This is a genomic window from uncultured Microbacterium sp. (assembly GCF_963524805.1).
Classification (GTDB): domain Bacteria; phylum Actinomycetota; class Actinomycetes; order Actinomycetales; family Microbacteriaceae; genus Microbacterium.
In genome coordinates this window covers 449,744-659,568 of record NZ_CAURGG010000002.1, presented here as the reverse complement: position 1 = coordinate 659,568, position 209,825 = coordinate 449,744, and the positions used below count along the sequence as shown (strand labels likewise).

Genomic DNA, 209,825 nt, shown 5'->3' with positions numbered 1-209,825 from the left:
CGACCGTGATCGTGCGGATCGACCACCACGACCTCGTCGCCGGGACCGGGTTCGCGACGATCGATGGGATCACCGCCCCGGTCTCGGCCGGGACTGCCCGGCGGATGGCCGCCGGGGGCGGGATCATCTCCTGCGTCCTCGGCGGCGACTCCCAGATCCTCGACTGGGGACGCACGAAGCGACTGTTCACCCCCACCCAACGGCTCGCCCTGGTCGAACGCGACGGCGGTTGCGCGATGTGCGGGGCGCCACCCGGACACACCAAAGCCCACCACATCCGCTGGTGGGCGCGGGACGCCGGACCCACCGACCTGCACAACGGGGTCCTGCTCTGCGAGTCCTGCCACCACCGCATCCACGACAACAACTGGGACATCCGCATCGACGGCACCGGCACCACCGCGAAAGTGTGGTTCATTCCCCCACCCCACGTCGACCCCACCCGAACCCCACGCCTCGGCGGACGCGCACGCTACGACTACGCCGCCTGAAGACCTGCCTGCGATCAGCGCCCGCACCCGGCCGCGCCGCGCCGCGCCACGACCGGCACCGATCGTCGACCCTACAGACGCTCGATGATCGTCGCGTTCGCCATCCCGCCGCCCTCGCACATCGTCTGCAGTCCGTACCGTCCGCCGGTCGCCTCCAGCGTCGCCAGCAGGGTGCCGAGCAGCCGGGTGCCCGACGACCCCAGCGCGTGACCGAGCGCGATGGCACCGCCCCATGCGTTCAGACGAGCAAGGTCGGCCCGCAGGTCGTGCGCCCACGCGAGCGGCACCGAGGCGAACGCCTCGTTCACCTCGTAGGCATCGAGGTCCTCGATCGTCAGTGCGCTGCGCTCGAGGATGCGCCGGGTCGCCGGAATCGGCCCCGTGAGCATGAACAGCGGATCGTCCCCCACGACGGCGAAGGCGTGGAACCGCGCGCGCGGCGTGAGCCCGAGCGCCAGAGCCTTCTCCTCGCTCATGATGAGCACCGCCGACGCGCCGTCGGTCAGGGGCGACGAGTTGCCCGGAGTGATGCGCCAGTCGAGCTCCGGAAAACGCGCGGCGAGCTCGTCCGTGCGAAACGCCGGCTGCAGGCCGCCGAGGCCGGCGATCGTGGTCGAGGCGCGAACCGTCTCGTCGGTGGTCACCACTGCGTCACCGGTCGCGACGGCGAGCAGCTGGGAGTCGAAGAGACCTCGGGATGCCGCATCCGTCGCTCGCAGGTGCGACTCGGCGGAGTAGGCGTCGAGCATGTCGCGGGACAGGCCCCACTTCTGGGCGATGAGCTCGGCCGAGACTCCCTGGTTGACCAGACCCTCGGGATAGCGCTCCTCGAGCAGGGGCGACCTCGAGGCTCCGGCGCGCGAGGATCCCAGCGGAACCCGGCTCATCGACTCCACGCCACCCGCGATGACGATGTCGTACGCGCCGGCGATCACGCCCTGCGCGGCGAAGTGGGCAGCCTGCTGGCTGGATCCGCACTGCCGGTCGATCGTCGTCGCGGGCACGGACTCGTCGAAGCCCGCCGCGAGCACGGCCTGGCGGGCCACGTTCATCGCCTGATCGCCCACCTGACTCACGCACCCCAGGAGGACATCGTCGACCTGGGCCGAATCGAGGCCGTTGCGTTCGAGCACAGACCGCAGTACGCCCGCGGCCAGATCGACCGGGTGCACGCCCGACAGCGCTCCCCCGGGCTTTCCCCGGCCGGACGGTGTGCGGACGACGTCGACGATGACGGCGGTGCGGGTCATGACTCAGCCTTCCGTGGACTCCGCGGGACGATCGAGCGTGGTGGCAGCATCCACCGCGGCATCCGGAACGTAGCCCTCGATGTGACGCTCATCGGGGCCGTTGTAGGCCGAGAGCGGACGGATGAGGGCGTTGGATGCCGTCTGCTCCATGATGTGGGCGGTCCACCCGGTTACCCGGGCGGCCACGAACAGCGGCGTGAAGGTCAGCGTGTCGAAGCCCATCAGGTTGTACGCCGGCCCCGAGGGATAGTCGAGGTTGGGGTAGATGCCCTTGCGGGAGACGAACTCCGACTCGAGCGTGTCGTAGAGCGCCGCGAGGTCGCGCGCGCTCTCCCCCTCGGCGGAATAGTGCTCGACGAGCGTGTCGAGCGCGGCCTTCATGGTCGGCACCCGCGAATCGCCGTGCTTGTACACGCGGTGGCCGAACCCCATGATCTTGCGCTTCTGCGCGAGAGCATCATCCAGCCACGGCCCCACGTTCGACGCGGTGCCGATCTCGTCGAAGATGTGCATGACAGCCTCGTTCGCACCTCCGTGCAGCGCCCCCTTCAACGCCCCGATGGCGCCGACGACGGCCGAGTACAGGTCGGCCATCGTGCTGGTGATCACGCGCGCGGTGAAGGTCGAGGCGTTGAACGAGTGCTCGGCGTACAGGATCATCGAGACGTTGAACGCGCGGGCGACGACCTCGTCGGGCTCCTCGGCGAAGGTCATCCAGAGGAAGTTCTGCGCGTAGTCGAGGTCCGGACGCGGGTCGATGATGCCCAGGCCGTGGCGCCGGCGCTGATCGTAGGCGACCATGGCGGGCAGCTTCGCGAACAGGCGGCGGGCCTTCGCGAGATCCGACTCTCGCGAGTTGTCGAACGCCGCGGGGTCCGACGCGCCGACGAGGGAGACCGCGGTGCGCAGCACGTCCATCGGGTGCGCGTCCAGCGGGATCAGGTCGATCGCCTCGCGCACGTTCTCGTCGAGCGTGCGGTTCGCGCGCTCTTCGGCGACCAGCCCGGCCAGCTGGTCATCGGTCGGCAGCTCTCCGTACCAGAGGAGGTAGGCGACGGCCTCGAAGGGCTGGGTCGCCGCCAGCTCCTGCACCGGATAACCCCGGTACAGCAGGCTGTTGGTCTCGGGATTGACCTTGGAGACTGCGGTGTAGTCGACGGTGACCCCCGCGAGGCCCTTCTTGATCTCGATGTCTGTCATGTCTCTTCTTCCTCGAGAGGTTCAGCGGGCGATGTGGAAGTTGAACACCGAAGTGTCGAAGTGGTTGTAATCCTCGTAGTCGATCAGGTCGTAGAGGTCGGCGCGGTGCTGCATCTCGCCGAGCTTCGAGGTGAGATGACCCTCGTCGATCAGCGTATCCAGCCCACGGCCCGCCGCGCCCATCGCAAGCCGCAGCAGGGATACCGGCCAGATGACCATGTTGACCCCCGCGCCGCGCAGCTGACCGACCGAGAACAGGTCGCTCTTGCCGAATTCGGTCATGTTGGCCAGGATCGGCACGTCGATCGCCGCCCGCACGGCGGCGAACTCCTCCAGGGTTCGCATGGCCTCGGGGAAGATCGCGTCGGCCCCGGCATCCACGAGGGCCTTCGCCCGGTCGATCGCCGCCTCAAGACCCTCGACCGCGCGGATGTCGGTGCGGGCCATGATCAGGAAGTTCGGGTCACGGCGGGCATCGACGGCCGCGCGGATGCGCTTGATCGCCGTGTCCTGGTCGACAACCGCCTTGCCGTCGAGGTGGCCGCAGCGCTTCGGGTTGATCTGATCCTCGATGTGCGTGCCCGCCAGACCCGCGTCTTCCAGCGTCTGGATCGTTCGGGCGACGTTCATCGGCTCGCCGAACCCGGTGTCGGCGTCGATGATCGCCGGCAGCTCGGTCATCCGGGCGATCTGCTGCCCTCGACCGGAGACCTCCGTGAGCGTGGTGAGACCGATGTCGGGCAGCCCCAGATCCGCGGCGAGCACGGCCCCCGAGATGTAGACGCCGTCGAAGCCCTTGCGCTCGATCAGCTTCGCGCTCAGCGGGTTGAACGCCCCCGGCATCCGCAGCAGCTCCCCCGAGGCGAGGCGCTCTCGGAACAGCCGGCGCTTCTCTGCCGGTGGGGTCTGCGCGTAGAGCATCAGAACAGCCCCTTCGGGGCCGGGGCGCCGGCCAGCACGCCGTGCGACGCGACGATCGTGAGCTGACCCACCTCTTCGGCTGTGAGCTCGGGCAGGCGCTGGGCGAGATCGAGGAAGCGCTCGATCTCGTCGGGGCTGAGCACCGGCTGGGCGAGGACGCGGAACTTGCGGATGTAGTCCTCGCGGGCGAACGGTCGAGCTCCCAGCGGGTGCGCGTCGGCGACGGCGATCTCGTCGACGAGCTCGGTGCCGTCGGTGAAGCGGATGACCACCCGGCCGCCGAAGGCCTTCTCGTTCGGGTCCTCCGAGTGGTAGCGCCGCGTCCACTCCTCGTCCTCGGCCGTCGTGACCTTGCGCCAGAGCGCGACGGTGTCCTCGCGGCCGGCACGCTCGGCAGCGTACGAGTCGACGTGGTGCCAGGTGCCGTCCTGCAGCGCGACGGTGAAGATGAACGGGATGGAGTGATCCAGCGTCTCGCGCGACGCGGTCGGGTCGTATTTCTGCGGGTCGTTCGCACCCGAGCCGATCACGTAGTGCGTGTGATGGCTCGTGTGCAGCACGATCGACTCGATGTCCTCCGCACTCCTCGGGCCCTGAGCCTGTCCCAGGGCGGGATGCTCGTTGTGCAGCTTGCGTGCGAGGTCGATCCACGCCTGGGCCTGGTACTCCGCCGAATGCTCCTTCGTGTACGAGTCGAGGATGCCGCGCTTGGGCTCACCGTCGCCGGGGAGCGGCACCTCGTAGGCCGCGTCCGGGCCGTCCAGCATCCAGGCGATCACGCCGTCTTCGCCTTCGTAGATCGGACTCGGCGACGTCTCCCCGCGCATGGCGCGGTCGACGGCTTCGACCGCCATCTTGCCGGCGAAGGCGGGGGCGTGCGCCTTCCACGTGGAGATCTCGCCTTTGCGGGACTGCCGCGTCGCGGTTGTCGTGTGCAGGGCCTGACCGACCGCCTGGTAGATGGTCTCCACCGGCAGTCCGAGCAGGGTCCCGATGCCCGCGGCCGCCGACGGGCCGAGGTGCGCGACGTGGTCGATCTTGTGCTTGTGCAGCGAGATGGCCCGCACGAGGTCGATCTGGATCTCGTACCCGGTGGCGATGCCGCGCACGAGGGCACGACCGTCGGAGCCCACGTGCTGCGCCACCGCGACGATCGGCGGGATGTTGTCTCCCGGGTGCGAGTACTCGGCCGCCAGGAACGTGTCGTGGTAGTCGAGTTCGCGCACCGCCACGCCGTTGGCCCACGCCGCCCATTCGGGGCTGGTGCGGCGTTCGATCGCGCAGCCGAAGATCGTCGCTCCCTTTCCGCTGACCGAGACGGCGTGATCCAGCGCCTGCTGACGCGCGGCGCTGACCGGCGCGCGGGTGAGGGATGCCGCGGCCACGGCGGCGTTGTCGATCACGCGGTTGATGATCATCTCGACCACGTCCGGATCGACCTCGACCGGATCGGCGGCGACCTCGGCGATCCGCCAGGCGAGCTGGCCCTCGCGGGCGAGGTGCTCGTCGCTGCGGTGGACGCGGAGGTGGTGGGTGACGGTCATGTCGTGCCTTTCGTGGGGACGGACGCGCCGACGGACGCGAGGATGGTGGTGAGGGCATTGTGCAGGTGCACGTGCGTGGCATGGGCGGCGAGGTCGGCATCGCGCTGCGAGATCGCGGCGGCGATCAGCCGGTGCTCCGCGACCGACGCCGTGAGCCGCTCGGGGATGTCGCGGGCCAGTCGCCGCACGCGCACCAGGTGCGTTCGGACCGTGCGCAGGGCGGAACTGAGGTAGTCGTTGCCGATCGAGGCGTCCAGCTGGGCATCGAAGCGTGCGATGAGCGCGTAGTAGGCATCCCGGCCCTCGTCGCCGTCGAGGGCGCCGCGCAGACTGGACGCGGCGAACTCGTCGGCGAGAGCCGCGAACGCCCCGGCGTCGCCGCGCTCGGCGGCCAATCTCGCGGCGGTCTCTTCCAGCGCTCTGCGCAGCTCGAACAGCGCGCGGATGTCGTGGACGTCGACGTCGGTCACGACGGTGACGCGCGGAGACTGCTGCTCGACGAGCCCGTCTGCCGCGAGCCGCCCGAGTGCTTCCCGCAGGGGCGTTCGACTCACCCCCAGCCGCGCCGCCTGATCGACCTCGCCGAGCACGGTGCCGGGCGCCAATGCGCCGGACTGGATCTGCTCGAGGAGCGTCGCGTACGCACGGTCGCTCGCCCGCATCTTCGCCTCCTCGTGGTGGTGCCTGACGACCATTGTATACAGAGGGCGATGCGTGCGCTCTGGCCATGCCGATATGGCCGTTCTAGGTATACATAAGTTCGCGAACCGTGATCTTGCAACACACCATTCACAAACTTCTGAAACCGGCGTACCGTGTGAGCCATGAACGCAGTCATCCACACGAGGGGTCTGACCAAGCACTACGGGCATGTCCACGCCCTCGACGGGCTGGACCTCGCGGTCGAGTCCGGGCAGGTGCACGGCTTCCTCGGTCCCAACGGTGCCGGCAAGTCCACGACCATCCGCGTCCTCCTCGGGCTCGCGCGCGCCACGGCCGGAGAGGCGACCGTCTTCGGGCAGGACCCATGGCGCTCGGCGGTCCCCCTGCACCGGCGCATCGCGTACGTTCCGGGCGATGTGAGCATCTGGCCCAATCTCTCGGGCGGTGAGTCGATCGACGTGCTCGCGCGCCTCCGGGGTGCCTCGAGGCACGACGCCGCGTACCGCGACGCGAAGACGCGCCTCATGGAGGTCTTCCAGTTCGATCCGCGCACGAAGGGACGTGCGTATTCGAAGGGCAACCGGCAGAAGGTCGCGCTGATCGCAGCGCTCGCCGTGCCCGCCGATCTGTACATCTTCGACGAGCCGACCAGTGGCCTCGACCCGCTCATGGAGGTGGTCTTCCGCCACGAGATGGCACGCATGAAGGATGCGGGGGCCACGGTTCTGCTCTCCAGCCACATCCTCTCGGAGGTGGAGCTGCTGTGCGATCGGGTCAGCATCATCCGCGCCGGCAAGGTCGTCGAGTCCGGGACGCTCGCGGAGCTGCGCCACCTCACGCGCACCGAGGTCTCGTTCGAGGCGACGGATGTCGCCGCGGCCGCCGGCATCGCCGGCGCCCACGATCCGTCGCTCGCCGACGGTCGGGCCCGCTTCACGATCGACAGCGATCAGGTCGCCGCGGCGCTTCCCGAGCTGGCGCGCCGCAACGTCACAGGGCTCCGGATCGAGCCGCCCTCGCTCGAGGAGCTGTTCCTCCGTCACTACGGGGACGCTCAGTACGCAGACGAGCACGCGGCGGCGGGGCGATGAACGTCTTCTCGACCCTTCTGCGCCAGCGACTGCGCCGCGATCGCTGGCAGCTGCTGATGTGGATCCTGGGAACCGCGCTCCTGGCGTACGTCACTTACGTCGGCGTCAGCGAAAGCTACGGAACGCAGCAGGATCGTGAGGCGCTGCTGGCGACGGCGATCGCCAATCCCGTCATCATGCTCTTCCGCGGTCTGCCCTCCGGCGCCGACGAGGGCGCGTTCATGCTGTTCCTGATCTTCCCGTTCCTCGCGATGCTCGCCGCCTTCATGAGCTCGTTCCTCGCGGTGCGGCACACCCGCATGGACGAGGAGCAGGGCCGAGCCGAGCTGGTCACCGCCACGCCGGCCGGCCGGGTCCAGCCGCTGCTCGCGACTGTGGTGCACGGACTTCTGGCGAATCTCGCCCTCGCCGTCCTGACGGCGCTGGCGCTGATCAGCACGGGGCTGGGGGTCAGCGGCTCGCTCGTCGCCGGCTTCGGCGCCGCCGCCGTGGGACTGTCGTTCCTGGGCGTGGGTCTGCTGTCCGGCCAGCTCATGCGCACATCGCGCGGCGCGAACTCACTCGCGGTCTGGGTGCTGCTGCTGAGCTTCCTGATCGCCGGTCTCGGCAACGCCCTCGGGACGCCGAGCCCGGATCTGCAGCGCATCGAGAGCTCGTGGCTCACGTGGCTCTCACCGTTCGGCTGGGGTGAGAACTCGCGGCCGTTCGCCGACGACAACGTGTGGCCCCTCGTGCTGTGCGCGGCCTTCGGTCTCGCCCTGGCGGGCGTCTCGGTCGCCCTGCAGTCCTCGCGCGACCTCGGTGCAAGTCTCGTGCCGGAGCGGCGCGGGCGCGCCGACGCCCCGGCCGGCCTCACCGGACCGACCGCGCTCGTGTGGCGCATGACCCGGGGATCGATCCTGGGCTGGGCGGTCGGCGGCCTGCTCACGGGCCTGCTGGCCACGAGCCTGGCGGGTGTCCTGGCCGACGTGGCCACGAAGCTGCCCTCGGTCGAGGCGATCCTCGCCTCGATCAGCGCAGATGCCAGCATCGCGCAGGGCGCAGTGGTGATCTTCTTCGAGGTGCTCGGCATCCTCGCCGCCTGCGCGGCCGTGCAGACCGTGTGCCGCGCTCGTCAGGACGAGGTCCACGGCACCGCGGAGGCGGTGCTCGCCACGCCCACCGGACGCGTCAGCTGGCTGGCCGGGTACGTCCTCGTGGGCTTCGCCGCCATCGCCGTGGTGGCCGCCGCCGGCGTCACCGGTGCCGCCCTCGGAATCGCCGGCCGCGGCGGCGACTGGTCGCTGATGGGCGATGCCGCCGTGGTCGCCGCGGGGCAGGTGGTCGCCGCATCCGTCTTCCTCGTGGTGACCGCGCTCGTCTTCGTGCTCGCACCGCGCCTGACGATCCCGCTGGGGTGGACGCTGGTGTTCCTGGCCATGGTGCTCGGCCTGTTCGGGCCGCTGTTCGGCTTTCCGGACTGGCTGGTGCACATCGCCCCCATCGCGATCGCCCCGACCGTGACCGGCGACGGGGTGGCCCTGCAGGGCCTGTGGTGGCTTCTTTTCGCGATCGCGGCGATCGCAGGCGCCGCCGCCGCGCTCATGCGCCGCCGCGAGCTGGCTCCGGCAGGATGAGGGTGATGGATCACGCGGGGACGGAACCGGCCGAGCAGGCGGCGGCGATGATGACGGCCGCCGGGATGCCGCGCATGCCTGCCCGGGTCATGATGGCGCTCGTCGGCTCGCCCGACGCCGGATACACCGCGGCCGAGCTCGCCGAGAGGCTCGGGGTCTCCGCGGCGGCGGTGTCGGGTGCCGTGCGCTACCTGCAGGCGATCCACATCATCCACCGGCTCCCCCATCACGGAGATCGCCGCGACCGCTACGACATCCGCGACGGCGGCTGGGACGTCGTGATCACGGCCAACATGCCCCTGTACGAACGGCTCGCCGACGTCGTGGACCGCATCGCCGATGACAACACCGCTGCGCCCCAGTCGGTCACGCGTGCGCGCGACATGTCCGAGTTCTTCCGGTTCCTCGCCCGGCGGATGCCGCAGCTGCTCGACGAGTGGCACGCCGAGAGGTCAGCGGACGGCGCTCCCGGCACGGGCCCGTCCTCGCCGCCCGTGTTGTAGGCCGGGACACGAGCGCGGGCCCGGGCCGCGCGCCGACCGCTCCCCGAGAGAGCTCACCCCGCCCACCCCGCCCTGCGGGGCGCACACCGCCGTACCCTGGAACCGTGGCAGAGGAGCCGTCGGGCACCGCCGCCGACGAGCAACGGGAGCTCGCGGCGCTGCGACGCCGCGCCTACGGACCGGATGCCGACATCTTCGGCGATCCGGATGCGCTGGCACGGCTCACCCAGCTCGAGGACCGGCTGCGGCTCGATCGCACGCCGGCCACCGCGCCCGACCTGATCGACGCTGCACCGACCGCCAACCTGCCGGCGGAAACGCCCGTCGCGGCCGCCACCGTCGTCGTCGAGAGCGGCGGGTCCCCCGCCCGCGCCCCGCGATGGCACGCGCGGCTGGTGACCGCGACGGCTGTCGTCGCCGTCGTCCTGGGTGTCGCAGCATGGACCGGCGCGACGACACCGGACGCCGCCCTGCCCTCAGGCGACGCGAAGGCGGCCGCCACCGCCACCGAGCGACGCGCCGTCGGGTACGAGAAGAGCTACGGCCTCTACCTGGACGGACTGCGCGCCGACGTCCTCGCCCTGCCCGGCGGCGGCGATGTGGCCGAGCGCCTGATCCGAGACCAGTTGCGGCCGTACGGCATCCTCTACGGTCGAACGGTCGGAGCCGGCCCCACTCTCGACAACCGGTTCTGCATGATCATCGCCGACCTCCCCGCCGCCTCGGTGACCTGCATCCCGGTCGAGAACGCCTACGCGAACCCGGTCACCGTGGTGCTGCCCGCGTGGTACTCCGACGCCGAGAGCGATGCGTTCACGGGGCTCGGCGAGCCGATCAGCTACACGCTCATGCCCGGCGGCAGCGTCATCGCGATCCCCGCCGACTCCGCGGCTGCGGCGGCCTCCGCCCCGGCGGAGACACCGTCCGTTCCGGAGGCGTCCGCGCCCACGCCGACGGCCGTTCCGCCGCCGGGCTTTCAGTGAGCTACCCGCCCGCTGCGGAGAGATGACGCTCGAGCGCGTCCAGCGCGGGACGCTGCCCCTTCACCAGGCGCTCACGCGCGGCATCCATCGTCGTCCACTCGACCCTGTCCACTTCGGGGAAGGACGCCGTGCGACCCGACCGCGGGGGCCACTCGAGCTCGAACTCGCCGAAGACGAGCCCCTCGAGCGAGAAATCCGATCCGTCCGCGACGAACACTGTCACGCGTTTTCCCGACGAGTAGGCGAACGTCCCGAGCTCGGCGTAGGGGCCGTCCGGGGCCGGCACGCCCAGCTCTTCGGCGAACTCGCGCCGTGCGGCATCTATCGCGGTCTCGGCGTCGGGGTCGTACTCGCCCTTGGGGATGGACCAGGCGGCATCGTCCTTGCCCAGCCAGTACGGACCGCCCATGTGGGCGATGAGCACACCGGCATCCTGCTGCTGCGATCTCAGTCGGTACAGCAGGATGCCGGCGCTCATCACGGGCATGAGGTGTCCGCACGGCCCTCAGCTCACGGACGCGACGCGGGCGAGACCGAGTAGGTCTGCTGCGCGTCGGTCACCGCGACGCCGCCCACGGCGTCGGCGATCGCCGACATGGTGTCGGCATCCAGCGTCACGCCCGAGGCGGCGACGTTGGAGGCGATCTGCTCTGGACGCGACGCGCCGACCAGCGCCGCGGCGACGTTCGGGTTCTGCAGCACCCACGCGATGGCCAGCTGCGGCATGGTGAGCCCGACCTCGTCGGCGATGGGCTTGAGGCGCTGGACGGCGGTCAGCACGTCGTCGTCCATGAAGCGCTTGATGAAGCCCGCGCCGCTCTTCTCGTCGGTCGCCCGGGACCCCGCCGGCAGCGGCTCACCGGGGAGGTACTTGCCGCTCAGCACGCCCTGCGCCATGGGCGACCACACGATCTGCGAGATGCCGAGCTCCTCCGACGCGGGGATCACCTTGTCTTCGATGACCCGCCACAGCAGCGAGTACTGGGGCTGGTTCGAGATCAGCTGGAAGTTGAGCTGCTTCGCGAGCGCGTGTCCCTCGCGCAGCTGCTCGGCGGTCCACTCGGAGACGCCGATGTAGAGCGCCTTGCCCTGCCGCACGACGTCGGCGAAGGCCTGGAAGGTCTCCTCGATCGGGGTCTCGTAGTCGTAGCGGTGGGCCTGGTAGAGCTCGACGTAGTCGGTGTCGAGCCGCTTGAGCGATCCGTTGATCGACTCCATGATGTGCTTGCGGCTCAGGCCGCTGTCGTTGGGACCCTTCGGACCGGTCGGCCAGTACACCTTCGTGAAGATCTCCAGCGACTCGCGTCGCTGACCGGCCAGCGCCTTGCCGAGGACGGTCTCGGCTTCCGTGTTGGCGTAGGCGTCGGCGGTGTCGAACGTGGTGATGCCGGCATCCAGCGCGGCATGGACCGTCGCGATCGCGTCGTCGTCTCCGACCTGTGAGGCGTGCGTCACCCAGTTGCCGTAGGTGATCTCCGAGATCTTCAGTCCGCTGTTGCCGAGGTATCGATAATTGACCATCCGTCAACGCTACCCGCGCCGATCGACCGGCGGGCGGGGCTTGACTCGCCCGTGGGCGAGCCGCGCGATCAGCTCTCGGGCTCGCGCCGGCGGAAGGCGCCGCTCAGGCTGCGCAGGAGCAGCAGCATCCCGCCCAGTCCGAGCACGCTCCCCAGGAACGAGAATGCACGCACTCCGTCGGTGATCTGCGGGCCGACGTCCGAGACGGCGAGGAAGAAGCCGGTCGCCACGAGCGCCACACCGACCACCGTCGCGGTCACCTCGCCGAGGATGGAATCCAGCCACCGGCGATCGTCCGCACTCTCGAGCGCGCGCACCCGGACCTGGAAGGTGCCGTCCTGCAGTGCCTGCGTGATGCCCTCGATCCGGCGCGGCAGGCGCCGCAGCTGCTCGGAGACGATGGCGCTCTGCGCCTGCAGCCCCAGGGCGATCATCTTCGGAGACGCGAGCTGCAGCGCGATGAGGGGGGCACGCGAGAGCCCGCGGCCGACCATGTCGTAGCCGGGAACGAGCCGGCGCAGCGATCCCTCCAGCGAGATGAGGGTGCGGAAGACCAGCAGCAGCGACGGCGGCATCGCGAGGCGATGCCGGCGCAGCACGTCGATCAGCGCCGTGAAGACGTTCTCGCCCACCTGCGCGTTGGCCACGCGCGTGAGGATCGCCCCGATGTCCCGCTGCAGAACTGCCTGCTCGACGCTTCCACCGGACATCGGGGCGCAGAGCAGCAGGACGATGTCGGTCGCGGACACGTCGTCGTCGTTGGCGATCGCGACCAGAAGCGGGGCGAGGAGGCGGCGGACGCTCCGCTCGAGGATGCCGATCGCGCCGAAGTCGATCAGCGTCACCGTTCCGTCCTCGGCGAGGATCAGGTTTCCGGCGTGCAGATCGGCGTGGAAGACCCCGCGCACCGCGATCTGCTCGAACACGGCGTCCACGACGCCGTTCACCACCGCCTCCGCCTGGGCGGGCGGCAGCGCATCGGGCGTGAGGCGGCTGAACGGGATGCCGTCCGCACGCTCGATCACCAGCATCCGCGATGTGGTGACGTCGTGATGAACGGTGGGCACGTTCAGGGCGGGGGCGTGCGATCGCTCGATCGCTCCGCGGATCATCTCGGTGTTCGCGGCCTCGACGCGGTAGTCGAGCTCCTCGCGCAGGGTGCGCGCGAACTCGGCGGCGAGCGCGCGGGCGCCGTAGTCGCGCGCCCATTCCGTCCGCCGCTCGGCGTCGGCCGCGAGTCGCTCCAGGATGTCGAGGTCGGTCGTCACCTGCGCCCGCGCGCGCGGCCGCTGGATCTTGATCACCACGCGCTCACCGTCCTTGAGCACCGCGGCGTGCACCTGGGCGACGGATGCCGCGGCCAGCGGCGTCTGATCGACCGAGGCGAACACCTCATCCAGTGGTCGCTGCAGCTCGTGGCGGATCGCCGCTTCCGCCTCGGACCAGGGGATGGGGGTGGAATCCATCTGCAGCGTCGAGAGGGCCTTGACCAGCTGCGGCGGCAGGACGTCCTCGCGGGACGAGAGCACCTGGCCCAGCTTGACGAACGTGACGCCGGCCTCGTTGAGTGCGCCGACCAGCGCCTCGGGCAGCTCGTCGGTGTAGCCGTTCGCACGGTTCTGGTACAGCCCGATGCCGTGCCGCGAGGCGATTACGACGATCTGCGCGTACCGCCGGGCCCGGTCCCGCCGCCGGATGGCATTGCGGATCACCACGATGGGATTGCGCAGCGGCCGCGTCGGCACGAGGAACTCGCTGACGACGATGACGACCACTACGACGGCGAACACCCAGCCGAGGATGAGGGCGACGATCGTTCCGGCGATCGGCCATGCGACGAGGAACTGCCCGTCCTCGTACACGTTGGACTGCTCCAGCATCCACAGCACCAGCGGAATGCTCAGCGAGAACACGACGACCGAGAACACCAGCGAGCGCAGCCAGCCGACGGGCGTATCGAGCAGCCGGCGCGAGACCCAGGTCGCGATCGCGGCGAACGCGAGGGCGACCAGAGCGAAGAGGAGCCAATTCGGCATGTGCCGATTCTGTCAGGCGGACCGCTCGCGCGCGGGAATCAGCCGCGAGCTCGCGTCAGTCTTCGGTGGGGGTGGCCGCCGCGGCGGCCTCGTCCTCGGTCGTCGCGACGAGCTGTCCGCAGGCCCCGTCGATCTCCTTGCCGCGGGTGTCGCGGAGCGTCGTGGGGATGCCGGCATCGTTGAGCCGGCGAACGAACTCGTTCTGCACGCTGACCTCGGACGCAGTCCAGATCGAACCGGGCGTCGGGTTGAGCGGGATCGGGTTGACGTGCACCCACCCGCGTCCGCGCGCGTTGAGCTTGTCGGCCAGAAGGTCGGCGCGCCAGCCGTGGTCGTTCATGTCCTTGATGAGCGCGTACTCGATCGAGACGCGGCGACCGGTCTTGTCGAAATAGTTCCGCGCGGCATCCAGCGCCTCGTCGACCTTCCAGCGCGAGTTGACGGGAATGAGCTCGTCGCGCAGGAGGTCGTCGGGTGCGTGCAACGACAGCGCGAACGTCACCGGGATGTCCTCATTCGCGAGCTTGGTGATCGCCGGCACGAGCCCGACCGTCGAGACGGTGATGCCGCGCGCACTCATCCCCAGGCCGTGCTGCTTGTCGGTCATCACCCGCACCGCCTGCATCACGCGGGCGTAGTTGGCCAGCGGCTCGCCCATGCCCATGAAGACGATGTTGCTCACGCGCTCCGCGGAATGGTCGTCGCGCTTCTTCCCGCCGAGACCGCCGGCGGTGATCAGGGCATTGGCGCGCACGATCTGCTCGATGATCTCGGCGGCCGACATGTTGCGGGTGAGGCCGGCCTGACCGGTCGCGCAGAACGGGCAGTTCATGCCGCACCCCGCCTGCGATGACACGCACAGCGTGATCCGGCCGGGGTAGCGCATCAGGACGGACTCGACCAGCGCGCCGTCGTGCAGCTTCCAGAGGAACTTGATCGTGTCACCGCGATCGGTCTCGAGCCGGCGCACCTCGGTCAGCAGCGGCGGCAGCATCCCGTGGACGAACTCTTCGCGTCCTTCGGCGGGCAGGTCGGTCATCGCCGCAGGATCGTGCGTCCAGTGCGTGAAGTAGTGCTTCTCGAGCTGCGTGGCCCGGAAGCCCGGCAGGCCCAGCTCCTTCACCTTGGCCACGCGCTCATCGGGCGTGAGGTCGGCCAGGTGAACGGGCGGCTTGCCGCGCTTGGGGGAGGCGAACTGCAGCAGGGGGCGCCCCTCGGCGTCCTTCTTCTGCTGCCAGCCTTCGGTCTTGGGGCGCACCTGTCGCACGGGCGTTCCCTCGGGCCGAATCGTCATGCTCTCAGGGTAGGGGACGAACCTGCGTGGACCCCGGCCGGAACGTGTGCACACCCGCCCGCACCCGCGCCCGCCGGAGTAGCGTGGGGCGAGGGGACGGTGACGATGGATGCCGCGGCTCGCGCCGAACTGGACGCGCTGCGCCGGCGCGCGTACGGCCCCTCCCCCGACATCGCCGACGATCCCGCCGCGCTGGCGCGGCTGGCCGCGCTCGAGGATCTGGCGCTCCCGCCGATGCCCGTGGCGCCGCCGAGATCCGCTGATGCGGTGCCGCAGTCGCGGGGGGCGGCCGGGCAGGATTCTCCGGATGCGGGAGGGGATGCCGCGGGCACGGGCGCCCGGACTGCCGACCGTGCCGGGGACGCCCGCGTCGTGGACGTCGTTCCCGTCCGGCGCGGCCGCCGAGGCTGGCACACAGCGCTGGTCGCCGCGGTCGCCGTCGTCGGGCTCGTGCTCGGCGGCACAGCGGCGTCGCAGATGCGGGCGGTGCCGGCATCCGACACGGTCGCGACCGGCGCCGCCGGCGGCATCCCGCAGAGTGTCCGCGAGGCACTCGCCTTCATCGAGGATCCGCAGTCCGATGTGCTGATCCAGGTGCGCATCGACGGGTCGTTCGGCGACTACGTCGACATCACCGCGACCGAGATGCCGCTGTTCCCCGTCGAGGGGCCGATGACCTGGGTGGAGCCGCTCGGGGACTACTACGGCTGGAGACTGTGGATCGGCGGGGCGCAGGGTGCCGACGGCACGGAGAACTGCCTGCTGCTGGACGGCGACGGCACGATGCGCGCCGACTGCATGCCCACCGACCTCAAGGCGCAGGGGGCGATGCTGATCACCGTGCCCTACGCCGGGATCGCCGCAGACGAGCGCCCGCCGCAGATGAGCGCCGCCCAGAGCCTCGGGTTCTGGTGGGGGCCGGACGGCATCGTCACGATGCTGCTCGGGCCGACTGCGCCCGACCCCGCCTCCGCATCGTCGCGTGCCGACACCGCGCGCCCCAAGACCCAGGAGTCCGTCGACGCGACGGTCATCCCGGTGCTGATCGACGCGGACACCGGTCGGTTCGTCGACCTTTCGGCGATCGCCGACGCGCCGGACCTGCCGGCCAGCGCCGAGATGACCTGGGCGCAGCCGCTCGGCGAGCACTTCGGCTGGAACCTGTGGATCGGCAGCGCCCCGAGCAGGCGCGGCGACCAGTTCTGCATCCTGCTCACCGACGGCGCGCTCACCCGATCTCGATGCGCATCGGGCGAATGGGATGCCGAAGGCGACCTGACCGTGGTGCTGCCCTCCGCACTGATCCCCGCGCAGGATCGGCCGGCGGGGATGACGGGGAGCCAGAGCGTCGCCTTCGTGTGGGACCGGGGCGGCACCGTCACGGTGCGGGTGCAGCCGGGCTGATGGCGGCGCCGCAGCGCCGGGGGCTCGGGCCGCGCGGGCCCGTCCGACGCGGCATCCCACTATCGTTACCCTGTGGTTCCGACCGAGAGTCTGCTCGCCTTCGTGCTCGCCGCGGTCGTGCTCATCGTGATCCCCGGGCCGAGCGTGCTGTTCACGATCGGTCGCACGCTGGCCCTCGGCCGCGTCGGAGGACTCTTGAGCGTGCTCGGCAACGCGCTGGGCCTGCTGCCGGTGATCGGCCTGGTCGCGCTCGGGGTCGGCGGCATCGTCGCGCGCTCGGTCGTGCTGTTCACGATCGTGAAGGTCGCCGGAGCGCTGTATCTGATGTTCCTCGGCGTCCAGGCGATCCGGCACCGCAATCGCGCGGCCGAGGCGGCGATGTCGGGGGCGCTGCCGCGCTCGCACTGGCGGCAGCTGGGCGAGGGGTTCGTGGTCGGCATCACGAACCCGAAGACGATCGCCTTCTTCGTGGCGGTGCTCCCCCAGTTCGTCGACCTCGAGTCCGGGTCGGTGCCGCTGCAGATGATCGAGCTGGGCCTGGTCTTCTTCGTGATCGCCCTGATCTCCGACGCGGTCTGGGCCCTCGCCGCGGCAGGGGCGCGGACCTGGTTCGGCAAGTCGCCGAAGCGCATCGCCGCCCTCTCGGCCACGGGCGGCGGGCTCATGATCGGGCTCGGCGGCATCCTGCTGCTCACGGGCAACAAGCACTGACCCTGACCGCGGCGCTAGAGGAAGATGTCGGGGAAGAGCCGCTCGTCCGGCGTGCCCGCGACGGCGGCGTAGCGCGAGAAGTCGGTGATGCCGGCATCCGCCAGCACGTCCTCGACGATGAGGCTCTGACCCGTGTACTCCCGCGACGGGCGCGTCAGCACCTCGTACGCCGCGTCGGCGTAGATCTCGGGCGTGCGGCTGGCTGCCATCACCAGGTCTCCACCGAGGAGGTTCTGCACCGCCGCGGTGGCGATCGTCGTGCGCGGCCACAGGGTGTTGGCCGCGATGCCCTCCGTGGCGAACTCCGCCGCGAAGCCGAGGGTGACCATCGTCATCCCGTACTTGGCGAGCGTGTAGCCCGTGTGCGCGCCGAGCCACTTCGGGTCGAGGTTCAGCGGCGGCGAGAGCGAGAGGATGTGCGGGTTCTCCGCGTCCCTCAGGATCGGCACCGCGGCCTGCGACAGCATGAACGTGCCGCGGACATTGACGTCCTGCATGAGGTCGTACTTCTTCGCGGCGAGGGAGAGCGACGGCGAGAGGTCGATGACGCTCGCGTTGTTGACGATGATGTCGATGCCGCCGAACTCGCCCTGCGTCTTGAGCACGGCCTCGGTGATGTCGTCGTCGTTGCGGACGTCGCCGACGATGGGCAGCGCGTTGCCGCCCGCCGCGCGGATCTGGTCGGCAGCGGAATGCACCGTGCCTTCGAGGCGGGGGTGGGGCGAGTCCGTCTTGGCCAGCAGCGCGATGTTCGCGCCGTCGGCCGCGGCGCGCAGGGCGATCGCGAGCCCGATGCCGCGGCTGCCGCCGGACATGAGGATGGTCTTGCCGGCCAGGGTGGTCATGCGGTCTCCTTCGGGGCAGCGTGCTTGCGGGATGCCGCGGCGAAAGCGGCCACGCGCAGCTTCGACTCCTCGGTGTCGAAGCGGGCGCCGATCGTCCTGGCCTCGTCGGCCAGGTTCTCGGTGAAGGTGCGGTCCGCCCCCTGACGGACCAGACGCTTGGCCTGCCCGAAGGCGACCGTGGCGTTCTCGAGCCAGAACCGCGCGACCTCCTCGGCGCGACCGGCGACCTCCTCGGGCCCGACGACCTCGGCCACCAGCCCCCAGTCGAGTGCTTCGGCGGCGCTGAGGGTGCGGTCCTGCAGCAGCAGCTGCAGCGCGCGGCGCTGGCCGATCGCGGCGGGCAGCAGCGTCGAGACGCCGAGGTCGGGGGTCAGGCCGATGTTCGCGTACCTGCTCACGAACTTCGCGTGTTCGGACGCGACGATGTAGTCCGCGCTGAGCATGAGCCCGAGCCCGCCGCCCGCGACCGCGCCCTGCACCGCAGCGATGATCGGCTTGTCCGAGAGCGCCCAGGTGCGGATGCCGTCGTGGATCACATGGGCCGTCGCGGTCACCGCTTCACCGCCCGCTCCGGAGGTCGCCATGGCGACGACATCTCCTCCGGCGCAGAAGGCCGGGCCGGCGGCATCCAGGATCACGGCCCCGACCGACGTGTCGGAGGTGACCTCGTGCGCGATGTCGCGCCAGAGGGTCCCCATCTCGAAGTCCATCGCGTTGAGGGATGCCGGACGATTGAACGTCACGCGCGCGAGCGCGCCGTCGCGGGTGACGAGGATCGAATCGCTCATGGTTCTCCTTGCCTATCTCGGCGCCATGCGGATCGCGCCGTCGAGCCGGATCGTCTCGCCGTTGAGGTAGCCGTTGCGCACCACTTCGAGCACGAGCGAGGCGTACTCGTCGGGCCGGCCGAGGCGGGCGGGGTAGGGCACCTGCTCGCCGAGGGAGTCCTGCGCGGCCTGCGGCAGGCCCGCCAGCATGGGAGTCTCCATGATGCCCGGGGCGATCGTGACGACCCGGATGCCGTAGCGGGCGAGCTCGCGCGCGATCGGCAGGGTCATCGCGTGCACGCCGCCCTTGCTCGCCGAGTATGCGGGCTGGCCGATCTGCCCGTCGAAGGCGGCGACGCTCGCGGTGTTGACGATCACGCCGCGGTCGCCGCTCTCACCGTCGGGCTGCGTGCGCGCCATCACCGACGACGCCTGGGCGATGACGTTGTAGGTGCCGATCAGGTTGACCCGGATGATCCGCTCGAACGCGTCCAGCGGCGACGGCTCGCCCTCGCGGTCGAGCACCTTGGCCGGCGGAGCGATGCCGGCGCAGTTCACGACGACGCGCAGGGGGCCGGATGCCGCGGCGACGCACACCGCATCGGCCACCTGCTCGGGGCTGGTGACGTCGGCGGCGGCGAACGTGCCGCCGAGTTCGGCGGCGGCATCCGGTCCGGCCGAGGTCGGCAGGTCGATGATCGTGACAGCGGCGCCGGCGGCGGCCAAGCGGCGGGCGGTGGCCAGGCCGAGACCGCTCGCGCCGCCGGTCACGAGGGCGGAAGCGCCTGCGATGTCCATGTGCTCTCCTTCGAACGTGCGACTGCATCCCACTCTAGGCGGCACTGAGTTCCACCGTGAACCCGGGAGTCGGCGGGGTCCTCCTGTCGTCGCGGCCACCCGCCGGATGCCGTACTCAGGCTACCCACGTGGGCTGCGGCGGCGAAGGTGCGGAAAATCGCGGGCGGCCGCCGGCCCTCTGCGCAAACAGCCTGAATTCGGCATCGGTGTCAGAGAGGTCCTGAGGGCACCCGGCACGACAATGGACCCATGTGGATCCCCACCGAGCCGGTCGCGGTGCCCGACCCGGTGCGCGAGCTCGCCCGCGGGGCGGCGCTCGAGCCCGTCTGGGTCAACGAACTCGGAGGCGTCACCTTCGCCGCGGATGACGGCCGGTACATCAAGTTCGGGCCGCGCAACGCCGAGACCACGTTCGCCGGGGAGGCGGAACGTCTCGCATGGGCCCGCCCGTTCGCTGCCGTCCCTGTTGTGCTCGAGGTCGGTGGCGACCGGACGCACGAGTGGCTCGTGACCGCCGCCCTTCCCGGCGAGACCGCCGTCGCACCGCGGTGGGTCGCCGATCCGGCCACCGCCGTGCGCGCGATCGGCGAGGGCCTCCGCGCTCTGCACGACGCTCTGCCCGTGGCGCAGTGCCCGTTCGAGTGGAGCGTGTCCTCACGGTTCGCGAATGCGCATGGCCGCGGCATCCGCATTCCCGAGGAGCTTCGCGACCCTCCTGCGGTCGAGAGGCTCGTCGTCTGCCACGGCGACGCGTGCTGCCCGAACACCCTCATCGGCCCGGACGGCCGGTGGACCGCCCACGTCGACCTCGGCGCGCTGGGGGTGGCCGACCGATGGGCCGACATCGCGGTCGCGGCGATGAGCACAGGGTGGAATTACGGCCCGGGCTGGGAGGACCCGCTCATCCAGGCATACGGCGTGGACCCCGACCGCGAACGGCTCGCGTACTACCGGCGGCTGTGGGATGCGACCTGATCCTCAGGCCGGCCCGAGGATGAAGTTCCACGTACCGGCCGCCAGCGCGGCGGCCACCGCGATCGCGGCGATCGCAGCTCCGATCAGGATCAGCACCCATTCGGCGGCGCCGAACGTCGACGGGCGAGCCCACGTGCGCGGCAGCGACGAGCCGAAGCCCCGAGCCTCCATGGCGGTCGCGAGCTTCGCGCCGCGACGGATCGAGAGCACGAGCAGCGCGAACGCCATACCGAGGAATCGGCGCATGCGGCCGCGATCGGCCACACCTCGAGCGCGGCGCGCGAGCTCGAGGGCCCGCCAGTCCTCGAGGAAGAGCCCCACCATCCGCAGCCCCGCCAGTGCCCCGAGCACGAAGCGCGCCGGCAGCCGCAGGATCTGCCCGAGACCGTCGGCCAGATCCGTCGGGTCGACCGTCGCGAACAGCACGACCGAGGGCAGGGCGATCGCCAGCACCCGCAGCGTCGTCGCCAGCGCCAGCTCGAGCGACCCGTCGCTCACGCGCACGGCGAGCCACTCCACGTACACCTCGCCCGAGGTGCGTCCGTACAGTGCGATCGTGAGGCCGGTGAGCGGCGCCAGCACCCACACCAGCCACGTACGGGCCCAGAACTCCCGCCAGCCGAGCCCCGCGAACGGCATGAGCAGCAGCTCGAGCGCCAGTGCGACGGCGGCCGAGACCACGTCCAGCGTCAGGACGAGCGGAACGGTGATGAGGACCGCGGCGGCGAGCTTCGCGACCGGATTGATCCGGGCGACGACACCGGTGTGCGCCCGCGCGTCGACGAGCGTCATGCGAGCGCCATCTCGTACCGGTCTGCGTGCAGAGCCGTCACGACGTCCAGGTCGTGGGTGACCACGACGATCGCCGAGCCCTGGTCGCGCAGCGTCGCGAGCAGACCGACGAGCTCGGCCCACGTGCGGGCGTCCTGACCGAACGTCGGTTCGTCCAGCACCAGCATGCGCGGCCGCGTCGCCAGCGCCGCCGCCACGGTCAGGCGCCGCTTCTCACCCCCCGACAGCGTGAACGGATTGGCGCGGGCCAGCCGGTCCAGCCGCAGGCGCACGAGCAGGTCGTCCACCCGCTCGGCCATCTCCCCCGCCCCGAGCCCCAGGGCGGTCGGCCCCACCTCCAGCTCTTCGCGCACCGTGCGCGCCAGCAGCTGGTGCTCCGGGTCCTGGAACACCGTGCCGATGCGGGTGAGCAGCTCGCGGGAGCGCCACCGGATCGGCGACGGTCCGGCCCCGCCGGCGAGAGCGGGCTCAGCGACGAGTTCACCGGATGCCGCCGGCAGCAGTCCCGCGAGGGTCAGGCCGAGTGTCGATTTCCCTGCGCCGTTCGGTCCGGTGATGGCAAGCGCTGCGCCTTCGCGCACGTCCAGGTCGATGCCTGCCGCGACCGGCGTGCCGCGGACGCGCTCAACGGCCAGACCGCGGGCGCGCAGCAGCGCCGGGCCAGGAGCGTGCTGGGGCGCGGGGGGAAGCGCGGGCGGGATGCCGGGGACCCAGACTCCGCGGCGGGCAAGCTCCGGCCCCTCGGCGCCGAGCACCGCGTCGGGCGTGCCGTCGGCGATCACGCCTCCCTCGCCGAGCACGATCACGCGGGTCACGAGCGGAAGCCACACCTCGACGCGGTGCTCGACGACGACGAAGGTGGAGCCCTGTGCGTCGAGCAGGCTCGCGACGGCTTCACGCACTTCGCGCACGCCCGCGGGATCGAGGTTCGCGGTCGGTTCATCCAGCAGCACGAGGCCCGGTCGCATCGCGATCAGCCCGGCCAGCGCGAGCCGCTGCTTCTGCCCGCCCGAGAGGGCGCTCGTCGACCGATCGAGCGCGACGTCGAGGCCGACGCGGTCGAGCGCGTCGCGGACGCGGGACCAGATCTCCTCGCGCGGAACGCCGAGGTTCTCGCAGCCGAAAGCGACATCGTCACCGACGCGGGCGAGGATCACCTGCGCGTCGGGATCCTGCAGCACGAGCCCGGCGCGACCGCGGGCCGCCGCGGGCGGCATCCCGTCGATCGTCAGCTCACCGCCGGCGTCGCCCTCGTCCGCGCCGCCCAGCACGCCGGCCAGCGCGTGCAGCAGGGTCGACTTGCCCGAGCCGGAGGCACCCAGCAGCAGCACCCGTTCCCCCTGCTCGATGCGCAGCGAGACATCGCGCAGCGCCCAGTCGGTCCTGCTCGCGTGGCGCCAGCCCCACCCGCGCGCCTCGACGGTCGCCGGTCCCGGCGCGGTGCCGCTCACCGGCTACACGCGGGCGCGCATCTCGCGTCCCGACCCGAAGCGGTCGAGAGCGCCGGTGGCGGCGAGCCCGCGCGCGAGCAGCCACGACAGCGCGCCGGCGATGACCGCGCCCGACACCGAGGTGCTGATGAGGTACACCACCACGAAGGTGACATCGGCACCGGCGTACCAGAGGAGGAGGTTGTTGAGGCCGCCCGCCAGCGCCGCCCCGACACCCGCGAGCATCGCGACCGGCAGGTTCCACCGGCGGTAGAAGAACAGCAGGAAGACGAGCTCTGCGCCGAGTCCCTGCACGAGGCCCGCCTCCAGGGTCAGCACCGCGCCCCAGGTGTTGCCCACAAGGATCAGTGCGGAAACGGCCGCGGCGAGCAGTTCGGTGTAGACGGCCGCGCCGGGCTTGCGGATGATGAGCGCGCCCAGCACTCCCGCGAACAGCCAGGGTCCGTCGAGCAGCCCCTGCAGCCCGGGCAGCAACGGCTCGAGCAGCGCGCTCGGCCCGCGGTAGGCGACGTTCCAGGCCAGGAAGATCAGGCCCGACGCGACGCCGATCACGCTGGCGACGACGATGTCGACGACCCGCCACCGACGCGTCCCGGGGGACGACGGTGCGGGGGTGGACAGGGACGTGGAAACGCTCACGGCGGATCTCCTTCCTGCGCTGGCATGACCCAGATCAGGTTCGACGGTCGAAGCGTTTTCGCTTCCTCTCAGCCCGGCACACCGGACTCCCGTGTTGACCAGATGATTATAGCCCCGCCCAGACGGGGTATTTTGGGCTCATGAGCCCGGATGACGCGGTCGCACCTGCGCCCACGCGGCGCGCGCGGACGCGTGTCGTGTCATCCACCGACGTCGTGTCATCCACCGACGCCGTGTCATCCACCGACGCCGACGGTCTCGAGTCCGCACCCCGCGAGTCCGTCACGTTCGATGTCGGGGCGGCGATCGTGCAGGCCTCGGCTTCCGGCGCTGCCTCCACGGCGACTCCGGCGCCGGCCGTCGGCGCCTCGACGGCCGGCGTGGTCGGCGCCGTGGCGACCGGCACGTCTGTCCTGCCCACGACGACGCTTCCCCGCACCCGCCCCTCGGGCTCGCCGCGGGTCGCGATGGCGTGGGTCGATGAGGACCGCATCGCGCACACCGGCCCTGCGACGCGGAATCTGGATGCCGCGGCATCCCCGTATCTGCCCGTCGGTCCCGAGCTGCTGAGCAACCCGCCCCGTCGTTCGCCGTTGCGCGCCGGGGTGCTGGTGCCGATCGTCATCATCGCGCTGCTGATCGGCGCATATTCGGCCACGACCCTGCTCTGGCCGCTGCACGCCATCCCGCCGACGGTCGAGGGAGTGCAGGTCGATCCGATCGCCGCCGCGCCCGCAGCCCTCACCTGGCCCGGCGTGGGGAGCGCTTCGGTCTCGGTGGCCGGGATCGACGGCGTCGTGGCCTCGTCGGGCGACGCCGCACAGATCGCCAGCATCACCAAGCTGGTCACCGCTCTGCTCGTGCTCGAGGAGATGCCCCTCGCCCCGGGCGAGCAGGGACCGGAGTTCCGCTTCACCTCCCGCGACGAATCCCAGTACTGGGACTATCTGGGCAACAACGAGTCCGCGCTCGATGTCCCGGTCGGGGGCACCCTGACGCAGTACCAGCTGCTCGAGGGCATGCTCGTCGGCTCGGCCAACAACTACGCCGACCGACTGGCGGGAAATCTGTGGCCGACGGATGCCGTCTTCGCCAGCGCGGCGAACGCCTGGCTCGCCGCGCACGGGGTGCCCGGGGTTACCGTCGTGGAGCCGACCGGCCTCGATTCGCGTAATCAGGCCAGTCCCGAAGCGCTCATCACGCTGGCGAAGAAGGCGATGGCGGAACCCGTGATCGCCGAGATCGTCGCGAAGCAGACCGTCGAGCTGCCCGGCGCCGGCGTCGTGACGAACACGAACGGACTGCTCGCCGATCCCGGCGTCGTCGGGATCAAGACGGGCTCCCTCGACTCGTACAATCTGCTCTCCGCGAAGGACCTCGTCGTCGGGGAGACCCCGGTGCGCGTCTACAGTGCCGTTCTCGGCCAGCCCGATGACGCCGCGCGGCTCGCGGCCTCGCGCACGCTCTACTCCGAGGTCGAAGCAGCCCTGCAGCCGCTGCCCTCCGTCACGGCCGGGACCGTCGTGGGCCGTGTCAGCACGCGCTGGGGTGAGGAGGTCGCCATCGTTGCCGAGGACGATGCCGATGTGATCCTCTGGAACGGCGGAGCCGGCGCGGTCACGACCGACTTCTCGCTGGGCGACGCGCGGGACAAGGGCGCGGATGTCGGCACCCTGTCGGTGGCCGGCCCTCTCGACTCCGCCAGCACGACCCTCGAACTGGCGGCGGACATCGACCCGCCCTCGGCATGGTGGCGCCTGACCCACCCCTTGGACCTGTTCGGTCTCAACTGACCTCGGCAGCCTCGCGCCGCCGGTAGTTCTGCACGAGGATCAGGATGCTGACCCCGAGCACCCACACGGGGAAGATCAGGGTGGCCCACAGGCTCAACGACGTCACGAACAGCAGCACGATCGCCGTGGCATAGGTCACGAAGGCCAGCCACCGGGGCATCACGCCGGTGCGCAGCCACATCGTCGCCAGGGAGATCAGCATCACTCCCGCCATCCGCAGCGCATAGATGTTGCTGACCTGCAGCATGACGGCGCGGCCGAAGGTCGTCATCTCGCTGCGGCTCTGCTCGTCGGTGATCAGCGGCGCACTGGCGACGATGCCTCCCGCGATCGCCGAGGAGACGAAGACCATGGCCAGGAACAGCAGCCCGCTGCCGATGAAGACCGAGGAGAAGAGCTGGTCCTCGGAGTCCTTGAACCGGTCGCGCACGACGCCCATGAACCAGAGGAACGCGATGCCCGAGAAGGGCACCAGGCCGAGACCGATGCCGAGGCGCGTGGTCATGCCGCCGTTCGTCCAATCCGTGTCGGAAGCGAGCGTTTCGGGCAGCGAGGAGCGCAGCAGCGCCAGCGCGGTGGTGAACAGCACGGCGAACAGGACACCCGCGAGGGCTGCTGCGCGGGGTGAGCTGAGGGGACGCCGCACCGGCGGATCTGCGTGGGCCATCGTGACATCCCTTTCGGGTGATCTTTCGCATTCGCGACCCCGCCAGTATTCCGCCTCGGCCGGCCGGGCGGCAGACTGTGGCCAGGACGCGCCGACCGCCCTGCTCGCGGGCGGCGACGAGCGACAGGGGGAACCCATGACCGACGACGCCATGACCGCAACGCTGACACCCCCGGCTCCTTCGGATTTCGAGGGCCGCCGTGAGTTCGGGCGAGCGGCTCGAGTGGCCACTCCGCGCACGAGTCACGCGACGTGGGAACCGCCCGAGGATCGCATCGATCCGGTCACGCTGCTGGAAGAGCAGGCCACCTCGCGCGTCGCGGACCTGGTCCCCATCCGGCACGGCCGGATGATGGTCTCCCCCTTCACCTTCTACCGCGGCGCCGCGCTGCTGATGGCGGCCGACCTCGCCCGCACCCCGAGCAGCGGTCTGATCGTCCAGCTCTGCGGCGACGCCCACCTGTCGAACTTCGGCCTGTTCGCCAGCGCCGAGCGGCATCTGGTCTTCGACATCAACGATTTCGACGAGACGCACCCCGGCCCGTTCGAGTGGGACCTCAAGCGGCTCGTGGCGAGCCTCGAGATCGCCGGCCGATACCGGGGGTTCGCCGACGAGGAGCGCCGGGCGATCAATCTCGCGGCCGCGCGCGGCTATCGGGAGCGGATGCTGCGGGCCGCGGAATCCGGAGTGCTGGAGGCCTGGTACGACCACCTCGACGTCGACCGGGTGCAGACCTGGCTGCAGAGCGAGCGCGAGGAGGAGCGCGCCGAGAAGCGGCAGATCAAGAACTTCGAGGCCGTCGTCGCAAAGGCTCGCACACGTGACAGCATGCAGGCGTTCTCCAAGCTCGTCTCCACCGAGGACGGGCGGATGCGCATCATCGCGGACGCGCCGCTCATCGTGCCCGTCGAGGACCTCTTCCCCGACGGCATCGGCGCGCAGGACACCGTCAGCGGCATGCAGGCGATTCTGGCGGGGTACCGCAGCACCCTGATCACGGCCAACCACCCGCTCGCGGAGTTCTCGTACGTGCACATGGCCCGCAAGGTCGTCGGCGTCGGCAGCGTCGGCACGCGGGCGTGGATCGTGCTCATGCGCGGCCGCGACGAGCAGGATCCGCTGTTCCTGCAGGCCAAGGAGGCCCAGGCGTCCGTCCTCGAGCGGTTCCTTCAGCCCTGCGAGTACGAGAATCAGGGCGAGCGGGTCGTGCGCGGTCAGCGCCTCATGCAGGGCTCCAGCGACATCTTCCTGGGGTGGCAGCGGGTGCGAGGCGAGGGCGACGTGGAGCGGGACTTCTACATGCGCCAGCTGCGCGACTGGAAGGGCTCCTTGGATGCCGAGAAGGTGGTGCCGCGCGGAATGATGCTCTACGCGCGCATCTGCGGAGAGACGCTGGCCCGCGCCCACGCGCGTGCCGGTGACCGGGTCGAGATCGCGGCGTACCTGGGCAAGTCGGACGTGTTCGATGAGGCCATGGCCGATTTCGCCGCGCTGTACGCCGACCAGAACGACGCCGACTACGCCGCGTTCATCGCGGCGATCGATAGCGGTCGGCTGGAGGCTCTGCAAGGCTTGTAGGCATGGAGAACAAGCCGGTCGCCGCCCCCATCGCCGCTCAGCACGCCGCCGCCCTCGCAGCGCTGCCCTTCACCGACACGCAGGACTTCGAGGACGCGGATCGCGGGTTCATCGCCGCGCTCGAGCCGGCCGTGATCCGGCGTCCCGATGGGCACCTCGTCTGGGACAACGACAGCTACGCGTTCCTGACGGGGGATGCCCCGGCATCCGTCCACCCCAGCCTGTGGCGGCAGTCCCAGCTCGTGGCCAAGCAGGGCCTGTACGAGGTGGTGGAGGGCATCTATCAGGTGCGGGGCCTGGACCTGTCGAACGTGACGTTCGTCGAAGGCGACACGGGCGTCATCGTGATCGACCCGCTCATCTCCACCGAGACCGCCGCCGCGGCACTGGCTTTGTATCGGGCGCACCGAGGGGAGCGCACCGTGGTGGCGGTGATCCACACGCACAGTCACATCGACCACTTCGGCGGCGTGTTCGGAGTCACCAGCGCCGAGGATGCGGCATCCGGAAAAGTGCAGATCATCGCCCCGGAGGGCTTCGTCGAGCACGCCGTATCCGAGAACGTGTACGCCGGGACGGCGATGTCGCGCCGCGCGGGGTACATGTACGGCGCCGCGCTCGCTCGTGGTCCGCAGGGACAGGTCGGAGCAGGCCTCGGGCAGACGACCTCGAGCGGCGAGGTCGGCATGATCGTGCCGACGCACATCATCCGCACCACCGGCGAGACCCACACGGTCGACGGCGTCGAGATCGAGTTCCAGATGGCACCCGGCACCGAGGCTCCCTCGGAGATGCACTTCTACTTCCCGCGGTACCGTGCCCTGTGCATGGCGGAGAACGCCACCCATACTTTGCACAACCTGCTCACCCTGCGCGGCGCGCTCGTGCGCGACCCGCATGTCTGGTCGCAGTACCTGACCGAGGCCATCGACACCTTCGCCGACCGCAGCGACGTCGCCTTCGCCTCGCACCACTGGCCCACGTGGTCGTCGGAACGCGTGGGCAGCTACCTCGCGACTCAGCGCGACCTGTACGCGTACCTGCACGACCAGACGCTCCGGCTGATCAACCAGGGCTATCAGGGCGCGGAGATCGCGGAGATGATCCAGCTGCCCCCGGCGCTGGAGAAGTCGTGGAGCACGCACGGGTACTACGGATCGGTCAGCCACAACGTCAAGGCGATCTACCAGCGGTACATGGGCTGGTTCGACGGCAATCCGGCGCGGCTCTGGCCGCATCCGCCCGCCGAGCAGGCGCAGCGCTACGTCGCTGCCATCGGCGGCATCGACCGGGTCGTCGAGGTGGCCCGCACAGCCTTCGACGAGGGCGACTTCCGCTGGGCGGCGACTCTGCTCGACCACGCGATCTTCACCGACGAGCGCCACGCCGGGGCGCGCGAACTGTACGCCGACACGCTCGAGCAGCTGGGCTACGGCGCCGAGAACGGCACGTGGCGCAATTTCTTCCTCTCCGGCGTGACCGAGCTGCGCGACGGCAATTTCGGCACGCCGACGGCCACGTCGGCGCCCGCGATCCTCGCGCAGCTGACGCCCGAGCAGCTGCTCGACGCGATCGCGATCTCGGTGGACGGGCCGAAGGCCTGGGATCTGGACCTGTCGATCAACCTCACCTTCACCGATCTCGGCCAGAACTACCGCGTCACGCTGCGCAACGGTGTGCTGATCTACCGCCGCGCACACGCTGATCCGGATGCCGCAGCATCCGTCTCGGTCGCCAAGATGCGCCTGCTCGCTCTGATGGCGGGAGACCGCGACTCACCGGGCGTGGACGTCACCGGCGACACGACTCAGCTGGCCGCGCTGCTCGGCGTGCTCCAGCAGGGGAATCCCGGGTTCGACATCGTCACGCCCTGAGCCGCGGCGTCGCTCAGAAGCGGATCGGGAAGGTGAACAGCACCACCAGCCCCACGAGCGCGATCGCGCCGGCGAGGCCGAGCACGATGCGCGAGGCCACCAGCGAGATGCCCCGCTGAGCGATCGCGGCCAGGAAGAGCACGAGCGCGAACAGCACGGTCATGAGCGAGTAGGCGTCGCCCTTGTCGTTGAAATCCAGTGCCTTCGCCTGCAGCTCGTTGGCCTTCTTGGTGCTCTCGGCCGCCTGCTCGGTGCCGGGGGGCACGTACTCGTCCATCACGAACGGTCCGCGCTCCTGCATCCCATCGGCCTGCCACGCGTCGAAGGCGACGGTCAGTTCCGGCGAGAACCGCGCCTCGATGTACTCCGCCAGCGAGGGGTCGTCGTCCGCACCGGCGAGGACCCACTGGGTGAAGACGGAGATGTCGATCATGCGAGCATCGCGCGCTTCGCTCTCGTCGTCGGATGCCTGGATGCGCGCGGCCGACGCCTCGCTGAACGCGACGGAGGAATCCCCGCCCCACTTCGTCGACTGGAAGCCGCACCACGCCGTAAGCACGGCCACGAGCGCGAGGAGGATCACGGCGACCAGTTCGTGCGCCGGACTGTGGTTCCGCGCCGCCGGGGCCGATTCATCCATGATCGCTAGGGTAATGGGCAGGCCGCGTCGAGACGGCGCGGGAGGAGGACCCCATGGGCCACGTCATCGGAGCGATACTCCCCCTGGCGATCGGGATCGCCATCAGCCCGATCCCCATCATCGCCGCGATCCTGATGCTGCTCTCGCCGAAGGCGAAGGGCACGAGCGTCGGCTTCCTCCTCGGCTGGATCATCGGAATCCTCGTCGCCGTCACGGTCTTCACCCTGCTGTCGTCCGTGCTCCCGGACGCGGACTCGGACGAGTCGAAGCCCCTTCAGGGCGTCATTCAGATCGTGCTCGGCGTGGCGCTCCTGTTCCTCGCGCTGCGCCAGTGGCGCTCGCGGCCCCAGCCCGGCATGAACGCGGTGCTGCCCAAGTGGATGTCGGCCATCGACACGATGACCGCCGGCAAAGGCTTCGGTCTGGGATTCCTGCTCGCGGCCGTCAACCCGAAGAACCTCCTGCTGGGGGCCGCGGCCGGGGTGGCGATCGGCGGCGCCGGACTTGCGGCAGGCCCGGCAGCCGTGGTGATCGGAGTCTTCACCCTGATCGCGGCCGCGTCCGTGGCCATCCCCGTGATCGCCTACCTGGTGGCATCGAAGAGCATGACCGGTCCACTCGAATCCCTGCGCCGCTGGCTCGTGCACAACAACTCCACGGTGATGGCGGTGCTGCTGCTGGTGATCGGCTTCGTGCTGATCGGCAAGGGGATCGCCGCCTTCTGAGCCACCGCGACCCGGCCGTCAGGGTGCGGCGACCTCTTCGCTCTCCTGGATGGTCAGGTCACGGTCCGCGGCCTGCTCGAACTGCGACTGGTACAGCCGCCAGTACGCGCCCTGCGCCGCGATGAGCTCCTCGTGGGTGCCCTTCTCGACGATGTCGCCGTGCTCCATGACGAGGATCAGGTCGGCATCGCGGATCGTGGAGAGCCGGTGCGCGATCACGAAGGACGTGCGTCCCTCGCGCAGCGCCGCCATCGCGTGCTGGAGCAGCAGCTCCGTGCGGGTGTCGACCGAGGAGGTCGCCTCGTCGAGGATCAGCACCGACGGCTGCGCGACGAAGGCGCGCGCGATCGTGATGAGCTGCTTCTCGCCGGCGGAGACGTTCGAGGCCTCTTCGTCCAGGATCGTGTCGTAGCCCTCGGGAAGCGAGTGCACGAACCGGTCCACGCGCGTCGCGGTGGCGGCATCCACGATCTCCGCGTCGGTGGCCGACTCGCGGCCGTACCGGATGTTCTCGCGGATCGTCCCGGCGAACAGCCACGGGTCCTGCAGCACCATGCCGGTGCGCGAGCGCACGTCATTGCGGGTCAATTCGGCGATGTCCTGCCCGTCGAGCAGGATGCGACCGCCGTCGAGCTCGTAGAAGCGCATGATGAGGTTCACCAGCGTCGTCTTGCCCGCGCCGGTCGGACCCACGATCGCGACGGTCTGGCCGGGCTCCACCCGGAAGGACAGGTCCGTGATGAGCGGGTGATCGGGCGAGTAGGAGAACCGGACGTTCTGGAACTCGATGACGCCCTCGCCGTCGACCGGCTTCGGCGCATCGGGCGAATCGGGGTCCTGCTCCTCGGCATCCAGCAGCTCGAACACGCGCTCGGCGGACGCGGTGCCCGACTGGATCACCGCGGCCATGCCGCCCAGCTGCGACAGCGGCTGGGTGAACTGCTGCGAGTACTGGATGAACGCCTGCACGTCGCCGAGCCGCAGCTGTCCGTTGGCCACCATCAGGCCGCCGAGGACGGCGATGCCGACGTAGGTGAGGTTTCCGACGAACATCATGCCGGGCATGATGATGCCCGAGAGGAACTGCGCCCGGAAGCTCGCCTCGTACAGCTCCTCGTTCTCGATCTGGAACTTCTCCCGCGAGTCCGCCTCGCGGCCGAAGACCTTGACCAGCGCGTGGCCGGAGAAGGACTCCTCGACGCGGGCGTTGAGCCGGCCGACCTTCTTCCACTGCGTGCCGAACGCCTTCTGGGAGCGCGGGCCGATCACGCCGAAGATGACGGCCATGAGCGGCAGCGAGATCAGGGCGACCAGCGCCAGCTGCCACGAGATCGAGAACATCATGATGAGCACGCCGATGACGGTCAGCACCGAGGTCACGACGCTCGAGAGGGACTGCTGCATCGTCTGGGTGATGTTGTCGATGTCGTTCGTCACGCGCGAGATCAGCTCGCCGCGCTGGACCTTGTCGAAGTACGACAGAGGCAGGCGGTTGATCTTCGTCTCGACCGACTCGCGCAGGCGCCACATCGTTCGCACCATGATGATGTTGATGACGTAGCCCTGGATCCAGCTGAGGAACGACGAGGCGACGTAGATCGCGAGCACCGTGACGATCACGACGCGCAGGGCGTCGAAATCGACGCCGGTGCCGACCGTGAAGTCGTTCATCGCGCCGATCATGTTCGCAAGGTCGGTCTGACCGGCGGCGTTCAGGGCCTTGACGACGACCGACTGCGGCGTTCCGTCGGGGAATTGTGCCGACAGCGCGTTCGATGCGACGCCCTCGAAGATGATGTTGGTCGCCTCGCCGAGGATCTTGGGGGCGATGACGGCCAGGAACACGCCGATCGCGCCGAGGATCGACACGAAGACGAACGCGACGGCGTGGGGCTTGAGGAGACCGATCAGACGGCCGAAGCTCTTGCCGAAGTCGGCCGCCTTGCCGGGCTTGACGCTGTCCCAGTCGCCCGAGGTCTGGCGGGCCTGCTCGGCGAGCTCGAGCTCGAGGCGCTCTTCCTCGGTGAGGGTGTCGGGAGTGCTCACGCTTCCACCCCCAGCTGCGACTCGACGATCTCTCGGTAGGTCTCGCTGCCCTCCAGCAGCTGCGCGTGGGTGCCGAGCCCGACCATGCGGCCGTCCTCCAGCACGACGATGCGGTCGGCATCGGTAATCGTCGACACGCGCTGGGCGACGACGATCTTCGTCACATCCGGCAGCTCGCGCCAGAGCGCCTGCCTCAGCCGGGCGTCGGTCGACAGGTCGAGTGCCGAGAACGAGTCGTCGAACACCAGGACGTCGGGCTGGTGCACGATCGCGCGGGCGATCGCGAGCCGCTGCCGCTGTCCGCCCGAGACATTGGTGCCGCCCTGGGCGACGCGGGCGTTCAGCTGCCCTTCCATCTCCTGGACGAACTCCTTGCCCTGGGCGATCTCGAGCGCCTTCCAGAGCTCTTCGTCCGTCGCCTCCTCGCGCCCGAAGCGCAGGTTGGAGGCCACGGTGCCGGAGAACAGGAACGGCCGCTGCGGCACGAGGCCGATGCCCTTCCACAGGTAGTCCAGGTCGGCTTCGCGCACATCGACGCCGCCGACCCGAACCGCCCCGCCGGTCACGTCGAACAGCCGCGGGATGAGCGAGACCAGCGTGGTCTTGCCCGCGCCGGTCGACCCGACGATCGCGACGGTCTCGCCGCGCTCCGCTCGGAAGGTGATGCCCTGCAGCACGGGCGACTCGGCGCCCGGGTAGGTGAACTCCGCCGCCTCGAAGGCCACGGTGCCGGGAGCCTCGAAGGCGGTGACCGGGTTCTCGGCGCGGGTCAGCGTCGACTCGCTCGCGAGCACCTCGCTGATGCGCTCGGCCGAGACGGCCGCGCGGGGGATCATGATCGTCATGAAGCTGGCCATGAGCACGCCCATGAGGATCTGCCCGACGTAGGCCATGAAGGCGAACAGGGTGCCGATCTCGACGGTGCCGGCGTTCACCTGGATCGCACCGAACCAGATGACGCCCACGACTGTCACGTTCAGCACGAGCATGGCGACGGGGAACAGCAGGACGAAGAGCGATCCGACCTTGCGGCCCACGACCATGATGTCGGTGTTCGCGACCGCGAAACGCTCCTCTTCGATGTCCTCGCGCACGAATGCCCGCACGACCCGGACGCCGGTCAGCTGCTCGCGCATGACCCGGTTGACGGCATCCAGCTTCTTCTGGAAGCTGCGGAACAGTGGCACCATGCGGCTGATGATGAGCAGCACGAACGCGAGCAGCAGCGGGACGGCGACCGCAATGAGCCAGCTGAGCCCGACGTCCTGCTGCAGCGCCATGTAGATGCCGCCGATCGCCAGGAGGGGCGCGGTGACGAGCATGGTGGCGCCCATCATCGCGAGCATCTGCACCTGCTGGACGTCGTTCGTGTTGCGCGTGATGAGCGACCCGGGACCGAACTTGGAAACTTCGCGCTCGGAGAACCCGCTGACCTTCTCGTAGATGTCGAACCGGATGTCGCGACCGGCGGCCATCGAGGAGCGCGCGGCGAAGTAGGTGGCGATGATGGCCGCCACGATCTGCAGGAGCGAGATCGAGAGCATCACCATTCCGGTGGACCAGATGTACGCGGTGTCGCCCTTGGCGACGCCCTGGTCGATGATGTCGGCGTTGAGTCGCGGAAGGTACAGCGACGCCATCGCGGAGATGAACTGGAAGATCAGGACGCCCAGAAGAAGCCAGCGGTACTTCTTGAGGTAGCGGATCAGGAGTTTGCCGAGCACGGGGTCTCCGAAGAAGGTCGAGCGAGGAGGCGCGGCGGCGCCACCGCTCCACACTGCCACGGGCCGCCGACACGCTCATCCCCGAGGTCGGCTTGTACGCTCAGGGCGCAACGCTCGCGGCCGTGTCAGACGAAGCGGACCGCCTGCTGCAGGCGGGTGCGGATGTCGAAGATCTCGTTGCCGCCGATGGATCGCGCGCCGGGCACACCCTGGCGGAGCACGTTGGCGAGGGCTCCGCGCGCGACGAGGACGACGGGGATGCCGCGCACCCGGCCGAGGTCGGTCACGGTCTGCACGAGGTCCTCGTCGGGCAGCACCACGATCACGCCCCCGAAGCGCACGCCCGCGGCCCGGGCGATGATGCGGACGCGCGCGAGCAGCTCGGCGACGGGCGCGCCGGGGACGGCATCCCCCGTCAGCTCACCGCGGCGCACGCCCACCGGCCCGCCGAAGTCCTCCGAGAGCACGGCATACAGTCCGGAAGGGCTGAGCACGATGTGGTCGAGCTTGTCGTCGCCGGTTCCGCCGCGCACGGGCGCGGCGACATCGTGCCACACGGTGTACCCCATGCCGAGGTCGGCCACGACGCGCGCCGTCGCCTCCTCGGCGAGCGCGTCGGCCAGCATGCGGCGCAGCTCACGCGGCGCCGAGCGCACCAGCGCGGGGTCATAAGGATCTCCGACCGTGACCCCCCGCCCCACCCACTCGCGGATCAGATCCAGGTACCGCTCACGTCTCCAGCCGCCGGGCTGACCAAAGGACTTCGCCTTCGGGCGGGTGTCCGCCGGGCGGGGCGGAGTGCGCCAGCCCGACCATTCGGCCGCCGGTGCGTCGCCGAATCCGTGGCCTCGGTCGTATGCGGCGCGCGCGTCCGCGGTGCCGACGAGCTCCCAGGCGCGCTGCACCTGGATGAACACCGCCGCGTCCCCACCGGTGTCGGGATGGGTCTGGCGCAGGCGCAATCGGTAGGCCCTGCGCAACGCCTCCTCGTCGGTGGCGGGGTCGACGCCCAGCACGTCGTACGCCGACGCGGACAGAGGACTGTCGAACACCCGAACCCCTCCCCTGCTGCGAGAGCAGCGCGATCCAGGCTAATCGGTGGCGGCGGTCACCGGCGTTCGTTGCGCCGCGCGTAGGCGGCGGCGCTGCGGCTGGAGAGTGCAAGCAGGATCAGGATGTCCAGGCCGAGCGTCAGAAGAGACCCGGTGATGGTGATCACCTGGTTCCCGGTCCACCACTGGATGAATGAGCCGGTGATCGAGATGGCCGAGAACGTCATGATCGTCACGCGAGCCCAGTTGTGACCGATCAGGATGAAGAACGCCAAGGCGGCGTCCGCAAGCAGGACGACACCGAGGAAGACCACGACCGCGATCAGCACGCCCTGCGCCAGCTCCGGCGTGCTCGGCGTCCCCTCGACCGTGACGTCGATGTCCTTGATGGTCTCGCGCCACTGCAGCAGGATCGAGGCCAGCACGACCAGTCCCGCGAGGACGCGCAGGAACACCAGGACGGCACCGGCGACCGTCGCGGTCGGGCGCTTCATGTCCGGATCGGCCTCGGGCCTTCTGAGAAGCTGCGATGCTGGCTCGAAGGCGGGGCGCTTGTCCGGGGCGCTGGTCATGGGGTTCCCACCGCCACTCGGCGCACATCGAGGATCGGCAGATCCCCGTCGGTGCGGATCGTGTCGCCGCCGCCGTTGCGTGCGTGATAGCCGGTCGAGAAGTCCTGGAGGGTATCGACCTGGACACGCGGGTCGGCGCCCGTCACGGTGCGCACGATGTGGTCGCGCTCGATGTCGGTGTCGGCGTCTATGCGGTGGGTGACCTGCAGCGTGAACAGCGACAGCCCGACGGCGGTGTCGAACGTTCCCGCCGCGAGCCAGTCCACGCGGGTGCCGCCCGGAAGGAGCCACGAGTCGGGACACTTCCAGAAACGGACGTGGTGGCGCTGCGCCGGGTTGCCGTCGACCTCCTGCTGGTAGGCGAAGTCCTGCTGCCTGCTGAACAGGAAGAGCGGGCTCACCGGCGCCTCGCCGTAGCTGCGCCGGGTGAGCGTCGAGCTGACGATGCGCCACGACGTGCCCAGGGTGACCTCGTCGGCCTTCGTCCAGCCCGCCGCCGCCATCGCCGCGTGGATCTGATCGGCCTCGCCCCTCAGCGCGAGGTTGACCGGGTCGCCGAGCAGGCCGTCACTCGTGCGTGCACGGCCGATGAAGTAGTCCGGGACGTAGATCGTCGTGAGGATCCGATGCAGACGCGGCAGGACCAGATACGCCAGCAGAATCCAGAACGCGAGGACGAAAAGGAATCCCCACCAGCCGACCCGGAACGTGTCGGTCAGGCTCAGATATGCCAGCCACACCGCCGCCAATCCGGCGAAGACGAAGAAGAACCAGTCGACCGCGACCCCGATCGAGTAGCGGCGGCGGGGCGGCTGGTCGGTCATCATCCTCGCCTCTCAGCTCCAGAGCGGTGTCGCGGGTTCGTATGCGAAGGCGGATGCCGCGGCATCCGGTGACAGCTCGGCCGCAGTCCCCGGCCGCCAGCGCGGGCTGCGATCCTTGTCGATGAGCTGCGCGCGGATGCCCTCCGTGAGGTCGGGCTGGGTCGTGGCGAACCACAGCACCAGACCGTACTCCTGGGCGAGCGCCGCGCGCAGGTCGGGAAGGGTCCGCGCCCGCCGCACCGCCTCGAGGGTGACCGCCAGCGCGGTGGGCGAGAGCTCCTCGAGCAGATCCGCGGTCTCCGCCGCTGCGGTCTCGGGCCGGGCCCGCAGCCGCTCGACGATCCCGGTCACCGTTTCGGCGGCGAACGCGTCGTCGATCCACGCGCGCCGCGCGGCGAGGGCGGACGGCTCGGGCGTCTCGTCGAACAGCAGCGCGATCTCGTTCGGCGTCCCGGGGTCGGCTCGGGTCTGCAGCGCCTCCCGCAGGTCGCCGAGATGCGCGGACGGGACGAGATGATCGGCGAAGCCCGCGGAGACGGCATCGGCGGCGTCCATCGTGGCTCCGGTGAGCGCCAAGTACTCGCCGAGGCGCCCCGGCGCGCGGGCGAGGAGCCACGTGCCGCCGACGTCGGGAGTGAAGCCGATGCGCGTCTCGGGCATCGCGAGCTTCGAGCGCTCGGTGACCACGCGCACCGCGGCGTGGCCCGCCAGGCCGATGCCGCCGCCCATCGTGATGCCGTCGGCGAGCACGACGATCGGCTTGGGGTACTCGGCGATGCGGGCGTTCAGTGCGTACTCGGCGCGGAAGAACGCGCCTGTCGCCTCGGCATCGCCGCGGAGGATCTGCTCGTAGAGCCCGCGCACGTCGCCGCCCGCGCACATACCGCGGTCGCCCGCGCCGTCCAGCAGCACGATGTGGATGTCGACGTCGTGCTCCCACGCGTCCAGCGTCGCGGTGAGGCTCTCCACCATGCCGAGATCGAGGGCGTTCAGCGCGCGGGGCCGGTTGAGGGTCAGACGACCCAGACTCCCGGTCCGGCGTACGAGGACGGTCGGCTCGGACTGCTGCGCGGCATCGCTCACGCGGGCAACGTTACCGGCCGGGTGGGGCGGTCGTTCGTGCGCGACGCGGGCCCCGTGCCCGGTTCGGGCAGAGGTGCGCACTTTCCGACAGGATGGGGAGGACGGCTCATCGACGACGAGAGGTTCGCATGCCCGAAGGACAGGTGCTGGAGTTCTCCGGAGTCAGCAAGCGGTTCGGCGCCGTGTCGGCGGTCGCGGACCTGACGGCGCGCGTCGAGCCCGGCCGCGTCACCGGATTCCTCGGGCCCAACGGCGCGGGCAAGACGACGAGCCTGCGCATCCTGCTCGGGCTGGTTCGCGCGAGCAGCGGCACCGCGACGATCGGCGGCGCGCCGTACGCGTCGCTGAAGCATCCGCTGCAGTCGGTCGGGGCGGTGCTCGAGGCATCGAGCTTCCACCCCGGACGCACCGCGGCGAACCACCTCAGGGTGTACGCGCAGGCGGCCGGGCTCCCGGTGAGTCGCGTGGCGGAGACCTTGGGCCTGGTCGGGCTCGCCGACGTCGGCGGACGCAAAGTCGGGGGGTTCTCGCTCGGCATGCGCCAGCGACTGGGGCTGGCGTACGCGCTCCTGGGCGACCCCGGAGTGCTCGTGCTCGATGAGCCCGCGAACGGGCTCGACCCCGAGGGCATCAAGTGGATGCGCGGGTTCCTGCGGCAGCTGGCCCGCGAAGGGCGGACGGTCTTCGTCTCGTCGCATCTGCTGGCCGAAGTGCAGCAGACGGTGGATTCGGTGCTGATCATCTCCCAGGGGCGTCTGGTCTTCGAGGGCGCTCTCGAGGACCTCGCGGACCCCTCCGAGTACGCCACCGTCGTGGACTCCCCCGATCGGGCCGCACTCAGCGCCGCCCTGCGCGAAGCCGACGTCCCCTTCGACGTCCTCCGGTCCGGCCTCACCGTGCGCGGGCTCGATGCCGCCGCGGTCGGCGCCCTCGCGGCATCCGCCGGCGTCGCGCTGTCGTCGCTGCAGCGGCGCGGGCCGGGGCTCGAAGAGGTCTTCCTCGACCTGGTCAGCGGCGCGCGGGTGCATCGGCCGGCAGGCTCGCCCGTCGCGGCGAACGACGCCTTGGCACCCCCCGGCGGCGCCGCTCCCGCCGTCGCCGCGATCTCCGTCGGCGAAGCCGTCGCGGCGGAGGATTCCGCCGTCGAGGACGCACTCCTCGAACAGGACGGTCCGGATGCCGAACCCCTGCTCGACGCCGCGGTCGACCCGGCGCCGTCGCCCACGTTCGCCGTGGCGAGCACGGGAGTCATCGACATCATCCCGTTCGCGGGCGATCCCGCGACCGACGCGGACGAGGACGGCCTGGCCCTGGACGCCGATCCGGACGTCGAGGCCCTCGGAGCGATCGATGCGGAACTCGAGGATCCGGACGACGCGGACGACCCGCAGATCGCCGCCGATGACGACGACACCCTCTCGGGCGATCGTCCGTGGGAGAAGTACGTCAAGACCGACGCGGACCTCGAGGCCGATGCGTTCTTCGCATCGTTCACGGCGGAGCAGGCCGAGAGAGCAGCGGCGCGGGAATCCGACGGCTCCGCCGCCGGCGAGGGTGCCGACGCCGACGGGCCCGCCGCGGACGAGGGGAACGAGCAGCGATGACCCTCGCGAACGTCACGCGATCCGAGACGACCAAGCAGTTCTCCACCTCGATGTGGTGGATCCTCGCGATCGTGCTCGTCGCCTATGTCGGCTTCACCGCCGCGGTCCTCGGATTCGTCTTCGCCGCCGCCTCATCCGGATCGCTGCCGGGCGATGCCCCGCAGATCCCGTCGGAGGGTCTCGCGGTCATCCTGTACAGCACCGCGACGGCGGTGGGCTATGTCTTCCCGCTGCTGATCGGCACGCTCATGGTCACCACGGAGTTCCGCCACAAGACACTCACTCCCACCTTCCTCGCGACCCCCCAGCGGGGCGTCGTGCTGTGGGGCAAGATCATCGTCGGCGTCGGCGTCGGCGTCGTCTTCGGCGTGCTGGGCGTGCTCGCCTCGACCGTGCCGAGCGCCGCGCTGCTGGCGGGATACGGCCTGCCCACCGCGCTGACCTCGTCGGAGACGTGGGCGCTGCTGGGCCGCATGATCCTCGCGTTCGTGCTCTGGGTGCTCATCGGCATCGGGGTCGGGGCGCTCGTGCGCAACCAGGTCGGCGCCATCGTCGGAGTGCTGGTGTTCACGCAGTTCCTCGAGCCGGTGGGCCGCGCCGCGGCCGCGTTCGTCGACGGACTCTCCGACGTCACAAGATTCCTGCCCGGAGCGGCGAGCGACGCCCTCGTCGGGGCGAGCGTCTTCACGGCCGCCACGCCGGGCGCGGCATCCGGCGACGCCCTCGAGTGGTGGGCGGGCGGCCTCGTGCTGCTGGGCTACGCGGTCGTCCTGATCCTGCTGGGCCACCTCGTCAGCTGGCGCCGGGACGTCACCTGACCGACCGGGCTCAGACCGCGGTGACCGGCTTCGGCTTGCGCACGCGGGCCTTCTTCTCCACCGGCAGGTCTGCGACGGGGATCGTCCCGGTGGCGATGTCGACCACGTCCGCGGGCTCGTCTGCGGCATCCACATCGAGATTCAGCGACTGCACGAGGGCGAGGCCGTGGCGCGTCGTGAGGATCACGCGCTGGAACTCCGGGTGACCCTCGAGGTCGATCACGACGCTCGGGCGGTGTCGGCGGATGATCGCGAAGTCGTCGCCTCCGGCCGAGCGCCAGGTGCCCATCGCGATCACGCCGCGCAGATGGGTGCCCGGGCTGGGCACTCCGCGCAGCCACGTCCACGCGTCGTCGGTGAGCTGCACCTTCGCGATCGTCGACCGCTCGATCGCCACATTCCCGCGGTGGAATGCGAGCGCCCGCTCGGCGCCCGACAGCACGATCTCGAGCTGGGTCGAGTCGAGCAGGAGCGTGACCATGAAGCCAGTCTGCCAGCGAGCCGCACCGTCTACCTGGTGATTTGCTTACGGACGGACAACGATCGCGGAGCCGCCGCGCGGCTCGCGGTGCAAGACTGGAACGGTGACTCTGCTCGAACCCGCGCGAGCCGTCGACGGTCCTTCGGTCGCCGACGCCCTTGATCGAGCCGCCGCCGGGGCGCGCCTGGATGCGGCTGACGCCGAGCTCCTGCTCGGCGCCGAGGGCGCGGACTTCGAGCGGATGCTGCGCATCGCCGGCCGCACGCGCGATGCCGGGCTGGCGGCATCCGGTCGTCCCGGCGTCATCACCTACTCGCGCAAGGTCTTCATCCCGCTGACCACGCTGTGCCGCGACCGGTGCCACTACTGCATCTTCGTCGACACTCCCGCGCAGCTTCTCAAGCTGCACAAGCCGACCTACATGTCGCCCGAGCAGGTGCTCACCGTCGCGCGTCAGGGCGCGGCGCTGGGGTGCAAGGAGGCACTCCTGACGCTCGGAGACCGGCCCGAGGACCGCTGGCCCGAAGCTCGCGCATGGCTCGACGAGCACGGCTACACCTCCACGTTGCACTATGTCGGCGCGATGGCGCGGCTCATCACGGCCGAGACCGGCCTGCTCGCGCACCTCAATCCGGGTGTGATGACGGCGGACGAACTGCGGATGCTGCGCCCCACCGCCCCCTCGATGGGCATGATGCTCGAGACGACCTCGCGCCGCCTGTTCGAGGAGCCGGGACAGGTGCACTTCGGCTCGCCGGACAAGGATCCGGATCTGCGCCTGGGCGTCATCGACGACGCCGGGCGCGAGCGAGTGCCCTTCACCACCGGCATCCTCGTCGGCATCGGCGAGACCCTGCGTGACCGGGCCGAGTCGCTCGTCGCGATCCGCGCGTCGCACGAGCGCCATGCCGTCGAGGGTCAGGGGCACGTGCAGGAGGTGATCGTGCAGAACTTCCGCGCGAAACCCCGCACCGCCATGCAGTCCGCGCCGGACGCATCCGTGCTCGAGTACGTGGCGGCGGTCGCCGTCGCCCGGCTCGTCATGGGGCCGAGGATGCGCATCCAGGTGCCGCCCAATCTGTCGGACACCGCCGAGTTCGAGCTGCTGCTGCGTGCGGGCGCCGACGACTGGGGCGGGGTCTCTCCGCTGACGGCCGACCACGTGAACCCGGAGCGCCCCTGGCCGCACCTGTCCGACCTCGCCGCGCGCACCGCCGAGCTGGGCTTCGAGCTGCGCGAGCGCCTGACCGCCCAGCCCGAATACGTCCGGGATGCGGAAACGTGGATCGATCCGGCGCTCCACGCCGCGGTTTCGGCCCTCGCCGACCCGTCCAATGGGCTCGCGGGAGGCCCAGCGCTCGCGAACCCATCCGTTCCCGGCGAGCCCACACGTTCCGACGACCGGGAGCACAGGGGTTCGCCGGGAGGGCAGTGGTTCGGCGAGGCGGTACCGATCCGAGGGCTCGCCGAACGCGCCGCCGCCGACCCGCTCGCCCTTGACGACGCCGAATGGACGAAGCTGCTGCGAGCGACCGGCGCCGACCTCGAGGCGCTGACCTCGACCGCGGACGATGTGCGCCGGTACACGGTGGGCGAGGCGGTGAGCCTCGTGGTCAACCGCAACCTGACCTCCAGCGGATTCCGCACCGCTCCGACCGGGGAGCCGGGCACCTTCACCCTCGCGGACGTCGCAGCGATCGCGGCCGACGCGGCGGACCTGGGTGCGACCGAGATCTGCGTGCAGGGCCTGCTGCCCGCCGACGAGGATCCGCGCGCCTACCTCGACATCGCCCGCGCCATCAGGGCGGCGACGCCGGCGGTCCATCTGCACGCCTACCGCCCGCAGGATGTGCGCGACCTCGCCGACCGCGGTGGTCTCGGCCTCGAGGGCGCCCTCGAGGCGCTGCGGGACGCGGGCGTCGACACGGTTCCCGGCACGGGCGTCAAAGTCCTGAACGAGCGGGTCCGGGCGCTCATCGCACCGGACGACCTCGGGATCGACCGATGGATCGAGGGGATCACGGCCGCCCACCGGGCGGGCTTGCGCTCCACGAGCGTGCTCTTCTATGGGCATGTCGAGACCGCCGAGGAGCGCATCGCGCATCTGCACCGCCTGCGCGAGATCCAGGACCAGACCCGCGGATTCACCGAGTTCGTGCCGATTCCGCTCCCCGGCCCCGCGGGAGGCGTCCCGCTCGTGTCCGGCCGCCTGGCGATCGACGAGCACCGGGCCATGGTCTCGGTCTCCCGGCTGATGCTGAGCGGCAGCATCCCGCACATCCAGATCCCGTGGACGCGGGTGGGCCGCAGCGCCGCCGCGACCCTGCTGCAGTCCGGCGGCGACGACCTGGGCGGCACGCTGCTGGACGGCCGGGTGCTTCCCGAGGCGGGGATCGAGCACGGGCTGGAGCTGCCGATCGCGGATGCCGCGCGCATCGCCGCGGGACTGTTCCGCCCCTTCCGCCAGCGCACGACCGACTACGGCGAGCCCGCCGACCGGGGTCGAGGATGACCCGCGTCGAGGTCGCGATCGTCGGCGCCGGGTTCGCCGGGCTGGGCATGGCCATCGCGCTGCGCAGGGACGGCCGGGAGGACTTCGTCCTCGTGGAGCGGGGGGCGTCGGTCGGAGGCACCTGGCGCGACAACACCTACCCGGGCGTCGCGTGCGACGTGCCCTCCCACCTGTACGGACTCGCCGGCCACCCGAACCCCGACTGGTCGGGCACGTATGCCCGCGGGCATGAGATCCACGCGTACCTCGAGAGCATCGTCGACGCCGAGGAGCTGCGCGATCGCCTGCGGCTTCGCACCGCGATGCGCTGGGCCCACTGGGATGCCGCGGACCAGGTGTGGCGGATTGGCACCGGCACGCCGGGCGCCGCGGCCTCCCTCGCCGGCACCGGCGACGACGTCATCGTGGCCGACGTGCTCGTGCTCGCGTGCGGGCGGCTCACCGAGCCGTCGATTCCGCTGATCACGGGCCTGGAGAGCTTCTCCGGGCCGCTGTTCCACTCCGCCCGCTGGGATCACTCGGCAGACCTCGGGGGCGCTCGCGTGGGGATCGTCGGCACGGGAGCGAGCGCGATTCAGATCCTGCCGGAACTGGCGCGCACGGCGGCGCACGTCACCCTGTTCCAGCGCACTCCCGCATGGATCGTGCCGCGGGGGGGCGACTCCTACTCCGACGCCGACCGCGCGCGGTTCGCGACGACGCCCCAGGCTCTGGAGGCGCTGCGCGCCGACCTGTACGCCGAGGGCGAGGCCCGCTTCGCGTCGCGGGCCGGCGACTCCGACGCCGCGGCCGAGGCGGAGTCCGTCGCCCGGGCGCACCTCGAACGGCAGGTCCCCGACCCGGAGCTGCGGGCCGTGCTCACCCCGGACTACGCCTTCGGCTGCAAGCGCGTGCTGCTTTCGGACGACTTCTACCCCGCCGTGACCTCCGACGCCGTGACGCTCGTGCGCGGCGCCCTCACCGCCGTCGACGGCTCGACCCTCGTCGCATCGGACGGCTCCCGTCATGAGGCGGACGCTCTCGTCTTCGCGACCGGCTTCGCCTCGACCCGTCAGCCGTATGCCGAGCTGATCTCGGGCGAGGGCGGCGTGACGCTCGCCGAGCACTGGTCGCAGGGCATGACGTCCTTCGCCTCCACGGTGGTCTCCGGCTTCCCGAACATGTTCGTCCTGAACGGGCCGAACGCCTCGCTCGGCCATTCCTCCTCGGTGCTCATGATCGAGGAGCAGGCGGCGTACGCCACCCGTGTGCTCGCGGGACGCGGCGGCGATGTGCTGCGCGTCCACCCCGAGGCCGAGCACGCCTATACCCAGGAGATCGCGCGGGCGGCGGCATCCACCCGCTGGATGACCGGCGGATGCCGCAACTGGTACGTCGACGAGCGTTCCGGCCGGCTGACCCTGCTGTGGCCCGGAACCGTCGCGGCGTTCCGGGAGCGACTGGCTCGCGCGGACGGCTCGGAGTTCCTGCCGGCCGGCGGCGCAGAAAAGACACCCACGCCCGCGGAGGGCGTCCCGAGAGGAGCATCATGAGCGCTGCGCAGCATGACGGACAGGCCTTGAGGTTCGGCTACAAGGCTTCGGCCGAGCAGTTCGGACCCAACGAGCTGCTGGAGTTCACGGTGCTCGCCGAGGAGATGGGCTTCGATTCCGTGTTCGTCTCCGACCACCTGCAGCCCTGGCTGCACGAGGGCGGGCACGCGCCGGCATCCATTCCCTGGCTCGGCGCCGCCGGCGCCCGCACCTCGCGGATCCTGCTGGGCACCTCGGTGCTCACCCCCACCTTCCGCTACAACCCGACGGTGATCGCGCAGGACTTCGCGACCCTGGGAGTGATGTACCCCGGGCGCGTCATCCTCGGCGTGGGCACCGGAGAGGCGCTCAACGAGGCGAACCTGGGCTACCCGTGGCCCGACCCGCCCGAGCGGTTCCAGCGGCTGAAGGAGGCGATCACCCTCATCGAGCGGCTGTGGTCCGAGGAGCGCGTCACGTTCGACGGCACGTTCTACACGACCCGCAACATCACGATCTACGACCGGCCCGACCAGCGCGTGCCGATCTACATCGGCGCCGCCGGACCCGCGGCGACCCGCCTGGCCGGGCGCATCGCGGACGGCTTCATCACCACCTCGGGCAAAGCGTCGACGCTGTACACCGACACCCTCCTTCCCGCCCTGCACGAGGGCCTTCAGAAGGCCGGGCGGCCCGCCGACGGCATCGACACCCTCATGGAGGTGAAGGTCTCCTACCACCCCGACGCCGACGTGGCACTCGAGAAGTGCCGCTTCTGGGCGCCCCTGGCACTCAGCCCCGACGAGAAGATGGGCGTCGACGACCCGCTCGAGATGCAGCGCCTCGGCGAGGAGCTGCCGATCGAACGCGCAGCGTCGCGCTTCATCGTCTCGTCCGACCCGGACGAGCACGTGGAGCAGATCGCCCGCTACGTCGACATGGGCTTCCGGCATCTCGTCTTCCATGACCCCGGACACGACCAGGAGCAGTTCCTGCGCACGTACGGAGCCGAGATCCTGCCCCGGCTTCGGGCCCGGTTCGGCCTGAGCGAGCAGTCCGGGGCGTGACGGCAACTCCCCCGCCGGGCTGGGCCGTCATCATCCCGGTCAAGCCCACGTCGGTCGGCAAGTCCCGCCTCGAGATGCCCACGGTCGATCGGGTCACACTCGCCCGTGCGATCGCGCTCGACACGATCGCCGCGGCCTCGGCCTCCGCCGCCGTCGCCCAGGTCTACGTCGTGACCGATGACGCCGCGCTCATCGCGCTGGCCTTCGACATCCCGGGGCTGCGGTTCGTGCCGGAGGACGAGGGCGGCGGCAGACTCCGCGGCATCGACGCGGCCGTGGCAGCCGGTGCCGAGGCCGCCGGGGAGGGGATGCCGCGCGCGGTGCTTCTCGGAGACCTTCCGGCGCTGCGGCCCGGCGACCTCGCGGCGGCCCTCACGGCGGCCGCGGCCCACGAACGGGCCGTCGTCGCCGACGCGGAGGGAACCGGCACCACGCTCGTGACCGCGGCCGGCGGTGTTTCGCTGCGAACGGCATTCGGCGCGGCATCCTATGCCCGGCATCTCGCGCTGGGGTGCGTCGGACTGGAGCTGGAGGGCGCATCCACCGTCCGCCACGACGTCGACACCGCCGAGCAGCTGGCGCTCGCCGGCGGTCTCGGCCTCGGCCCCCGCACGAGCGCTCTGCTCGCCCGCGACGGCAGTCCGGCTCAGATCAACAGGTAGAGCGCGCCGATCACGGTGAACGTGATGACCAGGCGCTCGAAGACCGTCTGGTTCAGGCGGCCGGCGAGCCAGCGTCCGAAGAGGGCGCCCGCGACGACGAGCGGCACCAGCACGAGGTCGATCAGAAGGCCGGGCACCGTGATGAGGCCGAGCCCGATCGAGAACGGCACCTTCGAGATGTTGACGATCGCGAAGAACCACGCGGCGGTGCCGAGGAACTCCTTGACCGGAAACCGCGCGGCGAGGAAGTACATCGACATGACCGGACCGGCGGCGTTGGCCACCATGGTCGTGAAGCCCCCGATCGTGCCGTAGGTGGCCGCCGCGACGCGGTGCGGGCCGTCGTCGGACACCTGCGCTCCCATGCGCCGCCGCAGCAGGGTGATCGCGATCACGGCCAGCAGGATCACACCGATCGTCTTCTTGACCCAGACGTCGTCGGCGAAGAACAGGAAGACCACCCCGAGCAGGATGCCCGCGATGACCGCGGGCGCGAGCCCGAGCAGAGCCTTCCAGTTCGTGTGCTTGCGGTAGGTCAGCACGGCGAACAGGTCGGCGACGATCAGGAGCAGCAGGATGGTTCCGGTCGACTGCTTGGCCGGCAGCACGGCCGCGAAGATCGCGACCGAGACGGTCCCGGCCCCGGGAACCGCGGTCTTGGAGAGGCCGACGACGATCGCGGCGAGGCCGAGAAGCGCCCAGGCGAGCCAGGAGAGTTCCGCCATGTCAGTGCCCGGCCGTCTGCAGCGCGGCTTCGGCCAGCGCCGCCGAGGTCGCTGCGTCCCGCATCCACAGCGGTGTCACGACCGGGCGGATTCCCACGCGGGCGATGTCGGCCGCCGATGCCGCGTCCTCCTCCGCGATCAGCCAGTCATCGAGCAGTCCGCCGCCCGAGCGCGCGCCGTAGTGCGCGGCGACGGCGAGGGCCGAGGTCTCCACGCCGATCGCGGACAGGCAGACATCGGCCATGCCCCGCACGACCCGCCCGCCGATGATCGGCGAGACGCCGACGACCCGTCCGCGCGCGGACCGCACGGCGTCGTGGATGCCGGGAACGGCGAGGATCGGGCCGATGGAGACGACGGGGTTGGAGGGGGCGATCAGCACGAGATCGGCCGCGGCGAGGGCCTCGAGCACACCGGGCGCCGGCACAACGGCGTCGATGCCGGGGTTCTCGAACCGGGCGGGGCGCAGCGCCGCGCGGTGGCGCGTCCACCACTCCTGGAAGTGCATGACCCGCCCGTCCTCGAGCACGACCCGCGTGTCCACCTCGGCGTCGGTCATGGGCAGCAGTCGCGCGCCGAGGGGCCAGCGCGCCGACATCCGCTCGATCACCTGCGTCGGCGTCGATCCTTCGCGCAGCCACCCGGTGCGGGCGAGATGCGTGCCGAGGTCGAGGTCGCCGAGCGTGAACCAGGGCCACCCGGCGCGCCACTCCTGCAGCTCGGAATTGACGCGCTCGCTGTCGCCGGCGCGGCCCCAGCCCCGCTCGGTGTCGTTGACCCCGGCGAGGGCGTAGACGATCGAGTCGACGTCCGGCTGCAGGCGGACGCCCGACAGCCAGAGGTCATCGCCGGTGTTCACGACGATGTCGAAGCCGGATGCCGGGGCTGCGGCATCCACTCGCCCCTCCAGCGCCGCGCGCAGGCCGAGACAGAAGCGGGAGCCGCCGACGCCCCCGGCCAGCACGACGACGCGGGTCAAGGCGCGAATTCGTCCGCGGCGTGCGGGAGGGTGAAGCGTGCGACAGCGTCGATGAGCGCGTCGACGGTCTGCGTGGCGGCCACGACGTCGACGGAGAGCCCCGCGCGGCGCGCGTCCTTCGCGGTGCGGGGTCCGATCGCGGCGATCACCGTCGTGTCGGGGATGTGCGGGAACTGCTGACGCACCTGCTCGGCGACCGAGCCGCTCGTGACCAGGATCGCGTTGATGCGCCCGTTGCGCACGTCCTCGGCGATGCGGTCGGTGACCGGCACCCCGACGGTGCGGTACGCCACGACGCTGCGCACGCGATGACCCGCCTCGGCCAGCAGGCGTGTGAGAACGGGCTTGGCGATCTCGCTGCGCAGGGTCAGGATGTCGCGCGGCTCCGGCTCGAGGGCGATCATCTGCTCGGCCATTCCGGCTGCCGAGTTGTCGCGCTCCGGAACGAGGTCGACGCGGTAGCCGACCGCCTGCAGTGCGGCGGCGGTCGTCTCGCCGACGGCGGCGACCTTCGTCGCGGCGGGAATCGTGGCACGGTGCGCGAAGAGCACGTCCACCGTCGTGGCGCTGGTCACCGTGAGCCAGTCGAACGCGCCGGCCTCGAGGTCGGCGAGCGCCTGATCCAGCGTGGCCTGGTCGTTCGTGGGCGCGAAGTTGATGAGGGGCGCGACCACGGGGATCGCTCCCTGGTGCCGCAGGGTGGCCGCCACGCCATCGCCCCACGGGCCGCCGCGCGGCACGAGCACGCGCCAGCCCACGAGGGGCTTGGGCGGCTGCTGGGGGGCGTGGTTCATAGGGTTGGGCTCTCGTGGTGCGCGGTCAGCCGCCCCAAAAGATCGAGCAACCGACAGACGATTTCAGACCTCGGGTGAGACGGTCCGCGCCGTCGGCAGCATTCGCACCATCGCACTGCCTGACCCTTCGAGCATACTCCCGGGCAGGGAACTCATGATGCGGCGCTTCGGTGCCTGCAGATCAGCGGGTGTACAGCCGAACGGCCGCCCACACGATCGCCCCCACCGCGGCGGCGCCGGTGACGACGGCCGCGGTCGTCGCACCCGGATTGCGGCGCGAGAACGCCCGGGCCTTCACTATCGTGCGGTCGGTCACCTGCATCACCCGCCGCGGCACGTTGGCCTTCTGCTCGATGGCGGCCAGTGCCGCCTTCAGCTCGGCGCGGGCCTGCTCGACCGGATCGGCGATGCCGATCGGCACTGCGGTGCGCGGGACCGCGACTGTGGTGCGGGACACCGGAACGGGTGAGTTAGAGCTCATCGCGCACCTCCTTGACATCCTGGACGATCGACTGGACCGGGTTCTGAGCCGCCGCCACCTTGCGGAAGCGCTGGACGCCCAGCAGAGCGAACACCACCGCGACCAGCAGCAGCACGATCAGCACCACGAGGGAGGCCACCCAGGCCGGCCACCAGGACGACAGCCCGATGATCGCGAACGCGAGCAGCGCTCCGACGGACCAGAACAGGAAGAACAGCGCCACGGCGATCCAGCCGGCACCGAACCCCGCGTCCTTGGACGTGCGTCGCACCCAGGCCTTGCCCGCGTCGATCTCGGCGATCACGAGATTGCGGATGAGCTCCGGGATCTCGCCGATCAGCGTGAACAGGCTGTCGTCGTTGCGATCCCGGAAGCCGCGGGGAGTGGTCACAGTCAGGCTCCGTTGCGCGGCTCGCCCGCGGCCGCGGAGATGTCGTCGAACGCGCCGTCCGCCGTCTCCTTCACAGCGCGCGCCGACGTTCCGGCAGCGCGGCTCACGTCATCGACCTGGTCGCGGCCGCTCTTGATCGCCGCGTCCAGCTTCTGCCCGGGCGTCGTGCCCTTCGAGGTCGCCGACTTCGTGACCTTGACCGCGCTGTCCCACAGCGTGCTCGGCAGCGCCATCGCGGTGGATTTTGCGAAGTCCTTCGCCTTGGTCACCTGCTCCTGCACCGGCTCGAGGTTCCAGACCTTGTCGACCTGCTCCTTGATCTGCTCGTACCGTTCGCGTCCCGCGCGGGTGCCGAGCACATAGCCGGCCGCGAGTCCGATGATGAGCCCTACTTTGCCCCTCATGGGGTCTCCTTCCGCTCGATGGACGAGGTGTCTGCACCCAGGGTAGCCCTGTATGCCCATTCCGTTATCCCGTGGCCATACGGCAATGGCTGTGCTAGAACGACGCGTCCGCGGCGCCGCCCCACAGGGCATCCCGTTTCACGCGCTCCGCTTCGGCGAGGGCGTCGGGGACGACCTGCGCGAGGCCCGTGCCCGCGATCCAGGCGCCGACGACGGCGAGGCCCGGGATGTCGTGGATCGCGCTGCGGGCCGCTTCGGAGGCCTCACGGTGGCCTCGTGCGGACACCGGCGGCGGCTGGGACCACCGCGCTCGCTGGAATCCGCGCAGGCGAGCCCTCTCGAGCGGCACGTCGAGGAGCGCGCCCGCCTCGGCCAGGGCCAGTTCGGCCGCCGCCTCGTCGTCGAGGTCGGCGGTGGCCGGCACGACACCGGGTCCGCCGAAGATGACCTTGAGCACGGCCGTGCCGGGCGGGGCCGTCATCCAGGGCCAGCGCGCCGTGGAATCCGTGATGGATGCCGCCACCGCGGTGCCCGCGACCGGATACACCGCGGTGCGCGGCGGCGCCGCGGTCAGTTCGGGGGAATCGACGACGAGGGTGAGCACCTCGAGCTCGACCAGGGGCGCGGCCTCGAGCGACGGGACGCACGCGGCCAGCAGGCGCTGCGCGTGCTCCCCGCCGGTCGCGACGATGACGGCATCCGCGATCTCGACCTCCGCTTCGGTGCCGGTCGCGGCGGGGTCGGCCACCACACGCCATCGGCCGTCCTCGAGCGGCTCGATGCGGTCGGCTGCCGTGCGCAGGCGGATCTCGGCCCCGAGGGCGGTGAGTCGCTCGACCAGGGCGTCGACCAGGCGGGTCATGCCGCCATCCAGCGTTTCGAGGGCGGGTCCGGCGGGGCGCGGACCGGCGCGCAGCTGCGAGACCGCGCCGCTGAGCGACCCGGTGTTGGTCAGAGCGGCGTTCAGGCCCGGCGCGACCACTTCGACGTCGACGTCGTCGGGATGGATCGCGAAGCCGCCCAGGCTGAGCGGTGCGACGATGCGATCCAGCACGAGCTCTCCCATGCGCGAGCGGACGAGGCGCCCGAGGCTGCGCTCCTGCCCGATCGTCAGCGGAGGGCGGATGCGGTCGACGTAGGCGCGCCAGGCTCCCCGCCACCCGATCATGCGGCGCACACCCTCCTCGAACGGGTACTGCGGGATGCCTCGGAGGGACTCCGGCGGCACGGGCGCCGCGCCCCCGGGCGGGCCCGAGATCCACTCCGCCCGCGGTGCGGCGGCGACCACCGCGTCGGCGAGGCCGAGCTCATCGACGAGCGCGCGCACCGCTCCCCCGCGGGTGGCGTAGCCCTCAGCACCGAGATCCACGCGGACGCCGGCGATCTCCTCGGTGCGGATCGCGCCCCCCGCCCGGTGCGATGCCTCCAGCACCGTCACGCGCATGCCGACCTTCGCGCAGGCGAGCGCGGCGACCAGGCCGCCGATGCCCGCGCCGATCACGACGACGTGCGTCCCGTGCGCGTGCGCCGCGAGGTCCTCGAGGGGGCTGTCCACCCGTTCATCCTCGCACCGCCGGCCCCCCGACCCGTGAGACGCCAACTGCACGTCGAGACGGTGGGGCTACCCCGCCGTCTCGACGTGCAGATGTCGTCTCACGGTAAGGGGCGGGGTCAGGGGGCGTCGCGCTGAGCGCGCGCCTGGGCGCGGGTCAGCGGCGGTGCGTCGACGAGCGGTGCGTCGCCGGGCGGCGCGTCGACGGGCAGCGGGACCTCGCCGGCTCGGGATGCCGCGGCATCCGCCCCCGTCGACTCCGAGGTGATGCGCCCGTCGTGCAGCTCGACCACCCGGTCGGCGCGCTGGACCAGGAGCGGGTCGTGCGTGGAGACCACGGCGGCGATGCCCCGGGTGTGCACCAGATCGACGATCAGATCCATGACCGTCGAGGCGGTACGGGAGTCCAGCTGGCCGGTCGGCTCGTCCGCGATCAGCACGTGCGGGCGGGCGACGATCGCCCGGGCGATGCCGACCCGCTGCTGCTGACCGCCGGAGAGCTCCCCCGGCCGCTGCGCCGCGTGATCGGCGAGCCCGACGAGGCGCAGCGCCTCGGCGACGCGCTCATCGCGTTCGGCCGGAGCGGTGCGGGCGATGCGCAGCGGCAGCTCGACGTTCTCGGCGGCGGAGAGCACCGGGATGAGCCCGAAGGACTGGAACACGAATCCGAGCTGCTCGCGTCGCACCTGCGCCAACGCGTCCTCGTCGAGCGTCGTCGCCTCGACCTCCCCGATCCAGACCCGGCCGGAGGTCGGTCGATCGAGGCCCCCGAGCAGGTTCAGCAGCGTGGTCTTCCCGGCTCCGGATGCCCCGCGCACGACCACCAGCTCGCCGGGGTGCACCTCGATGTCGATGTCGACGCACGCGTGCACGTCTCCCGCCGACGACGAGAACGTCCGCGTGAGCTTCTCCGCGCGCAGTGCGGTCATGATCCTTCATCCTGTCGCTTTTCGTCGGCTCTCGCGTCGGACGCATCCGCGGCCGGCCGGCCCGGCCAGACCCCCACATGGTCGGGCTCCAGCGCCAGCCGCACACGCTCGCGCAGGTCGAGCGCCGTGACGAACTCGTCGGGCAGCTGCAGGCGGCCTACGCGGTCCACGACCGCGTACTCCTCCGCGACGTGCTCCTCTGCGCCGTGCTCGTCGAGCCGGGTGGAGCGCAGCACCTCGGTCGAGGTGCGCCCGTCGCGGATCTGCACGGTGCGCGCCACGTGCTCCGAGACGCTCGGGTCGTGCGTGACGATGAGCGTCGTGACGCCCAGTTCGCGGTTGACCGAGCGCATCGCTTCGAGCACGTGCGCGCTGGTCGTGTCGTCGAGCTCGCCGGTCGGCTCATCGGCCAGCAGCACGCGGGGGCTGTTCGCGATGCCGACCGCGATCGCGACCCGCTGCTGCTCGCCCCCCGACATCTCGGCCGGTCGCCGCTCGGCGCAGTGCGAGACCTCGAGCAGATCCAGCAGCTGCGCCACACGCGCCCGGCGGGCGGCGGCGCCCCTGGGCTCGCCGGTCACCGCCAGCGCGGCAGCGACGTTCTCGCCCGCGGTCAGGTACGGCAGCAGGTTGCGCGAGGTCTGCTGCCACACGAAGCCGACGCTGCGGCGGCGGAACGCGACGCGCTCCTTCTCCTTCATCGTCAGCAGGTCATGCCCCGCGACCCACGCGACTCCGGCGGTGGGCTGGTCGAGGCTGGACAGGATCGACAGCAGCGTCGATTTGCCCGACCCGGAGGCTCCGATCACGGCGACCAGCTCCCCGGGGTCGATGCGCAGGTTCAGCCCCTGCAGCGCCTGCACCTCCACGCTCTGCCCCGCGCCGGAGAACACCTTGAAGATGCGCACGAGATCCACGCACAGGATGTCCGCTTCCGCGGCGGTAGCGGTGACAGGGTCGGCCATGGTCCTATCCTTCCTCGACGGTGCGCAGCGCGCTCGCGGCGCGTGCACGACGTGACACCCACAGGGCGACGACGGTGAAGGCCGCTCCGAGCAGGACGAAGCCCCCGAGCGTGATCGCCAGGGTGACGGCATCCACGTGATAGCCCGGTTGAACGCTCGAGCCGGTGAACGAGCGCAGGTCGACGCCGGCCAGCACGACGAGGGGAACGATCGCGCCGAACACCGTGCCCGCGATGATCGCGGCGATCGCGGGCGGTCCGATCTCCCACAGGGCGAGCGAGGTCGCCGACCTCCGCGGTGCACCGAGGGTGCGCAGCAGCGCGAGCACGCGCGCGCGCGGCCGGGCGGCGAGCGTGAGCGTCATGACGATCGCGAGCGCGCTCAGAAGCGCGGCGATCCCCGTCGCCGCGAGCAGCGAGATGCGCACGCCCTGCACCGAGGGGCTGGACTGGATGCCGGCCACGATGCGGTCGACGGACTCGATCCGCACCGACCCGCCGAGCTGCGTGCGCACCGCCGCAGAGACATCGTCGACGGATGCCGCGGGCGTGAGTGCCAGCAGGAGCGTGCGGTCCGAGGGATCGCGCCCGATCACCTCGGGCGCGTACGACGCGTCGATCGCGACCCAGTTCTCGCGGGTGCCGATGGGACTGGGGCCGCTCGAGACGCCGACCACTTCGACGTCGGTCGCATTGACCCGCACGTCCTCCGAGCCGTCGATCCGCTCGGCCGTGGCGGCGGCGACGATCACCGGCACCGGGTCGGCGCCCTGCTCGAGCGTCGTGCCCGCCGGCAGCAGACCCGGACCCTCGCCCTGAACCGTGCGCAGGTCGGCGGCATCCACGACGAACACCGACGTCGGCCGCTTCTGCCCGTCGATGTCGAGCGTCGCCGTCTCGGCGCCCGAGATCCCGGTCGCCGCCTCGACGCCTTCGATCGCCTGCACCCGGGCCAGCTGCTCGGCGGTGAAGGACCCGCCCGTGACCTTGAGATCGGCGCCCACCTCCGCCTGCGCGGCGCGCGTGACGCCCTCCTGCAACGACGAGAGCAGGACGCCCGACGAGACCGCTACCGAGACGCCGACCACGAGCGCCAGCACCGGTGTCAGCCCGATGGCCGGTTCTCGCAGCGCCCGCGCGGCGCCCAGGAACGACCCGAGTGCAGGCGCGCGACGGGCGGATTCGAGCACCCGCCGCAGCGGCAGCGGGTACAGGCGCAGTGTGATCAGGCACGCGACCAGAGCCAGCAGCAGCGGCGTCGCGGCCTGCAGCAGGTCGACCCCGTCAGCGCTGCTCGTGCCGCGCAGGAACAGCAGCGACACCGCGGCCGCGGCGAGCGCCAGCACGATGCCCTCGGCGATCAGCCGCACACGGGATCCGCGGCGCCCGAGATCCGCCCGCGCAGGACGCTCGGATGCCGCGGCGGCGAGCGCCGCGAGGATGACGGGCGGCGCGAGCGCCAGCAGCAGCGCCGGCAGCAGCAGGGCCGGCGTGAACGCGGACCCCCAGGTGATCCTTCCGACCGCGAGCCCCAGCAGCAGCCCCAGCAGCGCCGGGACGACACCGAGGAGCGCTCCCTCGGTGCCGAGCAGGCTGCGCAGCTGACCGACCGAGGCTCCGCGCGCCGAGAGCAGACGCAGGGCCGACCTGCGTCGCTCGAGCACGAGCCGGCACCCCAGCACGAGTACTGCGGCGGCCACGCCGACGGGTCCGGCGATGATCATGGCGATCAGGCCTGCGGTCGCGGCCTGCTGGGCGAGCGCCTGTTCGATCGTGGCCGTCACATCGGCGGTGAAGCGCAGGCTCAGGATGCCGACCCCGTCGGCCGAGCTGCCGATGGTGTGCGAGACGGCCGTCAGCTTGCGCAGGGCCGCCGCGGTCTCCGGCGCGGTCGAGGCGTCGATCCCGCTGGTGTCGAACGGGAACCAGACTGTCGTCTCCTGCCGGCCCGGCAGCGAGAACGCGATGGGCAGCGAGGCCGGGTTCGCATACCCGGTCCCTGTCACGGTGCGAGGGCGGTTGCCGTCGTCGAAGATGTTGGGCTGCAGCACGGAGGACACGTGCTGCCAGTAGTCGCTCTGGGCATCGACCGCCTCGAACAGTCCGGTGAGCACGATCGCCGTGCGGTAGCCGCCGAGGGAGGTGGTCCGCGCCTCGCCGACGGGCCAGTCGATCTCGGCCGCCGTATCGGTGGAGAGCACGATCTCGACCGTCGCGTTCACCTCGCCGTCCTGCGGGACGTCCTGGGCGGTCGCCGGCTCGGGCGCGCGGCCCTCGACGATGCGGATCTCGTCGGCGTACGCGGGGTCGAAGGCGACGGTGACCAGGCCGCTCGGCGCGGTCTCGGCAAGCGGCAGATCCAGGCTCGTGCCCACCATGCGCGCGGGAGCCAGCAGCGACGGGAGCGGCGGGTCGGCCTGAGTGCGGATCTGGTCGACGCTGTCCTGGAAGGCAGCCCACACCTCGTCGCCGGTCAGGGCGGGGTCGACAGGCTGCGAGGCCGACTGGGGCAGGCCGGCCACGGTGGTCGCGACGTCGCGGTCCAGGGCGCCCAGGCTCGACAGCCGGTCGCGGAGCGCGGCGTCGGCGAGTGTGCCCAGCGCCAGCGGCGCCAGCGTCGCGACGAGCGCGAGCAGAAGCACGAGCCCCGCGACGGTCGACCCGCCCGAGCGGGCGCGGAGATGCCGCAGAACGAGCGCCGGCGTCGTGACGCGGCGGCTCATCGCGCGTCCTCGCCGACGGTCGCGGTGCGGGCGGCACGGTCGACGCCGAGGGTCGTGGCGATGACGACGACCGAGAGCCCGGCACCGAGCACGACCAGGGCGACCACGAGACCCGGCCAGGCGAGGCTCACGGGCGTTCCCAGGGAGAGGATGCCGGGGGTCACCGCCCGAACGAGGTCGGGCACGATGAGCCACGACACGAGCAGGCCTGCCGGCATCCCGAGGACGACCGACGCGCCGAACACGGCACCGAGCTCTGCCGCGCGCAGGCGCGCCTGGCGCCGGTGCGGCACACCCAGAGCCCGCAGCACGCCGAGCTCGCGGCGCCGGGCCAGCACCAGGGTCTGCGCGATCGCCGACGCCGCGAGCAGCGACAACACGACCGATCCGGCCGTCGCGATCCACCACCCGACCACGAGGGCGCTCACGATGGTGTCGGCGACGCCGGGCGAAGCGGTCGCGACCGGCCGGTCATCGAGCGCCGCGCTGAGCGCCGCGTCGGCCGATGTGGAACCGGACGCCCACACCGAGGTGGCGCTGACGAGCGACGTGCCGCGCTGCAGCATGGATGCCTCGAGCACCTCCAGCGGTGCGAAGGCCGCCAGCCCTGTCGCGGCGCCGGGCACGGCATCCACGATCTCAGCGATCTCGAGACCGCCGCGACGCCCCGTGCCCGCGTAGCGGAACTCGATCTCGTCGCCGACCGCGAGCCCCAGTCGGGCCGCGAGCGCGGTGCTCAGCACGGCACGGACGGGAGCTTCCTCTTCGGCACCCGTCGACGCGTCGGCGGCACCCGCCGTGCCGTCGGCGAGCCAGACGACCTGTTCCGGCGCGCCCTGATCCACGACGGCCCCACCTGCCACCTCGAGCGCGTCGGCGCCGAGCGCCTCGACGGCGGTGACAGCGACCTCCACCGTCGCGTTCGCGAAGCTGGCCGGCACCGATGCGGTCAGGGCGAGGAGGCTCCAGGGCGCCGTTCCCTCGGGCAGGTCCGCTTCGGCAGACAGAGTGACCACGCCGTCGATCGGCTCGGGGACCGCGGCGGCGTCGAGGCGCAGCGTCGCGGCGGCGCCGTTCGCGTCGAGCAGGGTCGCCGCCAGGACGACCGACGCGGCCGCGCTCTCGCGCGAGGAGCCGACCGTGGCCGTGACGCGCAGTCCGGTCGCGGACGGGCCGAGGGGCAGCGGCGCGGCCGCGACGCTGCCGCCCGCGGGGACGACGGCCGCGGCGAGCGCCTGCGGATCGACGAGTCCGCCCGCCGGGGACACGACGGTCTCGATCGCTGCGCTCGGAACGGCGATCAGCTGCGCGTCGGTGCTGCCGATCTCGATGGGCACGACCAGCGCCGGGGCGGCGGCATCCACCCCGTCGACGGATGCCGCAGCCCCGACGACCGCAGGCGTCGCTGCGTCCGGCTGGAGGTCCACGCGCAGGTCGGCACCCGCTCGCAGCGCCGCGGAGTCGGTCGCCATCGCCGTCCAGGTGGAGCTGTAGGCGGCGGCGAACACGGTCTGGGCGACGGTCAGGCCGACCAGGAGCACCGCGACCGCGTAGATCGGAAGTCGCCGGGCGACCTGTCGGGCGGGATAGGCGGGCGCGAGCCCGGGTGCCGCGGCGGCGGGAAGCACCGATGCGGCGGCGCCGGCGCCGAACACCGCGAGGACGAGGGCGGCAGCCGCCATCAGCACGACCGTGGGGGCCAGCGCGGCGATGGGGTCGAACCCCGCTCCGCGCACCAGGCGCAGCTGCCAGATCACGAACGCAGCGGCCAGCGCGAGCACGACGACGGCGGCCACGGTGGTCACGCGTGCTCCGCGGCCGGCGACGCTGCGAGGTCGCGATGCCACCACCATCACCAGGGCGAGGACGGCCGCGGTGGCCAGGGCGATCCACCACAGCGATGCCACCCCGCCCGCGGAGCCGACGGCCACCAGGGCAACGAGCGCGGCGATCGCGAGACCCGCAGCCGCCCCGACCACCGCCACGGCTGCCGCCTCGATCGCGTTGCCGACCGTCGCCTGCCGGCGGGAGAGTCCCCGGGCCCGGAGGTTCGCGGTCTCCTGTTCGCGGGCGGCCGCGAGAAGGCGCGCCAGCTGCGCCGCAGCCGTCCCGGCCAGGATCACCACGAGCAGCACCAGCGCGGGTGCGGCCGAGATCAGCGCGATCACGCCGTCCTCGACCTGCGCGGCGACCTCCTCGGGCGGCACGCCCGGAGGGGCGGCATCCCCCGCCCGCGTCACGGCGGCGAGCAGCCACGCTGCCAGGGTGCAGACCGTCGCGACCGCCACGGCGACCGTCGCGGTCGCGCTCACGAGCAGCCCCCGCCGGGCGACCGCACGACGGCCGAGCAGGCTCGCCGTCGTCAGCGCGCGAGCGTCGACCATGGCGTCGTCCTCCGGGGGTGTCAGGCGTGAGCGCTCGCATCGCGCTCCCTTCAACCTAATCGACGTCGTCCGTGCGGCAACGGCCGCCTGGCTGGACGGGGCCCGCCGGTGCGAGACTGGCGGCATGACGCTGCACATCACGGGCGACGACGCCGCCGACCGCCTGCTGACCGACGACCCGCTCGCCCTCCTGATCGGGATGCTGCTGGACCAGCAGGTCGCGATGGAGACCGCGTTCGCCGGTCCGTTGAAGATCGCGGAGCGGGTCGGTTCGGTGGATGCCGCCACCCTCGCCGCGTACGACCCGGAGTCCCTGGTGGCGGTGTTCACGCAGACGCCCGCCGTCCACCGGTTCCCGGGTTCGATGGCGGGCCGCGTGCAGGCTCTCTGCACGGTGATCGCGCAGGACTGGGGCGGGGACGCGTCGGCCATCTGGACGCAGGGCAATCCGGACGGCCCGACCGTGCTCAAGCGACTCAAGGCGCTGCCCGGCTTCGGCGAGCAGAAGGCGAAGATCTTCCTCGCGCTGCTGGGCAAGCAGTACGGGTACACCGGCGCGGGCTGGCGCGAAGCGGCCGGCGCCTACGGCGAGGAGGGCTCGTTCCGGTCGGTCGCGGACATCGTCTCGCCCGAGTCGCTCACGAAGGTGCGCGAGCACAAGCGCGCCGCGAAGGCCGCGGCCAAGGCGGTGTGAGCCCGGGCGTCTCCGGCGCGGCGGGTAGCGCGCGGGGCGGCTGAGTGGCGAGTTCGCACAATGCGACGGACTTCGGAGGATTCGCGAGGAATCCTCCGAAGTCCGCGCGTTTCTGCGAGGTTCGTGTGACGAAGAGATCGCACCCTGGGATCAGGCGACCGGAACCGGGGCGTTCTGGGCTGCGGTGGCGATGACGTCGGACACGACCTCCGCCTGCGAGATGAACAGCGCGTGACTGCCCGAGACGTTCGTGATCTGTGCTCCGGCGCGCGTCGCCATGTGCTGCAGCATCGCCTGGTCGAACGCGTTGTCCTCCGTCGCGATGACCGCCCAGCTGGGCTTGTCGTGCCAGGCGGCGTGCGACAGGGGCGCCGAGAACGCTGCCATGTTGACCGGAACCTGGGCGTCCCGCAGGAACGCGGCATCGGCGTCGCTGAGGTCATCGGCGAAGCCGATCTTGAACTTCTCGGCGTTCAGGAACCCGAAGCCGTCGTCTCCGATGTCGATCACGAACTCGGGCGTGGGCGCGAACCCCTCGTACTGCTGACCCGAGGACTCTCCACTGTCGGGCACGAGCGCCGACACGTAAACCAGTCCGGAAACGTTCGGGTGGTTGCCCGCCTCGGTGATGACCGTCCCTCCCCACGAGTGACCGACCAGGATCGCCGGGCCGCCGATGCGGTCGAGCACTCGCCGGGTCGCCGCCACGTCGTCCTCGAAAGACGTGAGCGGAATCTGAGCGATCGTCACCCGCAGGCCGCGAGAGGTGAGCGCCTCCCAGACTCGGCGCCACCCCGAGCCGTCCGCGAACGCCCCGTGCACCAGTACGACGTTCTGAATGGCGTCCGTTGTTCCCATGAGTTCATCCCTTCTTCGGTGCGTCCGCGGGACTTCCGAAGACGCGATGTGCAATATATTGCATACTCGAACCGTGCGAGGTCAAGAACTATTCCTGCGGCGACTGCCCGGACGGGCGCGGATGGCGCCGCCTGCAGAACTCCACAACGCGCGAAGGTCAAAGCCTTCCTCCGGGCCCACGGGGCCGAATCGCGACGAACACTGTGGAGTTCTGCAGCCCGTCAGGCCAAGACGCGCCCGCTGATCGCCAGCACCAGGCGGCGCGGCATGAAGCCCACGAACTTCGCGGTGACCGCGTTGCCCCGGCCCGAGACGACGCTCGGGGGCGTGTCTCGCCTGTCGAGTTCGCGGAAGGCGAGTGAGACGACCTGCTCCGGCGTCTGGAAACGGCCGACCGAGGCGTCCTCGGTGCCGACCACGTGGAAGAACTCCGTGCGCGTTGCCCCCGGGCTCACCGCGAGCACGCGCAGTCGCGACTCGCGGGTCTCGTAGGCCAGCGCCTCGGTGAAGCTCAGGACGAACGCCTTGGTGGCGCCGTAGACCGCCATGTTCGGGCAGGGCTGGTACGCGCCGGTGCTCGCGATGTTCACGAGCACTCCTCGCCCGTCGCGCACAAGCTCGGGCAGGAATTCGCGCGAGATGCCCACGAGCGCGGCCACGTTCAGCTGCACCATCTGTGCCGTGCGTGCAGCATCCGACTCGGCGAAGGCACCCCGCATGCCGAAGCCCGCGTTGTTCACGAGGCTCTGTATGACGATGCCGCGGTCCTCGAGTTCCCGGCGCAACTGGGCGGCGGCATCCGGTCGGGACAGATCGAGTGCGATCACCGTCGCCGTGACGCCGTGCGCGCGTTCGAGGCGCTCGGCGAGATCGCGCAAGCGGTCTTCGCGACGGGCGACGAGCACGACGTTCGCGCCTCGCGCGGCGAATCGGGTGGCGAACTCGGTGCCGAGGCCGGCGCTCGCGCCGGTGATGAGGGCGGTGGTGCCGCGGTAGTCCTTCGTCGCTGTCGTCATGCGACTGACTGTAGAGCCCGCCTACGCGCCGCGCAGGCGCTCGGCCAGGTAGGCGTGCAGCGTCTCGAGCGGGACGCGCTCCTGCGCCATGGTGTCGCGGTCGCGCACCGTCACGGCCCGGTCCTCGAGCGAGTCGAAGTCGATCGTGACGCAGAACGGCGTGCCGATCTCGTCCTGCCGGCGATATCGGCGTCCGATCGCTCCGGCGTCGTCGAAGTCGACGTTCCACTCGCCGCGGAGGTCCGCCGCCACTTCGCGGGCGATCGGCGACAGCTGCTCGTTGCGCGACAGCGGCAGCACCGCGACCTTGACCGGCGCCAGGCGCGGGTCGAGCTTGAGGACCGTGCGGGTGTCGGTGCCGCCCTTCGCGTTGGGCACCTCCTCCTCGCGGTATGCGTCGACGAGGAAGGCCATCATCGCGCGCGTCAAGCCGAACGAGGGCTCGATGACGTACGGCGTGTACCGCTCGCCGCTGGCCTGGTCGAAGTACGACAGGCTCTGGCCGGAAGCCTCCGAGTGGTTGGTCAGGTCGAAATCCGTGCGGTTGGCGACGCCCATGAGCTCGCCCCACTGCTTTCCGGCGAATCCGAACTCGTATTCGACGTCGATCGTGCCCGCCGAGTAGTGCGCGCGGTCCTCGACCGGCACCTCGTAGCGACGCAGGTGCGCCGGGTCGATGCCGAGATCGAGGAACCAGTTCCAGCACGCCTCGACCCAGTGCTCGAACCACTCCTGCGCGTCGGCGGGGGGCACGAAGAACTCGATCTCCATCTGCTCGAATTCGCGCGTGCGGAAGATGAAGTTTCCCGGCGTGATCTCGTTGCGGAACGCCTTGCCGACCTGGCCGATGCCGAACGGCGGTTTCTTGCGCGACGCGGTCAGCACGTTCGTGAAGTTGACGAAGATGCCCTGCGCGGTCTCGGGGCGCAGGAAGTGCAGGCCCGACTCGTCGTCGACGACGCCGAGGTAGGTCTTCACCAGGCCGGAGAACGCCTTGGGCTCGGTGTACTGCCCCTTCGTGCCGCAGTTGGGGCACGGAATGTCGGCGAGGCCGTTCTCGGCCGGCCGGCCCTTGCGCGCTTCGAAGTCCTCGATCAGGTTGTCGGCGCGGAAGCGCTTGTGGCAGTGCAGGCACTCCACCAGCGGGTCGGTGAAGGTGGCGACGTGACCCGACGCCTCCCACACGCGCTTGGGCAGGATCACCGAGGAGTCCAGGCCCACCATGTCGCCACGGCCCCGGACGAAGGTCTGCCACCACTGCCGGCGGATGTTCTCCTTGAGCTCCGTGCCGAGGGGGCCGTAGTCCCACGCCGAGCGGGATCCGCCGTAGATCTCGCCCGCCTGGAAGACGAACCCGCGGTGGCGGGCGAGGGCGATGACTTTGTCGAGGCGGGACTGCTCGGCCACGGTGGCTCCAATGGTCGGGTGAGGAGTGCGGAATTGCGCAGGGCACCCGGAGGGGTGCGGGGCGCTGCCTTGCGAACAAGAGTCGCCGGCATCCCTCGATTCTAGGCGAGCGGATGCCGCGCCCTCAGCCCCGCCGCAGCTTCGGTTCGGCCGGCTCACCCGGGGCCGAAGCCGCACCAGTCCGAGACCCAGCGCAGGATCGCGCCCCGCATCGCCTCGGGCGCGGCGACCTCGACCGCCCCCTGGGTGCCGTCGACCGCGACCTCGATGTTGAAGACCGTGCCGCGCTTGTCCTCCATCACCGCGTGCGGGTCGCAGCGCAGCGGCACGATCGGAACGGCGAGCTCGGTGGCGGCATCCGTCCCCGTCACGGTCATCGCGAGGGGGAAGGCGGTGGGCAGGTCGGCGAACTGCAACAGGTTCGTCGTCTGGATCTCGACGAGCTCGGCCGATTCGTCTCCGCCCGCCGGAGTGATCGCGAGCCGCAGTTCCGCGGGCAGCGGGGCGGCGCTCGGCGTGAACTGCGCCCACTCGAGCGTCGCGACCCGAGCGAGGTCGTGGCGCAGGCACTCCTTCTCGTGGATGAGCGTCGTGAAGCCGAGCGGATCGGCGACCTCCACTTCGGCGGTGCCGCCGCCCTCGAGCTCGAAGGCGACTCGACTCGTGCGGGAGGCGGCATCCGGCTCGTCCTCGCACGCGGACTCGGGCAGGGCGAAGCGCAGGTCGACGGTGCGGCCGGCGGCGACGGTGCTGGTGCGATCGCGGACGGCGTCGCCCGCGAACCAGTCGTCGCTGAAGGTCAGGCTCGTGATGACGAGGTCCTCGTCCGACCCGTTGATGACCCGCACCTGCGCCCCGCGCTCGGCGACGTCGGAGCGCAGCTGGAACAGCTCGACCTCCACGCCGGCGGGCAGCTGCTGCGGGCTTCCGGTGGCAGGCGCCGACGCCGGCGGCTGCGGGGAGCAGGCGGAGACCACGAGCACGAGCGCCGTCAGCGCGGTGACCGACGCCGAATTCAGGCTGAATCGGCGCACAGTCGGTCCGGATTCGCGAGAATCCGCGGCAGCGGCGCGCGGCGAGGTGCGGCGAGCCTGAATTCGGCATCGCGAGTCGCGCTGAGGAGACATGCGTGTGCCCGCCTAACGCCGGACGATCTCGCGCACGACGGTGAAGTCCTCGAGGGCGACCGGGTCGATCTCGACGCCGATGCCGTGGCCGGTCGGCACGCGGACGTGGCCCTCCTCGAGAACGGCCGGTTCGGTGACGATGTCCCGGGCGTAGAACCGGCTGGAGGCCGACACATCTCCCGGAAGGGTGAATCCGGGCAGGGCGGCCAGAGCGGCGTTCGCCGCGCGCCCGATCCCCGTCTCGAGCATGCCGCCGCACCAGACCGGGATGCCGGCATCCCGGCACAGGTCGTGTATCTCGACAGCCTCGAGATACCCGCCGACGCGGCCCGCCTTGATGTTGATGACGGATGCGGCACCCAGGGCGAGCGCGTCGACCGCAGCCTTGCGCGAGACGATCGACTCGTCGAGGCAGACCGGTGTGCGCAGCCGCCGGGCGAGGGTCGCGTGGTCGACGATGGCGTCCTCCTGCAGCGGCTGCTCGATCAGCAGCAGATCGAACCGGTCGAGCTCGGCGAGCGTGTCGGCGTCGGCGAGCGTGTAGGCGGAGTTCGCGTCGACCTGCAGGGGGATGCCGCCGAAGGCGTCGCGGACGGCGGCGGTCTCGGCGATGTCGCGGCCGGGCTTGATCTTGAGCTTGATGCGGACGTAGCCCTCGTCGAGGTATCCGCGGACGACCTCGACCAGCGCCGCCGGATCACGCTGGATGCCGACGCTCACCCCGCTCGGGACGCGATCGTGCACGGCGCCCAGGTACTCCCCCAGCGGCCGGCCTCCGGCGCGCAGCGCCGCATCGAGCACTGCCAGTTCGAGGCCGGCCTTGGCCATGCGGTGTCCGACGAAGGGGTGCAGCACCGCGGCGACCTGCTCGGGGGCGAGGGTGGAGCGCTCGAGTAGCGAAGGGATCAGGAAGCGCAGCGCGGCATCCCACGCGCCCTGCGTGTACTCGCTCGAGTACAGGGGCGAGGCGCCCGTCACGATCTCGCCCCACCCGTCGCCGTCCGCGGTGAGCGCGCGGACGATGATGACCTCGCGCACGGTCTCGGTGCCGAAGCTCGTGGTGAACGGCGCGACGAGCGGGATCTGCAGGACGCGCAACTCGAAGCCCTCGAGGGCCACGGCTGCCGCGGGACGGGCGATGGGCATGGGTTCAGGCTACGCCCGCGCCCGAGGGCGGTCAGTGCGCGAGGGCGACGCGCTCGGTGAGCGCGACGAAGGTCGTGCGCGCGCGGCGGGGGCGACCGGCGCCCGGAACGAGCCGGACGCGCTGGTGCCGATTGCGGCCGATACCGGTCATGAGCCTGTCGATGTGTGCCCGCATGGCGGCCTCCTCCTCATCGCGCCTTCGCGGCGCGGTATTCAGGAGGAGCGCGGGGCGCGAGGCCTGATACATCGACCGACGGCGCAGGATCGGTCAGCCGAGCTCGGCGAACGCCCGCACCGGGAAGGTTCCGAAGCCCTCGACCGCGGGCGGGGCGGCGGTGAACCGCGCGCCGCGGGGCGGCAGATCGCCCAGGTTCGTGAGGTGCTCGACGACGTGGATGCCGGCACCCAGCAGCAGCGAATGCGCGGGGCGTTCGCCACCGGACTCGGTGTCGTCGATGTTGACCGAGTCGATGCCCACCAGCACGGCGCCCGCGTCGATGAGCCACTGCGCGGCCTCGCCCGTGAGGAACGGGGCACCGACACCGTACTCGGGAGCGCCGAAGTGACGGTCCCATCCGGTGTGCAGGAGCACGGCTGCGCCTCGGACATCGCGATCTGCGAGCGTGTCGGGGCGGATGCCGCGGCCCTCGGCATCCGTCAGGTGGAACACCTCGGCGCGCAGGCCCACCATCGTCGCGAGGTCGAGCCCTGCGAGGTCGGGGCCGTCGGCGTACCGGTGGAACGGGCTGTCGAGGTAGGTGCCCGTGTTCCCGATCATCGTGATGATGTCCATCGCGAACTCGGTGCCCGGTGCGTACTTCCCGCGGGAGTCCGCGCGCGTGAGGTGTGGGGTGATCGTCGGAGCGGGCAGTCCGGGGTAGGTGACGAGCCCCGCACGGATGGGGTGGCTGAGATCGACCACCCGGCGCGCGCTCGGCGATGCGGCATCCACCCCGCGACTGCCGCGGTGCGGCTCCTCGACGATCCGCAGCCCGGCGAGCGAGACGGTGCCGACCAGGGTGAGCCCGAGGTGCGCGACCAGCAGCAGCTCGAGGTCGCGTTCGGTGATGTCGGCGGAGGGCACGTCGAGGCGGAAGGCCTCGCCGGTCAGGCCGCCGCCGTTGGCGAAGCGGATCTCGAAGTCGAACTGGGCGCGGTATTCGGGCATGCGGGTCAGCCTAGGGACGCGCCGGCGCGCGGGGCGCCGGGTGCGGCGCGAACGTCGGAGATTGGCGCGAAGTTCGGACGATTCGGCAGAAATCCTCCGACCTCCGCGCGATTCTCCGACCTTCGGACGCCGGGCTAGGGTCGCACGAACAGGTAGCCGCGCTCGTCGTCGAAGCCGCCGGCGACGAGTCCCTCGGCCAGGAGCCCCAGGAACTGCTCGCGCACGCGGACGCGCCAGGCAGCGGCATCCCCCGGCGCGTCGCGGCGCATCGTCTCGATGTCGCGGGGCACCGCCACCGAGGCGACCACGCGTTCGTCGGCAGGCGTCGGAGCGGGCGGCGCGGCGAGCGCCCAGCTGACCATGATCCGATCGGACTCGTCTCCGCGATTGACGCCGTCGTCCATCGGTCCGTAGTGGTCGACGAGGTACTCGGTGATGCGCGCTCCGAGGACGCGCAGGTTGAAGTGCGCATTGCGGGCCACGAGCGGGTCGAAGGTCCACGTGATGTGACCGACCTCGCGCGCGAACGCCCACTCGCGCTGGTGCTGCTTGAGCAGGCGGCCGAGGCCGCGGCTCTGCAGTCCCGGGACGACGCCGGTGATGTGCGAGTGCATCGATCGCGCCGCCGGGGGGCCGAAGAAGGCGACCGACGCTCCCACCATCCGCTCGCCCTCGTACAGGCCGACCACGTAGTTGCCGGAGTGCGCGAGCGCGCGCATGAGGCCCGGCGGCATGGTGTCGCGATCGCCCGACCAGACGCGGCGCAGCACGTCGGACGCTTCGTGGATCTGCGCGATCGTCTCGAGCGGGCGGATGTCGATGCGGGTCTCGTCCGAAGCCTCTGGCATGCCTCCACGCTACTCGCGCGGGGTCTGCGAGCGAGGCCGGGCGCGTGGGCTCCGGCGTCGGATCGCGGATAGCCTGAAGTGATGGCCACACGGGATGAGGACGCACGAAGACGGCTGTCCCGGATGCCGAGCCAGGGCGCCATCATCGCGGTTCTGGCGACCGCGGGCCTGTGTTCGTCGTTCATGTTCACCCTCATGGTGCCGATCCAGTCCAAGCTGCCGGAGCTGCTGGACGCGAGCCGCGAGGACACCGCGTGGGTGGTGACCTCCACCCTGCTCGCAGCGGCCGTGATCACGCCGATCTCGGGGCGTCTGGGCGACATGTACGGCAAGCGGCGCATCGTGCTGGTGCTGACCGCGGTGATGGTGCTGGGGTCGGTGATCGCGGCGCTCTCGCCGGGCATCATCGGCATCATCGTCGGCCGGACGCTCCAGGGCGCGATCGTGGGCGTGGTGCCGCTCGGCATCTCGATCATGCGCGACGTGCTGCACGAGGACCGCGTCGATTCGGCGATCGCCTTCATGAGCGCGACCCTCGGAGTCGGCGGCGCGCTCGGCCTGCCCATCAGCGCTCTCATCACGGAGCGCAGCGATTGGCACTTTCTCTTCTGGATGGCCGCCGGTCTCGGCGTCGTCGTCTTCGCGCTCGTGCTCTGGATCGTGCCGGTGAGCGTGCTGCGCACCGCCGGGCGGTTCGACTTCGTCGGGGCGACCGGGCTGGCGGTCGGCCTCATCGGCATCCTGCTGGCGATCTCCCGCGGCAACGAGTGGGGCTGGGGGTCGCCCATCGTGCTGGCCTGCGGCCTCGGCGGTTTGGCCGTGCTGCTGGTCTGGGGCTGGTACGAGCTGCGGATCGACGAGCCGCTCCTCGACCTGCGCGTCGCCGCGCGCCCGGCGGTGCTGCTGACCAACATCGCCTCGGTCGCGATGGGGTTCTCGCTCTTCGCGTCGAACGTCGTCTATCCGCAGCTGCTCGAGCTCCCCGTGGCGACCGGGGCGGGGTTCGGGCTGTCGCTGCTGGTCGCGAGCCTGATCGTGATGCCGTCCGGTCTGGTGATGATGGTGCTCTCCCCGATCGCCGGGCGCATCGCGTCCCGCACAGGCCCCAAGCTGCTGCTGCTGCTCGGGGCGATCTCGCTCATCGCCGCCTACGGGTTCACGCTGCTGTTCTCGTCCGAGGTCTGGCACATCCTGGTCGCCAACATCCTGATCGGCGCCGGCATCGGGTTCGGCTACGCATCGATGCCGATGCTGATCATGCGCTCGGTTCCGCAGAGCGAGACCGGCGCATCGAACGGCCTCAACGCCCTGTTCCGCTCGCTCGGCACCTCGACGGCCGCCGCGGTGATCGGGGCGGTGCTGGCGTCGTACGTCGTGGACTTCGAGGGTGTGCCGGTGCCCACCACGACCGGGTTCACGATCTCGCTGATCCTGGGCGGCGCGGCCGCGATCGTCGCTCTCGTCGTGGCGCTGTTCATCCCGGCCAAGCGGTCGCCGCAGGAGCGGCATCCGTCCCTGCGGGACTGAGTGGGGTCCAAGCCGCTGGCATGGTCGTCGCCGCGGCGCGCGTGCTCGGGGAGCGCATTGGACTTTGCGCTCACACATCACCTCGGGGAGCGCATTGAACTTCACGCTCACACATCACCTCGGGGAGCGCATTGAACTTCACGATCACACGGGATCAAGGCTTATGTGAGCGGGAAGTTCAATGCGCCTCCCGACGGACTCTTCGCGCCTGAGTCCTCTTCCCCAGCGGGGCGCCGGACCACCCGAACCTCAGCGCCGTCGGCGGTGCACGGACTGCGGCGTCAGGTACGCCGACAGGCCCTCGATGCCGTACTCCACCCCGAGGCCCGAATCGTGCCGCCCGCCGAAGGGCGCGAAGTGGTTCGACGCGAAGAAGTTGATGCCGATGGATCCGGTGTCCACCCGGCGCGCCACCCGCAGCGCGGCGTCCTCGTCGGCGCCGAACACGATGCCGCCGAGTCCGAAGCGCGTGCTGTTCGCGATCGCGACGGCGTCGTCGACGTCGCGGGCGCGTAGGAGCGTGACGACGGGCCCGAAGACCTCGTCCTGCGCAATCCGCATGTCGGGCGTCACATCGGCGAACACCGTGGGGGCGACGAAGCTGCCGGCCGTGAACGGTGGATCGACGTCGCCGCCGAGAACGGCGCGGGCTCCTTCGGCGACACCGGCGCGGATCAGGGCCCGCACACCGTCGCGCTGTGCGGTGGTCGCGACGGGTCCGAACACGGTGGCGGGGTCGAGCGGATCGCCGAGGGATGCCGCGCCCACGGTCGCCGCGACCATGGATACGAGCTCGTCGTAGCGCTCCGGTGTCGCGATCAGGCGCGTCGAGATGTAGCAGGTCTGACCGGTGTTGCGCAGGCAGCTGCGCACCAGCACGGCTGACATCGCATCGAGGTCGGCATCGGGCAGCACGATTGCCGCCGACTTGCCGCCGAGCTCGAGCGTGACCGGGCGCAGCAGCTCGCCGCAGGCGGCCGCGATCCGCCGGCCCACGGGGGTCGACCCGGTGAAGGCGACCTTGTCGACGTCGGGATGCCGCACAAGGGCGTCGCCGGTCGCCGCGCCGCCGGTCACGAGGTTGATCACTCCCGGCGGGATGCCGGCCTCATCTGCGGCATCGAGCAGGAAGCGCACTGAGAGGGGCGTCGGCGAGGCGGGCTTGATCACGACGGTGCAGCCGGCCAGCAGCGCGGGCGCGAGCTTGATGACGACGAGGTTGATCGGGAAGTTCCACGGCGCGATCAGCGCGCACACTCCGACCGGGTCGCGGGCGACGAGGGTCTCGTTCGCCCCGCCCGGGAAGGGCCGGATGTCGGGCTCCTCGAGGAAGCCCGAAAGTCCCGCGAAGACGCGGAGGATGGATGCCGCATTCCCGGCCGCCCCGGAGGTCTCGGCGATCGGCGAACCGTTCTCGAGCGTGTTCGTCAGGGCGAGGGCGTCGGCGCGACGCTCGATCGCATCGGCCATGCGTCGCAGCGCCTCGGCACGCTCGGCCGGAGGACGCGAGGCCCAGCCGCCGAAGGCCGCGCGGGCCGCTCGGACGGCGGCATCCACTTCTGCGGGCGAGCCCTCGGGCACGCAGCCCCACTGCTCGCCGGTCGCCGGGTCGGTGACCGGCAGCGGTGCGCCGGTGGATCGGACCTCCTCGCCGCCGATGCGGAGGGTCGTCACCTCGGCATAGGGCACCCCGGTCACGGCCGCACGGTGCCGCTCCCGCATCCGTTCGACCGGGTCGGCATGGACCGTCGTGCTCACGAGAGCTGCTCCGTCTTGAGCAGGACCTCGGATCGGGCGAGCTCCGTCTGGGCCATCTGCACCGCGGCGTCGGTGAGCAGCTCCGGCACGATCTCGGATCGCAGCCGACGGCAGTACTCCGCGGGGGTGAGACCGAACCAGCCCGACGCGAGCGCGATGCCTGCCGGAGTGAAGCGCCAGAGGCGGTCCGCATCCCTCACGAGGCTGTCTTCGAGCGAGAGCGACTCGGGGCGGGTGTCGTGCCCGTCGATGATGTCGGTCACCCGCCGCACGAAGTTCTCGTCGTAGCCCAGCGGAGGGAGCACTTCGCGTGCGATGTCGCACCCGTGACGCTCGTGCTCGTAGCGCACGTCGGCCCGGCGCCAGTCTCCGGTGAATCCCTCGCTGAGGATGCGGGTCTCATCCACGCGCGCCCAGCCCGTGTCGTGCAGCAGGATCGCGACGCGCACGACGAGCGCATCGGCATCCGGATATGCGTCGCAGAGGCGCTCGGCGAAGGCGAACGAGATCGGCAGGTGGATGTCGTTCGCGCGCGTGCGCGATTCGGCGACGATCGCCCGCCAGATGGCGTCGAGGTCGCCGTCTCGCTCCTCGGCGTGGATGGGCGAGAGGTCGACGGGATGCGTGGTCTGGACGGTCATGGCCTCACCTCAGGATGCGACGGCCACGGGGGCGTCGACGACGGACAGCTTCAGCGGCACGCTCGTGTCAGCGGCGGCGAGCGGCGGGATGGTCTTGCCCTTGCTCAGGGCCTGCTTGATCGCGAGGAACTCTGCGGGCTGGTTGACGCAGTCCGCGGCGATCAGACGCCCGTCGCGGTAGTACAGCACCGCGAAGCGCTCGGCCGAGGAGTCGCCCCGCACCACGACGGAGTCGAAGCCCGCCGACAGGCCGGCGATCTGCAGCTTGAGGTCGGCCTGGTCGGACCAGAACCAGGGCACCGTCGCGTAGGAGGCGTCGCGCCCCAGCAGTGTCGCCGCGGCGATCTTCGCCTGCTCAAGGGCGTTGTTCACGCTTTCGATGCGCACCATGCCCCCCATGCCGCCGGGGTAGGGGTTCGGCATGATGGCGCAGTCCCCCGCTGCGACCGTGCGGCCATCGGAGGCGCGGCAGGCCGCGTCCAGGACGATGCCTCCGGCGACGTCGAGGCCGAGCTGGACGGCGAGCTCGACACGGGGAAGGACGCCGATGCCGATCACCACCAGGTCGGCCGGGATCACCCGGCCGTCCTCCAGCTCGACCCCGGTGACCGATCCGCGGCGCCCGGCGGCCGATGCGTCCTCCCCGAGGATGCGGGCGATGCGGGCGCCGAGCAGCACGTCCGTGCCGCGACGCCGGTGGGCGGCGAGGTAGAAGTCGCTGGTCGGCTCTGCGACGGCGCGACCGATCAGCCGGCCGGTCCCCTCGACGATCGTGACCTGCTTGCCGAGCTGCCGGGCCGCCGACGCCGCCTCCAGGCCGATGAAGCCGCCGCCGATCACGACGACGCGCTGGGCACCGGGTTCGGCGAGCGCCGGGCCGAGCGAGATCGCGTCGTCGGCATCGCGCAGGTAGTGCACGCCCCGGTAGTCGGTGCCGGGAAGGGTGAGCCGACGCACCGACGCTCCGGTCGTGAGAGCCAGGCGGGTGAAGGGGAGCTGCCGCCCGCCGAGCGTGTGCGCGACGCCCGTGCCGCCCGGTTCGCGGTGGATGGTGACGACCCGGTCGCCGGCGATCAGCGCGATGTCGCGATCCTCGAACCACTGTCGCGTGCGGAGCACGACGTCGTCGGGCTCCAGCTCTCCCTTGAGCCATCCCTTCGACAGCGGCGGCCGCTGGTAGGGCCGGTGGTCCTCTTCACCGATCATCACGATCGGATCGGTGTCGCCGAGCTCGCGCAGCGTCGCGGCGAGCTGGACCCCTGCCTGGCAGGCTCCGACGATGAGGGTGGTTTCGCTCATCAGAGCTGCTCCCTCGGCGTCGTGACGTGGTACGCGCACCCGTCCTGCAGCTTGATCTGGCAGGACAGGCGGGAGTTCTCCCGGCGGTCGACGGCTGTGCCGTCCAGCATCTCGTCCTCGAGGTCACCGGGAGCGCCGACCAGGTCCTGGGTGTCGTCGGCGACGAAGACGTGGCACGTGGCGCACGAGAGACTGCCGCCGCACTCACCGACGATGCCGGGGACGCCGTTGCGCACCGCGGTCTCCATGACCGAGTCGCCGGGGCGCCCGTCGATCGTCGTGACGATGCCGTCGTCGGCGGTGTAGACGACTGTGCTCATTGCTGCTCCTTTGCAGAGAGGTCGAAGATTCAGAGGAACTGCCGGCCGCCGTCGACGACCAATGTCTGACCGGTCACGAACGCGGCGTCGGGGCTCGCGAGGAACAGCACGGCGCCGACGATGTCATCGGGGTGGATGGGGCGCTTGATCGAGCCGCGGTCGATGCCGTAGGATTCCGCATCCGCGATCAGGCCGTGGCTGGCCTCGGTGAGCGTGAAGCCCGGTGCGACGGCGTTGACGGTGATGCCCCGCTCGCCGAGCTCCTTGGCCAGCACGCGTGTCAAGCCGATCACCCCTGCCTTGCTCGCGACGTAGTGCGCCCATTGCGCCGACCCGCTCATGACGGTCGCCGATGAGATGTTCACGATGCGCGCGCTCTCGTTCATGTGCGGCGAGCATGCGCGCGCGACGAGCCACGGGCCCTTCAGGTTCACCGCCATCACGCGGTCCCACTCCGTCTCCTCGATCTCCTCGAACGGGGAGCGGGTGAGCGTCGCATAGATCGCCGCGTTGTTGATGACGACGTCGATGCCGCCGGAGCCGGATGCGGCCACCCGGGCCGCGAGGGCGGCCGTGGACGCGGCATCCGTGACGTCGACGCCGGTCCCGATCACCGTGAACCCCTCCGTGGAGAGCTCGGATGCCGTGCGTTCGGCGCCCGCACGGTCGATGTCGGCGATCACCACGACGTCGCCGCGGTGCGCGAAGGCCTCCGCGAAGGCTCGTCCGAGTCCGCCCGCCGCGCCCGTCACGAGGACGGTGCGCGGGCTCATCGTGGTGTCGCCGCTCATCGGTTCGCCTCAGTCCAGAACCGTGACGGTGCCGGAGTTGCCGTCGACGCGCAGCAGCTGACCGGTGCGGATCTCGGACGATGCCGTGCCGGTGCCGGTGACGGCCGGCATCCCGTATTCACGGCAGACGATCGCCGCGTGGCTCATCATGCCGCCGATGTCGGTGACGGTCGCGCGGATCTTGCCGAAGATCGGTCCCCACGACGGCGCGGTGACGGGGGCGACGAGGATCTCGCCCTCCTGCACGTCGGCGAGCTGGTCGGCGCTCGAGATGACACGGGCGGGTCCCTCGGCGATGCCGGGCGAGGCCGCCATGCCCTTGAGAGTCCCCTCGGGCACGTCGCCCTTGCCCAGCCAGTTCTGGATCTGATCGTCGGTGATGCCCCAGAGCATGAGGGTGAACGGCTCGGTGATCACCGCGGGCGGGGTGTTCAGCGCCGGCTGCGGACGCGCGGTCGACAGGGCGTCGACGATGCCGCGGCGGCGGTCGACCTCGGCCGGCCAGTAGTCGGGGCCGATCGCCGGCGCGCCGACCATCCAGGCGTTGACGTAGTCGAACAGGGTCTCGCGCACCTCGTCGCGGCGCAGGTAGAACATGTCGTTGGCGCCGTTCCAGAAGCCCTGATCGGCGAGCACCTTCGACAGCTGCCGGGCCTTGCGCCAGAACACGCCCATCGTCCAGTGCTCGATGTAGAAGTTGTGGTTCTCGACGTAGGGATAGACGGTCCGGGCGAGACCCAGCTTGCCGTGGAAGGTCTCGAGAACGTCGCCACTCAGCAGCTCGGCGTACTCGCCCGTGATCCGGTCGCGCTCGGCGACGAGCGCATCGACGTGACGGTCGATGTCGGCGCCGTTCTGCAGCCGCTCGATGTAGCCCTTGATGAAGGCGAGCGGTGTCTCGGGCACATCGCGCCAGTACTCGTCGTGCGCGTAGAAGCCGTTGCCGGTGGTGAAGTTGAACCACGGGTCCTGCGCGTCGGCCCAGGTCTGTGACCACTCCGCTCCGGCGGGGTCCGCGGCGATCGCGGCGAGGAGGGCTGCGGCATCCGAGGTGTCGGCGAAGTGCGCCACGAGGTCGTCGCGGACGGCGATCTTGGCGAGCTTCTTGAGCTCGTCGTCGGGGCGGAACAGCTCCATGTCGACGCCCTGCACCATCGTGGCGATCGCCTGGTCGGGGATGCGCGGGAAGACCTCTTTGCAGAACATGAAGAGGTCCAGGTACGCGACGTAGCCGAGGTTGAGGAACTCGAAGTGGTACTGCCACGCGCGGTAGGCGAGGGCGATGAGCCGGTCGTAGTCGCCGAGCAGCTCGGTGGCCGGCCCTGTGCCCTTGCCGCTGAGCACGTCATCGATGTCGATCGCGTCGGGCAGGGCCGTGAACTCGATCGACTCGAGCTCGTCGATGGTCGCTGTGAGCTTCGTGTGCCAATTGGCCAGGAGGCTTTCCCAGTTCTGGAAGTAGTGCCCCGCGCGCTGCATGAACTGCGGCACCCGCGCCTCGACGTGCTGGGGGTCGACCGCCACCGGAGACATGAAGACGTACCCGTTGTGGATGCGGTACTCGATGCCGTTCGCGGTCGGAATCAGCAGCTGCCGCGAGTTGTACTGACCGAGGCAGCCGACCGCGAACTCGAATCCGATCGTCTCGAAGGGCTTCGTGACCGTCGGCCAGTGCTGGCTGTCGCAGAACCAGAACTTCGCCTCCTCGGTCGCGCGGCGGTTGTCCTGGAAGACCAGGTTGTACGCGTAGAGGTCCTTCCACCCCTCGGCGCCGGCGGGAGCCGGCTGCTCGTAGGGGCTGGGGAAGGAGTTCTTCACCGGTGCGATGACAGCTGTCGCCTGTGACATTGTCGGGTCCTTTCGGGAGTGCGGGTTCGGGTTGCTGGTTCAGGAGTGCGTGCGGGTGTCCCACGGTGGGACGCTGTCACGGGGAGCCGTGGTCATCGCCCGATCTGGGCCATCAGCGACTGGGTGATGCTGGCGATGCCGAAGCCGGAGGTGCTCGGCGCTGTCTCGCTGGCCTTGGATGCCCAGACCGTCTCCGGGCGCGACTGCAGGAGCAGCAGGTTCTCGCCTTCGGGAAGGCCCCTGTCGATCGCCCACTCGATGTCCTGCGGGGTTCCGAAGTGCTTTTCGGCGCGCTTGGCCATCGCGGCGACGAGGGTGACCTCTGCGTCGGTGAGGCAGCGGACGCTGCGCCGTTCGGGCTCGACGTCGTGCTCTCGGATGCCGCGGGCATCGGCATCCGGAACGAGCTCGATGTGCTTGTCGCCGACGTGCTCGGCAGAGATCGTCAGCATCACCTTGTCGATGTGCAAATTGTCGGGGGTCACCAGCCCCGAGACCACGAGTTCGCCCAGGCCCCAGGCCGCGTCGATCACGATCGTGGAGCGGTCGCCGTTGGACGGATCGATCGTCATCGCGACGCCCGCGGTCTTCGCGTCGACCATCTTCTGGACGGCGACGGCCATCGACAGCCCCTCATTGGGAATGCCGGCCCGCAGGCGGTAGACGATGGCACGCGAGGTGTACAGCGACGCCCAGCAGCGGCGGACGTGCTCGGCGACCTCGTCGCGGCCGACGAGCCAGAGATACGTGTCCTGCTGACCGGCGAAGCTCGCGTCGGGGAGGTCCTCGGCGGTCGCCGACGAGCGCACGGCTACGGGCGTCTCCGATGTGAAGCGCGACTGCAGCTCGGCGTAGGCGGCGGAGAACTCGTCGTGGATCGCGGGCGGCACCGGGCGCTTCAGGATCTCGTCGCGGATCTGCGCCGAGACCGCGTCGACGCTCGCGACGTCGTCCGGGTCGATCGAGTCCAGCAGCGCGTGGATGTCCTCCGCGATCCCCGAGCTCTCGATGAACGCGGTGTACGCGTCCGTCGTGATCGCGAAACCGGGGGGCACCGGCATCCCGGCCGTGGTGAGCGCCACCAGCGACGCGCACTTGCCGCCGAGGAGCTCGATCGGCGCGGGGCCGGTCTCGTCGAAGAAGCGGATGAACAGGCGCTCTGCGCGCGTCGGCTCTGTCATGTCAGGCCTCCCAGGTCACGGGAACGGATGTGGGCGCGCGGAACGAGAGGTTCTCGCCGAAGGCGATCGGCGTTCCGGTCAGGCGCAGGCTCGGCACCGCCGCGGCGCTCTCTTCGAGCACGATGCGATCCTGCAGCTTGGCGAGCATGTTGCCGAGGCAGTAGTGGATGCCGTAGCCGAACGAAAGGTGGTTACGGGCGTCGGTGCGGTCGATGTCGAACTGGTCGGGGTGGGCGAACACCTCGTCGTCGCGGTTGGCCGAGCCCATCACGAGCAGGATGCCGGCACCCTCGGGGATGGCGACTCCGCCGATCGCGGTGTCGCGCAGGGCCTTGCGCCGCCACGCCACGATCGAGCCGCTGTAGCGCAGCACCTCGTCGATCGCCGACGGGATGCGGGTGGGATCGGCGACGATCGCCTCCCACGCTTCGCGGTGACCGAGCAGAACCCGCACTGAATTCGCGATGAGCGTGGTGGTGGTCTCGTGGCCCGCGAACAGCAGGCTGTAACAGAGCGAGGCGATCTCGTGATCGGTGATCTCGGCCCCGGCGCCCTGCGCCTCGACGAGGTCGGCGATCAGGCTGTCGCCGCCGTCGCGGTGGGCCTGGACGACCAGACGCTCGCACTCCTGCCAGTACTCCACGAGGTTGTGGGCGTGCGGGATCTGCTGGTCGTCGCTCAGGTCGCCCCACGTCATCGCTCCGCGCGAGTCGGACCAGCGCTTGTACATGGGCACCATCGCGGAGTCGACGCCGAGGAGGGTGAGGATCGTGACGGTGGGGATGTCGAAGGCGATGTCGTGAAGGAAGTCGCCCTGGCGGTCGGGGCTTTCGAGCATCTTCTCGAGGGCAGCGCGGGTGTTCTCGCGGATGGTCGGCTCGAGTGCCTTGAAGCGGCGGGGCGTGAAGGCCCGCTGCGCGATCGCGCGGATGCGGCTGTGATCGGGCGGGATGCGGGCGGACAGGCCGGAGTAGGCGGTGAAGCCGCCCTCTTTCATGATCCGGGATGCCTCAGGACCTCGCTCACGGATCGGAGCCTGCGCGTTCTCGCTCGAGAACGTCTCCCAGTCCTCGAAGACGGCGCGCACATCTGCCCAGCGCGTGACGACCCACAGGCCGATGCGCTCGTCGTACATCACCGGTTCCTCGGCGCGAAGGCGCTCGTATGCCGGGAAGGGGTCGTTCATGTCGAAAGGCTCGTAGCCGTGGTGCGCTGCGTCGCCGCTGAATTCTGCATGGTCGACGGGGCAGACGGCGGATCGCGTTCCCGCGTCTGTCGCCGGGTCGTTCAGGTCGGTGCGTGATGCTGCCATGACGACTCCTTCGTTGTCTGGGCTGAGGCGTGGGCGCCGTCCGGAGGCGGCAGTCACATCTAACGTCCGCGCTTGGCGCCGGCGCCAACGACCTTCCGCTGAGTGGAAGCGAGTTCCTCGGCCCGGCGCCCCCGGGCGGGGCGCAGGGTGCGCAGCGGGAACGGACCGACGCTGTTCTCGATTCGGTGAGCGATGCCGCGGAGCGCGGGCAGATGGCGCTCGAGTCCGTCGGCGGTGTCGGCCGAGGCGACCAGCCCCAACGCCGCGCCGATGCTGCCGTCGTGCTGGAAGATGGGGACGGCGATCGACGCGGACCCGAGACGCACCTCATCGGCGGTGAGCGCATACCCGCGGGCTCTGATGACATCGAGCTCGATGCGCAGCGCGACGGGGTCGACGTGCGTCTTGGGTGTGCGGCTTTCCAGCGGCTGGGCGAGGACGGCCTCGCGCAGCCAGGACTCCTCGTGGGCGAGCAGCACCTTGCCGACCGCGGTCGCGTGCAGCGGGAGCCGCCCCCCCACCCGCGACGCCTGAGGCACCCGACGCGAACCGTAGACGCGGTCGATGTAGAGGGCCTCGGTGTGCTCGCGCACCGCGATGTGCACGGTCTCGTGCGTGAGGCTGTACAGGTCCTGCAGGAGGGGCCGGGCGATGTCACGCACCTGTCGGCCGGCGTGCTGCCCGAGTTCCCAGAGGCGCAGGCCGATCTGGTAGCGGCCGTTGTCGTCGCGCTGCAGGGCGCCCCATTCCTCGAGCTCCGCGAGCAGCCTGTGGGTCGTGCTCAGGGCGAGGCCGGTCTCCTGGCTGATCTCGGTGAGGCTGCGCGGCGAGAGGCTCTTCTCGAACACCGCGAGGATCGACAGCACCCGTCCCGCGACGGACTGCCCCGGACTGCTCACTCTCCCGGCCACGACGCTCCTCACTCGGATGCATCCTCGCTTCCGATGAGTGGAAGCTTACTTGGTCCGGCGCGGTTCGTCCTGAGAAGCTTCGAGGCATGAGCTCGCCGACGAGCACGCGCCTGGGCCGTGACATCCGCTCGCATATCCCGCCGGCATCCGATGTGCCCGGCGTCATCCGGCTGCGGGACGAGGATGCCGTCGTCTGGGAGCTGGCCGCGCCGTATCTCGCGGTGCGCAACAACGACAGTCACACCCTGTACGCCTACGGCCTCGCTCGCGCGCTGGTGGCGCTGTTGCCGGATGCCGACCCCGATGTGGTGCTGCCGGCGATCCTGCTGCACGACACGGGGTGGTCGACCGTGTCGGACGACCTCATCCTCGAGGCGATCGCACCGGGCGGAGGCCGGCCGGACCTCGTGCTGCAGCACGAGAAGGAGGGCGCCCGCATCGCGACGGAGGTGTTGTCCTCGCTCGGGCGCGACGCCGAGACCGTGCGACGGGTCGTCGAGATCATCGACGGGCACGACTCGCGCCTGCTGGCGCTGTCCGCCGACGATGAAGTGGTGAAAGACGCCGACAAACTCTGGCGGGTCACGCCGCACGGAATCGAGATCGTCTGCGGCTGGTTCGGGCTGACCCGCGAGGAGTCGCTGCGGATCACCTCGCTGCGCGTTCAGAAGAGCCTCTTCACCGAGCCGGCGCGAGCGATGGCGCGGGGCTTCGCCGCCGTCGCATCGATCGATGTGGCGCCGGAGCGTCACGGACTCGTCTGACGGCTCCGGGCACGGCGCTCGGCAGGCGCGCCGCCAGTTCAGTCGGCCGGAATCGCGGTTTCCCCGCCGGAAAGCGACGGTGTGCGCCCAGTGAGCGCGACAGTGTGCGCGCTGCGCCCCGCCACCAGCGGTACTGACGCCCCTTCCACACGCAGCGTCGCCTCGATCCCGAACGGCACATCCACCACGACGGATGCGGCATCCCCCGTGCGCGTCCACTCCACCGCGAGCCGCCCGTACGGCGTGCCGATGTGCGCCGCCACCCGCTCCAGGCCGATCTCGAAGTCCGGCTCGATCACCGCGGTGCGATACCCCGCGGAGGCGGGACGGATGCCGGCGACCCGGCGATAGAGCCAGTCGTCGACGCTCCCGGGCCCGTAGTGGTTGAACGACATGGCGCGGATCTCACCCTCGGGCGAGATCGTGTCCCACGCCTCCCAGATCGTGGTCGCCCCGCGATCCACCTCGTACAGCCAGGACGGCATCTCGGACTGCCAGAGCAGAGCACGCGCGACCTGCGGGTACCCGTGGTCCCACAGCACGTCGAGCAGGTGCGACGTCGAGAGGAACCCGGTGTCGAGACGGTCACCCCGCGACCGCACCAGCTCGGCCAGCCTCGCCGCCGTTCGGGGGCCAAGGGGCGCCGGCACCATGTCGAACGCGAGCGCGAGGACGTAGACGCCCTGCAGCCGCACCGGCAGATCGCCGTGCTCATCGACGTATTCGGCGGCGAAGGCGCCGCGCACCGCTGCGGCGCGGCCCGCGAGGGACGCGGCATCCGTGTGGCTGCCGAGAACGGCGGCGGTGCGCGCGGCGAGCGTGAGGCTGTGCGCCTGGAACATGGGGGCGAGGTACTCGCTCGTCAGGGCCGGTGCGACGGCGAGCGCCTCATGGATGGGCTTGCCCTCCATCGTGGACGGCGTGAGCCAGTCGCCGAAGTGCTCGCCGGTGTTGTAGAGCAGCGCCTGGGCCGCCCGGCGCCCGGGCGGCAGGTCTGCACCCAGCTCCGGCCGGAGTTCGGCTGCCGCGGTCGCCCGCTGGTAGTCGATCCACCGCAGCATCGCGTCGTAGTTGTCCTCGAGCACGCGGCGATCGCCGGTGCGCTCGTACAGCGTCCACGGCACGATCGCGATCGCGTCGCTCCAGCCGGCCGCCGCGACCATCGACCCGATCCCCTGCGCCGCCGCTGCGGCTTCGGCGTCGAACGGCGACCGCGGCGAGAAGATCGGGATGCGGCCGTCGGGGAGCTGATCGGCTCGCAGGTTCTCGAGCCAGCGCGAGAGGAACGGCACGACCTGGGCGTTGCCGGTTGCGGCACCGACGAACGCCTGCGCCTCGCCCGTCCAGCCCGCGCGCTCACGCTGGGGGCAGTCGGTCGGGATCGAGAGGAAATTGCCGCGCTGACTCCACACGACGTTCTCGTGCAGCCGGTTCAATCGTGCATCGGACGAGCGGAACGATCCAGTCTGCTCCAGATCGCTCGCCAGGACGACGGCGACGACGTCTTCGGCGCGGACCGCGTGGTCCAACCCGCTGATCCGCACGTAGCGGAAGCCGTGGAAGGTGAACTCGGGTTCCCACTCGTCGTCACCGCCCGCGGAGACGAAGATGTCGGTCTGCTCCTTGTTGATGCCGACGATGTTCACGAACCACGAACCGTCCGCGGCGAGCGTCTCGGTGTGCTCGAGGACGATCCGCTGGCCGGCGTGCATCGAACGCACTCGGAGTCGCACGCGGCCGACGAGCACCTGCCCGAAGTCGACGATCGCGCCCTCGGGCGTCTCCCGCACCCAGACGGCCGCCAGCTCCTGAACGCGGCGGATCGGCTCGCCGGCGAAGGGATGCAGCAGCTCATGGTCGTGGCCGCGCTCGGCGATCGGCATCCATCGGTCGTCGTCGAACCCGGGCCGATCCCAGCCGGCCGGCACCGCGCGGCGATCGAACTGCTCTCCGACGAAGAGGTCGGCGTAGGCCCAGGGTCCGGGCGCACTGCGCACATCGGCGCCGGAAGGAACGACCTCGGTGGACCCGTCGGCGTACTCCAGATGCAGCTGCCAGATCGCCGACGTGCGGGTTCCGAATTGCGCACTCGACCCGGTCAATCCGAGCCGGCCCGCCCACCAGCCGTCTGCGAGCGCAAGGCCGAGCACGTTCTCGCCCTCGGCGAGGAGTGCCGTGACGTCGTAGGCCTGCACCGAGATGCGGTGCTCGTACGCATCCGAACCCGGTGCGAGCACCTGGTCATCGGCAGGGGCTCCGTTGACGAACGCCGAGTAGACCCCGCGCGCTGTCGCGTAGAGGCGGGCGCGCGCCACCCCGGGGCGCACCGCGAACCTTTGCCGCAGCAGCTGCGGCGGCCGCAGCCGCTCTTCGGGGGGACTCTCGGGACCCAGGCCCCGGATCCAGTCGAGGATGCTCCACCGCTCGACGACGGCATCCTGCTGCGCGGGTTCGACCCAGGCGGCGACCCAGTCGGCGGCATCCAGAAGGGCGGTCTCGAACGTGGATGCCGCCCACGGCGTCCACGCATCGCCCGCGCGAGTGCGGACCCTCCACGCATACGCGGTGTTCGAGGCGAGCCGCTCCCCCGCGTACTCGAGAAGCGAGGACTCGCGGCTCTCAACGATCCCGCTCGCCCAGACCACGCGGTCGCCCGCGGTCACCTCGAGTTCGTACGCGTCCTGCGCGTGTGCCGGAGTCCACGAGAATCGCGGCACACGCGTCCCGATGCCGACGGGGGCATGCAGGTACTCGACGCGCATGTCGCGGGTGGAGGCCGCGCTCATCGGCGCTCGGTCTCGCGGTGTTGAAGGCGCAGCTTCGCCAGCAGGTCGCCCCACAGCAGGCGCATGTCGATGTCGGCGACGATGCGACCGGCATCCGGTGCGAAGTCGGGGTCGAGCCCGACGACCGCAGCCAGCGCGCTGTCGCCGAGCGTGAGCACGCCGTGCAGGGTGACGAAGGCGGGCAGGTCGAGCAGCCGCTCGGCGAGCCAGCCGCCCGGGAAAGAGGCGTGCCCGAGCTCGGCCCGCACCTCTGCGACCGAGACGCGCATGCGCTGGTAGGTCTCCAGCGGCACCTGCACCAGCGGAATGCCGGAGGCGAGAACGGATGCGGCTGCTTCGGCGTCCGTATCGCGGTTGTACTCGGCGGCATCGCTGCGGCTCCCGCCGATCCACACCAGGCTCGCGCGCTGGCGGATCTCGGGATCGAGGGCGAGCGCTGCGGCGACGTTGGTCAGCGGGCCGCCGCAGAGGATGGCGAGCGGCACGTCGGAGTCCGCGCGGCAGACGTCCACGATCGCCTGTCCCGCAGCGGACGCGTTGCCGGCGAAATCCTCGGCGCCCGCCACGAGGCGGTGCTGCGTCATGCCCAGCACCTCGAGCAGCGCATGGGCGGTGCGCGCTCCAAGGGAGGCCGTCGCCGAAGGATCGATGCCCGCCAGGTGCGCGAGCACCGGATCGAGCGCGGTGCACGTGATGAGCTCGACCTGCACATCATCGGTCAGGAGCACGTGCGCGAGAGAGACCAGCCCGTCGGGATCGCCGGCGAAGTCGTTGTCGACGATCACTCGCCAGCGCGGCCCGGTCATGATGCTCCCTCGTCGATGCCGGCTCAGCCGCCGGCGGTGAACCGCGTGGTGAGGGTGCCGATGCCCTCGATCTGGCTGACCAGCACGTCATCGGGACCGATGAATCGCTGCGGGGTGCGGCGGTTTCCGATGCCCGACGGCGTGCCCGAGAAGATGATGTCGCCCGGCAGCAGGCGGCACACGGCGCTGAGCCGCACGAGCAGCTCGGGGACGTCGTACAGCATCATCGAGGTCCGAGAGGACTGCATCCCCTCGCCCGAGAGGCTGCACGAGATCGCGAGGTCGTCCCTGTCGGCGAACTCGTCGGGCGTGACCAGCCAGGGCCCCGTCGGGCCGAAGCCGGGGAACGACTTCCCGAGGCTGAACTGGGGCGCGGAGCCCTGCATCTGCGTGATGCGCTCGGAGATGTCCTGTCCGATCGTGAGGCCTGCGACGTGGTCCCACGCGCTCTCGCGATCGAGCTTGTGCGCTTCGCGGCCGATCACGACGACGAGCTCGACCTCCCAGTCGACGTTGCCGTCCGGCAGCGCGACGACGGCGCCCGGGCCGACGATCGACGAGGGGAACTTGGTGAAGGTCACGGGCATCGAGTCCGGCGGGTAGCCGGCTTCGGCGGCGTGCTCGGCGTAGTTCAGGCCGATCGCGAACACCTGGCGGGGGCGCGGGACGGGAGCGCCCAGTTCCTCGATGGCGAACGAATCGGATGCCGCGGCATCGGCCCCCTCGAGCGCCGAGGCCCAGTCCGCGAACGCGGCCCAGTCGTCGAACAATGCCTGCGGGTCGGGTCCGAACCGGTTGTCCGATGCCCCCGCGATGTCGATCGCCCCGTCGTCACCGAGCACGAGCACGGCCCGACCGGCGAGGTTGGCGATTCTCACCAGTCGACCCGCTGAGGAGCGGGCTCGCCGTAGCGCTCTTCCCAGCTGATGACCTTGTTGCGGAGGGTCCCGATGCCGGTGATCTCCGCCTCGATCTCGTCGCCGGGCTTGAGGTAGAAGTCGAACGGGTTCGGCTGCACGGCGGCGACGCCCGAGATCGTGCCGGTGGTGATGATGTCGCCCGCACTGTAGATCTGCGGCGAGTGATAGGCGACCAGGTGCGGGAATCTGATCCGCGTCTGGTTCGTGTTGCCCTGCTGGCGCACCTCGCCGTTCACCCGCAGCTGCATCGGAAGCTCGTGCATGTCGGGCACCTCGTCGCGCGTGACGATCCACGGCCCGATGGGGCAGAACGTGTCGATGCCCTTGCTGAAGGAGAAGACTCCCGACTCCATCTCCTTGCGCTGGATGTCGCGCGCGGTGATGTCGTTGAACACGGTGAAGCCGGCGATGTAGTCGTCCGCCTCATCGGGGCCGAAGAACTTCCCGGCCTTGCCGATGATGATGCCGAGCTCGAGCTCGTAGTCCAGCTCCTTCGTGAGGCCCTCGGGGTAGACGATCTCGTCGTCGGGGCCGATGATCGCGTCGACGTTCTGGAAGAACACGATGCCCTTGTGCACCGGGTGCGACCAGTCGACGGCGGTGAGCTCGTTGTGGTGGTCGGCGAAGTTTCCGGCGGTGTGGAAGAACTTCTTCGGGCGGATCGGCGCCTCGAGCGTCACGTCGGCGTAGGCCAGACGCTCGCCGGTCTCAGTGACCTGGCCGCCGCGCTCGAAGTACTCGCGGGTCGAGGGCACGTCGAGTTCGATGACGGTGCCTTCTTCCAGTTCCAGGCGGCCGACGCGGCCGCCGTCGAAGGTGATGAGCTTCATTGTCGTTGTCTCCTAGATCTCGGGCTTTGTCGAAGGGCCAGGCGCTCAGGCGCCGACCATGTTGAAGCCGCCGTCGGCGAGCATGTAGCCGCCCGTGAGGTGGGCGGCTTCGTCTGTGGCGAGCCACAGGCACGCTCCGGTCACGAATTCGGGCGGCGGGATGACGCCCATCGGCGTCTGCGAGAGCAGCACCTCGCGGCGCCCGCTCTTCCAGTCCTCGCGGTTCAGCAGCCGCTCGGTCTCCATGAACCCGGGCGCGAACGTGTTGACGCGCACCGCCGGCGCGAAGGCCTTCGCGTAGGACTTCGTGATGCCGAGGATCGCGTATTTCGCTGCCGCGTACTGGGGCGCACGCGCGGAACCTCGCACGATCACCGTGGAGCCGACCTGCACGATGTTCCCGTGCCCCTGCTGCAGCATCCGCTCGCCGAATTCGTGCGTCATCAGCAGCGTGCCCTTGACGTCGATGTCGATCACCGCGTCGAGGGCCTCCTGGGTCAGTTCGTCCCAGTTCATCTGCTCGCTCGAGACGTCGCCGACGTTGTTGACCAGCACGTCGAGCGTGCCGAACGCGGCCCAGACCTCATCGGCCATGCGCTTGATCTGGTCCCAGGACCCGATGTCGGCCTGCACGAGGATGCCGTCGCTGCCGGCCTCGCGGATGCGCTCGAGCGTCGCCTCGGCGCCCGCCTTCGACGAGCGGTAGTGGACGGCGACTTTCGCGCCCTCCTGCGCGGCGCGCACGGCGATCTCGGCGCCGAAGCCGGTGCCGGCGCCCGTGACGAGCACGGTCTTGCCCGCGAAGCGGGGGAAGATCTGGGTCATGTCTGCTCCTTCGTCTCTCTCAGTCTCAGACCAGCGTGCGTCCGCCGTCGATGTACATCACGTGGCCGGTGATGAAGCCGGCGTGGCGGGATGACAGGAACAGGGCGGGACCGGTGAGTTCGTCGGGGGTGCCGAGGCGGCCGGCCGGAACCAGGCTCTCGAGATCTGCCCGCTTGCCGGGCTTGGCGAGCTCGCCCGCGGTCAGCGGGGTCTCGATGTAGCCGGGGGCGAGGGCGTTGACGGTGACTCCGGATGCCGCCCACTCGCGTGCCATGACGCGCAGCAGCTGGTTGATGCCGCCCTTGGACGCCGCGTACGGGCCGTGCGAGTGGTGGGCGAGCAGGCCCGACACGCTGGACAGGGCGAGCACGCGGCCGAAGCCCTGCGCGACCATGTGGCGTCCGGCGGCCTGGGCGAGCCCGAAGACCGACGAGAGGTTGACGCGCAGGATGTGGTCCCACTCGTCCTCGGTGAACTCGAGGATCGGGCGGCGGTCGTTGATTCCGACCGCGTGCAGCAGAACCTCCAGCCCCCCGAGCTGCTCGATGGCCTGCGCGACGACCCGCTCTCCCGCGCCGTGCTCGGTGAGGTCGGCCTGGATCAGCTCGTGGCGGGCACCCAGGGCGCTCAGCTCGGCGCCGATCGCGTCGAGCGCGCGCTGGTCGCGATCGACGACGGCCACGGATGCGCCGGCCCCTGCGTAGGCGAGGGCGCAGGCGCCGCCGATCCCGCCGGCACCGGCGACGAGCACGCGAGCGCCGTGCAGGCCGAGCCAGTCGGCGTTCACGCGCTCGACGGCGCTGGTCTCGAGGGTGTCGTTCGTCGACATCGGTGCGTCCTTGCCATCCATCAGTTCATTCAGCAAAAGTTGCTTTCGCTTAGTGAATATAACCGATAGTCTGGGGTGAGTCAATCCGGCGGCATCCCGGCCGCGGGGAACGAGGAGAACATGGCACCCCGCATCCCTCCGCTTGCACCGGAGGAACTCACGCTCGAGCAGACCGCCCTGTACGCGGCGATCACCGGCGGACCGCGAGCACAGGGTCCCCAGCACTTCCCGCTGACGGCGGACGACGGTTCGCTGCGCGGGCCGTTCGATCTGATGCTGCGCTCGCCCGCCGTCGGCTCCGCCCAGCAGGAGCTCGGAGCGGCGATCCGCTATCGCACCGGGTTCACGGATCGTGCGAGAGAGCTCGCGATCCTGCTCGTCGCCGCCCGGTGGGACAGCGCCTTCGAGAGGGAGGCGCACGAGGCGATCGCCCGCGCTCTGGGGTTCGGTGACGATGAGCTCGCGGCGATCCGCGCGCTCGAGGTGTCCGGGTTCGACGGAGCGGAGGGCGCGGTCGCCCGCGCGACGGTCGCGCTGCTGAACGGCGATCTGTCGGAGGAGGACTGGGATGCGGCATCCACCGCCCTCGGCATCGGCGGTGTGTTCGAGCTCACCGCCCTGGTCGGCTACTACGCGACCCTCGCCCTGCAGTTGCGCGTGTTCCGCGTCGGCTGACTGATACGGTTTCACTCCATGAAAGCCGATGACATGATCGATGCGGGCGGCGGCGGCAAGACCGCCAGCCGGTACCGGATCGAGGCCCTGGCCAAGGGCCTGGACGTCCTGCGCCTGTTCGACGAGTCGGTGACCTCGCTCAAGCTGCGCGAGATCTGCGACCGCACGGGCATCCCGATGCCGACCGCCTTCCGCGTGGTGGCCACCCTGGAAGAGGGCGGCTATCTCGAGCGGCTGCCGGATGGCGGCATCCGCCCGGGCGTCGCCGTGCTGCTGCTCGGCTCTGCCGCCCTGCGGGGATCGAGCCTCGTGCAGCTGAGCGAGCAGCCCCTGCGGCACCTCGCCGAGTCGTCTGGCGAGACGGTCAACCTCGGCGTGCTGGTCGGCGACCAGGTGCTCTATCTCGCGCGGCTGCGCAACTCCGACCTCGTGACCGCGAACATCCAGGTCGGATCGACGCTGCCGGCGGCCTACACGTCCATGGGCAAGCTGCTGCTGGCGTACCTGACCGAGGCCGAGTTGACGGCGGCCCTCGCGACGCACGACTTCGGGGCGGATGCCGGCCCCAACGCCGCGAAATCCCTCGCCGAACTGCGCGAGCGCCTCGCCGTGATCCGGGAGCAGGGGTACTCGCTGCAGGATCAGGAGGTCGCCGCCGGCCTGCGCTCGGTGTCGGTGCCGGTCTTCGGGCGTGACACCGCGCGACCTGCCGCGGCGATCAACATCGCGGTCGCCTCGTCGCGGCACGACGTCGCGTCGCTGCGCGGGCCGCTGCTCGAGCGCCTCCGCGCGACCGCCGATGACATCTCGAGGCTGCTGCGCGCGACCTGAGCCCGGACGCCGGATCTCGACGCCGCGACGGTCGCAGGATCGCGCCGAGTTCGCAGGATTCGCGGGAAATCGTGCGAAGTTCGCGCGATTCTGCGAGATTGGGGGCCGGATGCCGCTGCTCAGCTTCCGCCCACCGTGTCGGCGAGCAGAGCCAGCGTGTGCTCACCGGCCGGATGGCCGATCTCGTTGAGATAGCCGTGCATCGCGCCGTGCTCGCGCACGACCCGCACGTCCACGCTCGCCGCGGCCAGTTCCGCCGCGAACGCCTCGCCCGACGGGCGCAGGCTGTCCAGCTCGGCGTTCACGATCAGCACCTCGGGAAGGCCCGCGAGATCATGGCCGCCGGCGAAGGCGTAGCCGTGAGCGTCGCCGTCGGGGTCCTCCAGGTAGTTGCGGTTGATCGCATCCCGGCTCTCGGGTGTGAACAGCCGGGCAGCAGGGACGCTGCGCAGCAGCTCGGCGGTCTCGTCATTCGGCTCGAGGATGCCGTCGTGCAGCGACGGGTAGACCAGAGCCAGCACCCGGGGCGCCGTCGTCGCGCGGTCGCGCAGCCGCATGGCGGCGCCGGCAGACAGGTTGGCACCGGCGCTCGCGCCGCCCACCGACACGCGCTCTGGGTCCGCGCCGTACGTCGCGGCGTTGGCGACGGCCCAGTCGAAGGCCGCGACGACCTGCAGGTTCGCAACCGGGAAGCGGGCGCGGGGGCCTGCAGCCTCCATCTCGGCGCGCATCTGCTCCGGGGAGGGCATGTCGGCGTCCGGGTCCGGCGGCCCGAGGATCTCGAGCGCCTCCAGGGGCGCGAGGGTGTAGTCGACCGAGACCACGGTGATCCCGTCCGCGCTCAAGCGCCGACCCACCTGGTCGGCTTCGGGCATCTCCAGGGTGCCGAACATGAAGGCTCCGCCGTGCAGCCACACCAGCAGCGCACCGTTCGGCTCCGGCGCGGGGTAGACCCGAACGCGGAAGTCGTGGTCGCCGGCCCGCAGCGCGACGTCGTGGGTTTCCGTCATGCGATTGCTCCTTCTGTTGTTGCCTCTTGCGGTGTCATCAGGCGGACATGGATGCCGTGGCCTACGGTCTCATCCTCGTGTCCGGGAAGCCGCAGCACCGCCTCGGCGCCCTCGGGCACCGTCATCTGGACCCTCAGCGCGGAACCGTCGCGCTCCCACCGCACCGCCGCCAGGCCGTGCGGGGTGTCGAGGCTCGCCGCCGCCCAGGTCAGGCCGCCTCCGGGCTGCGGCGCGACGAGGATGCGGCGATAGCCCGGCTCCAGGGGCGCCAGGCCCGCGACCGACCGGTGCATCCAGTCGGCGACGGCGCCCAGGGCGTAGTGGTTGAACGAGGTCATCTCGCCGGGGTTGATCGAGCCGTCGGGCAGCATCGAGTCCCAGCGCTCCCAGATCGTGGTGGCGCCCATCCCGACGGCGTAGAGCCAGGACGGTGCCTCTCGCTGCAGAAGCAGCGCATAGGCGTCGTCGAGGTGACCGGTCATGGTGAGCGCGTCGGTGACGAACGGCGTCCCGGCGAAACCGGTGCTGATACGGTGGTCCGCCGCACGGACGAGCTCGGCCAGGCGATCGCCGGCGACCTGACGATCGGCATCCGACAGCATGCCGAAGGCGATCGCGAGCGCGTAGGCGGTCGCGCTGTCGCTCTGGATGCGCCCGGCTCGCACGTACCGCGCCCGGAAGGCGGCGCCGATGCGGTCGCGCAGTTGCGCGAACTCCTCGGCGTCCGCCTGCTCGCCCAGCACGGCGGCCGCCTCGGCCATGAGCGTGGCAGTGCGGAACGCGCTGGCGGTGGCCACGATCTCGGAGGGCGCCTTCGACTTGCCCGGGTCGTCCGCCGGCGCGTCCGGATCGAGCCAGTCGCCGAACTGGAACCCGGTGTCCCACGCGCCGTCGGGCGCGAGCACCGACGCGACACTGCGCGTGTGTGCGGTCATGAGGGGGTAGGCGGCCCGGAGCGTCTGCTCGTGGCCGTACGCCTGCCAGAGTGCCCACGGCACCCAGACGGCGGCGTCGCCCCACACGGCGGTCGCGCCCGGCTCGGGAAAGCCGGTGCTGAGGTACTTCATGACGTTGGGCACCACGACCGGCACCGTGTGCTGAGGGGTCGCCTGTCGCTCGAGCTCGGCATCCACCAGCCAGTCCGCGAGGAAGGACTCGACGTCGCCGAGGAACGCCGCTGTCGGCGCGAACACCGCCAGATCGCCCGTCCAGCCGAGGCGCTCGTCGCGCTGCGGGCAGTCTGTGGGGACGCTCAGGAAGTTGCCCCTCATGCCCCAGACAACGTTGCTGTGCAGCTGGTTCAGCATCGGGTCGGAGCACTCGAACGAGCCGATCGACGCGATGTCGGTGCCCACGACGACCGCCGTCAGGGCAGCCGGATCGAGCTCCCCCGGCCACCCGCTGACCTCCGCGTAGCGGAAACCGTGGAAGGTGAGGGTCGGCTCGAACACGTCCTCGCCTCCGCTCAGGATGTACCGGTCCGTCGCCTCGGCGCGGCGCAGCGGCCGCGTGCCGAGCTCATGGTCCTCGATCACCTCCGCGTGGCGGAGCACGACCTCGGTGCCCGCCGGGCCGGTGACGCGCACGCGCACGAACCCGACGAGGTTCTGGCCGAAATCGACCAGGGTCTTGCCGGTCGGCGAAGTCCAGACGCGCTCGACCGGGAGCTCGCTCAGCCGCCGTACGGGGGGTGACGTGCGTTCGACGAGGTGGCCGGCGTCGAACTCGACCGCGCGGACCGCATTCCACCCGGAATCGTCGAAGCCCGCATCCAGCCACGCCGGGTCCCGCCGGCGCGCATCGATCGTCTCGCCGTTGTAGAGGTCGTCGGCGAGCACCTCTCCGGATGCCGCACGCCAGGTCTCGTCGGTGCCGACGGTCTGCACGTGGCCGTCGGCGAAGCGCACTTCCAGCTCGGCGTACCCGGCGCGCTCGTCGCCGTAGACCGCTCGCTGACCGGTGAAGCCCAGGTATCCGCGCCACCAGCCGTTGCCCAGGCGCAGCCCGATCGCGATGCTCTTTCCCACGGTGCGCCCCGCGACGGCATCCGTCACGTCGTGCTCCACCAGCCGGACGCGCCATTCGTAGCTGGTCCATCCCGGCGCGAGCAGCTCATCCGAGCTCGGGATGCCGTTCACCCAGGCCTCGATGACGCCCAGTGCGCTGAGGCGAAGCGTCGCGCTCGTGACCGCACCGTGGCCGTCGTCGAGCCGGAACTCGCGGCGCAGCAGCGGCGCCGCCTCGGCCGGGTGGGCGGGAGCGATCATGACTGCCTCGGTCATCGGGGCCTTTCGCGATTCATTCGGGGTCAGGGTGCGGTGACGCGGTGGGCGAAGTCGAGGGCGGCGTCGAACACCGGAGCGGTGTCGTCGAGTCCCTGCCAGAAGTGCCGGCCGCGGGGGACGGGGAGGAACTCGACCTCAACGTCGACCGCGCGCAGTGCCGCAGTCAGCGCCTCGCTCTGAGTGAACGGGACGTGCTCGTCGGCGGTGCCGTGGGCGATGTGGAACGGGGGTGCCCCCGCGTGCACCTGCAGCGCCGGCGAGGCGAGGCGGGCGGCATCTGGGAGCTCGGCGGCCGGCGCGCCCAGCCAGCGCGCCTCGCGGGTGTCGGTCGCCGGTTCGCCCGAATCGTGCCCCGCCATCGCGAACAGGTCGGCCGGGCCGAACCAGTCCACGACGCCGCGGATGTCCTCGCGACGCAGCCCGGTCAGAGCCGCGAGCGTGGCACCGGCCGACACACCCCACAGCACGAGTCGTGAGGCGTCGACGCCGTGGTCGGCGCCGTGCGTCTGCAGCCACGCGAGTGCGGCATCGACATCGTGGAGCTGTGCGGGAAAGCGGGCCTCACCGCTCAGCCGGTACTCGCAGGACGCGACGGCGAAGCCGGCGGCGACGATGCGGTCGAACGACTGCGCGTCGCTGATGCCCGGTGTGAACACCTTTCGGCTGCCGCGCAGCCACCCCCCGCCGTGCAGGAACACGACGAGCGGGGCAACGCCGGCATCCGGGGTGCGCAGATCGAGCGAGAGCGGCCGGAATCCCTCCGGCTGAGCGAAGTCGACCTCGAGGATCGAGGGCATGCGTCAGTCGCGGAACTGGAACTCGGGCATGAACTGCGTCCAGTACTTCTCGCCCGCAGCGCGCATCGTCGGATAGTCGGGCACGTAGATGCCCTGCGGCTCCGTCGCGTCGGTCTTCTGGCCCATCGCGTGGAAGAAGCGCTCGAAGCCCGCGGTGCCCACGCCGAACACCTTGGTGGTGTTGTGGATCTGGAACGCGTGCACGACGTTCGCGGGGATGTACGCGAAGTCGCCCGTGGTCAGCGTCGTCTTGGAGTGGTAGTCGGCTTCGTCGTCCATCCAGACGCTGATCTCGCCGTCCACGACGTAGAAGATCTCGTGGGTCTTGAAGTGCTTGTGGGCCGGGATGCGGTCGCCCTTCGGCCCCACCATCGTGAAGGCGCCGTACTGGTCGTCGGTCTCATCGGCCGACAGCAGGATCGAGAAGAGCTGGTCGAAGACGAGAGATTTTTCTCCTTCGCCGTTGCCCAGGACGAACGGCTTCGCGGCGGCGGGCAGGATGCCGGCGAAGGGCACCTTGTCGGCGTCGTCAGCAGGGAAAGTGGTCATGCTTACCTCCTTGTAAGTGGGTGTCCGCGCTGAGGCGGAAGAAGCGCAGGCTGATGCCTCTCGCGCGCTTCGGGTAGGTAGAGTCTCGCCACGATCAGCCGTCGACGGAAGTTCGAGCTCCCTACCCGGCGTTAGCCTGAGGCTAAGATCAGCGCATGGATGTCCCTATCCACGTGATCCGGTATTTCTGCGTGCTCGCCGAGGAGCTGCACTTCGGCCGTGCCGCCGAGCGGCTGAGCATCACACCCCCGTCGCTGAGTCAGCAGATCAGCCGCCTCGAGCAGCAGCTGGACGTCAAGCTGTTCGACCGCAGTCCGCGCAAGGTGGAGCTGACCGCGTACGGGCGCGAGCTGCTGCCGCTCGCGCGGCGCGTGCAGGACGACCATGATCAGCTGCTCAGCTGGGGCCGGTCGATTCGACGGGATCGCAACGCGCCCGTCCTGAGAGTGGGGGTCGTCGCGGCCGGGGCCGGCACGCTGACGACCGCCGCCATCGCCGCCACGATGCAGGCGATCCCCCAGGCGCGCATCGAGATGCGCAGACTCGGCTTCTTCGATGTCGCCGACGAGCTCGAGGGCGGGCGCGTCGACGTCGTCTTCGCTCCCTGGCCGATGCTGCTTCCGCCCCGGGTGCGGGCGGAGCCGCTGTGGCGGGAAGCGCGCGTGCTCGTCGTACGCGCCGATCATCCGTTCGCCGGCCGTGAGGCGATTTCGATCCTCGACACGGCAGACGAGATGTTCCTGTCGGTGGCGAACGGTCCCACCGAGGTCGTGAACTGGTGGCTGGTCGACCCGCGACCCGATGGCACGCGGCCCAAGCGCGGTCCTACGGCCGACAGCGTCGAGGGCCTGCTTGAGCTGGTCGCCGCCGGCGCAGGCGTGAACATCGCGGGGCAATCGGCCAGCCAGCACTATCGGCGCGACGAGCTGTCGTTCATCCCCATCACCGACATCGAGCCGGCGACCATCGTTCTGTGCAGCCTGAGCGACAGCCCCAATCCGATGGTGGCATCCTTCCGTGAGACCGCGCAGTCGCTGTCGCCGCTGGTCCCGGCGACCTTCCACTGACCGGCGGCTCAGGCCGCGGGCGCCGTCGCCTTCAGTTCCTGCCACACCTTCCGTCGCCGGGCCTGCTCGTCGGGGTCGGGAACGGGTGAGGCCGCCATGAGCACCTTCGTGTAGTGGTTCTGCGGGTTCTGCAGCACCTCCGCCGTCGTCCCCTGCTCCACGATCCGTCCCCGGTTGAGCACGACGACGCGCTGGGCGAGGAACTCCACGACCGCCATGTCGTGCGCGATGAACAGATAGCCGAGGTCCTTGCCGGTACGCAGCTCGGCGAGCAGGTTCAGCACCTGCGCCTGCGTAGAGAGGTCCAGAGCGCTGACCGCCTCGTCGCACACCACGAGCCTCGGATCGGTGACGAGCGCCCGCGCGATGGCGATGCGCTGACGTTGTCCGCCGGAGAACTGTCGGGGGTACCGGCTGCCCGATCCCAGCGGCAGGCCGACCGCGGCCAGCGCCTCGTCGGCGCGGAGGCTGCGATCGGCCCGGGGTACCCCCGACACGCGCAGCGGCTCGGCGAGCGCCTCGCCTATCGGACGCCGCGGGTTCAAGGACGAGTAGGGGTCCTGGAACACCGCACGCAGGTCGCCCTGCAGCGCGCGGCGCTCCGGCACGCTCGCTCGAGTGATGTTCCTGCCTTCGAACCAGATCTCGCCGCTGGTGACCGGCTGCAGGCCCAGGATGGCTCGGCCGATCGTCGTCTTGCCCGATCCCGACTCTCCGACCAGACCGAGCGTCTCACCGCGCGCGATGCTGAACGACACGTCATCGACGGCAGCCGTACCCTTCTTGCCGTAGCGCACGACGAGGTTCTTCACCTCCAGCAGGGGCGCAGACGCGGAGGGCTGCGATGCCGACGCACTCATCGGTCTCCTCCTATCGTGACGGGCGTTCTCCACTCGTCCTGTCGGCCGCTCACTTCGTCGCGTCGGACGCAGCGCACCGCGCCGCGCCCGGACGCCCGGGGTTCGAGGGGCACGGTTGCGAGGCAGTCGTTCGTCGCGAAGCGGCAGCGGGGGGCGAACCGGCATCCGCTCGTCCACGATCCCGGCAGCGGAACCTGCCCGGGGATCGAGGCCAGCCTCGTCGTGCTGTCCAGGTCGGGGATCGCGTGCGGATCGGCTGCCAGCAGAGCCATCGTGTACGGGTGCTCGGGTCGCATGAGCACGTCGCGCACCGAGCCCGTCTCGACGATCTCGCCGGCGTACATCACCGACACGTCATCGCACAGGTCGGCGACGACCCCGAGGTCGTGGGTGACCATGATGATCGACATGCCGCGCTCGGCGATGAGCCCGCGTAGCAGATCGAGGATCTCGGCCTGGATCGTCACATCGAGCGCTGTGGTCGGCTCATCGGCCACGAGGAGGCTCGGCTTGCCCGCCAGGGCGAGGGCGATCGCGACGCGCTGCGCCATGCCCCCAGACAGCTGGTGCGGGTAGCTCTTGAGCACGCGAGGCACATCGTTGATGCCGACGTCGGTGAGCAGCTCGCCCGCGATCCGCTTGGCATCCGATCCGCTGACCCCGCGCAGCCGCTTGACGGCCGTCGACAGCTGCGAGCGCACCGTGAACATCGGGTCCAGCGCGCGGGTCGGCTCCTGCGAGATGAACGCGATCTCGTGACCGCGCACCCGCTGCAGCGTCTTCTCCGACGCGTGGGCCAGGTCGGCGCCGTTCCAGCCGATGCTGCCGGAACGCACCGACAGGCCCGGCGAGAGCAGTCCGAGAAGGGCGTAGGAGGTGACGCTCTTCCCGCAGCCCGACTCGCCGACAAGGCCCATCACCCGTCCGGGCCGAACCCGCAGCGAGACGCCCGTGACCAGCGCCGGGCCGCCGTCGACGCCGATGACCAGGTCTTGGACGACGAGTTCGCCCTTCGCTGCCGGCAATCCGGCCGGCGCGGCGGGCACAGGCCCGGCATCCGATTCCAGAACCGTCGGCTCGCCGGTTCCGAGTTCGGCCAGGTCCACGACATCCGTCGCCGCGTTGGCGCTGCGCATGGGGTCCATGTTGCTCGACGGGAGGGAGGCGTCGCCCATCATCGCGAACGACTCGGGCGCCTCGCGGTCGCTCCATTCCTCCGCGGGAAGATCGTCCGACAGAGCGGATGCCGAGATCTGGGTGACGGGCGTCTTGCTCTTCCTGCGACGCAGGGCCACGAGGGGCGGCGGCACCGCCGTTCCGCCGGCGAGGACGTCGGCGAGTGAGTTGGCGGCGATGATCGTGAGCGCCAGGATCGCGCCCGTCGGGATCATCATCCACGGCTGCTGGAAGATGAAGCGCGACGCGGTCTGGATCATCCCACCCCAGGTCGGCTCCGGCGGCTGCGGCCCGAGGCCGATGAAGGCGAGTCCTGCCTGGAAGCCGATGCCGACGCCGAACAGCAGCACGAACTGCACGATCACCGTCGTGGACATGTTGGGAAGGACGTGACGGATGCTGGCGGTCATCGGCCGGACGCCGTCCACCGCCGCGGCCTCGACGAAGAGCTGCTTGTGCAGGGACTTGGCCTGCCCGAAGAGCACTTTGTACATTGCGCCGAACAGCAGCAGGCCGAACGCGATCATCACCAGCGGCATATTCGTTCCCACCGCCGCGATGAACGCCAGGATGATGACCGTGCCGGGCAGGGACAGCACGATCTCGCTGATCCGGTTGATCACGCCCTCCCCCCGCACGCTGCGCGCCGCCCACAGGGTGATCGGCACGGTGACGCCGATCGCCACGATCGGCACGATGATCGCCGTGAAGATCGTGGGTGCGGCCGCGGTGACCAGGCGCGACAGCAGGTCGCGACCGAGTTCGTCGGTGCCCAGCAGGTGGGCGAACGACGGTCCCTGGAGGACGGCGGAGAGATCCTGCTCGAGCGGGCCATACCGAAGCCACAGCGGAGCGGTCAGCGACGCGAGCACCAGACCGATGAGCCAGACCAGCGAGATCACGGCTGCCGGCGAGCGGAGGATCCGGCCACCGAGGCGGCGCTCGGTGCGCTTGGGGCGCACGATGGACGTGGTCGAAACGGTCATGAGGCACGCAGCTTCGGGTCGAGAGTCCGGTTGAGCAGTTCCAGACCCAGGTTGACGATGACGACGACGAGCGTCGCGACGAGCACGAGCGCCTGGACGAAGGGCAGATCGGCAGATCCGACCGCCGCCTGCATGGCCTGCCCGATACCGGGCAGGGCGAACAGCACCTCGATGATGACCGAGCCGCTGAACAGGACGATGAACTGGATGGCGATGCTCGCGATGATCGGGAGGCTCGCCCCCCGCAGTGCGTGGACGTAGATGATGCGCGTCGTGGGTGTGCCGATGGCCCGGAGCGTGCGCATGTGCTCCTGCGTGAGCGTCTCGGACATCGACGCGCGGGTCTGCCGCGCGATCCCGGCCGCGGAGGTGATCGCGATCGTCAGCACGGGCAGCACCAGCGATCTCGCCCATGCCTCGGGGTTGTTCGCGAACGGCACGAACCCCGTGGCAGGCAGCAGGCGAAGCTGCACGGCGAACACGTAGACCAGCAGCACGCCGACCCAGAACGCAGGGACCGAGAGCAGCACGCCGGAGAGTGCCGTGATGAACCGGTCGACGGCCCCGCCGCGGACCGCGGCGGTGACGCCGAGCACGATGCCGACGATGGCGCTGAGCAGCGTTCCGAAGAGGGCGAGGGCGGCCGTCACCGGGAGGCGCTTCGCGATGTCGGGCCCGATCGGACGACCGTCGATGAGCGAGACCCCGAGGTTGCCCTGGAGCACCTGTCCGATCCACGCGAAGTACTGCTGGATCCAGGGGTCGTACCAGCCGATGGATTCGTTGTACGCGATGACCTGCTCGGGCGTGGCCGACTGGCCGAGGGCCACACCACCCGGCGTCGAGCCGGAGAGGTGCACCAGGACGAACGCGATCCACGACGCGATGAGCAGCGTGAGGATCGCCCACGCGACCCGCTTCAGTATGAAGAAGAGCATCATCACTCCCTGCGATTCCGGTGCCGGCGGTCGCCCGCCGGCACCGGAATCAGGTTAGGACGCGGGCTGGACCGTCGCGAGGATCGGGTAGGGCTCCGCACCCGGGAAGGTCAGCTCAGCCACCTTCGAGGTGTTGTAGGCCCACGGCGCCAGCTGGTTGTACAGCGGCAGCAGCCATCCGTTGTCGACGATCGCCCGGTTGAGATCTGCCAGCGCCGCATCCTGCGCGGCCTGGTCGCCGGTGGCCGCCGCGTACGCGCCGGCGGCCCCCTGGATCTCGGCGTTCTCGGCTCCGTGGAAGTTCGCGAATCCGAACAGCACTCCGAACACGTTGCCTGCCGGGTTGGTCCACGTGAGCGGGAGCGGTCCGCCCATCGGCTCGGTCTGCACCACGGCGAACAGCTCTTCGGTCGAGGCCGCGTTCTTGAGGTTCACCGTCACGCCGATGGCCGCCCAGTAGGGCTGCAGCGCTTCCAGGTCACGCTGGCTGCCCTGGTTGATCGTGAAGTCGAAGGAGAAGCCGTTGGGATATCCGGCGTCGGCCAGCAGTTCCTTGGCGGCGTCCGGATCGTAGGCGTAGTCCTCGTCGAGCTCCGGCAGGAAGCCGGGGCTGTCGGTGGGAAGGGCGTTGGCCGTGGGGATCTCGCCCGGGTGCACGGCGTTCACGTAGGCATCTCGGTCGATCGCGATCGAGAGCGCCTTCCAGACGTTCGGGTCGGCCCACTGGGGTGCCAGGCTGCCGTTCTTGTCGAAGGGCACGATGTTCACGACGGTGCCGGCATTGGCGACCAGGCCCGTGCCCGCCGACTCGACCTGTTCCTGCGTGTCAGCGGTGATGTTCGCCATGTCGACCTCACCGGAGATCGCCGCGTTGACGCGCGCCTGCGGGTCGAGGATCGGCTTGAACTCGTACGAATCGAACGGGTAGTCCGCCGCTGCGTCGTTGTCCTCCTTCTTGACGAGGAGGTAGGAGTTGCCCTTGACGGTCGCATCCGCGTCGATCTCGAGCGGGCCCGATCCATCGGGTGTGGCGTCGAGGCTGGAGCGGTCCGCAACGCCGGCGGGACCGACGATGACGCCGGCCGGGAAGACGAGGTTCGCCTCGAACCCGGGAGTCGGCTTGGCGAAGGTGATCGTGACGGTGTCGTCGTCGACGACGGTCACGTCGCTGATCTCGTTCTGGCCGCCCGCCGCGAAGCCGCTGTACGCCGACAGGTCGGGGTTGTCGCGGTCGTCGAGGTTCTCTTTCACGAGATCGGCGCTCAGCGCCGTACCGTCCGCGTAGGTGGCCGACGTGTCGAGGTCGAGGGTGAGCTGAGTCTGGTCCTCGTTGTACTCGAAGTCGGTCACCAGATCGGGGACGACCTGGCCGTTCTCGTCCAGGACGAACAGCGAGTCGTAGATGCCCTCGAAGAACATCCTCTGGCCGCTGCCGTACCGCAGCGGGTCGTAGCCGAGAGCGGCCTGATCGGACTCGAGGCCGATGACGAGCTTCGACGTGTCGGCGGCACCGCCGCTGGCGGAGCCTCCCCCGCCGGAGCCGGAGCATGCGCTGAGTGCGAGCGCCGAAACGGCGACCGCCGCAATGACGGCGGCGCCGCGGGCTGTGGTGATTCGAGACATCCTGATCTCCTGTGATCGTCGGGCTGTGTGCGGACTTCGGTGTCACGGATCGCATCGGGAAGCGATCCTTGGGTACAGAGTGACGGCGTATGACCGGTTTGGCCATTCGGATTCACGCTGACTGTCGTTAGCGGCGGCCTAACATGGCCACGTTTGTCGCTGTCTCTAGTGAAACACGCTTTCATCTAATGAACAAGTAGGGCATGATGGGATCAGAGTTCAGAGAGGACCACTCATGCCCGCTGCTTCCGCCTACCCCGCCGACTTCCTCTGGGGGGTCGCCACCGCCGGACACCAGAACGAGGGGGACAACGTCCACAGCGACACGTGGTTCCTCGAGAACGTCACGCCCACGGTCTTCCAGGAGCGTTCGGGCAAGGCTGCGAACGGCTGGGAGCTCTGGGAGTCCGACCTCGACCTCGTTGCCGGCATGAACCTCAACGCGTACCGCTTCTCGGTCGAGTGGGCCCGCATCGAACCGGTGGAGGGCGAATTCGACGAAGATGCGCTCGCGCACTACGAAGCGCTCGTCGACGGATGCCGCGCACGCGGTCTCGCGCCGATCGTGACGTTCAATCACTTCACCTCGCCGCACTGGTTCGCCGCACGCGGGGCTTGGCTCGACGACAGTGCGCCCGAGCTGTTCGCCCGGTTCTGCGGAGTGGTAATGGACCGCTTCGGCGACCGCATCCATCTGGCCGTGACGTTCAACGAGCCCGACCTGCCCGAAATGCTCACCTGGGCGGGCCTGCCGGACTTCATTGCGGAGCTCGAGCGCGAGACGCTGGCCGCTGCGGCGCGAGAGGCGGGCGTGGAGCGATACCGCGCCGGCAACGTGATGCTTCGCGAGGATTTCGCGGGCATGCGCGCGGGGATGACGGCGGCACATGTCGCCGCCAAAGCCGCGATCAAGAAGAGTCGCGCCGATCTGCGCGTGGGGCTGTCACTCGCCATGTGCGACGACGTGGCGGCGCCGGGCGGTGAAGAAGTGGTCGCGCGCAAGCGCGCGGAGGTCTACGACTACTGGCTAAGGCTCGCCGCGGACGACGACTTCGTCGGGGTTCAGAACTACGAGCGGTTGATCTACGGTCCGGACGGACTGCTGCCCGCACCCGACGGCGCTGCGCTGAACGGCATGGGTACGGCCGTGGATCCGGAGTCGCTGCGCGGCGCCGTCGAATACGCGCATGCCGTGAGCGGTGTGCCGATCCTCGTGAGCGAGCACGGTGTCAGCACGCCGGATGACAGCATCCGTGCCGCGTTCATCGAACCCTCGCTCGACGGGCTCGCTGAGGCGATCGCGGCCGGAGTGCCTGTTCTGGGCTACTGCCACTGGACACTTATGGACAACTTCGAGTGGATCTTCGGCTACGGCCCGAAGCTCGGCCTGCATGAGGTGGATCGGGAGACCTTCGAGCGGACCGCCAAGCCCAGCGCGCGCGTGTACGCGGAGCTCGTGGCTGAGGCGAGAGGGCTCTGACCCGGCGGGGATAGGTGGCGCCATGAGCTCGCGCAGCGCGAGCGGCAGCGTCCTCCCGTTCGTCATCATGTCCGCCGTGCCATTCGCTCCCGCATCCGCACGGGCGACTTCGTGACCGCCCGCCATTTCAGTTTGGCGTCCCACCAGTAGGGGCCGCGGACTTCGGGGACGCCGCGGCTCATCCGGATCATCCACCCGCTGCTGTCGAGGGTGCGGTGATGATGCCAGCAGAGGAGCACCCCGTTGTCGGTGTGGGTCGGTCCACCGCGCGAGTGCTCCTGCACATGATGGATCTCGCACCACTCGGCGGGAACGTGGCAGCCGGGGATGATGCATCCGCCGTCTCGGAGGCTGATCGCGCGCCGCTGGTGATGGGTGAAGATCCGCTCCAGCGTGCCGAGCGAGACGATCCTGCCGGTGTCGTCGAACACGACCCGCTGCACGGCGCCGGAGCAGGCGACGTGCCGGGCGGCGGCAAGGGAAATCGGCTCGTCCGAACCACTGATATGCGCGAATCCGCGGCCCGACACCAGATCTTCCGAGCGGACCGAGACCACGAGCGTCGGGGCCGCCCCACCCAGTTGCGGCAGCGCCCCGGAAGCGGCGACGACGGTGAGCACCGTCGCGAGAGCGTCGTGCTGCTTCTGCGCCCGGGACCGGTTGTCCGCCATGGCCGCGCACGGCGCGTCCGGGTCATCGGGGTCGACGGGTCCAGGCTCGCCGGCTGCCTCACGGAAGTGCGGGCCTGCCGGGGCGGGCGCGCCGCCGACCTTCGGGTTCAGCACGCTGTCGAACGCCCGCTGCAACTGCGCGGCGACTTCGGGCAGCACGTGCCCGCGAACCGGGTGCAGCCCGTCGCGGCAGGGGCCGACAGTGAAGCAGCGCTTTCGCGTCGCCCGGGCCTCCCGCGGCTCGGCTCCGTCCTGGTCGAGGTACATCGCCCACACCGTCGCCATGGCACGCAGGTCCTCCGCGCTCGGCGGAGGCGCGGCATCCGCCCCCTCGCCACGGGCGGTTGCCGCCAGCTCCGCATCGGCGGTGAGGATCGCGGCCGTTCCGGCTACCGATGACAGCAGTGGACCGGCCACCGCGACGACACCGTCCACTCCGACCTCGCCGGCCATGAGCGCGTCGCGCATGGCCGGCAGCGCGGCGGGGAGCATCTCGCCCGAGGTCAGCGCGACCGGCTGCATCACCGCCCGGCCCGACCTCACCAGATCGGTCGCGCGCTGCTTCGAGATCCGCGTCACCCGCTGCACCAGTTCGCCGGTCGACCGGCATCCGAACCGCGTCGTCACCCGCTCGGCGGTCGGCAGTCCGTCGGAACGATCGCAGACCTGACCGGTCGTCTCGACGAGCAGGGCCTCGCCCGCCCGCACGATCCGCGCAGCGGCTGCCATGACCTCGAGAACCTCCTTCTCGGACAAGCCACGCGACCCGGCGAACACCTCGTCGACCACGCGGAGCAGGTCGTCGCCGACCCGCTCCAGTGTCGTCGCGAAGCTGCTCATACCTCCATTGTGAGGAGGGCTTCCGACATCAACACGTCGGAAAAGACGCAGATCAAGGGCTCAATCCAGAGCTGTGCAAACTCCAAATCCAAACCACCCTGTGGAGGAAACAACGCTCGAACGCCGCCCGACTCACCTGCCCAGAAACGCCGCCAGCCCGTCGAGCAGCCGATCCGCATCGTCGTCGTTGCTGTACGCCGCTACGCCGACGCGCATGCCGGAGTCGACCGGCAGCCCGAGCGCGCGGAACGGCTCGTATGCATAGAAGCTGCCGGCAGGAGCGAGCACATCGCGCGATGCGAGAAAACGCGACGCCTCCGCGGCATCCCGACCGGCCAGCGTGAAGAACAGGGTCGGCGTCCGCTCGGACGCGCGCGAATGCAGCGTCGCACCGAGATCGGCCAGGCCCGTCTCAATCTGCTGACGAAGAGCGAGCTCGTGCTCATCGATCAGCCGGTTCGCCGCCACCAGCTGCTCGCGCCGAGATCCACCCGCATCACCGAGCGCCGCGATGAAGTCGACCGCTGCCGTGACGCCGGCCATCATCTCGTACGGCAGCGTGCCGAGCTCGAACCGCTCCGGCACTGCGTCCGTCGAAGGCAGCAGCTTGTCGGGGTGCAACGACTCCAGCAGCGCAGTGTCCGCCACCAGCGCTGCGCAGTGCGGCCCGAAGAACTTGTAGGGAGAGCACACGAACAGGTCGGCGCCCAGGGCCGCGGCATCCACCGACGCATGTGCGGCATAGTGCACCCCGTCGACATATACGAGCGCGCCGACGGCGTGCGCCCGCGCGGCGATCACCGCCACGGGTGGGATCGTGCCGAGCAGATTGGATGCCGCCGCCACGGCGACCACCCGCGTGCGATCGTTCACGATCTCATCGAGGTCGGACAGGTCGAGCTCGGCGGTGTCCGGATTCAGTCGCAGCCACCGCACGCGAACGCCGCGAGCCTCGGCCGCCTGCACCCACGGCCGCACGTTGCCGTCGTGGTCGAGCTGCGACACCACGATCTCGTCGCCCTGCGCCCAGGTCTTGGCGAGCGCACGCGAGAAGTCGTACGTCAGCTGCGTCGCACTGCGTCCGTAGACGACACCGCGCGGGTCGGCGGCGAGCAGATCGGCCATCGCCTCGCGGAACCCCCGCACCGTGTCATCGGCATTGCGCTCGCTCGCGACCGACGTGCCGCGGTTGGACAGCGGGCCCGTCAGCGTGCGCGCGATCGCCTCGCCCACGCTCGCGGGGGTCTGCGTGCCACCGGGGCCGTCGAAGTGCGCGATGCCCGAAGCGAGCGAGGGGAAGTGCGCTCTCAGCGCTGCCACGTCCAGAGTCACGGTGCCTGCTTTCGGTCGGGTGCGGGTTTCGGTCGGGTGCGGGTTTCGGTTCATCCGTCACCGGCGTACGTGCGCCGGCCGGTTTCGCGTGCACGGGTGACGGATGAAGGAGGGTGGGCGGAGGGCGATCCGGCTCAGTCGGAGATGAGCGTACCGCCGTCGATCACGATGTTCTGCCCTGTCACGAACGCCCCCGCGGGCGAGGCGAGCCACACGACGGCGCCGGCGACCTCGGCCGGAGTTCCGAAGCGGCGCAGCGGCGTCTTCGCGAGGCGCACGGCGGCGGCATCCGGGTCCGCGGTGATCGGCGTCGCGAACTCGGTCGCGATCACTCCCGGTGAGATCGCGTTGGCGCGAACGCCGCGTCCGCCCCACTGGACGGCGATGTTCCGCGCGAGCTGCGCGTTCGCGGCCTTGGTCACGCCGTAGCCGGACAGCACGGTGTTGCCGCGGAGGCCCGACAGGCTCGACATGATGAGGAACGCCCCGCCACCGCCGTCGGCCATGACCGGGAGGGCGAGCTCGGCCAGCTCAGCCACGGCCCGCACGTGAAGCGCGTACATCCGGTCCATGCGCTCGAGCGCGTCATCCGCGCCGGGCTGGTCGAGCGCCGCTCCGGCGTTGGCGAGCACGGTGTCGATCCGGCCCCAGCGGTGCACGGTCGCTTCGACGAGCAGACGCAGCTGTTCGGCATCCGTCACGTCGCACACGACCCCGAACGCCTCGAGCCCCTGCGCGACAAGATCGGCAGCCACGGCCTCGGGCTCGGAGTCGCGCAGGCCGGCGATCACCACGCGTGCGCCGGCCGCGGCCAGCGCCTCGGCGCACGCCCGGCCGATGCCCGTGCCCGCGCCGGTCACGATCGCTACCTGCCCCGCGCACGAGAAGAGGGCGCCGGGTGAAAGGTCCATGGCCCCATCCTGTCCCGTGTGCGCCGATGACGCGGTGTAGAACTCCACAAATCCGGTGCGCATGCCGGCTCCCAAGCCGCGATGTGGCCCCGGTTCACCCAGATCTGCGGGGTTCTGCACGCGCCGCGCCAGATCTCTGATGCACACCATCACCGAACCCGCATTCCCCCGGGCGGATGCCGCGGCTAGCGTCGAAGCGGGCGCCGATGCCCGAGCCGAGGAGCCGCCATGACCCACGAAGGACTCCGCGATCGCACGATCGTCGTCACCGGAGCGGCCGGAGGTCAGGGCCGGGCCACCGCGCTCCTCCTCGCGCGGGCCGGCGCGCGCGTGATCGCGACGGACGTCATGGATGCCGCTCCCGCGCTGTCCGGAGCGGAGATCGAGTACCGGCGCCTCGACGTGGCGGACGAGTCGGACTGGCGGGCGCTCGCGGAAGATCTGACCGCCGTACTCGCGGGAGAGCCCCTGCGCGGGCTCGTGAACAACGCCGGCATCACCCACCGCACCCGCCTCGGGCAGACCGAGCGTGCCGACTGGGATCGCGTGCTCTCGGTCAACCTCACCGGGCCGATGCTCGGCATCCAGGCCCTCGCTCCGCTGATGGGCGACGGATCCTCGATCGTCAACATCGGCTCTTCGGCCGCGCTGACCGCCCACTATCCGGTCGCCTACACCTCGAGCAAGTGGGGCCTGCGCGGCCTGACGCACGTCGCGGCGACCGAGTACGGGCCTCGCGGCATCCGGGTCAACATCGTCCACCCGGGCTTCATCGAGACGCCGATGACCGCGAACGCACCCGGCGCGATGCGCGACGCGCAGCTGGAGCTCACCCCGCTCGAGCGCTTCGGCGACCCCGACGACGTCGCGCGAGTCGTGGTGTTCCTCCTGTCGGATGCCGCCGCCTATGTGACCGGCGCGGAGATCCCCGTCGACGGGGGCGCGACCTCATCGGCGGGCGTCAAGTACATGTCCGACCGCATCGCCCGCGGCTGATCGCCCGCCGGGCTGACGGTCACCCCGGGCGGTGAGACTGCAACGGCAGGTCGAAACTGCGGGTGAACCCCACGGTCTCGACCTGCAGTTGCAGTCTCACGGTCCGAACGTCAGCCCGCGGACAGCCCCTCGATCGCCTTGCGCGCCCCGCGCACCGCGATCGCGACGCTCGTGAGCGTCGGGTTCATCGAGTTCGCCGTGGGAATCAGCGCGTTGCCGCCCACGACGAGCCCGGAGACGCCCCACACCCGCGAGTACGGGTCGGCGACCGAGGTGCCGTCGTCGGTCTCGCCCATGCGCATCGTGCCCATGTAGTGCAGGCTCGATCCGTTCGGCATGAGCCGCGGCTCCGCGACGAACACCCCGAGCGTCTCGCCGACGCGGCGCAGGTCCGCCGTCGCGGCCTCGATCTCCGTGAGCTCGGCATCCGTCAGCTCGTAGTCGACCGTGAAGTTCGGGAAGCCGCGGTAATCGAGCTCCTCGTCGGTGAAGGTGAGTCCGTCCTCCACGCGCGGGCGCTTGCGCAGGCCGTTGCCCATGTTCACGAAGCCCCAGCGGTTCCCGGCGAACGGGCTGTCCTCGGGCAGCGGGAACGGCGTGTTCTCGGAGTACATCACCTGCAGCGCGAAGGGGTGGTTCGGCTCGGAGAACGGGATGCGGTTCACCGCGGCGACCGGATCGGCGGCGTGCTGCGCGCGCTGCTTCAGCTCGGCGTCCAGCTGCTCCTCGGTCGCGAAGCGGCTCATCTTCTCGGCGTCCAGCGCGACCGTCGTGATGACGACCGGGTGCTCGGTGAGATACCGGCCGAGGGCGGCGGGACGGATGCCGGAGGCCCACAGCAACTGCGGCGAGCGGAACGCGTCAGCCGCCACGACCACGAGGTCGGCCGCGACGAACGAGGTCTCGCGCGTGCGCAGGTCCTCGACCGTGACCCCGGTCACCCGGTCGCCCTCGCGCTCGACCCGGCGCACGAGCGACAGGTCGCGAAGCTCGAAGCGCTCGCTCAGCGGCGACGAGGGATCGATGAGCGGACCGAGCACGAAGTCGGTGCCGCCCCAGCGCATCGATCCGTCGGGCTGCGGATCGCCCGAGACCGGCAGGGTGCTGACACCGTAGCCCTCCGGGAGATCCGCGGAGAACTCCTCCGACAGCAGCGAGCGGATCGCCGCTCCCACCGCGGAATCGGCGAAGGCGGCATCCTGAACGTGAAGCAGGCTCCTGGCCTGATCGATCAGCCCGTCCCACTCGGCATCGGGGATGAACGGGATCTTCTCGCTGAAGGACGGAGACGGCGTCGCGCACGTCCAGTGCGAGCCCTGGCCTCCCACGTTGGTCGCGCCGGCGGCGGCCGCGAACGTCGGCGCGTGCGCCGATCCCTCGCCGCCGAAGTCGAACAGGTGGGTGCCCTGCCGGGCGGTGAACATGCCCTCGATGACCGTGGCGGCCGGGATGCCGAGCGCCTCGCGGTGATCGCCGGCCTGCGGCCCCTGCGACATCTCGCGCGCCCGGGCCTTCGCGTCGGGGTCCTCGATGTTGCGCACGCTCTCGCCGGGCCGGTCGGTGATCTGCGGGCCGGCCTCGAACATGATCACGCGCGCGTCGGGCAGCCCTTCGAGCAGCGTGCGAGCGTAGGTCGCGCCGATCGGACCGCTGCCGACGATGGCGATGGTCGGATGCTGGGACATGGTGTTTCCTTCGATCAGGGTGGGCGATGCTCAGGCGATGGCCGGTTCGGCCTCGACCAGGGGTGCGGAGTCGCGCTCGTCGGACAGCCGCCCGTTCGGCAGCAGGAGTGCGGCGACGACGCCGAGCGCGTACGTCACGGCCAGGCCGAGGAAGATCGGCGCCATCACGCTCGAGTACAGCACGGCGACCTCGGACTGCACGGCCGCCGAGGCCGCATGCACAGCGGAGGGAGTGAGGGTGGCGGCATCCAGCGACGCGGGCAGGCCGAGCGTCACGCCGACGCCGATCAGGCCGCCGACGATCGCGGTCGCGGTGGTCGAGCCGACCTGGCGCACGAGCGACAGGGTCGCCGTGACGCTGCCGGTGTCGCTGCGGGATGCCGCGCTCTGCGCGACCGCGACGATGATGTTCATGAACGCGCCGGTGCCGACGCCGACCAGCGCCATCGCCGCCATCGGCACCCAGAGCGGGAGTCCGGCGGGCAGCTGCGACATGATGAACAGCCCGACCGCGGCGATCGCGGTCCCGATGATCGGGTAGATCCGGTAGCGCCCCGAGCGCGATGCGAGCCAGCCGGTCAGCAGGCTGGAGACCAGCATCCCGAACACCGTCGCAATCGGAACGAGCCCCGACACGGTCGCCGAGGTGCGGTACGCCATCTGGATGTAGGTCGGCACGTACGAGACGACGGAGAACAGACCCACGCCGATCACGGTCGAGAGCACGATGCACACCAGCACCGTGCGGTTCGCGAAGTGGCGCAGCGGCACGACCGGCTCGGAGACCCGCAGCTCGATCGCGATGAACACGACCAGCCCTATCACGGCGACGGCAGCGGCGATCAGGAGCGGGATGCCGGCCTCGAGGCCCTCGGAGCTGACCCAGCTCGCCGCCAGGACGAACGCGGTCACGGTCACGCCGAGCACGAGCGCACCGGCGATGTCGAAGCGCCGCCCGGAGCGGCCCGCGATGTGCGGCACCGCGATGACCGCGAGCGCGAGGGCGATCAGGCCCACGGGGATGTTGATCCAGAACACCCAGCGCCAGCCCCACGCATCGGTGATCAGGCCGCCGGCGAGCGGGCCGACCAGGATCGCGATCGGGAAGGCGGCCCCGATCATCGCCATCACCTTCGGTCGCTCGCGCGGTGTGGTCACCTCTCCCACGATCGTCTGGGGCATGAGGTGCAGGCCGGCGGAGCCGACGCCCTGCGCGACGCGGGCGAGCGCGAGCTGGGTGATGTCCTGCGCGAGTCCGCAGAACAGCGACGCGACGATGAACAGCGCCAGGCTCGCCAGGAACACCACGCGCGCGCCGATGAGGTCGGCGAGCTTGCCGATCACGGGCAGCAGCACCGTGCTGGCCAGGGTGTACGAGACGATCACCCAGCTCATCTGCTCGACGGCGCCGAGATCACCGGTGATCGTCGCGAGCGAGGTCGAGACGACGGTGTGATCGAGGGCGCCGAGGAACGAGACGGTCAGCAGCGAGACGATGAGGAGACGGAGCCTCCAGGCAGAGAGCGGCATATGCGAGTCACCCGATGGATCGGGTCGTCGACGCGACAGTGTGTGCCTGACCCGCCGCATCACGGGACAGAACGGACCAGAACGGCCCCGACGTCACGTCCATTCTATGCCCACTTATGTCGAAAAGCAACCGAACCTGAGCCCGCAGCGTCGGCATCCACCGCGTCACCGACGTCGCTGAGACTGCATCTGCACGTCGAGACTGCGGGGTTAGCCCACGGTTTCGACGTGCAGATGCAGTCTCGCGGTCAAGAGACGCTACTCGCGCCGGACGGGCACCTGCTCCGGCTCGAGCTGGATCGCCCAGCCCTCGATCGTGCCGGCGTTCTCGTACTCCTCGATCTGCAGGATGCGGCGGCCGCGGTCCACGTCATGCGGGAGGGATGCCGTCACGAACGCGCTGATCGTGAGCCACGCGTTCTCCTCGAAGGCGATCCCCTCGAGCACCAGGACGTTGGCGTCCACGATCTCGCGGGTGTTCGCCGCCGCCCGCGGCGAGGCGGCCGAGACCGCACGCGCCCCGTTCACCTTGTTCGCGGCGACCACACCGGCCGCGCCTTCGTCGAGCACGAGCACGCCGAACGCGTCGACCCCGGCATCCTGATCCTTCACGACGGCCACCCCGACCGCGATCGCGAACCGCGGGTAGTCATCGCCCGGGTCCAGCTGCTCGGCACCGTGCCAGACGACCTCGTGCCCGGCCGCTTCGGCCCGCGCCTGCAGCGCCCGGCCGAGCTCGTAGCCGCCCGAATCGGCGGCGAAGTGGATGCGCGTCATTGTCCTGACCCTTCCGCGGTCGTCACACCGGAGGTGCGACGAACAGGCCCTTGTCGATGTCGTTGAACGATTCCCGGGCGATGAGCTCGCTCATCTCCTGCGCGGTGCCCCACTGGTCCTGATTGGAGACGTCCTTGATGTTGAGCCGGTGCGGCTCCCAGGTCTCCTCGTCGACGACCGACAGCTCGGTCGTGTACTCGATCGTGTTGCCGGCCGGGCTCAGGAAGTAGGCGAACGTGTTGTCGCCGGCGTTGTGCCGACCGGGGCCCCAGATCATGCGGGCGCCCGAGCGCAGGATCTTCCCGGCGCCGCGCATCCACTCCTCGATGCCCCGCATCTCGAACGACAGGTGGTGCAGCGAGTGATGAGGACCCATCGCGATCGCGACGGAGTGGTGCGTGGCGTTGCAGCGCATGAAGTGCATCATGCTCGCACCGTCGGGGCGCGTGAGCGAGTCCGAGATGGAGAAGTCGAGGTGATCGATGTACCACTGCGCCGACTGCTCGAGGTTCGCGGAGTTGAACACGACGTGCGAGAGCTTGGCGGGAATCGGCTCGCGCTCGCGGATCTTGCGCGCCTCGCGCGTCTCGTAGCCGGTCGAGAACTCCAGCACGCGGCCGTCGCCGTCGAAGACGCGGAAGCCGTAGCCGCCGCTGAACCCGGTCAGCTCCTGCGGCTCGTGCACGAACTGAACGTCCTCGGCGTGGAGCTTCTCGGCCAGCGCGTGCACGTCGGCACGGTTGGCGACCGCGAACCCGACGAGGTCGATGCGCTTGTCGTCCTCGCGCAGCCGCAGGATGAACGGCTCGCTCGAGCCCTCGGCCGCGAGGTAGCTGAGGCCGGGCCCGGCGTTCACTTCGGTCAGGCCCCAGAAGTTCACGAAGAAGTCGCGCTCCGTCTGAAACTCCGGCACCGCGAGCGCGGCGTACCGCAGATGGGAGACGAGTCTTTCGGTCATGGCGTGTTCTCTCTCTGAGCAGATTCTCTGCGTCTGTTTCGCGGCCGCGGGCGGGCGGGCGGAAGCGGCGGAGCGGCCACCGCCGCACCCACGCGGGCTGTCAGCTCCCCGACTCCCTCGACCACCATGCGCACTTCGTCGCCCTCGGCCAGCGGCGGGGGCGTGAGCCCGCCGGCGCGGCCCCATAGCTCCCCCAGGCAGCCGCCGTTGCCGACGGTGCCGGAGCCGAGCACGTCACCGGGCACGACCCTCGAGTTGCGGGCTGCGTAGGCGACGAGGTCCGGGAAGGGCCACGCCATGTTGGAGACGAGGTCTTCGCCGGTCAGGATGCCGTTGATGAAGACCTGCGCCTGCACGGCGAGAAACCTGTCGTCGTCGAGGAACGGGGCGAGCTCGTCCGCGGTCACGATCCACGGGCCGAGCGAGGTGCCGAAGTCCTTGCCCTTGGCCGGACCCAGACGCACTTTCATCTCCCGGGCCTGCAGGTCGCGGGCCGACCAGTCGTTCATGATCGTGTAGCCGAAGATGTGGGATGCCGCGGCATCCGGTGTCAGGTTGGCTCCGTCAGAGCCCTCCACCCCGCCGATCACGGCAGCGAGCTCGAGCTCGAAGTCCAGCCGCTCGCTCACGGGCGGACGCACCGGCTCGTCGGGTCCGAGCACCGTGTGCGGATTCGTGAAGTAGAAGGTGGGCGCCTGGTACCACTCCGGCACGACCTCGCTCTTGCCCTCCACGCCGGCGCTGACTCCCTCGACGTGCTCCTCGAAGGTGACGAAGTCGCGGATCGCGCCCGGCACGAGGGGCGCCAGCAGCTGCACATCCGCGAGCGGGGTGCCGGCCGCATCGGCTCGCGCGAAGAGCGCGTGCGCGGCATCCAGCCCCTGAGCCAGCACGTCGGCGACGGTCAGTCCATCGGGGAACGGCACGACGCGGTCATCGACCACGAAGCCCTCGCCCGTGTCGGCCCCCGGTCCCTGTGGTTCGACAGGCTCACCAACCGGCCGAAGGGTCCAGCGTGCGATCCTCATGCCCGCACCAGCGACTCGAGAAGGGCCGCGGCGTTCCCGCCGAGGATGCGTTCGCTCAGCTCGGACGGCAGACCGGCGCCGCGGACGAGCGCGACCGGATCATCCAGGCCCATGTCGAAGGGGTAGTCGCTGCCGAGGACGACCTGCGATCCGCCGGCGACCTCGACCAGCGTCCGCAGCGCGTGCGGGTCGTGCACGACGGTGTCGAACCAGATCTTGCGCAGGTAGGTCGACGGAGCATGCTCGCACTTGCGGGCTTCGGGGCGCACCTTCCAGGCGCGATCCGATCGTCCGATCGCGGTCGGCAGATACCCGCCGCCGTGCGCGGCGACGATCTTGAGACCCGGATGCCGGTCCAGCACTCCCGCGAAGATCAGGTGCGACAGCGCGACCGCATTCTCGGCGGGCTGTCCCACCGTGTTGGCCAGATAGAACCGGTCGAGGCGCTCGTCGAGGCTGCAGCCGAAGGGGTGGAGGAAGATCACGGCGCGCAGCTCCGCGGCACGGGCCCAGAAGGGCTCGAGGCGCGGGTCGGACAGTTCGACGTCGCCGGCGAACGACGAGATCTCGACGCCCGCGAGACCCCGGCCGAGCACGGCGTCATCCAGGCACTCGACGATGCGCTCGGGATGCTGCAGCGGCACGAGACCCAGACCGGTCAGGCGATCGGGCGCCTGGGCGACGTGCGCGGCGACGAGGCGGTTGGCTTCGTTGGCCGCCCAGACGGCCAGACCCTCGGGCGCCCAGGGGTAGAAGTGATTCGGCGAGGCGCTGACCCACTGGCGGTCGACGCCCTGCGCGTCCATGTCGGCCAGGCGCACCGACACATCGGTGAGCTTCGGAATGCGGGCGCCCACCATGGGGCCCGACACCGCCTGGCTCTCGGCGCCGTTGCGCTTGAGCTCCAGCGCGGCGGCCTCGCGGACGAGTTCCGGAGCACGGTTCTCGACCTCGGCGTGCAGCGACGGCAGCAGGACGTGCGCGTGGACGTCGGTGACCTGTGTCTGAAGGTTCGTCATGCGGGCTCCGCCATCCGATGCGCGATGCCGAAGATCAGGCCCGGGGCGTCCGCGTCGCGGTCGCCGTCGATCTGCCACTGCCCGAGCTGCACGGACGCCTCCACGACGGCCGTCGCACGCGGAAGGCGGCGCGCGTGGAACTCATCCCAGAGCGCGGCATCGAGTTCGTCGCGCGCGATGAGCAGTTCGGTGAGCACGAAGGCGTCTTCCAGCCCCTGCGCCGCACCCTGCGCGATGGTGGGAGGGCAGCTGTGGGCCGCGTCGCCGATGATGACGACGCGGTCGCGGTTCCAGGGGGCCGGCACGATGTGCTTGGTGAACCAGGTGTAGTTCGCCGGAGCACCGGCGGCGAGGTCGTCGCGGATGGAGTTCCAGGGGCCGTCGTAGGCGCGGGACTCCTCGAGCATGATGCGGGAGGCGTCTTCGTCGCTGATGCCGAAGCGATCCTGCGCCTTCTCGACGAGGAAGGCGTACATGGAGTTCTCGCCGGTCGGGGTGTACCCCGCGATGTAGACCGGCCCTCCGTAGTACAGCTCGCTGCGCTCGACCTCGGCCGGGCGGGAGACGAAGGAGCGCCAGATGCCCATCCCGGTCGGCTCGGGCTTGGTCTCGATGCCGATCAGCTCGCGCACGGTGGAGTTCAGGCCGTCGGCGCCGACCAGCAGGTCGTAGACGCCCGCCGACTCCTCGTTCACGAAGACCTCGACGCCGGCATCCGACTGCTGGATCCCCGTGACCTTCGCGCCGAACGTCACCGTCGCGCCGGCCTTCTCCGCCGCCGCGAAGAGGATGCGGGCGAGCTCGGCCCGGGGCATGCCCATCGCCGCGGGGTAGTCGGGACCGCCGGAGTTGACGTCGGGCAGCTGCGCCACGACCGGCGCACCGGGGCCGGGCGCACGCAGGTGCAGACCCTGGAACACGTAGCCCGCCTCGCGGATGTCGTCCCACACGCCCAGCGCGTCGAAGACCCGCAGGGCGTTGCCCTGCAGCGAGATGCCCGATCCGCCGAGGCTCAGCTGCGGGGCGGCCTCGAACACGTCGACCTCGACGCCGGCCTTCGCGAGCTGGATCGCTGTGGCGAGGGCCGCCACTCCACTGCCGGCGATCGCCACCTTCTGTACTGCGGTCATTTCAGAACCTCTCTGTCCCTGTGCTGTCTGGGGGTGCCGGATCTAGCGGATCGCGACGGGGTTGATGGGTGAGCCGACCGCTCCGGTGATGGGCAGCGGCGGTGCGGAGAGCAGGAAGTCGTAGCGGCCGGACTCGGCGCAGGCCGTGCCGAGAGCCTCGAGGTCCCACATCTCGCCGATCGTGAGCCCGAGGTTGGGGATGACCACCTGGTGCAGCGGCTGGAACGCGGGCGCGTCGAACTCGTTGGGTCGCACCTCGAACCCCCACGTGTCGGTGGCGATCGCCGCGATCTCGGTGCGGTGCAGCCAGGCCGCGGTCGTGAGCGACAGCCCGGGGGCGGGCCCGCCGGCGTAATCGCCCCAGCCGTCGCGCCGCGCGCGTGCGAGCTGTCCCGTGCGGACCAGCACGATGTCGCCGCGGCCGACGGTCACTCCCTGCGCCGCGGCGGTCGCCTCGAGGTCGGCGGCCGTGATCGCGTAGCCGTCGGGCAGCTCGCCGGTGCCCGGCTGCAGGTGCCGGGTCACGTCGAGCAGGACGCCCCGCGAGACGATGACGGATGCCGCATGCTCGATCCCCGTGACGAGGTCGCCCTCGCTGGTGACGACATCGCCGGCGCGACGGCCGTTCCAGGCGTTGCCGTGGTCGAAGATGTGGCCGAGGCCGTCCCACTGGGTGGAGCACTGCAGGGGCATGGAGATCACGTCGTCCGCCCCGCCGATGCCGTGCGGGAAGCCCTGGTTGCCCCGTTCGGCGTCGACGCCGGTGTCGGTCATCGTGTGCACCGGGTTGGTGCGGCGGCGCCAGCCCTTCTGCGGTCCGTTCGTGTCGAACGCCTGCGACAGCGAGATCACAGCGCCCTCACGCACGAGCGCCGCAGCCTCGATGCGCTTGGCGGCGTCGATGAAGTTCAGCGTGCCGAGCACGTCGTCCTCCCCCCAGCGCCCCCAGTTGCGGTACGCCTCGGCGCGCGCGCCGATCTCGGCCTCGGGGTTCGCGCGATCGAGGTCTGCGGGGTTCTCGCTGAGAGCGCTCATGGCTTCGGTTCCTGAGTAGGCGCGTCAGCGCCGTATCGAAGGACGCACCGCACGACCTGGGTGCCCAGGCCCGAGATCGATCCGGTCATGACATCGCCGTCGCGCAGGAACCGCTTCCAGTGCTGACCGTTGCCGGCGGGGCTGCCGGTCAGCAGGATGTCGCCGGGCAGCAGGGGCATCGTCTGCGATGCACCCGAGATGAGCGCGGCGATGCCGAACAGCAGATCGTCGGTCGAGCCGTCCTGCATGACCTGGCCGTTCAGCTCCAGGCGCACGTTCAGATCGGCGCCGTCGACGAACGGCGCCGGCACCAGGAAGGGACCGGTCGGCAGGAATCCCGGGGCGTTCTTGGAGCGGTACCAGTCCGTGCCGATCTCCTTCATGTCCTTGCGGAACACCAGATCGCGCGTCGTGATGTCGTTCACGATCGTGTAGCCGGCGACGTGCTCGAGGGCGTCTTCGCGCGACACGCGGAAGGCCTCGCGACCGATCACGATCGCGAGCTCGAGCTCCCAGTCGTGCACGTCGCTGTAGGCGGGCAGCACGAGCGGCACATCGTCGCCCACGACGCAGGCCGGCAGTCCGATGAAGAAGTACGGCTCGCCGTTCGCGGCACGGTCGTCCATCATCTTCGCCGCGAATTCGCGCGCCTCCTCGGGCGTGCGGTCACTGTTGTTCGTGAGGCCGGCGGCGACCAGCTCGATCACGTGCTGCCGGTAGTTCGCACCGGCCTGCAGCACCTGCCGCGGCTCGACCGGTGCCGTCAGGGTCACGTCGGCCAGCGGCATCCACTCGCCCTCGCCGTCGACGAGCGCACCGAGGCGGTCCCACTCCGGCGCGGCCAGGAAGGCGTTCAGGCTCGGGGCTCCGAGATCGTCGGAGCTGAGGGCCCGGATGCGGTCGCCCGCGACGAGCCCAAGGGCGACGGAGTCCCCGTCACGGAAGCGAGCCAGTGCGAACGGCGCGTCGAGTCGGTCGGTGGTCATGGTGTGGTTCCGTTCATCGTGCGAGTGGTGTACCGGGCGGCGCGGCATTCACGGCGAGCCGCCCGGAAAGCGGGTCAGCCCTGGCCGTGCTTGGCGTAGGGGTTGAACAGGGCGGCCTTGATCTCGTCGGGCACGCCCTCCTCCGTGGCGCTCGGGCCGTCTGCGGCGGGGAAGGACTCCGTCATCGACATCGGCATCGCGCTGTTGCGGTAGAAGTTGTTCGACCCCTGCGAGGGCTTCCAGGTGTTCGCCACCCAGTCCGGCACGTAGTTGCGGTAGCCGCCGGTGTTCAGTTCGATCCGGAGGCTGGAGGGCTCGCGGTAGTAGAGGAACGTCTGCTCGCCGATGCCGTGGATGTTCGGCCCGTATTCGATGGGGGTGCCGTTCTCCATGAGCGTGTCGGCGGCGATGAGAAGCTCCTCCCGGGTGTCGACCCAGAAGGCGTAGTGGTTGATCCGTCCCGCACGGCTGGAGCCGTCGAGCACGACGCCCAGGTCATGCGACTTCTCGTTGGTGGTGAGGACGGAGAACACCGAGATGGGAGCTTCGTCCAGGACCGTGCGGGCCATGAACCGGAAGCCGAGGACGTCGACGTACCACTGCACGAACTCGTCGACATTGCTCGCGGCGACGGTGACGTGGTCGAGCTGGCGCGGTGCGCCGGCGACCTTGCTGCGCTTCTCGGGGCGATCGGGGTAGATCGATGCGACATGTCCCGGTGCGTCGTGACGGGTGACGTCCCAGTGCAGGGTCATCGAGTGGCCGAAGGGGCCGGTGAAGCGATATGCGCGACCGATCTTGTGGACGTCCTCGATCCACTCGCCGTGCACGCCGGCGGCCTCGATCCGCTTGGCGGCCTCCTCGAGCGCCTCCGCGCTCGAGGTGCGCCACGCCATCGTGGCGAGACTGGGCTCATCGCCGGGGAGGATGACGAGCGAGTAGGCGTAGTAGTCGCCCCAGCAGCGCAGGTAGACAGCGCCGTCCACGCGGTCCACGACCGTGAGTCCGACCTGGTCTTCGTAGAACTTCACGGATGCCTCGACATCCGGCGCGGTGATCGCGACATACGACAGGTGAGAGAGGAGCTTGATCATCGTCGATCCTTTCGGCAAGACAGCGGGGAATCCCGAAAACCACTTTCGCCTGAGACAGGCATATCCGGGAATCCCCTATCGCCTATGTCAAGAATCAGCCGCGTCTATGGCCTCGGCGAGCGCCGCGTCGGCGCGGAGGTCATCGAGATCGGGCGCGAGGTCCGCAGCCGTGAGCGACTCGATGGCGCGGCGCACGGCGAGTCGCTCTGACGACTCGAACAGCGTCGGAGCGATCAGGACTCCCGCCCGGGTCGACGTCGTCACGCGCACATCGGCCGCCTCGAGCCGCACGTCGGTGCGCGTCTCGCCCAGCGCCTCGGCTCGGATCCACCCCCCACGCGGTCGTTCGCTCGGCGCGACCGAGAGCGTGACGGGGATGCCGGATGCCGTCCGCAGCAGAGTCAGTTCCCGGTCCCCTCCCACCACGGCGAGCGGTTCCCGAGCGAGCACTCGCAGCCAACCGAGAGCGTCGCGCCGGACGGCGCTCATCCGCGCCGCCCCCGCCCCCGCGTCGGCGGACAGAGCGCGCGCCGCCGCGCCCTGCCTGCCGGCGGCAGCAGCCTGCGCGACATCGTGCCGAAGCAGCGGCCGCTCGATGATCAGGGGAATGCGCAGCTCGTCCGCCAGGAGCCTCAGGCCGTCCGCCGGAACGACCGCGGGGTCTGCCACCAGGATCGCGATGGCGCCGGATGCCGCGGCCTCGAGCGCGGCATCCACCCAGCCGGTCGCCCCGCCGAGCACCACCACCGCGCCGGCGACATCGTCGGCGAGCCGGGCGCTCAACGGCAGCTCCGCGATCGCGGCGCGGAAGCGGCCGACCGGAGCCACGACGGGGACCGCGGTCACCGGATGCCTCCCTCGATCAGCTCGGCCGCGGAGTCCGCGAGCGTGAGCGCGTACATCGCGTCATCCAGCAGCTCGTCGTACTCGACGACGCTCGACCCGTTCAGCACGTCGGCCAGCGCCCGCCACTCCGCCTGATACCCGTCGACCGGGTTGATCGGATACCGCGTGCGCTTTCCGGTGTCGGCGGTGACGTGCACCTCGGCGCTGCCCGAATGCACGAAGGCCGGAGGGAAGGACACCTCGAGAAGGTCGGTATCGGTCGTGATGTCGAGCCGCCAGAGCGCGTCGGCGCCGTCCGGCAGCATCACCGTCGTCAGACGCACGGGAATGCCCGACGCGCGGTAGCCGACGACGTAGCCGATCGGCGCGACGGCCCGAGCGAAGAGAACCTCTTCGATCATCGGCGCGAGATCGCGCAGCATCGGCAGATCGTGGACGGCCAACCCCGTGATCAGCTGGCGGACCACGGATGCCGCGATGGGCGGCACCGACAGATCGGGGGCACCGCGACCCGGAGCAGCGGCGGGGCTCGACAGCTCGGTCACGACCTCGTGGTAGCGCCCATTCGGTGGCAGGGCGAGGGTGACCGAGATGGCGCGGACGGTGTGCTCCCCCGCGAGCAGATAGTGCTTGGCGCGGCCCCAGGCCGGGTCGTACAGGTGATTCGTGCCCACCAGCAGGGCCGTCCCGGCCTCTCGGCACGCGTCGATGACGGCCTGGGCGTCCGCCGTGGTCGTGGCCAGCGGCTTCTCGCAGAGAACCGCGCGCTTTCCCGCCGCGACGCTGGCGAGGATCTGCGCGGCGTGCTCAGCGGGCGGGCTGCACAGCACGACCACCTCGACGCGCTCATCGTGGAGCAGCTCCTCGATGCCCGACGACGACCGGGCGCCGACGCGCTCCGCCAGTTCGGCAGCCCGACCGCCGCCGGAATCCGAGATGTGCACCACCTCGAACTCCGCCGCGAAGCGCGACAGAGTCGGCAGATGCAGCGCGGCCACGCCGGGGCCGGCGCCCACGATTCCGACGCCAAGGGGCATGGCGGTCCTTTCTAAGTTTTGCTTGAAGAGTACCTAAGTTGAGAGAAAGATGACGATAGTTTCCTTCAAATTGTCAGAATCAGCAGTGAGTTGTGTGAAAATCGACCATGGCGAAAGAGTCCACGCTGCGCTTCGGCGCTCAGACCGATGAGGTGACGAGCCTCCTGCGCATCGTCAACATGGTGCGCGACGGAGAAGCATCCACGCGGCCGGAGATCGGCCGGATCACCGGTCTGGGTCGCGGCGTCGTGACGCAGCGCGTCGAACAGGCGATCGAGATGGGCTACCTCGAGGACGGGGCGTTCGGACCGTCCTCCGGCGGCCGGGCACCGCGCACCCTGCGCTTCCGCGGCACCCGGGGACGCATCATCGTCTGCGCCCTCGGGGCTCTGCACATCCATGTGGGCGTCGCGATGCTCGAGGGCGACATCCTCGAGCAGACTCATCGCGCCTGGGACATCGCCCGCGGCCCCGCCGAGACGCTCGACACCGCGCTCGCGATGATCGACGACGTCCTGAGCCGCACGCCCGACGTGCCGGTCTGGGGCGTCTCGGTCGGCATCCCCGGCCCGGTCGACTTCGATTCGGGCCGTCCGGTCGCTCCGCCCATCATGCCGGGCTGGAACGGATTCGACATCCGCCGCCGGTTCGAGGAGCGCTACGGCGCTCCGGTATGGGTCGACAACGACGTGAACCTGCTGGCGCTGAACGAACGCAGTCGCAGGCGCGAAGAGAACCTCGATCTGATCTACTGCAAGGTCGGATCCGGCATCGGAGCGGGACTGCTGTCGCAGGGCCGCATCCACCGCGGCGCGAACGGAGCCGCGGGAGACATCGGTCACGTGCGGGTCGCCGGCTCGGACGCCGTCTGCCGGTGCGGCAAGATCGGCTGCCTCGAGGCTGTCGCGGGCGGCTGGGCACTCGTGCGCGACGCCGAGATCGCCGTCGCCGAGGGGGCAGGCGGAGCTCTTTCGCGGCGGGCCGAGGCGGGAGAAGCGCTGACCCCCGAAGTGGTGGCCCGGGCGGCCGAGAACGGAGACGCGCTGGCGATCTCGTTGATCCAGCGATGCGCGCGGGTGGTCGGCGAATCCATCGCGGCGCTGGTCAACATGTTCAACCCCAGCGCGATCGTCATCGGCGGCGCCGTCGTCGGCGCGGGCGAGGTCTTCCTGGCCGAGGTCCGCCAGCGCGTGTATGAGCTCTCCCTGCCCCTGGCCACCCGGGATCTGAGCATCGTGCAGTCGCAGAACGACCGGCGCGAGCCGCTGCGCGGCGGCGCGGAGATGGTCCGCGAACAGCTGTTCGACCTGACCTTTCCCCGCTGGTTCGCCGAGGGGCACCCGACGATCGCCGCAATCCACGGCGCCGGTTGACACTTCTTACGATTTTCGACAAAAGCGTGTAGGTTCTCGTCTTAAGCCGCATCCCTGCGGCCGCCCGACACGAGGACGTGCCCATGACGCTGCCGCCGCTGCGCGACGACTCACTCATCTCCACCCCGGACGGCGCCGCCGTGCGCGTCTCCCTGCCGTGGATCCGGTCTCTGCCGCTGACCTCGCTGGAGCGCCCTGCCGTCACGATCGACGGAGTCGTCGCTGACGAGGTCACGGTGCTTCTCGGCGATCGGCACGTGCTCGCCGCGGATCTCAGCGAGGACGACGGCTGGTGGTTCCAGCAGGATCGCGTGACTCTGGCCGTCCCGGGCGCGCTGAGCCTCGGCATCCACGAGGTCGTCGTCGATTTCGGGCTGCGCATTCCGTACCTGCAGGTCGGCCCGGACGGTCCGCTGTCGCTGCCGTTCCGCGCCGAGCAGGCGCTGGTGCTCGATGCGCCGCACGTGCCGGCTGCGGTGGCGCGGCTCGTCGCGCCGGTCGCGGCCGAGGATGCCCTGCCGGACGGATGGGTGCTCAGCGCGAGCGCGTTCAACTGGACGCCGGAGATGATCGCGGCCGACCGGGATGCCGACGACATCGCCCTCGGCATCGTCGAGGACGGCGTCGCGGTCGAGATCGAGGCGGAGCCCGGGCAGCTGTGGCGCTCCTTCCCCGGGCGGAGCGAGGCGGATGCCGCCGCCTTCGGCGCCCGCCTGACTGAGGCCGGCGGCCGGGTGAGCATCCTGGGCGCGAGCATCGACGACTGGTCGCCGGCGGGTACGCGCCGCACCGAGGACGAGCGCTTCGCGTTCCTGCTGCCGCAGATCCAGATCGCCCAGCAGCTCGGCGCTCGTGGCCTGCGCCTGCCGATCGGCCAGGCGGGGCCGGCTCTGCTCGAGCGCGTGCTGCCCGTGCTGCAGGAGACCGGTCTGACGCTGTTCGAGGAGATCCAGGGATCGCAGACACCCGGCTCGCCCCAGGCCGGCGCCGCGATCGATCGCATCGTCGCGATCGATGACCCGCACGTGCAGCTGCTCGTGGACATCTCGATGTTCATGCCCGCCGTTCCGGAGAGCTACCTGGCTCGCCTCGGGGCCGGTGGCGTGCCGACCGAGCTCATCGACACGCTGCGTCAGGAGTGGCGAGACCCCGCCACCGTGGGGGCGATCGTGGGCCTGCTGCGGTCCGGCGGGGTGCCGGCATCCGTCCACACGCTCTACATGGACATGCTGGTGCGCTTCGGCCGATCCGAGGCAGCGGTGATCGCCGAGGTGCTTCCCTGGGTGGGCGCCTTCCACCTGAAGTTCTGGGACCTCGACGACGCCGACGATCGGGTGAGCGGCCCGATTCGCGACCTCGGAGCGCTCCTGGGGGGGACGGGCTTCGAGGGCACCTTCTGCAGCGAATGGGGCGGGCACGAGTGGCTCGACGACGACCCGACGACCATCACCACTGACCACCTCGCGCTGGCCCGCCGCGCGCTGAAGGAAGAGAACGCATGGCAGTACTGAACGTCCTGATCCTGTCGGGACACATGACGATCGAGCACGACAACGAGCACCGCAGCTTCCGGCTGCACAACCAGTGGCTGACGACGCTGCTCGAAGACACCGGGCGCTTCAGGGTGCGCGTGATCGAGGACCCGCGGGGCCTCGGCGCCGAGATCATCGACAAGTACGACGTCGTGATCGTGGTGTTCGAGGGCCGGGACGGCTTCTTCGAGAACGCTGTCGGGTTCGGGGCCGAGACGGATGCCGCGCTTCTGCGCTTCGTGCACGACCACGGCAAGGGCATCGTGTGGTTCCACGGATCGGCGGCGCAGGAGGATCGCTGGGGATATCCGGAGGAGTACAACGTCATGCGCGGCGCGAAGCTGAGCGCGTACGAGACCGGCCTGCGCCCCCGGCCCTGGGGCGAGGCGCTGCTGAAGACCGTCGCGCCGCGGCATCCCATCACCGAGGGGATCAACGCCACCTGGACCGTCACCGGCGACGACATCCTCACCGGCGTGGACATGTACGAGGGCGCGCAGGTGCTGCTGACGACCTTCGACGATCTCGAGGCGTACGAGAACGCGCCGATGTGGCCGATGTCGCACTACCCGGTCGTGATCCCCGAGGGCGGCATCGCCGCGCTCAACGGGATGAACACCGACCAGCCGATCGCGTGGATCAACGAGTACGGCGCGGGCCGGTCGTTCACGATCACGATCGGGCACGACATCGATACGTTCCGGCGCATCGAGTTCATCCGGATGTTCCCGCGCGGCGTGGAGTGGGCGGCGACGGGTTCGGTGTCGCTGGAGGGTCCCGATCGTCGCGGCGAGCGCCGCTTCCTCCCCTGGCCGTACTACAACCACGAGGGCTGAGTCCGGCCGTGCGCTGAGTGCGCGAGATCACCCCCTGCTCGCGAGATCACCCCGTGCTCGCCCGGCTGCCGGGTGAGGTCGCGAGCACAGGGTGATCTCGCGCGGAATGAGCTCAGGCGAGAGGCGCCGCCCGGTCAGGTGCGGGCGTCGAGCCACCAGCGCCGCAGACCAGCGCGCGGGTCCGCGGCGACCTCGAGATCGGCATCCACGATCATCGTCGCCCGACGCTCGGACCCGTACGCGGGCCAGCGGATGCCGGGCTCACCGGTCGCCGCGAACGCCGACCAGGCCGCGCTCATCTCCTCGCTGAGCTCCCCGGGCGGATGCTCGCCGACCAGCGGCGTGTGCTCGGGGTGGTCGAGCAACCGGAACACGAACGGGATGTCCAGGGTGTGGCAGGCGCCGAGTCCCGGCACGACCGGGCTCGGCCACGTGAACAGGTACGAGTAGGTGCGGGCGGATGCCGACGCCCGCGCCTCGAGCAGGCGGTTGCTCGGCTGGCGGTACTGCACGTCCGAGAGGAACGCCTCCACGGCCTCCGCCGACGTGGGTTCGCGGCCGATCTCGTCGGCCAGTTCCGCGCGGTAGCTCACCGGCGCGTCCGGCAGCGCGGGAACGTTCTGCCGAGCCAGCGTCTCGAGCGCCTCGCCGAACCGCTCGTCGGTGCGGTCCGCCTCGTCGCCCATCGTCGTGAAGAAGCTGCCCTCGTTCAGGTTCGTGCCGACGAGGAGATCGACCCCGCCGCCCTCGCCGTTGCGCACGGCATCCAGCGGCAGCATCGGGATGCTGCGGCCGTCGATGACGGGCTGGAACGGCAGCGGCACGCCCACCGTGTCCCGCGCGATCACGTCGGTGAACGACCGCTGCGCGTCCAGCACGCGGTCGGCGGGCCAGTCGAGCAGGTGCCGGGCGGTGTGCGCGGTCAGTCCGCTCGCGTGCAGGAAGCGCGCCGACATCTCGGCCGCCTGGTCCTGCGTGCGAGCGCGTTCGGCGGTGCCGCTCTGCATGATCGCCCGGCGGAACAGGCCGCGGGCGCGCGGCATCCCGAGCAGCGTGGCGACGGCCGCAGCACCGGCCGACTCGCCGAACACCGTGACCGCCGCCGGATCGCCGCCGAAGGCCGAGACGTGCTCGCGCACCCACTCGAGCCCGACGACGAGGTCGAGGATGCCGAGATTCGCGGCATCCTCGAATCCCTCGCCGAGCTCGGCGAAGGCCGGCAGGAAGCCGAACACGCCGAGCCGGTAGCTCAGCGCGACCACCACGACGCGACCGAACGATGCCAAGCGGGCGCCGTCCGTGCGCGGCGACGAGTTCGAGCCGCCGACGTAACCGCCGCCGTGCACCCACACCATCACGGGCAGGTCGCGTGCGCCTTCCGGAGCCCAGACGTTCGCTGTCAGGCAGCCGGCTTCGGACCACGGGTCGGCCGGCATGCCGAGCATGGCGCGGAAAATGTCGGGGTCCTGGGGAACGATCGGACCGGGCGCCGTCGCATCGCGCACCGCTCGCTGTCGGCGAGCGGGCGGCGCCGGGCGAAAGCGGCCCGACGGGCCTGGAGCCTCGGCATAGGGGATGCCCAGGAACGTGCTGACCGAGCCGTGCGGCGTCTCCCGGCGCGTTCCCGCGACCGGGCCCAGCGGCGTGTCAACGATCATGGTCGCAGGCTACCGGGGCCCCTACTCGTCGAGTGACCGCGGTCCCGCGGAGCGGATGTCCTCGGATGGGCTGGTGCGTGTCCGGCAATCGGTCGCTTGCGCGCCCGCACCGCGCGTTCTGCCGGACATGCGCGGGCACTCGGCGTATCGCAACCGCCCGGGTGGCGCAACCGCCTCGGTCGGATCGCCGCGCGCAGGCAGGCTGAACGGCGGAAAGGATTCCCATGATGAGCACCCCCGAAGACACCGGCTCCATCGTCGAGACCGACGAGACCGGCATCCAGCCCCTGCGCGACGGCGACACGTCGATGACCGCCGATCCCGCGGACGATCCGGCCCAGGCAGAGTGGGACCGCACGACGCTGCTCGATGAGGGCGTGGCGCCGGAGGACCTGAATGCGACGACCGCGACCGGCGCGGACCCCGACGAGATCGAATCCGACGACGACGAGATCCCGTTCGCGGATCAGCCGGATGCCGACCTCCAGCCGGAATCGCAGGGGGAGGACCCTCTGCTGGTCGAGCTCGGCGAGGACGGCGAGGGCGACCTCTCCCCCGAGGACCTTTAGCGGCGCCGAATCAGCGCGGCTGCAGCCCCGCCGCCCGATACACCGCGTCGACCACGGTCATCGTTCCCACGCCGAGGCGGGCGTCCAGCGGACTCGGCGACCCCTCGCGCAGCGCCATCACGACGTGCTCGAGCTGCCGCGCGTAGCTGTTCTCGCCCTCGACGGCCTTCTCCTCGATCAGCACGCGCTCGCCCGCGGTGACGCGCAGCTCCGCTCCCCACTGCGGGACGATCACGCTCGTGGCCTCGAGCTCCGCGGTCGACCCGGCGACGCGCAGCGACATGCTTCCCGTGTCGTCGCCGATGAACGACGAACGGATATGAACCGGGATGCCGCCCGCGAGCTGCAGGTCGGCATCCATCTGCACGTCCACACGCGGATCATCGGCGTACCGCTCCGCCACCGCCGAGACCACGGTCGGTTCGCCCCACGCCGCGCGCACCAGGTCGACGGCATAGCACCCGACGTCCATGAACGACCCGCCGCCCAGGTCGGCGTCGAGCCGGATGTTGCCGGGCTTCACGACGAAGTGCGGGATGCTGTAGTCGAACTCCACGCGTTCGATGTCGCCCAGAACCCCCGACCCCAGCACCTCGAGCAGCCGCTGGATGAAGCCGTGCAGCCGGTAGTGGAACCCCACGAAGGCACGCCGGCCGGCGGCATCCGCAGCGTCTGCGATCTCGGCCGCGGTCGTGCCGTTCGCGGACAGCGGCTTCTCGCACAGAACGTGCTTGCCCGCCTGCAGCGCGCGCACCGCCCAGTGCGCCTGCACGGTCGAGGGCAGCGGGAGGTACACGAGGTCGACGTCGGGGTGGTTCAGCACGAGCTCGTAGTCGCCGGAATCGGGCACGCCGAGGCGCTCCGCAGCCTCGCGGGCCCGCTCGGGGTCGCGGGCGCCGATCGCGACCACCCGCACGCCGTCCAGCTCGCGCGACGGCTCGACGATCGCGCGCTCGGTGATGCCGGCGGCCCCGAGGATGCCGATGCCCAGCGGCGTCACGGCTACTTGCTCGAGAAGGCTGCGTCGAACGCGGCGGCGGGCGGAGTGATCTCGGCGAGCTTGCGCACGAAGGCGAGAGCCTCGGGCGCGCCGATGAGGCGGTCCATCCCGGCGTCCTCCCATTCCACGCTCGTCGGCCCTTCGTAGCCGATCGCGTTGAGCGCGCGGAACAGCGGCTCCCAGCGGACGGCTCCGTGACCGGTCGAGACGAAGGTCCACCCCCGGCGCGGGTCGGCCCACGGCCGGTGCGACCCGAGCACGCCGTTGCGCCCGTCGAGGTTCGTGATCGACTCCTTCACGTGCACGTGGAAGATGTGCTCGGCGAAATCCAGCACGAACGCCACGTAGTCCAGCTGCTGCCAGACGAAGTGCGACGGATCGAAGTTGAACCCGAAGCTCTTGCGGTGGCCGATGGCCTCGAGCGCGTCCCGAGCCGTCCAGTAGTCGTAGGCGATCTCAGACGGGTGCACCTCGAGCGCGAAGCGCACACCGACCTCTTCGAACACGTCGAGGATCGGATTGAACCGGTCGGCGAAGTCCTGGTAGCCGCGGGCGATGTACTCGTCCGAAGCGGGCGGGAACATGGCGACGGCCTTCCAGATCGAGGACCCGGAGAAGCCGTTCACCGTCGTCACGCCGAGCTTCGCGGCGAATCGGGCGGTGTCCTTCAGATCCTCGGCGGCGCGCTGCCGCACGCCTTCGGGCTCGCCGTCACCCCACACCCGATCGGACAGGATGTCGCGGTGCCGCTCGTCGATCGGGTCGTCGCACACGGCCTGGCCGGTGAGGTGGTTGGAGATCGCATAGACCTTCAGCCCGTTGCGCTCGAGGATGTCGAGCCGCGACTGCACGTACGACTCGTCATCCCACCGCGAGACGTCGAGGTGATCGCCCCAGCACGCGATCTCGAGGCCGTCGTAGCCCCACTCCCCGGCGAGGCGCGCGACCTCTTCGAACGGCAGGTCGGCCCACTGGCCGGTGAACAGGGTGATCGGACGCGCCATCGCGGTCTCCTTCGGGTTCAGTAGTCAGACGGATGCCGGAACGTCCGCGGCGATGCGGACCCAGGCGGATTCGTTCTCGCTCGAGCGCTCCACGGCGTCGAGCACCCGCTGCACGGAAAGGCCTTCCGCGAACGAGGGGTGCGGGTCGGTGCCCTCCGCGATCGCGGTCACCAGATCGACGACCTGGTGACTGAACCCGTGCTCGTAGCCGAGCATGTGACCGGCGGGCCACCAGGCGGCGACGTACGGATGCTGCGCTTCGGTGACCAGGATCTTGGTGAAGCCTTGGCGGTCCTCGGGAGCGGTGCGGTCGTAGAACTGCAGGCTGTTGAGGTCTTCCAGGTCGAACGCCAAGGCGCCCCTGTCCCCGGAGACCTCGATCGTCAGGGCATTCTTGCGCCCGGTGGCGAACCGCGTGGCCTCGAACGACACGAGCGCGCCGCCCGACAGGCGCCCCGTGAACAGCGCGACGTCGTCGACGGTGACCTCGCCGTAGCCCTCCGCGGCCGTGCCCGACAGACCGGAGCCCGAGCCGAGCAGCGGCCGCTCCTTCACGATCGTCTCGATCGTGCCGGCGACCGCATCGACGGTCTGACCGGTGACGAACTGGGTCATGTCGATGATGTGCGCGCCGATGTCACCGAGCGCACCCGAACCGGCGTGCTCCTTCTGCAGGCGCCACGCCAGGGGCATCTCAGGGTCGACGAGCCAGTCCTGCCGGTACGCGGCGCGCACCTGCTGGACGTTTCCGACGACACCCTCGGCGATCAGATCCCGCAGGAACGTCACCGCGGGGACGCGACGGTAGGTGAAGCCCACCATCGACCGGATGCCGCGCTCGGCGGCCCGGGCGGCGGCATCCGCCATCGCTTCGGCCTCGGCGACGGTGTTCGCGAGCGGCTTCTCGACGAGGACGTGCTTGCCCGCCTCGAGGGCGGCGATCGCGATCTCGGCGTGCGAGTCGCCGGGAGTGACGATGTCGACGATGTCGATGTCGTCGCGGGCGATCACCTCGCGCCAGTCGGTCGCCGATTCGGCCCAGCCCCACTTCTCCCCGGCGGCGGCGACCGCATCGGCGTTGCGGCCGACGATCACCGCCATCTCGACTGCACCGGGCAGGTCGAACATGCGCGGCGCCTGACGCCACCCGACCGAGTGCGTGGCGCCCATGAAGCCGTAGCCGATCATCGCGACGCGAAGCGGCCGCTCGCTCATGCCAGCACGACCTCGCGCTCGACCGGGACGCGGTTGGTGACGTAGCGGCCGGGGCCGCCGTCGGTGCCCGGCATGATCTGCATGTACAGCAGGCGCATCGTCAGAACGACCTCGACGGTCAGCTTCTCGCCCACCTCGGGCGCGTGATCGAGAGGGATCACGACCTCGGGCTTGTCGGCGACGAACCACAGCGTCTCGGACTGCTCGGGCAGCTCCTCAATGCGATAGCTGGTGCCGTTCAGCTCGAAGCGCAGGTCGTCTTTGGGTACGGCGACGCCGTTGACGGATGCCGCGACGTCATCGACCGCCGACAACCACAGGCTGCGGTACCAGGGCAGCTGCACCGCGACGGCGATCGCGTCGTCGCGACGAGTGACGTCTTTGTCGGAAAAGAGGGAATTGTGGGTGGCCATGGTGGGCTCCTCGTTCGGGCAGTGAGATCAGTGGAAGGTGTCGGTGAATGTGTCGTGCGGCACCGGGGGAACCGGCTCGAGCTTCTGCACGGTCGACGGGCTGTAGGGGTGGTTCTTGTCGGGCACCGGCTGGTCGGCCGGCGGCATGAAGACCGGCTTGCCGTCGTCGCCGAAGTACATGAGATCGAGGTCGAACGCGCCCTGGTTCTTCAGCCCGAAGCTGATCCAGTTCTCCTCGAACGGCGCGCGCGCCAGCTCGTAGCAGCGGAACTTCCAGATCTTCCACTCGCCGTCCTGCTTGAGGAAGTCGATCGCGTACTTGCACCAGACCCAGTGCGCCCAGACCTTCTTGCCCAGCACTTCGCCCGGGGAGTACATGTCGGGGAACTCCTTGGCGACCTCGGGGTCGGTGAGGCCCGATTCGGTGCCGGCCATGAGCCACACGCCCTTAGCCGTCTTGCCGTCCTCGGCGACTTCGATGACCGGCGTGGTCGTCGCGTGCAGGATGAGCTTGCCCTCGGGGGACGGCCGACCCTGGTGGTAGCGGATGACGCTGTCGTACTCGGTGTACTCGCCGGCGTTGGTGTACCGGGCGCGGATGCCCTCGGTGCCCCGCTTCACCCAGAGCGGGATGATCTGCTCGTCCTGGAACGCGTTGTGCAGCCACATGTAGCGGTTGAAGACGTTCTCCACCGCGCCGCGATCCTGCGCCCGCTGCGCGAGGCCGCGAACCGCCGCCACCTCGTCACGCAGCTTCGCCAGTTCAGCCTGGAGCTCTGCGACCTCAGACACGGGCACCCTCCGCGACAGTGTCCTCGATCGCCTTGCGCATGAGCGTGTGCTGCTTCTTCACGAGGTCGATCGGGTCGGATTCGCCGAGATCGGAGAACGCGTGGCCCTCCCACTCGCTGGAGAGGTAGCCCTCGTAGCCGCCCACGACGAACTGCTTCACGATGCGCGGGATGTCCATCGCCGGCTCCTCGCCGTCGGCCCCGATGTCGTAGAACTTGGCGTGCACGTGGAAGATCCGCGGCATGATGTCCAGCCACTCCTCCGGCGGGACCAGTCCGTGCATGTTGAAGGCGAGGCGCGTGAACGGCCCGAAGGTGAGGGGGTCGACGCCCTCACCGGCCAGGTAGTCCTCGAACTTCTGGTTGCGCACGTACATCGGGGTCGGCTCGTGCCAGATCTCGTCCATCACGGGGAAGTGCTTCTCGTCCATGCCCATCTGACCGAGCGTGAGCAGCAGTGTCGGCGAGAGGGAGTGCATCGTCGAGCTGAAGTCGGCGGTGAAGCCCAGGCGCTCGGACTGCAGCTCGTCGTACATCTCGCGCATCTGCAGCACCGCCGGGTCGTTCGGCCCGGACGGCGCGTGGATCTCGTAGCCGAGGTACTGGTCGTACTTCTCAGCCAGGGGCAGGAGGCTGCGCAGCAGCTCCTTGCCGTGCGAGCGGATCACGACCTTCTTGAACCCGAGCGTGTGCGCGGTCTTCAGCTGACGTGCGAGGAAGTCGTGCTCCTCGTCCGGCGTCATGTCGCGGTCCTTGCGGCGCCCCATGTCGAGGTTCGTGCCCACGGCGCTCGCCTCCAGGCCGTACTTCTCGAGCGAGTCGAACCACAGCTTCACGAACGCATCGTCGACGTCGGGGTAGGTGCGCAGCAGCTGGGCGATGTTGAATTCGACGCCCGGGCCGATGCCCTCTTCGGCGACGGCGGCGATCAGCGTTTCGGGCGTGTACAGGCCCGCGGCGAACTCGCTCGTCATCGAATAGAGAGTGGTTCCCAGCTTGATGCCGGTGCCGGCGATTCCGTCGCTCATGCTCCTGCTCCTTGTGTCGTGGGCAGCCAGGCGCCGAGCTGTGCCCGTGCCTCTGCCAGATCGGTGATCATGCGCGAGCCGGCGTCGGCGGCGGCGGAGCGCTGCACGGCCTGCTCGGCGCGGATGATGTCGAACGGGGACTCCCAGTTGTTCCAGTGCCAGCCTTCGTACTCGCTGGAGATCGCGCCGTTGTAGCCGTTCTCGACCAGCAGCTTCACGAGGTCGCGCACCGGCACCGAGGGCTCTTCGCCGTTCTCGTCGATGCCGAAGAACTTGCCGTGCACGTGCTTGATCCACGGCGCGATCGCCAGCCAGTCGTCCACCCGCGCCGGGCCGAACAGCCCGGTGCCGTTGATGCCGAAGTCGATTCCCAGGTCGGGGCGCCCGTTGCGGGCCGCGAGCCCGATGAACGACCCGAAGCGCTGACCGTGCTCGGTCTGATCCGCGGGCGGCCCCTGCTCGTAGTACGTGTTCCACAGGTCGACGACCTGCCCGAGCAGCTCTTCGGACGCACCGCGCCGGCGGTACGCCTCGATGAGCGACGGGGCGAAGCCCGAGACCGTCGCGCCCCAGTCCATCGTGAAGCCGAGGAACGGAGAGCCGACCTTCTCGAACCGGTCGCGCAGCTTGAGGATCCGCGGGTGCGAGGCGTACTGGTCGGCGTGCACCTCGAGGGCGAGGGTCACACCGTGCGCCTCGGCGATCGGGGCGAGGGCCTCCATCGAGTCGGGCTCGATCGAGATCTGCACGCGGGCGATCGGGAAGCCGAGTGTGGCCGCCGCCTTGATCTGCCGCGTCATGTAGGCGATGAGCTCGTCCTGGTTGAGGAGGCGATCGCGGTGGATGCCGATGTCGGCGTTCACGGCGAGCGAGGTGGTGACCAGCCCCACCTCGTCGACGAGGTCGCGGAACCAGCCCGCGTACGCGTCGTCGATCTCGGGGAACCCGCGGAAGCTCGAGAAGCCGATGATCTCCAGACCAGGACCGAAGCCCTCGGCGGCGGTCTTGCGGATCAGACCCTCGAGGTCGTACTCGCGCCCGTGGAAAGCACGGGTGAAGCTGTAGAGCGTGACGCCCTGGATGGGCGAGCCGACCTCAGTCATGCTGCAACCGCCTTCATGGTCTTGGTGTCGTTCTCTTCGATGTGCAGGGTCTCGGTGTCCGAGACGATGATGTAGGGGATGTACAGGACGAGGTCCACTCGCACGTCGTGCTCGGCATCCGGATCCACGGCGAGATCCCCGGAGAGCACGGCCGAATCGGTGGGGAACCACCACTCGTCGGTGTTCGTGCGCAACTCGTCGAACGAGAACTCGCGCCCGTTCATCTGCCAGCGCAGGGTGTCCGCGGGCGCCTCCGCGCCGTCGACGGTCAGCTTCGCGCCGGCGATGCACGAGCCGGGCAGCGCGCGGTACCAGGGCAGCCGGACCTCGACCGCGGTGCGCGATCCGTCGGTCGTGAGCGTTCCCTGCTCGATGATGCGGTCGGGGATCACGAGTGCCTCCTGGTTGCGGGCGGACGCAGTCCGCCAGACGTCGTTGTCATGACTTGTTCATTCCTGTCGGTTGGGGACATCATTCGGGGCTCGATGCGAGGTCGGCGGCGATCCGGCGTGCACCGGCGACCGCGAGGGCGACCGAGGTGAGCGTCGGATTGCATGCCGTGGCGGTGGGGATGACGCCGTTCCCGCCCAGGAACAGGCCGGGGGCGCCCCAGACCTCGCTGTCGGGTGAGACCACGCTCGTGCCGTCGTCCTGCACGCCCATCCGGGTGCTGCCCTGATAGTGCAGCGACGCGCCGAGCGGCATCATGAACGGGCGATCATCCAGCGGCTCGCCGATCGCCTTACCCAGCCGCACGATCTCGGTCTTGGCGCGATCGATCACTGCGTGGTCGCGGTCGGTCAGCGTGTAGTGCACGGTCATCGCGGGCAGGCCGTAGCCGTCCACCGCGTCCTCGGAAAACTCCACGCGGTCCGACGCCTGCAGGTCCTTCGCGCAGAACAGACCCAGTCCCACGATCGAGCCGGGCGCGGCGGGGTCGTCCTCGGCGAGCTTCACCGGGGATGCGTCCAGTTGCATCACCTGACCGTGGAAGGGCAGGTCGTCGGTGAAAGGCACCCACGTGACGCCGCTGTACTCGCTCAGCCCGGCGGGGCCGGCACCTTCCTCCTCGGGAGCGGGGACGAAGTCGCGGATGCGCACGGCGAAGACGATCTGGGCCTGGTCGTTGAGGTAGCGTCCGAGCGCTTCGGGACGGATGCCGGAGGCCCACAGCAGCTGCGGGGTGCGCAGGGCGTCGGCGGCGACGACGACGAAACGCGCTCTCACCTCGTGGCTCTCCCCTGTACGCAGGTCGGTGACCGAGACACCGGCCGCACGGCCTTCGGAGCGCAGGACTCGGGTGACGAGGGATTCGTCGAAGAGACGGAAGTTGGGGTTCTCGCGGGTCGCATCGCCCATGACGACGTCCGAACCCGACCACACCAGACGCCCGTCGTCGCGGCGGTGCACGGCGAGCGGCATCCGCTGGACGCGTTCGTGGGGTTCCCGTCCGTCGTCCTCGACGGCGGCGAGGCGCTCGCGGACGAGAGAGGCGTGCGGCGAGGAATCGAAAGCGGTGCTGGTCACTCCGAGCAGCCGGTCGCCTTCGTCCAGCAGCTCGTCGAAGACGCCGCGCTCATCCAGGAAGCCGATGCGCTCGCCGTCGTTCGGCCGCGGGCAGGCGCCCGTCCAGTGGGCGGCCATTCCGCCGACGTTGCTCGAGAACGCCGCGACGGGCAGGCCGTCCTCACCCTCGACCTGATAGCCCTGCTCGAGCAGGAAGGTTCCGGGCCGAGCGCGGCGCTGGGCCGTCTTGACGATTCCGCCCACGCGCTCGCCGCCCTCGCTGGCGAACGGACCCTCCGACCGCGCCTGGGCCTTCGCCCGCTCGTCAGGGTCGCTGATGTTCTTCACGTGCGCGCCGGGAGGGTCGGAGACCGTAGGTCCGACCTCGAACATCGCGATCGTGGCGCCGGGCGCCCGCTCGCTGAGGATGCGGGCGTAGGCGGCTCCGGTCGGGCCGCTGCCGACGATCGCGACGTCGACGTCTGCGGGATAGCGCCCGGTCACGCGTTCGCCGCGACGTCGCGGATGTAGCGGACGGATTCGGTGGTCGCGGTCTGCGGGTAGTACTCCAGGCCGATCGGGCCGTCGTAGCCGGACGCCCGCAGCGTGGCGAGGGTCGCCGGCCAGTCGAGCGTGCCGGTACCCGGCTCCCCGCGGCCCGGCGCATCGGCCAGCTGCACGTACTTGATGATGTCGCCGGCGTTGGTGAGCTCGGCCTCGATGTCTTCGCCCTCGACTGCGGAGTGGTAGATGTCGTACAGCACGCCGAAGAACGGCGAGTCGACGCCGCGTGCGACGTAGACGCCCTCGGCGGTGCGGTCCAGAAGCGAGCCCGGGTGGTCCACGCGCACGTTGACCGGCTCGAGCACGAGCGTGATGCCCGACCCGTCGATCTGGGCGATCGCCTTCTGATAGATCTCGACGAGCTTGTCCAGCTGCACCTGCCGCTTCCAGCCGCCGAAGCCCGTGCCGCTGCCGACGACGAGCCGCGGGCAGCCGAGCTGCTGAGCGATCTCGACGCCCTCGTCGAGCTTGCGGAAGAACTCCGAGTGATCCCACGGCGGGATCATGAACTGCGTGCGCGGCTCGGACAGCTGAGCGGTCAGCTGCGTGCCGGTCTCCTCGAGCGCCGCCTTGAGCGCAGGAAGATCCTTCGGGGTGGCGGGAGCATCGGCGCCCGTCGGTCCCCACATCTCGACCGCCGTGAACCCGTCGGCCGCGGCTGCACGCACACGGTCGTGATAGTCGCCGGCTTCGGTGTAGAGCAGTTCGATGTTGGGTGAGAGCTGATACATCGCTGGGGCTTCCTTCGCATGGGTCGTCGTCGTCGTCGAAGACTTCTCACTAAGTATGACGTGCTTATGTCGTTTATGCACATAAGCGGTTGTGATGCGGAGTATCAGTGCCACCGACTCAGCGCGCGCGTGGACGAACACCGACTCATCGCCGGGACGGATGATCCTCGGGGCTGACATAGATCGAGTCGATAGGATGAGCCTCGATTCGATGCCGGAAGGATCACATCGCCGTGACCGACTACCCGCTGCTGTCCCGCCTGGATCTGAACCTCCTCGTCGCCCTCGACGCCTTGCTCACCGAGCGGTCGGTGACGCGCGCCGCCGAGCAGCTGCACCTGAGCCAGCCCGCGCTCAGCGCGTCCCTCGCGCGCCTGCGGACGCACTTCAACGACCCGATCCTGGCCCGCCGGGGCAACGCCTACGAACTGACACCGTTGGCGCTGCGGCTCTCGGAGCACACCACGATCGCGCTGGATGCCGCGCGCCGGGTGTTCGAGAGCCAGGCGACGTGGACGCCCCGCGAGTCGACGCGCGAGTTCTCCATCTACGGCTCGGACTACGGCTTCGCCACGATCGGCGCCGCCGTCTCGCGTCTGGCGAAGAGGTCGGCACCGAGCGTGCGCTTCCGGTTCCTGCTGCACAACACCCCGATCGTCGACGACGCGGCCAACAGCCTGCGGTCGGTGGACGCGATGGTGATCCCGCACGGCCACATCAGCGACCTCCCCTACGAAGACTTGTGGCGGGACCGCTGGGTCGTCGTCGCCGACGAATCCAACGCGCTCGTCGAGAACGGCCTCACGATGCGGATGCTGGGCGAGTCGCCCTGGGTGTTCACCTACCGCTCGCGCTCGGCGTTCACCTCGGCGAGCCGGCAGCTGCAGATGCTGGGGCTGGAGCCGACGGTGGATGTCGTCGTGGAGAGCTTCCTCGCGCTCGGGCACTTCATCATCGGAACCCACCGACTCGGTCTGGTGCAGGCCGCCCTCGCGCCGGAAGTCGCCCGCCTGGGAGGCCTGCGCATCCTCGAGGCGCCCTTCGACGCGACGCCGACAGCGAATGCGCTGTGGTGGCACCCGGTGCACGATCGCGATCCCGAGCACGCGTGGATGCGCGCCCTGTTCCTCGAAGCCTCCCGCGAGGTGCAGTCCACCGTCGCCTCGGGACACCGCTACATCGAGCCCGTCGTGGAGCACGATGTCGCGGTCGGCCTGTGACGCTCAGCCCTTGAGGCCACCGGCGAAGCCCTGGATGAACTGCTTCTGCGCGAACATGTAGAACGCGAGGATCGGGACCATCGAGATGATCACGACCGCGAAGATCTTGTTCCAGGCTGACAGCAGGCCGCCGACGTAGGTGTACATCGCGACCGGCAGTGTCTGCGTGGTGGAACCGCCGAGGAAGATCAGCGAGTTGAAGAAGTCGTTCCAGACGATCAGACCGGCCAGGATCGCGACGGTTCCGGTCGCCGGCGCCATGAGCGGGAGGACGACGCGGAAGAACGCCTGCGTGGGGGTCGCCCCGTCGATGACGGCGGCCTCTTCGTACTCGGTCGACAGGCCGCGGAAGAAGCTCGCGTAGAGGAACACCGACAGCGGCAGCAGGATGCCGATCCACAGCAGGATCATTCCGATGGCGTTGCCGGTGAGGCCGACACTGCGCGCTCCGATGTACAGCGGAACCGTTCCCAGCTGCGCGGGAAGGATGATGGCGATCAGCACGAGATAGAACGTGATCGTGGTCCAGCGCCGGGTTCGCCGTGCGATCACGTAGGCGGCGATCGAGCCGAGGAGCACGAGCCCGAAGATCGCGCCGGCCGTGATGATGACGCTGTTCAGAATGCTCATCGGGATGCTGTTTCGACCCGTGGTGGTCAGGACCTCCACGAAGTTGCTGAAGTCGAGGGACGACGGGGGTGCGACCGCACTGGTCGTCAGCGCTTCCTGGTCGGTCTTCAGCGACGTGACGATGAGGATGTAGAACGGCAGGAGCCCCAGAAGCGTGACGATCCAGATGAGGACCTCTCGGACCGCGGTCGCCTTCGTGTAGCGGAACATGGGTCAGGCCCTTCTGGCGTCGCGGTCGCGGGTGACGTACTGCTGGAGGATGGCGAATGCCAGGATGACGACGGTCAGCACCAGCGCGAGCGCCGATCCGAAGCCGAACTGTCCGAGCGTGAACGCCTGCTTGTAGATCTCGGTCGCGAGCGTCTCGGTGGCGCCGGCGGGTCCCCCGCCGGTCAGCGCCAGGATCTGGTCGAAGATGCGCAGCCCCTGGATGATGCCCAGGGTGGTGGCGATGGCGATGGAGGGCCGGATGGCCGGGACAGTCACGTTCCAGAAACGGCCCCAGATGCCCGCGCCGTCCAGCGCCGCGGCCTCCTCGACCTCGACCGGAACGGAGGCGAGGCCCGCCAGGTAGATGACCATGGTGAATCCGGTCTGCTGCCAGACGACGGTGAGCAGGATCGCCCAGATCGACCAGGTGGGGTCGGCCAGCCAGACCTTCTGCAGGTCCTCGAGACCCAGCGCACCAAGCAGGCCGTTGAGGGGTCCGTTGAACTGGAAGATGAACTTCCACACGTATGCCACAGCGAGGGGGCTGAGCACGACCGGCATGAACAGCAGGGTGCGCAGGATGTAGCGGGTCTTCAGTGTCCGGTTGATCGCGAGAGCGAAAAGCAGGCCGATGACGTTCGTGAGGATGACCGAGCCGAATGCGAGGAAGAGGGTATTCCAGACGGCGCCCAGCAGCTGGGGGTCCTTGAAGATGCGCACGAAGTTGTCCAGGCCGATGAACTCCCAGTCGCCCAGACCTGTCCAGTTCGTGAAGGCGAAGAAGCCACCGGTCAGCGTTGCGGCATAGTGGACGCCGATCACGAGCACCACGGCGGGCAGTGCCCACCACCAGTGGCCGTAGCTGATCAGCGGCTTCTTCTTGCTCGGGGGCGCCGGCGTCCGTCGGGCGCGAGGGGGCACGGTGAGGGTGCGAGTACTGTTCTCGTCGATCGTCACTGTTATCTGCTCTCTGACCTCGTCGTCAGGCGCTCAGCCATGCGAGCGCCACAGATCCCACTATCACATGCTTGCGTCGAAATCACACATTAGTCCTAGCGATATCCGCTATAAGTCGCGGCGCTGACAGGATGCCAAGGTGAGCAGCAGCAACGATGCAGACGGCATCCGTCCGGACGAACTGTGGCGTGGCTTCGTCGATCCACCGGATGCGGCTCGTCCCCGCGCGTGGTGGCACTGGATGGACGGCAACGTCGATCCGGACGGGATCCGGCGAGACCTCGCGTGGATGCACGAGGCGGGCATCCGCGGGGTTCAGCTCTTCGACGGCGGCATGGGTGTGCCGCTCGTCGTGCCTGAGGCCGTGCGGCCCGGATCAGCCGGGTGGGCGGCGGCGATCGACACCGCCGTGCAGACAGCCGGCGAGCTCGGTCTGGAACTGGCGGTGGCCACGTCGTCGGGCTGGAGCGCCGCCGGCGGGCCGTGGGTCACGCCCGAGGACGCCATGAAGAAGGTCGTCTGGTCCGAGACCGTGATCGACGGCCGCGACGCGGTCGCGGTCGAGCTGGCTCCCCTGCCGGCGGTCGCCGGCCTCTATCAGGACAGCACGCGCGAAGGCGGCTCGGATGCTCCCGATTTCGCCACCGACTGGGTCGTGCTGGCTCTGCCGCATCGCGCCGAGGGCGAGCCCCTGCGGCCGCGGGAGATCACGGCATCCGTCCCCCTTGCGGCGTGGGACTGCCTTGTCGATGGGTCGTTCCGCGAGTCGGTCGCCCTTCCGCGCGACCCCGACGCCTGGTCGCAGGCCTGGATCGAGCAGCGGTTCGAACAGCCGGTCACGGTGAGTTCCGTCGTCATCGGGCTTCCCGAGCCCCGCGGTTTCGGCGCAGCGCCGGCCGCCGACGCCGTGCTGCAGGTCAGCGACGACGGCGTCGAGTACCGCGATGTCGCCCGGGTCGGCCCGACCACCGTGCCGGCCCGCACCGCCGCCTTCTCGCCCGTGACCGGCCGGCGCTTCCGGCTGGTGCTCTCCGGCGGCAGCGCCGCCGAGGCTCTGCCGCCCACCTCCCCCGGCGTGCGGCTGCCGCCCGTCCTGCGGCGGGCGCATGAGTTCCGCATCTCGGAGTTCGCGCTGCGCGCAGACGCGCGCGTGCACCACGCGGAGGTGAAGGCGGGGTTCGGCGCGGCGCCCGACTACTACGCGATCGACGGTGACCAGGATGCGGGCGCTGTCGCTCCCCGAGATGTCGTCGACGTGACCGGGCAGATGGTCGAGGGCGTGTTGCGCTGGGACGCTCCGCCCGGACAGTGGCTGATCCTGCGCATCGGCGGTTCGCTCACAGGACAGACCAACGGCCCCGCGCCGCGGGACTCGACGGGGCTCGAAGTGGACAAGCTCGACGCCGGCCGCGTCTCCGCCTACCTCGCGACCCATCTCACCCGCTTCGGCGGAACGGATGCCGTTCCCTCGCGCTTCTCGGCGCTCTTGAGCGACAGCATCGAGGCCGGCCCGCAGAACTGGACGAACGGCATCCGCGAGCAGTTCCGGAGCAGGCGGGGGTACGACCCGCTGCCTTGGCTGGCCACGCTGACGGGCAGGCTGGTCGGCGAGGCCGCGGAGTCGGACCGCTTCCTCTTCGACTACCGGCGCACGCTGGCCGAGCTGCTCGCCGACGAGTACTACGGCACGCTCGGGGCCGAGGCGCGCCGCCGGGGGATGACGTACTACGCCGAGGCGCTGGAAGATGCGCGGCCGTCGCTCGGCGACGACCTCGCGATGCGAGCCGCGACCGATGTGCCGATGGGGGCGATGTGGACGTTCTCGCCCGAGGACGGTCCGCGGCCGACGTACGTCGCCGACCTGAAGGGTGCGGCGTCGGTCGCACACGTGCACGGCAAGAGCTGGGTGGGAAGCGAAGCGTTCACCTCCTTCGACAGTCCGTGGTCGTGGACGCCGCGCACGCTCAAGCACGTCGCCGACCTGCAGCTCTCGCTCGGTGTGACCCGGTTCTGCATCCACACGTCGCCGCACCAGCCCCTGGCTGCGCCGCCTCCCGGCATCGCCCTCGCTCCGTTCCTCGGGCAGTCCTTCACCGCGAATGAGACCTGGGCAGGGATGGCACGGCCGTGGATCGACTACCTGGCTCGCTGCAGCGCGGTCCTCAGTGCCGGACGTCCCGCGGTGGAGATCGCCGTGTTCGTCGGCGAAGAAGCCCCCGTGACCGGGCTGTTCGCCGACGAGCTCGATGACGCGGTGCCCGCTGGATTCGACTTCGACTACATCGGCCCCGACGCACTGACGAACATCCTTCGCGTCGAGGCGGGATCCGTCGTGTCCGAGGGCGCGAGCTACCGCGTGCTGCACCTCGCCGGATCATCGCGGCGCATGACGCTCGCGGCCCTCGCGTCGGTCGAGCGGCTCGTGGATGCGGGCGCCACGGTGGTCGGCATCCGGCCCGAGTCCTCGCCGTCGCTCGCCGATGACCCTGCCGAGTTCGCCGCCACCTGCGACAGGCTCTGGGGAACCGGCCGGGTGATCGAGAAGCAGCTGGCGGTGGCCATCGAGGACCTGGGGCTTCGCCCGGGCCTGGTGATCGAGGGCGGCGAGGTGCGGCGAATCTCGCGGATCGTCGACGGCGAAATCGTCACCTTCGTGGCGAATCCGACCAGCGAGGAGCAGCGTCTGCTGCTCACTCCGAGCAAGCCCGGGCCGTTGCAGTCCTGGGATCCGGTGCGGCTGAGACGGCGGCCCGTGCGGGAGGCTGCGGCATCCAGGTTCGAACTCGTGCTCGCGCCCTTCGCGTCCGCCTTCGTCCTGTCCGGCGAGGCGCCACCCGTTCCGGCGACGACCGCGCACTTTCCGCTTTCCGGTGACTGGCGGCTTCGCGTGCCGGGCAGCGGAGACGTCACGACCTCGCCGGATCCGACGCTGTGGACGGATGCCGGCGCTTTCGGGCGCGGATTCTCGGGCACAGCGGTCTACCACCACGACTTCACCCTCCCCGAGGACGACCTCCTGCACGCCCCGGCGGCGACGCTGGAGCTGGGAGCCGTGCGCGACATCGCCCGCGTGCTGCTCAACGGCATCGACTGCGGCATCGTCTGGACAGCGCCGTTCGAGGTGGACGTCTCGGCTGCCCTGCGCGCCGGGACGAATCACCTCGAGGTGCACGTCGCCACTCCCTGGCGCAATCGCCTCATCGCGGAAGCGGCCCACCCCTCCGGGGAGATCTTCGCACCGATGACCGAGGTGTTCGAGGCGTCCGCCGACCCTTTGCCCGCCGGGCTCCAGGGATCGTGCGCGCTGCGACTCGGCGGGTGAGACCGTTTCGCCGCAGATCAGTCACCCTATTGGCGCACATAAGCGACTGTTATGTCGGAATGATGCAAATGGTGTCACAGTGGTTCTGCGGCCCCCGAGCCGCGAGTCAGCTGCACCGCTGACGACAATGACGTCACGAAAGGTTCGAAATGTCACAGCTCTCCACCAACCGCCTGCGGTGGTCGCTTCTTGCGGTCCCCGTCGCCGGTGTCCTGGTCCTCGCCGGGTGCTCCGGCTCCTCCGACGACGACGGCGGCGGCGGCAGCACAGAGGATCCCACGAAGACGGGCTTCTCGGTGATGGTCGCCGCAGCGAACGACGCCGACGACTACTACGAGCAGATCCTCGACAAGTACTCCGAAGAGACCGGCGTCGAGATCGAGGTCATCCCCTATCCCTCCGACGGCTACAACCAGCAGGTCACGACGCAGCTGCAGGCCGGTAACGCCGCAGACATGATGATCCTGTCGCCGGGTACCGGGCAGCCGATCTCCGTGATCACGCTCGCGGACGCCGGATTCCTCGAGCCGCTCGATGACACCTCGGCGGGCCTGCTTCCCGCGGGCAGCGAGGCCGAGTTCCAGATCGACGGAGAGACGTTCGCGCAGCCGACCGCGCTGACCCCGGTCGGCATGGTCTACAACGTCACCGCGGCCGATGAGGCCGGAGTGAGCGAGTACCCGGCGACGTACGAGGACCTGCTCGACGCATGCACCACGGCACGCGACGGCGGCAAGACCTTCACCGTCCTCGCCGGCGGCATCCCCTTCAACACCGGCCTGTTCTCGATGCTGATCTCGGCAACGCGTGTCTACGCCGAGACGCCCGACTGGAACGCGCAGCGCGCCGCGGGCGATGTGACCTTCGCCGACAGCGGTTGGCGTGAGGTCCTCGAGGACATCATGGAGATGAAGGACTCCGGCTGCTTCCAGGACGGCGTCGAGGGCGGCACGTTCGACTCGATCACCCAGGGCCTGGGCGGCGGCACGTCGCTGACCGCCGCGGTTCCGGGCAGTGCGGCAGCGTCGATCAGCACCGCGACCGGCGCAGAGCTGAACGTCCAGGCGTTCCCGCCGGCCAAGGGCCAGGAGCCCTTCACCGTCACGGGCGCCAACTACGCATGGGGGATCAACGCCTCCTCGGATGACAACGTCAAGGCGTCGGCGCAGGCCTTCCTCGACTGGGTCGCCCAGCCCGAGAACGCCAAGGAGTACGCAGACCTCTCCGGCTCGGTCCCGATCACCGGCATCGACGAGGACACCTTGCTGCCCTCGTACGCACCGATCGCCGGACTGCTCGGCGACGGCTCCTACGTCAGCGTCCCGAACGCGACCTGGCCGAACCCGGCAGTCTACGAAGCCCTCGGCACCGGCGTGCAGGGCCTGCTGACCGGCCAGACGACGGTCGATCAGGTGCTGGACAGCATGGACGCGGCCTGGGGCGAATAGCCCTTCCGCTGAATATCTGAACCGCGAGACGACAACTGCACGTCGAGACTGTGGGTCTAACCCACAGTCTCGACGTGCAGATGCAGTCTCGCGGTCTTTATGAGGAGATGCACGTGAGCGTACGCACGCCCGAAGAGCTGCTGGCACGCATGACCTGGAGCGAGAAGCTCGCACAGCTGCAGATCATCTGGCGGCGCGATGAGAATGACGCGCTGGCCCTCGCGCGCGGCGGGATCGGCGCCCTGTTCTGGCCGCAGTCCGCGGAGCAGACCAACGCGCTGCAGCGTGCCGCCGTCGAAGACAGCGCACACGGCATCCCCCTGCTCATCGGACTCGACGTCATCCACGGTCAGTTCACCATCTTCCCGACGCCCTTGGCGCAGGCCGCGAGCTTCGACCCCACCGTCGCCGAGGCAGACGCGCGGGTGTCGGCGGCCGAGGCCCGTTCCGGCGGCGTGAACTGGACGTTCTCCCCCATGGTCGACGTCACGCGCGACCCCCGCTGGGGTCGGGTCGTCGAAGGGTTCGGCGAAGACGCGTTCCTCGCGGCCGCGTTCGGCGCGGCGAAGGTCCGCGCATATCAGGGGGACGACCTGGCCGCCACCGACGCGATCGCCGCGTGCCTGAAGCACTTCGTCGCGTACGGCGCAGCCGAAGCCGGACGCGATTACAACACGACCGACCTCTCGCAGCGCCGTCTGCGCGAGACGTACCTCGAACCCTTCCGCGCCGCGGTGGCCGCCGGAGCGGCATCCGTCATGGCCGCCTTCAACTCGCTCAACGGCACGCCGATGCACGCGCACCGCCGGCTGCTGACCGATGTGCTGACCGGCGAGTACGGCTTCGACGGGGTCGTCGTCGGGGATGCCGATGGCGTCGCGCAACTGGTGGCGCACGGCATCGCGAGCGATGAGCCGGACGCCGTGCGGCAGTCGCTCTCCGCGGGGCTGGACATCGTCATGGGCGGGTCCGAGCTCGCCGCGGACGGCGCGCCGCTGCTCGAACCCGGCACCGTGGATGCCGCCCGCATCGACGATGCCGTGATGCGCATCCTGCGCCTCAAGCAGGCGCTGGGCCTGTTCGAGAACCCCTACACGGATGCCGCGACCGAACGATCCGCCCCGACGGTCGAGTCGCTTCGGATCGCGCAGGACGCGGCCGAGCGCTGCATGGTGCTGCTGAAGAACGATGACGCCCTGCTTCCGGTCGCTGCGACGGGGAAGCGCATCCTGCTCACCGGCCCCTACGCGACGAGCACCGATCATCTCGGAGCATGGGTGCAGCACTTCGGCGCCGAGGCGGGCACCCTCGAGGAATCGCTGCGCGCCGAGCTGCCGCACGCGACGTGGACGGTCGCTGCCGGTACGGGTTTCCTCGAGCTGTCGGAATCCGACATCGGCACGGCGGCCGCCCTGGCCGCCGAGAATGACCTGGTGATCGTCGCCGTCGGCGAGCCGAGCTCGATCTCGGGCGAGGCGAGCTCGCGGGCGGATATCCGGCTGCCGGGCGACCAGGAGCGCCTGATCCACGCGATCGCCGACACGGGCGTGCCGTTCATCGTGCTGCTGGCCACCGGCCGGCCGCTCGTCGTCGAGGCCTGGATCGAGCGGGCGCCCTCCGTGCTCCTCACCTGGCACCTCGGCACGCGCGGGCCCGAGGCGATCGCCCGCGCGGTGTCGGGCGCGGTGAATCCCGCGGGGCGCGTTCCGATGACCATCCCCCGCGCCGTCGGCCAGATCCCGATCCACCACGACGCGGAGAACACCGGCCGCCCCGCGCAGGCGGGTGGCTCGATGGCTGTGGACCGGTGGGACGTCGGCCTGCAGGGACCGAACAACCTGGACGATTACTACACCTCGAAGTTCCTCGACCTCGAGCGCGGTCCCCGCTTCGCGTTCGGCCACGGGCTCAGCTACACGTCCTTCCGCGTGGATGCGGCATCCCTCTCGACGTCGGTGATCTCCGTCGCCGAACTGCGCACGGGTGCACGAGTCTCGGTGTCGGCATCGGTGCGCAACGTCGGCGACCGCGACGGCGACGACGTCGTCTTCGCGTACCTGGCCGATCCTGTCGCGTCGATCGCGCAGCCGGTGCAGCGCCTGCGCGGCTTCCGGCGGGTGGCGGTCGTCGCCGGCACGACGGCCGACGTGGCGTTCGAGCTCGGCGCCGGCGAGCTCGGCTTCTGGGACGACGAGAACCGCTTCGTGATCGAGCCGGGCGAGTTGGTGATCACGGTCACGGATGGCACGGATGCCGTGCGGTTGCCGCTCAGCGTCACGCCGTGATCTGGCGCCGTATCTCGTCGCAGGTCGCGTAGATCTCGGCGGTCGCGGCCGCCGAGTGCACGGGGTGCTCGAGAGCGCCCGCCAGGATCGCGTCGGTGACCGCGCGCAGCATCGGGACGTAGCCGTTGCCCTCGCGCTCCACCTCGACGACCTCCTGGTGACCCCTGCCCCACGGCAGCGGGTGGTGGATCGTCAGCTGCGAGGCGTACCAGAACCCCGCGCCGATCGTCACGAAGGCCTCGGTGCCGCTCACGGCCGCCGACGGATCGATCCACTCGACCATCGAACTCGCGCCCTGCGCGAAGCGCGCATTCGCGTAGCCCAGCGTGAAATCCTGGCGCAGGTCGACGCCGTCCTCGCGCACCGTCCCGCGCGCCGACACCGTCTCGGGTCGGCCCAGCAGCATGTGGGCGAGCGTGACCGGGTAGATGCCCTGGTCGAGCAGGGTGCTGCCGCCCGGCATCCATCGGCTGCTGCCGTCGTGCGCGAACGCGGCGCCGAACGCGGCCCGCATGCTGCGCACATCGCCCAGCACTCCGTCGGCGATGATCTGATCGAGGCGCGCGTAGAGCGGATTGAACTTCATCCACATCGCCTCCATCAGGAAGACGCCGGCGTGGGTGGCGCGGGCAGCGAGCTCACGGACCTCGCGCTCGTTCATCCCGAGGGGCTTCTCGCAGAGCACATGCTTTCCGGCCGCGATCGCCTCGGAGACGATGTCGAAGTGCGTGACGTGCGGCGTCGCGATGTACACGGCATCGATGTCGGATGCGAACATGTCGTGCCTGCTCGGGTAGCGGGCGGCGATGCCGAAATCGTCGGCGAAGGCGGTGAGGCGTGCGACGTCACGCGAGGCGACAGCACTGACCGCCGCATCCGGCACGAGGGAGAAGTCCGCCACCATCTGGCGGCTGAGGGCACTTGCCCCCACCACGCCCCAGCGCAGCGGTGCGAGATCGGCCGGCATCGTCGTCTCCGTCCGGCTCAGAGCCGCACGAGGCGGATGCGGGCCGCGCCGACGCGGTCGTTCGGGAGGATCATCAGTCGCTCGTCGCCGTTGAGCACCCGGCCCGAGACGACCTCGCCGTCGTCGATGATCAGCTCCTGCACGGAGTCGATCTCGACGCGGGCATCGGCGGCGAAGTAGTCCAGGGTGAGCTCGCGACCGATGACGAGGAAGCCGCCGTCGCCGGTGCCGGCGATCAGCGCGAACGGCCGCGTCTCGCCGGCAGTTCTGATGTGCGCACTGGCGACGGTCTCATCGGGCACCTCGAGCGCGGTGTCGGGTATGTTCACCCCGGCATCCAGCAGCATCCGCCGCAACAGCGCCCGTGCGCCGCGCGCCGTGATCTCGACCCCGTCGAGGTGCCGGGTCTCGACCTCGACCCCCGGCTCGAGGACGACGGCGGCGAGTCCGCCCCGCAGAGCCGCAGCCGCGATCTCGCTCTCCAGGCCCGCAACGAACGCGACCGTGGCGGCGAGCTGAGCGTCGGTGTTCACCAGATCCAGCCCGTACCCCGACCATCCGACGGCGCCGTACGTGCCGATCGCGCGAACGAGCTCGCCGGGGCTGAGGCGGCACTCCGGAACGAAGAACGGCTGGATGCCGGTGGCATACTGCGCCATCGCGGCGTCGGCGTCGTGCACATAGAGGTCCGGACCGAGGAAGGCCAGCGACGGGGCGGCTGCCCGCCAGATGTCCAGCACGGTGGAGGTCGGGCCGCCGCTCGGGTACTGCCCGGGGGTGTCCTGACCCGGCTGCGGGCCGAGCCAGGCGTTCGCGTACATGATGATGTCGGCGATCGCCCGACCGCGGGCGGCGAGGTGCTCGACATAGGTGGCGATGGCCCACGCCATGAAGATCTCGTCGGCCCCCGCGGACTCGCCGAAGACCTGCGGCCACGACCCGTTCTCTGGTGCGCCGGCGGACTCCCAGAGCCGTCGGGCCGACGTGCTGCCGGTCGCCGTCGCGCGCACATGCGCGATCAACGCAGCCGGAACCTCGCTGTTCCACGCCGCCTGGGCGAGCTCGTTGCGGTCACGGCTGTCCGAGAGCAGACCGGACTCGTTCTCGACCTGCACCATCGCGACGGTGCCATCGGGATCGGCATCCACCAGGTGCCGCACGAGCGCCTCGAACGCCTTCGCGTCGGCCTCCCGCAGCTCGGGGCTGAACACCGAGAGCACCGGTTTCGCTGTCGCGCCCTCGTAGCTGAAGGCCTGCATCCCCTTCGGCTCGACCACCACGCGCGGAAAGCGCTGCGGGTCGCTGCGCACCCACGTCGGCGAGTACGTCGATGCCGCGTTCTTGAACGCGCCGAACCACAGCAGCACCAGGTGAAGCCGGTTCTTGCGGGCCTCGGCGAGCATGGTGTCCACGAGCGAGAAGTCGAATGTTCCCTCGGCCGGCTCGCTCAGCGCCCAGCTGACCGGCGACAGCACGACGTTCGAGCCGACGCGGCTCACGTGCGCGAACGAGTCGGCGACCGCTTTCGGCGACGACGACGCGGAGTTGAACACCTGCCCGCCGACGAGCAGCACCGGTTCGCCGTTGCGGCGCAGCGCGAACGGGGGCTCGGTCGAGAGGGTCCACGGCCTTGCGGCGGGGGAAGCGTGCTCGGTCATGGTGTGTCCTGTTCTGCGAGGGTGTGATGACGCTGAGACGACATCTGCACGTCGAGACTGCGGGTAAACCCCACCGTCTCGCCGTGCCGTTGTCGTCTCACGGTCGGGTCAGCGCAGGGCGCGGTAGCGGAAGTCGCGGAACCGCGCCTCGCCCGCGCCAGCCGCGTACAGCGCAGGGCGCAGGCTGAGCAGGTCGCCCACCACGTTGGCGTGGTAGCCCGAGGTCTCGTACCGGATCGCGTGCCGCGTCCATTCGCCGCCGGGAACGCGGTACCAGCCGGTGACGATTTGCTCGTCGTTGCGGAGGCGCAGCGTGATCCGATTGCTCGCCGGCGCGGGCTCCCGCCAGTGCGTGCGGATGCCGCCCGAATAGCTCAGCATGCGCTCGCCGTCGATGCCCATGCCGCAGAAGAGCCGGTTGTTGAAGAACAGCAGCACGCCGGCTTCGAGGCCGGGCTCCACCTCGACGTCGACCTCGATCTCGTACGCGTGGTCGCCGGTCAGCATCGCGAGCGGCGACGTGTCGGCGGGCGAGGCGCCCTTGCCGCGCAGCACCAGGCCGTCCTCGATGCGCACGCGCTCGGCTTCGTCGGGCCCGGGCGCGTGGAAGGTCCAGCGGCTGCCGAGTTCGAGCTGCGAGAAGTCGTCCTCGATGTCGGCCTGCGGGGTCTGCGCGGCTGCGCCGACCGGCGCCGGGAGCGGCCCGCCGATGTCGCGGACGGCGGCCTCGGGCCAGTCGTCCTCGCCCCACCGGATCGGCTCGAGCAGGATCTGCCGGCCCAGGGTGCGGTACCCGTTCTCGTAGCCGTGCGAGACCATCCACCACAGGTCGTCCGGCGTCCCGGCAGGACCGGGGACGAGGGTCGCATGCCCCCGCGACCACCAGGGCTCGGCGGCATCCAGCGTCCGCGCGATCGGGTTGCCTGGGTGGTTCTCCCACGGTCCGTGCACCGACTGCGACCGCGCGACGATCACCATGTGCCCGGTCGGCGGGCCGCCGGTGCCGCCGACGGCGCTGACGAGGTACAGATACGAATCGCGCCAGAAGAGCTTCGGCCCTTCGAGCGAGTAGCCCTCCGTGATCCAGTCGTCGGGGTACCGCCAACCGTCGTAGACCTGCTCGAGTTCGCCGACTGTCGACAGGCCGTCGTCGGCGAGCTGGATGCGGCGCACGCCGCTCGTGAAGAGGTACCGCGTGCCGTCCTCACCCACGACGTGCCCGGGATCGATCACGCCGCGGATGCCGAGGTCGATCGGCTCGGACCACGGACCGCTCATCGCATCGGCGTGGATCACGAAGATCGACGCATCGGTCAGCGTAGACCACGGCGTCGGGATGAAGGGGATGTAGATGAAGAATCGTCCATCGTGCTCGGCGATGTCCACCGCGAACGTGTTACCCACCGGGTTCGGCAGCGCGGCCGTCACGTAGGTCCAGTTCACGAGGTCCGTGGAGCGGTACAACGGCAGCCCCGGCGCCGCCTCGAAGGACGAGTAGGTCATCCAGTACTCGTCGCCGACCTTGATGACGGCCGGGTCGGGCCGGTCGCCGGACAGGACGGGGTTGACGAACGTGGTCATGATGATGCGGACCTCTCCAGGACGTGTGCGCCGATCCACGCTGCGATCGCCTCGATCGTGGGCAGAGCCGTCGGGTCGGACGGCTCGTTGATGTGACCGTGACCGGCGCCCGCCTCCCGATGCAGCCGCACTGCGACGCCCGCATCAGTGAGCTGGTGCGCGAACGCCTCACCCGAGGGCCGCAGGTCGTCCTTCTCGCACACGACCACGAGCGTGGGCGGAAAGCCGTCCACCCGCCCGAGCGCGGCGAACGCGTGCGGGTCGTGCAGGGCATCCTCCGAGCCGGCGAAGTTCATGGCGAGCTGGCCGTGCGGTGAGGACAAGTCCACCTCGGCCGAGGCCTCCGGGCCGTTCGGGTGGACGGCGGGATACACGAGGATCAGCCCCGCAGGCACCGGCTCCCCGGCATCCTGAAGCTGCGCGACAGCGCCTGCAGTCAGGTTGCCTCCCGCACTCGCCCCGCCCAGCAACACCGCCTCGGCGTCGAGGCCGAACAGCTCCTGGGCGTGTGCACGCGCGTAGTGCCACGCCGCGCGCACCTCGTCGGTCGGCTCGGGAAAGTGCACGTCGCCCAGGCACTTGACGTAGTCGACCGAAAGCACGGGGATGCCGCGCGCCGCGAGCTCGAGCGCCATCCAGTTCGCCTCGGGCATGTCCAGATACCCGCCGATGAACGCTCCGCCGTGCACCCACACCAGGGCGCGACCGGATGCCGGCGCCGCGGCATCCCGGTACAGCCTTGCCGGGACGCGCCTGCCGTGGGGTCCCTCGATACCGAGGTCGGCCGTGTCGACGCTCGCGAGGTGCGGGAAGCGGCGCTTCAGCGACGCGGTGTCGATGTCCGTGCGCGGATCCGCCGGCTCGCCGTTCTCTGCGAGCCAGCGGACCGCATCCGCGATCGGCATGCGACGGAAGTCGGGCTGGTCGGTCATGCACACCTCTCTCGGCCTCTCGGCCTTCCAACTTCACAGATCCGCGCGAACTTCGCACGCATTCGCCGGTGCGGCTGCGAAGTTCGTCGGATTCTGCGAACTTCGGATGCCGCCCCCGGCGCTCAGGCCGGCTGCAGCTCCCGCATCGAGCGGCGAATCAGGTCGTGCTGCTTGCGCACGAGCACGAGCGGGTCGACCTCGCCGAGCTCGGCGAACGCGTGACCCTCCCATTCGCTCGACCAGTAGCCGCGGTATCCGCCCTCGACGAAGACGCGCACGAGCTCGGGGTAGTCGATCGCCGGCTCCTGCCCGTTCTCGTCGATGTCGTAGAACTTGGCGTGCACGTGCAGGATCTGCGGCATGATGTCGGCCCACTCCTGCGGAGCCACGTGCCCGTGCATGTTGAACGCGAGGTGCGCGAACGAGCCCAGGCGGCCCGGGTCGAAGTCGCGGCTCTTGAGGTAGCCGATGAACTCCTGCTGGCGCTCCTGCATCGTCGCGTCGGTCGCCCAGATCTGCTGCAGCGTGGTGAGCGCCTCGTCGTCCAGGCCCGCGCGCTGGACGGCGCGCAGCAGCGTCGGCGACATCGCGTGCATGGTCGAGGAGAAGTCCGCGACGAAGCCGAGCAGCGGCGAGTCCAGCTCGGCGTACGTTTCGCGCACCTTCATCACGGCGGGGGCGTTCGGCCCCATCGGCGCGTGGATCTCGTACGCGAGCTTGAGGTTCAGCTTCTCGGCGACCGGCAGCAGCCGACGCAGCAGTTCGGGCTTGGCACTCTGGATGCGCACCAGCGGGAAGCCGAGCTTCTTCGCGCCCTGGAACATGACCTCGCTGAACTCGAACTCCTCGTCGGGCGTCATGTCGCGGTCGCGGCGGCGACCCATGTCGAGGTTCGCGCCGAACGAGCTCTCGTCGAAGCCGTGCTTGTCGAACGCGGCCCGCCAGCTCGTGACGAACTCGTCCGAGACGATCGGGTATGTCGGCAGCACCTGCGAGGCGACGATCTCGATGCCCGGGCCGATGCCGAGCTCGGCGACCCGGTCGAGCAGGCCGTCGAAGTCGAACCAGCCGGCGCGGAACTCCGCGCTGGCCGAATAGAGCGTCAGGCCGAGCTTGAACGGGTCGGCGCCGGTCGCCGGGGGCGGCGGGGCGACGTCGGAGACGAGCGCCGGGGCGGCGGCATCCCGATCCGTCGACGTCAGCTGCAGCGACTGGCGCACGACGTTCGGCACGTACATGCCGGGGCCGCCGTCCTGGCCCGGAGCGATCTGCATGTAGGGCAGGCGCAGCTCGCCGAAGATCTCGACGTCGTGCGTCTCGCCGAGCGCGATCGGCGACTCGCGCCGCACGATCAGCAGCGGGTGCTCCTGCAGGTACCAGAGCACGTCGCTCTGCTCGGGCAGCTGGTCGAGCGTGTAGCGCACACCCTGCAGCTCGAACGCGATGTCGCCGGCAGAAACCTCGGCGCCGTCGATCGTGACCTTCAGTGTGCCGACGGACGACAGCCAGAGGCTGCGATACCAGGGCAGGGTCAGCGACAGGGCGAGCCCGTCGGGGTGGACGCGCAGGCTGTCGTCGGCGATCAATCCGTTGGGCATGGTCGTGTTCCTTCGTTGTCGATGGGATGCCGCGGTCAGAGCGCGTCGGCGACCTGGCGCATGAGCGAATGCTGACGGCGGACCTGCTCGATCGAGCGCCAGGGCTCGCGCTCGCCCTCGTACTCGCTGGAGAGGTAGCCGGTGTAGCCCGCGTCCTTGATGGCGCGCAGCACGGGTTCCCACGGGATCTGGTGGTCGTGCAGGTTCTCGTCGATGTCGTGGAACTTCGCCTGGATGAACACGACGTACGCGGCGATGTCGGCGAAGTCGGCCGGGTCGACGCCGATGCCGTCCATGAACGCGGGGCGCCGGCCGGGCAGCTCGCCGGGCTTCAGCGCGATCGGGCGGTCCTGGAAGATGCCGGTGTCGATGAGGATGCCGAAGTGTTTGGTTCCGGTTCTCTTGATGAACTCGATGTACTCGTCGACGACCTCGTGCTTGATCGGCGTAGGCGAGTGGATCTCGGGGCAGATGATCACGTCGAGCTCTTCTGCCAGCGGCAGGCTCTGCTCGACGACCTCGGTCCAGATCGGGTGCGGGACCAGATCGCTCGAGACGACACCGATCTTCGGGCGCACGAACCGGAACCCGAGGCGGTTCGCGAGCCGCAGGTCGCGCTGGAGCTGCTGCGCGCCCTCCTCGACGCTCATGTCGCGGCCGTTCGGGCCGCTCGAGTGCAGGCGGGAGTCGATCCAGGAGCCGTAGTTCGTGGGCTCGAGGCCGTACTTCTCGAGCAGGCGGAACCACTCGTCGACCCACTCCTGGGACGGGTTCGGGTAGTTCGGGACGTGCCCCTCGCCCAGGATCTCGATGCCGGTCGCACCGAGGTCGGCAATGCCGGCCATCGCGGTCTCGAGATCGAGCACCGTGCCGTAGTCGGTCATGTAGCTGTAGAGGGAGACGCCGTACTTGAAGGGCGCGCCGCTCGCCTCCGGAGCGAGCGTCACGTGCTTGGTGACCGCGTAGGTCGAGGGCTGGTGCTCGACCGGGATGTAGGACATCCGCAGGCGCAGCTCGACCGACACCTCGTGCACGCCGTCCGGCAGCCCGCCCGGATGAGGAACGGTGATGATCGCCGCGTCCTCGAGCGGCCAGCGGACGCCGTCGCCGTCCCACAGCTGCTGCAGCGTGTACGTGTTTCCCTGCAGCGTCCACAGCGGCACATCGGCCGCGACATCGACGAGATCGCCGACTTTCACCGCCACGCCGTCGATGAGGGATGCGGCCATTCCGCGGTACGAGGGCATGCGCAGCCGAAGCTGGAAGCCGGTGATGCTGCCGTTCTCACGCACGTTGCGGAAGCCGACGGACTGGATGAGATCTCGCTCGAGGAGCATGGAGGTGCGCTCTCTGTTCAGGGGCGACCGCCGGGTCCTCATGGACCGCCGCGACCAGACGGCGCTTCGTCACGCCGTCCTTCCACGCTACCGTGCTTTGTCTCTTTCGCGCATAAGTGTGCGTTATGCGCGCCTAAGCAGTTCGGATGGATGCGGGCTGCTGGATGCGATGCGTGCCCATCAGGGAGCGCAATCGCGCGCCCGGAGCGCATTGAACTTCCGGCTCACATGCGTGCTGGCGCGCGAGAAGGTGGTTTGGCGCGCGAGAAGGTGGGTTCCGGGACGAGAAGGTGCACCGTCTCGGCGGCGAAGGCACCATCTCGGCAGCAAAGGGCCGGGAGGGGCCGCCTCAGACCAGGCGTAGCTCGGCGTCGATCGCGGCCGCCGTCCGCAGCAGCGGCGGCAGGTAGGCGTCGCGCACATGCTCGACAGAGTCGCGCGTCGCGCTCGTCGACACGTTCAGCGCTGCAAGCACCCGACCGTCCCGCCCGTGCAGGGGCGCCGCGATCGAGCGCAGCCCCGGTTCCAGTTCGCCGTCCACCAGCGACCAGCCCTGCGCGCCGACCCGTCCGAGCTCCTCGTGCAGCGCGGAGCGGTCGGTGAGGGTCCGCGCGGTGAGATGGGGCAGATCGGATGCCGCCAGGGCGGCATCCGCGGCACTCCGCGGCATTCCGGCCAGCAGCACGCGCCCCATGCTGGTCGCGAACGCGGGGAAGCGCGTGCCGATCGTGATGCGCACGCTCATGATGCGGCGGGTGGGCACGCGGGCGATGTAGACGATGTCGGTGCCGTCCAGCACCGCGGCCGAGACGCTCTCGTCGACCTCGCGCGAGAGCGCCTCGAGGTGCGGCTGCACGATCTCGGGCAGCGACAGCGACGAGAGGTAGCTGAATCCGAGCTCGAGGACCCGGGGCGTCAGACGGAAGGCCCGGGCGTCCGAGGAGACGTATCCGAGCGACTCGAGCGTCAGCAGGAACCGCCGGGCGGCGGCCCGCGTGATGCCGGCCCGACGCGCGACGTCGCTGAGGGTCAGCTCGGCGTGCTCCGCGTCGAACGCCCGGATGACCGAGAGCCCGCGCGCGAGAGACTGCACGAAGTCGCCGGAGACCGCGGCATCGGTCTCGGTCTCGCTCACCGGCTCACCCTATCCACCCGGCTCCGTGATCTTCGGCCCCGATGCCGTATTCAGGCTCGTTCGCGCGGCGACGGCCGACACGCCGGGTGCTGCGGCGTGCGCGCGCGCTCAGCCTGAATTCGGCATCACTGCGAGGCGCCGAGGCCCGCCCGCCGGTCACCGCTCGAGCACGACCGCGAGGCCCTGCCCGACGCCGATGCAGATCGCGGCGACCGCGACTCCGCCGCCGCGGCGGGCGAGTTCGTGCGCGGCGTGGCCGATGATGCGGCCGCCCGACGCGCCGAGCGGGTGGCCGATCGCGATGGCGCCGCCGTGGATGTTGACCTTCTCGGGATCCAGGTCCGGCCACAGCTGCAGGCACGCGAGGCTCTGCGATGCGAACGCCTCGTTGAGCTCGACCACGTCGACGTCGGCCCACGTCTTGCCGGCACGGGCGAGCGCACGATTGGCGGCCTCGACCGGCGCGACTCCGAACACGTCGGGGTCATTGCCGAAGGCGGCCCGACCGGCGATGCGCGCGAGGGGCTCGCCCTCGAGCACGCCTTCGCCGGCGAGCAGCAGCGCCGAGGACCCGTCGTTGATCGAGGACGAGTTGCCGGCGGTCACCGACCCGTCGGCGGCGAACAGGGCCTTGAGGCCGCCGAGCTTCTCGAGGGTCGTGTCGACGCGGATGCCCTCATCCATCGCCAGCTCGTGGCCGGCGACCTGCACGATCTCGTCGTCGTAGGCTCCGGCATCCCACGCCAGGGCGGCAAGCCGGTGACTGCGCAACGCGAAGGCATCCTGCGCCTCCCGCGAGATGCCGTAGATCTGGGCGAGCTTCTCGGCCGAGGCGCCGTTGGAGATCGTCCAGTCCTTGCGCAGCGCCGGGTTGGTCATGCGCCAGCCGATCGCGGTGTTCCACATCGTCTGGTTGCCGGTCGCCGGGAACGGCTTGGCGGACTTCTCCACCACGTACGGCGCCCGGCTCATCGACTCGACACCGCCGGCGAGGATGATGTCGGCATCACCGGACTCGATCGCCCGAGAGCCCTGGATCACGGCCTCGACCGCCGAACCGCACAGCCGGTTCACCGTCACGCCGGGAACGGACGACGGGAAGCCCGCGAGCAGCGCCCCGAAGCGGGCCACGTTGCGGTTGTCTTCGCCCGCCTGGTTCGCGTCGCCGAAGATCACGTCCTCGATGCGGGCCGGATCGATGCCGGTGCGCTCGACGATCGAGCGCATCACGACAGCGGCGAGGTCGTCGGGACGCACCGACGACAGTGCGCCGCCGGCGCGCCCGAACGGGGTGCGGACGGCGTCGTAGACGAAGGATGCGGTCATGTCAGTTCTCCTCTGCAGGTGCGAGTGTCAGACCCGTGAGCTCGGAAAGCGATTCGAACGTGTTGTCTCCGAACGCCTCGCGCACGGCGAAGCCGTCGGGGGTCACGTCGAACACGGCGTGGTCGGTGTAGACGCGGGTGACGCAGCCCACGCCGGTCAGCGGATACGAGCATTCGACCACGAGCTTGGACTCGCCGGTCTTGGTCAGCAGGTCGGTCATCACGTACACCGCCTTGGCGCCGATCGCCAGATCCATCGCGCCTCCGACCGCCGGGATCGACCCCGGTGCGCCGGTCGACCAGTTCGCCAGGTCGCCGTTCTGAGAGACCTGGAACGCGCCCAGCACGCAGACGTCGAGGTGGCCGCCGCGCATCATGCCGAACGAGTCCGCGTGGTGGAAGTACGCGGCACCCGGAAGGGCGGTCACCGCCTGCTTGCCGGCGTTGATCAGATCCGGGTCGACGTGCGCGGCATCCGGTGCCGGCCCCATGCCGAGCAGGCCGTTCTCGGTGTGCAGGATGATCTCCTGGTCATCCGGCAGGAAGTTGGCCACGAGCGTCGGAGCGCCGATCCCGAGGTTGACGTACGAGCCCTCCCGGATGTCGGCAGCGATGCGCTGGGCGAGCTCGTCGCGACTGATGCGGGTGCTCATGCGGCTGCCCCTTCCGTGGTCGGTCGGCCTTCCAGGTCGACGCCCCCGACGAAGGCACCGCCGTCCAGCCAGAGCCGCTCCCCCACCGCGACGACGCGATCGACGAAGATGCCGGGCGTGACGACGGTCTCCGGGTCCAGCGACCCGAGCGGGACGATCTCATCGACCTGCACGACCGAGGTCGTGGCGGCCGAGGCCATGATCGGACCGAAGTTGCGGGCCGTCTCGCGGTACACGAGGTTCCCCCAGCGGTCCGCCTTGAGCGCGCTGATGAGGGCGAAGTCGGCGCGGATCGGGTACTCGAGCACGTAGTCGCGACCGTCGATCGTCCGGGCTTCCTTTCCCGCGGCGAGCTCGGTGCCGACGCCGGTCGGCGAGAAGAACGCCCCGATGCCGGCGCCCGCGGCGCGGATGCGCTCGGCCAGGTTGCCCTGCGGCACGATCTCGAGCTCGATCTCTCCGGCGCGGTACAGCCCGTCGAAGACCCACGAGTCGTGCTGGCGCGGGAAGGAGCAGATGATCTTGCGCACGCGCTTCGCGGCCAGCAGCGCGGCCAGGCCGGTGTCGCCGTTGCCCGCGTTGTTCGCCACGATCGTGAGGTCGCCGGCGCCCTGCGCGATGAGAGCGTCGATCAGCTCCACCGGCTGACCGGCCCGGCCGAAGCCGCCCATCATGACGGTCGAGCCGTCGGGGATGCCGGCGACCGCGGCGGCCGCATCGGGAACGGTCTTGTCGATCACGTGACTCCTTTGTGCCCTACCAACGGGGTGTTCGCTATGCGCACAGTAATGCGCTATACGAACATTCTAGCGCGCTCACGGAGACAGCGCCAGGGGCACCGCTGCACATAACTCCTTCGATCTGCGCCGCGACCGACCCGAATCGACCGATTCATGCCCGCTCATGCCCCGTTCGCAGGAGTTACGCCCCGCAAACACGCGGCACCGACCGCCGGACTACGGCTCGAGGGTCAGGGACGCCGCGAGCGGCACGATGCTTTCGCGCAGCCGCACGATCTCGCCCGCGTGACCGTGGAGCCGCACGTCCTCCGCCCGCGCGGGCTGCCAGGCAGGCACGGGCAGGGCGACCCCGCTGTCGTCCGGCACGACGAACACGCTCAGGCACTGCGTCGTGAGGGTCAGCCGATCCGGTGTGCGCGGGTCGGCCGTCGAGACGCGGGTGCTGATGTGCATGCTGTGCGGACCCGTCAGGATGATGCGGGCGTGCACCTCGACCAGGTCGCCGATGCGCACGGGGGCCAGGAAGTGGATGCCGCCCGAATAGACCCCGATCGCGTGATCGGCCAGCGGCTCGGCGCCCACCCACGCGACAGCGCACGCGTAGGCTGCCTCGTCGATCCAGCGCATCACCGTGCCGCCGTGGGCCTTGCCGCCGAAGTTCACGACACCGGTCGGCACGAGGAAGCGCAGCGTCGTGCGCGGCGCATCCGTGGCGTCGGTGTACTCCTCGTCGAGCATGAGCGACTTGATCTGCGCGCGGGTCTCGATCCGCTCGAGGGCGGCCACGGCGAGCTTCTGGTCCGACCGGCTGACCGGAGTCCAGGGCGGGACCGGTGTGGTGCGCCCGTCGGCATCCTTTGCCACGAAGATCAGCAGGCACGTCGTCGCGGGAGTGTACGCGCGGGTGTGCACCTCGGCCGACGACACCGTGACGACCACGTGCATGCTGGACCGGCCGGTGTGCACGATGCGCGCGCGCACCTCGATGAGGCTCCCGGGCGGGATCGGCCGGCGGTGCCGCACGTTGCCGACATACGCGGTGACGCAGTACGCCCCCGCCCAGCCCACCGCGCACGCGTAGCCGGCCTTGTCGATCCACTCCATGACGCTGCCCGCCGCGACCGAGCGGCCGCCGGCGGCGGTGTCGGCCGGTGTGGCGAGGAAGCGGAGGGTGACGCGGTCGTCCGGGCTGGTGCTCACGGCGCCAGCCTAGGACGCGCGGTCACCGCGGACGGGAATGCGTCGCGGCGGCATCCCGAGGAACTTCGTCGCGGCGCAAGATCCTCAGTCCTTGCCGCCCTCGCCGAGAACCTCGTTCGCGATGCGGAACGCGCTGTTCGCCGCCGGAACGCCCGAGTAGATCGCCGACTGCAGGATGACCTCCCGAACCTCATCGACCGTGAGGCCGTTGCGCAGCGCGGCGCGCAGGTGCATCGCGAGCTCCTCGTGGTGCCCGTGCGCGATGAGCGAGCTGAGCACCGCGACGGATCGGGAGCGGCGGTCCAAGCCCGGCCGCGACCAGATGTCGCCCCACGCGTAGCGCGTGATGAGGTCCTGGAAGTCCGCGGTCACCGCGGTCGTCCCGGCGATCGCGCGGTCGACGTGCGCGTCGCTCAGCACTTCGCGGCGGGCTCTCATGCCCTGCGCGTAGCGCTCGGCGTCGGTGAGGCCTTCGCCGGCGGGGCGGGGTGCGGATTCGGTCATGCGCGTTCTCCTTCAGAGGCATCAGCGGCATCGGCGACGGATGGGAAGAACGCGAGCAGCGCATCAGCGGTCGCCGCCGGTGCCTCGGCGGGGGGCAGATGGGCGACGCCCGCGATCATCTCGGCGCGGCCATCCGCGACGCCGGAAGCGACCTCGGCGGCCTTCGTCTCGGGAGCGACCTCATCGTGCTCGCCCCACAGCGCGACCACCGGCATCCCGAGCTCGCCCAGGCGGTCGCGCACGTCGTACGCGGCGAGCGCTTCGCAGCAGAGGGCATAGCTCTGGGCGTCGGCATCGCGCAGGGCGTGCAGCAGCCGGCCGGACAGCTCCGGCTCGCGCTCCATCGATCCCGGTGCGAACCAGCGCTGCGCCGACGGGATGATCAGCACCGCGGTCGACTGCGCCCGCACGGTGGCCGCGCGTTCGCGCCACGACTCCGGCGAACCCAGCTGCGCGCCGGATGCGACGACCGCGAGCGCCGACACGAGCTGCGGATGCCGCAGCCCGAGCTCCAGGCCGGTCGCGCCGCCGAGCGAGACTCCGGCGTAGAGGATGCGGTCGACGCCGAGCGTGCGGACTGCGTCCGCGACCGCATCGGCGAGATCGGCGACGGTGAACGCCTCGGTCGCGGCCGGCGACGCGCCGTGCCCAGGCAGGTCCCAGGCGACGACGCGGAAGGTCTCCGCCAGGATCGGCAACGTGTTCTCCCAGAGAATGGTCGAGGTCCCGAGCGAGGGGCCGAGCACGAGCAGCGGCGCGTCGGCAGGACCGACCGGCGCGGTCAGGGCGATCGTCGGCACGGTCACGGCTGCTCCCTCGAGACGGCCCGGTCGACGAGGGCGTCGGCCGCTCCGGTGTATCCGGCGGGGTCGAGCAGGGCGTCGACATCGGTATCGGCCAGCTCGGGCTCGGCGCGCAGCAGCGCGGCGAGATCCTCACCGCGGCCGGCGGCCGCGACGGTCGCGGCGACTCGGGACTTTCCGATCAGCGGCGACAGCACGAGCGAGAGCCGCTCGGCGACGATCAGCCCGCGGGTGGCGTCGAGGTTCCGCGCGACCGCATCGGCATCGACCTGGAGTCCCCCCACGAGCCGCGCAGCGGTGGCGGTCGCGCCCAGTGCCAGGCGCAGCAGCTCGCGCAGCGCCGGCCATTCCGCGTGCCACGCGCCGTCGGGCCGCTCGTCGACGGCGAAGGCCGAAGCCAGGTGCAGGGTTGCCGCGAGCTGCGGGGCGCGGAGTGCCGCGGAGCGGATGAGGACGGATGCCGCGGGGTTCTGCTTCTGCGGCATGGCCGACGACCCGCCGCCGACACCTTCGGACAGCTCCGCGATCTCGGTGCGGCTGAGCGTGGCGACGTCGGTCGCGATCACTCCGACCGCGTCGATCGCCTGCACGAGGGCATCTGCGAGTTCGGTCACCGGCCAGCGGGTGGTGTGCCACGGCGCCTCGGGCGCGGCGAGGGCGAGCTCGGCGGCGAAGGCGGCGGGCAGCTCGGCCGCGGCATCCGCACCGTACAGCTCGACGAAGGACGCGAGCGTGCCCCCGGCACCAGCGAGCTGGGCAGGCAGCGCCCCGGCGGCGGCATCCACTCGCAACTCCGCACGCTCGACACCGCGAAGCCAGTTCGCCGCGCGCAGCCCCACCGTGGTGGGGACGGCATGCTGCGTGAGGGTGCGGGCGGCGGCGACCTGGGAGCGGTGCGCACTCGCGAAGTCGCGCAGCGAAGCGGCGGTGGCGTGCAGCGACGCCGAGATCTCCCGCGCGGCCCGGGACGCTGTGAACATCAGCGCCGAGTCGAGGATGTCCTGACTGGTCGCCCCGCGGTGCATCTCGGCGTCTGCTCCGACCGCATCGGTCAGCAGCTTCACGAGCGGGATGACCGGGTTGCCTCCGGCGAGGGATGCCGCTGCCAGCGCGGACGCGTCGATCGCGTGCCCGCGGCAGGGCTCCCCTGGGGCGGTCCAGCCGAAGGAATCCGACACCCGGTGGACGACCTCGTCCGGGCCCAGCCCCAGTGCCCCGCGCGCCCGCACGAGCGCGACTTCCGCGGTGACGAGCGCGTCGAGCACGGCGGCATCCGAGACGGCCCGGTCGTGCCCGACCGTCACCGGCGAGAGCAGGCCGACGTCGAAGGCAGGCCCGTCAGTAGGCAAGGAACACGGTCTCCTTCTCGCCCTGCAGTCGGATGTCGAAGTGGAGTCCGCCGTCGGGCGTGCGCGTTGCGATGAGGCTATCGCGCTCCTCGGGCGTGAGCGAGGACAGCAGGGGGTCCGCGGCGAGCCGCTCCGGGTCCTCGGGGAGGTAGATGCGCGTGTGCAGCTTGTTCGGCAGTCCCCGCGCGAAGACGACCGCCGCGAAGAACGGCGCCTTGCCGTCGATCGCTCCGGGGTTGAGCGTCCAGAACTCGTAGTGGCCGTCATCGGTGGTGGCCGCGCGACCGAAGCCGGTGAAGCTGTGGTCGTCGCGGCGGCGCGCGCCGCGGTCGGTCGGGACGGTCCCCTCGGGCGTCGCCCCGAAGATCTCGACGATCGCGTCGGGGATGGCCGCACCGGCGCCGTCGGTCACCGTGCCCCCGAGCACGATCGCCCCGGGGCTGTGCGGGAAGGCGACCTCGTGCTTCTTGGCGTAGTCCAGACCGAACGCGAAGAACGGGCCGATGGTCTGACCCGGTGTGGGGTCCAGGATCTTGTCGGGCATCAGTGCTCTCCCTCGGGCTCGAACCAGGTGGCGTCGGGACCGTCGACGACGATGTCCCACTCGTAGCCCATCGAGAACTCGGGAACGGTGAGGTCGTGGTTGTAGGCGCCGATCAGGCGGTCCCGGTCCTTCTGACTGCGGATGGAGTTGTAGATCGGGTCCAGCGCGAACAGCGGGTCGCCGGGGAAGTACATCTGCGTGATGATCCGCTGGGTGAACGCGCTGCCGAACACCGAGAAGTGGATGTGCGCCGGTCGCCAGGCGTTCACGTGGTTCTTCCACGGATACGGTCCCGGCTTGATCGTGGTGAAGAAGTACCGCCCGTCGTCGCCGGTCACCAGACGCCCGGCGCCGGTGAAGTTGGGGTCGAGCGGCGCGGGGTGCTGGTCGCGCTGGTGGATGTAGCGGCCCGCGGCATTGGCCTGCCAGATCTCGATGAGCTGATTGCGCAGCGGCCGGCCGTACGAGTCGAGCAGGCGACCGCTCACGGTGATGCGCTCGCCCTGCGGCTCACCCGTGTGCTGCAGCGTGAGGTCGGACTCGATGACGGCGACGTCGCGCTGCCCGAACGCGGGCGAGTAGAGCTCGATCGTCTCGGGGTCGACGAGGCGGGGGTTCTTCGTGGGGTGGCGCAGGATGCTGGAGCGGTAGGGCGGGAAGTCGTACAGGGTGGCCGGAACGCGCTCGCCCGCGGCGACGCGCCGCTCGGCATCCGCGTGCAGGTCGATGATCTCCTGGGTGATCTCGGACTGCGTCACCTGGTCGGGCGAGGCCAGCAGCGTCTCGGGCGCGGCGGCGGTCTGCTCGAGGACGACCGAGGATGCGAAGGCCTCGTCGTCGATGCGGTCGGGGTCGAGTGCGGTCATGGTGTCTCCTTTGACCCGATCGGATGTGCGCAGGTCATTCGGGCGCGACGATCGGTGCGGCGTGTCCATCGTCCACCGTTCGGGATGCCGCGCACACGCGCATTCCCATCCAATGAGAGTCGTGTCAGGCTGTCGGCATGGCCAATTCGACCTCGGGCGACTCCGTCACCGACCGGCTCGTGCGCGTGCTGGAGACCTTTACGCCGACCCGTACCGTGCAGACGGCCGCGGAGATCGGCCGGCGCGCGGGCCTGCCGGGATCGAGCGCCCACCGGATCGTCGGCGAACTCGTCGAGGCCGGACTGCTCGAGCGCGACGGCGATCGCCGCATCCGCATCGGCATGCGCCTGTGGGAGCTGGCCACCCGCTCCTCACAGGCGCTGCGGCTGCGGCAGGCGGCGATGCCCGCGATGGAGCGGGTGCAGGCACGCGTGCGCGAGCACACCCAGCTCGCGATCCTCGAGCAGGACGAGGCCCTCTTCCTCGAGCGGCTGAGCGGACCCGACTCGGGATCGAACGTCACGCGCATCGCCGGGCGCCTGCCCCTGCACGCCTCTTCGTCAGGCCTCGTGCTGCTCGCCTACGGCGACCGGGAGTTGCAGGAGCGCATCCTCGCCGCGCCGCTCCCTCCGCTCACGCGCGAGACGATCACGGATCCGGCGGCGCTGCGCAGAAAGCTCGCGGAGGTTCGAGCGCTGGGCCACGCGGTGGCGCGCGGCTTCATCGAGTCAGTCTCCACGGGGGTCGCCGTGCCCGTCCGCGACGAGACGGGCATGGTCGTCGCCGCGCTGTCGGTCGTGCTCCGCCGCGACGATCCGGTCGAGCCGGCCCTGGTCGAACTGCACGCCGGCAAGCGCGACATCGAGCGGTCGCTGGGCTTCCGGGGGTGAGAGCGGTTTCCCGTTCATCGGGAATGCGTGGAGCCGGAGGCCGGTCGGGATCCCACACTGGGGACACGGCATCCACTCACCGTCGTCGAAGGAGACGCCATGACCACCACCGTCCGCACCCGGGTCGCCATCGTCGGCGCCGGCCCTGCCGGCCTGCTGCTGTCGCACCTGCTCGCCGAGTCCGGGATCGAATCGGTCGTCGTCGATGTGCGCACTCGCGAGCAGATCGAGAGCACGATCCGCGCGGGCATCCTCGAGCAGGGCACCGTCGACGTGCTCGATTCGCTGGGAGAGTTCAGCCGCGCCCGCACCGTCGGCTCCCGCCACGACGGCATCGAGCTTCGGTTCGCCGGCGACGGCCACCGCATCGACTTTCCGAGTCTCGTCGGCCGCAGCGTCTGGCTGTACCCGCAGCACGAGGTGCTCAAGGACCTCATCGCCGCCCGGCTCGCCGCCGGGCAGGACCTGCGCTTCGGTATCACGGTCGATCGGGTCGACGATGACGGCGACCTGCCGCGCGTCCACGCGACCGACGCCGACGGCGCGGAACTCGTGATCGATGCGGACTTCGTCGTCGGCGCCGACGGCTCCCGCAGCGTGGTGCGCGCCGCCGTGACGGGCTCGTCCACCGGCGGCTACTTCCGCGAGTACCCGTTCGCCTGGTTCGGCATCCTGACCGAGGCGCCCCCGAGCGCGCACGAGCTCATCTACAGCAACTCCCCCGACGGCTTCGCGCTGATCAGCCAGCGCAGCGCGACCGTGCAGCGCATGTACTTCCAGTGCGATCCGGATGCCGACCCCAACGCGCTGAGCGAGGCCGAAGTCTGGGAGGCGCTGCAGAAGCGCGTTCCCGGCACCACGCTCATCGAGGGCCCGATCTTCCAGCGCGACGTGCTGCGCTTCCGCAGCTTCGTCGCCCACGAGCTGCGCAAGGGACGCCTGGCGATCGTCGGCGATGCCGCGCACACCGTGCCGCCCACCGGCGCGAAGGGCATGAACCTCGCCGTCGCCGACGTGATCCTGCTGAACCGCGCCCTGCAGGCGCTGCTGCTCGAGGACGACGCGCGGCTCATCGACGGCTTCGCGGATGCCGCCCTCCAGCGCATCTGGAAGGCGCAGCACTTCTCGTGGTGGATGACGAGCATGCTGCACGTCGCGCCCGACGCCTCGGATTTCGACAAGCTGCGCCAGGTCGGCGAGCTGCGCTCGGTCGTCGAGTCCGAGGCCGGGCAGACCTACCTCGCCGAGGCGTACACGGGCTGGCCGTTCCCGGCGGTCTGATCAGCCGTTCGAGTCGGCGCGCAGCTTCTGGAGGACGTCGACCGCGGAGTTGATGGGGCGAGGCTCACCCGGATGCTCGTGACCGAGGTCCGACAGCGACTGGTACTCCATCTCGCGCCGGCCGATGACGAACCAGATGCCGCGAGCGGGCTGGTCGGTCTGGTTCACGTACAGGTGCGGACGGTTCGAGTCGAAGCAGAACGAGTCGCCGGGTTCGAGGTCGTACTTCTCGAAGTCGATGCGCAGGGTCAGCCGGCCGTCAAGGAGCACACCGTACTCCAGGCCCGCATGCCGCATCATCTTGCCCTCGATAGAGGACGAGCCGGCGGGCTGGTACGTCACGATGAGCGGATCCGCCACGGATGATTCGCCGACGGCGAGGCGCTCCCACGTGACGCCGTTCTCCATCTCGATGATCGGATTGTCCTCGCGGCGCTGCACGATGTTGTCGCTGCGCCGCTCGACGGCACCGTCGACGGGCGCGCTGGCCGGTGACATGCCGAGCGGGGACGTCTGAGCGCGGCTCGTTCCCATCAGGCCATCCAGTGAGATGCCGAGATAGTTCACCAGCGCGTAGAGCGTGCTGACCGACGGCTGGGTCTTCCCCGTCTCAACCTGCGACAGCAGGCTTGCCGACACCCCCACCGCACCGGCGACATTGCGGAGGCTGAGCTTGCGCGATTCTCTGACGCGCCGCAGTTCCGAACCCACATCCAGCTGCACGTCGCTCCTTCGTCCCGGCGGGGCGGACATTCAGCTGTGCTGAACAGTCTGCGTTTCTCACATGATAGCGGAGCCCGCAGGCGCACCGGAGGATCGTTTGGGCCCTTCTTTGCCTGACGAGGCGCGCCGTCGTCCAGTGCTGCTTCGTTGCGTCGACGTTCTGTTAAGTATTACTGTACAAGCGAGCGGGTCGCGTGGACCCCGGCAAGGAGATCGACGTGGATCTGGGCAACGGCCTCGGGCATCTGAGCTATTCCACCCTCGTGCACGCGGGTGACACGTGGGAGCAGATGCGCGCGAGTCTGGAGGAGTTCGTCCCGCGGGTCAAAGCGCGCGTATCGCCCGAGGAGCCCTTCGCGGTCTCGCTGCGCATGTCGGCCGCCACGGTTCAGACCCTGCGCGGGTCCGCCTCGGAGCGCGCCTCACTGCGCGCCTTCCTGGACGAGAACGACCTGTACCTCTATACGGTCAACGCGTTCCCCTACGGCCCCTTCAAGGGGCGGCGGGTGATGGAAGACGTGTACGAGCCCGACTGGAGCAGCGAGGAGCGCATCGCGTACACGATCGGCGTGGCCGAACTGCTCGCAGAACTCACGCCCGCGAGCATCGATCCCAGTATCCAGAGCGCTCCCCTGGCCTTCGCCGCGAATGTCCACGGCGAAGCGGACATCGCCCGACTCACCACGAACACGCTGCGCGTGGTCGCCCACCTGCGCGCCCTCGAGCAACGGACCGGCCGACGGGTCAAGCTCGCGCTCGAGCCGGAGCCCGCCTGCTATCTCGAGACCACCGACGAGACCGTGACCTTCTTCCAGGAGCGCATCCACTCCCGCGCCGGCGTCGAGGAGCTTGCGCGCCTCGCCTCGATCCCGGTGAGCGAGGCTGAGGGCGCCATCCGCCGCTACCTCGGCATCGTGTTCGACATCGGTCACCAGACAGTGGGTTTCGAGGACATCACCGCGTCGCTGAACAAGCTCGTGGATGCCGGCATCCCCATCTTCAAGCTCCAGGAGGCCGCCGCCCTGTGGGTCGAGCGACTCACCGAGGAGATGCCCCCGCAGCTTCGGGTGTTCACGGACACGATCTATCTGAGCCAGTCGACGCTGCGCGCCGAGGGACGGGTGACGAAGTACCTCCACCTCGGCGACGCACTGGACGCGTATGAGGCGAACCCGGTGCCGACCGAGCTGCGGACGCACTTCCACGTGCCGGTGTTCCTCTCCGAGATCGGCCCGTTCCGAACGACCCGCTTCGGTGTCGAAGACGCGCTGCGACTGCACCGCGAGCTTCCGCTCAGCGACCACCTCGAGATCGAGACCTACACCTGGGACGTCCTGCCCGAAGCGCTCAAGACCGGCGACATCGTCGACTACGTCGTTCGCGAGCTGGAGTTCGTCCGGTCGCGGCTGCAGGACTGAAGCCATCTTGAGAGCGCGGCCCGAGATCGACTCGGACCGCGCTCTCTCGTGCGGTCAGACGTCGCGATCAGGTCGCACCGCGCATGACGCCGCGGCGACGCTGCGAGCGCACCAGCGCGTAGACGATGGCGGCGGCCAGGATGAGGGCACCCTGGAGCACGTACTGCCAGAGCTGATCCAGGCGAAGGAACACCGTCGCGTTGAGCACCTGCACCAGCAGCACCGAGCCGAGCAGCGTTCCCACGAAGGTGCCGCGCCCGCCCAGCAGACTCGTGCCGCCGAGGACGACGGCGGTGATGCTGGACAGCGTGTACGCCACGCCCTGGGCCGGGTCGCCGATGCCGATCTGCGTCATGAGCATGATCGCTCCGAGGAAGGTCAGCGCGGAGGTCGAGACGTAGGCCAGGACCACCGTCCGGTTGATGTCGACGCCGACGCGGCGAGCCGACTCCTCATCGGATCCTGCCGCGCGCAGCTGCCAGCCCCAACGGGTGCGTCGCAGCGCGTACTCGAGACCGACGACGACCAGCACGAGGACGATGAAGGCGATCGGGATGGGACCGAGTTTGGTCGTGATCGCCCGCGAGACGTCCGCGTTGATGAATCCCGCGGCGGTCGGACGCACCAGGAAGCTCATGCCCTGCAGGGCGATGTACACGGTCAACGTCGCGGCGATCGCGGTGAATTTCACGTATCGGATCAGCACGCCGTTGATGAGCCCGACGATGATCGAGACGGCGAGCATCGCGGCGAGCCCGAAGAGGATGGATGCGACCGGGGACTCGTCCAGGATGAAGAACGACCCGACCACGACCAGGAAGCCGACCAGGGGCCCGACGGAGAGGTCGATGCCGCCGGTGAGCAGGGCGATGGTCTGCCCGAGCGCGATGAAGCCGAGCGCGCTGACCAGGAGCAGCATCGAGGAGATGTTGAACGCGCCCAGGTACCGGTCGTTCTGCGCGAAGATGAAGGCGCCGAGGCCGATGATGACGGCGACCAGCAGCACGGCCGGGGCGTAGTCGCCCTGCACGAATCGACGGATCTTCGCCCGGCGCACTGCCGAGCGATCGCCGCTGTCGGCATCGAGCGTCGAGTCGATGCTGACGGTCTGCGTGGTCGAGCTGACCGCAGCGCCGATCATGCGCTCCTCGGTCAGCTCGTCGCCGCGGAGGACCTCGACGACGTGTCCGCGCGACATGACGATCACCGTGTCGCAGAGCCCCTCGAGCTCCTTCGCGTCGGAGGACGCCACGATGACGGGGATGCCGGTCGCCGACACGTCGCGCAGGATCTGGTAGATCTCGGCACGGGCGCCGACATCGACGCCCTGCGTGGGCTCATCGGCCAGGACGAGGGTCGGCTCGGAGAGCAGAGCGCGGGCCACCATGACCTTCTGCTGGTTGCCGCCCGAGAGCGATGAGACGTTCGCATCGAGCGAGGCGGCCTTGACCGAGAGGGAGCCGAGCGTGTCTCCGACCATCCCGAGCTCGCGCTTGCGGTTCATCAGCAGCCCGGACCGGAAGCGCTTGAGTGCCGACACCGCGGCGTTCTCGCGCACGGAGAGCCGCATCATCAGACCCTCGCTCAGCCGGTCGGCGGGGAGGTAGGCGGCGAGGTTGAGGAGCGCCTTGCCCGTCATCTGCGTGCCGTTCACGCTCACGGAGCCGTCGAACGGCGAGAGCCCGGCGAGAGCGCGGAGCAGTTCGCTCTGGCCGTTGCCCACCACACCGGCGATGCCGATGATCTCGCCGCGGTGTGCTTCGAGCGAGACGCTGTTGAAGCCCGCGCCGGTGAGTCCCGACAGGACGAAGTTCGGCGCCGCGTTCTGCGCGGAGTCGTGTTTCGGCGGGAACGTCGAATCGAGCTGGCGACCGACGATCAGGGCGAGCAGCTCGCCGTCCGAAATCTCGTCCACGACGGCCGTGGCCCTGAGGCGACCGTCGCGGAGCACGGTCACCCGATCCGCGAGCTCGCGCACCTCCGCGAGGCGGTGCGTGATGTAGACGACCGAGCTGCCCGTCGCGACGGCATCCCGCACCAGCTGGAAGAGCAGGTCGACCGACTCCGCACCCAGGGGGGCCGTGGGTTCGTCGAGGACCAGAAGGGACGGGTTGACCGCGAGCGCCTTGGCGATCTCGAGCAGGTGCTTCTTGGCGACCGAGAGGGTCTCGACGCGGTCGGACAGATGGACGCGGAGGTTCACGCGGTTCAGGAGCGCTCGTGCGGCGTCTTCTCGGGAGCCGTTCCCGGCGAAGACGGACGGCGGCAGCGCCACCAGGAGGTTCTCGAAGACCGTGAGATCGGGCATGACGGCGGGGTGCTGGTGCACGAACGCGATGCCGAGCCGGGCAGCCTCGCGCGGGTCGAGGCTCTCGATCGCCCGGCCCTGGAAGACCATCGCTCCGGTGTCGGGCCGGATCGTGCCGGTCGCGACGTTCATGAGCGTCGACTTGCCGGCTCCGTTCTCGCCGAGCAGCGCATGCACTTCGCCGGGGAGCACCTCGAGCGCGACGTCGGTCAGAGCGGCGACACCGCCGAAGCTCTTGGAGATGCCCGACATGGCCAGCGTCGCGACGACGGTGGGCGCTTCGGCGGTCTCGGTGTTCACAGGGGCCTCACTCTGCGGGTGGCGGTTACGGGGGTGAGGCCTCCCGGGCCGGCAGCGGATGCTGCGGCCCGGGAGGCCGGTCGTGCTACTTCAGCAGCGCGGCCTGGTCTTCCGGGGACATCTGCGCGGACAGGTAGATGTCGCCCGGCAGATCGTCGCGGCAGGTGACGTCGTTGGGGTCACCGGTCACCGAGTTCTCGAACACCGGCGCCTCGAAGACGTCCGAGGACGGGATCTTGCCGCCGGTCGCGCGGGCTACCGCGTGCTGCACCGCGAGGCGGACGTTGTCATTGCCCGTCGCGACGGTGAACAGCGAGAAGTCCGGGTTCGTGGCGACCTTCTCCTGCTGGAAGCAGGCCAGCACGTTGCCGTCCGAGGTGACCAGCGCCGGGATGGAGCGACCGCTCTTCTCGAATTCGGGAAGCGCGCCCACCAGTGACGGACCGAAGTCCGAGACGATGACGTCGATCTTGTCGTACTTCGCGATCGCGGCCGTCAGCACCTGCTGGCTGAGTGCCGGGTCCCAGTTGGTGACCTCGTAGGGCTGCTCGCCGAGGTAGACGTACTTGTCATCCGTGAGGACGGACTCGAAGCCCTTGCGCTCGTCGATGCCCTGGCTGTTGCCGGCCGGTCCGCTCAGGAACAGGATGTTGGCACCGTCGGGGAAGTTCTCCTTGATCCAGCCGCCCCACGCCTCTCCATCGGCGACGAAGTCCGCTCCGACCCACAGGTCGTAGTCCTCGCCGGCCTTTCCGCCCGGGTCGACGCGGTACGGGACCGTCACGACGCCGGCCTCGTAGGCGCTGCGCAGTGCGGGGAGCATCGCTTCGCCGGCATCCGGGAAGACCACGATCGCGTCGGCGCCGGAGGCGACCATTCCCTGGATGTCCGAGATCGCCTTCTGGGTGTCGCCCTGACCATCGGCGTACAGGTAGTCCACGACGCTCGGGCACTTGGCCACTTCGTCGGCGCCGGCAGCCGTGGTCACGAGCCTCCAGCTGTTGCCGCCGAAGCCGTCGAGCAGTCCCACGACGGCCTCATCGGGTCCGCACCAATCGGGCGCGCCCTCCACAGAGGTGCCGCCCGATGAGGCGGGTTCGCTGGAATCGCCGGAGTCGCTCGAACATCCTGCGAGCACCAGCGCCGCGAGGCCCACTGCGGCGACAGCCGCGGAGATTCTGCGGTAGTTCATGTTCTCCTCCGTAATCCGTGCGACAGCTGCGTCGCGCGGTCTTTTCTCTTGGTGCACCCCGCTCCGGGTGAGCGGGAATTCTCAGGTGACAGCAGGCGTCGAACTGGGCGGCGGCACCGTCGGGGACGACGCCGTGAAACGGCGCCGGACCGCGGCCCAGTCGACGGTGTAGATCGCCACGCCGATCGCGAGAGCCGCCGCCTGCACGAGCGTCCGGACGGCGAACGGCACGCCCAGAGCGAGCACGAACTGGTCGAGCTGGCTGAGGAACAGCGCGGCGACGACTGTGGCGGCGGGAAAGCCCCGTCCGCCCAGCAGCGACGTTCCGCCGAGCACGACGACGGCGACCGAGGTCAGCAGGTACGAATTGCCCTGGAACGCCGTGGGCTGGTTCGTGATGCCTGCGAGCAGGATGCCGGCGGTGGCGAAGAGCAGCTGGGACCACACGTAGGCCGCGCCGCGGTGCGTGCGGTATCGCAGGCCCGTCGCCCGCGCGGCGGCCGGGCTCGCACCGACGGCTTCGAAGCGACGGCCGGCGACGGTCTTCTTGACGAGCAGCATGACCAGCGCGAGAAACCCGAGTGCGAACAGGACGGCGTTCGGGATGCCGACCGTGCGGCCTCCGGCGATCGTGCTGAGCAGCCGCGTGGTCGTGCGCGGGATGCCGCCGGAGATGCCCAGGACGGCGCCGAACAGCAGGGCGTTCGTGCCGAGGGTCGCGATGATCGGATTCAGCCCGAGGCGACCGACGAGCAGGCCGTTGAGCAGGCCCGCGCCGATCGCCCACGCGTAGACGGCGAGCACCGCCGGAAGCAGCAGGCCGTCGTTCTCATTCGGGATGTGCGTCGCGAGGACGACCGCGAGCGAGACCGCCCCCGGCACCGAGAGGTCGATGCCGCCCTGCTGCACGACCAGCATCTGGCCGAGGCCGATGATCGCGAGCACCGACGCGAACGGCAGCATGCCCAGGATCGCACCCTGGGAGACGCTGCTCGGCGCGAGCAGGAAGCCGAGCAGGACGAGCACGACCGTCGAGATCGCCATCGTGAGCAGACCCTTGGAGCGCCCGAACCGGACACTGCCGAGTCGACGCTGCGTCGTCTCTGCGGTCATGCTCTCCCCTTCGAAAGTATGAGTAGTCCGTCCCGTGGTGGTGGACGAAGTGTTGAGTCACACTTTATGGAGTGTTGCCCTTGTTCACAAGATGCACAAGTAACGATTCCCTCACCATGTCGTCCCGGCGACGGGTGAAGTAGCGTCTCAAGCGCTCCTGACCCGCATGGAATCAACGAATGCGACTCCGCGTCGAGGATCGCCTGGAGCACACGCCGCGCCTGAGGTACTGTTTACTTCAGCTGTACAACCCGTTCAAAGGAGATCGTGATGAGCAGTGCGCAGACGCGACGGGCGCTCGTGGTGGGAGCGACCGGGATCGCCGGCCAGACCGTGTCGCATGAACTGATGCGTCACGGGTGGGAGGTGCACGGACTCGCGCGGCGCACCGACCGGCTGCCTTCCGGCGTTCGGGCGGTCCCCGCCGACCTTCTGGATGCCGATGCGACCCGCGCCGCGGTCGCCGGCATCCGCCCCGAGATCGTCATCGTCACGGCCTGGATCCGCAAGGACTCCGAGGCGGAGAACATCGAGGTCAACAGCCTGACCCTCCGCAATCTCTTCGCCGGGCTGGAGCCTGACGGCGGCGTCCGGCACGTCGCCCTGCTCACCGGCCTGAAGCACTATCTCGGCCCGTTCGAGGACTATGCGACCGGGGTGAAAGCGGAGACGCCCTTCCATGAGGACGAGCCGCGGCTGCCCAGCCCGAACTTCTACTACGCGCAGGAGGACGAGCTGTTCGCCGCCGCCGAGCGCATGGGCTTCACCTGGAGCGTGCACCGCTCGCACACCATCCTCGGCTTCGCGGTCGACAACGCGATGAACATGGTGCTCACGCTCTCGGTGTACGCCACGATCTGCCGGGAGCTCGGTCTGCCGTTCGTCTTCCCCGGATCCGTGCAGCAGTGGAATTTCATCACCGACCTCACCGATGCCGACCTGCTCGGCGAGCAGTTGGTATGGGCATCGACTCACCCGGCAGCCGAGAACGAGGCGTTCAACATCGCGAACGGCGACGTGTTCCGCTGGCGGTGGCTGTGGCCGCAGATCGCCGACCACTTCGGGCTGGCCTGGGAGGGCCCGACCGAGACCCCGCGCACGCTCGAGGCAGCCATGACCGATGTCGCCCCCGACGTGTGGCGTCGGATCGCGGCGCGAGAGGGCCTCGCCGAGGCCGACGTGACCAAGCTCGCATCGTGGTGGCACAGCGACAGCGACCTCGGCCGCGAGATCGAGTGCCTGACCGACATGAACAAGAGCAAGGAAGCCGGCTTCCTCGGTTTCCGCGCGACGCCGCGGAGCTTCTTCGAGAACATCGCCCGCTACCGCGAGGCGCGCCTCATCCCCTGAAGCCCCCCATCGAGCTCACCGCGCGCTAGAGCGTCGCGGTGAGTTCGATGTGCGCCTTGATGGTCTCGGCCGGCCGCTGAGCCGCGGCGAGCGCCTCGGTGGCTTCGTCGATCGGGTACCGCTGCGTCACCAGTGACGACAGGTCGATCCCGGTCTGGGCCATGAAGCGCAGCGTCTCGGGCCAGACACCGGGCGAGCCGATCGACCCGGTGATCGTCAGCTCCTTGGACTGGATGAGCCCGAGCTTTGCGGGCGCTTCCCGGCCGACGTCGATGCCGATGTAGCCGATGCGGGCCTTGAACCCCGCGATCTCCAGCGCCTGAGCCATGACGTCGGGGCGTCCGGTGGCCTCGACGACCACGCTCGCGCCCGTGCCGCCGGTCAGACCCGCGAGGAGCTCGTCCAGTTCGTCGGGTGCTACGGCGCGATGCGCGCCGAGCGCGAGGGCCTTCTCCCGGCGGTGCGCGCTGGGCTCCACGACGATCGTGCGCGCGCCGAGGGCGACGGCACCCGCGCAGACCGCCAGACCGATGGGTCCTGCGCCGAGCACGACCAGCGTGTCGCTCGCATTGACGTTGCCGATCCGCATGAGCGCGTAGTACGCGACGCTGAACGGCTCGACGAGCGCACCGTTCGTCCAGGTGACCTCGTCGGGCAGGCGGTGCAGCCACGACTCCTTCGCGATGAAGAGCTCGGCGGCTGCCCCGCTGATCGAGAACCCGAAGTGGTCGTCGCCGATCACGCACTCCCCCACGACGCGGTCGCCCTTCGTGAAGCGCGTGACGGCCTCGCCGGTGGCCATCACCTCGCCCGACCATTCGTGTCCCGGGATCAGCGGGTAGTGGAACGGGATGATGTAGCGACCTTCGAGCAGCTCGATGTCGGAATGGCAGACCCCGACCGATCGGGCTGCGATCAGTACTTCGTCGGCGGCGATCTGCGGGGTGGGCAGCTCGTCGACCTGCGGAACTCCTTCGGCGACGAATCGCAGTGCCTTCATGTGCTCTCCCGGGGTGATGTGGATGATCGGATGCTGCGACCGGCTACTGCGCCCGGACGAGGACTTTGACCTGGTCGCCCGTGGGCGACAGCAGCGTCTCGAAGCCCTTCTCGACGATGTCGGCCATGTCGATGCGGGCGCTCACGACCTGCTCGACATCCATTCGGCCTCCGCCGATCAGCGAGATGATCCGCGGCCAGTCGGTGACGGGGTAGCACCACGTGCCGCGCAGGGTGATGTCGCGCTCGGACAGCACCATCGGGTCGATCGCGGCAGGGCGGGTGTGCAGCCCCGTCTGCGAGATGCTGCCCGACGCCCGCACGGCCGCCAGAGCGGTCTGCAGGGCGATCTCGTTGCCGGAGCACTCGATCACGGCATCCACCCCGATTCCGCCCGTGCGGTCCTTCAGCTCCGCGGCGACGTCGGTCGAGCGGGGGTCCAGCAGCTCGCCGACATCCAGCGAGCGCGCCAGTTCGCGCCGTTTCGGATTGACCTCCGAGAGGAAGACCGTGGCGCCGAGGGACGCCGCGTACAGCGACGCGAGCGCGCCGATCGGACCGAGCCCAGTGATCAGGACCGTGTCGCCGGGGCGGACACCGGCACGGTCGACGCCGTAGGCGGCCACCGCCGTCGGCTCGACCAGGGCTCCCTGGATGTCGGACATCGAGTCGGGGAGCTTCGAGACCTTCGACTCGGGGACGACGCATTGCTCCGCGATCCCACCCCACGCGTCGCTGAGGCCGACGCACGCCATCGACGTGCAGAGGTGGTTGAGGCCCCGCTGGCAGAAGTAGCACGTGCCGCAGAACAGCAGCGGCATGACCGACACCCGATCGCCGACGCCCACCGAGCGGACCTCGCGTCCGACTTCGAGCACCTCCCCGGAGAACTCGTGACCGAGGATCTGCGGGGCGACCGAGCCGTTCAGCCGGTGCGGGCTCGTGGGGATCACGATGGGCCCGACCGCGTACTCGTGCAGGTCCGTGCCGCAGATCCCGCACCACAGCGGGCGCAGGCGCACCTCCGTCGGGCCGACGGAGGTGGGCTCGGCCACCTCCTCGACCCGGATGTCCTTGGCGTCGTGGAAGACGGCTGCTCTCATGTCGCTCTCTCACCCTTCATCGGTTGCACGTTCTCGATCGATTGCTCACGCCGCGGGGGCGTGCTGCCGGCTGCGGGTCGGGTCGAACAGGACCTTCCCCCGGATCTGTCCGGCGGCCAGGCGTCCGAGCTGCTCGGGGACGGCATCCAATCCGTACACCGCCTCGACGAGCTCCTCACCCAGGTCCGTCGTGGCCAGGATCTGCAGCGCAGGCGCGAGATCCTCGTCGCACACGTGCGCGACGGTCGTGACGATCGACACCTCGCTGAGCACCAGGCGGTGCACGTTCAGCTCCTGTGCACCGGAGGGCAGGCCCACACCGAGGATCGTGCCGCCCGGGCGCACGAAATCGAGGGCTCTCGCGAGCTGGCCCGGCGCCCCGGTGGCTTCGATCACGACGTCCGCGCCACGCGGACCCACGAGCCGGCGGAGCCCGGCCTCGACGTCCGATTCGACCTCGACGACGTGGGCCGCCCCGATGCGCAGCGCCCGATCCAGCCGCTCACCGGCGAAGTCCACGACGATGATCTCAGCATCCGCGAGGGAGACCAGTCCGGCGAGGATGAATGTGCCGATCGCGCCCGCACCGAAGAGGATCACGCGATCCCCGTCCCGGGCGCCGGCGCGGCGGGCGGCGTGCAGACCGACCGCCAGCGGCTGGGCCACACCGGCGTCATCCAGCGAGCAGTTCTGCGGGATGGGCCTGAGCGTCGAGACCGCGACCGCGACGTACTCGGCCAAGCCCCCGTCGATGTTCAAGCCGTGCGTCACGTAGCGCTGGCAGAGGTTCGTGCGGCCTTCCAGGCACCGGTCGCATTCGCCGCACGAAACGCCCGCCCCCGAGGCCACCCGGTCGCCGATGACGAAGCCCCCGACATCCTCAGCGCCGAGCGCGACGATCTCGCCGACGAACTCGTGCCCGATGACCAGCGGACCCTGATGGCCGCTCACCGGGTGCGGGCGATCGATGGGGAACATGATCGGGCCGGACCTGAACTCGGTCGCATCGGTTCCGCAGATGCCGCTGCGCAGCACGCGCACGAGCGCTTGGCCGGCGGCGGGCAACGGAATCGGGCGCCGCTCGACGCGCACATCGCCCCGGCCATGGAACACCGCGGCCGACATGGTGTCGGGGATCGGGCTCGCGCCGGTCATGCGCTGCCGCGCCCCCACTCGGTGTTGAGGTGCGACTGCGAGTCGCGGGTCAGGTTGAGCGGGCCGCCCACGGCGTAGTAGCGCTGGCCCGCGACGAGCAGCTCCTCGGCGGGGAACTTCGTGATGACCTCGCAGCCGTCGGCGGTGACCACGAGCTCCTCCTCGATCCGTGCTGCCCCCCACCCGTCTGCCGAGGGCCAGTAGGTCTCGAGAGCGAAGACCATGCCCTCCTTGAGCTCTTCGGGGTGGTCGAGGCTGACCAGGCGCGAGAAGATCGGCTTCTCCCAGATCGACAGCCCCACGCCGTGGCCGTACTGCAGGGCGAAAGCCGCTTCCTCGTCGGCGAAGCCGAACTCCTGCGCCGTCGGCCACACCGAGACGATGTCGGCCGTCGTCGCCCCGGGCTTGACGAGCGCGATCGCGCGATCCATGTACTCGCGGGCCCGGGTGTACGCGTCGCGCTGCGCCGAGCTGGCCGAGCCGACCGCGAACGTGCGGTAGTAGCACGTGCGGTAGCCGTTGAAGCTGTGCAGGATGTCGAAGAACGCCGGATCGCCGGGACGGATCAGCCGGTCGCTGAACACGTGCGGGTGCGGCGAGCAGCGCTCGCCCGAGATCGCGTTGACGCCCTCGACGTACTCCGAGCCGAGGTCGTAGAGCGTCTTGGCCACGAGCCCCACCGCTTCGTTCTCGCGGACGCCGGGACGCAGGAACCGGTACAGCTCTTCGTAGGCGGCATCCACCATCGAGGCGGCCTGGGTGAGCAGGCGGATCTCGTCGCCGGTCTTGATGCGTCGGGCCTCCATGAACAGCTGCTGGCCGTCGACGACCTCGATGCCCTCGCGCTGCAGGGCGAACAGGATCGGCAGCTCGATCACGTCGACTCCGAGAGGCTGGTTCGCCAGGCCGAACTTCTCGAGTTCCCGTTTGATCTTCTTGGCGACCCCTTCGGCGATGCCGGCGTCGGGCGGGAAGGCGCCGCGCAGCGTGGAGATCCCGGCGCGTGCGCCGCTCTCCAGCCGCGGGCGCTTGGCCCCCTCGTGCGGCGCGCTGGGATCGGCATCCATCTCCGTGCTCGTCACGTCCAGCCACGGGTTGTACAGCTTGTGGTGCTTCGCGGCCGAACCGAAGTCCCACGAGATGGGATCGGAGTTGCGGGTCAGCAGGCTGAAGCGGATGAGCTTGTCCATCGCCCAGGTGCCGATGTGCGTCGCGGTCATGTAGCGGATGTTGGCGAAGTCGAAGGCCAGCACTGCTCCCAGCTCGGAGCTCTCGAGCTGAGAGCGGAGCCTGGCGAGTCTGTCATCGCGCAGCCGGTCGAAGTCGACCCGCGTCTCCCAGTCGACCGCGTTGGTTCCCGTGGTGCCGGTGCTCTTCATGATGCGCTCTCTCGGTTCTCAGGCTCGGGGTCGGGCACGGACTCGTCTCAGACGAGGATCATGCCGCCTTCGATGGGGATGATCTGGCCGGTGATGTAGTCGGAATCGGGTGCCGCGAGGAAGATGCCCGTCGGGACGATGTCGGCCGGGTCCGCCGCCCGGCCCAAGAGAATGCCGCTGGCCATGGAGTCGAAGCCGTTCTGGCCCTCGCCGATCTCCTCCAGCTCGCGGTCGAGCTTCGTCCACAGCGGGGTCGCCACCACGCCCGGCGCGAAGCCGTTGACGGTGATGCCGTGCTCGGCGAGCGCTCGAGCACCCGATTGGGTGAGCGAGATGACCGCCGCCTTGGCGGCGCTGTACGGCGCGAAGCTCGAGAAGCCCTGGCGCCCCGCGATCGAGGCGGTGTTGACGACCTTGCCGCCCCCGCCTTGGGCGATGAACTGCTTCGCCGCCTCCTGGATGCCGATCAGCACGCCCAGGGTGTTGACCCGCAACACGAGCTCGAAGTTCTGCTCGGTGACGTCGAGGAACTTCATCGGCGCGTTCATGCCCGCGTTGTTGAAGTACGCGTCGAGGCGGCCGTGGCGCTCGATCGTGTCGGAGATGCCGGTTCGCACGGACTCGCGGTCGGTCACGTCCACGCGGACCGCGCTCGCGCTGCCGCCGTCGGACCGGATCTGCGCCACGAGCGCGTCGGCTGCCTCGAGGCTGAGATCGGCGATGACCGCATTCGCACCCTCAGCCGCGAACCCGATCGCCAGTGCCGCGCCGATCCCGGAGGCGCCTCCGGTGACCACGATCGTCCGACCGCGGAGTCTGTCTGCCATCGGAGCTCCTTCGCTGCCCGGCTCGACGTGCACCCGTGTGCACACTGTTCACTATAAGTGAACTTGTGCGTTTCTGCACAGCCCCGTCCTGAAGTCCTTCCGAGCCGCGTGTTCGCGCGGGATTTGCACCTGATCGTGTTCCGCGGTGCGCGGCGCCTCTTGCGACTGCACAGCGCATGGTGTTGAGTCACAGTGGATATCGTTCAGTTCCCAGCGCGCGATTGTGCGCCGGGGCCGATGCGCGAGGGAGAGAGCAATGGCGTTCGTCACGGAGGGTGTGCACCACGTCGGGGTGACGGTCAGCGACCTCGAGCGGTCGCTGGAATGGTACTCGCGGATCTTCGGGTTCGAGCCCGGGCCGGTCAATCACGGCGAGGGACCGGACCTCGAGCGCGGCGTCCAGGTGCCGGGCGCGACGCTGTCGTTCTGCATGGTGCGGGTGGGCAACGTCAACCTGGAGCTGCTGCAGTACCACCGGCCCGAGGGCAAGCAGTGGGACCGCACGAACGGCGACGTCGGCGCCGCTCACATCTGCTTCGTCGTGGACGACATGGCCGCGGCCTATGACGACCTGCAGGCGCGCGGTGCCGTGTTCAACGGGCCACCGGTCACCCTGACAGACGGCGATCTGGCCGGCTCGCAGTGGGCGTACCTGCGCGATCCCGACGGCATCCAGCTCGAGATCTGGCAGTACCCCAAGCCCTGAACCCCGCCGAGCCCATACGCTCTCCGCCAACCCATGCGCCGGCGGGCGGTCGAGCGCATGGACTGGCGGCGAACGGGTGGGTTCGCGGGTAGGACTGGGTCAGACGAGCATGCGCAGCGGGTTCTCGATCCGCTCGACGATCGCCGCCAGCAGCTGTGCCCCCACCGCGCCGTCGAGCACGCGATGGTCGGCCGAGAGGGTGATCGTCATCACAGTGCCCACGACGAGCTGATCCCCCTCGACGACCGGCGCCTTGCGCGCGGCGCCGACGGCGAGGATGCCCGCCTGCGGCGGGTTGATGATGGCCGAGAACTCCTTCGTGCCGTACATCCCGAGATTCGAGACGGCGAACGACCCGCCCTCGAGCTCATGCTGCTTGAGCCGGCCGACGCGGGCGCGTTCGGCCACGTCGGCGACCGCGGCGGAGATCTCGCTGAGACTCAGCCGGTCGATGCCGCGCACCACGGGTGTGACCAGTCCGCCCTCGATCGCGACGGCCACCGCGATGTCGACATCGTGGTGCCGGCGGATCACCGTCTCGCCCCACGTCGCGTTCGCGTCCGGCACCGCACGAAGCGCGCCGGCGACCGCCTTGAGCACGAAGTCGTTGACCGAGATGCGCACCGACGCGGACTCGTTGACCTCGCGGCGCAGCTCGAGCAGCCGATCGACGCGGCAGTCCGCGACGAGGTAGAAGTGCGGCACCGTCGATTTGCTCTCGGTGAGCCGCCGGGCGATCGCACGCCGCATCCCGGTGAGCGGGATCTCGTCGAAGCCGCCCTCAGCAGGCGCTGCGGATGCCGCCGCGCGGGGCGCCGGAGGCTGGGCGGTCTCGGGGGCTGCGGTGTAGGCGGGCACCGCAGGAGCGGCATCCGCGCCGTCGATGTCACGGCGCACGATCCGGCCGTTGGGGCCGGTCCCGCTGATCGCGGTCAGATCGATGCCGCGCTCGCGGGCGAGGCGCCGCACCAGCGGGCTCACGAACCGGCGTTCGGTCGTCGGGGCGGGCTCCGCGAAAGCGGCGTCCGCCACGACCGGCGCCGAGGGAGCGGCATCCGCCACAGCCGACGTCACGGGGGCAGCGGGACCGACCGGCGCCGAGGGCACCGGTGATTCGTCGCCGGTCTGGGGACTGGCGGGGTCATCCCCCGTGACCGGGGCCAGCGGTGTGCCGACGGTCTCCCCCGCCGCACCGACGAGGACGATCGGGTCGCCGATCGCGACGCCCGCGCCCTCGGCCGCGAGCAGTTCGAGCACGGTGCCGGCGATCTCGGAGGCGTACTCCACGACCGCTTTGTCCGTCTCGATCTCGGCGAGCGGGGTGCCGACCTCGACCGGCTGCCCCACCTCGACGAGCCAGGTGGCGATCGCGGCCTCGGTCACGCCCGTGAGCACTTCCGGCATCCGGATGGTGGTGGCCATCACGCACCGCCCATTCCCGCGCGCAGGCGCTCGAGCCCGGCGACGACCTCTTCGGTGCGGGCGATCGCGGCCCTTTCGAGCACCTTCGAAATGCTCGGGCTCGCCTCGCTGCCGGTCACGCGCTCTACGGGCTGATCGAGCCAGTCGAAGTAGCGCCGCTGGATCTCGTCGGCGAGCCAGCCGCCGTACGACGTGCCCTGCGCTCCCTGCTCCACGATCAGCACGGCATTGGTCTTCTTGACCGACTCGCCGATCGTCTCCCAGTCCAGCGACGCCCGGTCCAGCCAGCGCAGGTCGATCACATCGGCCTCCAGCCCGCTCTGCTCCACCGCCTCGATGCAGTGGTGGACCATCGAGAGGTAGCTGATGATCGTCGCGTCCGGTCCTTCGCGGCGCAGGGCCGCCTTGCCGAACGGCAGCTGGTAGTCCAGGTCGCCGTCGGGGATCTCGTCGGCCCTCCCGTAGAGGTCGACGTGCTCGATCACGAGCACCGGATCCTCGAGGGCGAGCGCGGTGTTCATGAGTCCGACGTAGTCGGCGGCGGTCGAGGGCGCGATGATCCGCCAGCCCGGGCTCGTGGCGAAGATGCCGGCTGGATCCATCAGGTGCTGCGAGCCGTAGCCCGATCCCATCGCGACCTTCGTGCGCAGCACGAGGGGCACCGGGTTCACGCCGCCGAACATGTGACGCGCCTTGCCGATCTGGTTGAACACCTGGTCGGCTGCCACCCACATGAAGTCGGGGTACATGAACTCCACGACCGGGCGGTAACGGCCGTCCAGCGCCATTCCGCCGGCCAGCCCCGCGAACGCGTTCTCGCTGATCGGGGTTCCGAGCACGCGATCGGGGAACCGCGCCGCCAGCCCCTTGGTCGCGCCGTTCGTTCCGCCGGACAGACGGTGCACGTCTTCGCCGAGCACGACGATGCGCTGATCCTCCTCCATGCGACGGCCCATGACCGCCGCGACGGCGTCGACGAACTTGGACGGGACCATGTCGGCCGCATCGGTCGCCGGATCGAGCGTCCGTGCGCCGGCGAGCTCGCTCGCGTCTCCGCGCAGGCCGACGTCGACGAACGCGGGCTCCGGCCACAGTTCGGGTTTGATGCGCCGCTTGCCCGCGTTCTCGGGGTCGGATTCGAGCAGCTCCGCGACGGCGTCGCGCATGGCCTGCTGCGCCTGCGCGCGCACCGACTCGACCTCCTCCGCGGTGACCTGTCCGAGCTTTCCCATCTCGGCGGCGACGCGCAGCAACGGGTCCCGCTCGCGCCACTCGGCCTCCTCCTGCTTCGTGCGGTACCCGAACGCGCTCCCCGGGTACGGGCCGTTCTGGTGGAAGAAGCGGTAGACCTGGGCCTCGACCACGGCGGGGCCGGCACCCGAGCGCATCCGCTCGGCCGCCTCGGCCATCGCGAGATGCACCGCGAGCGGATCCATGCCGTCGACACGCCACGACGGGATGCCGAAGCCCTGGCCCCGCACCGAGAGGCGGGTGTCGGCCGTGATCTCAGACACGTGGGTCGAGACGCCGTACATGTTGTTCTCGATGAAGAACGCGACAGGCAGCTTCCAGGTGGCGGCGAGGTTCATGCTCTCCAGCACCGAGCCGATCTGGCTCGCACCGTCGCCGAAATAGTTGACCGTCAGGTCGGTGGTGTCGGAGTGCTTCTGCGCCCAGGCGTTGCCGGTCGCCATCGGCGCTCCGCCTCCGACGATCGCATTCGTGCCGAGCGCGCCGGCTTCGAACCACTGCAGGTGCATGGACCCGCCGCGCCCGCGGCAGTAGCCCTGAGCGAGTCCGAGGATCTCGGCGAGGGTGCGCTGCAGCACCTCCTGGATCTCGGGGGTGACGAGTGCGGTGAGGTCGGACCGGATCCCGCCGACGTGCGTGAGGGCCTTGGCCAGGAACTGGTGGTGACCGCGGTGCGAGCCGTTGATGGCGTCGGTGGATCGCAGGCCGATGATGGAGCCCACCGCACCGCCCTCCTGGCCGATGCTGGAGTGCGCGGGCCCGTGAACGAGTCCCTCGCCGGCGAGCTCCAGCACGGTCTCCTCGAAGGCGCGGATGAGGTGCAGCTGCGCCAGCATCCCCGCCAGCAGCGCCGGGTCGGCGGCCTTCCAGTCGGCGGCCGTCGTCGTCAGCTCGACCCAGGGCGTCCCGGACTCGAGTCGGAGGTGCTTCGGCATCGGAGTCGTCCTTCCTCGGCGCGCGGCGATGCGTGCCGCCTCTCACGATAGGCAGCATTGGATCCAATTGCAAGACTTCGACGGCCGGGAATGGACGAATCGATACTCACTGCTCTACATTGGATCCATTGAAGGTCGAAGACGATCGGGGAACGCATATGGCACTTCCTGGCCTGCGAGGGACGGAGCACATCGGCTTCACCGTGCCCGACCTCGACGAGGCGCACGCCTTCTTCGTCGACGTGATCGGCTGCCGGTACGTCTACTCGCTCGGCCCATTCCGGGCCGACGACGACTGGATGAGCGAGCACCTCGCGGTCGACCCGCGCAGCGTGATGCGGGAGCTGCGCTTCTACCGGTGCGAATTCGGCCCGAATTTCGAGATCTTCGAATGGGATGCCGCCGACGGCCAGTCTCCGCAGCCCCGCAACAGCGACATCGGCGGCCACCACCTGGCCTTCTATGTCGACGACCTCGACAGCGCCGTCGCCTATCTGCGAGAACAGGGCGTCCGGGTTCTCGGCGAACCGACCGCGAGCCGGAACGCGAGTGAGGGCCAGCGCTGGGTCTACTTCCTCTCGCCGTGGGGGATGCAGCTCGAGCTGGTGAGCTACCCGCACGGCAAGGCGTATGAGCGCGCGGGCGGACCCGCGCTGTGGCACCCGGCCAGGCCGGCCGAATGACCGCCGTCCGCCAGCCCGAGCACGGCGAGGCCACCGCCCACATCGCCGATGTGGTGCGCGAGGCCATCGTCCGCGGCGACTTAGCGCCCGGAGCCCGCGTGCGCCAGGAGCAGATCGCCGAGCTGACCGGCGCGAGCCGCGCGCCCGTGCGCGAAGCCCTGCGCATGCTCGCCGCCGAAGGCCTTGTGACGCTCGTGGCCAACAGCGGCGCCCGCGTGTCGTCGCTGAGCCTGCCCGAATGCGAGGAGATCTACCGTGTGCGCGAGCGCGTGGAGCCGCTGCTGCTGCGGATGAGCGCGCCCGACCTGGGCGAGCCGGAGCTCCAGCGCCTCGCCGAGCTCGCGGAGCAGATGGCACAGGCGGCCGAACCCGAGGAGTTCCTGGCCTTGGACCGCGCGTTCCACCTGGCCACCTACGCGGGAGCCGAGACGGTCGTGCTCAGCGACCTGGTGCACCGGCTGTGGAACCGCACGCAGGCGTACCGGCGCGTCTACACCGCTCTCATGGATGACCGGGCGCGGCAGACCGTGCACGACGAGCATCGCCTGATCGTCGCGGCCATCCGCGACGGAGACCTCGACAGCGCGGAGAGCCTGCTGGCCGGCCACATCCGCCGCACGCGCCGGCAGCTCGCCGGCCATCCCGAGGTCTTCGCCTCCCACCCCGCCTCGTCGGCGTCGCCGGCAGCAAGGAGATCAGCATGACCACCCTCGGATTCCTCGGGCTCGGCCGGATGGGCACGGCGATCGCCGGCCGCCTGTTGGCCGCCGGCCTTCCGGTGAGCGTGTGGAATCGCAGCGACTCCGCCGCCGCGCAGGGCCTTGTGGATGCCGGCGCCCAGCGTGCCGCATCCGCCGCCGACGCCCTCGCCGCCCCCGTGTCGTTCTCGATGCTCGCCGACGACACCGCCGCCGATGAGGTGCTGAGCGCGGAGAATCTCGGCCGCACCGACGTGCAGCGCATCCACGTGAACATGGCTTCGATCAGCGCCGCGATGGCCGATGTCCTCGCGTCCCGGTTCGCGGATGCCGGAGTGCGCTACGTCTCCGCTCCGGTGCTCGGCCGGCCGGAGGTCGCCGCGCAGGGGAAGCTCAACGTGCTGCTTGCCGGGCCCGCCGAGGCGCTCGATGTCGTGGACTCCTACCTCGTGCACTGCAGCGTGCGCCGCTGGCGGTTCGGTGAGACGCCCCGCCAGGCGAATGCGGTCAAGATCGCGGTGAACTTCATGATCCTGCAGTCGCTCGAATCCCTCGGGGAGTCGATCGCGCTCGTCGAGTCCCAGGACGTCGACGCGTCGCAGTTCGTCGAGCTCATCGGTGCGAGCCTTTTCGGCGGGGTCGTCCACACCGGCTACGGAGCGATCATCGCCGAGCGGCGCTACACCCCGCCCGGCTTCACCGTCGCCCTGGGCCGCAAAGACCTCGGCCTCGCCGAGGAACTGGCCGCCGAGGGACGCGTGGATGTTCCGATGGCCGACGTGCTGCGCGAGAGGTTCGAGACCGCGCTGGCCGACCCCGACCTCGCAGCCCTGGACTGGTCGGCGGTGGCCGAGGTCAGCCGCCGAAGCGTGGGCCGCGCCTGACTCAGTCCTCTTCGTCCTGGTACGTGTACGGGTTGGGGATCTCCTCGTCCACGGGGATCTGCGGGTGCATCCACTCATCCCAGGCCGCCTCGCCCAGTTCGCCGCGGACGTACTCGACCGATGCCGCGACTTTGTCGCGCACCGGGGCCAGCGGCATCCCGATGCGCTTGCCGTCGTACTTGACGACCTTTCCGTCGACCACGACAGTGTGCACGTCGGCGGTGCCCACCTGGTAGACGACGTGCGCGTACGGGTTGAGGATCGGCGTCATCGCCGGCGACTCGTCGTTCTTGAGCAGGACGACGTCCGCCTTCTTGCCGGGCGTGAGCGACCCGAGTCTGTCGGTCATCCCGAGCGTGGTCGCGCCGCCCATCGTCGCCTGCCACACGACGTCCTCGGCGCGCATGCGATTGACGTTGACCGTCTCGCCCTGAGACTGCGCCTCGAGGTGGTCGCGGGAGCGGAACGCGCTCAGGGTCGAGCGCATCGCCGAGAAGAAGTCCGCGCTCCACCAGACGCTCGTGTCCATCGACAGGGACGCCGGGATGCCGAACTTGCGGATCTTCCACGTCGACGGGTAGCCCTGGCCCGCGCTCTGCTCGCTCTCGGTCGCGACAGAGACGGTGCCGCCCGTCGCGGCGATCTTCTGATAGCTGTCATCGCTCAGTGACGAGGCGTGCACGTAGGCGACCTTGTCCGTCATCCACCCGCCGTCGTACATCTGCCCGATGCTCTTGTCCGTGGTCACACCCCAGACACCGGCGTGGGTCGTGACCCGCAGATCCAGGTCACGGGCCGCCCGGAACGCGCCTTCGGCCTGGAAGTCCGGGTCATCGGGCACATCGAAGGCCAGCTGCAGGCCCATCATGTCGTCGGGGGCGTTGAAGTTGCGCACGACGAAGTCGCGGAACTCCGGGGAGTTCGACCATTCCCACGGCGCGCCGAGGTAGTTGCCGTAAGCGAGCACGAAGCGCCCGGGGATCTCGCGCATCGCCTGGAGCGCGGCCTCGCCGTATTCGGGCGTGCGCAGTCCGTGCGACCAGTCCAGCGTGGTGGTCACGCCCTGATCGACGGACTCGAGCGCGCTGAGCAGGTTTCCTGCGTAGATGTCCTCGGGCCGGAAAACGTGGCCCCAGGTCAGGTAGTAGAAGACGAAGTACTGGCTCAGTGCCCAGTCGCCGCCGTAGCCGCGCAGCGCGGTCTGCCACATGTGGCGGTGGGTGTCGATCATGCCGGGCATGACGATGCCGCCGCTCGCATCGATCTCGAGCGTGCCCTCCGGCACTTCGAGCTGCGGACCGACAGCGCGGATCGTGTCGCCGACGATCAGCACGTCGGCGTTCTCGAGCACGCCGGCGCTGTCGACCGTGATCACCGTGCCCCCGCGGAACACGATTGGTCGGTCGCCGCCGAAGTCCTCCGCGTGCGGCGCGTCGGGATTGGTCATGGGATCCTCCTCGTTGAGTGACGGGTTCGTGAAGTGCGCGGGTGCGCGTCAGGTCAGGCGCCAGCCCCGATCGACGTCGAGGCTCACGCCCGAGACGCCGTGATTGTCCAGCAGGAAGGTGGTCGCCGAGACGATGTCGGCCATCGTCGCGAGCTGCGCGCCCGGGGTCCGCGACGAGTAGGCGTCGACCGCGGCGGTCTTGCCGGCCCAGAACGGGCTGTCGCCGATGATGCCGGGGTGGATCGCATTCACCCGCATCGGCGCGAGTTCGAGCGCCATCGTGCGGGCCAGCCCGTCGATGCCGCCGTTGATCGTCGAGACGGTGGTCGAGCCGGGGTACGGTGCATCCTTCGCGCGGCCGCCGAACAGGACGATTCCGGTGTCGCGAGACGGAGCGAGCCGATCGAGCAGGACGTGGACGGCCTCGGTGTATCCAATGAGCTTGAGGGTGACGAGCCGTCGCGCCCGGGCGATGTCGTAGTCGCGCACCGTGTTCGCGTCCCGCTCGACGGCGGCGAGCACGAGTCCGTGCAGCTCGCCGATGCTCTGCAGCTGCGCTCTGAGTCCTTCGGGCTCGGAGAGGTCGACCGCGATGCCGGACGCCCGGTCGCCGAGCTCGGCCGCGACGGATGCCGCCCGCTCGGCATCCCGCCCCGAAAGGATCACGCGGTCGCCGCGTGCGAGCAGGGATGCCGAGAGCTCGCGACCGATCCCGGACGTGCCTCCGATGACGGCGATCGTGCGTTCAGTCATGCTGTCGCTCATCGAGTGCTTCCTTCAGGTAGACCCAGTCGCGGGCGAAGCGGTATGCGTGCCGCGGGGGCATCTGCGGTGACTGGGTCTCCACCCAGCGCACCGGGGCACCGGTGGCGCGGAACGAGTGCACGCACCCCACGCCGGCCCACGCGATGTCGCCGGCGCTGAGTCGGTACTCCTCGCCGTCGAAGGTCGCGTCCACCTCGCCGTCGGTGATCAGGTACGCCTCCTCGAGCGGGTGATCGTGGGGCCCTGCCACGCCGTCGGGCTCGTACTGCACCATGAACATCGTGTGCAGCACCGCCCCGAGGTCGGAGTCGACCATCATCTTGAGCGTGATGCCGCTGTAGACCAGCAGGGCCGTGCGCATGCTGGCCGAGACGGCGAGCAGCTCTTGGGACTGCCGGCCGGGGTTCATGTGATCCGCCGTGATGTTGCCGAACGAGCGGGTGCGCGGGTCGCGGGGATCGACCGGCCTCGGGGTGCTCTGGGGGAGCTCCGCCGCGCGATAGGTGTCCCAGTCGTGCTCCGGCCGCGGGGGCGGTGAGAGCACGTCGGCCCATGCCGCCTCGACCTCGGTCCCGTGCCACGAATGCGGCACGCCGATCGGGATGACGCCGTAGTCGCCGGCGACGAGGCGCACGGTCGCCTCGGTGGTCACGAGGACGACTTCGCCCTCGAGGAGGTGGAACGATTCCTCGAACGAGTGCAAGTGCGTGGGGATCAGGCCGCGGGGTTGCAGCCGCGTGATGCCGAAGTCCGTGTGCGACGAACCGTCGGCGAAGCCGACCGCCCGCCACCTGCCGAAGCCGGTCGCCTCCGGGGCGATGGCGTCGTTCACGTACTCCGCGTCGGCCGCGCGACGCACGACGTGTCTGGCAGTCATCCGGCCTCCATCGAGCGCGAGACTGAACATCCATGTTCAGCACGACTAAACATCTCACTCACCACATAGTGAAGTCCGCGCGCCGGTGCTTGTCAAGGTCGCGCGCGCACTCGCCAGGTCGGCCCGAACCCATGCGTTCGCCGCCAACCCATGCGTTCCAGCGGCCCGGAGCGCATGGGTTCGCGAGGAGCGCGTGGATTCGCGCAAGAAGGCCCGCGCCCCGCGCACGAAGAAGGCCGGGCCGCCCGCTCGAAAGCAGACGACCCGGCCCGAGACCGATCGAACCGATCAGCCGCCGTACGACTCGGCCGGAGCGTAGCCCTTGCCGTTGTACTTCTGCACCTGAACGGCCGACACGGCGGGCTTGCCGTCCTGGGTGGTGTCGATCGTCGAGCCCTCGAGCATGAAGGGCGCGCTGTAGTCCTTGATGCTCATGAGGGCATCCATGAAGCTCTCGCGCGTCGGCTCCTCCATCTTCATGAAGGCCTGCTCGAGGGTCGCGGCTGCGATCCAGCTCCACACGCAGTGCGGGAACGCGGGCACGCCCTCCTGGTTGGTGTACTCCGCGATCGCATCGAGGAACGCCTTGCCCTCGTCGCTCTCGGCGAAAGTCGGGCTCGCGGCGGACTGCGAGAAGGCCACCGTGTAGATGCCGGGGAACGCGGCAGCGTTCACGTCGGGCTGCTGCAGGATGCCGCCGGGGCTCGAGGTGTTCGAGGGCAGGAACCAGCTGGGCGTCCAGCCGAGCTCCTCGGTCTTCTTCAGCGACGAGATCACGAGCGGGGTGATCGACATCGCGTTGAAGAAGACGTCCGCGCCGCTCGCCGCCAGCTCGGTCAGCTGCGCGTCGACCGAGGTGTCGGTCGCCTCGTAGGTCAGCTGCTTGACGACCTCGATGTTGTCTGCGCCGTCGATCGCGTCCATGAAGCCCTCGACGTAGCCGTTGCCGTAGTCGTCGTTCTGGCTCAGGATCGCGACCTTGTGGTCCTCGCCGGACGAGGCGAGCAGCTCGCCGAACGCGCCGCCCTCCTGCTGGTAGATCGGCACGAGCCCGATCTGCTCGGGGCTCTCGGCGCGGTCGCTGAAGATGGGGTCGCCGGTCATGACCAGCACCTGCGGGACCCCCTCGTCGATCGCGGCCTCGCGCCACGCCCGGTTGGTGGGGGTGCCGAGCCCGACGCCCGCGGCGAAGACGCCGTCCGAGACCATCTGCTGGAAGTTGGCAAGGGCCTTCTGGGGATCGTAGGCGTCGTCGTAGCTCTTGATCTCGATCGTGCGGGTCTTGCCGTCGCCGAACTCGATGCCGCCCTCGGCGTTCTTGACGCCGAAGTAGGCCAGAGCTCCGTCGACGGTGCAGTTTCCGGGGCCGGCGGTCGGGCCGGTCAGCGGGCTCGTGATGCCGAACGTCAGCGTCGTGTCGGTGATGCCCGGGCTGGCTTCGGCGGGTCCCTCGGTGGCGTCGCCGCTGGCGCCCCCACCGGCGTCTCCGCCGCGGGCGCACCCGGCGACGAGGACGGCGACGATGCCGATGCCTGCGACGACGGAGGTCATCCGCAGTCTCTTGTGCGTGGTGCTCATGTGTCCTGCCTCTTTCCTTCTGACTGTGTGGGTGGGTTGGGTACGGACGTGGGGTCGGCTTGCGTCGGTGAGACCGTGGCTGTGCCGGCTCGGGATGCCGCGGCACCGCCGGCCGGCATCCCTCGGTTCTCGCTCTTGCGGCGTCGCCACAGCCGCGGCAGCGAAACGAGCCCGCCGGGGAGGACGAACAGGATCACGAGCAGGATCACGCCCTGCAGCACCGTGGTGAGGCTCGAGTCGATGTTGTTCGTGACCACCGGTGCGAGGACGTAGTAGGCGCCGCCCAGCAGCGACCCGATGATGCTTCCCGCACCGCCGATCACCATGGCGGCCACCAGCGTGATCGAGTGGCCGAAGCTCATGGTCTCGGGCGAGGTGTACTGGATCACCACCATGTAGAGGAATCCGCTGACGCCGCCGATGAGCGAGGCGATCGTGAACGCGAGCACCTTGTACCGGTACGGCGAGATGCCCATCGACGACGCCACGGCTTCGTTGCCCTTGACGATCGCGAACGCGCGCCCGTACTTGCCGCGCACGAGATTGCGGGTGAGGAGGAACACGATCCCGGCGACGAGGATCACGATGTACAGCTGCCACTGGTCGTCGTACAGACCGGTCCACTCCGGCGCTGCCGAGAACCGGGCCGAGAGACCCTGCGATCCGCCGGTGAACTCCGACAGCCGCTTGGCCAGCGGCACCCCGATGATCGGCAGCGCGATCGTGACCATGGCGATCGCGAGGCCGCCGAGGCGGGCGGCCGCCAGGGCGATGAGCAGTCCGATCACGCCGGGGATCAGCACGGCCAGGATGAACACGAGCGCGATGTTCCATCCCTGCTGCACGCCGTAGGCGGTGACGTATGCCCCGACGCCCACGAAGAAGATCTGACCGAGCGAGACCTGCCCGGTGTAGCCCATCACGACGTTCAAGCCCAGGACCGCGACGGCGAACACGCCGATGCGCGCGAGCGTCTGGTTGGTATAGGCGTCGAAGATCAGCGGCGCGACCGCGAGCAGGATCACGACGAGTGCGACCAGTGCCCCCCGCACCCACGGCCTGCTCAGAAACGCAGTCACGGCGGCCATCAGACGCGTACCACTTCTTTGCGACCGAACAGCCCCTGCGGCCGCACGATCAGCACGACGAAGATCAGGATGAAGGGCACCGCGATCTTCAGGTCGTAGCCGATGAACGGGACGTAGACCGCGGCGAGGTTCTCGAGCACCCCGATCAGCCACGCGGCGATCACGACGCCGAAGGGGCTCGACAGTCCGCCGAGGATCACGGCGGCGAGCGCATAAACCAACGCGGAGTCCATCATCCCGGGGGTGAGCGTGAGCGACGGGGCGATGAGCGCCCCGGCGATCGCCCCGAGCCCGGCAGCGAGCCCCCAGCCGACCATGAGCAGGCGCCCGACCGGCAGGCCCGAGAAGGACGCCGACTGCGGGTTGATCGCGACCGCCCGCAGGGCGAGGCCGAGCTTGGTGCCGATGAACAGCAGCTGCAGCAGGATCATGATGCCGACGATCACCAGCGTGGTGCCGATCGAGCGGACGCTCACCACCGCACCGAGGATCGTGACGTTCTGCAGCGGGAACAGTGAGGGGAACTGCAGGTTGTTGAAGCTCCAGATGTAGCCGCAGAGACCGGTGATCAGCGTCAGCAGCCCGATCGTCACCACGACCGCGGTGTCGGGGTCGCCCTGCTCGAAGCGCCGCATCAGGAACCGCTCGATGAGGGCGCCGAGGACGAACGAGACGAGGATCGACAGCAGGATCGCGAGGATGAGCGGCACGCCCCACTGCAGGAACGTGTACGCGAAGTACGCGGCGAGCACGGCCATGCCGCCCTGGGCGAAGTTGATCAGGCCGGTGGCCTGGTTCACGAGCACGATCGCGAGGGCGAGCGCCGCGTAGATCGACCCGGCCGAGAGGCCGTCGATCACGAGCTGGATGAAGGTGCCCATGCTCAGCCCCCCAGGTAGGCGCGTCGGATCTCGTCCATGCCCTTGAGCTCGGTCGAGGTGCCGGTCAGCACGTTGCGCCCGGTCTCGAGCACGGTCGCGGTGTCCACGAGGGTGAAGGCGAGGTTGGCGTTCTGCTCCACGACGAGCATCGCGATGCCCGACTCCTTCCGCAGCCGGCCGATGGCCTGATAGACGTTCTTCGCCGTGCTGGGCGCGAGGCCCAGGGATGCCTCGTCCAGGAGCATGAGCCGCGGCTTGGCCATGACCGCTCGGGCGACCGCGAGCATCTGCTGCTCGCCGCCCGAGAGCGCCGAGCCGTGCGAGGCGATGCGCTCGCGGAGGTTGGGGAACAGGTCCAGGCAGTACTCGATGTCACTGTCGATGCCCTTGCGGTCCGTGCGCAGGTACGCGCCGACCCGCAGGTTCTCGCGCACCGTCAGTCCGGCCAGGGTCCCGCGCCCCTCAGGCACGTGCGCGATCCCCAGGGCGGCGACCTTGTCCGGCCGCATCCCCTTGATGTCCTTACCGTCGAAGACGATCGACCCGCCCGCCCGCACCGTTCCGCTGATCGCTCGCAGCGTCGTCGTCTTGCCCGCGCCGTTCGCCCCGAGGATGCCGACCGCGCCGCCATCGGGAACCGACAGCGACACTCTCTCGAGCACCTGCACCGGCCCGTAGAAGGCGGTCACCTCGGTGAGCTCAAGCAGCGTCATCGGCGGCCTCCTTGCCGATGTACGCCTCGATGACGCGCGGGTCGGACTGCGCCTCCGCGGCGGTGCCCTCCATGAGCGTCCGGCCGTGGTCGAGCACGACCACGCGGTCGGTCAGCGCGGCGATGAGACCCATGTGGTGCTCGACGATCACGACCGTGATGTCCTCCTCATCGCGCAGGCGCTTGATCGTCGCGATGAACTGCTCGACCTCCGCGTGCGGGAGCCCGGCGGCCGGTTCGTCCAGCAGCAGCAGCCGGGGCTTGGAGAGCAGCGCGCGGCACAGCTCGATGCCCTTGTGCAGTCCGTGCGAGAGCTCGTCGGCGTGCACGTCGGCCGCCCAGCCCAGGCCGTTGCGCTCGAGCAGGTCGCGCGCTTCGATGCGCAGCGCCTTCTCGGAGCGCCAGGTGCGCGGCAGCCGCAGCGCCCACTCCGCGGGCCCGCCCGGCAGGCGGGTGTGGGCTCCGAGCAGGACGTTCTCGAGGACCGTGGACTGCAGCTGCAGGGCGGGATGCTGGAACGTGCGCGCCAGTCCGTGGCGCGAGAGGGCCGAGGGCTGAGAGCCCTGCACCTCGGTCTCGTCGATGCGGATCGTGCCCGAGGACGGCTTGTAGTGGCCGCTGATGCAGTTGAACAGGGACGTCTTGCCGGCTCCGTTCGGCCCGACGAGTCCGAAGATCTGGCCCGGCTCGACCTCGAAGCCCACCTCTTCGAGCACCTTGATGCCGCCGAAGCGCAGGGACACATCGTTCAGAACGAGCCGAGCGGCCATGAGTCACCTTTCCCCGTTCGCATCGTTGCTCGGGACTGCGGCGGTCCGGGTGCCTACCGACTGAGGGAAACGCTATGGATCGAGAACGAGATTGTCAACGATTTTGGGGCGAATAACGGTTCCGTGATCATCACGTGACCGATTGGTCGAAAACCTACGGGGGTGAGCGCACGCCAGGACAGGGTCTTTCCGATGAACGGAACCAGGTCTACCATGACCCCTTCAGGACGACGGCTCGACGAGGAGACCCATGGCACGCGCATCCGACGGCGAATCCGCGCTGCACAAACACCTGCGGGTGCTCGGCGTATTCGAGGCGGCCGTGCCCTTCCTGACGCTGTCGCAGATCGCCGAGCGCGCCGGGCTCGCGCCCTCGACCGCGCACCGGCTCGTCGGCGAACTCGAGCGCGAGGGACTCCTCGAACGTCTGCCCGATCGCACCTACCGCCTCGGCGTGCGCCTGTGGGAACTGGCCTGCCGCACGCCGGGAGCGCTCGGGCTGCGCGAGCTCGCCCGTCCGTACCTGCAGGCGGTGCAGGCGCGCGTTCGCCAGCACACGCAGCTCGGCGTCCTCAGCGACACTGACGTGCTGTTCCTCGACCGGCTCTCCGCCCGCGACGCCGTGCTGAATGCGACGCTCATCGGCGGCCGCATCCCCCTGCACGCGTCCTCCAGCGGGCTCGTGCTGCTCGCCCACTCGGGTCAGGGACTGGTGGATGCCGTCCTCTCGGCGCCGCTGCGCCGCTACACGCCGCACACGATCCAGACCGAGGCGCAGCTGCACGCGGCACTGCGCCGGGTGCGCGCCGACGGCTGGGCGGTGTGCGAGGGGCACATTCACGAGGAATCCCGCGGCATCGCGGTGCCGGTCTACGGCGCCCACCAGGACGTCATCGCCGCCATCAGCGTCGTCGTGCCCAACGACGGCGCACCGGCCCTCCCCTACGTCGAGCTGCTCACGCGAGCCGCGGGCGAGATCGGCGCCTCGCTGCGGGCCGCATACCTGCCGACCGGGCACCCCGCCGCGACCCCCGGCGGCCGCTTCCGGCCCCTGGTGAACTCCTCGGTGCGGTCCATGGAGTACTTCGAGGCGACCGGCTCCTAGCGCCGGCGTGAAGGGCGAGCCGTAACCCCACGACACTCCCGTGGGCTCCCCTGCGGCCGATCACTATGGTTGTCGGTATGTCTGTGAACCCCCCGTTCCGCGCCGATATCGTCGGCAGCTTCCTGCGGCCCGAGGCCGTCAAGACCGCACGCGCCGCCCACGCCGAGGGCCGCCTCGACGCCGAGGCGCTGCGGCTCGTCGAGGACGAGGCGATCACCGCCCTCGTGCAGCGTGAAGCCGCGGCGGGCCTGCGCGTCGCGACCGACGGAGAGTTCCGCCGGTCGTGGTGGCACTTCGACTTCTTCGGGATGCTGGACGGCGTCAACGTCGTCGAGCTCGACCACGGCATCCAGTTCCAGGGCGTGCAGACCCGCCCGCTCGGCCTGCATATCGACGGCCCGGTCGGCTTCCCGGCCGACCACCCGATGCTCGAGCACTTCCGCTTCCTCAAGCCCGTCGCCGAAGCCGCCGGCGTCGTGCCGAAGTTCAGCATCCCGGCGCCGACCGTGCTCGATTTCCGCCTCGAGCGCGACGCTCTGGAAGGCTCGGCCTACGGCGGGCACGACGACATCTTCGACGACCTGGCCGCGACCTACCGCGACGCGGTCCAGGCCTTCTACGACGCCGGATGCCGCTACCTGCAGTTCGACGACACGGCATGGGCGTACCTCTGCTCGGACGTGGAGCTGGCCAAGGCCGCCGAGCGCGGCATCCGCACCGATCACCTCCCCGAGCGCTACGCGGCCCTGATCAACGCGTCGCTGCGCGACAAGCCCGACGACCTGGTGATCACGACGCACGTGTGCCGCGGCAACTTCCGCTCGACGTGGATCTCCTCCGGCGGCTACGAGCCGGTCGCCGAGCAGCTGCTGGGCGAGACCGCGTTCGACGGGTACTTCCTCGAGTACGACAGCGAGCGCGCGGGGGGCTTCGAACCCCTGCGGTTCCTGCCGGTCGGCGACAAGGTGGTCGAGCTCGGGCTCGTGACCACGAAGTCCGGCGCTTTGGAAGACCCGGACGACCTCAAGCGCCGCATCGACGAGGCCGCCGCGATCGCGCCGATCGACCAGCTCGCCCTCAGCCCGCAGTGCGGTTTCGCCTCGACCGAGGAGGGCAACGTGCTGACCGAGGCCGAGCAGTGGGCGAAGATCGAGGCGACCGTCGCCCTTGCTGCCGAGGTGTGGCCCGACGCCTGAGCCTCGCCGTGATGTCGGGCGCTTGACTGCGCGACCCGGTGATCGAGTAGCGCGCCAGCGCGACCCGGTGATCGAGGAGCGCGCCAGCGCGCAACCCGGTGATCGAGTAGCGCGCCTGCGCGACCCGGTGATCGAGTAGCGCGCCAGCGCGTATCGAGATCCTCGGCACCCGCGCAGCTGCGGTCTCGATACGCTCGCTGACGCTCGCTACTCGGCCCCCGGAAGAGCGGTCCGCGCCGCGATCGCCCGCAGCCACTCGATCGTGCCGTCGGTCATCGGGTGCGGCGCATCGAGCGACTGCAGCAGCGCCCGCACCTCGAGCATCTCGACCTCGCGCCGCACGGCGTGCTTTGTGGTGCCGTCGATGAGGTGCTGCACGGCGTCCCGCCCGGATGCTCCGAGCTCCGACGCGATCTGATCCATCAGCCAGTCTTCCGCGCCGACGACTTCGGCCGCGTGCATGCTCTCGACCACCACGGCCGCGAGCCCCTTCATGAAGACGCTCCGCAGCAGCTTGCGCTGGGCTGCCGCCCCGGGTTCCGGTCCCACGTCGGTCGCCGGGATCCGGAGCGCGCCGAGAACCGGCAGCAGCGCCCCCACCCCCGGCCCGCTGAGCAGCAGCGGGGTGTCGATGCGCGCGCGAGGCACGGGCGCCATGATGGCGGCATCCACGAACCGGATGCCGCGCGCGGCGGCCCTGCCCGCCAGACGTCGCTTGTCCTCGGGCCCGCTCGTGTTCATGTCCACGAAGACGGCCGCCGCATCCATCGCGGGCAGCGCCTCGTCGAGCACCGTCCCCGCCGATATCGCGCCCACCAGGCTCAGGACGAGCTCGGCTCCGCGGACGGTCCCGGCGATGTCGGCGGCGATCTCGACCCCCGCCGGCACCTCGCGCAGATGAAGGTCGGTGCCCACCACGCTCGCCCCACGCGTGAGCAGATCGGCGGCGTAGATGCTGCCGGCTTCGCCCAGCCCGACCACGGCGACGCGCATCCGGACCTCCCTGTCCCCAGGCATTCGCCTCTATATTGTTGACAATAGTGGTTGAATCCTGCCACGGACGAGCCGAGGGAGAGCCGATGTCGACAACCGTCGAGAGCGCCGATGCGGCCGCCGAGGAGCGTGTGACCGACATCATCCGCAGCGCGATCGTCCGCGGCGAGTACGCCCCGAACCAGCGCCTCATCGAGGCCGACCTCAGCGACACCTTCGCCGCGAGCCGCGCGACGGTGCGCACCGCGCTTCTCGAGCTGGCGAACGAGGGCCTGGTCGAGCGCCTGCCGAACAAGGGCTCGCGGGTGCGGGCGATCTCCGTGGAAGAGGCGATCGAGATCCTCGAGGTGCGCATCGGCGTCGAGGGCCTGTGCGCCGCCAAGACGGCGGCCTCGGTCAGCGACGATGAGATCGAGCAGTTCCGTCGCCTGCGGCACGACATGGTGGATGCCGTCGCCGAAGGCGACCTCGTGGAGTACTCGCGGCTGCACCAGCGGCTCGATCAGCGGGTGCGGGTGCTCAGCCACCACGCGACCGCGTCCGCGGTGCTCGGACGCCTGCACGCGCAGAGCGTGCGGCACCAGTTCAAGCTCTCGTCCCGCCCTCAGCGGGCGAAGGTGTCGGTGCTGGAGCACGCGGCAATCATCGACGCGATCGTCGCTCGGGATCCGGATGCCGCCCGAGAAGCCGTCCGTGTGCACCTGCTCAGCGTGATCGGCGCCCTGCGCGAGGTCGCCTGACCCCCGCTTACGTGCCGGTCGCAGGAGCAACCGTGACGCGAGTGACGGGTGAGCCCTGTCGCCCCGCCCGATCACCGGAGCTTCCGACGACCGGCATCCCAAGCCCCGCGCGTACCCCCAAAGGCCACAGGCGGTTCCGTTCAACAGAATCGACGGATGCCGACTGCCGTCGTCCTTCTACCGTTGAGAGACAGAAAGAAGGTCGACGATGACTGACGAATCCCTGGCACAGGCCATAGCCCGAACCGGAAGCCCCGTGCAGCTCCTGCGCAACCAGGACTGGCCCGCCTTCACCTTCCCGGTGGCGCCCGAGTTCACCAACTGGCGCGACGAGCAGCGCGCGTGGAACACGAGCGTCGCCCTCATGGACCAGTCGCACCACATGACTCAGCTGTTCCTTTGGGGCGACGACCTGATCCCGATGCTTGAGAGCATCTCGCCGAACACGTTCGCGACCTTCCGCCCGGGGGTGGCAAAACAGCTCATCTCGGTCAACAAGGACGGCTACCTCATCGGCGACGGCATCCTGTTCTACCTGTCCGAGGGCGAGGAGGGGCTCGTCCTGGTCGGGCACCACATGCTCATCGACTGGGTGCGGTTCAACGTCGAGAAGGCGACCGCGGCCGGCAAGGACGTGCACCTGCGGCTCGACCCGAACTCGCACATGCGCTCGGGACCCCCGACCTTCTACCGTTACGAGCTGCAGGGCCCCGACGCCGACCGGGTCATGGAGAAGCTCTTCGGCGGGCCGGTTCCCGACGTCAAGTTCTTCCACATCGCCGATGTGCAGATCGGGGGCCGGCCCGTGAAGGCGCTGCGCCACGGCATGGCGGGGCAGCCCGGATTCGAGTTCTTCGGGCCCTGGGAGGACAACCAGATCGTGCTCGACACGATCCTCGACGGGGGCGCCGAGTTTGGCATCCGTCGTGTGGGCGCCAAGGCGTACTCGTCGTCCCCGCTGGAATCCGGATGGGTGCCGACGCCGTTCCCCGCGGTCTTCGACGACGACTTCGCCGAGTATCGCGAGTGGCTGCCCGCCGCCCGCATCGGGTCGCTGGCCGGCTCGCTCTTCTCCGACGACGTGCACGACTACTACCTGACGCCCTACGACCTTGGCCTCGGCCGTTCCGTGCGCTTCGACCACGACTTCCACGGTCGCGAGGCTCTCGAGAAGCTCGCCGAGTCGCCGCGTCGGCGCAAGGTCACGCTCATCTGGAACTCCGAGGACGTCGCCGCGGTCGTGCGCTCACAGGTGGAGCCCGGCATCCCGGCCAAGTACCTCGAGTTCCCGAAGGCGCGCTACGGGCTGTACCAGATGGACGAAGTGCGCCGCGCGGGCGAGCTCGTCGGCATCTCGACCGATGCCGGCTACGTCGCGTACGACCAGCTCTACATGTCGCTCGCGACGGTGGATGCCGGTATCCCCGACGGCACGGAGGTCACGGTCGTCTGGGGCGAGGATCCGATCTCGGCCAAGAGCTCGGTCGACGCGCAGCACCGGCAGGTAGACATCCGCGCCACCGTCGCCCCCGCGCCGTACCACGACTACGCGCGCACGGTCTATCGCGCGAACGGCTGACCGCCTACCGCCTTCCGCTGAGACGACATCTGCACGTCGAGACCGTGGGGTTTCCCCACCGTCTCGACGTGCAGTTGTCGTCTCACGGCCCTCGAACACCAGAGAGAAGCGGGGGCGGATGCCGCAGCATCCGCCCCCGCCACAACCAAAGCCTCAGACGCTGACGGCCGCCGTGCGCCAGCCGCCGTGGTACTCGGTCCGGGCGGTGACCGCGTACGGCACCGGGCTCACGACGGCGCGCACCGCGAGCTGCTCGTGCGGCTCGACCGTGGTCTTGCGAGACCCTCCGTTCGGCTCGCCCCACACCACGCGCACCTCCGCGCCGATCGGCACGTCGGCGTCGACCGTCGCCAGCGACAGTCCGCGCTTCTCGTTCGCCGTCACGCCGGTGAACAGCGAGAGCCCGACATCGTTGCCGTCGGCGTCGATCACCGAGTCGTAGTTCGACGAGCCGTAGTTCGCGTTCGGCAGGTCGAACACCTGGTAGCCGGTGCCCTCGCGGTCGATCGGGGTGGTCAGCAGCTTCGCGAGGTCCTCGTCGTTCCAGGCCAGCGTCACCTTCTTGCGCTGCGCGGCCGGGTCGATCTGCTCCAGCGCGTCACGGCCGATGAAGTCGTGGTCGAACTTGACGAACGAGCCGTAGCCGAGCTCCCACGGGTTGAGGTAGTAGTCCTCGATGTTGTCGGAGACGAACGAGCCGGCGAGCGCATTGATCGCCTCGTAGCTCGTGGCCGGCAGCCACTCGCGGTAGGCGCGCTCGGCGTCGCTCGAGTAGATCGCCGGCAGCGGCGAGGGGATCCAGCCCGACTCCAGGGTGTTCGACGAGTAGGCGCGCGATCCGCACGGCTCGATGCCGAACTCGCGGCCGGCCTCGAGGATCGCGTCGCGGATCTTGCCGTGCTGCTCGTACGGTCCCCACAGCTCCAGGCCGGGAGCGCCGGCCATGCCGTGACGCAGAGTCCGCACCCGCTCGCCGGCGATCGTCATCTCGCCCATGTGGAAGAAGCGGACCTTCTCGAGCTCGCCGCCGTTCAGCTTCTCGATGATCTGCCACGCGTTCGGGCCCTGGATCTGGAAGCGGTAGTACTCGCGGTGCACCGCCGCGCCGTACGGGCGGGAGGGCGAGCGGTCGTCGTAGCGCGTGTCGACGTTGTAGCCGCCGGTCTCGGCGTGGAACTGCAGCCAGTTCGCGCCGGGCGCTCGTCCGACGTAGACGTACTCGTCCTCACCCTCGTGGAACAGGATGCCGTCCCCGATCACTCCGCCGTTCGAGGCGGTCGGCACGAACTGCTTTGCCGTGTTCACCGGGAAGTTCGCGACGCTGTTGATGCCGGTGTCCGACAGCAGCTTCAGCGCGTCGGGGCCCGACATGAAGAAGTTGACCATGTGGTGCGTCTGGTCGAACAGCACCGCGGTCTCGCGCCACGACTTCTGCTCGCGCCGCCAGTTGGTGAACTCCGCCGGCACCACCGGGTAGATGTAGGTGCCGAGCTGCGAGTTGCGCAGGTGCTCGACGGTGTTCCCCGCCTCATCGAGGACTTCCTGCAGAGTGCCGGCCATGTCGTTCCCTTCAACGTCTTCGTCGTGTGGTCATGCCTAGTGCGAACGACCCGATGGTACGTCCGACATTTCCCTATGTCGAGAGTGATCTAGGGTCGACAGAATTGTAACCAAAATCTTGACCACTGCGCTAGGGGTGTGGTTCGCTGTGGACACGACGACAGCGCCGACGAGCGCTGTGTCGACGTGACAGGAGTCCCCGTGGCCGAGACACCCCCTTCGCTGCTGGTCGTCAGCGCCCACGCGGGCGACTTCGTGTGGCGCGCGGGCGGGGCGATCGCGGCGGCGGCGCTGCGCGGCGAGAAGGCGACGGTCGTCTGCCTCTCGTACGGCGAGCGCGGCGAGTCGGCGAGCCAGTGGATGCAGGGCAAGAGCCTCGATGAGATCAAGGACATCCGCCGCGCAGAGGCCACGGCAGCGGCATCCGCCCTCGGCGCCGAGATCGAGTTCCTCGACGCCGGCGACTACCCGCTGATCGAGTCGCCGGAGACCGTCGCGAAACTGGTCGACGTGTTCCGCCGCGTGCAGCCCACCGTGGTGCTCACCCACCCGCTGGCCGACCCGTACAACGGCGACCACCCTGCTGCCGCACGGATGGCGCTGCAGGCCCGCGTTCTCGCGCAGGCGATCGGCGTGGCCAACTCCGACGGCAGCTACCCGTCGACCGATGACATCATCGGCGCTCCCCCTGTGTTCTTCTTCGAGCCGCACCAGCCCGAGCAGTCCGACTTCAAACCCAACGTGCTGCTGGACATCACCGCCGCCTTCCCGCTCAAGCAGAAGGCCATGGAGTGCCTGCCCGCCCAGAAGCACATGTGGGAGTACTACACCTCCCTCGCCGTCCGCCGCGGGGTGCAGGTCAAGCGCAATGCCGCCGCGAACCTCGGCCTTCCCGTCGACACCATGGGCGAGGCGTACGTGCGGTACTACCCCCAGGTGACGGACGTCCTGCAGTGACCACCGATCACGTGATCGTCACCGACGTGGAGCGCGCGGATGCCGCGACCATCGGCGCCCTCGCCGTGCACGGTGTCGCGACCGTACACGAGGCCATGGGCCGCACCGGACTCGTCGGCCCGTCGCTGCGCCCGATCCAGGAGGGCGCCCGTATCGCCGGTTCGGCCGTCACCGTGCTGTGCTGGCCGGGCGACAACCTCATGATCCACGCGGCCGTCGAGCAGTGCCGACCCGGCGACATCCTCGTCGTCACGACGGCCTCACCCTCGCTCGACGGCTCGTTCGGCGAGCTGTTCGCCACCGCGCTGCAGCACCGGGGCGTGCTCGGCCTGGTCACCACCGGCGGAGTGCGCGATGTCGTCGACCTGCGGGCGATGGGGTTTCACGTCTGGGCCGGAGCGGTCAACGCGCAGGGAACCGTCAAGGTCACGGCCGGCAGCGTGAACGTGCCGATCACCGTGGGCGGAACGATCGTCCGGGCCGGAGACATCATCGTCGCCGACGATGATGGCGTCCTGTGCGTGCCCCGCGGCGATGCGGACGCCGTGCTCGCGGCATCCGACGCCCGTGTCGAACGCGAGGCGGCCTCGCGCGCCGCGTACCAGTCGGGGCAGCTCAGCCTCGACCGCAACAACCTGCGCGGTGTGCTCGCCGACCTCGGCGTGCGCTATATCCCGCAGACGGAATACGACAGTGTCTGACGCGGTCCGCGACGGCATCCGCTGCATGCTTCTGCGTGGCGGCACGTCCAAAGGCGCCTACTTCCTGGTGGAGGACCTGCCGTCGGAGCCCGCCGAGCGCGACGACCTGCTGCTGCGCATCATGGGCAGTCCCGATCCCGCGCAGATCGACGGCCTGGGCGGGGCGCATCCGCTCACCAGCAAGGTCGCGATCGTGTCGCGCTCCGACCAGGACGGTATCGATCTGGATTACCTGTTCCTGCAGGTCGTCGTCGACGAACCGACGGTCAGCGACGCTCAGACGTGCGGCAACCTGCTCGCCGGCATCGGTCCGTTCGCCCTCGAGCGCGGGCTGATCACGGCCGCCGGCGACACCACCACGGTCCGCATCCGGCTGCTGAACACCGGCGACCTCGCGACGCAGAGCTTCTCGACCCCCGACGGACGCGTCGAGTACGACGGAGACACGGCCATCGACGGGGTGCCCGGCACGGCGGCGCGCATCGATATCGAGATGGCGCCCGCTCCCGACGCGCACCTGCTGCCGACCGGCAACCTCGTCGACGAGATCGACGGGCATCGCGTGACCCTCATCGACAACGGGATGCCGGTGGTGCTGCTGCGCGCCGACGAGTTCGGCATCACGGGCGAGGAGAGTCCCTCCGAGCTCGAGCAGAACGCACCGCTGAAGGATGCCGTCGAGCGCATCCGCCGCGTCGCCGGTTCCCGGATGGGACTCGGAGATGTCACCGAGGCGACCGTCCCCAAGATGTTCCTGCTCTCCGCACCGCGTCACGGCGGCGTGATCGCGACCCGCGGCTTCATCCCGCACCGCGTGCACACCTCGATCGGCGTGCTCATGGCGGCATCCGTCGCGGCGGGCGTCTGCATCCCGGGCACGGTCGGCGCGGATCTCGCGGTTCCGAGCGATGACGGTCCGGTCGAGCTCGAGCACCCGAGCGGCACGTTTCCCTCGCAGGTCAGTGTCGCCCGCAGCGTGGACGGCACCTGGCGGGCGACCTCGACGTCGGTGCGCACCGCCCGCAAGATCTTCGACGGCGTGGTCTTTCCGCGGCCGCGCCTGCACGAACTCCCCGGAGAGGACCCGAGATGACCGAGTACACCTCGTTCGACGTCGCCCACATCGGCAACGTCGAGCTGCTGACCCACACGTTCGAGAAGAGCCTGTGGTTCTTCCGCGATCTGCTCGCGATGCGGGTCGTCGAAGAAGCGGACGGGTCGGTGTACCTGCGCACCTGGGACGAGTACCAGCAGTACACGATCAAGCTCACCGCGTCGGATGCGGCCGGCGTCGGGCTCACCACCTTCCGCGCGTCGAGCCAGGACGCGCTCGAGCGCCGGGTCGCCGCGATCGAGGCCACCGGACTCGGTGAGGGCTGGACCGACGGCGCGGTCGGCACCGGACCCACCTTCCTGTTCCGCGACCCCGACGGCCACGCGATGGGCATCTACTACGAGACCGAGCGATACGTCGCGACCGACGACAAGCCGGCGCTGAAGAACCAGGCATCCGCATTCCCCGGTCGCGGCGTCAACGCACGCCGCCTCGACCACATCAACTACCTGGCGAAGGACGTCGTCGCGAACGGCGAATTCATCGCGAACGCCCTCGGCGGGCGTGAGAGCGAGAGAATCAAATTGGATGCCGGGGGCTACGCCGCCTGGTGGTTCCACTTCAACAACAAGTCCTACGACGTGGTCTACTCCGATGACTGGACCAAGCACGGCAATCGCCTGCACCACATCGCCTTCGCGCCCGACACCCGCGAGGACATCCTGAAAGCCGCCGACATCTTCCTGGAGAACGGCATCTACATCGAATCCGGCCCGCACAAGCATGCGATCAACCAGACGTTCTTCCTCTACGTGTGGGAGCCGGGCGGCAACCGCATCGAGTTCGCGAACGCCGGTGCGCGGCTGCTGCTGGACCCCGACCAGCCGGTCGTGGAGTGGACGGCCGAAGAGCGCAAGAAGGGCCAGGCGTGGGGCATGAAGACGATCGAGAGCTTCCATACCCACGGCACGCCCGTCGTCGAGCAGACTCAGACGCAGCAGGCGTGAACCCAACCTCATACCCGAACCCGAGCAAGACAAGAGAGGTGTACCAATGACGGACACGATGACCACGGCCGCCGAAGTGCGGACCGGTCTCTACATCGGCGGACAGGAGCGGCAGACCGTCGACGCGCTCGACGTCGCCGACCCCGCGAAGCCCGGACGCATCGTCGGGCGGGCGGCCTCCGCGAGCGCGGAAGACGTCGACGACGCGGTCGCCGCGGCCAAGGCGGCCTTTCCCGCCTGGGCGGCGCTGAGTGCGACCGAGCGCGCCGAGCAGATGCGAGCCGCCCTCGAGGGCATCGCCGAAGCGCGCGATGACGACGCCGCCATCCTGTCCCAGGAGAACGGCAAGATCCGCTTCGAGTCGTGGATCGACTCGCTCGTCTTCGAGATCCGCTGGAACCTGGCGCTCATGCTGGCCGAAGAGGTCGACACCGGAAAGGTGCTGGGCGTCGCGCCCGGCATCCCGGTCGAAACGACGGTGTCGTACCAGCCGCTCGGCGTGGTCACGCTCATCGTGCCGTTCAACTGGCCGATCGCGATCCTGGGTGCCGCGCTGCCGCACGCGCTGCTGGCCGGCAACACGGCGATCGTCAAGCCGCCGCCCTCGACGCCGCTGGCCCTCACTCGTGTCGTGCAGCGCATCGCCGAGAAGCTCCCCGCCGGCGTACTCAACGTCGTCACCGGCAAGGACGAGAACATGTCGGGGCTGATCCAGAACACCGACGTGGCCAAGGTCTGCTTCACCGGCAGTGTCAACGGCGGCAAGCGCATCATGGAGATGGCCTCGAAGTCCCTCACCCGCGTCACCCTCGAGCTCGGTGGCAACGATGCGGCGGTCTTCCTCGAAGACGCGATCCTCGATGACACGCACCTCGACCGCATCTACGCCGCCGTGTTCGACACCACCGGCCAGATCTGCATGAACGCCAAGCGGCTCTACGTCCACCGTTCCCGCATGGACGAACTGGTCGATGGCCTGTCGACCCGCCTCGAGAAGGCGGTCATCGGTTACGGCTTGGATGAGGGCGTCACCATGGGGCCGCTGCACCAGGGCGCCCAGAAGGCGTTCGTGCAGGACATCATCCAAGAGGCGAAGGATGCCGGGGCCGACGTGCGCGAGTTCGGCGAGCTTCCGGGTGGCGAGCTCGAGGGCGGCAACTTCCTGCGTCCCGCGATCGTCGTCGACGCCGATCCGTCGCTGCGGGTCGTGACGCAGGAGCAGTTCGGCCCGGTCATCCCGATCCTGCCGTTCGACACCGAGGACGAAGCGGTCGCCGCGGCCAACAACACGTGGGCCGGGCTCTGCGGCTCGGTGTGGACAGCCGATGTCGACGCCGCGAACCGCGTCGGCGGCCAGCTGCAGTGCGGATACGTCTGGGTCAACGACCACGGCGCCACCCGGCTCGACCTGCGCGCGCCGTTCGGCGGCATGAAGCAGTCGGGAATGGGCCGCGAGCAGGGCATCGAGGGCATCCGGGCCTTCCAGGACACGCGCTCGATCGCCCACATCGACGCCGCGGCTCTGGCGGCCCAGGCCCACTGACCGCCATCGAAGAGGCAGGCGTGACGACCTCGCGGGGTTCGTCGCGCCTGCTTCTGCTTGTCGCAGTGCTGCTGATCGCCGCGAACCTGCGCGCAACGATCACAGGCGTCGGGCCGTTGCTCACGCAGATCGCGGACGATCTCGGCACGAGCGAGGCCGCCCTCGGCGCCCTCGCCGCGGTGCCCCTGATCGCGTTCGCCGTCGTCTCGCCGTTCGCGCACGGACTGAGTGCACGATTCGGGATGCCGCGCGTCGTGCTCTGGTCGCTCGTGCTCATGGCGGTGGGCACGATCTGGCGCTCGCTGCCCGGGTCGGCGGTCAACCTCTGGCTCGGCACCGCGCTCATCGGCGCATCGATCGCGATTGCCAACGTGCTGATGCCCGCGGTCATCAAGCGCGACTTCAGCGAGCGCATCACCGTCGTCACCGCCGCCTTCACCGCCCTGCTCGCCGGCATGGGCGCCGTGGCGTCAGGTGTGGTCGTGCCCATCTCGCACATCTCCGTCGGCACCGGTCAGCTCGGGTGGCAGGGCGCGCTGCTGTGGACCGGCGCCCTGCTGCCGTTCGCGGTGGTGGCCTGGCTGCTGTCGATTCGCAGTCGACCCCGTGAGGCCGGCTCAGCTTCCCGGCGACCTCGCACCGGAATCTGGGCGGATCCCGTCGCGTGGCAGGTGCTCCTCTACATGGGGCTGCAGTCGAGCATCTTCTACATGCTCGTCACCTGGTTCGCCCCGATCGCCCACTCGCTCGGCCGCTCGGAGGTCGTCGCCGGCGTCGACGTCATGGTCTTCCAGCTGTGCGCGATCGCCGGTTCGCTCACGATCCCGCTGCTGTTGCGGGGTCGGATGCAGCGCATCGGGCCGGCGGCGATCCCCGTCCTTTCGTTCGTGGGTGTTCTCGGGCTGATTCTTTTGCCTTCGGCGTTCCTGCTGTGGGTCATCTGCTGCGGCTTGGCTTCCGGGGCCTCGCTCGGGGTTTCGCTCAGTCTCTTCAGCCTGCGGGCGCGTACGCACGAGGGCGCGAGCGCGCTGTCGGGCATGGCGCAGTCGGGCGGCTATCTGATCGCCGCCGCCGGCCCGATCGCCTTCGGTGCGCTGCTCAGTCTGAGCGGCGGGTGGCTCGCACCGCTGATGCTGGTCGGGCTGGTACTGGTCGGACAGCTGGTGGTCGGCGTGCTCGTCGGGCGCAACCGGCACGTTCTCGAACCGCGCTGAACGTCGGCGTCGGCTGACGTCTGGCGCGTACGTTCGGCGTCCCTTCAATGCGAATGTTCACCGGGCGGGATATACGAGACTTCCGCGCCACGACTGCGCTGCGCGCTTGTCAGTGAAAGGCGAGCGTCCGGTGAAGGACCGGCATGCGGACAGTCAGCTATCGGGCAGATCAGGCTGGGTCGATTTGTTCAGCCACCACGTATGAAGGCATCGCGTCAGCTCCAGCTCTGCGAAGTCGTCGGTATAAGGAAGGCCGTAGTCGCGCCGGAGAATTTTCACGAGCAGCGCGCTCATTTCCTCAGGCTGGACGCCATCCTCGAGCCATCCGCGTAAAGGCAGTACCAGGTCGTCGTACTCGTCGTCATCGTCCGGACCGCGCCCGATTGAGTACACGCCGAGCACGTCCCAGTCGTGCAGCCGACGAGCGATCCCCAGGGAGTGTTCGTCGAACGATGCTCGAAGACGGCCGGTCATAGACGGATCCTGGCATAGTCGGAGCTCAGCGCAGAGGTACGGTGACTCCGAAACCGACGGCTATTTCTCTACGACGAAGCAGTCGATTGGATCGAGGGGAGAACGAACGACGAACCTAGCCGGAGCGGGTTCGCCCGAGCCCACTGGCTGCCCGGTCGGTCGCCTTAGAAGTGAGGGAGAGCGCGGCCAGGACGGTGACCACCAAACCAAGCTCGTCTCCACCGCCTACGTCGCCATCTTGACCGAGCGCCAGTGACGCGCCATCTCCTTCGGCGAAAGCTGCAACGGCGAAAAAGCCTCCGCGGTCGTGGTTTCTCGGAGCGCGCTGGCACTCATCGGTGCGGGGCAATCGATCCCACAGAATCGGGCGCGATTGTGCTCTTGGTCAACCCCTTGGCGCGTGGACGATCTCGGCGCAACGCTCGAACGATTCAGAAGGCGACGCTCGAGACGAAGCCGGAAAAGGAGACGCCATGTCGACCAACTCGCCCGAAGAGGCGCACGAAGAGACCGAGATCCCGTGGCCCGCACGCATGGACGACTCCAGCACCCAGAAGGACTCCGGCGAACAACCACCGAACGACGTCTCGACCAAGGCCGAATCGAGCGGCGCGTGAGCGGAGACCTGAACTGACTGCCCGATTGAACCGGTAAGCAGGTCCCGCCTGAATCCGCCGTCCGCTCCACGAGACGATCGTCACCGATACCATGACCAGCTCACGAGTAGGGACCCTTAACGAGATCATCGTCGACAATGTCGCCAACATCTTCAGTGAAGGACCGGCTTACGAGCGACCGCGAAACAACGAGCCCACTGTGCGCAGGGTCGGCATACTTGGTTCGTGCCCTTGCCTGAACACCGCCCGGTACGGCGGGGTGGAATGCTTGCCGTCGTTTCTGTCCTCGCCCTAATCACCGCCGTAATGACGCTCGCTCTTGGCGTCATTGTCGTTTACAACGGGACGCCCAACCAGGAGCGCTTTGAATACAACCGGAGTCGATGCCTCGGTGATCTCCGGGGCATAACCGAAACCATGGCGCTGGTCTCGTATGGCGAAACGCCGACCGTGGAAATAGTCGCCGCCTACACCTCGCGGATCGCGTGGGCTGAGCAGTCGTGCTTCGTTGAGGGGCTCCTTGCCAATCCGTCCAACCTTCGAAAGGTATGGAACGATCGGGAGGAGGGCCTCTACGTTGCCGCCGTCGAAAGCGGCCTCGACACCCCGATGAGTCTGGTCATGAGAGACCGGGCATATGCCTTCCAGAATCTAGTTGGCGACGCTATGCAGTCGGTGGGGGACGCGCCCACCCCAGGAGTATGGCCTTGGGAAACCTTGACTTCGCTCCAGCCGAATCCGGGTCCGTCACCGACTGACAGGCCATGGCAACGCTGATTCCCCTCCGGAATGGCCTTCGAGCGAGGGATGTACAGGCTTCGCGGCGCTGGCAAGCGGCGTAGCGTCCTGAATCGGGTACTCACCCGTCGCTGAGCGACCGGTGATCGGACGATTTGCCAATCGACTCGCGCTCGCGACCAGCCCGCAAGAACGCTGCGCGGGATGAACATGTCGTCCCCGCGTACCGACTGACGCCGACCGTGTGCCGCATCTGGCCAGGCCCCCGGTCGGCGATGCAGCACCCTCATCGAGGCGACACTCGCACGCGCGCTCGACGTCAAGACCAACCTTCGCAAACTGTTGGACGCCATTGACGCGTCTAACGACACCCAGGGCAACGCGATCCAGGCGAACGCGAAGTACCAGACGGCGCTTGCTGGGATCAGCGACGAGGTGGATCGGCAGAAGGAAGCGTATATCCAGTTGCAGCGTGACGCCTACGAGGCGTCGAACGGCACCCTGGACGGGTTCGTCGGGACGCTTGACGGTTTCACGCTCAGCCTTGACCGCAACACTGAGGCCGGCGCGGTGAACGCAGCGGGCCTCGAGGAAGTGTCCGCGGCGGCACGCGACTCGGCACAGGCACAGTTCGAGGTTGACCTCAAAACGATGTCTGCCAAGGAAGCCACCGATAAGTACATGGAGACTCTGGCGGCTCAACGCCAGGCGTTCATCGACTCCGCGGTTCAGGCCGGGTACAACCGTGACGAGGTTGGGAAGCTTGCGGACGAAATCTTCACGCTCCCTTCGGAGAAGGAGGTTGCGCTGACTGTCGACGCCCAGCCCGCGCGGGATGCCATCAATGGGTTCATCACTGACTACCAGGGGCGTGAGATCACGCTGAAGATCGGTGCTGACGGGCAGCAGACGTATAGCCGTGATGGTGGTCGCACGACGTATGAGGCGAACGGCGACATCGTGGAGTTCATGGCCCGCGGCGGCGTCCGGGGCCTTCGCCCGATGTCACCTATCGCGAAGGTTGTTCCGCCGAACACGTGGCGGGTTGTGGGTGACCGGGGCGATGTGCCCGAGGCGTATATCCCCCTTGATGGGTCGGTGCGTTCGATGGCGATTCTGGGCGAGGCGATGCAGCGGATGGGCGTCATGGGTATGGCGGCGGGCGGGATCATGCAGCCGCAGTACGCATCCAACCAGCCTCGCTTTTCGTCGGGTGCTAGTGCCACCGCGGGCGGCTTCAACAATGTTCAGAACATCTATCCCGCCCAGGGCATGAGCGAGGAACAGATCGCACGTATCGCTACCGAGCGGTTCGCGTTCGCGGCTAGAGGAAACTGAGTGCCTGCCTGTCAGGATGTTGACACCCGATCAGGGAGGATGGCTGAAAATGACCGAAGAAGGCTTCAGCATCAGTGAAGAGGGTGGAGTCAACGCGGACGTGGCGGAACGCGAAGCACGCGGGCTCGCGGCTCGCATCATCTCGGGCGATGCGGCGTCAAATCACTTCCGGGAGATTCTGTACGCGAGCAATTCACTGGAATACGGTCGGATGATCGCCCTCCGAGCGGCGAACCTTGTCACAGCGATGGCACTAAGCCAAGACGTGACTATCAGCATCGTCCCGCTATACAGCGAACGACTGTCTACCTTCATCAAGGAAGCTCGGATGAAGATGGCTCTGTTCGAGCCGTCCTGACCGCGTTCCGCTCGCGCGCCTGGGGTACTTCGACTGACTACGTGTGCCGCGTCGGTCAGAAGCAGTAGAGCCCAGCCAGTCGGATGGTGTTCTCCCACCCCACCCACGTGCCGTTGTAAACCCCGCCGCAGGCGGCAGCCAGTATGCTCTCGGCGCCATCCGCAAAATACGGGGGCAGGAACTTTTGGCACGTCCAGGTATAGCCGCGGTTTCCCAAAGCAAAGTCACCGCCCAGAGCGATGCAACTCTCCTGAGGCGTAGGAGGCGGACTGATATTGAACTCCACCGTGGCGCCGGCTGCGCCCCCGTCCGTCAGAGTGAACGTCACGGCGAACGTGTGCGTGCCGACTCCTACGCCGGTAAGGGTGGTGGAGTAGGAGGTTAGCTTCTTCGAGGTGGGCCCCTGAAGTCCGCAGTCGGCGGTGGCACCGTCCAGGGTGCAAAACACGGGCTGGCGGATCTGCTTTGCCGCCCGGTTGACGGTGGAAAGCACCACAACTGAGTTGCCCG

At 69.8% G+C, this 209,825-nt stretch carries 189 protein-coding genes and 1 riboswitch (1 of these 190 cut by a window edge); of the genes, 56 read left to right on the top strand and 133 right to left on the bottom strand.

What is annotated here, in order from left to right; translation table 11 throughout:
• On the top strand, positions 1 to 491 hold a 491-nt coding region (locus tag RWQ91_RS07600), incomplete at its 5' end, for an HNH endonuclease signature motif containing protein (protein ID WP_314504311.1).
• Between the two features lie 71 nt (positions 492 to 562).
• Here RWQ91_RS07600 and RWQ91_RS07595 read toward each other — a convergent pair.
• From RWQ91_RS07595 to RWQ91_RS07575, 5 genes are read right to left on the bottom strand one after another with little or no spacing between them, the layout of a single operon-like run.
• Positions 563 to 1,741: a thiolase family protein gene (locus RWQ91_RS07595; protein WP_314504310.1), complete on the bottom strand. Its 1,179-nt coding sequence runs from the start codon at positions 1,739 to 1,741 to the stop codon at positions 563 to 565.
• Positions 1,742 to 1,744: 3 nt separating this feature from the next.
• Entirely contained in the window at positions 1,745 to 2,941 is a 1,197-nt protein-coding gene (locus tag RWQ91_RS07590) for a bifunctional 2-methylcitrate synthase/citrate synthase (RefSeq protein WP_314504308.1), read from the bottom strand.
• 21 nt (positions 2,942 to 2,962) lie between these two features.
• Positions 2,963 to 3,862 carry a methylisocitrate lyase gene (prpB, locus tag RWQ91_RS07585; protein WP_314504306.1) on the bottom strand — a complete coding sequence of 300 codons (900 nt, stop codon included), beginning with the start codon at positions 3,860 to 3,862 and terminating at the stop codon, positions 2,963 to 2,965.
• A complete protein-coding gene (locus RWQ91_RS07580; protein ID WP_314504304.1) occupies positions 3,862 to 5,406 on the bottom strand; it encodes an MmgE/PrpD family protein in 1,545 nt (514 codons plus the stop codon). The genes prpB and RWQ91_RS07580 overlap by 1 nt, the downstream gene beginning before the upstream one ends.
• A complete protein-coding gene (locus RWQ91_RS07575; protein ID WP_314504301.1) occupies positions 5,403 to 6,068 on the bottom strand; it encodes a GntR family transcriptional regulator in 666 nt (221 codons plus the stop codon). Before RWQ91_RS07575 ends, RWQ91_RS07580 begins: the two co-directional genes overlap by 4 nt.
• A 162-nt stretch (positions 6,069 to 6,230) precedes the next feature.
• On the opposite strand from RWQ91_RS07575, the gene RWQ91_RS07570 reads away from it, so the two are divergent.
• The 4 genes from RWQ91_RS07570 to RWQ91_RS07555 all read left to right on the top strand — a co-directional run bounded on the left by RWQ91_RS07570 (position 6,231) and on the right by RWQ91_RS07555 (position 10,262).
• Complete coding sequence (locus tag RWQ91_RS07570) at positions 6,231 to 7,160, top strand: ABC transporter ATP-binding protein (protein ID WP_314504299.1); 930 nt, start codon at positions 6,231 to 6,233, stop codon at positions 7,158 to 7,160.
• Entirely contained in the window at positions 7,157 to 8,776 is a 1,620-nt protein-coding gene (locus RWQ91_RS07565) for a polyketide antibiotic transporter (protein ID WP_314504297.1), read from the top strand. Before RWQ91_RS07570 ends, RWQ91_RS07565 begins: the two co-directional genes overlap by 4 nt.
• Positions 8,777 to 8,781: 5 nt before the next feature.
• Complete coding sequence (locus tag RWQ91_RS07560; protein WP_314504295.1) at positions 8,782 to 9,279, top strand: helix-turn-helix domain-containing protein; 498 nt, start codon at positions 8,782 to 8,784, stop codon at positions 9,277 to 9,279.
• A gap of 104 nt (positions 9,280 to 9,383) precedes the next feature.
• Positions 9,384 to 10,262, top strand: a complete 879-nt coding sequence (locus tag RWQ91_RS07555; protein ID WP_314504294.1) for a hypothetical protein — start codon at positions 9,384 to 9,386, stop codon at positions 10,260 to 10,262.
• A 1-nt stretch (position 10,263) separates the two neighbouring features.
• Here the strand turns inward: RWQ91_RS07555 and RWQ91_RS07550 are convergent, their stop codons facing one another.
• From RWQ91_RS07550 to rlmN, 4 genes are all read right to left on the bottom strand, one after another.
• Positions 10,264 to 10,749, bottom strand: coding sequence for an NUDIX domain-containing protein (locus RWQ91_RS07550; RefSeq protein ID WP_314504291.1), 486 nt, complete (start codon positions 10,747 to 10,749; stop codon positions 10,264 to 10,266).
• A 23-nt stretch (positions 10,750 to 10,772) separates the two neighbouring features.
• Entirely contained in the window at positions 10,773 to 11,783 is a 1,011-nt protein-coding gene (locus tag RWQ91_RS07545) for an aldo/keto reductase family protein (RefSeq protein WP_314504289.1), read from the bottom strand.
• A 68-nt stretch (positions 11,784 to 11,851) separates the two neighbouring features.
• Entirely contained in the window at positions 11,852 to 13,819 is a 1,968-nt protein-coding gene (locus RWQ91_RS07540) for an AarF/UbiB family protein (RefSeq protein WP_314504286.1), read from the bottom strand.
• A 55-nt stretch (positions 13,820 to 13,874) separates the two neighbouring features.
• The gene (rlmN, locus tag RWQ91_RS07535) at positions 13,875 to 15,113 is read right to left on the bottom strand and encodes a 23S rRNA (adenine(2503)-C(2))-methyltransferase RlmN (RefSeq protein WP_314504285.1); all 1,239 of its coding nucleotides are present in this window, start codon (positions 15,111 to 15,113) and stop codon (positions 13,875 to 13,877) included.
• A gap of 99 nt (positions 15,114 to 15,212) precedes the next feature.
• Here rlmN and RWQ91_RS07530 point away from each other — a divergent pair, with 99 nt between their 5' ends.
• Together RWQ91_RS07530 and RWQ91_RS07525 are read left to right on the top strand one after the other, a co-directional pair.
• The gene (locus RWQ91_RS07530; RefSeq protein WP_314504283.1) at positions 15,213 to 16,517 is read left to right on the top strand and encodes a hypothetical protein; all 1,305 of its coding nucleotides are present in this window, start codon (positions 15,213 to 15,215) and stop codon (positions 16,515 to 16,517) included.
• A 72-nt stretch (positions 16,518 to 16,589) separates the two neighbouring features.
• Entirely contained in the window at positions 16,590 to 17,228 is a 639-nt protein-coding gene (locus RWQ91_RS07525; protein ID WP_314504281.1) for a LysE family translocator, read from the top strand.
• 14 nt (positions 17,229 to 17,242) lie between these two features.
• On the opposite strand, the gene RWQ91_RS07520 is transcribed toward RWQ91_RS07525, so the two are convergent.
• From RWQ91_RS07520 to RWQ91_RS07510, 3 genes are read right to left on the bottom strand one after another with little or no spacing between them, the layout of a single operon-like run.
• On the bottom strand, positions 17,243 to 18,073 hold the full coding sequence (locus tag RWQ91_RS07520; protein WP_314504278.1) for an NAD(P)-dependent oxidoreductase: 831 nt from the start codon (positions 18,071 to 18,073) through the stop codon (positions 17,243 to 17,245).
• On the bottom strand, positions 18,070 to 18,861 hold the full coding sequence (locus tag RWQ91_RS07515) for an enoyl-CoA hydratase/isomerase family protein (RefSeq protein WP_314504275.1): 792 nt from the start codon (positions 18,859 to 18,861) through the stop codon (positions 18,070 to 18,072). Before RWQ91_RS07515 ends, RWQ91_RS07520 begins: the two co-directional genes overlap by 4 nt.
• Positions 18,862 to 18,873: 12 nt before the next feature.
• On the bottom strand, positions 18,874 to 19,638 hold the full coding sequence (locus RWQ91_RS07510) for an SDR family NAD(P)-dependent oxidoreductase (protein ID WP_314504272.1): 765 nt from the start codon (positions 19,636 to 19,638) through the stop codon (positions 18,874 to 18,876).
• 249 nt (positions 19,639 to 19,887) lie between these two features.
• On the opposite strand from RWQ91_RS07510, the gene RWQ91_RS07505 reads away from it, so the two are divergent.
• Positions 19,888 to 20,613 carry an aminoglycoside 3'-phosphotransferase gene (locus tag RWQ91_RS07505; protein ID WP_314504270.1) on the top strand — a complete coding sequence of 242 codons (726 nt, stop codon included), beginning with the start codon at positions 19,888 to 19,890 and terminating at the stop codon, positions 20,611 to 20,613.
• Positions 20,614 to 20,616: 3 nt separating this feature from the next.
• Here the strand turns inward: RWQ91_RS07505 and RWQ91_RS07500 are convergent, their stop codons facing one another.
• The 3 genes from RWQ91_RS07500 to RWQ91_RS07490 form a co-directional block, all read right to left on the bottom strand.
• Positions 20,617 to 21,405: an energy-coupling factor transporter transmembrane component T gene (locus RWQ91_RS07500; RefSeq protein ID WP_314504267.1), complete on the bottom strand. Its 789-nt coding sequence runs from the start codon at positions 21,403 to 21,405 to the stop codon at positions 20,617 to 20,619.
• Entirely contained in the window at positions 21,402 to 22,856 is a 1,455-nt protein-coding gene (locus RWQ91_RS07495) for an ABC transporter ATP-binding protein (protein ID WP_399546051.1), read from the bottom strand. The genes RWQ91_RS07500 and RWQ91_RS07495 overlap by 4 nt, the downstream gene beginning before the upstream one ends.
• A 3-nt stretch (positions 22,857 to 22,859) precedes the next feature.
• Positions 22,860 to 23,495 (bottom strand): ECF transporter S component, encoded by a 636-nt coding sequence (locus tag RWQ91_RS07490; RefSeq protein ID WP_314504265.1) that lies wholly within the window; start codon positions 23,493 to 23,495, stop codon positions 22,860 to 22,862.
• Positions 23,490 to 23,598, bottom strand: a riboswitch (TPP riboswitch). Its footprint overlaps the gene before it by 6 nt.
• A 37-nt stretch (positions 23,599 to 23,635) precedes the next feature.
• Between RWQ91_RS07490 and RWQ91_RS07485 the strand changes: the two genes are divergently transcribed.
• Positions 23,636 to 25,288, top strand: a complete 1,653-nt coding sequence (locus RWQ91_RS07485) for a D-alanyl-D-alanine carboxypeptidase (protein ID WP_314504264.1) — start codon at positions 23,636 to 23,638, stop codon at positions 25,286 to 25,288.
• Here RWQ91_RS07485 and RWQ91_RS07480 read toward each other — a convergent pair.
• Positions 25,281 to 25,955: a hypothetical protein gene (locus RWQ91_RS07480; protein WP_314504261.1), complete on the bottom strand. Its 675-nt coding sequence runs from the start codon at positions 25,953 to 25,955 to the stop codon at positions 25,281 to 25,283. The genes RWQ91_RS07485 and RWQ91_RS07480 overlap by 8 nt on opposite strands.
• 136 nt (positions 25,956 to 26,091) lie before the next feature.
• On the opposite strand from RWQ91_RS07480, the gene RWQ91_RS07475 reads away from it, so the two are divergent.
• Both RWQ91_RS07475 and RWQ91_RS07470 read left to right on the top strand, forming a co-directional pair.
• A complete protein-coding gene (locus RWQ91_RS07475; protein ID WP_314504259.1) occupies positions 26,092 to 27,534 on the top strand; it encodes a DUF2252 domain-containing protein in 1,443 nt (480 codons plus the stop codon).
• Between the two features lie 2 nt (positions 27,535 to 27,536).
• Positions 27,537 to 29,408 (top strand): alkyl sulfatase dimerization domain-containing protein, encoded by a 1,872-nt coding sequence (locus tag RWQ91_RS07470; protein WP_314504256.1) that lies wholly within the window; start codon positions 27,537 to 27,539, stop codon positions 29,406 to 29,408.
• 13 nt (positions 29,409 to 29,421) lie between these two features.
• Here RWQ91_RS07470 and RWQ91_RS07465 read toward each other — a convergent pair whose 3' ends face one another.
• The gene (locus RWQ91_RS07465) at positions 29,422 to 30,048 is read right to left on the bottom strand and encodes a hypothetical protein (RefSeq protein WP_314504252.1); all 627 of its coding nucleotides are present in this window, start codon (positions 30,046 to 30,048) and stop codon (positions 29,422 to 29,424) included.
• A 53-nt stretch (positions 30,049 to 30,101) separates the two neighbouring features.
• On the opposite strand from RWQ91_RS07465, the gene RWQ91_RS07460 reads away from it, so the two are divergent.
• On the top strand, positions 30,102 to 30,773 hold the full coding sequence (locus tag RWQ91_RS07460) for a GAP family protein (protein WP_314504250.1): 672 nt from the start codon (positions 30,102 to 30,104) through the stop codon (positions 30,771 to 30,773).
• A gap of 18 nt (positions 30,774 to 30,791) precedes the next feature.
• Here RWQ91_RS07460 and RWQ91_RS07455 read toward each other — a convergent pair whose 3' ends face one another.
• The 6 genes from RWQ91_RS07455 to RWQ91_RS07430 all read right to left on the bottom strand — a co-directional run bounded on the left by RWQ91_RS07455 (position 30,792) and on the right by RWQ91_RS07430 (position 38,074).
• Positions 30,792 to 32,819: an ABC transporter ATP-binding protein gene (locus RWQ91_RS07455; RefSeq protein WP_314504247.1), complete on the bottom strand. Its 2,028-nt coding sequence runs from the start codon at positions 32,817 to 32,819 to the stop codon at positions 30,792 to 30,794.
• Entirely contained in the window at positions 32,816 to 34,543 is a 1,728-nt protein-coding gene (locus tag RWQ91_RS07450) for an ABC transporter ATP-binding protein (RefSeq protein WP_314504245.1), read from the bottom strand. Before RWQ91_RS07450 ends, RWQ91_RS07455 begins: the two co-directional genes overlap by 4 nt.
• A 125-nt stretch (positions 34,544 to 34,668) precedes the next feature.
• Positions 34,669 to 35,595: a DnaJ domain-containing protein gene (locus RWQ91_RS07445; protein ID WP_314504242.1), complete on the bottom strand. Its 927-nt coding sequence runs from the start codon at positions 35,593 to 35,595 to the stop codon at positions 34,669 to 34,671.
• A gap of 56 nt (positions 35,596 to 35,651) precedes the next feature.
• Entirely contained in the window at positions 35,652 to 36,089 is a 438-nt protein-coding gene (locus RWQ91_RS07440; protein WP_314504240.1) for a hypothetical protein, read from the bottom strand.
• Between the two features lie 74 nt (positions 36,090 to 36,163).
• A complete protein-coding gene (locus RWQ91_RS07435) occupies positions 36,164 to 36,991 on the bottom strand; it encodes an LssY C-terminal domain-containing protein (protein ID WP_314504238.1) in 828 nt (275 codons plus the stop codon).
• A 12-nt stretch (positions 36,992 to 37,003) separates the two neighbouring features.
• On the bottom strand, positions 37,004 to 38,074 hold the full coding sequence (locus RWQ91_RS07430; protein WP_314504236.1) for an enoyl-CoA hydratase/isomerase family protein: 1,071 nt from the start codon (positions 38,072 to 38,074) through the stop codon (positions 37,004 to 37,006).
• A 128-nt stretch (positions 38,075 to 38,202) separates the two neighbouring features.
• Between RWQ91_RS07430 and RWQ91_RS07425 the strand changes: the two genes are divergently transcribed.
• Positions 38,203 to 39,678 (top strand): ABC transporter ATP-binding protein, encoded by a 1,476-nt coding sequence (locus tag RWQ91_RS07425; RefSeq protein WP_314504234.1) that lies wholly within the window; start codon positions 38,203 to 38,205, stop codon positions 39,676 to 39,678.
• On the top strand, positions 39,675 to 40,496 hold the full coding sequence (locus RWQ91_RS07420) for an ABC transporter permease (protein WP_314504230.1): 822 nt from the start codon (positions 39,675 to 39,677) through the stop codon (positions 40,494 to 40,496). The genes RWQ91_RS07425 and RWQ91_RS07420 overlap by 4 nt, the downstream gene beginning before the upstream one ends.
• A gap of 10 nt (positions 40,497 to 40,506) precedes the next feature.
• Here RWQ91_RS07420 and RWQ91_RS07415 read toward each other — a convergent pair whose 3' ends face one another.
• Complete coding sequence (locus RWQ91_RS07415; protein WP_314504227.1) at positions 40,507 to 40,977, bottom strand: hypothetical protein; 471 nt, start codon at positions 40,975 to 40,977, stop codon at positions 40,507 to 40,509.
• A gap of 103 nt (positions 40,978 to 41,080) precedes the next feature.
• Here RWQ91_RS07415 and cofG point away from each other — a divergent pair, with 103 nt between their 5' ends.
• From cofG to cofC, 4 genes are read left to right on the top strand one after another with little or no spacing between them, the layout of a single operon-like run.
• Positions 41,081 to 43,489, top strand: a complete 2,409-nt coding sequence (cofG, locus tag RWQ91_RS07410; protein ID WP_314504225.1) for a 7,8-didemethyl-8-hydroxy-5-deazariboflavin synthase CofG — start codon at positions 41,081 to 41,083, stop codon at positions 43,487 to 43,489.
• The gene (locus RWQ91_RS07405) at positions 43,486 to 45,021 is read left to right on the top strand and encodes an NAD(P)/FAD-dependent oxidoreductase (RefSeq protein ID WP_314504223.1); all 1,536 of its coding nucleotides are present in this window, start codon (positions 43,486 to 43,488) and stop codon (positions 45,019 to 45,021) included. The genes cofG and RWQ91_RS07405 overlap by 4 nt, the downstream gene beginning before the upstream one ends.
• Positions 45,018 to 46,067 (top strand): glucose-6-phosphate dehydrogenase (coenzyme-F420), encoded by a 1,050-nt coding sequence (fgd, locus tag RWQ91_RS07400; RefSeq protein ID WP_314504220.1) that lies wholly within the window; start codon positions 45,018 to 45,020, stop codon positions 46,065 to 46,067. The genes RWQ91_RS07405 and fgd overlap by 4 nt, the downstream gene beginning before the upstream one ends.
• Positions 46,064 to 46,729: a 2-phospho-L-lactate guanylyltransferase gene (cofC, locus tag RWQ91_RS07395; RefSeq protein WP_314504218.1), complete on the top strand. Its 666-nt coding sequence runs from the start codon at positions 46,064 to 46,066 to the stop codon at positions 46,727 to 46,729. The genes fgd and cofC overlap by 4 nt, the downstream gene beginning before the upstream one ends.
• On the opposite strand, the gene RWQ91_RS07390 is transcribed toward cofC, so the two are convergent.
• The 11 genes from RWQ91_RS07390 to RWQ91_RS07340 form a co-directional block, all read right to left on the bottom strand.
• Complete coding sequence (locus tag RWQ91_RS07390) at positions 46,714 to 47,454, bottom strand: sulfite exporter TauE/SafE family protein (protein WP_314504215.1); 741 nt, start codon at positions 47,452 to 47,454, stop codon at positions 46,714 to 46,716. The two genes, cofC and RWQ91_RS07390, sit on opposite strands and share 16 nt — an antisense overlap.
• A gap of 1 nt (position 47,455) precedes the next feature.
• The gene (cofD, locus tag RWQ91_RS07385; RefSeq protein ID WP_314504213.1) at positions 47,456 to 48,433 is read right to left on the bottom strand and encodes a 2-phospho-L-lactate transferase; all 978 of its coding nucleotides are present in this window, start codon (positions 48,431 to 48,433) and stop codon (positions 47,456 to 47,458) included.
• Positions 48,430 to 49,227 (bottom strand): uroporphyrinogen-III synthase, encoded by a 798-nt coding sequence (locus tag RWQ91_RS07380; protein WP_314504210.1) that lies wholly within the window; start codon positions 49,225 to 49,227, stop codon positions 48,430 to 48,432. Before RWQ91_RS07380 ends, cofD begins: the two co-directional genes overlap by 4 nt.
• 181 nt (positions 49,228 to 49,408) lie before the next feature.
• On the bottom strand, positions 49,409 to 49,708 hold the full coding sequence (locus tag RWQ91_RS07375; RefSeq protein WP_314504209.1) for a hypothetical protein: 300 nt from the start codon (positions 49,706 to 49,708) through the stop codon (positions 49,409 to 49,411).
• Complete coding sequence (locus RWQ91_RS07370) at positions 49,698 to 50,099, bottom strand: phage holin family protein (RefSeq protein WP_314504206.1); 402 nt, start codon at positions 50,097 to 50,099, stop codon at positions 49,698 to 49,700. Before RWQ91_RS07370 ends, RWQ91_RS07375 begins: the two co-directional genes overlap by 11 nt.
• A 2-nt stretch (positions 50,100 to 50,101) precedes the next feature.
• Positions 50,102 to 50,503 carry a hypothetical protein gene (locus RWQ91_RS07365; RefSeq protein WP_314504204.1) on the bottom strand — a complete coding sequence of 134 codons (402 nt, stop codon included), beginning with the start codon at positions 50,501 to 50,503 and terminating at the stop codon, positions 50,102 to 50,104.
• A 94-nt stretch (positions 50,504 to 50,597) separates the two neighbouring features.
• On the bottom strand, positions 50,598 to 52,058 hold the full coding sequence (locus RWQ91_RS07360; RefSeq protein ID WP_314504201.1) for an FAD-dependent oxidoreductase: 1,461 nt from the start codon (positions 52,056 to 52,058) through the stop codon (positions 50,598 to 50,600).
• Positions 52,059 to 52,174: 116 nt separating this feature from the next.
• A complete protein-coding gene (locus tag RWQ91_RS07355) occupies positions 52,175 to 52,984 on the bottom strand; it encodes an ABC transporter ATP-binding protein (protein ID WP_314504199.1) in 810 nt (269 codons plus the stop codon).
• Entirely contained in the window at positions 52,981 to 53,949 is a 969-nt protein-coding gene (locus RWQ91_RS07350) for an ABC transporter ATP-binding protein (RefSeq protein WP_314504196.1), read from the bottom strand. The genes RWQ91_RS07355 and RWQ91_RS07350 overlap by 4 nt, the downstream gene beginning before the upstream one ends.
• 4 nt (positions 53,950 to 53,953) lie before the next feature.
• Entirely contained in the window at positions 53,954 to 56,671 is a 2,718-nt protein-coding gene (locus tag RWQ91_RS07345) for an FtsX-like permease family protein (protein WP_314504194.1), read from the bottom strand.
• Positions 56,668 to 59,055, bottom strand: a complete 2,388-nt coding sequence (locus RWQ91_RS07340) for an ABC transporter permease (RefSeq protein WP_314504192.1) — start codon at positions 59,053 to 59,055, stop codon at positions 56,668 to 56,670. The genes RWQ91_RS07345 and RWQ91_RS07340 overlap by 4 nt, the downstream gene beginning before the upstream one ends.
• A 124-nt stretch (positions 59,056 to 59,179) precedes the next feature.
• Here RWQ91_RS07340 and RWQ91_RS07335 point away from each other — a divergent pair, with 124 nt between their 5' ends.
• Positions 59,180 to 59,749, top strand: coding sequence for an HhH-GPD-type base excision DNA repair protein (locus RWQ91_RS07335; RefSeq protein WP_314504190.1), 570 nt, complete (start codon positions 59,180 to 59,182; stop codon positions 59,747 to 59,749).
• A gap of 150 nt (positions 59,750 to 59,899) precedes the next feature.
• Here the strand turns inward: RWQ91_RS07335 and RWQ91_RS07330 are convergent, their stop codons facing one another.
• The 8 genes from RWQ91_RS07330 to RWQ91_RS07295 form a co-directional block, all read right to left on the bottom strand.
• Complete coding sequence (locus tag RWQ91_RS07330) at positions 59,900 to 60,607, bottom strand: alpha/beta hydrolase (protein WP_314504187.1); 708 nt, start codon at positions 60,605 to 60,607, stop codon at positions 59,900 to 59,902.
• Positions 60,608 to 60,828: 221 nt separating this feature from the next.
• The gene (locus RWQ91_RS07325) at positions 60,829 to 61,623 is read right to left on the bottom strand and encodes an SDR family oxidoreductase (protein ID WP_314504184.1); all 795 of its coding nucleotides are present in this window, start codon (positions 61,621 to 61,623) and stop codon (positions 60,829 to 60,831) included.
• Positions 61,624 to 61,644: 21 nt separating this feature from the next.
• A complete protein-coding gene (locus RWQ91_RS07320; RefSeq protein ID WP_314504181.1) occupies positions 61,645 to 63,030 on the bottom strand; it encodes a glycine--tRNA ligase in 1,386 nt (461 codons plus the stop codon).
• Positions 63,031 to 63,185: 155 nt separating this feature from the next.
• Complete coding sequence (locus tag RWQ91_RS07315) at positions 63,186 to 64,064, bottom strand: hypothetical protein (RefSeq protein ID WP_314504179.1); 879 nt, start codon at positions 64,062 to 64,064, stop codon at positions 63,186 to 63,188.
• A 105-nt stretch (positions 64,065 to 64,169) separates the two neighbouring features.
• Positions 64,170 to 65,303 carry an o-succinylbenzoate synthase gene (gene menC / locus RWQ91_RS07310; RefSeq protein ID WP_314504177.1) on the bottom strand — a complete coding sequence of 378 codons (1,134 nt, stop codon included), beginning with the start codon at positions 65,301 to 65,303 and terminating at the stop codon, positions 64,170 to 64,172.
• Between the two features lie 31 nt (positions 65,304 to 65,334).
• The gene (locus tag RWQ91_RS07305; RefSeq protein ID WP_314504174.1) at positions 65,335 to 65,478 is read right to left on the bottom strand and encodes a hypothetical protein; all 144 of its coding nucleotides are present in this window, start codon (positions 65,476 to 65,478) and stop codon (positions 65,335 to 65,337) included.
• Positions 65,479 to 65,571: 93 nt separating this feature from the next.
• A complete protein-coding gene (locus RWQ91_RS07300; RefSeq protein WP_314504171.1) occupies positions 65,572 to 66,471 on the bottom strand; it encodes a cyclase family protein in 900 nt (299 codons plus the stop codon).
• Positions 66,472 to 66,605: 134 nt separating this feature from the next.
• The gene (locus tag RWQ91_RS07295) at positions 66,606 to 67,319 is read right to left on the bottom strand and encodes a GNAT family N-acetyltransferase (RefSeq protein WP_314504169.1); all 714 of its coding nucleotides are present in this window, start codon (positions 67,317 to 67,319) and stop codon (positions 66,606 to 66,608) included.
• A 123-nt stretch (positions 67,320 to 67,442) separates the two neighbouring features.
• Here RWQ91_RS07295 and RWQ91_RS07290 point away from each other — a divergent pair, with 123 nt between their 5' ends.
• Positions 67,443 to 68,846, top strand: coding sequence for an MFS transporter (locus tag RWQ91_RS07290; RefSeq protein ID WP_314504363.1), 1,404 nt, complete (start codon positions 67,443 to 67,445; stop codon positions 68,844 to 68,846).
• A gap of 249 nt (positions 68,847 to 69,095) precedes the next feature.
• Here the strand turns inward: RWQ91_RS07290 and RWQ91_RS07285 are convergent, their stop codons facing one another.
• From RWQ91_RS07285 to RWQ91_RS07245, 9 genes are all read right to left on the bottom strand, one after another.
• Positions 69,096 to 70,604 (bottom strand): aldehyde dehydrogenase family protein, encoded by a 1,509-nt coding sequence (locus RWQ91_RS07285; RefSeq protein WP_314504167.1) that lies wholly within the window; start codon positions 70,602 to 70,604, stop codon positions 69,096 to 69,098.
• A complete protein-coding gene (locus RWQ91_RS07280) occupies positions 70,601 to 71,245 on the bottom strand; it encodes an HD domain-containing protein (RefSeq protein WP_314504164.1) in 645 nt (214 codons plus the stop codon). The genes RWQ91_RS07285 and RWQ91_RS07280 overlap by 4 nt, the downstream gene beginning before the upstream one ends.
• A gap of 9 nt (positions 71,246 to 71,254) precedes the next feature.
• Positions 71,255 to 72,544, bottom strand: a complete 1,290-nt coding sequence (locus RWQ91_RS07275; RefSeq protein ID WP_314504162.1) for an FAD-dependent oxidoreductase — start codon at positions 72,542 to 72,544, stop codon at positions 71,255 to 71,257.
• Complete coding sequence (locus RWQ91_RS07270; RefSeq protein ID WP_314504160.1) at positions 72,544 to 72,864, bottom strand: 2Fe-2S iron-sulfur cluster-binding protein; 321 nt, start codon at positions 72,862 to 72,864, stop codon at positions 72,544 to 72,546. Before RWQ91_RS07270 ends, RWQ91_RS07275 begins: the two co-directional genes overlap by 1 nt.
• Before the next feature lie 29 nt (positions 72,865 to 72,893).
• On the bottom strand, positions 72,894 to 73,655 hold the full coding sequence (locus RWQ91_RS07265) for an SDR family NAD(P)-dependent oxidoreductase (protein ID WP_314504159.1): 762 nt from the start codon (positions 73,653 to 73,655) through the stop codon (positions 72,894 to 72,896).
• Positions 73,656 to 73,664: 9 nt separating this feature from the next.
• The gene (locus RWQ91_RS07260; protein ID WP_314504157.1) at positions 73,665 to 75,503 is read right to left on the bottom strand and encodes a PEP-utilizing enzyme; all 1,839 of its coding nucleotides are present in this window, start codon (positions 75,501 to 75,503) and stop codon (positions 73,665 to 73,667) included.
• Between the two features lie 92 nt (positions 75,504 to 75,595).
• On the bottom strand, positions 75,596 to 76,684 hold the full coding sequence (locus RWQ91_RS07255; protein WP_314504155.1) for a PEP/pyruvate-binding domain-containing protein: 1,089 nt from the start codon (positions 76,682 to 76,684) through the stop codon (positions 75,596 to 75,598).
• 1 nt (position 76,685) lies between these two features.
• A complete protein-coding gene (locus tag RWQ91_RS07250) occupies positions 76,686 to 77,996 on the bottom strand; it encodes a cytochrome P450 (protein ID WP_314504153.1) in 1,311 nt (436 codons plus the stop codon).
• A gap of 59 nt (positions 77,997 to 78,055) precedes the next feature.
• Positions 78,056 to 78,919, bottom strand: a complete 864-nt coding sequence (locus RWQ91_RS07245; RefSeq protein WP_314504150.1) for an IclR family transcriptional regulator — start codon at positions 78,917 to 78,919, stop codon at positions 78,056 to 78,058.
• Positions 78,920 to 78,993: 74 nt separating this feature from the next.
• On the opposite strand from RWQ91_RS07245, the gene RWQ91_RS07240 reads away from it, so the two are divergent.
• The gene (locus RWQ91_RS07240) at positions 78,994 to 79,671 is read left to right on the top strand and encodes an HD domain-containing protein (protein WP_314504148.1); all 678 of its coding nucleotides are present in this window, start codon (positions 78,994 to 78,996) and stop codon (positions 79,669 to 79,671) included.
• 38 nt (positions 79,672 to 79,709) lie between these two features.
• Here the strand turns inward: RWQ91_RS07240 and RWQ91_RS07235 are convergent, their stop codons facing one another.
• From RWQ91_RS07235 to RWQ91_RS07210, 6 genes are read right to left on the bottom strand one after another with little or no spacing between them, the layout of a single operon-like run.
• Entirely contained in the window at positions 79,710 to 82,457 is a 2,748-nt protein-coding gene (locus tag RWQ91_RS07235; RefSeq protein WP_314504146.1) for a family 78 glycoside hydrolase catalytic domain, read from the bottom strand.
• Positions 82,454 to 83,263 (bottom strand): nucleoside hydrolase, encoded by an 810-nt coding sequence (locus RWQ91_RS07230; protein WP_314504144.1) that lies wholly within the window; start codon positions 83,261 to 83,263, stop codon positions 82,454 to 82,456. The genes RWQ91_RS07235 and RWQ91_RS07230 overlap by 4 nt, the downstream gene beginning before the upstream one ends.
• 23 nt (positions 83,264 to 83,286) lie before the next feature.
• On the bottom strand, positions 83,287 to 84,141 hold the full coding sequence (locus RWQ91_RS07225; RefSeq protein WP_314504142.1) for a fumarylacetoacetate hydrolase family protein: 855 nt from the start codon (positions 84,139 to 84,141) through the stop codon (positions 83,287 to 83,289).
• Entirely contained in the window at positions 84,138 to 85,013 is an 876-nt protein-coding gene (locus RWQ91_RS07220; RefSeq protein WP_314504139.1) for a fumarylacetoacetate hydrolase family protein, read from the bottom strand. The genes RWQ91_RS07225 and RWQ91_RS07220 overlap by 4 nt, the downstream gene beginning before the upstream one ends.
• Before the next feature lie 45 nt (positions 85,014 to 85,058).
• Entirely contained in the window at positions 85,059 to 85,838 is a 780-nt protein-coding gene (locus RWQ91_RS07215) for an SDR family NAD(P)-dependent oxidoreductase (protein ID WP_314504137.1), read from the bottom strand.
• A 25-nt stretch (positions 85,839 to 85,863) separates the two neighbouring features.
• Positions 85,864 to 86,667, bottom strand: coding sequence for an SDR family NAD(P)-dependent oxidoreductase (locus tag RWQ91_RS07210; RefSeq protein WP_314504135.1), 804 nt, complete (start codon positions 86,665 to 86,667; stop codon positions 85,864 to 85,866).
• Between the two features lie 75 nt (positions 86,668 to 86,742).
• On the opposite strand from RWQ91_RS07210, the gene RWQ91_RS07205 reads away from it, so the two are divergent.
• The gene (locus tag RWQ91_RS07205) at positions 86,743 to 87,342 is read left to right on the top strand and encodes a carboxymuconolactone decarboxylase family protein (RefSeq protein WP_314504131.1); all 600 of its coding nucleotides are present in this window, start codon (positions 86,743 to 86,745) and stop codon (positions 87,340 to 87,342) included.
• Between the two features lie 18 nt (positions 87,343 to 87,360).
• Entirely contained in the window at positions 87,361 to 88,173 is an 813-nt protein-coding gene (locus RWQ91_RS07200) for an IclR family transcriptional regulator (protein WP_314504129.1), read from the top strand.
• A gap of 119 nt (positions 88,174 to 88,292) precedes the next feature.
• On the opposite strand, the gene RWQ91_RS07195 is transcribed toward RWQ91_RS07200, so the two are convergent.
• Genes RWQ91_RS07195 through RWQ91_RS07180 form a run of 4 tightly spaced genes read right to left on the bottom strand, consistent with a single transcriptional unit; the run spans position 88,293 to position 92,814 of the window.
• Positions 88,293 to 89,183: an alpha/beta hydrolase fold domain-containing protein gene (locus RWQ91_RS07195; protein WP_314504127.1), complete on the bottom strand. Its 891-nt coding sequence runs from the start codon at positions 89,181 to 89,183 to the stop codon at positions 88,293 to 88,295.
• The gene (locus RWQ91_RS07190; protein WP_314504124.1) at positions 89,180 to 91,465 is read right to left on the bottom strand and encodes a family 78 glycoside hydrolase catalytic domain; all 2,286 of its coding nucleotides are present in this window, start codon (positions 91,463 to 91,465) and stop codon (positions 89,180 to 89,182) included. Before RWQ91_RS07190 ends, RWQ91_RS07195 begins: the two co-directional genes overlap by 4 nt.
• A 26-nt stretch (positions 91,466 to 91,491) precedes the next feature.
• Positions 91,492 to 92,265 (bottom strand): alpha/beta hydrolase, encoded by a 774-nt coding sequence (locus tag RWQ91_RS07185; RefSeq protein WP_314504123.1) that lies wholly within the window; start codon positions 92,263 to 92,265, stop codon positions 91,492 to 91,494.
• Positions 92,266 to 92,268: 3 nt separating this feature from the next.
• Positions 92,269 to 92,814: a quercetin 2,3-dioxygenase gene (locus RWQ91_RS07180; RefSeq protein WP_314504120.1), complete on the bottom strand. Its 546-nt coding sequence runs from the start codon at positions 92,812 to 92,814 to the stop codon at positions 92,269 to 92,271.
• Between the two features lie 155 nt (positions 92,815 to 92,969).
• Here RWQ91_RS07180 and RWQ91_RS07175 point away from each other — a divergent pair, with 155 nt between their 5' ends.
• Positions 92,970 to 93,881 (top strand): LysR family transcriptional regulator, encoded by a 912-nt coding sequence (locus RWQ91_RS07175; protein WP_314504118.1) that lies wholly within the window; start codon positions 92,970 to 92,972, stop codon positions 93,879 to 93,881.
• An 8-nt stretch (positions 93,882 to 93,889) separates the two neighbouring features.
• Here the strand turns inward: RWQ91_RS07175 and RWQ91_RS07170 are convergent, their stop codons facing one another.
• From RWQ91_RS07170 to RWQ91_RS07155, 4 genes are read right to left on the bottom strand one after another with little or no spacing between them, the layout of a single operon-like run.
• On the bottom strand, positions 93,890 to 94,741 hold the full coding sequence (locus RWQ91_RS07170) for an ATP-binding cassette domain-containing protein (RefSeq protein WP_314504116.1): 852 nt from the start codon (positions 94,739 to 94,741) through the stop codon (positions 93,890 to 93,892).
• Positions 94,738 to 96,903: a dipeptide/oligopeptide/nickel ABC transporter permease/ATP-binding protein gene (locus RWQ91_RS07165; protein WP_314504115.1), complete on the bottom strand. Its 2,166-nt coding sequence runs from the start codon at positions 96,901 to 96,903 to the stop codon at positions 94,738 to 94,740. Before RWQ91_RS07165 ends, RWQ91_RS07170 begins: the two co-directional genes overlap by 4 nt.
• Positions 96,900 to 97,844, bottom strand: coding sequence for an ABC transporter permease (locus tag RWQ91_RS07160; RefSeq protein WP_314504112.1), 945 nt, complete (start codon positions 97,842 to 97,844; stop codon positions 96,900 to 96,902). Before RWQ91_RS07160 ends, RWQ91_RS07165 begins: the two co-directional genes overlap by 4 nt.
• Before the next feature lie 51 nt (positions 97,845 to 97,895).
• On the bottom strand, positions 97,896 to 99,464 hold the full coding sequence (locus RWQ91_RS07155; RefSeq protein ID WP_314504109.1) for an ABC transporter substrate-binding protein: 1,569 nt from the start codon (positions 99,462 to 99,464) through the stop codon (positions 97,896 to 97,898).
• A gap of 235 nt (positions 99,465 to 99,699) precedes the next feature.
• On the opposite strand from RWQ91_RS07155, the gene RWQ91_RS07150 reads away from it, so the two are divergent.
• Positions 99,700 to 100,944 (top strand): family 1 glycosylhydrolase, encoded by a 1,245-nt coding sequence (locus RWQ91_RS07150; protein WP_314504107.1) that lies wholly within the window; start codon positions 99,700 to 99,702, stop codon positions 100,942 to 100,944.
• Between the two features lie 65 nt (positions 100,945 to 101,009).
• On the opposite strand, the gene RWQ91_RS07145 is transcribed toward RWQ91_RS07150, so the two are convergent.
• From RWQ91_RS07145 to RWQ91_RS07135, 3 genes are all read right to left on the bottom strand, one after another.
• A complete protein-coding gene (locus tag RWQ91_RS07145; protein WP_314504105.1) occupies positions 101,010 to 102,455 on the bottom strand; it encodes a DUF222 domain-containing protein in 1,446 nt (481 codons plus the stop codon).
• Positions 102,456 to 102,587: 132 nt separating this feature from the next.
• Positions 102,588 to 103,787: a cysteine desulfurase-like protein gene (locus tag RWQ91_RS07140; RefSeq protein ID WP_314504103.1), complete on the bottom strand. Its 1,200-nt coding sequence runs from the start codon at positions 103,785 to 103,787 to the stop codon at positions 102,588 to 102,590.
• 134 nt (positions 103,788 to 103,921) lie between these two features.
• Entirely contained in the window at positions 103,922 to 104,698 is a 777-nt protein-coding gene (locus tag RWQ91_RS07135; protein WP_314504101.1) for an SDR family oxidoreductase, read from the bottom strand.
• Positions 104,699 to 104,926: 228 nt separating this feature from the next.
• Between RWQ91_RS07135 and RWQ91_RS07130 the strand changes: the two genes are divergently transcribed.
• Complete coding sequence (locus RWQ91_RS07130; RefSeq protein ID WP_314504099.1) at positions 104,927 to 105,694, top strand: SDR family NAD(P)-dependent oxidoreductase; 768 nt, start codon at positions 104,927 to 104,929, stop codon at positions 105,692 to 105,694.
• 110 nt (positions 105,695 to 105,804) lie between these two features.
• Here RWQ91_RS07130 and RWQ91_RS07125 read toward each other — a convergent pair whose 3' ends face one another.
• From RWQ91_RS07125 to RWQ91_RS07070, 12 genes are all read right to left on the bottom strand, one after another.
• Positions 105,805 to 107,379 carry a GMC oxidoreductase gene (locus RWQ91_RS07125; RefSeq protein WP_314504097.1) on the bottom strand — a complete coding sequence of 525 codons (1,575 nt, stop codon included), beginning with the start codon at positions 107,377 to 107,379 and terminating at the stop codon, positions 105,805 to 105,807.
• Between the two features lie 30 nt (positions 107,380 to 107,409).
• Positions 107,410 to 108,909, bottom strand: a complete 1,500-nt coding sequence (locus RWQ91_RS07120) for an MFS transporter (protein WP_314504093.1) — start codon at positions 108,907 to 108,909, stop codon at positions 107,410 to 107,412.
• A gap of 258 nt (positions 108,910 to 109,167) precedes the next feature.
• Positions 109,168 to 109,686: an RpiB/LacA/LacB family sugar-phosphate isomerase gene (locus RWQ91_RS07115; RefSeq protein ID WP_314504090.1), complete on the bottom strand. Its 519-nt coding sequence runs from the start codon at positions 109,684 to 109,686 to the stop codon at positions 109,168 to 109,170.
• Positions 109,687 to 109,708: 22 nt separating this feature from the next.
• Positions 109,709 to 110,644, bottom strand: coding sequence for a VOC family protein (locus tag RWQ91_RS07110; RefSeq protein ID WP_314504088.1), 936 nt, complete (start codon positions 110,642 to 110,644; stop codon positions 109,709 to 109,711).
• Complete coding sequence (locus RWQ91_RS07105) at positions 110,641 to 111,672, bottom strand: fumarylacetoacetate hydrolase family protein (protein WP_314504086.1); 1,032 nt, start codon at positions 111,670 to 111,672, stop codon at positions 110,641 to 110,643. The genes RWQ91_RS07110 and RWQ91_RS07105 overlap by 4 nt, the downstream gene beginning before the upstream one ends.
• On the bottom strand, positions 111,669 to 112,691 hold the full coding sequence (locus RWQ91_RS07100; RefSeq protein ID WP_314504084.1) for an amidohydrolase family protein: 1,023 nt from the start codon (positions 112,689 to 112,691) through the stop codon (positions 111,669 to 111,671). Before RWQ91_RS07100 ends, RWQ91_RS07105 begins: the two co-directional genes overlap by 4 nt.
• Positions 112,688 to 113,821: an FAD-dependent monooxygenase gene (locus tag RWQ91_RS07095; RefSeq protein ID WP_314504081.1), complete on the bottom strand. Its 1,134-nt coding sequence runs from the start codon at positions 113,819 to 113,821 to the stop codon at positions 112,688 to 112,690. The genes RWQ91_RS07100 and RWQ91_RS07095 overlap by 4 nt, the downstream gene beginning before the upstream one ends.
• A gap of 42 nt (positions 113,822 to 113,863) precedes the next feature.
• Complete coding sequence (locus tag RWQ91_RS07090; protein WP_314504079.1) at positions 113,864 to 114,856, bottom strand: cyclase family protein; 993 nt, start codon at positions 114,854 to 114,856, stop codon at positions 113,864 to 113,866.
• Entirely contained in the window at positions 114,853 to 115,842 is a 990-nt protein-coding gene (locus RWQ91_RS07085; protein ID WP_314504077.1) for a fumarylacetoacetate hydrolase family protein, read from the bottom strand. Before RWQ91_RS07085 ends, RWQ91_RS07090 begins: the two co-directional genes overlap by 4 nt.
• A 74-nt stretch (positions 115,843 to 115,916) precedes the next feature.
• Positions 115,917 to 116,936, bottom strand: a complete 1,020-nt coding sequence (locus RWQ91_RS07080; protein ID WP_314504074.1) for a VOC family protein — start codon at positions 116,934 to 116,936, stop codon at positions 115,917 to 115,919.
• Between the two features lie 87 nt (positions 116,937 to 117,023).
• On the bottom strand, positions 117,024 to 117,782 hold the full coding sequence (locus tag RWQ91_RS07075; protein ID WP_314504073.1) for a hypothetical protein: 759 nt from the start codon (positions 117,780 to 117,782) through the stop codon (positions 117,024 to 117,026).
• A complete protein-coding gene (locus tag RWQ91_RS07070; RefSeq protein ID WP_314504071.1) occupies positions 117,779 to 118,819 on the bottom strand; it encodes a Gfo/Idh/MocA family oxidoreductase in 1,041 nt (346 codons plus the stop codon). The genes RWQ91_RS07075 and RWQ91_RS07070 overlap by 4 nt, the downstream gene beginning before the upstream one ends.
• A 107-nt stretch (positions 118,820 to 118,926) precedes the next feature.
• On the opposite strand from RWQ91_RS07070, the gene RWQ91_RS07065 reads away from it, so the two are divergent.
• The 3 genes from RWQ91_RS07065 (at position 118,927) to RWQ91_RS07055 (ending at position 122,560) form a co-directional block, all read left to right on the top strand.
• Positions 118,927 to 120,192, top strand: a complete 1,266-nt coding sequence (locus tag RWQ91_RS07065; protein ID WP_314504069.1) for an ROK family protein — start codon at positions 118,927 to 118,929, stop codon at positions 120,190 to 120,192.
• Positions 120,193 to 120,275: 83 nt separating this feature from the next.
• The gene (locus tag RWQ91_RS07060; RefSeq protein ID WP_314504067.1) at positions 120,276 to 121,703 is read left to right on the top strand and encodes a hypothetical protein; all 1,428 of its coding nucleotides are present in this window, start codon (positions 120,276 to 120,278) and stop codon (positions 121,701 to 121,703) included.
• Positions 121,691 to 122,560, top strand: a complete 870-nt coding sequence (locus RWQ91_RS07055; protein WP_314504064.1) for a ThuA domain-containing protein — start codon at positions 121,691 to 121,693, stop codon at positions 122,558 to 122,560. The genes RWQ91_RS07060 and RWQ91_RS07055 overlap by 13 nt, the downstream gene beginning before the upstream one ends.
• A 134-nt stretch (positions 122,561 to 122,694) precedes the next feature.
• On the opposite strand, the gene RWQ91_RS07050 is transcribed toward RWQ91_RS07055, so the two are convergent.
• A complete protein-coding gene (locus RWQ91_RS07050; protein ID WP_314504061.1) occupies positions 122,695 to 124,218 on the bottom strand; it encodes a carboxylesterase family protein in 1,524 nt (507 codons plus the stop codon).
• Positions 124,219 to 124,445: 227 nt separating this feature from the next.
• Between RWQ91_RS07050 and RWQ91_RS07045 the strand changes: the two genes are divergently transcribed.
• Entirely contained in the window at positions 124,446 to 124,787 is a 342-nt protein-coding gene (locus RWQ91_RS07045) for a sugar ABC transporter ATPase (protein ID WP_314504059.1), read from the top strand.
• 10 nt (positions 124,788 to 124,797) lie between these two features.
• Here RWQ91_RS07045 and RWQ91_RS07040 read toward each other — a convergent pair whose 3' ends face one another.
• The 10 genes from RWQ91_RS07040 to RWQ91_RS06995 all read right to left on the bottom strand — a co-directional run bounded on the left by RWQ91_RS07040 (position 124,798) and on the right by RWQ91_RS06995 (position 134,142).
• Positions 124,798 to 125,787 (bottom strand): Gfo/Idh/MocA family oxidoreductase, encoded by a 990-nt coding sequence (locus RWQ91_RS07040; protein WP_314504058.1) that lies wholly within the window; start codon positions 125,785 to 125,787, stop codon positions 124,798 to 124,800.
• A 2-nt stretch (positions 125,788 to 125,789) separates the two neighbouring features.
• Positions 125,790 to 126,791: a sugar phosphate isomerase/epimerase family protein gene (locus RWQ91_RS07035; protein WP_314504056.1), complete on the bottom strand. Its 1,002-nt coding sequence runs from the start codon at positions 126,789 to 126,791 to the stop codon at positions 125,790 to 125,792.
• A gap of 24 nt (positions 126,792 to 126,815) precedes the next feature.
• Positions 126,816 to 127,979, bottom strand: coding sequence for a Gfo/Idh/MocA family oxidoreductase (locus tag RWQ91_RS07030; protein ID WP_314504361.1), 1,164 nt, complete (start codon positions 127,977 to 127,979; stop codon positions 126,816 to 126,818).
• A 23-nt stretch (positions 127,980 to 128,002) separates the two neighbouring features.
• Complete coding sequence (locus RWQ91_RS07025; protein WP_314504053.1) at positions 128,003 to 128,419, bottom strand: DUF6379 domain-containing protein; 417 nt, start codon at positions 128,417 to 128,419, stop codon at positions 128,003 to 128,005.
• A gap of 27 nt (positions 128,420 to 128,446) precedes the next feature.
• On the bottom strand, positions 128,447 to 129,211 hold the full coding sequence (locus RWQ91_RS07020; protein WP_314504051.1) for a nuclear transport factor 2 family protein: 765 nt from the start codon (positions 129,209 to 129,211) through the stop codon (positions 128,447 to 128,449).
• Positions 129,204 to 130,238: a sugar phosphate isomerase gene (locus tag RWQ91_RS07015; RefSeq protein WP_314504049.1), complete on the bottom strand. Its 1,035-nt coding sequence runs from the start codon at positions 130,236 to 130,238 to the stop codon at positions 129,204 to 129,206. The genes RWQ91_RS07020 and RWQ91_RS07015 overlap by 8 nt, the downstream gene beginning before the upstream one ends.
• A complete protein-coding gene (locus tag RWQ91_RS07010; protein WP_314504048.1) occupies positions 130,235 to 131,341 on the bottom strand; it encodes a TIM barrel protein in 1,107 nt (368 codons plus the stop codon). Before RWQ91_RS07010 ends, RWQ91_RS07015 begins: the two co-directional genes overlap by 4 nt.
• A complete protein-coding gene (locus RWQ91_RS07005) occupies positions 131,338 to 131,733 on the bottom strand; it encodes a DUF6379 domain-containing protein (RefSeq protein WP_314504045.1) in 396 nt (131 codons plus the stop codon). The genes RWQ91_RS07010 and RWQ91_RS07005 overlap by 4 nt, the downstream gene beginning before the upstream one ends.
• Positions 131,734 to 131,812: 79 nt before the next feature.
• Positions 131,813 to 133,351, bottom strand: a complete 1,539-nt coding sequence (locus RWQ91_RS07000) for a GMC oxidoreductase (protein WP_314504042.1) — start codon at positions 133,349 to 133,351, stop codon at positions 131,813 to 131,815.
• Positions 133,348 to 134,142: a TIM barrel protein gene (locus RWQ91_RS06995; protein WP_314504039.1), complete on the bottom strand. Its 795-nt coding sequence runs from the start codon at positions 134,140 to 134,142 to the stop codon at positions 133,348 to 133,350. Before RWQ91_RS06995 ends, RWQ91_RS07000 begins: the two co-directional genes overlap by 4 nt.
• A 233-nt stretch (positions 134,143 to 134,375) precedes the next feature.
• Here RWQ91_RS06995 and RWQ91_RS06990 point away from each other — a divergent pair, with 233 nt between their 5' ends.
• Positions 134,376 to 135,362 carry a LysR family transcriptional regulator gene (locus tag RWQ91_RS06990; protein WP_314504037.1) on the top strand — a complete coding sequence of 329 codons (987 nt, stop codon included), beginning with the start codon at positions 134,376 to 134,378 and terminating at the stop codon, positions 135,360 to 135,362.
• Positions 135,363 to 135,365: 3 nt separating this feature from the next.
• On the opposite strand, the gene RWQ91_RS06985 is transcribed toward RWQ91_RS06990, so the two are convergent.
• Positions 135,366 to 136,202: a carbohydrate ABC transporter permease gene (locus tag RWQ91_RS06985; protein WP_314504035.1), complete on the bottom strand. Its 837-nt coding sequence runs from the start codon at positions 136,200 to 136,202 to the stop codon at positions 135,366 to 135,368.
• Between the two features lie 3 nt (positions 136,203 to 136,205).
• Positions 136,206 to 137,159: a sugar ABC transporter permease gene (locus RWQ91_RS06980; protein WP_314504032.1), complete on the bottom strand. Its 954-nt coding sequence runs from the start codon at positions 137,157 to 137,159 to the stop codon at positions 136,206 to 136,208.
• Between the two features lie 139 nt (positions 137,160 to 137,298).
• Between RWQ91_RS06980 and RWQ91_RS06975 the strand changes: the two genes are divergently transcribed.
• The 3 genes from RWQ91_RS06975 (at position 137,299) to RWQ91_RS06965 (ending at position 144,214) form a co-directional block, all read left to right on the top strand.
• Complete coding sequence (locus RWQ91_RS06975) at positions 137,299 to 140,481, top strand: glycosyl hydrolase (RefSeq protein WP_314504029.1); 3,183 nt, start codon at positions 137,299 to 137,301, stop codon at positions 140,479 to 140,481.
• A 149-nt stretch (positions 140,482 to 140,630) separates the two neighbouring features.
• On the top strand, positions 140,631 to 141,929 hold the full coding sequence (locus RWQ91_RS06970; protein ID WP_314504027.1) for an extracellular solute-binding protein: 1,299 nt from the start codon (positions 140,631 to 140,633) through the stop codon (positions 141,927 to 141,929).
• A gap of 113 nt (positions 141,930 to 142,042) precedes the next feature.
• The gene (locus RWQ91_RS06965) at positions 142,043 to 144,214 is read left to right on the top strand and encodes a glycoside hydrolase family 3 N-terminal domain-containing protein (protein WP_314504024.1); all 2,172 of its coding nucleotides are present in this window, start codon (positions 142,043 to 142,045) and stop codon (positions 144,212 to 144,214) included.
• Here the strand turns inward: RWQ91_RS06965 and RWQ91_RS06960 are convergent.
• From RWQ91_RS06960 to pcaH, 16 genes are all read right to left on the bottom strand, one after another.
• Positions 144,204 to 145,181, bottom strand: a complete 978-nt coding sequence (locus RWQ91_RS06960) for a Gfo/Idh/MocA family oxidoreductase (protein WP_314504023.1) — start codon at positions 145,179 to 145,181, stop codon at positions 144,204 to 144,206. The two genes, RWQ91_RS06965 and RWQ91_RS06960, sit on opposite strands and share 11 nt — an antisense overlap.
• A 17-nt stretch (positions 145,182 to 145,198) precedes the next feature.
• On the bottom strand, positions 145,199 to 146,839 hold the full coding sequence (locus RWQ91_RS06955) for a DUF5597 domain-containing protein (RefSeq protein ID WP_314504022.1): 1,641 nt from the start codon (positions 146,837 to 146,839) through the stop codon (positions 145,199 to 145,201).
• 108 nt (positions 146,840 to 146,947) lie between these two features.
• On the bottom strand, positions 146,948 to 148,420 hold the full coding sequence (locus RWQ91_RS06950; RefSeq protein ID WP_314504020.1) for a family 43 glycosylhydrolase: 1,473 nt from the start codon (positions 148,418 to 148,420) through the stop codon (positions 146,948 to 146,950).
• Positions 148,417 to 149,352 (bottom strand): alpha/beta hydrolase, encoded by a 936-nt coding sequence (locus RWQ91_RS06945; RefSeq protein WP_314504018.1) that lies wholly within the window; start codon positions 149,350 to 149,352, stop codon positions 148,417 to 148,419. The genes RWQ91_RS06950 and RWQ91_RS06945 overlap by 4 nt, the downstream gene beginning before the upstream one ends.
• A gap of 122 nt (positions 149,353 to 149,474) precedes the next feature.
• Positions 149,475 to 150,950: a DUF6379 domain-containing protein gene (locus RWQ91_RS06940; RefSeq protein ID WP_314504016.1), complete on the bottom strand. Its 1,476-nt coding sequence runs from the start codon at positions 150,948 to 150,950 to the stop codon at positions 149,475 to 149,477.
• Between the two features lie 35 nt (positions 150,951 to 150,985).
• Positions 150,986 to 152,287 (bottom strand): DUF6379 domain-containing protein, encoded by a 1,302-nt coding sequence (locus RWQ91_RS06935; protein WP_314504014.1) that lies wholly within the window; start codon positions 152,285 to 152,287, stop codon positions 150,986 to 150,988.
• A gap of 349 nt (positions 152,288 to 152,636) precedes the next feature.
• The gene (locus tag RWQ91_RS06930; protein WP_314504012.1) at positions 152,637 to 153,422 is read right to left on the bottom strand and encodes an IclR family transcriptional regulator C-terminal domain-containing protein; all 786 of its coding nucleotides are present in this window, start codon (positions 153,420 to 153,422) and stop codon (positions 152,637 to 152,639) included.
• Between the two features lie 156 nt (positions 153,423 to 153,578).
• A complete protein-coding gene (locus RWQ91_RS06925) occupies positions 153,579 to 154,748 on the bottom strand; it encodes a thiolase family protein (protein ID WP_314504010.1) in 1,170 nt (389 codons plus the stop codon).
• Position 154,749: 1 nt separating this feature from the next.
• On the bottom strand, positions 154,750 to 155,400 hold the full coding sequence (locus tag RWQ91_RS06920; RefSeq protein ID WP_314504008.1) for a 3-oxoacid CoA-transferase subunit B: 651 nt from the start codon (positions 155,398 to 155,400) through the stop codon (positions 154,750 to 154,752).
• Complete coding sequence (locus RWQ91_RS06915) at positions 155,397 to 156,140, bottom strand: 3-oxoacid CoA-transferase subunit A (RefSeq protein WP_314504006.1); 744 nt, start codon at positions 156,138 to 156,140, stop codon at positions 155,397 to 155,399. Before RWQ91_RS06915 ends, RWQ91_RS06920 begins: the two co-directional genes overlap by 4 nt.
• A gap of 216 nt (positions 156,141 to 156,356) precedes the next feature.
• Positions 156,357 to 157,340 carry a hotdog domain-containing protein gene (locus tag RWQ91_RS06910; protein WP_314504004.1) on the bottom strand — a complete coding sequence of 328 codons (984 nt, stop codon included), beginning with the start codon at positions 157,338 to 157,340 and terminating at the stop codon, positions 156,357 to 156,359.
• Between the two features lie 84 nt (positions 157,341 to 157,424).
• Complete coding sequence (gene pcaC, locus RWQ91_RS06905; protein ID WP_314504003.1) at positions 157,425 to 157,844, bottom strand: 4-carboxymuconolactone decarboxylase; 420 nt, start codon at positions 157,842 to 157,844, stop codon at positions 157,425 to 157,427.
• Positions 157,841 to 158,650 carry an alpha/beta fold hydrolase gene (locus RWQ91_RS06900; RefSeq protein ID WP_314504000.1) on the bottom strand — a complete coding sequence of 270 codons (810 nt, stop codon included), beginning with the start codon at positions 158,648 to 158,650 and terminating at the stop codon, positions 157,841 to 157,843. Before RWQ91_RS06900 ends, pcaC begins: the two co-directional genes overlap by 4 nt.
• Entirely contained in the window at positions 158,647 to 159,996 is a 1,350-nt protein-coding gene (locus tag RWQ91_RS06895; protein ID WP_314503998.1) for a lyase family protein, read from the bottom strand. Before RWQ91_RS06895 ends, RWQ91_RS06900 begins: the two co-directional genes overlap by 4 nt.
• Complete coding sequence (gene pcaG / locus RWQ91_RS06890) at positions 159,986 to 160,540, bottom strand: protocatechuate 3,4-dioxygenase subunit alpha (protein WP_314503995.1); 555 nt, start codon at positions 160,538 to 160,540, stop codon at positions 159,986 to 159,988. The genes RWQ91_RS06895 and pcaG overlap by 11 nt, the downstream gene beginning before the upstream one ends.
• Positions 160,540 to 161,406, bottom strand: a complete 867-nt coding sequence (pcaH, locus tag RWQ91_RS06885) for a protocatechuate 3,4-dioxygenase subunit beta (RefSeq protein ID WP_314503993.1) — start codon at positions 161,404 to 161,406, stop codon at positions 160,540 to 160,542. The genes pcaG and pcaH overlap by 1 nt, the downstream gene beginning before the upstream one ends.
• 137 nt (positions 161,407 to 161,543) lie before the next feature.
• Between pcaH and RWQ91_RS06880 the strand changes: the two genes are divergently transcribed.
• Both RWQ91_RS06880 and RWQ91_RS06875 read left to right on the top strand, forming a co-directional pair.
• Positions 161,544 to 162,296, top strand: a complete 753-nt coding sequence (locus RWQ91_RS06880) for an IclR family transcriptional regulator (protein ID WP_314503991.1) — start codon at positions 161,544 to 161,546, stop codon at positions 162,294 to 162,296.
• A 99-nt stretch (positions 162,297 to 162,395) separates the two neighbouring features.
• On the top strand, positions 162,396 to 163,577 hold the full coding sequence (locus RWQ91_RS06875) for a 4-hydroxybenzoate 3-monooxygenase (protein ID WP_314503989.1): 1,182 nt from the start codon (positions 162,396 to 162,398) through the stop codon (positions 163,575 to 163,577).
• Here the strand turns inward: RWQ91_RS06875 and RWQ91_RS06870 are convergent, their stop codons facing one another.
• Complete coding sequence (locus tag RWQ91_RS06870) at positions 163,578 to 164,300, bottom strand: cupin domain-containing protein (RefSeq protein WP_314503988.1); 723 nt, start codon at positions 164,298 to 164,300, stop codon at positions 163,578 to 163,580.
• A gap of 194 nt (positions 164,301 to 164,494) precedes the next feature.
• Here RWQ91_RS06870 and eboE point away from each other — a divergent pair, with 194 nt between their 5' ends.
• Complete coding sequence (gene eboE, locus RWQ91_RS06865; RefSeq protein WP_314503985.1) at positions 164,495 to 165,718, top strand: metabolite traffic protein EboE; 1,224 nt, start codon at positions 164,495 to 164,497, stop codon at positions 165,716 to 165,718.
• Between the two features lie 67 nt (positions 165,719 to 165,785).
• On the opposite strand, the gene RWQ91_RS06860 is transcribed toward eboE, so the two are convergent.
• The 3 genes from RWQ91_RS06860 to RWQ91_RS06850 all read right to left on the bottom strand — a co-directional run bounded on the left by RWQ91_RS06860 (position 165,786) and on the right by RWQ91_RS06850 (position 170,631).
• Positions 165,786 to 168,326 (bottom strand): ATP-binding cassette domain-containing protein, encoded by a 2,541-nt coding sequence (locus tag RWQ91_RS06860; protein WP_314503983.1) that lies wholly within the window; start codon positions 168,324 to 168,326, stop codon positions 165,786 to 165,788.
• Between the two features lie 85 nt (positions 168,327 to 168,411).
• On the bottom strand, positions 168,412 to 169,518 hold the full coding sequence (locus tag RWQ91_RS06855; protein ID WP_314503980.1) for a substrate-binding domain-containing protein: 1,107 nt from the start codon (positions 169,516 to 169,518) through the stop codon (positions 168,412 to 168,414).
• An 81-nt stretch (positions 169,519 to 169,599) separates the two neighbouring features.
• A complete protein-coding gene (locus tag RWQ91_RS06850; RefSeq protein WP_314503975.1) occupies positions 169,600 to 170,631 on the bottom strand; it encodes an ABC transporter permease in 1,032 nt (343 codons plus the stop codon).
• A gap of 270 nt (positions 170,632 to 170,901) precedes the next feature.
• Between RWQ91_RS06850 and RWQ91_RS06845 the strand changes: the two genes are divergently transcribed.
• Positions 170,902 to 171,981, top strand: coding sequence for an SDR family oxidoreductase (locus RWQ91_RS06845; protein ID WP_314503973.1), 1,080 nt, complete (start codon positions 170,902 to 170,904; stop codon positions 171,979 to 171,981).
• A 25-nt stretch (positions 171,982 to 172,006) separates the two neighbouring features.
• Here RWQ91_RS06845 and RWQ91_RS06840 read toward each other — a convergent pair whose 3' ends face one another.
• The 5 genes from RWQ91_RS06840 to RWQ91_RS06820 are packed head-to-tail and all read right to left on the bottom strand — an operon-like array spanning position 172,007 to position 177,444.
• Entirely contained in the window at positions 172,007 to 172,981 is a 975-nt protein-coding gene (locus tag RWQ91_RS06840) for a zinc-binding dehydrogenase (RefSeq protein ID WP_314503971.1), read from the bottom strand.
• 43 nt (positions 172,982 to 173,024) lie between these two features.
• Positions 173,025 to 174,083, bottom strand: coding sequence for a 2,3-butanediol dehydrogenase (locus tag RWQ91_RS06835; RefSeq protein ID WP_314503968.1), 1,059 nt, complete (start codon positions 174,081 to 174,083; stop codon positions 173,025 to 173,027).
• A 45-nt stretch (positions 174,084 to 174,128) separates the two neighbouring features.
• Complete coding sequence (locus RWQ91_RS06830) at positions 174,129 to 175,238, bottom strand: alcohol dehydrogenase catalytic domain-containing protein (RefSeq protein WP_314503966.1); 1,110 nt, start codon at positions 175,236 to 175,238, stop codon at positions 174,129 to 174,131.
• The gene (locus RWQ91_RS06825) at positions 175,235 to 176,617 is read right to left on the bottom strand and encodes a Xaa-Pro peptidase family protein (RefSeq protein ID WP_314503963.1); all 1,383 of its coding nucleotides are present in this window, start codon (positions 176,615 to 176,617) and stop codon (positions 175,235 to 175,237) included. Before RWQ91_RS06825 ends, RWQ91_RS06830 begins: the two co-directional genes overlap by 4 nt.
• Before the next feature lie 47 nt (positions 176,618 to 176,664).
• On the bottom strand, positions 176,665 to 177,444 hold the full coding sequence (locus RWQ91_RS06820) for an SDR family NAD(P)-dependent oxidoreductase (RefSeq protein ID WP_314503959.1): 780 nt from the start codon (positions 177,442 to 177,444) through the stop codon (positions 176,665 to 176,667).
• A gap of 256 nt (positions 177,445 to 177,700) precedes the next feature.
• Between RWQ91_RS06820 and RWQ91_RS06815 the strand changes: the two genes are divergently transcribed.
• Complete coding sequence (locus RWQ91_RS06815) at positions 177,701 to 178,150, top strand: VOC family protein (RefSeq protein ID WP_314503956.1); 450 nt, start codon at positions 177,701 to 177,703, stop codon at positions 178,148 to 178,150.
• A gap of 99 nt (positions 178,151 to 178,249) precedes the next feature.
• On the opposite strand, the gene RWQ91_RS06810 is transcribed toward RWQ91_RS06815, so the two are convergent.
• Both RWQ91_RS06810 and RWQ91_RS06805 read right to left on the bottom strand, forming a co-directional pair.
• On the bottom strand, positions 178,250 to 179,572 hold the full coding sequence (locus RWQ91_RS06810; RefSeq protein ID WP_314503955.1) for a dihydrolipoamide acetyltransferase family protein: 1,323 nt from the start codon (positions 179,570 to 179,572) through the stop codon (positions 178,250 to 178,252).
• Positions 179,572 to 181,758 carry a thiamine pyrophosphate-dependent enzyme gene (locus tag RWQ91_RS06805; protein ID WP_314503954.1) on the bottom strand — a complete coding sequence of 729 codons (2,187 nt, stop codon included), beginning with the start codon at positions 181,756 to 181,758 and terminating at the stop codon, positions 179,572 to 179,574. The genes RWQ91_RS06810 and RWQ91_RS06805 overlap by 1 nt, the downstream gene beginning before the upstream one ends.
• A 158-nt stretch (positions 181,759 to 181,916) precedes the next feature.
• Here RWQ91_RS06805 and RWQ91_RS06800 point away from each other — a divergent pair, with 158 nt between their 5' ends.
• The 3 genes from RWQ91_RS06800 to RWQ91_RS06790 are packed head-to-tail and all read left to right on the top strand — an operon-like array spanning position 181,917 to position 184,023.
• Positions 181,917 to 182,441 (top strand): VOC family protein, encoded by a 525-nt coding sequence (locus RWQ91_RS06800; protein WP_314503952.1) that lies wholly within the window; start codon positions 181,917 to 181,919, stop codon positions 182,439 to 182,441.
• Positions 182,438 to 183,145 carry a GntR family transcriptional regulator gene (locus tag RWQ91_RS06795; protein ID WP_314503950.1) on the top strand — a complete coding sequence of 236 codons (708 nt, stop codon included), beginning with the start codon at positions 182,438 to 182,440 and terminating at the stop codon, positions 183,143 to 183,145. Before RWQ91_RS06800 ends, RWQ91_RS06795 begins: the two co-directional genes overlap by 4 nt.
• Positions 183,142 to 184,023, top strand: coding sequence for an NAD(P)-dependent oxidoreductase (locus RWQ91_RS06790; RefSeq protein ID WP_314503949.1), 882 nt, complete (start codon positions 183,142 to 183,144; stop codon positions 184,021 to 184,023). The genes RWQ91_RS06795 and RWQ91_RS06790 overlap by 4 nt, the downstream gene beginning before the upstream one ends.
• Before the next feature lies 1 nt (position 184,024).
• Here the strand turns inward: RWQ91_RS06790 and RWQ91_RS06785 are convergent, their stop codons facing one another.
• From RWQ91_RS06785 to RWQ91_RS06750, 8 genes are all read right to left on the bottom strand, one after another.
• Entirely contained in the window at positions 184,025 to 185,470 is a 1,446-nt protein-coding gene (locus tag RWQ91_RS06785; protein ID WP_314503947.1) for an amidohydrolase family protein, read from the bottom strand.
• 48 nt (positions 185,471 to 185,518) lie between these two features.
• Complete coding sequence (locus RWQ91_RS06780; RefSeq protein ID WP_314503945.1) at positions 185,519 to 186,223, bottom strand: SDR family NAD(P)-dependent oxidoreductase; 705 nt, start codon at positions 186,221 to 186,223, stop codon at positions 185,519 to 185,521.
• A complete protein-coding gene (locus tag RWQ91_RS06775; protein WP_314503942.1) occupies positions 186,216 to 187,112 on the bottom strand; it encodes a cupin domain-containing protein in 897 nt (298 codons plus the stop codon). The genes RWQ91_RS06780 and RWQ91_RS06775 overlap by 8 nt, the downstream gene beginning before the upstream one ends.
• A gap of 288 nt (positions 187,113 to 187,400) precedes the next feature.
• Positions 187,401 to 188,690, bottom strand: coding sequence for an ABC transporter substrate-binding protein (locus tag RWQ91_RS06770; protein WP_314503941.1), 1,290 nt, complete (start codon positions 188,688 to 188,690; stop codon positions 187,401 to 187,403).
• Positions 188,687 to 189,769, bottom strand: a complete 1,083-nt coding sequence (locus RWQ91_RS06765; protein ID WP_314503939.1) for a branched-chain amino acid ABC transporter permease — start codon at positions 189,767 to 189,769, stop codon at positions 188,687 to 188,689. The genes RWQ91_RS06770 and RWQ91_RS06765 overlap by 4 nt, the downstream gene beginning before the upstream one ends.
• Positions 189,770 to 189,777: 8 nt before the next feature.
• Positions 189,778 to 190,659 carry a branched-chain amino acid ABC transporter permease gene (locus RWQ91_RS06760; protein ID WP_314503936.1) on the bottom strand — a complete coding sequence of 294 codons (882 nt, stop codon included), beginning with the start codon at positions 190,657 to 190,659 and terminating at the stop codon, positions 189,778 to 189,780.
• 2 nt (positions 190,660 to 190,661) lie between these two features.
• Positions 190,662 to 191,372, bottom strand: coding sequence for an ABC transporter ATP-binding protein (locus RWQ91_RS06755; RefSeq protein ID WP_314503933.1), 711 nt, complete (start codon positions 191,370 to 191,372; stop codon positions 190,662 to 190,664).
• Complete coding sequence (locus RWQ91_RS06750; RefSeq protein ID WP_314503930.1) at positions 191,359 to 192,141, bottom strand: ABC transporter ATP-binding protein; 783 nt, start codon at positions 192,139 to 192,141, stop codon at positions 191,359 to 191,361. The genes RWQ91_RS06755 and RWQ91_RS06750 overlap by 14 nt, the downstream gene beginning before the upstream one ends.
• A 250-nt stretch (positions 192,142 to 192,391) precedes the next feature.
• Here RWQ91_RS06750 and RWQ91_RS06745 point away from each other — a divergent pair, with 250 nt between their 5' ends.
• Complete coding sequence (locus tag RWQ91_RS06745; RefSeq protein ID WP_314503927.1) at positions 192,392 to 193,246, top strand: IclR family transcriptional regulator; 855 nt, start codon at positions 192,392 to 192,394, stop codon at positions 193,244 to 193,246.
• A gap of 77 nt (positions 193,247 to 193,323) precedes the next feature.
• Positions 193,324 to 194,442, top strand: coding sequence for a 5-methyltetrahydropteroyltriglutamate--homocysteine S-methyltransferase (locus RWQ91_RS06740; protein WP_314503925.1), 1,119 nt, complete (start codon positions 193,324 to 193,326; stop codon positions 194,440 to 194,442).
• A 207-nt stretch (positions 194,443 to 194,649) separates the two neighbouring features.
• Here RWQ91_RS06740 and RWQ91_RS06735 read toward each other — a convergent pair whose 3' ends face one another.
• Positions 194,650 to 195,435 (bottom strand): NAD(P)-binding domain-containing protein, encoded by a 786-nt coding sequence (locus tag RWQ91_RS06735; RefSeq protein WP_314503922.1) that lies wholly within the window; start codon positions 195,433 to 195,435, stop codon positions 194,650 to 194,652.
• An 86-nt stretch (positions 195,436 to 195,521) separates the two neighbouring features.
• Between RWQ91_RS06735 and RWQ91_RS06730 the strand changes: the two genes are divergently transcribed.
• Entirely contained in the window at positions 195,522 to 196,175 is a 654-nt protein-coding gene (locus tag RWQ91_RS06730; protein WP_314503920.1) for a GntR family transcriptional regulator, read from the top strand.
• Between the two features lie 208 nt (positions 196,176 to 196,383).
• Positions 196,384 to 197,754: an aminomethyl transferase family protein gene (locus RWQ91_RS06725; protein ID WP_314503917.1), complete on the top strand. Its 1,371-nt coding sequence runs from the start codon at positions 196,384 to 196,386 to the stop codon at positions 197,752 to 197,754.
• Between the two features lie 153 nt (positions 197,755 to 197,907).
• Here RWQ91_RS06725 and RWQ91_RS06720 read toward each other — a convergent pair whose 3' ends face one another.
• Positions 197,908 to 199,314 (bottom strand): aminomethyl transferase family protein, encoded by a 1,407-nt coding sequence (locus tag RWQ91_RS06720; protein WP_314503914.1) that lies wholly within the window; start codon positions 199,312 to 199,314, stop codon positions 197,908 to 197,910.
• Positions 199,315 to 199,515: 201 nt separating this feature from the next.
• On the opposite strand from RWQ91_RS06720, the gene RWQ91_RS06715 reads away from it, so the two are divergent.
• Genes RWQ91_RS06715 through RWQ91_RS06690 form a run of 6 tightly spaced genes read left to right on the top strand, consistent with a single transcriptional unit; the run spans position 199,516 to position 205,790 of the window.
• Positions 199,516 to 200,271: a PIG-L deacetylase family protein gene (locus tag RWQ91_RS06715; protein WP_314503911.1), complete on the top strand. Its 756-nt coding sequence runs from the start codon at positions 199,516 to 199,518 to the stop codon at positions 200,269 to 200,271.
• Positions 200,268 to 200,972, top strand: a complete 705-nt coding sequence (locus RWQ91_RS06710) for a 4-carboxy-4-hydroxy-2-oxoadipate aldolase/oxaloacetate decarboxylase (RefSeq protein ID WP_314503909.1) — start codon at positions 200,268 to 200,270, stop codon at positions 200,970 to 200,972. The genes RWQ91_RS06715 and RWQ91_RS06710 overlap by 4 nt, the downstream gene beginning before the upstream one ends.
• A complete protein-coding gene (locus tag RWQ91_RS06705; protein WP_314503907.1) occupies positions 200,965 to 202,065 on the top strand; it encodes a 4-oxalomesaconate tautomerase in 1,101 nt (366 codons plus the stop codon). The genes RWQ91_RS06710 and RWQ91_RS06705 overlap by 8 nt, the downstream gene beginning before the upstream one ends.
• Positions 202,062 to 203,033: a VOC family protein gene (locus tag RWQ91_RS06700; protein WP_314503904.1), complete on the top strand. Its 972-nt coding sequence runs from the start codon at positions 202,062 to 202,064 to the stop codon at positions 203,031 to 203,033. Before RWQ91_RS06705 ends, RWQ91_RS06700 begins: the two co-directional genes overlap by 4 nt.
• A 46-nt stretch (positions 203,034 to 203,079) precedes the next feature.
• On the top strand, positions 203,080 to 204,576 hold the full coding sequence (locus RWQ91_RS06695; RefSeq protein ID WP_314503902.1) for an aldehyde dehydrogenase family protein: 1,497 nt from the start codon (positions 203,080 to 203,082) through the stop codon (positions 204,574 to 204,576).
• A gap of 20 nt (positions 204,577 to 204,596) precedes the next feature.
• Positions 204,597 to 205,790 carry an MFS transporter gene (locus RWQ91_RS06690; RefSeq protein WP_314503899.1) on the top strand — a complete coding sequence of 398 codons (1,194 nt, stop codon included), beginning with the start codon at positions 204,597 to 204,599 and terminating at the stop codon, positions 205,788 to 205,790.
• Between the two features lie 153 nt (positions 205,791 to 205,943).
• On the opposite strand, the gene RWQ91_RS06685 is transcribed toward RWQ91_RS06690, so the two are convergent.
• Positions 205,944 to 206,264 (bottom strand): hypothetical protein, encoded by a 321-nt coding sequence (locus RWQ91_RS06685; protein WP_314503896.1) that lies wholly within the window; start codon positions 206,262 to 206,264, stop codon positions 205,944 to 205,946.
• A gap of 473 nt (positions 206,265 to 206,737) precedes the next feature.
• Here RWQ91_RS06685 and RWQ91_RS06680 point away from each other — a divergent pair, with 473 nt between their 5' ends.
• The 4 genes from RWQ91_RS06680 to RWQ91_RS06665 all read left to right on the top strand — a co-directional run bounded on the left by RWQ91_RS06680 (position 206,738) and on the right by RWQ91_RS06665 (position 209,315).
• The gene (locus tag RWQ91_RS06680) at positions 206,738 to 206,881 is read left to right on the top strand and encodes a hypothetical protein (protein WP_314503893.1); all 144 of its coding nucleotides are present in this window, start codon (positions 206,738 to 206,740) and stop codon (positions 206,879 to 206,881) included.
• 225 nt (positions 206,882 to 207,106) lie between these two features.
• A complete protein-coding gene (locus RWQ91_RS06675; RefSeq protein ID WP_314503891.1) occupies positions 207,107 to 207,658 on the top strand; it encodes a hypothetical protein in 552 nt (183 codons plus the stop codon).
• 303 nt (positions 207,659 to 207,961) lie between these two features.
• On the top strand, positions 207,962 to 208,957 hold the full coding sequence (locus tag RWQ91_RS06670; RefSeq protein ID WP_314503885.1) for a hypothetical protein: 996 nt from the start codon (positions 207,962 to 207,964) through the stop codon (positions 208,955 to 208,957).
• Between the two features lie 49 nt (positions 208,958 to 209,006).
• The gene (locus RWQ91_RS06665) at positions 209,007 to 209,315 is read left to right on the top strand and encodes a hypothetical protein (protein WP_314503882.1); all 309 of its coding nucleotides are present in this window, start codon (positions 209,007 to 209,009) and stop codon (positions 209,313 to 209,315) included.
• A gap of 55 nt (positions 209,316 to 209,370) precedes the next feature.
• Here RWQ91_RS06665 and RWQ91_RS06660 read toward each other — a convergent pair whose 3' ends face one another.
• Positions 209,371 to 209,825, bottom strand: partial view of a hypothetical protein gene (locus RWQ91_RS06660; RefSeq protein ID WP_314503879.1) — the 3' portion only. The gene runs 79 nt beyond the window's last position; the window shows 455 of its 534 coding nt (coding positions 80-534); the start codon falls outside the window, past its right edge — the gene reads right to left on this strand; it ends in the stop codon at positions 209,371 to 209,373.

Bases quoted from the DNA above. Each gene is read 5' to 3' on its own strand.
- RWQ91_RS07580 (WP_314504304.1), bottom strand. From the start codon at position 5,406: ATGACCGTCACCCACCACCTCCGCGTCCACCGCAGCGACGAGCACCTC.
- RWQ91_RS06780 (WP_314503945.1), bottom strand. From the start codon at position 186,223: ATGACTGAACGCACGATCGCCGTCATCGGAGGCACGTCCGGGATCGGT.
- RWQ91_RS07550 (WP_314504291.1), bottom strand. From the start codon at position 10,749: ATGCCCGTGATGAGCGCCGGCATCCTGCTGTACCGACTGAGATCGCAG.
- RWQ91_RS07145 (WP_314504105.1), bottom strand. From the start codon at position 102,455: ATGAGCAGCTTCGCGACGACACTGGAGCGGGTCGGCGACGACCTGCTC.
- RWQ91_RS07330 (WP_314504187.1), bottom strand. From the start codon at position 60,607: ATGGGAACAACGGACGCCATTCAGAACGTCGTACTGGTGCACGGGGCG.
- RWQ91_RS07290 (WP_314504363.1), top strand. From the start codon at position 67,443: ATGCCGAGCCAGGGCGCCATCATCGCGGTTCTGGCGACCGCGGGCCTG.
- RWQ91_RS06800 (WP_314503952.1), top strand. From the start codon at position 181,917: ATGGCACTTCCTGGCCTGCGAGGGACGGAGCACATCGGCTTCACCGTG.
- RWQ91_RS07240 (WP_314504148.1), top strand. From the start codon at position 78,994: ATGAGCTCGCCGACGAGCACGCGCCTGGGCCGTGACATCCGCTCGCAT.
- RWQ91_RS06680 (WP_314503893.1), top strand. From the start codon at position 206,738: ATGTCGACCAACTCGCCCGAAGAGGCGCACGAAGAGACCGAGATCCCG.
- RWQ91_RS07470 (WP_314504256.1), top strand. From the start codon at position 27,537: ATGGAGAACAAGCCGGTCGCCGCCCCCATCGCCGCTCAGCACGCCGCC.
- RWQ91_RS07255 (WP_314504155.1), bottom strand. From the start codon at position 76,684: ATGACAGAGCCGACGCGCGCAGAGCGCCTGTTCATCCGCTTCTTCGAC.
- RWQ91_RS06760 (WP_314503936.1), bottom strand. From the start codon at position 190,659: ATGGGCACCTTCATCCAGCTCGTGATCGACGGCCTCTCGGCCGGGTCG.
- RWQ91_RS07505 (WP_314504270.1), top strand. From the start codon at position 19,888: ATGTGGATCCCCACCGAGCCGGTCGCGGTGCCCGACCCGGTGCGCGAG.
- RWQ91_RS07110 (WP_314504088.1), bottom strand. From the start codon at position 110,644: ATGACCGAAAGACTCGTCTCCCATCTGCGGTACGCCGCGCTCGCGGTG.
- RWQ91_RS07250 (WP_314504153.1), bottom strand. From the start codon at position 77,996: ATGGCAGCATCACGCACCGACCTGAACGACCCGGCGACAGACGCGGGA.
- RWQ91_RS07335 (WP_314504190.1), top strand. From the start codon at position 59,180: ATGACGCTGCACATCACGGGCGACGACGCCGCCGACCGCCTGCTGACC.
- RWQ91_RS06700 (WP_314503904.1), top strand. From the start codon at position 202,062: ATGACCGAGTACACCTCGTTCGACGTCGCCCACATCGGCAACGTCGAG.
- RWQ91_RS06810 (WP_314503955.1), bottom strand. From the start codon at position 179,572: ATGGCCACCACCATCCGGATGCCGGAAGTGCTCACGGGCGTGACCGAG.
- RWQ91_RS07135 (WP_314504101.1), bottom strand. From the start codon at position 104,698: ATGGACCTTTCACCCGGCGCCCTCTTCTCGTGCGCGGGGCAGGTAGCG.
- RWQ91_RS07185 (WP_314504123.1), bottom strand. From the start codon at position 92,265: ATGCCCTCGATCCTCGAGGTCGACTTCGCTCAGCCGGAGGGATTCCGG.
- RWQ91_RS06850 (WP_314503975.1), bottom strand. From the start codon at position 170,631: ATGACCGCAGAGACGACGCAGCGTCGACTCGGCAGTGTCCGGTTCGGG.
- RWQ91_RS07055 (WP_314504064.1), top strand. From the start codon at position 121,691: ATGGCAGTACTGAACGTCCTGATCCTGTCGGGACACATGACGATCGAG.
- RWQ91_RS07510 (WP_314504272.1), bottom strand. From the start codon at position 19,638: ATGGACATCGCAGGCGCTTCCGCCCTCGTGACCGGCGGCGCGAGCGGT.
- RWQ91_RS07045 (WP_314504059.1), top strand. From the start codon at position 124,446: ATGAGCACCCCCGAAGACACCGGCTCCATCGTCGAGACCGACGAGACC.
- RWQ91_RS06735 (WP_314503922.1), bottom strand. From the start codon at position 195,435: ATGCGCGTCGCCGTGGTCGGGCTGGGCGAAGCCGGCAGCATCTACGCC.
- RWQ91_RS07070 (WP_314504071.1), bottom strand. From the start codon at position 118,819: ATGCCCCTTGGCGTCGGAATCGTGGGCGCCGGCCCCGGCGTGGCCGCG.
- RWQ91_RS07415 (WP_314504227.1), bottom strand. From the start codon at position 40,977: ATGGTCACGCTCCTGCTCGACTCGACCCAGCTCGAGATCGTGCTGTCG.
- RWQ91_RS07155 (WP_314504109.1), bottom strand. From the start codon at position 99,464: ATGTCTCGAATCACCACAGCCCGCGGCGCCGCCGTCATTGCGGCGGTC.
- RWQ91_RS07545 (WP_314504289.1), bottom strand. From the start codon at position 11,783: ATGGTCAATTATCGATACCTCGGCAACAGCGGACTGAAGATCTCGGAG.
- RWQ91_RS06795 (WP_314503950.1), top strand. From the start codon at position 182,438: ATGACCGCCGTCCGCCAGCCCGAGCACGGCGAGGCCACCGCCCACATC.
- RWQ91_RS06755 (WP_314503933.1), bottom strand. From the start codon at position 191,372: ATGACGCTGCTTGAGCTCACCGAGGTGACCGCCTTCTACGGGCCGGTG.
- RWQ91_RS07390 (WP_314504215.1), bottom strand. From the start codon at position 47,454: ATGGCGGAACTCTCCTGGCTCGCCTGGGCGCTTCTCGGCCTCGCCGCG.
- RWQ91_RS06685 (WP_314503896.1), bottom strand. From the start codon at position 206,264: ATGACCGGCCGTCTTCGAGCATCGTTCGACGAACACTCCCTGGGGATC.
- RWQ91_RS06920 (WP_314504008.1), bottom strand. From the start codon at position 155,400: ATGAGCACCCGCATCAGTCGCGACGAGCTCGCCCAGCGCATCGCTGCC.
- RWQ91_RS06880 (WP_314503991.1), top strand. From the start codon at position 161,544: ATGGCCAATTCGACCTCGGGCGACTCCGTCACCGACCGGCTCGTGCGC.
- RWQ91_RS06955 (WP_314504022.1), bottom strand. From the start codon at position 146,839: ATGACCGAGCACGCTTCCCCCGCCGCAAGGCCGTGGACCCTCTCGACC.
- RWQ91_RS07265 (WP_314504159.1), bottom strand. From the start codon at position 73,655: ATGAGCGGCGACACCACGATGAGCCCGCGCACCGTCCTCGTGACGGGC.
- RWQ91_RS07570 (WP_314504299.1), top strand. From the start codon at position 6,231: ATGAACGCAGTCATCCACACGAGGGGTCTGACCAAGCACTACGGGCAT.
- prpB (WP_314504306.1), bottom strand. From the start codon at position 3,862: ATGCTCTACGCGCAGACCCCACCGGCAGAGAAGCGCCGGCTGTTCCGA.
- RWQ91_RS07475 (WP_314504259.1), top strand. From the start codon at position 26,092: ATGACCGACGACGCCATGACCGCAACGCTGACACCCCCGGCTCCTTCG.
- RWQ91_RS07035 (WP_314504056.1), bottom strand. From the start codon at position 126,791: ATGGCGCGTCCGATCACCCTGTTCACCGGCCAGTGGGCCGACCTGCCG.
- RWQ91_RS07130 (WP_314504099.1), top strand. From the start codon at position 104,927: ATGACCCACGAAGGACTCCGCGATCGCACGATCGTCGTCACCGGAGCG.
- RWQ91_RS06820 (WP_314503959.1), bottom strand. From the start codon at position 177,444: ATGGCAGACAGACTCCGCGGTCGGACGATCGTGGTCACCGGAGGCGCC.
- RWQ91_RS07065 (WP_314504069.1), top strand. From the start codon at position 118,927: ATGGCGAAAGAGTCCACGCTGCGCTTCGGCGCTCAGACCGATGAGGTG.
- RWQ91_RS07500 (WP_314504267.1), bottom strand. From the start codon at position 21,405: ATGACGCTCGTCGACGCGCGGGCGCACACCGGTGTCGTCGCCCGGATC.
- RWQ91_RS07010 (WP_314504048.1), bottom strand. From the start codon at position 131,341: ATGACTGAGGTCGGCTCGCCCATCCAGGGCGTCACGCTCTACAGCTTC.
- RWQ91_RS07300 (WP_314504171.1), bottom strand. From the start codon at position 66,471: ATGCCCGAATACCGCGCCCAGTTCGACTTCGAGATCCGCTTCGCCAAC.
- RWQ91_RS07190 (WP_314504124.1), bottom strand. From the start codon at position 91,465: ATGACCGAGGCAGTCATGATCGCTCCCGCCCACCCGGCCGAGGCGGCG.
- RWQ91_RS07375 (WP_314504209.1), bottom strand. From the start codon at position 49,708: ATGAGCTCTAACTCACCCGTTCCGGTGTCCCGCACCACAGTCGCGGTC.
- RWQ91_RS07050 (WP_314504061.1), bottom strand. From the start codon at position 124,218: ATGATCGTTGACACGCCGCTGGGCCCGGTCGCGGGAACGCGCCGGGAG.
- fgd (WP_314504220.1), top strand. From the start codon at position 45,018: ATGAGCGCTGCGCAGCATGACGGACAGGCCTTGAGGTTCGGCTACAAG.
- RWQ91_RS06970 (WP_314504027.1), top strand. From the start codon at position 140,631: ATGTCACAGCTCTCCACCAACCGCCTGCGGTGGTCGCTTCTTGCGGTC.
- RWQ91_RS07080 (WP_314504074.1), bottom strand. From the start codon at position 116,936: ATGATCAAGCTCCTCTCTCACCTGTCGTATGTCGCGATCACCGCGCCG.
- RWQ91_RS07030 (WP_314504361.1), bottom strand. From the start codon at position 127,979: ATGATCGGCTACGGCTTCATGGGCGCCACGCACTCGGTCGGGTGGCGT.
- RWQ91_RS07280 (WP_314504164.1), bottom strand. From the start codon at position 71,245: ATGACCGTCCAGACCACGCATCCCGTCGACCTCTCGCCCATCCACGCC.
- RWQ91_RS07295 (WP_314504169.1), bottom strand. From the start codon at position 67,319: ATGCCAGAGGCTTCGGACGAGACCCGCATCGACATCCGCCCGCTCGAG.
- RWQ91_RS07090 (WP_314504079.1), bottom strand. From the start codon at position 114,856: ATGAGCGCTCTCAGCGAGAACCCCGCAGACCTCGATCGCGCGAACCCC.
- RWQ91_RS06785 (WP_314503947.1), bottom strand. From the start codon at position 185,470: ATGACCAATCCCGACGCGCCGCACGCGGAGGACTTCGGCGGCGACCGA.
- rlmN (WP_314504285.1), bottom strand. From the start codon at position 15,113: ATGACGATTCGGCCCGAGGGAACGCCCGTGCGACAGGTGCGCCCCAAG.
- RWQ91_RS06855 (WP_314503980.1), bottom strand. From the start codon at position 169,518: ATGAACTACCGCAGAATCTCCGCGGCTGTCGCCGCAGTGGGCCTCGCG.
- RWQ91_RS06995 (WP_314504039.1), bottom strand. From the start codon at position 134,142: ATGTATCAGCTCTCACCCAACATCGAACTGCTCTACACCGAAGCCGGC.
- RWQ91_RS06830 (WP_314503966.1), bottom strand. From the start codon at position 175,238: ATGACCGGCGCGAGCCCGATCCCCGACACCATGTCGGCCGCGGTGTTC.
- RWQ91_RS07210 (WP_314504135.1), bottom strand. From the start codon at position 86,667: ATGTCGACGAACGACACCCTCGAGACCAGCGCCGTCGAGCGCGTGAAC.
- RWQ91_RS06695 (WP_314503902.1), top strand. From the start codon at position 203,080: ATGACGGACACGATGACCACGGCCGCCGAAGTGCGGACCGGTCTCTAC.
- RWQ91_RS06750 (WP_314503930.1), bottom strand. From the start codon at position 192,141: ATGGCCGCTCGGCTCGTTCTGAACGATGTGTCCCTGCGCTTCGGCGGC.
- RWQ91_RS06875 (WP_314503989.1), top strand. From the start codon at position 162,396: ATGACCACCACCGTCCGCACCCGGGTCGCCATCGTCGGCGCCGGCCCT.
- RWQ91_RS07480 (WP_314504261.1), bottom strand. From the start codon at position 25,955: ATGGCCCACGCAGATCCGCCGGTGCGGCGTCCCCTCAGCTCACCCCGC.
- RWQ91_RS07115 (WP_314504090.1), bottom strand. From the start codon at position 109,686: ATGACGCGCATCCACTTCGCCGCCGATTCGGGCGGCTACGAGCTCGGC.
- RWQ91_RS07195 (WP_314504127.1), bottom strand. From the start codon at position 89,183: ATGACGGAAACCCACGACGTCGCGCTGCGGGCCGGCGACCACGACTTC.
- RWQ91_RS07560 (WP_314504295.1), top strand. From the start codon at position 8,782: ATGGATCACGCGGGGACGGAACCGGCCGAGCAGGCGGCGGCGATGATG.
- RWQ91_RS06935 (WP_314504014.1), bottom strand. From the start codon at position 152,287: ATGCTCCTCGAGCGAGATCTCATCCAGTCCGTCGGCTTCCGCAACGTG.
- RWQ91_RS07150 (WP_314504107.1), top strand. From the start codon at position 99,700: ATGCCCGCTGCTTCCGCCTACCCCGCCGACTTCCTCTGGGGGGTCGCC.
- RWQ91_RS07165 (WP_314504115.1), bottom strand. From the start codon at position 96,903: ATGACCGTTTCGACCACGTCCATCGTGCGCCCCAAGCGCACCGAGCGC.
- RWQ91_RS06825 (WP_314503963.1), bottom strand. From the start codon at position 176,617: ATGAAGAGCACCGGCACCACGGGAACCAACGCGGTCGACTGGGAGACG.
- pcaH (WP_314503993.1), bottom strand. From the start codon at position 161,406: ATGACCGCACTCGACCCCGACCGCATCGACGACGAGGCCTTCGCATCC.
- RWQ91_RS07200 (WP_314504129.1), top strand. From the start codon at position 87,361: ATGAAAGCCGATGACATGATCGATGCGGGCGGCGGCGGCAAGACCGCC.
- RWQ91_RS07515 (WP_314504275.1), bottom strand. From the start codon at position 18,861: ATGAGCGATTCGATCCTCGTCACCCGCGACGGCGCGCTCGCGCGCGTG.
- RWQ91_RS07120 (WP_314504093.1), bottom strand. From the start codon at position 108,909: ATGCCGCTCTCTGCCTGGAGGCTCCGTCTCCTCATCGTCTCGCTGCTG.
- RWQ91_RS07270 (WP_314504160.1), bottom strand. From the start codon at position 72,864: ATGAGCACAGTCGTCTACACCGCCGACGACGGCATCGTCACGACGATC.
- RWQ91_RS06790 (WP_314503949.1), top strand. From the start codon at position 183,142: ATGACCACCCTCGGATTCCTCGGGCTCGGCCGGATGGGCACGGCGATC.
- RWQ91_RS07365 (WP_314504204.1), bottom strand. From the start codon at position 50,503: ATGAGGGGCAAAGTAGGGCTCATCATCGGACTCGCGGCCGGCTATGTG.
- RWQ91_RS07355 (WP_314504199.1), bottom strand. From the start codon at position 52,984: ATGACCGCACTGCGCGCGGAGAAGCTCACGCGGACGTTCTCGTCGTCG.
- RWQ91_RS06770 (WP_314503941.1), bottom strand. From the start codon at position 188,690: ATGAGCACCACGCACAAGAGACTGCGGATGACCTCCGTCGTCGCAGGC.
- RWQ91_RS07575 (WP_314504301.1), bottom strand. From the start codon at position 6,068: ATGCGGGCGAGCGACCGTGCGTACGCGACGCTCCTCGAGCAGATCCAG.
- RWQ91_RS07425 (WP_314504234.1), top strand. From the start codon at position 38,203: ATGCCCGAAGGACAGGTGCTGGAGTTCTCCGGAGTCAGCAAGCGGTTC.
- RWQ91_RS07345 (WP_314504194.1), bottom strand. From the start codon at position 56,671: ATGAGCCGCCGCGTCACGACGCCGGCGCTCGTTCTGCGGCATCTCCGC.
- RWQ91_RS07485 (WP_314504264.1), top strand. From the start codon at position 23,636: ATGAGCCCGGATGACGCGGTCGCACCTGCGCCCACGCGGCGCGCGCGG.
- RWQ91_RS06775 (WP_314503942.1), bottom strand. From the start codon at position 187,112: ATGACTGCCAGACACGTCGTGCGTCGCGCGGCCGACGCGGAGTACGTG.
- RWQ91_RS06745 (WP_314503927.1), top strand. From the start codon at position 192,392: ATGGCACGCGCATCCGACGGCGAATCCGCGCTGCACAAACACCTGCGG.
- RWQ91_RS06945 (WP_314504018.1), bottom strand. From the start codon at position 149,352: ATGACCGACCAGCCCGACTTCCGTCGCATGCCGATCGCGGATGCGGTC.
- RWQ91_RS07275 (WP_314504162.1), bottom strand. From the start codon at position 72,544: ATGAGCGAAACCACCCTCATCGTCGGAGCCTGCCAGGCAGGGGTCCAG.
- RWQ91_RS06985 (WP_314504035.1), bottom strand. From the start codon at position 136,202: ATGTTCCGCTACACGAAGGCGACCGCGGTCCGAGAGGTCCTCATCTGG.
- RWQ91_RS07565 (WP_314504297.1), top strand. From the start codon at position 7,157: ATGAACGTCTTCTCGACCCTTCTGCGCCAGCGACTGCGCCGCGATCGC.
- RWQ91_RS06845 (WP_314503973.1), top strand. From the start codon at position 170,902: ATGAGCAGTGCGCAGACGCGACGGGCGCTCGTGGTGGGAGCGACCGGG.
- RWQ91_RS07595 (WP_314504310.1), bottom strand. From the start codon at position 1,741: ATGACCCGCACCGCCGTCATCGTCGACGTCGTCCGCACACCGTCCGGC.
- RWQ91_RS07230 (WP_314504144.1), bottom strand. From the start codon at position 83,263: ATGACCGGGCCGCGCTGGCGAGTGATCGTCGACAACGACTTCGCCGGC.
- RWQ91_RS07465 (WP_314504252.1), bottom strand. From the start codon at position 30,048: ATGGATGAATCGGCCCCGGCGGCGCGGAACCACAGTCCGGCGCACGAA.
- RWQ91_RS07125 (WP_314504097.1), bottom strand. From the start codon at position 107,379: ATGTCCCAGCATCCGACCATCGCCATCGTCGGCAGCGGTCCGATCGGC.
- RWQ91_RS06740 (WP_314503925.1), top strand. From the start codon at position 193,324: ATGTCTGTGAACCCCCCGTTCCGCGCCGATATCGTCGGCAGCTTCCTG.
- RWQ91_RS07305 (WP_314504174.1), bottom strand. From the start codon at position 65,478: ATGCGGGCACACATCGACAGGCTCATGACCGGTATCGGCCGCAATCGG.
- RWQ91_RS07085 (WP_314504077.1), bottom strand. From the start codon at position 115,842: ATGACCACCGACCGACTCGACGCGCCGTTCGCACTGGCTCGCTTCCGT.
- RWQ91_RS06835 (WP_314503968.1), bottom strand. From the start codon at position 174,083: ATGAGAGCAGCCGTCTTCCACGACGCCAAGGACATCCGGGTCGAGGAG.
- RWQ91_RS07060 (WP_314504067.1), top strand. From the start codon at position 120,276: ATGACGCTGCCGCCGCTGCGCGACGACTCACTCATCTCCACCCCGGAC.
- RWQ91_RS06730 (WP_314503920.1), top strand. From the start codon at position 195,522: ATGTCGACAACCGTCGAGAGCGCCGATGCGGCCGCCGAGGAGCGTGTG.
- RWQ91_RS07590 (WP_314504308.1), bottom strand. From the start codon at position 2,941: ATGACAGACATCGAGATCAAGAAGGGCCTCGCGGGGGTCACCGTCGAC.
- RWQ91_RS06815 (WP_314503956.1), top strand. From the start codon at position 177,701: ATGGCGTTCGTCACGGAGGGTGTGCACCACGTCGGGGTGACGGTCAGC.
- RWQ91_RS06805 (WP_314503954.1), bottom strand. From the start codon at position 181,758: ATGCCGAAGCACCTCCGACTCGAGTCCGGGACGCCCTGGGTCGAGCTG.
- RWQ91_RS07325 (WP_314504184.1), bottom strand. From the start codon at position 61,623: ATGACGACAGCGACGAAGGACTACCGCGGCACCACCGCCCTCATCACC.
- RWQ91_RS07350 (WP_314504196.1), bottom strand. From the start codon at position 53,949: ATGGCCGACCCTGTCACCGCTACCGCCGCGGAAGCGGACATCCTGTGC.
- RWQ91_RS07170 (WP_314504116.1), bottom strand. From the start codon at position 94,741: ATGAGTGCGTCGGCATCGCAGCCCTCCGCGTCTGCGCCCCTGCTGGAG.
- RWQ91_RS07520 (WP_314504278.1), bottom strand. From the start codon at position 18,073: ATGACCACCCTGGCCGGCAAGACCATCCTCATGTCCGGCGGCAGCCGC.
- RWQ91_RS07405 (WP_314504223.1), top strand. From the start codon at position 43,486: ATGACCCGCGTCGAGGTCGCGATCGTCGGCGCCGGGTTCGCCGGGCTG.
- RWQ91_RS07540 (WP_314504286.1), bottom strand. From the start codon at position 13,819: ATGCCGAATTGGCTCCTCTTCGCTCTGGTCGCCCTCGCGTTCGCCGCG.
- RWQ91_RS07440 (WP_314504240.1), bottom strand. From the start codon at position 36,089: ATGAAGCGCCCGACCGCGACGGTCGCCGGTGCCGTCCTGGTGTTCCTG.
- RWQ91_RS07100 (WP_314504084.1), bottom strand. From the start codon at position 112,691: ATGACGAACCTTCAGACACAGGTCACCGACGTCCACGCGCACGTCCTG.
- RWQ91_RS06840 (WP_314503971.1), bottom strand. From the start codon at position 172,981: ATGAAGGCACTGCGATTCGTCGCCGAAGGAGTTCCGCAGGTCGACGAG.
- RWQ91_RS07340 (WP_314504192.1), bottom strand. From the start codon at position 59,055: ATGGTCGACGCTCGCGCGCTGACGACGGCGAGCCTGCTCGGCCGTCGT.
- RWQ91_RS07015 (WP_314504049.1), bottom strand. From the start codon at position 130,238: ATGAGCGACGGAATCGCCGGCACCGGCATCAAGCTGGGAACCACTCTC.
- RWQ91_RS07215 (WP_314504137.1), bottom strand. From the start codon at position 85,838: ATGACCCAGATCTTCCCCCGCTTCGCGGGCAAGACCGTGCTCGTCACG.
- RWQ91_RS07180 (WP_314504120.1), bottom strand. From the start codon at position 92,814: ATGACCACTTTCCCTGCTGACGACGCCGACAAGGTGCCCTTCGCCGGC.
- RWQ91_RS07095 (WP_314504081.1), bottom strand. From the start codon at position 113,821: ATGACCGCAGTACAGAAGGTGGCGATCGCCGGCAGTGGAGTGGCGGCC.
- RWQ91_RS06950 (WP_314504020.1), bottom strand. From the start codon at position 148,420: ATGACCACGTTCGTCAACCCCGTCCTGTCCGGCGACCGGCCCGACCCG.
- RWQ91_RS07105 (WP_314504086.1), bottom strand. From the start codon at position 111,672: ATGAGGATCGCACGCTGGACCCTTCGGCCGGTTGGTGAGCCTGTCGAA.
- RWQ91_RS07235 (WP_314504146.1), bottom strand. From the start codon at position 82,457: ATGAGCGCGGCCTCCACCCGCGACATGCGCGTCGAGTACCTGCATGCC.
- RWQ91_RS06940 (WP_314504016.1), bottom strand. From the start codon at position 150,950: ATGCCCAACGGATTGATCGCCGACGACAGCCTGCGCGTCCACCCCGAC.
- menC (WP_314504177.1), bottom strand. From the start codon at position 65,303: ATGCCCATCGCCCGTCCCGCGGCAGCCGTGGCCCTCGAGGGCTTCGAG.
- RWQ91_RS07220 (WP_314504139.1), bottom strand. From the start codon at position 85,013: ATGAAGCTCATCACCTTCGACGGCGGCCGCGTCGGCCGCCTGGAACTG.
- RWQ91_RS07025 (WP_314504053.1), bottom strand. From the start codon at position 128,419: ATGGCCACCCACAATTCCCTCTTTTCCGACAAAGACGTCACTCGTCGC.
- RWQ91_RS06665 (WP_314503882.1), top strand. From the start codon at position 209,007: ATGACCGAAGAAGGCTTCAGCATCAGTGAAGAGGGTGGAGTCAACGCG.
- RWQ91_RS07435 (WP_314504238.1), bottom strand. From the start codon at position 36,991: ATGACCGACCAGCCGCCCCGCCGCCGCTACTCGATCGGGGTCGCGGTC.
- RWQ91_RS06960 (WP_314504023.1), bottom strand. From the start codon at position 145,181: ATGCCGGCCGATCTCGCACCGCTGCGCTGGGGCGTGGTGGGGGCAAGT.
- pcaC (WP_314504003.1), bottom strand. From the start codon at position 157,844: ATGACCGAATCCGCACCCCGCCCCGCCGGCGAAGGCCTCACCGACGCC.
- pcaG (WP_314503995.1), bottom strand. From the start codon at position 160,540: ATGCCCGACAAGATCCTGGACCCCACACCGGGTCAGACCATCGGCCCG.
- RWQ91_RS06725 (WP_314503917.1), top strand. From the start codon at position 196,384: ATGACTGACGAATCCCTGGCACAGGCCATAGCCCGAACCGGAAGCCCC.
- RWQ91_RS07380 (WP_314504210.1), bottom strand. From the start codon at position 49,227: ATGAACCACGCCCCCCAGCAGCCGCCCAAGCCCCTCGTGGGCTGGCGC.
- RWQ91_RS07175 (WP_314504118.1), top strand. From the start codon at position 92,970: ATGGATGTCCCTATCCACGTGATCCGGTATTTCTGCGTGCTCGCCGAG.
- RWQ91_RS06720 (WP_314503914.1), bottom strand. From the start codon at position 199,314: ATGGCCGGCACTCTGCAGGAAGTCCTCGATGAGGCGGGGAACACCGTC.
- RWQ91_RS07420 (WP_314504230.1), top strand. From the start codon at position 39,675: ATGACCCTCGCGAACGTCACGCGATCCGAGACGACCAAGCAGTTCTCC.
- RWQ91_RS07460 (WP_314504250.1), top strand. From the start codon at position 30,102: ATGGGCCACGTCATCGGAGCGATACTCCCCCTGGCGATCGGGATCGCC.
- RWQ91_RS07160 (WP_314504112.1), bottom strand. From the start codon at position 97,844: ATGATGCTCTTCTTCATACTGAAGCGGGTCGCGTGGGCGATCCTCACG.
- RWQ91_RS06925 (WP_314504010.1), bottom strand. From the start codon at position 154,748: ATGACCGCATCCTTCGTCTACGACGCCGTCCGCACCCCGTTCGGGCGC.
- RWQ91_RS07260 (WP_314504157.1), bottom strand. From the start codon at position 75,503: ATGTCACAGGCGACAGCTGTCATCGCACCGGTGAAGAACTCCTTCCCC.